This window comes from Marinobacter nauticus ATCC 49840 (assembly GCF_000284615.1).
GTDB classification, from domain to species: Bacteria; Pseudomonadota; Gammaproteobacteria; order Pseudomonadales; family Oleiphilaceae; genus Marinobacter; species Marinobacter nauticus.
In genome coordinates, this window is sequence record NC_017067.1 from 3,616,291 (window position 1) to 3,846,976 (window position 230,686).

194 protein-coding genes and 1 pseudogene (2 of these 195 running past the window's edge) are annotated in these 230,686 nt (G+C 57.8%); 90 read left to right on the forward strand and 105 right to left on the reverse strand.

Features of this window, described 5'->3' with window-relative positions; translation table 11 throughout:
• From MARHY_RS16730 to MARHY_RS16740, 3 genes are all read right to left on the reverse strand, one after another.
• Window positions 1–893 carry the 5' portion of a cation-translocating P-type ATPase gene (locus MARHY_RS16730; protein WP_014422874.1) on the reverse strand. Its footprint begins 1,840 nt before the window's first position, so 893 of the gene's 2,733 nt are visible here — the first part of the coding sequence; it begins with the start codon at window positions 891–893; its stop codon lies off the left edge, out of view.
• Window positions 894–996: 103 nt separating this feature from the next.
• The gene (locus MARHY_RS16735) at window positions 997–2,727 is read right to left on the reverse strand and encodes an alkaline phosphatase D family protein (protein ID WP_014422875.1); all 1,731 of its coding nucleotides are present in this window, start codon (window positions 2,725–2,727) and stop codon (window positions 997–999) included.
• 211 nt (window positions 2,728–2,938) lie between these two features.
• Window positions 2,939–3,550 carry a Yip1 family protein gene (locus tag MARHY_RS16740; RefSeq protein WP_011787018.1) on the reverse strand — a complete coding sequence of 204 codons (612 nt, stop codon included), beginning with the start codon at window positions 3,548–3,550 and terminating at the stop codon, window positions 2,939–2,941.
• A gap of 260 nt (window positions 3,551–3,810) precedes the next feature.
• On the opposite strand from MARHY_RS16740, the gene MARHY_RS16745 reads away from it, so the two are divergent.
• Window positions 3,811–4,614, forward strand: a complete 804-nt coding sequence (locus MARHY_RS16745) for a dienelactone hydrolase family protein (protein WP_014422877.1) — start codon at window positions 3,811–3,813, stop codon at window positions 4,612–4,614.
• A gap of 62 nt (window positions 4,615–4,676) precedes the next feature.
• Here MARHY_RS16745 and MARHY_RS16750 read toward each other — a convergent pair whose 3' ends face one another.
• From MARHY_RS16750 to cysZ, 5 genes are all read right to left on the reverse strand, one after another.
• A complete protein-coding gene (locus MARHY_RS16750) occupies window positions 4,677–4,883 on the reverse strand; it encodes a cold-shock protein (RefSeq protein ID WP_008172950.1) in 207 nt (68 codons plus the stop codon).
• Between the two features lie 260 nt (window positions 4,884–5,143).
• Window positions 5,144–5,524: a fluoride efflux transporter CrcB gene (gene crcB, locus MARHY_RS16755; RefSeq protein WP_014422878.1), complete on the reverse strand. Its 381-nt coding sequence runs from the start codon at window positions 5,522–5,524 to the stop codon at window positions 5,144–5,146.
• Between the two features lie 14 nt (window positions 5,525–5,538).
• Window positions 5,539–7,986, reverse strand: a complete 2,448-nt coding sequence (locus MARHY_RS16760) for an acyl-CoA dehydrogenase (RefSeq protein ID WP_014422879.1) — start codon at window positions 7,984–7,986, stop codon at window positions 5,539–5,541.
• A gap of 138 nt (window positions 7,987–8,124) precedes the next feature.
• Entirely contained in the window at window positions 8,125–10,986 is a 2,862-nt protein-coding gene (rapA, locus tag MARHY_RS16765; RefSeq protein ID WP_014422880.1) for an RNA polymerase-associated protein RapA, read from the reverse strand.
• An 18-nt stretch (window positions 10,987–11,004) separates the two neighbouring features.
• On the reverse strand, window positions 11,005–11,754 hold the full coding sequence (gene cysZ / locus MARHY_RS16770; protein WP_011787023.1) for a sulfate transporter CysZ: 750 nt from the start codon (window positions 11,752–11,754) through the stop codon (window positions 11,005–11,007).
• Between the two features lie 95 nt (window positions 11,755–11,849).
• Between cysZ and MARHY_RS16775 the strand changes: the two genes are divergently transcribed.
• Window positions 11,850–12,254: a VanZ family protein gene (locus MARHY_RS16775; RefSeq protein WP_014422881.1), complete on the forward strand. Its 405-nt coding sequence runs from the start codon at window positions 11,850–11,852 to the stop codon at window positions 12,252–12,254.
• Window positions 12,255–12,717: 463 nt separating this feature from the next.
• Here MARHY_RS16775 and MARHY_RS16780 read toward each other — a convergent pair whose 3' ends face one another.
• Complete coding sequence (locus tag MARHY_RS16780) at window positions 12,718–13,374, reverse strand: 50S ribosomal protein L11 methyltransferase (RefSeq protein WP_014422882.1); 657 nt, start codon at window positions 13,372–13,374, stop codon at window positions 12,718–12,720.
• 114 nt (window positions 13,375–13,488) lie between these two features.
• Here MARHY_RS16780 and mnmH point away from each other — a divergent pair, with 114 nt between their 5' ends.
• The 5 genes from mnmH (at window position 13,489) to MARHY_RS16805 (ending at window position 18,053) form a co-directional block, all read left to right on the forward strand.
• Window positions 13,489–14,592, forward strand: a complete 1,104-nt coding sequence (mnmH, locus tag MARHY_RS16785; protein WP_014422883.1) for a tRNA 2-selenouridine(34) synthase MnmH — start codon at window positions 13,489–13,491, stop codon at window positions 14,590–14,592.
• Window positions 14,593–14,725: 133 nt separating this feature from the next.
• Window positions 14,726–15,559 carry a mechanosensitive ion channel family protein gene (locus tag MARHY_RS16790; protein ID WP_011787027.1) on the forward strand — a complete coding sequence of 278 codons (834 nt, stop codon included), beginning with the start codon at window positions 14,726–14,728 and terminating at the stop codon, window positions 15,557–15,559.
• Window positions 15,560–15,720: 161 nt separating this feature from the next.
• Complete coding sequence (locus MARHY_RS16795) at window positions 15,721–16,278, forward strand: aminoacyl-tRNA deacylase (RefSeq protein ID WP_014422884.1); 558 nt, start codon at window positions 15,721–15,723, stop codon at window positions 16,276–16,278.
• A 77-nt stretch (window positions 16,279–16,355) separates the two neighbouring features.
• Entirely contained in the window at window positions 16,356–17,651 is a 1,296-nt protein-coding gene (locus MARHY_RS16800) for an FAD-dependent monooxygenase (RefSeq protein ID WP_014422885.1), read from the forward strand.
• A gap of 36 nt (window positions 17,652–17,687) precedes the next feature.
• Window positions 17,688–18,053 carry a histidine triad nucleotide-binding protein gene (locus tag MARHY_RS16805; protein WP_011787030.1) on the forward strand — a complete coding sequence of 122 codons (366 nt, stop codon included), beginning with the start codon at window positions 17,688–17,690 and terminating at the stop codon, window positions 18,051–18,053.
• A 64-nt stretch (window positions 18,054–18,117) separates the two neighbouring features.
• Here the strand turns inward: MARHY_RS16805 and MARHY_RS16810 are convergent, their stop codons facing one another.
• The 6 genes from MARHY_RS16810 to MARHY_RS16835 form a co-directional block, all read right to left on the reverse strand.
• A complete protein-coding gene (locus tag MARHY_RS16810; RefSeq protein ID WP_011787031.1) occupies window positions 18,118–19,140 on the reverse strand; it encodes a CNNM domain-containing protein in 1,023 nt (340 codons plus the stop codon).
• Window positions 19,141–19,242: 102 nt separating this feature from the next.
• Window positions 19,243–19,965, reverse strand: coding sequence for a phosphate signaling complex protein PhoU (gene phoU, locus MARHY_RS16815; protein ID WP_011787032.1), 723 nt, complete (start codon window positions 19,963–19,965; stop codon window positions 19,243–19,245).
• A gap of 31 nt (window positions 19,966–19,996) precedes the next feature.
• The gene (gene pstB, locus MARHY_RS16820; RefSeq protein ID WP_011787033.1) at window positions 19,997–20,884 is read right to left on the reverse strand and encodes a phosphate ABC transporter ATP-binding protein PstB; all 888 of its coding nucleotides are present in this window, start codon (window positions 20,882–20,884) and stop codon (window positions 19,997–19,999) included.
• A gap of 11 nt (window positions 20,885–20,895) precedes the next feature.
• Window positions 20,896–22,170 (reverse strand): phosphate ABC transporter permease PstA, encoded by a 1,275-nt coding sequence (gene pstA / locus MARHY_RS16825; protein WP_011787034.1) that lies wholly within the window; start codon window positions 22,168–22,170, stop codon window positions 20,896–20,898.
• Window positions 22,163–23,551 carry a phosphate ABC transporter permease subunit PstC gene (gene pstC / locus MARHY_RS16830; RefSeq protein ID WP_011787035.1) on the reverse strand — a complete coding sequence of 463 codons (1,389 nt, stop codon included), beginning with the start codon at window positions 23,549–23,551 and terminating at the stop codon, window positions 22,163–22,165. The genes pstA and pstC overlap by 8 nt, the downstream gene beginning before the upstream one ends.
• Window positions 23,552–23,692: 141 nt before the next feature.
• The gene (locus MARHY_RS16835; protein ID WP_014422886.1) at window positions 23,693–24,745 is read right to left on the reverse strand and encodes a substrate-binding domain-containing protein; all 1,053 of its coding nucleotides are present in this window, start codon (window positions 24,743–24,745) and stop codon (window positions 23,693–23,695) included.
• Between the two features lie 192 nt (window positions 24,746–24,937).
• On the opposite strand from MARHY_RS16835, the gene MARHY_RS16840 reads away from it, so the two are divergent.
• Window positions 24,938–25,342, forward strand: coding sequence for an acyl-CoA thioesterase (locus tag MARHY_RS16840; protein ID WP_011787037.1), 405 nt, complete (start codon window positions 24,938–24,940; stop codon window positions 25,340–25,342).
• Here MARHY_RS16840 and MARHY_RS16845 read toward each other — a convergent pair.
• The 8 genes from MARHY_RS16845 to MARHY_RS16880 all read right to left on the reverse strand — a co-directional run bounded on the left by MARHY_RS16845 (window position 25,339) and on the right by MARHY_RS16880 (window position 32,408).
• The gene (locus MARHY_RS16845) at window positions 25,339–26,430 is read right to left on the reverse strand and encodes a tRNA-queuosine alpha-mannosyltransferase domain-containing protein (protein WP_014422887.1); all 1,092 of its coding nucleotides are present in this window, start codon (window positions 26,428–26,430) and stop codon (window positions 25,339–25,341) included. The genes MARHY_RS16840 and MARHY_RS16845 overlap by 4 nt on opposite strands.
• Before the next feature lie 40 nt (window positions 26,431–26,470).
• Window positions 26,471–27,646 carry an MFS transporter gene (locus MARHY_RS16850; RefSeq protein ID WP_014422888.1) on the reverse strand — a complete coding sequence of 392 codons (1,176 nt, stop codon included), beginning with the start codon at window positions 27,644–27,646 and terminating at the stop codon, window positions 26,471–26,473.
• Window positions 27,647–27,724: 78 nt separating this feature from the next.
• Window positions 27,725–28,522: an ABC transporter permease gene (locus tag MARHY_RS16855; RefSeq protein ID WP_014422889.1), complete on the reverse strand. Its 798-nt coding sequence runs from the start codon at window positions 28,520–28,522 to the stop codon at window positions 27,725–27,727.
• On the reverse strand, window positions 28,509–29,102 hold the full coding sequence (locus tag MARHY_RS16860; RefSeq protein WP_226374355.1) for an ABC transporter ATP-binding protein: 594 nt from the start codon (window positions 29,100–29,102) through the stop codon (window positions 28,509–28,511). Before MARHY_RS16860 ends, MARHY_RS16855 begins: the two co-directional genes overlap by 14 nt.
• 22 nt (window positions 29,103–29,124) lie before the next feature.
• On the reverse strand, window positions 29,125–29,796 hold the full coding sequence (locus tag MARHY_RS16865; protein ID WP_014422891.1) for an SDR family oxidoreductase: 672 nt from the start codon (window positions 29,794–29,796) through the stop codon (window positions 29,125–29,127).
• Entirely contained in the window at window positions 29,789–31,000 is a 1,212-nt protein-coding gene (arsJ, locus tag MARHY_RS16870; RefSeq protein ID WP_014422892.1) for an organoarsenical effux MFS transporter ArsJ, read from the reverse strand. Before arsJ ends, MARHY_RS16865 begins: the two co-directional genes overlap by 8 nt.
• A gap of 1 nt (window position 31,001) precedes the next feature.
• Window positions 31,002–32,006 (reverse strand): ArsJ-associated glyceraldehyde-3-phosphate dehydrogenase, encoded by a 1,005-nt coding sequence (locus MARHY_RS16875; protein ID WP_014422893.1) that lies wholly within the window; start codon window positions 32,004–32,006, stop codon window positions 31,002–31,004.
• 45 nt (window positions 32,007–32,051) lie between these two features.
• Window positions 32,052–32,408, reverse strand: coding sequence for a metalloregulator ArsR/SmtB family transcription factor (locus MARHY_RS16880; protein ID WP_022993220.1), 357 nt, complete (start codon window positions 32,406–32,408; stop codon window positions 32,052–32,054).
• A gap of 90 nt (window positions 32,409–32,498) precedes the next feature.
• Between MARHY_RS16880 and arsH the strand changes: the two genes are divergently transcribed.
• From arsH to MARHY_RS16895, 3 genes are all read left to right on the forward strand, one after another.
• Window positions 32,499–33,215, forward strand: coding sequence for an arsenical resistance protein ArsH (gene arsH, locus MARHY_RS16885; protein ID WP_011787046.1), 717 nt, complete (start codon window positions 32,499–32,501; stop codon window positions 33,213–33,215).
• A 9-nt stretch (window positions 33,216–33,224) separates the two neighbouring features.
• Entirely contained in the window at window positions 33,225–34,295 is a 1,071-nt protein-coding gene (arsB, locus tag MARHY_RS16890; protein WP_014422895.1) for an ACR3 family arsenite efflux transporter, read from the forward strand.
• A 124-nt stretch (window positions 34,296–34,419) separates the two neighbouring features.
• On the forward strand, window positions 34,420–35,217 hold the full coding sequence (locus tag MARHY_RS16895; RefSeq protein WP_011787048.1) for an undecaprenyl-diphosphate phosphatase: 798 nt from the start codon (window positions 34,420–34,422) through the stop codon (window positions 35,215–35,217).
• 370 nt (window positions 35,218–35,587) lie between these two features.
• Here MARHY_RS16895 and uvrD read toward each other — a convergent pair whose 3' ends face one another.
• Window positions 35,588–37,753: a DNA helicase II gene (gene uvrD, locus MARHY_RS16900; protein WP_014422896.1), complete on the reverse strand. Its 2,166-nt coding sequence runs from the start codon at window positions 37,751–37,753 to the stop codon at window positions 35,588–35,590.
• 252 nt (window positions 37,754–38,005) lie between these two features.
• Between uvrD and MARHY_RS16905 the strand changes: the two genes are divergently transcribed.
• Genes MARHY_RS16905 through MARHY_RS16915 form a run of 3 tightly spaced genes read left to right on the forward strand, consistent with a single transcriptional unit; the run spans window position 38,006 to window position 41,276 of the window.
• Window positions 38,006–39,619, forward strand: coding sequence for a methyl-accepting chemotaxis protein (locus MARHY_RS16905; RefSeq protein WP_014422897.1), 1,614 nt, complete (start codon window positions 38,006–38,008; stop codon window positions 39,617–39,619).
• Window positions 39,620–39,647: 28 nt separating this feature from the next.
• The gene (locus tag MARHY_RS16910; protein ID WP_014422898.1) at window positions 39,648–40,853 is read left to right on the forward strand and encodes a hypothetical protein; all 1,206 of its coding nucleotides are present in this window, start codon (window positions 39,648–39,650) and stop codon (window positions 40,851–40,853) included.
• Between the two features lie 9 nt (window positions 40,854–40,862).
• Window positions 40,863–41,276 carry a type 2 periplasmic-binding domain-containing protein gene (locus tag MARHY_RS16915; protein WP_014422899.1) on the forward strand — a complete coding sequence of 138 codons (414 nt, stop codon included), beginning with the start codon at window positions 40,863–40,865 and terminating at the stop codon, window positions 41,274–41,276.
• Window positions 41,277–41,343: 67 nt separating this feature from the next.
• On the opposite strand, the gene MARHY_RS16920 is transcribed toward MARHY_RS16915, so the two are convergent.
• Entirely contained in the window at window positions 41,344–42,792 is a 1,449-nt protein-coding gene (locus MARHY_RS16920; protein WP_014422900.1) for an NAD-dependent succinate-semialdehyde dehydrogenase, read from the reverse strand.
• A 205-nt stretch (window positions 42,793–42,997) separates the two neighbouring features.
• Here MARHY_RS16920 and MARHY_RS16925 point away from each other — a divergent pair, with 205 nt between their 5' ends.
• Window positions 42,998–44,011: a histone deacetylase family protein gene (locus tag MARHY_RS16925; protein ID WP_014422901.1), complete on the forward strand. Its 1,014-nt coding sequence runs from the start codon at window positions 42,998–43,000 to the stop codon at window positions 44,009–44,011.
• On the opposite strand, the gene thiI is transcribed toward MARHY_RS16925, so the two are convergent.
• A complete protein-coding gene (thiI, locus tag MARHY_RS16930) occupies window positions 44,012–45,466 on the reverse strand; it encodes a tRNA uracil 4-sulfurtransferase ThiI (protein ID WP_014422902.1) in 1,455 nt (484 codons plus the stop codon). It lies immediately after the preceding gene.
• Between the two features lie 121 nt (window positions 45,467–45,587).
• Here thiI and ppnN point away from each other — a divergent pair, with 121 nt between their 5' ends.
• The gene (gene ppnN / locus MARHY_RS16935) at window positions 45,588–46,970 is read left to right on the forward strand and encodes a nucleotide 5'-monophosphate nucleosidase PpnN (RefSeq protein ID WP_011787057.1); all 1,383 of its coding nucleotides are present in this window, start codon (window positions 45,588–45,590) and stop codon (window positions 46,968–46,970) included.
• 26 nt (window positions 46,971–46,996) lie between these two features.
• On the opposite strand, the gene MARHY_RS16940 is transcribed toward ppnN, so the two are convergent.
• Window positions 46,997–47,335 (reverse strand): c-type cytochrome, encoded by a 339-nt coding sequence (locus MARHY_RS16940; RefSeq protein ID WP_011787058.1) that lies wholly within the window; start codon window positions 47,333–47,335, stop codon window positions 46,997–46,999.
• A gap of 214 nt (window positions 47,336–47,549) precedes the next feature.
• On the opposite strand from MARHY_RS16940, the gene MARHY_RS16945 reads away from it, so the two are divergent.
• On the forward strand, window positions 47,550–48,659 hold the full coding sequence (locus MARHY_RS16945) for an enoyl-CoA hydratase/isomerase family protein (protein WP_014422903.1): 1,110 nt from the start codon (window positions 47,550–47,552) through the stop codon (window positions 48,657–48,659).
• 1 nt (window position 48,660) lies between these two features.
• Here MARHY_RS16945 and MARHY_RS16950 read toward each other — a convergent pair whose 3' ends face one another.
• Both MARHY_RS16950 and MARHY_RS16955 read right to left on the reverse strand, forming a co-directional pair.
• Window positions 48,661–49,248: an ankyrin repeat domain-containing protein gene (locus tag MARHY_RS16950; RefSeq protein WP_014422904.1), complete on the reverse strand. Its 588-nt coding sequence runs from the start codon at window positions 49,246–49,248 to the stop codon at window positions 48,661–48,663.
• Window positions 49,249–49,317: 69 nt separating this feature from the next.
• On the reverse strand, window positions 49,318–51,459 hold the full coding sequence (locus tag MARHY_RS16955; RefSeq protein WP_014422905.1) for a tRNA(Met) cytidine acetyltransferase TmcA: 2,142 nt from the start codon (window positions 51,457–51,459) through the stop codon (window positions 49,318–49,320).
• A 57-nt stretch (window positions 51,460–51,516) separates the two neighbouring features.
• Here MARHY_RS16955 and MARHY_RS16960 point away from each other — a divergent pair, with 57 nt between their 5' ends.
• Window positions 51,517–53,841 (forward strand): ATP-dependent helicase, encoded by a 2,325-nt coding sequence (locus tag MARHY_RS16960; protein ID WP_041655149.1) that lies wholly within the window; start codon window positions 51,517–51,519, stop codon window positions 53,839–53,841.
• Between the two features lie 168 nt (window positions 53,842–54,009).
• Window positions 54,010–55,215, forward strand: coding sequence for an OmpA family protein (locus tag MARHY_RS16965; protein WP_014422908.1), 1,206 nt, complete (start codon window positions 54,010–54,012; stop codon window positions 55,213–55,215).
• 76 nt (window positions 55,216–55,291) lie between these two features.
• Here the strand turns inward: MARHY_RS16965 and MARHY_RS16970 are convergent, their stop codons facing one another.
• A complete protein-coding gene (locus tag MARHY_RS16970) occupies window positions 55,292–56,536 on the reverse strand; it encodes a methyltransferase (RefSeq protein ID WP_041655152.1) in 1,245 nt (414 codons plus the stop codon).
• Here MARHY_RS16970 and MARHY_RS16975 point away from each other — a divergent pair.
• Window positions 56,535–57,215 carry a tRNA/rRNA methyltransferase gene (locus MARHY_RS16975; RefSeq protein ID WP_014422910.1) on the forward strand — a complete coding sequence of 227 codons (681 nt, stop codon included), beginning with the start codon at window positions 56,535–56,537 and terminating at the stop codon, window positions 57,213–57,215. The genes MARHY_RS16970 and MARHY_RS16975 overlap by 2 nt on opposite strands.
• 2 nt (window positions 57,216–57,217) lie before the next feature.
• Here MARHY_RS16975 and MARHY_RS16980 read toward each other — a convergent pair whose 3' ends face one another.
• Both MARHY_RS16980 and MARHY_RS16985 read right to left on the reverse strand, forming a co-directional pair.
• Window positions 57,218–58,489 carry a D-amino acid dehydrogenase gene (locus MARHY_RS16980; RefSeq protein ID WP_014422911.1) on the reverse strand — a complete coding sequence of 424 codons (1,272 nt, stop codon included), beginning with the start codon at window positions 58,487–58,489 and terminating at the stop codon, window positions 57,218–57,220.
• A 10-nt stretch (window positions 58,490–58,499) separates the two neighbouring features.
• The gene (locus MARHY_RS16985) at window positions 58,500–59,330 is read right to left on the reverse strand and encodes a polyphosphate kinase 2 family protein (protein ID WP_014422912.1); all 831 of its coding nucleotides are present in this window, start codon (window positions 59,328–59,330) and stop codon (window positions 58,500–58,502) included.
• Between the two features lie 119 nt (window positions 59,331–59,449).
• Here MARHY_RS16985 and MARHY_RS16990 point away from each other — a divergent pair, with 119 nt between their 5' ends.
• From MARHY_RS16990 to MARHY_RS17000, 3 genes are all read left to right on the forward strand, one after another.
• Window positions 59,450–60,259, forward strand: coding sequence for a TatD family hydrolase (locus tag MARHY_RS16990; RefSeq protein ID WP_014422913.1), 810 nt, complete (start codon window positions 59,450–59,452; stop codon window positions 60,257–60,259).
• On the forward strand, window positions 60,256–61,464 hold the full coding sequence (locus tag MARHY_RS16995; protein ID WP_014422914.1) for a cyclic di-GMP phosphodiesterase: 1,209 nt from the start codon (window positions 60,256–60,258) through the stop codon (window positions 61,462–61,464). The genes MARHY_RS16990 and MARHY_RS16995 overlap by 4 nt, the downstream gene beginning before the upstream one ends.
• Before the next feature lie 69 nt (window positions 61,465–61,533).
• Window positions 61,534–63,141 (forward strand): Na/Pi cotransporter family protein, encoded by a 1,608-nt coding sequence (locus MARHY_RS17000; RefSeq protein ID WP_014422915.1) that lies wholly within the window; start codon window positions 61,534–61,536, stop codon window positions 63,139–63,141.
• Here the strand turns inward: MARHY_RS17000 and MARHY_RS17005 are convergent.
• The 7 genes from MARHY_RS17005 to MARHY_RS17035 all read right to left on the reverse strand — a co-directional run bounded on the left by MARHY_RS17005 (window position 63,123) and on the right by MARHY_RS17035 (window position 71,058).
• Window positions 63,123–65,402: a diguanylate cyclase domain-containing protein gene (locus MARHY_RS17005; RefSeq protein ID WP_014422916.1), complete on the reverse strand. Its 2,280-nt coding sequence runs from the start codon at window positions 65,400–65,402 to the stop codon at window positions 63,123–63,125. The two genes, MARHY_RS17000 and MARHY_RS17005, sit on opposite strands and share 19 nt — an antisense overlap.
• Window positions 65,399–66,355, reverse strand: a complete 957-nt coding sequence (locus tag MARHY_RS17010) for an ABC transporter substrate-binding protein (protein ID WP_014422917.1) — start codon at window positions 66,353–66,355, stop codon at window positions 65,399–65,401. Before MARHY_RS17010 ends, MARHY_RS17005 begins: the two co-directional genes overlap by 4 nt.
• Window positions 66,356–66,463: 108 nt before the next feature.
• Window positions 66,464–67,372, reverse strand: a complete 909-nt coding sequence (locus tag MARHY_RS17015; RefSeq protein WP_014422918.1) for a LysO family transporter — start codon at window positions 67,370–67,372, stop codon at window positions 66,464–66,466.
• A gap of 61 nt (window positions 67,373–67,433) precedes the next feature.
• Window positions 67,434–67,754 (reverse strand): DUF2288 domain-containing protein, encoded by a 321-nt coding sequence (locus MARHY_RS17020; protein ID WP_011787074.1) that lies wholly within the window; start codon window positions 67,752–67,754, stop codon window positions 67,434–67,436.
• Between the two features lie 69 nt (window positions 67,755–67,823).
• Window positions 67,824–68,225, reverse strand: coding sequence for a response regulator (locus tag MARHY_RS17025; RefSeq protein WP_014422919.1), 402 nt, complete (start codon window positions 68,223–68,225; stop codon window positions 67,824–67,826).
• A 15-nt stretch (window positions 68,226–68,240) separates the two neighbouring features.
• On the reverse strand, window positions 68,241–69,341 hold the full coding sequence (locus MARHY_RS17030) for a response regulator (protein ID WP_014422920.1): 1,101 nt from the start codon (window positions 69,339–69,341) through the stop codon (window positions 68,241–68,243).
• A 25-nt stretch (window positions 69,342–69,366) separates the two neighbouring features.
• The gene (locus MARHY_RS17035) at window positions 69,367–71,058 is read right to left on the reverse strand and encodes a diguanylate cyclase (protein ID WP_014422921.1); all 1,692 of its coding nucleotides are present in this window, start codon (window positions 71,056–71,058) and stop codon (window positions 69,367–69,369) included.
• Window positions 71,059–71,156: 98 nt separating this feature from the next.
• Between MARHY_RS17035 and MARHY_RS17040 the strand changes: the two genes are divergently transcribed.
• From MARHY_RS17040 to MARHY_RS18975, 4 genes are read left to right on the forward strand one after another with little or no spacing between them, the layout of a single operon-like run.
• A complete protein-coding gene (locus MARHY_RS17040) occupies window positions 71,157–72,944 on the forward strand; it encodes a sensor histidine kinase (protein ID WP_014422922.1) in 1,788 nt (595 codons plus the stop codon).
• On the forward strand, window positions 72,931–75,354 hold the full coding sequence (locus MARHY_RS17045) for a GAF domain-containing protein (protein WP_014422923.1): 2,424 nt from the start codon (window positions 72,931–72,933) through the stop codon (window positions 75,352–75,354). Before MARHY_RS17040 ends, MARHY_RS17045 begins: the two co-directional genes overlap by 14 nt.
• Window positions 75,355–75,363: 9 nt before the next feature.
• Window positions 75,364–76,116, forward strand: a complete 753-nt coding sequence (locus MARHY_RS18970) for a CHASE domain-containing protein (protein ID WP_014422924.1) — start codon at window positions 75,364–75,366, stop codon at window positions 76,114–76,116.
• A 34-nt stretch (window positions 76,117–76,150) separates the two neighbouring features.
• The gene (locus MARHY_RS18975; protein WP_014422925.1) at window positions 76,151–77,281 is read left to right on the forward strand and encodes a sensor histidine kinase; all 1,131 of its coding nucleotides are present in this window, start codon (window positions 76,151–76,153) and stop codon (window positions 77,279–77,281) included.
• Here MARHY_RS18975 and acnA read toward each other — a convergent pair.
• Window positions 77,278–80,040 carry an aconitate hydratase AcnA gene (gene acnA, locus MARHY_RS17060; protein ID WP_014422926.1) on the reverse strand — a complete coding sequence of 921 codons (2,763 nt, stop codon included), beginning with the start codon at window positions 80,038–80,040 and terminating at the stop codon, window positions 77,278–77,280. The genes MARHY_RS18975 and acnA overlap by 4 nt on opposite strands.
• 215 nt (window positions 80,041–80,255) lie before the next feature.
• On the opposite strand from acnA, the gene MARHY_RS17065 reads away from it, so the two are divergent.
• A complete protein-coding gene (locus MARHY_RS17065; protein ID WP_014422927.1) occupies window positions 80,256–83,156 on the forward strand; it encodes an MHYT domain-containing protein in 2,901 nt (966 codons plus the stop codon).
• Window positions 83,150–84,136, forward strand: coding sequence for a response regulator (locus MARHY_RS17070; protein WP_014422928.1), 987 nt, complete (start codon window positions 83,150–83,152; stop codon window positions 84,134–84,136). The genes MARHY_RS17065 and MARHY_RS17070 overlap by 7 nt, the downstream gene beginning before the upstream one ends.
• On the opposite strand, the gene MARHY_RS17075 is transcribed toward MARHY_RS17070, so the two are convergent.
• Window positions 84,137–85,660 (reverse strand): methyl-accepting chemotaxis protein, encoded by a 1,524-nt coding sequence (locus MARHY_RS17075; RefSeq protein WP_014422929.1) that lies wholly within the window; start codon window positions 85,658–85,660, stop codon window positions 84,137–84,139.
• Window positions 85,661–85,937: 277 nt separating this feature from the next.
• On the opposite strand from MARHY_RS17075, the gene MARHY_RS17080 reads away from it, so the two are divergent.
• A complete protein-coding gene (locus MARHY_RS17080) occupies window positions 85,938–87,392 on the forward strand; it encodes a hypothetical protein (RefSeq protein WP_041655157.1) in 1,455 nt (484 codons plus the stop codon).
• A gap of 18 nt (window positions 87,393–87,410) precedes the next feature.
• Here MARHY_RS17080 and MARHY_RS17085 read toward each other — a convergent pair whose 3' ends face one another.
• Complete coding sequence (locus tag MARHY_RS17085) at window positions 87,411–88,862, reverse strand: rhomboid family intramembrane serine protease (RefSeq protein ID WP_014422931.1); 1,452 nt, start codon at window positions 88,860–88,862, stop codon at window positions 87,411–87,413.
• Window positions 88,863–89,087: 225 nt separating this feature from the next.
• On the opposite strand from MARHY_RS17085, the gene MARHY_RS17090 reads away from it, so the two are divergent.
• On the forward strand, window positions 89,088–89,528 hold the full coding sequence (locus MARHY_RS17090) for an OmpA family protein (protein WP_011787086.1): 441 nt from the start codon (window positions 89,088–89,090) through the stop codon (window positions 89,526–89,528).
• 57 nt (window positions 89,529–89,585) lie between these two features.
• Here the strand turns inward: MARHY_RS17090 and MARHY_RS17095 are convergent, their stop codons facing one another.
• The 5 genes from MARHY_RS17095 to MARHY_RS17115 form a co-directional block, all read right to left on the reverse strand.
• Entirely contained in the window at window positions 89,586–89,987 is a 402-nt protein-coding gene (locus MARHY_RS17095; RefSeq protein ID WP_014422932.1) for an MAPEG family protein, read from the reverse strand.
• Between the two features lies 1 nt (window position 89,988).
• Window positions 89,989–90,231: a GlsB/YeaQ/YmgE family stress response membrane protein gene (locus MARHY_RS17100; RefSeq protein WP_011787088.1), complete on the reverse strand. Its 243-nt coding sequence runs from the start codon at window positions 90,229–90,231 to the stop codon at window positions 89,989–89,991.
• Window positions 90,232–90,302: 71 nt separating this feature from the next.
• Complete coding sequence (locus MARHY_RS17105; protein WP_011787089.1) at window positions 90,303–91,022, reverse strand: lysophospholipid acyltransferase family protein; 720 nt, start codon at window positions 91,020–91,022, stop codon at window positions 90,303–90,305.
• A 49-nt stretch (window positions 91,023–91,071) separates the two neighbouring features.
• Complete coding sequence (locus MARHY_RS17110) at window positions 91,072–91,659, reverse strand: class GN sortase (RefSeq protein ID WP_011787090.1); 588 nt, start codon at window positions 91,657–91,659, stop codon at window positions 91,072–91,074.
• Complete coding sequence (locus MARHY_RS17115) at window positions 91,656–93,794, reverse strand: marine proteobacterial sortase target protein (protein WP_014422934.1); 2,139 nt, start codon at window positions 93,792–93,794, stop codon at window positions 91,656–91,658. Before MARHY_RS17115 ends, MARHY_RS17110 begins: the two co-directional genes overlap by 4 nt.
• Window positions 93,795–93,983: 189 nt before the next feature.
• Here MARHY_RS17115 and pdsR point away from each other — a divergent pair, with 189 nt between their 5' ends.
• Genes pdsR through MARHY_RS17130 form a run of 3 tightly spaced genes read left to right on the forward strand, consistent with a single transcriptional unit; the run spans window position 93,984 to window position 98,029 of the window.
• Window positions 93,984–94,685 carry a proteobacterial dedicated sortase system response regulator gene (pdsR, locus tag MARHY_RS17120; RefSeq protein WP_014422935.1) on the forward strand — a complete coding sequence of 234 codons (702 nt, stop codon included), beginning with the start codon at window positions 93,984–93,986 and terminating at the stop codon, window positions 94,683–94,685.
• A 3-nt stretch (window positions 94,686–94,688) separates the two neighbouring features.
• Window positions 94,689–96,725, forward strand: a complete 2,037-nt coding sequence (gene pdsS, locus MARHY_RS17125) for a proteobacterial dedicated sortase system histidine kinase (protein WP_014422936.1) — start codon at window positions 94,689–94,691, stop codon at window positions 96,723–96,725.
• Window positions 96,722–98,029 (forward strand): DUF3422 family protein, encoded by a 1,308-nt coding sequence (locus MARHY_RS17130; RefSeq protein WP_014422937.1) that lies wholly within the window; start codon window positions 96,722–96,724, stop codon window positions 98,027–98,029. Before pdsS ends, MARHY_RS17130 begins: the two co-directional genes overlap by 4 nt.
• Before the next feature lie 4 nt (window positions 98,030–98,033).
• Here MARHY_RS17130 and MARHY_RS17135 read toward each other — a convergent pair whose 3' ends face one another.
• Window positions 98,034–98,813, reverse strand: coding sequence for an ATP-binding protein (locus MARHY_RS17135; RefSeq protein WP_014422938.1), 780 nt, complete (start codon window positions 98,811–98,813; stop codon window positions 98,034–98,036).
• 181 nt (window positions 98,814–98,994) lie between these two features.
• On the opposite strand from MARHY_RS17135, the gene MARHY_RS17140 reads away from it, so the two are divergent.
• Together MARHY_RS17140 and cysK are read left to right on the forward strand one after the other, a co-directional pair.
• Window positions 98,995–101,871 carry a transporter substrate-binding domain-containing diguanylate cyclase gene (locus MARHY_RS17140; protein ID WP_014422939.1) on the forward strand — a complete coding sequence of 959 codons (2,877 nt, stop codon included), beginning with the start codon at window positions 98,995–98,997 and terminating at the stop codon, window positions 101,869–101,871.
• 16 nt (window positions 101,872–101,887) lie between these two features.
• Window positions 101,888–102,859: a cysteine synthase A gene (gene cysK / locus MARHY_RS17145; protein WP_041655161.1), complete on the forward strand. Its 972-nt coding sequence runs from the start codon at window positions 101,888–101,890 to the stop codon at window positions 102,857–102,859.
• A 72-nt stretch (window positions 102,860–102,931) separates the two neighbouring features.
• Here cysK and MARHY_RS17150 read toward each other — a convergent pair whose 3' ends face one another.
• From MARHY_RS17150 to MARHY_RS17160, 3 genes are all read right to left on the reverse strand, one after another.
• Window positions 102,932–103,510 (reverse strand): outer membrane beta-barrel protein, encoded by a 579-nt coding sequence (locus tag MARHY_RS17150; RefSeq protein WP_011787098.1) that lies wholly within the window; start codon window positions 103,508–103,510, stop codon window positions 102,932–102,934.
• Between the two features lie 120 nt (window positions 103,511–103,630).
• Window positions 103,631–103,927: a hypothetical protein gene (locus MARHY_RS17155; RefSeq protein ID WP_014422941.1), complete on the reverse strand. Its 297-nt coding sequence runs from the start codon at window positions 103,925–103,927 to the stop codon at window positions 103,631–103,633.
• Window positions 103,924–104,841, reverse strand: coding sequence for an esterase/lipase family protein (locus tag MARHY_RS17160; protein WP_226374357.1), 918 nt, complete (start codon window positions 104,839–104,841; stop codon window positions 103,924–103,926). The genes MARHY_RS17155 and MARHY_RS17160 overlap by 4 nt, the downstream gene beginning before the upstream one ends.
• 204 nt (window positions 104,842–105,045) lie before the next feature.
• Between MARHY_RS17160 and MARHY_RS17165 the strand changes: the two genes are divergently transcribed.
• Window positions 105,046–105,645 carry an ATP-dependent zinc protease family protein gene (locus MARHY_RS17165; RefSeq protein WP_011787101.1) on the forward strand — a complete coding sequence of 200 codons (600 nt, stop codon included), beginning with the start codon at window positions 105,046–105,048 and terminating at the stop codon, window positions 105,643–105,645.
• A 1-nt stretch (window position 105,646) separates the two neighbouring features.
• Here MARHY_RS17165 and MARHY_RS17170 read toward each other — a convergent pair whose 3' ends face one another.
• From MARHY_RS17170 to MARHY_RS17180, 3 genes are all read right to left on the reverse strand, one after another.
• Window positions 105,647–106,534 carry a DNA ligase gene (locus tag MARHY_RS17170; RefSeq protein ID WP_014422943.1) on the reverse strand — a complete coding sequence of 296 codons (888 nt, stop codon included), beginning with the start codon at window positions 106,532–106,534 and terminating at the stop codon, window positions 105,647–105,649.
• Window positions 106,535–106,585: 51 nt separating this feature from the next.
• On the reverse strand, window positions 106,586–107,023 hold the full coding sequence (locus tag MARHY_RS17175; protein ID WP_014422944.1) for a YtoQ family protein: 438 nt from the start codon (window positions 107,021–107,023) through the stop codon (window positions 106,586–106,588).
• An 88-nt stretch (window positions 107,024–107,111) separates the two neighbouring features.
• Window positions 107,112–108,431 carry a glycerophosphodiester phosphodiesterase family protein gene (locus MARHY_RS17180; protein WP_014422945.1) on the reverse strand — a complete coding sequence of 440 codons (1,320 nt, stop codon included), beginning with the start codon at window positions 108,429–108,431 and terminating at the stop codon, window positions 107,112–107,114.
• Window positions 108,432–108,632: 201 nt separating this feature from the next.
• On the opposite strand from MARHY_RS17180, the gene MARHY_RS17185 reads away from it, so the two are divergent.
• Window positions 108,633–110,042, forward strand: coding sequence for an SPFH domain-containing protein (locus tag MARHY_RS17185; protein ID WP_014422946.1), 1,410 nt, complete (start codon window positions 108,633–108,635; stop codon window positions 110,040–110,042).
• Window positions 110,043–110,101: 59 nt separating this feature from the next.
• On the opposite strand, the gene MARHY_RS17190 is transcribed toward MARHY_RS17185, so the two are convergent.
• From MARHY_RS17190 to MARHY_RS17200, 3 genes are all read right to left on the reverse strand, one after another.
• Entirely contained in the window at window positions 110,102–115,351 is a 5,250-nt protein-coding gene (locus tag MARHY_RS17190; protein WP_014422947.1) for a DNA repair ATPase, read from the reverse strand.
• A gap of 89 nt (window positions 115,352–115,440) precedes the next feature.
• Entirely contained in the window at window positions 115,441–117,444 is a 2,004-nt protein-coding gene (locus MARHY_RS17195) for a flotillin family protein (protein WP_014422948.1), read from the reverse strand.
• Between the two features lie 43 nt (window positions 117,445–117,487).
• On the reverse strand, window positions 117,488–118,114 hold the full coding sequence (locus MARHY_RS17200; protein ID WP_014422949.1) for a hypothetical protein: 627 nt from the start codon (window positions 118,112–118,114) through the stop codon (window positions 117,488–117,490).
• Window positions 118,115–118,319: 205 nt separating this feature from the next.
• Between MARHY_RS17200 and MARHY_RS17205 the strand changes: the two genes are divergently transcribed.
• The 4 genes from MARHY_RS17205 to MARHY_RS17220 all read left to right on the forward strand — a co-directional run bounded on the left by MARHY_RS17205 (window position 118,320) and on the right by MARHY_RS17220 (window position 120,974).
• The gene (locus tag MARHY_RS17205; protein ID WP_011787109.1) at window positions 118,320–118,724 is read left to right on the forward strand and encodes a YjfI family protein; all 405 of its coding nucleotides are present in this window, start codon (window positions 118,320–118,322) and stop codon (window positions 118,722–118,724) included.
• A gap of 14 nt (window positions 118,725–118,738) precedes the next feature.
• Window positions 118,739–119,437: a PspA/IM30 family protein gene (locus MARHY_RS17210; RefSeq protein WP_014422950.1), complete on the forward strand. Its 699-nt coding sequence runs from the start codon at window positions 118,739–118,741 to the stop codon at window positions 119,435–119,437.
• A 66-nt stretch (window positions 119,438–119,503) separates the two neighbouring features.
• Complete coding sequence (locus MARHY_RS17215; RefSeq protein WP_014422951.1) at window positions 119,504–119,836, forward strand: hypothetical protein; 333 nt, start codon at window positions 119,504–119,506, stop codon at window positions 119,834–119,836.
• A 43-nt stretch (window positions 119,837–119,879) separates the two neighbouring features.
• The gene (locus MARHY_RS17220) at window positions 119,880–120,974 is read left to right on the forward strand and encodes a rhomboid family intramembrane serine protease (RefSeq protein ID WP_014422952.1); all 1,095 of its coding nucleotides are present in this window, start codon (window positions 119,880–119,882) and stop codon (window positions 120,972–120,974) included.
• 26 nt (window positions 120,975–121,000) lie between these two features.
• Here MARHY_RS17220 and MARHY_RS17225 read toward each other — a convergent pair whose 3' ends face one another.
• From MARHY_RS17225 to tssB, 19 genes are all read right to left on the reverse strand, one after another.
• A complete protein-coding gene (locus MARHY_RS17225) occupies window positions 121,001–121,450 on the reverse strand; it encodes a DUF4124 domain-containing protein (RefSeq protein ID WP_014422953.1) in 450 nt (149 codons plus the stop codon).
• 137 nt (window positions 121,451–121,587) lie between these two features.
• Window positions 121,588–122,643: a hypothetical protein gene (locus tag MARHY_RS17230; RefSeq protein WP_014422954.1), complete on the reverse strand. Its 1,056-nt coding sequence runs from the start codon at window positions 122,641–122,643 to the stop codon at window positions 121,588–121,590.
• The gene (locus MARHY_RS17235) at window positions 122,633–126,673 is read right to left on the reverse strand and encodes a hypothetical protein (protein WP_114435202.1); all 4,041 of its coding nucleotides are present in this window, start codon (window positions 126,671–126,673) and stop codon (window positions 122,633–122,635) included. Before MARHY_RS17235 ends, MARHY_RS17230 begins: the two co-directional genes overlap by 11 nt.
• A gap of 39 nt (window positions 126,674–126,712) precedes the next feature.
• Window positions 126,713–127,252 carry a DUF4123 domain-containing protein gene (locus tag MARHY_RS17240; protein WP_014422956.1) on the reverse strand — a complete coding sequence of 180 codons (540 nt, stop codon included), beginning with the start codon at window positions 127,250–127,252 and terminating at the stop codon, window positions 126,713–126,715.
• A gap of 18 nt (window positions 127,253–127,270) precedes the next feature.
• A complete protein-coding gene (locus MARHY_RS17245; RefSeq protein ID WP_041655667.1) occupies window positions 127,271–129,394 on the reverse strand; it encodes a type VI secretion system Vgr family protein in 2,124 nt (707 codons plus the stop codon).
• Between the two features lie 103 nt (window positions 129,395–129,497).
• Window positions 129,498–133,091: a type VI secretion system membrane subunit TssM gene (tssM, locus tag MARHY_RS17250; RefSeq protein WP_014422958.1), complete on the reverse strand. Its 3,594-nt coding sequence runs from the start codon at window positions 133,089–133,091 to the stop codon at window positions 129,498–129,500.
• Between the two features lie 27 nt (window positions 133,092–133,118).
• Window positions 133,119–134,567: a type VI secretion system protein TssA gene (tssA, locus tag MARHY_RS17255; RefSeq protein ID WP_014422959.1), complete on the reverse strand. Its 1,449-nt coding sequence runs from the start codon at window positions 134,565–134,567 to the stop codon at window positions 133,119–133,121.
• Window positions 134,568–134,578: 11 nt separating this feature from the next.
• A complete protein-coding gene (vasI, locus tag MARHY_RS17260; RefSeq protein ID WP_041655166.1) occupies window positions 134,579–135,214 on the reverse strand; it encodes a type VI secretion system-associated protein VasI in 636 nt (211 codons plus the stop codon).
• Complete coding sequence (locus tag MARHY_RS17265) at window positions 135,211–136,776, reverse strand: sigma-54 interaction domain-containing protein (RefSeq protein ID WP_014422961.1); 1,566 nt, start codon at window positions 136,774–136,776, stop codon at window positions 135,211–135,213. The genes vasI and MARHY_RS17265 overlap by 4 nt, the downstream gene beginning before the upstream one ends.
• A gap of 339 nt (window positions 136,777–137,115) precedes the next feature.
• Window positions 137,116–139,758, reverse strand: a complete 2,643-nt coding sequence (tssH, locus tag MARHY_RS17270; protein WP_041655168.1) for a type VI secretion system ATPase TssH — start codon at window positions 139,756–139,758, stop codon at window positions 137,116–137,118.
• Between the two features lie 10 nt (window positions 139,759–139,768).
• Window positions 139,769–140,590 carry a type IVB secretion system protein IcmH/DotU gene (gene icmH, locus MARHY_RS17275; RefSeq protein ID WP_014422963.1) on the reverse strand — a complete coding sequence of 274 codons (822 nt, stop codon included), beginning with the start codon at window positions 140,588–140,590 and terminating at the stop codon, window positions 139,769–139,771.
• 3 nt (window positions 140,591–140,593) lie between these two features.
• A complete protein-coding gene (gene tssK / locus MARHY_RS17280) occupies window positions 140,594–141,928 on the reverse strand; it encodes a type VI secretion system baseplate subunit TssK (protein WP_014422964.1) in 1,335 nt (444 codons plus the stop codon).
• Complete coding sequence (tssJ, locus tag MARHY_RS17285; protein WP_011787131.1) at window positions 141,928–142,461, reverse strand: type VI secretion system lipoprotein TssJ; 534 nt, start codon at window positions 142,459–142,461, stop codon at window positions 141,928–141,930. Before tssJ ends, tssK begins: the two co-directional genes overlap by 1 nt.
• Entirely contained in the window at window positions 142,458–143,768 is a 1,311-nt protein-coding gene (gene tagH / locus MARHY_RS17290; protein WP_014422965.1) for a type VI secretion system-associated FHA domain protein TagH, read from the reverse strand. Before tagH ends, tssJ begins: the two co-directional genes overlap by 4 nt.
• A gap of 17 nt (window positions 143,769–143,785) precedes the next feature.
• Window positions 143,786–144,802, reverse strand: coding sequence for a type VI secretion system baseplate subunit TssG (gene tssG, locus MARHY_RS17295; protein ID WP_014422966.1), 1,017 nt, complete (start codon window positions 144,800–144,802; stop codon window positions 143,786–143,788).
• Complete coding sequence (gene tssF / locus MARHY_RS17300) at window positions 144,766–146,538, reverse strand: type VI secretion system baseplate subunit TssF (RefSeq protein ID WP_014422967.1); 1,773 nt, start codon at window positions 146,536–146,538, stop codon at window positions 144,766–144,768. Before tssF ends, tssG begins: the two co-directional genes overlap by 37 nt.
• A gap of 298 nt (window positions 146,539–146,836) precedes the next feature.
• Window positions 146,837–147,274 (reverse strand): type VI secretion system baseplate subunit TssE, encoded by a 438-nt coding sequence (gene tssE, locus MARHY_RS17305; RefSeq protein ID WP_014422969.1) that lies wholly within the window; start codon window positions 147,272–147,274, stop codon window positions 146,837–146,839.
• Window positions 147,275–147,277: 3 nt separating this feature from the next.
• Complete coding sequence (tssC, locus tag MARHY_RS17310) at window positions 147,278–148,759, reverse strand: type VI secretion system contractile sheath large subunit (RefSeq protein ID WP_011787136.1); 1,482 nt, start codon at window positions 148,757–148,759, stop codon at window positions 147,278–147,280.
• Between the two features lie 61 nt (window positions 148,760–148,820).
• Window positions 148,821–149,318 carry a type VI secretion system contractile sheath small subunit gene (tssB, locus tag MARHY_RS17315; protein WP_011787137.1) on the reverse strand — a complete coding sequence of 166 codons (498 nt, stop codon included), beginning with the start codon at window positions 149,316–149,318 and terminating at the stop codon, window positions 148,821–148,823.
• Between the two features lie 272 nt (window positions 149,319–149,590).
• Between tssB and MARHY_RS17320 the strand changes: the two genes are divergently transcribed.
• Window positions 149,591–149,851 carry an acyl-CoA-binding protein gene (locus tag MARHY_RS17320; RefSeq protein WP_011787138.1) on the forward strand — a complete coding sequence of 87 codons (261 nt, stop codon included), beginning with the start codon at window positions 149,591–149,593 and terminating at the stop codon, window positions 149,849–149,851.
• A gap of 124 nt (window positions 149,852–149,975) precedes the next feature.
• A complete protein-coding gene (locus MARHY_RS17325) occupies window positions 149,976–150,290 on the forward strand; it encodes a site-specific integrase (protein ID WP_011787139.1) in 315 nt (104 codons plus the stop codon).
• Window positions 150,291–150,312: 22 nt separating this feature from the next.
• Here MARHY_RS17325 and MARHY_RS17330 read toward each other — a convergent pair whose 3' ends face one another.
• The gene (locus MARHY_RS17330) at window positions 150,313–150,759 is read right to left on the reverse strand and encodes a hypothetical protein (protein WP_114434973.1); all 447 of its coding nucleotides are present in this window, start codon (window positions 150,757–150,759) and stop codon (window positions 150,313–150,315) included.
• A gap of 116 nt (window positions 150,760–150,875) precedes the next feature.
• Complete coding sequence (gene greB, locus MARHY_RS17335) at window positions 150,876–151,391, reverse strand: transcription elongation factor GreB (protein WP_014422972.1); 516 nt, start codon at window positions 151,389–151,391, stop codon at window positions 150,876–150,878.
• 281 nt (window positions 151,392–151,672) lie between these two features.
• Here greB and MARHY_RS17340 point away from each other — a divergent pair, with 281 nt between their 5' ends.
• Window positions 151,673–151,954: a hypothetical protein gene (locus tag MARHY_RS17340; RefSeq protein WP_011787142.1), complete on the forward strand. Its 282-nt coding sequence runs from the start codon at window positions 151,673–151,675 to the stop codon at window positions 151,952–151,954.
• 2 nt (window positions 151,955–151,956) lie between these two features.
• On the opposite strand, the gene MARHY_RS17345 is transcribed toward MARHY_RS17340, so the two are convergent.
• The 8 genes from MARHY_RS17345 to ftsY all read right to left on the reverse strand — a co-directional run bounded on the left by MARHY_RS17345 (window position 151,957) and on the right by ftsY (window position 160,125).
• On the reverse strand, window positions 151,957–153,435 hold the full coding sequence (locus MARHY_RS17345; RefSeq protein ID WP_014422975.1) for a HAMP domain-containing sensor histidine kinase: 1,479 nt from the start codon (window positions 153,433–153,435) through the stop codon (window positions 151,957–151,959).
• Window positions 153,422–154,102: a winged helix-turn-helix domain-containing protein gene (locus MARHY_RS17350; RefSeq protein WP_011787144.1), complete on the reverse strand. Its 681-nt coding sequence runs from the start codon at window positions 154,100–154,102 to the stop codon at window positions 153,422–153,424. The genes MARHY_RS17345 and MARHY_RS17350 overlap by 14 nt, the downstream gene beginning before the upstream one ends.
• 103 nt (window positions 154,103–154,205) lie before the next feature.
• Window positions 154,206–154,985: a hydroxypyruvate isomerase gene (gene hyi / locus MARHY_RS17355; protein WP_014422976.1), complete on the reverse strand. Its 780-nt coding sequence runs from the start codon at window positions 154,983–154,985 to the stop codon at window positions 154,206–154,208.
• Between the two features lie 20 nt (window positions 154,986–155,005).
• Window positions 155,006–155,917, reverse strand: a complete 912-nt coding sequence (locus MARHY_RS17360; RefSeq protein WP_041655172.1) for an NAD(P)-dependent oxidoreductase — start codon at window positions 155,915–155,917, stop codon at window positions 155,006–155,008.
• 241 nt (window positions 155,918–156,158) lie between these two features.
• On the reverse strand, window positions 156,159–157,019 hold the full coding sequence (gene rpoH, locus MARHY_RS17365) for an RNA polymerase sigma factor RpoH (protein ID WP_014422978.1): 861 nt from the start codon (window positions 157,017–157,019) through the stop codon (window positions 156,159–156,161).
• Window positions 157,020–157,211: 192 nt separating this feature from the next.
• The gene (gene ftsX, locus MARHY_RS17370; protein WP_023008692.1) at window positions 157,212–158,216 is read right to left on the reverse strand and encodes a permease-like cell division protein FtsX; all 1,005 of its coding nucleotides are present in this window, start codon (window positions 158,214–158,216) and stop codon (window positions 157,212–157,214) included.
• Window positions 158,206–158,880, reverse strand: coding sequence for a cell division ATP-binding protein FtsE (ftsE, locus tag MARHY_RS17375; protein WP_014422980.1), 675 nt, complete (start codon window positions 158,878–158,880; stop codon window positions 158,206–158,208). The genes ftsX and ftsE overlap by 11 nt, the downstream gene beginning before the upstream one ends.
• 27 nt (window positions 158,881–158,907) lie before the next feature.
• Complete coding sequence (gene ftsY / locus MARHY_RS17380; protein WP_014422981.1) at window positions 158,908–160,125, reverse strand: signal recognition particle-docking protein FtsY; 1,218 nt, start codon at window positions 160,123–160,125, stop codon at window positions 158,908–158,910.
• Between the two features lie 204 nt (window positions 160,126–160,329).
• On the opposite strand from ftsY, the gene rsmD reads away from it, so the two are divergent.
• The gene (gene rsmD, locus MARHY_RS17385) at window positions 160,330–160,965 is read left to right on the forward strand and encodes a 16S rRNA (guanine(966)-N(2))-methyltransferase RsmD (protein WP_014422982.1); all 636 of its coding nucleotides are present in this window, start codon (window positions 160,330–160,332) and stop codon (window positions 160,963–160,965) included.
• A 37-nt stretch (window positions 160,966–161,002) separates the two neighbouring features.
• On the opposite strand, the gene MARHY_RS17390 is transcribed toward rsmD, so the two are convergent.
• Window positions 161,003–162,181 (reverse strand): DesA family fatty acid desaturase, encoded by a 1,179-nt coding sequence (locus MARHY_RS17390; protein ID WP_011787152.1) that lies wholly within the window; start codon window positions 162,179–162,181, stop codon window positions 161,003–161,005.
• A gap of 187 nt (window positions 162,182–162,368) precedes the next feature.
• Between MARHY_RS17390 and mutM the strand changes: the two genes are divergently transcribed.
• The 6 genes from mutM to MARHY_RS17420 all read left to right on the forward strand — a co-directional run bounded on the left by mutM (window position 162,369) and on the right by MARHY_RS17420 (window position 167,574).
• Complete coding sequence (gene mutM, locus MARHY_RS17395) at window positions 162,369–163,181, forward strand: bifunctional DNA-formamidopyrimidine glycosylase/DNA-(apurinic or apyrimidinic site) lyase (RefSeq protein WP_011787153.1); 813 nt, start codon at window positions 162,369–162,371, stop codon at window positions 163,179–163,181.
• 176 nt (window positions 163,182–163,357) lie between these two features.
• Window positions 163,358–163,690: a hypothetical protein gene (locus MARHY_RS17400; protein ID WP_011787154.1), complete on the forward strand. Its 333-nt coding sequence runs from the start codon at window positions 163,358–163,360 to the stop codon at window positions 163,688–163,690.
• Between the two features lie 86 nt (window positions 163,691–163,776).
• A complete protein-coding gene (gene yrfG / locus MARHY_RS17405) occupies window positions 163,777–164,466 on the forward strand; it encodes a GMP/IMP nucleotidase (RefSeq protein ID WP_023008694.1) in 690 nt (229 codons plus the stop codon).
• Between the two features lie 48 nt (window positions 164,467–164,514).
• On the forward strand, window positions 164,515–164,922 hold the full coding sequence (hslR, locus tag MARHY_RS17410; protein WP_011787156.1) for a ribosome-associated heat shock protein Hsp15: 408 nt from the start codon (window positions 164,515–164,517) through the stop codon (window positions 164,920–164,922).
• A gap of 87 nt (window positions 164,923–165,009) precedes the next feature.
• Entirely contained in the window at window positions 165,010–165,864 is an 855-nt protein-coding gene (hslO, locus tag MARHY_RS17415) for an Hsp33 family molecular chaperone HslO (protein WP_014422984.1), read from the forward strand.
• Between the two features lie 174 nt (window positions 165,865–166,038).
• Window positions 166,039–167,574, forward strand: a complete 1,536-nt coding sequence (locus MARHY_RS17420) for a phosphoenolpyruvate carboxykinase (RefSeq protein WP_011787158.1) — start codon at window positions 166,039–166,041, stop codon at window positions 167,572–167,574.
• Window positions 167,575–167,678: 104 nt separating this feature from the next.
• On the opposite strand, the gene MARHY_RS17425 is transcribed toward MARHY_RS17420, so the two are convergent.
• Window positions 167,679–169,745: a TRAP transporter large permease subunit gene (locus MARHY_RS17425; protein WP_014422985.1), complete on the reverse strand. Its 2,067-nt coding sequence runs from the start codon at window positions 169,743–169,745 to the stop codon at window positions 167,679–167,681.
• Between the two features lie 25 nt (window positions 169,746–169,770).
• On the reverse strand, window positions 169,771–170,823 hold the full coding sequence (locus MARHY_RS17430) for a hypothetical protein (RefSeq protein ID WP_041655176.1): 1,053 nt from the start codon (window positions 170,821–170,823) through the stop codon (window positions 169,771–169,773).
• A 261-nt stretch (window positions 170,824–171,084) separates the two neighbouring features.
• Here MARHY_RS17430 and MARHY_RS17435 point away from each other — a divergent pair, with 261 nt between their 5' ends.
• Window positions 171,085–171,357, forward strand: coding sequence for an HU family DNA-binding protein (locus tag MARHY_RS17435; RefSeq protein WP_014422988.1), 273 nt, complete (start codon window positions 171,085–171,087; stop codon window positions 171,355–171,357).
• 37 nt (window positions 171,358–171,394) lie between these two features.
• Here MARHY_RS17435 and MARHY_RS17440 read toward each other — a convergent pair whose 3' ends face one another.
• From MARHY_RS17440 to gshB, 8 genes are all read right to left on the reverse strand, one after another.
• Entirely contained in the window at window positions 171,395–172,414 is a 1,020-nt protein-coding gene (locus MARHY_RS17440) for a putative solute-binding protein (RefSeq protein WP_014422989.1), read from the reverse strand.
• Between the two features lie 192 nt (window positions 172,415–172,606).
• A complete protein-coding gene (locus tag MARHY_RS17445) occupies window positions 172,607–173,920 on the reverse strand; it encodes a dihydroorotase (protein ID WP_014422990.1) in 1,314 nt (437 codons plus the stop codon).
• On the reverse strand, window positions 173,917–174,936 hold the full coding sequence (locus MARHY_RS17450; protein ID WP_022991331.1) for an aspartate carbamoyltransferase catalytic subunit: 1,020 nt from the start codon (window positions 174,934–174,936) through the stop codon (window positions 173,917–173,919). Before MARHY_RS17450 ends, MARHY_RS17445 begins: the two co-directional genes overlap by 4 nt.
• A 27-nt stretch (window positions 174,937–174,963) precedes the next feature.
• Window positions 174,964–175,473, reverse strand: a complete 510-nt coding sequence (gene pyrR, locus MARHY_RS17455; RefSeq protein WP_011787165.1) for a bifunctional pyr operon transcriptional regulator/uracil phosphoribosyltransferase PyrR — start codon at window positions 175,471–175,473, stop codon at window positions 174,964–174,966.
• A 19-nt stretch (window positions 175,474–175,492) separates the two neighbouring features.
• Window positions 175,493–175,924, reverse strand: a complete 432-nt coding sequence (gene ruvX / locus MARHY_RS17460; RefSeq protein WP_031210066.1) for a Holliday junction resolvase RuvX — start codon at window positions 175,922–175,924, stop codon at window positions 175,493–175,495.
• Window positions 175,917–176,483, reverse strand: coding sequence for a YqgE/AlgH family protein (locus MARHY_RS17465; RefSeq protein WP_011787167.1), 567 nt, complete (start codon window positions 176,481–176,483; stop codon window positions 175,917–175,919). Before MARHY_RS17465 ends, ruvX begins: the two co-directional genes overlap by 8 nt.
• Complete coding sequence (locus tag MARHY_RS17470) at window positions 176,480–177,346, reverse strand: energy transducer TonB (protein WP_023008698.1); 867 nt, start codon at window positions 177,344–177,346, stop codon at window positions 176,480–176,482. Before MARHY_RS17470 ends, MARHY_RS17465 begins: the two co-directional genes overlap by 4 nt.
• Window positions 177,347–177,392: 46 nt before the next feature.
• The gene (gene gshB, locus MARHY_RS17475; RefSeq protein WP_014422995.1) at window positions 177,393–178,346 is read right to left on the reverse strand and encodes a glutathione synthase; all 954 of its coding nucleotides are present in this window, start codon (window positions 178,344–178,346) and stop codon (window positions 177,393–177,395) included.
• A gap of 297 nt (window positions 178,347–178,643) precedes the next feature.
• Here gshB and pilG point away from each other — a divergent pair, with 297 nt between their 5' ends.
• From pilG to MARHY_RS17535, 12 genes are all read left to right on the forward strand, one after another.
• On the forward strand, window positions 178,644–179,036 hold the full coding sequence (gene pilG, locus MARHY_RS17480) for a twitching motility response regulator PilG (protein WP_011787170.1): 393 nt from the start codon (window positions 178,644–178,646) through the stop codon (window positions 179,034–179,036).
• A 33-nt stretch (window positions 179,037–179,069) separates the two neighbouring features.
• On the forward strand, window positions 179,070–179,432 hold the full coding sequence (gene pilH, locus MARHY_RS17485) for a twitching motility response regulator PilH (RefSeq protein ID WP_011787171.1): 363 nt from the start codon (window positions 179,070–179,072) through the stop codon (window positions 179,430–179,432).
• Between the two features lie 20 nt (window positions 179,433–179,452).
• Complete coding sequence (locus MARHY_RS17490; protein ID WP_011787172.1) at window positions 179,453–179,998, forward strand: chemotaxis protein CheW; 546 nt, start codon at window positions 179,453–179,455, stop codon at window positions 179,996–179,998.
• A 93-nt stretch (window positions 179,999–180,091) separates the two neighbouring features.
• Complete coding sequence (locus MARHY_RS17495; protein ID WP_011787173.1) at window positions 180,092–182,167, forward strand: methyl-accepting chemotaxis protein; 2,076 nt, start codon at window positions 180,092–180,094, stop codon at window positions 182,165–182,167.
• A 27-nt stretch (window positions 182,168–182,194) separates the two neighbouring features.
• The gene (locus MARHY_RS17500) at window positions 182,195–183,094 is read left to right on the forward strand and encodes a CheR family methyltransferase (RefSeq protein ID WP_011787174.1); all 900 of its coding nucleotides are present in this window, start codon (window positions 182,195–182,197) and stop codon (window positions 183,092–183,094) included.
• Between the two features lie 11 nt (window positions 183,095–183,105).
• Entirely contained in the window at window positions 183,106–190,725 is a 7,620-nt protein-coding gene (locus tag MARHY_RS17505; protein WP_041655179.1) for an Hpt domain-containing protein, read from the forward strand.
• Window positions 190,725–191,777 carry a chemotaxis protein CheB gene (locus MARHY_RS17510; RefSeq protein WP_041655181.1) on the forward strand — a complete coding sequence of 351 codons (1,053 nt, stop codon included), beginning with the start codon at window positions 190,725–190,727 and terminating at the stop codon, window positions 191,775–191,777. Before MARHY_RS17505 ends, MARHY_RS17510 begins: the two co-directional genes overlap by 1 nt.
• Window positions 191,778–191,788: 11 nt before the next feature.
• Window positions 191,789–192,250, forward strand: coding sequence for a chemotaxis protein CheW (locus tag MARHY_RS17515; protein WP_011787177.1), 462 nt, complete (start codon window positions 191,789–191,791; stop codon window positions 192,248–192,250).
• A gap of 68 nt (window positions 192,251–192,318) precedes the next feature.
• Window positions 192,319–192,810: a Fur family transcriptional regulator gene (locus MARHY_RS17520; protein WP_014422998.1), complete on the forward strand. Its 492-nt coding sequence runs from the start codon at window positions 192,319–192,321 to the stop codon at window positions 192,808–192,810.
• A complete protein-coding gene (znuC, locus tag MARHY_RS17525) occupies window positions 192,803–193,576 on the forward strand; it encodes a zinc ABC transporter ATP-binding protein ZnuC (protein WP_014422999.1) in 774 nt (257 codons plus the stop codon). The genes MARHY_RS17520 and znuC overlap by 8 nt, the downstream gene beginning before the upstream one ends.
• Window positions 193,563–194,375 carry a zinc ABC transporter permease subunit ZnuB gene (znuB, locus tag MARHY_RS17530; RefSeq protein ID WP_041655189.1) on the forward strand — a complete coding sequence of 271 codons (813 nt, stop codon included), beginning with the start codon at window positions 193,563–193,565 and terminating at the stop codon, window positions 194,373–194,375. Before znuC ends, znuB begins: the two co-directional genes overlap by 14 nt.
• Before the next feature lie 111 nt (window positions 194,376–194,486).
• Window positions 194,487–195,473, forward strand: coding sequence for a PAS domain-containing protein (locus MARHY_RS17535; RefSeq protein ID WP_014423001.1), 987 nt, complete (start codon window positions 194,487–194,489; stop codon window positions 195,471–195,473).
• Between the two features lie 36 nt (window positions 195,474–195,509).
• On the opposite strand, the gene MARHY_RS17540 is transcribed toward MARHY_RS17535, so the two are convergent.
• On the reverse strand, window positions 195,510–196,592 hold the full coding sequence (locus MARHY_RS17540) for a patatin-like phospholipase family protein (protein WP_014423002.1): 1,083 nt from the start codon (window positions 196,590–196,592) through the stop codon (window positions 195,510–195,512).
• 227 nt (window positions 196,593–196,819) lie between these two features.
• On the opposite strand from MARHY_RS17540, the gene MARHY_RS17545 reads away from it, so the two are divergent.
• Window positions 196,820–197,905, forward strand: coding sequence for a GGDEF domain-containing protein (locus MARHY_RS17545; RefSeq protein ID WP_014423004.1), 1,086 nt, complete (start codon window positions 196,820–196,822; stop codon window positions 197,903–197,905).
• A 5-nt stretch (window positions 197,906–197,910) separates the two neighbouring features.
• Here the strand turns inward: MARHY_RS17545 and MARHY_RS17550 are convergent, their stop codons facing one another.
• On the reverse strand, window positions 197,911–198,825 hold the full coding sequence (locus tag MARHY_RS17550) for an alpha/beta fold hydrolase (protein WP_041655191.1): 915 nt from the start codon (window positions 198,823–198,825) through the stop codon (window positions 197,911–197,913).
• 182 nt (window positions 198,826–199,007) lie between these two features.
• Between MARHY_RS17550 and folE the strand changes: the two genes are divergently transcribed.
• The 12 genes from folE to MARHY_RS18795 all read left to right on the forward strand — a co-directional run bounded on the left by folE (window position 199,008) and on the right by MARHY_RS18795 (window position 208,764).
• A complete protein-coding gene (gene folE, locus MARHY_RS17555; protein ID WP_011787185.1) occupies window positions 199,008–199,577 on the forward strand; it encodes a GTP cyclohydrolase I FolE in 570 nt (189 codons plus the stop codon).
• 26 nt (window positions 199,578–199,603) lie between these two features.
• The gene (folX, locus tag MARHY_RS17560) at window positions 199,604–199,978 is read left to right on the forward strand and encodes a dihydroneopterin triphosphate 2'-epimerase (RefSeq protein ID WP_014423006.1); all 375 of its coding nucleotides are present in this window, start codon (window positions 199,604–199,606) and stop codon (window positions 199,976–199,978) included.
• A gap of 13 nt (window positions 199,979–199,991) precedes the next feature.
• Window positions 199,992–200,426, forward strand: coding sequence for a CoA-binding protein (locus MARHY_RS17565; protein WP_014423007.1), 435 nt, complete (start codon window positions 199,992–199,994; stop codon window positions 200,424–200,426).
• A gap of 167 nt (window positions 200,427–200,593) precedes the next feature.
• Window positions 200,594–201,904, forward strand: coding sequence for an HD-GYP domain-containing protein (locus MARHY_RS17570; protein WP_014423008.1), 1,311 nt, complete (start codon window positions 200,594–200,596; stop codon window positions 201,902–201,904).
• Window positions 201,905–201,962: 58 nt separating this feature from the next.
• Complete coding sequence (locus tag MARHY_RS17575) at window positions 201,963–204,230, forward strand: putative bifunctional diguanylate cyclase/phosphodiesterase (protein WP_041655194.1); 2,268 nt, start codon at window positions 201,963–201,965, stop codon at window positions 204,228–204,230.
• A gap of 53 nt (window positions 204,231–204,283) precedes the next feature.
• On the forward strand, window positions 204,284–204,619 hold the full coding sequence (locus tag MARHY_RS17580; RefSeq protein ID WP_014423010.1) for a hypothetical protein: 336 nt from the start codon (window positions 204,284–204,286) through the stop codon (window positions 204,617–204,619).
• A gap of 1,508 nt (window positions 204,620–206,127) precedes the next feature.
• Window positions 206,128–206,682 carry a hypothetical protein gene (locus tag MARHY_RS17595; RefSeq protein WP_014423014.1) on the forward strand — a complete coding sequence of 185 codons (555 nt, stop codon included), beginning with the start codon at window positions 206,128–206,130 and terminating at the stop codon, window positions 206,680–206,682.
• On the forward strand, window positions 206,679–207,023 hold the full coding sequence (locus MARHY_RS17600; RefSeq protein WP_014423015.1) for a hypothetical protein: 345 nt from the start codon (window positions 206,679–206,681) through the stop codon (window positions 207,021–207,023). The genes MARHY_RS17595 and MARHY_RS17600 overlap by 4 nt, the downstream gene beginning before the upstream one ends.
• The gene (locus MARHY_RS17605) at window positions 207,013–207,708 is read left to right on the forward strand and encodes a hypothetical protein (protein WP_041655196.1); all 696 of its coding nucleotides are present in this window, start codon (window positions 207,013–207,015) and stop codon (window positions 207,706–207,708) included. The genes MARHY_RS17600 and MARHY_RS17605 overlap by 11 nt, the downstream gene beginning before the upstream one ends.
• A gap of 60 nt (window positions 207,709–207,768) precedes the next feature.
• On the forward strand, window positions 207,769–208,041 hold the full coding sequence (locus MARHY_RS17610; protein ID WP_014423017.1) for a ParE family toxin-like protein: 273 nt from the start codon (window positions 207,769–207,771) through the stop codon (window positions 208,039–208,041).
• A gap of 38 nt (window positions 208,042–208,079) precedes the next feature.
• Complete coding sequence (locus tag MARHY_RS17615; protein WP_014423018.1) at window positions 208,080–208,580, forward strand: glycine-rich domain-containing protein; 501 nt, start codon at window positions 208,080–208,082, stop codon at window positions 208,578–208,580.
• Window positions 208,581–208,623: 43 nt separating this feature from the next.
• A complete protein-coding gene (locus tag MARHY_RS18795) occupies window positions 208,624–208,764 on the forward strand; it encodes a hypothetical protein (protein ID WP_158011899.1) in 141 nt (46 codons plus the stop codon).
• A gap of 111 nt (window positions 208,765–208,875) precedes the next feature.
• Here the strand turns inward: MARHY_RS18795 and MARHY_RS19025 are convergent, their stop codons facing one another.
• A complete protein-coding gene (locus tag MARHY_RS19025; RefSeq protein ID WP_268743543.1) occupies window positions 208,876–209,001 on the reverse strand; it encodes a hypothetical protein in 126 nt (41 codons plus the stop codon).
• 192 nt (window positions 209,002–209,193) lie between these two features.
• Between MARHY_RS19025 and MARHY_RS18425 the strand changes: the two genes are divergently transcribed.
• The 7 genes and pseudogenes from MARHY_RS18425 (at window position 209,194) to MARHY_RS17650 (ending at window position 219,909) form a co-directional block, all read left to right on the forward strand.
• Complete coding sequence (locus MARHY_RS18425) at window positions 209,194–210,000, forward strand: hypothetical protein (protein ID WP_158011900.1); 807 nt, start codon at window positions 209,194–209,196, stop codon at window positions 209,998–210,000.
• A gap of 293 nt (window positions 210,001–210,293) precedes the next feature.
• Window positions 210,294–211,808 (forward strand): ATP-binding protein, encoded by a 1,515-nt coding sequence (locus tag MARHY_RS17625; RefSeq protein ID WP_014423021.1) that lies wholly within the window; start codon window positions 210,294–210,296, stop codon window positions 211,806–211,808.
• Between the two features lie 2 nt (window positions 211,809–211,810).
• Window positions 211,811–214,654, forward strand: coding sequence for a Z1 domain-containing protein (locus MARHY_RS17630; RefSeq protein ID WP_041655199.1), 2,844 nt, complete (start codon window positions 211,811–211,813; stop codon window positions 214,652–214,654).
• A complete protein-coding gene (locus MARHY_RS17635; protein ID WP_014423023.1) occupies window positions 214,647–215,657 on the forward strand; it encodes a PD-(D/E)XK motif protein in 1,011 nt (336 codons plus the stop codon). The genes MARHY_RS17630 and MARHY_RS17635 overlap by 8 nt, the downstream gene beginning before the upstream one ends.
• Entirely contained in the window at window positions 215,650–217,731 is a 2,082-nt protein-coding gene (locus tag MARHY_RS17640; protein ID WP_014423024.1) for an AIPR family protein, read from the forward strand. Before MARHY_RS17635 ends, MARHY_RS17640 begins: the two co-directional genes overlap by 8 nt.
• Window positions 217,732–217,800: 69 nt before the next feature.
• Window positions 217,801–218,058, forward strand: a pseudogene (locus tag MARHY_RS17645) (transposase); the annotation flags it as partial.
• A gap of 105 nt (window positions 218,059–218,163) precedes the next feature.
• Complete coding sequence (locus MARHY_RS17650) at window positions 218,164–219,909, forward strand: DUF262 domain-containing protein (RefSeq protein WP_041655201.1); 1,746 nt, start codon at window positions 218,164–218,166, stop codon at window positions 219,907–219,909.
• Between the two features lie 109 nt (window positions 219,910–220,018).
• Here the strand turns inward: MARHY_RS17650 and MARHY_RS17655 are convergent, their stop codons facing one another.
• Window positions 220,019–221,638 (reverse strand): DNA cytosine methyltransferase, encoded by a 1,620-nt coding sequence (locus MARHY_RS17655; RefSeq protein WP_158011901.1) that lies wholly within the window; start codon window positions 221,636–221,638, stop codon window positions 220,019–220,021.
• A 65-nt stretch (window positions 221,639–221,703) separates the two neighbouring features.
• Between MARHY_RS17655 and MARHY_RS17660 the strand changes: the two genes are divergently transcribed.
• Window positions 221,704–222,162, forward strand: coding sequence for a very short patch repair endonuclease (locus MARHY_RS17660; protein WP_407635397.1), 459 nt, complete (start codon window positions 221,704–221,706; stop codon window positions 222,160–222,162).
• A gap of 329 nt (window positions 222,163–222,491) precedes the next feature.
• Entirely contained in the window at window positions 222,492–222,971 is a 480-nt protein-coding gene (locus MARHY_RS17665) for a hypothetical protein (RefSeq protein ID WP_041655204.1), read from the forward strand.
• Window positions 222,972–223,044: 73 nt separating this feature from the next.
• Here MARHY_RS17665 and MARHY_RS17670 read toward each other — a convergent pair whose 3' ends face one another.
• The 4 genes from MARHY_RS17670 to MARHY_RS17685 all read right to left on the reverse strand — a co-directional run bounded on the left by MARHY_RS17670 (window position 223,045) and on the right by MARHY_RS17685 (window position 226,750).
• Window positions 223,045–223,941: a hypothetical protein gene (locus MARHY_RS17670; RefSeq protein ID WP_158011902.1), complete on the reverse strand. Its 897-nt coding sequence runs from the start codon at window positions 223,939–223,941 to the stop codon at window positions 223,045–223,047.
• A 107-nt stretch (window positions 223,942–224,048) separates the two neighbouring features.
• Entirely contained in the window at window positions 224,049–224,666 is a 618-nt protein-coding gene (locus MARHY_RS17675) for a DUF6988 family protein (RefSeq protein WP_014423031.1), read from the reverse strand.
• A 759-nt stretch (window positions 224,667–225,425) separates the two neighbouring features.
• Window positions 225,426–226,196: a hypothetical protein gene (locus MARHY_RS17680; protein ID WP_014423033.1), complete on the reverse strand. Its 771-nt coding sequence runs from the start codon at window positions 226,194–226,196 to the stop codon at window positions 225,426–225,428.
• An 80-nt stretch (window positions 226,197–226,276) separates the two neighbouring features.
• The gene (locus tag MARHY_RS17685) at window positions 226,277–226,750 is read right to left on the reverse strand and encodes a hypothetical protein (RefSeq protein WP_041655206.1); all 474 of its coding nucleotides are present in this window, start codon (window positions 226,748–226,750) and stop codon (window positions 226,277–226,279) included.
• Window positions 226,751–227,416: 666 nt separating this feature from the next.
• On the opposite strand from MARHY_RS17685, the gene MARHY_RS17695 reads away from it, so the two are divergent.
• The 3 genes from MARHY_RS17695 to MARHY_RS17705 form a co-directional block, all read left to right on the forward strand.
• Window positions 227,417–227,851, forward strand: coding sequence for a MerR family transcriptional regulator (locus MARHY_RS17695; protein ID WP_014423036.1), 435 nt, complete (start codon window positions 227,417–227,419; stop codon window positions 227,849–227,851).
• Between the two features lie 3 nt (window positions 227,852–227,854).
• Entirely contained in the window at window positions 227,855–230,437 is a 2,583-nt protein-coding gene (locus MARHY_RS17700) for a heavy metal translocating P-type ATPase (protein WP_014423037.1), read from the forward strand.
• A 117-nt stretch (window positions 230,438–230,554) separates the two neighbouring features.
• Window positions 230,555–230,686 carry the 5' portion of a DUF411 domain-containing protein gene (locus MARHY_RS17705; protein WP_014423038.1) on the forward strand. It continues 318 nt past the right edge of the window, so 132 of the gene's 450 nt are visible here — the first part of the coding sequence; it begins with the start codon at window positions 230,555–230,557; the stop codon falls past the right edge of the window.

The window sequence follows — 230,686 nt, forward strand, 5'->3', positions numbered from 1 at the left end:
GCTGCCACCGTGAGCCCCACCACCGCCATGAACAGCTCCCGGAATTCCAGGCCACTGAACGCCAGGCCGCCAAAGAAGATGACAATACCGGTGGCGATGACAATCAGAGAAAGCCCCCGCGCAAACCGGTCCATCTGTTCCAGCAGCGGAGTTTTAAGACTGGTGGTATCAGCCAGCAGGCCGGAAATGCGGCCGATTTCGGTATGCATACCGGTACGTACGACAACGCCCCGGGCGGTGCCCGTGGCCACCATGGTGCCGGAGAACGCCATGCCAGTCTGGTCGCCGAGGGCCGACTGCTCTTCCACCGGATCGGGGAACTTGTCCACCGCCTCGGATTCGCCCGTCAGGATAGCTTCCTCAATCTTGAGGTTGTTGGTTTTTTCCAGGCGAAGATCGGCGGGCACACGGTCACCAGCCTCCAACAGCACGGTATCACCAGGTACCAGCTCGCCGGCATCCACCTGATGCTGGCCGCCGGCCCTGACAATGCGGGCGCGGGGAGCCAGCATATGACGGATAGCGGACAATGCCTGCTCGGCCCGACCTTCCTGGATGAAGCCGACCAGGGTCTGGACAATCACCACCGCCAGAATCACCCCGGCGTCGACCCAGTGTCCGAGAGCACCGGTGATGGCCGCTGCGGTCAGCAGTACATAAATCAGGAAATTACGTAACTGGCGACCGAGCCGGGCCAGGGGGCCGGACGTCCTACCCTCTGGCAACTGGTTGGGACCAAACCTCTCATACCTGGCCCGCGCACTTTCGTCGGTCAAAGGCTCCGGCGCTTCCAGAAGAACCCGCGCCTGTTCTGCGGCCAGGGCATGCCAGGGCTGAGACTGTGCGCCCCCGGCTAGTGTCCGCTGTGAACCTGGCGTGCTGACTTCTGACATATCCCTGCTCCCTGCCTAAGGTCTGGGTCAACTACACAGGATTCTGCCGATACCGCCAATGCGCCAGGTCAAACCGAAGGCTGGTATAGCCGCGCCCGGTTGGCTATACCGGATCGACCGTTCGGTTCCCGGCACCCGGCAAGGTCTTCCGCGCCGCAGACCGACTGTTATCAACCGTGTATTCCCGGCTCTTGACGGTATCCACGAAATACCAGTTAGCCAGGGCTTCGTCCTGAGTGAAAGTAACCACCATATAACCACGTTGATTGATGTTCAGATAGTCCAGGCCATCCACCAGCAGGCCAATGCCCTGCTCCGCATCGGCAATTAGGGCATCAGGCAGTCCCAGATAGTCCTCCAGTCCGGGAGAAGACACCGAGGCGGTGGCAAATTCCACACCCACCTGGTTGCCATTCATATCCTTCAGGTTATTGGCCCAGGCGTTATGGGTATCTCCGGCCAGCACCACCAGGTTTTTGTCCAATTGCCGCGCCATGCCAAGAACAACTTCTCTCTCTGCCTGATAGCCGTCCCAGGCATCGAGATTGTAGGGCGCGGCCGTGCTGATTCGGCTCAGTTCCTGCTCGGTGAGTGTGGGGTCGCCCTGCAGGGCTCGGAATTTGATAGTCGCGAGTTCCGCCAGGGCTTGCGGCAGTTCCGAAACGTTCCCCGTGGCAATACCCAGCAACAATTCCGCAGGCAAATCCATACGCCCCATCAACACCTGCTGCCCCAGCACCTGCCATCGCCCGGACGACGTGGCCAGCTTGTTCTGCAACCATAAACGCTGTTCAGCACCCAGCAGTGTCCGGTTTGGATCAGTCACATCGGCCATGAATTGCTGTGCATTCAGCCCGCTTTCACTCAGATAATTCAGGTAATCCAGCTGCTGATCGCGCCCGATAATGCGCGTATCAAGCATATGCAGATCCACCAGGTCGCCAAAATGGAAGCTGCGATAGATGGCCTCGTCATTACCTTCGATCACCGGTCGGATCGGCATCCACTCGAAGAAGGCCTGCAGCGCCGACAGCTTGCGCTGATCAAAATCGCCTTCAGAATCATCGTGATTTTCAGCACCGTTACGCCAGGTATCGTTAGCCACTTCATGGTCGTCCCACACCACAATGAACGGTAACCGCTGATGGGCCAGCTGCAGATCCGGATCCTGTCGGTAAATAGCATACCGGCGGCGATAATCGGCCAGTGTCAGCAACTCCCGGTTATTGTTTTCCGGGAAGGTCCGGCCCAAAGCCTGGGCATCTTCCGAGGCATAGCTGTCCTGGTCACTGCTGTATTCATAGATATAGTCGCCCAGATGAATCACAGCATCCAGGTCCGCCTGGTTTGCCACTTCCCGGTATACGTGAAAGTAACCGGCCGGGTAGTTGGAGCAGGACACCACGGCCAGTCGCACCTGCTCTACCGATCCGTCCGGCAAGGTAGTCGCGGCACCTACGGGAGAGGTGGCACCCGAGGAGCGGAACCGGTAATAGTAACGCTGGCCCGGCATCAGCCCCTGGGCATCCACCTTGATGGTGAAATCATGGGCTTCGGTGGTTTCTGCAGTACCTGAACGCACCACCGAGGAAAATTCCGCATCGGTGGCGATTTCCCAACCTACTTTCACCTTGCTGCCACGCTCGGGCACGGCACGGGTCCAGAGGATAACGCTGTCCTGTAGCGGATCGCCACTGGCCACACCATGGGTAAAATCAACCCGCCGTTTGTCGTCGCTGTCCAGCACACACCCCGCCAGGCCGGTGGAAATCGCCACCGCCCCCATACCCAGTGCCGATGCTTTCAGAAAATCCCGTCTCGTCAGTCTAGCCATTGTCCACCCCTGTCATGTTCGTCATATGCTTTTTATCGTGTCCGGAAACCAAAACCGGTTGGCCTGAAAAGCTAGACCAGAGATATGAAGAACGCGTTGCCGGATTGCGACAGGGCTGTGGCAAATTCCGACAGGTGCATCGCAAGCAGACTGCAGTCACAAAAAACGGGAGCCGAAGCTCCCGTTTTGACCGAGTGAATAACGTGTTTGGCTAGCCGCTGACGAACACCGGCCCGAGCCCCAGATTCCAGAGAATGACCGAACCGACACGGGTGGATACCAGGATCACCAGTGCCACCGTGAGTAGAGCCCCTCCGTACATGACCGCCCGCTCCTTTTCGATGCCCATGACGATCGGTAAGCCGTCGTACATCAACCAGGCGCCGTAGCAGGCCGCCGCCAGGAACACCACAGCATTGAACCAGGGCACCGGGTACAGCAGCGCGAAACCGGCCAGGAACAGTGGCGTGCAGGAATAGGCTGCCAGGGCAATACCGTTAGACGGCACGTGCTCTTCCTTGGCGCCATAGGTTTTCGCCATCCAGTTAATGGCGTACCCGAGGGCGAAGACCCCCACCAGCATGGCGAGGTAGGTCAGAACGCTCATCTGGAGCGCACTGATTTCGGTGAGCTTGATCAGCCGTTCGCTACCGATAGACCAACCAAAATGGGCCGTCGAGATGTAGGCACAGATTGGCGCTATGGCCGCCAGAACGACGACGTACGCCACATAAAGACGAGTTGGATGTTCGTGTTCTTTCTTGATGGATACCCACTCATCTTCCGGGTGGGTGAAGAGACCAAACGCATGGGACAGAAGCATAAACCACCCCCTTTATTGCTGTTGTTGGTATGGGTGGATACGGTGCCCGAACCATTTCGGACTTAAAACCGTTCCTGTTCTTAACTATAGTCAAGAATCAGATTCGGGAAAGCCGGCATTGATTCTCTTTACTTATCAGATCCGGCCTATAAGACCGTTTTGTTCTGAGAACAGGACACACCAGTGAGTCTGGATCGATTTTCTGGCTGCCAACGTAATCATGGAAGTGTCACCAACCCTGGCAAGGAGTAACAAACGCGATGATCCGCATCAGAACCGCAGTACCCACAGCAATCCTTTCCCTTTTTATGACCAGCACACAGGCGCTTGCAGAAATGCAGACCGAAACCATTGAATACACCGTAGACGGCGAAACCTTCACCGGCTACCTGGCCTGGGACGACGAGTTTGACCAGAAACGCCCCGGCGTGCTGGTGGTACACGAATGGTGGGGCCACAATGAGTTTGCCCGGGAGCAGGCGGAAAAGCTGGCAGCCTCCGGCTACACCGCCTTCGCACTGGATATGTATGGCTCCGGCAAACAGGCCGACCATCCGGATACCGCCCAGAAGTTCATGCAGGAAGCCACGAGCAACATGGAGCAGGTTAAAACCCGCTTCCTGAAAGCCAAGGAACTTCTGCAGAACCATGACAGTGTTGATCCAGACCGTATTGCTGCCCAGGGCTATTGCTTCGGTGGTGCCGTGGTCCTGAACATGGCTCGTATGGGCGTGGATCTGGATGGCGTAGTCAGCTACCACGGTGCCTTGGGCAGCCCGCTGCAGGCCGAAGCTGGCACGGTGAAAGCAAGAGTGCAGGTTTACACAGGCGGCGCAGATGACATGGTTCCCTCGGAACAGGTAGCCGGGCTGGTTCGGGAAATGCAGAATGCCGAAGTGGATCTGACGCTGGTCAGCTTCCCTGGCGTGAAGCATTCCTTTACCAATCCCAATGCCGATAAGGTGGCGGCAGAGTTCGACATGCCAATCGCCTATGATGAAGCGGCTGCGCGGCGCTCATGGCAGGGCACCATGCGCTTTTATGAGGAAATCTTCGGGGAATAAACAGGCAACAAAAAAGGCAGCCTCGGCTGCCTTTTTTGGGTTATTGCTGAATCCTCAGGGGATTACAGAGCAACAACGTTCTCCGCCTGAGGACCTTTCTGGCCCTGAGTTACGGTGAACTCGACCTGCTGGCCTTCGGCCAGGGTCTTGAAACCAGAGCCCTGAATGGCGCTGTAGTGAACGAATACGTCCGGGCCGCCTTCACGAGTGATAAAGCCAAAGCCTTTTGCTTCGTTGAAGAACTTAACAGTACCGGTAGTAGTAGACATACTTAAACTTCCTGAAATCAATCATATTATCTGCTGCCACACACTCATAGGGTGCTGGTCAGCGTGTAACGGAAAAACAGAACTCGCGGGATCAAAAACAGGACGGTCACTACTAACTGCGGAGGTACGTCTTATTCATGAACTGCTTTACTGATTCTTTCCTACGAACCCACTCTACTCTGGAATTTCGGGCTTGCCAAGCGTAATTTCAATAATTTGTGTAGGTAGTGATACCCACAGATTCTGACTGGCCCGCAGGCTTACCCACGCACCAGGGAAAAAGTCAGAAATCCGAGTGCTGTCATCAGGATAGAGCCAACCACATGGGCCAGAATTCCGACCAGGGCCATGCCCCACTTGCCTTCCTGAAGCGCGGCGAACATCTCCATCGAGAAGGTCGAGAAAGTCGTCAGGGCGCCACACAAACCTGTCACCGCAAACAGGCGCCATTCCGGCGACAGCACACTGCTCTGGCTGAAAAAAGCCATCAACAGGCCAATCAGCCAGCCACCACTAAGGTTGGCAACCAGTGTGCCCCAGGGAACGGCGTGATAACTGGCGTTAAGCCAGAGCCCAAGCCCCCAGCGCAGGTTGGCGCCTATAACGGCACCAACGCTGACTGCAAGAACCGACCACCACATGCTACCCGGCCGCCTCAGGCCGGGTTGTGGTCGATCAGGGTTTCCCGGTTTCGGGCAAACTCGTCAAACGGGAAATCATCCACAGTGAGCATTTCCAGCACCACCTCTTCATACTGGCGCATGAAGTCGGCTTCTTCCTTGCTGAATACACCGGCCTCCAGGGCGGCGTCAAAACGCTCCTCGGGATGCAGTGCGGTCATCGGCAGTTCGCCCTTGGCGTAAGCCTTGGTGGCCTTCCGATACAGCTGCTCGGCCTTGTCGTAGTCTTTCAACAGACCGTTATAGCGGGCGACGGGATTTTCCACCGTGCCTTCCCCGTCTGTAGTCCAGGCACCAGCCATCAGCTTGTTGCGAACCGGAGTATCGGTGGTGATGGAACGGGCCAGCTTGCGCGCCAGATCATCATGGGGCGCATCCCAACGGCATCCCAGCGGCAGGGTAATAGCTCGCAGAGCCAGTGCCACCGGTCGGTTCGGCAGGTTCTGGAGGAACTCGTCCAGTGCCAGCTCGGTACGATGCAGCAGATAGGCCAGACTGTACTGCATCAGTTCTTTCTCGCCATCCACCGGCTGGGTTTCGTGCCAGTTCTTCAACACCATGGAAGCCAGGTACAGATTCGCCAGCATGTCACCCAGGCGTGCCGAAATCAGCTCGCGCATTTTCAGCTCGCCGCCCAGGGTTGTCATGGCCGCATCGGCACACAGGCCGAAGGCGGAGCTGAACCGCGCCAGGGCCTGGGCATATTTGCGGGAGGCACTGTCGAACGGCACATCAGCCTTGCCCAGGCCCAGCGCCTGCGTAAAGGCGCGGGCGGCATTGCCAAAGATTAGCCCGGCATGACCAAAGAACGCCTCATCAAATGCCTTGATATCGTCATTGTCCTTCGCGGCGAGCTCTTTCAGCACATACGGATGACAACGGATGGCACCCTGACCGAAGATCATCAGGCTGCGGGTCATGATATTGGCGCCTTCAACGGTGATCGACACCGCCGCACCACTGTAACCAATGCCCAGGTAGTTGCGGGGTCCAAGGGTTACGGTTTTACCACCGTGCACATCCATGGCATCGGTGAGGATTTCACGCTGGAACTCGGTCAGGTGATACTTGAGGATAGCGGACGGTACCGCCGGCTTCTCGCCCCGATCGATCATGTTAGCGGTGTGATTAACCGCCGCCTGAGCAATGTAGGTTTTAGCCGCAATGCGGGCCAGCGGGGCTTGTACCCCTTCCATCTCCGCCACCGGCGTATTGAACTGGCGGCGAATTCGGGTAAAGCCACCGGCCGTGCCCACAGCATAGGCAGCGGCGCCGGCAGCACCGGACGGCAGGGTGATACAGCGACCCACCGAGAGACACTCAACCAGCATGCGCCAACCCTGGCCCGCCATTTCCTGGCCACCAATAATATAGTCCAGCGGAATGAACACATCCTTGCCCTTGATCGGGCCGTTCATGAACGGGGACCCGATGGGGCAATGGCGCCGGCCGATTTCCATGCCCTCGGTATCCCGGGGGATCAGCGCACATGTAATGCCGTAGTCTTTGGTGTCTCCCAGCAGCCCGTCCGGGTCAAACATCCGGAACGCCAGCCCGACCACCGTGGCCACTGGCGCCAGCGTAATCCAGCGCTTTTCAAAGTTCAGGCGGATACCCACCACTTCTTTACCATCCACTTCCTGCTTGCAGACAATGCCGGTGTCTGGCAGCGAAGTGGCATCAGAGCCTGCGCGAGGCCCGGTCAGGCCAAAACAGGGGACTTCCCGGCCATCGGCCAGTCTCGGCAGATAATAGTCTTTCTGCTCTTCGGTACCGTACTTCACCAGCAGCTCGCCCGGGCCGAGGGAGTTGGGCACGCCGACCGTGACCATCAGCATTTCGTTGGCGGCCAGCTTCTGCAGCACTGCAGTCTGGGCCTTGGCGGAAAACCCGAGGCCACCGTATTCCTTCGGAATGATCATGCCGAAGAACTTCTCTTTCTTCAGGAAATCCCAGAGTTCCTTTGGCAGATCGGCACGCTCAACCGCCAGATCCCAGGCGTTACACATGGAAATGGCCTGGGTGCACTGGTCGTCGACGAAGGCCTGCTCTTCCTCACTCAAACCGGTGTGGCGGTTAATCAGCAGGTTGTGCCAATCCGGGCGACCGGTGAACAGTTCGCCATCCCAACCAACGGTACCCGCTTCCAGAGCCACTTTCTCAGTGTCTGACACCTTGGGCGCCACCTTCTTGAACATGGCAAACACCCGGGGGGTGAGCCAGCTCTGCCGGAACTGGGGCAAACCCGCAACAGCGGTAACGGCCGCGCCCGCCAGAAGGACAAAAGCAAGCCAGCCAGAGGCCAGAAACAGGGACAGCACACCTACCACAACCATCACGCCAATGGCGGGTTTGGCACCGGATTCCCGGCGCATCACGTACAGCAGGCCGGCCAGAGCCACCAGAAAAAGAATCAAAGTCATCTCAGGATCTCTCTGTCTTCCATGGATTGGAGTCTCCGGCCAGCGCCGGAGCCCTTTGACTACACTTCGTTACGTTCAACTTACCCTAACAGATGTCTGTTCGCCAGATAATGACCGGTGTTCAGTCGGTTAGCACCATTACGATGTGACAATCACACGGATACCTTCCAGGGCCAGGGACGCATGCTCTACAGCACTGCGGGCGGCATCCAGCTGGCTACGCAGGAAGTCGATTTCTTCGTTGCGGATGGCCGGATTCACTTTCTTCAGTGCTTCCAAACGCCGAATCTCCGGCATGAAGCTGTCTTCTACCCTCCCCAGCGCCTGTTCGCGAAGCGGCGACAGATGCGGCTCCGCCAGTGTCTCGGCGTGGTCGACCATGGTTTCCACCTCGGCCCGGATTTTCGGCACGATGGCCTGGGCCGTGCGTCGACGGATATTGGAACAAAGCTCATTCAGCCTTTCATGGGGCAGAGCCTTGGACAGATCCCGGCCATTCACATCCACCACCAGGCGCAGGGGCGAAACGGGCAGATACCGAGTCAACTGCAGCGATTCGGGCGCCGGACAATGCACCGCGAATACGGCTTCCAGCAGGAGCGTCCCCGGGGGCAGAGCCTTGACCGAGAGATTGGCCAGGGCAGCCTTGCCCAGCCCGGAACTATTCACCGAATCCATCACCCCGGTAACCATCGGGTGCTCCCAGCTCATGAACGCCATATCTTCGCGCTGCAACGCCTGCTGACGATCCCAGGTAACGGTCAGCCCGTCTTCCGGAAGCTCCGCTACCAGGCCGGCCTGGAACTGCTCGCCCGGCTTCAGGATATCCGCATGCTCACTGTGGTCTTCCAGGTCAACGCCGAGGATATCGAAAGCCTGGATCATGTAGTCCCGGACTTCAGCGGCGTTCTCCTCTTCCTCGATCCCGGCGATCAAAGCCTCAGCCTCATCAACACGACAGGAGTTCAGTTCAATCAGCGCATCCCGGCCGTTGTGCAGCATGTCTTTCAGACGCGCCGTCTCGGACGCACTGGCCGCCAGCAAAGGCTCCAGCTGGCTTTCGTCTCCGTCCAGCGCCTGCTGCCACTGGTCCTTAACATGTTCCTGAACAGCAACACCCACGGCGCAGCTCTCGGCAAACGCATTCAGCCCTTCCTGGAACCAGCGGTACTGTACCTCCTGACTGGTGCCCTGAAGATAGGGAATGTGGATTCGAATGGCTTCAGTCTGGCCGATCCGGTCCAGGCGACCGATGCGCTGTTCCAGCAGATCCGGATTGGCCGGCAGATCAAACAGCACCAGGTGGTGGGCAAACTGGAAGTTGCGCCCTTCGCTGCCGATTTCCGAACAGATCAGCGCCTGCGCCCCCTGCTCCGTATCAGCAAAATAGGCCGCGGCCCGGTCGCGCTCAATCAGACTAAGGTGTTCGTGGAAGGCTGCACTGCGAATACCGGCCCGTAACTGCAGATAATGCTCAAGCGCCATGGCCGTGCTGGCTTTGGCACAGATCACCACCACCTTGGCCGGGCGCAGGCTGGCCAGTTTCTTCTCCAGCCAGCTCACCCGGGGATCCTGGGCCAGCCAGTCTTCTTCATCCACTGCCTGCTCGGGCGCCAGCCCGGTGACACCGTATTGATGGTGTCCATACAGGTCCGGGCACGGCAGGGGTTCCGGTAACGGCTGTCGCTCCGGGAAGCCCTGAATGGCGGCCCGGGTATTCCGGAACAACACTCGCCCGGTGCCGTGACGATCCAGCAACGCATCGATCACCGCCTGGTGGGCATCATCCCGGGCCAGCAATTCGTCCAGCTCATCTCCCAGCCAACCGGCCAGGGCCTGTCGATCGTCTTTTGAGATAGTATCCGGCGCCTGCTGCAGGCGCCGGACCACCTGATTGATCACTTCATAGTGCTGCTCTTCTTCCCGGAAGGTCTCCAGATTGTGGAACCGGGCCGGGTCGAGCAAGCGCAGGCGGGCAAAGTGGCTGGCCACGCCGATCTGTTCCGGTGTTGCGGTCAGCAGCAGCAGGCCCTGGCTGGCACCGGACAACTGCTCAACCACATCGTATTCCGGGCTGGACTGTTCCGGCGACCAGGCCAGGTGATGAGCTTCGTCCACCACCATCAGATCCCAGCCCGCCGCCACCGCGTCTTTGCGGGCCTTCTCGCTGCGCACCAGGAAGTCGAGGCTACACAGCACTAACTGGTCAGACTCGAACGGGTTAACCGCATCGTCATCACCAAAAATATGGTTAACCAGAGCGTCGACATCATCTTCTTCGGCCTTGAGGTCGTCGTACCGGGCCTGATCAATAATGGAAAAGCGCAGATTGAAACGCCGAAGCATTTCCACCAGCCACTGGTGGATCAGAGAATCGGGCACCACAATCAGCGCCCGGCGGGCTCGACCGGTCTGCAGCTGATAATGAAGAATCAGACCTGCCTCAATGGTTTTACCCAGACCAACCTCATCGGCCAGCAGAACCCGGGGAGCATGCCGGCGGGCCACTTCGTGGGCAATATAAAGCTGGTGTGGCAGGTGCTGGGTGCGTGCCCCAATCAGCCCCTGGGCCGGCGACGCCCGCAGACGGTCCATGTGCTGCAGGGTGGCGACTCGAAGCCGGAAGGCACCGTTGCGATCAAACTGGCCGGCGAAGAGGCGCTGATGAGGGGCGGAAAAATTCACAGAGCCCGCCAGCTTAACCTCGGAAATCGGCTGAATATTCTCACCGTCATCGGCGTGGTACACCAGAACGCCATCGAGATCTTCCACTGCGCGCACGGTATAGCGCTCACCGTCAAAGGTCTCTATTTCCTCGCCCTGTTGATACACGATCCGTGACAAGGGCGCATTATCGATGGCATAGGTGCGCTCTTCATCGGCAGCGGGGAACCCCAGGGTGACTCTGCGCCCCGAGATGTCCGTTACGATACCCAGACCCAGGGCAGTATCGCTGTGGCTGACCCAACGCTGGCCGATGACAAATTCCGATGTTTCCAAGAAACCTCCGATGACTGATTACTGAGTGTTTGAACCGTTTTCCCGAACCCAATAGGCCGTTGCACCACACACCGCCGCTGGCACCACGAACAGGTTGAGCACCGGCACCATCGCCGCCAGGGCGACCGGCAGGCCGAACCCGAGAGCCGACAGCCGGGTGTCTCCCAACAGCTTGCGCAGAGCCGGAAAACTGACCTTATGGTTGTCGGCCGGATAATCCACATATTGCAGCGCCATCATCCAGCTGTTGAACAGAAACCAGAGCACAGCGGCCACCAGGTTGACCACGGGAATCAGGCCAATAATGAATAAGCCCAGAGCCCTGGGCAGGTAATAGGCAATCTTCTGAACCTCCCGCCAGAGCGCGCGGGGAATGTCCTTGATAATGGCGGACCAGCTATCGTCAGTAGATACTTCCTGACCGGTCAGCTGTTTTTCAGTGAGCTCTGCCAGGTAACCGTAGAAGGGAGAGCCAATCAGGTTGGCCACGATCACAAAGCCATAGGCCAGCATCAGCAGGATCACCACGCCGTACAGCAGCCAGAAAAGCCAATCGAGAGCCTGCAACCAGGCCCAGTCCGGCAACCAGGCCATGGCCGCAGCGATCATGGCGGTGAACAGTTCAGCCAGAAAATAGAACAGCAGACCGAAAAGCAGGATGTTGATGATCAGCGGGATGACAACAAACAACCGGAGGCCTGGCTGGCGAATCAGCCCGAAGCCTTCCCCCAGATAGCCCAGCCCACGAAAAAAGTTACCCTTGAGCATTACTGGTGATCCTCCGCTGCCATGACAATAACGGGGCGCAAAGCATATCATGTCGGAACCATTCCCACAGCCCGCGAGGACTCTCGGATTCCACTATGCCCCGCATCCGTTCCATTATCGTCTCCATTCTGGCCATGCGACGGCTATGGCAGGCAGCGCTGTTTGTTTCCATTGCTGCGATCCTTTACCTGGCAACCACCAGTAACAGTTACCCCATCCCTGCGGCGCCCAATGACAAGATCAATCATCTGATTGCCTTTCTGGAGCTCACCCTGGTGACCCGCCTGGCATGGCCGCGGCTTTCTGTGCTTTGGTATGCCCCCGCCTTGCTGGTTTTCGGCCTGATACTGGAGGTGGTGCAAGCCAACCTGCCGTACCGGGATTTCTCCCTCGCAGATCTGACAGCGGATGCCGTTGGCATCGGGCTTGGCCTGCTGCCTTGGCCGGGACTTCGGCTGGTTCAAGAAACGGATTTGCGAAAATCGCCCGAATCCTTGTGAGATATTTCCTACAAACCTGTAGGAACTCCCTGTGACATCTCGTACGCAGTCTGTAACTCCAGTTACAGACCAAAATCTACATGAATGATTTGTAACAACTTTCCCGTGTTTGGCGAGTTCGGCAGCGCGCTCTGCGTGCATAGTTCACACGTTTGTAAAGCTGGCATTGGTAATATGAACACCGTCAAGGATGACAGGGAAAGGACGACGCACTGGATGCACCCCGGCACGGACTGCGGGGAGAAGCAGGGACACAGGGACGCTTCGCTTAAGGGATAACGAATCGGATCGCCGGCTCGGATGCTGGCACCAGGGAACGGCAGCAAGGAATGGCAACACGGCAGTTGCCCATCGCGCACGGAGGCGCCAACCTGTTCCGAATCTGAACTGCCCCGGACGGCGGTTCAGTACCTGTTCAAGGGCAGCTTGATGGCTGCCCTTTGTTTTTTCTGGTCAGAAGAATTCAGTCTCCGCCGGCCAGATAGATCCTCACCTTGTTGAATTCCTCAAACTCATTCAGGTCCGGCCAGGTTCTGGCTTCGATCACAGCCTTCTGCACATAACCGGGATGTCCAAGGTCCTTCACTCGCGAATCCGCCAGCAGCACCTGGGGCGCGGCTGCTTCGAAGGCCGCCAGTAACGGGCGATTTTCAGGGTCGTACAGAACATCCGCAGCGGTAATCAGATCGACCCTCCCGGGCCGGTTTGCCCAGTCGTCACACAGATCAATCTCCACATTGTTCCGGCGGGCATTGGCGGCCGCGGCATCCAGCGCTGCCGCGTCGATGTCGCAGGCAATGGACCGGGCAGCACCGGCCAGTGCGGAGGCGACAGCCACTACCCCTGAACCGGAGCCAAAATCCAGCACGGTCTTTCCAGCCACCACGTCCGGATGCTGCAGAATCCACCGGGCCAGCACCTGCCCGCTGGCCCAGCAGAACGACCAGTACGCCGGTTCGGCCACCACAGCCTGGGCTTCATCATGGCTCAACGGTCCATCCAGCACCCCCGGGTCAAACAGATACAGCTGGATGTCCGGGCAGCCCGCAGGCGCCGAAACCGTCACCCGGCCTCGACTCAGTGTTTTCTGAAGATGCCGATTGAGAACATCGGGGCTCATGGATTTTCCTCGCCAGTGCTGAAAGGACGTGGGATTGTACCCTTGTCCGGGATGCCGGGATATCGCCGGTTCGGTATACTGCCGCCTCACCCTGAATCACAGTGATCCGTTGATATGGCCAGCAGACCCGATACCGACGACTACCTCAACCTGTTCCTGAACGATGTGCCGCTGATGGACGTCCGGGCGCCGGTGGAATTTGCCAAAGGTAGCTTCCCGTCTGCAGAAAACGCCCCGCTGATGAACGACGAAGAACGGCACCGGGTGGGTATCTGTTATAAGGAGAAGGGCCAGGACAAGGCCATTGAACTGGGGCACCAGTTGGTCTCCGGCGACATCAAGGCCCAGCGAATTGAAGCCTGGAAGCGCTTTGTGGCACGACACCCGGAGGGGTATCTGTTCTGTTTCCGGGGCGGATTGCGCTCGCGCCTGACCCAGCAGTGGATCAAGGACTCCGGCATTGACTACCCGCTGGTGAAAGGCGGCTACAAGGCCCTGCGTCGCTTCCTGATTGACAGCCTGGAAGCACAGATCGAATCAGGTCAGTTCCGGATTCTCAGCGGCCGCACCGGTACCGGCAAAACCCGGGTACTGATGCAACTGCCCAATCCGGTCGATCTGGAGGGCCTGGCCAATCACCGGGGCTCCAGCTTTGGCCGGCAGGTAACTCCCCAACCCTCCCAGATCGACTTCGAGAACCGACTGGCGGTGGCCATGCTCAAGGCCAGGCACCAGGTGGGAGGGCCAATCTACCTTGAAGACGAAAGCCGCCTGATTGGCCGCTGCGCCCTGCCGGAAACCCTTCGGGCCCGGATGTCTAAATCACCCCTGCTGATTCTGGAACAGGCCATGGAAGAGCGTATTGCCATCATCCGTGCCGACTACGTTGAAGGCATGCTGACCAGTTACCGGGCCAGGGACGGTGAAGACGCAGGCTGGCTGAATTTCCGGGACTACCTGTTGAGCGCCATCGACCGCATTCGCAAACGCCTGGGCGGCGAGCGTTACCAGAAACTCCGTAACCTGATGCTGCAGGCTCTGGATCAACAGGAAGCCAATGGCTCCCTGGAAGGGCATCATGGCTGGATTGAGGCCCTGCTGACCGACTACTACGACCCCATGTACGACTACCAGCTCACCCAGAAACAGGGCGAAATACTGGTACGGGGCGACCCCGAAGTCATCGCCGAGTGGGCCAGATCCCGCACCAGCACGTAATCCTGGGCGTTGGCAGTAATGCCGCGTACAGCTTTCTCTGCTATATAGTTGGTTCAGACAAATCCCGCTGAACCACGTCATTTGTCGATAAGAACTCACTCAGAAAATATTAACGATCAAGGAGTTTTTCCCTATGGAAGAGTTATTCGGTGCTAACGGGCAGGCCTCTGAATGGGCGGATCAGGCCATTGCCCTGATCATGGCTTATGCCCCAAAGGTTCTGCTGGCGATTGTTACGCTGATTATCGGCCTCTGGCTGATCAACCGGTTCGTCAGGGTGCTGGACAACCGCCTTGGCAAAAAAGATCCGACCCTGAACAAGTTTCTCTGTGGCCTGATCAGCGCCATTCTGAAGATTCTGCTGCTGATCTCCGTCGCCTCCATGGTGGGCATCGCTACCACTTCGTTTGTCGCCATCATCGGTGCCGCCGGCCTGGCGGTGGGCCTGGCCCTGCAGGGCAGCCTGGCCAACTTTGCCGGTGGCGTGCTGATCCTTATCTTTAAACCCTTCAAGGTCGGCGATGTTATTGATGCCCAGGGCTTTCTGGGCTCGGTGCGGGAAATCACCATCCTCTACACCATCGTCGACACCTTCGACAATCGCCGGATCGTGATCCCCAACGGCCAGCTTTCCAACGCCAGCCTGACCAACCTGAGCGCCTACGAAACCCGCCGCTGCGACATGAGCTTCGGCATTGGCTATGGCGATGACATCGACAAGGCCAAGGCCATCTGCAAACGCCTGATCGAAGAGGATGAGCGCGCCCTGAAAGACCCGGCGCCGCTGATCGTTGTTGGCGCCCTCGGCGAAAGCTCGGTAGACCTGACGGTGCGCGCCTGGACCAAGGGCGCCGATCTGTGGCCGTTCTACTGGGATATGCAGGAGCGGGTGAAAAAGGCCTTCGACGCCGAGGGCATTTCGATACCTTTCCCGCAACGGGACGTGCACATGTACAAGGCTGATTAAACGGAACCGTTTCACATGGAAACATCCGGTAACTCGCAAAGTGCGTATCCTGAACTAAGCTGACGACAAGGCGGGGTAAAAACCCCGCCTGCCATCGGGGCCCGGCCCGGGAAAGGCGGATGGCTCCACAACACTGTCGATGCTGTCAGGAGGTTGTGAACATGCCGGCAAAGCAGCTGAAAACATTTCTGGATGAGGCAGGTGTGGACTACATGTGCCTCTCTCACCCCCCAGCCTTCACCGCCCAGGAACTTGCCCATCACGTCAAGATCGCCGGAGATCGGGTAGTCAAAACCGTCATTATCGAACTCGATGGCAAAATGGCCATGCTGGTGATGCCGGCCACCTGGCGTATTCGCTGGGACAGACTGAGCAAGATTCTGGACACCGATTTTGTCGACCTGGCCGACGAACAGGCCTTTCAGGATCGCTTCCCCGATTGCGAAGTGGGCGCCATGCCGCCGTTTGGCAACCTCTTTGGCATGAGCGTTTACTGCGCCGAGGCTTTAACTGAGCAACCGGAACTGGCCTTTGCCGCCGGCAGCCACAGCGAATCCATTCACATGAACACCCGGGACTTCCTGAGCCTGGTACAACCCATGGTTATCAACCAGGGCTTCACCCGTCCGGGCGCCCGCAAACCGGCCTGGCTGGTCCGCAACCCCCGCCGCTCCGGCAATCGGGAGGAGACACCGGCTACCTCCATGGCCGGCTACTGATCCACCCGGGATTGACCCCGGTCGCTTGTCTGCAGCACGGCATCGCGTAAACTGAGGCCAGCAGACAGGAACCGGATATGACACAGACCTTTGACACCATCATCGTAGGCGCCGGCATGGTCGGCGCCGCACTTGCGACCGGGCTGGGCCAGCAGGGCATCCGCGTGGCCCTGATCGACCAGGCTTCCCCCGCCCCCTATCAGCCAGACAGCCACCCGGATATCCGGGTATCTGCCCTCAGTGCCGGCAGCGAGCGCTATCTGGCCAGCCTGGGTGCCTGGCCACGAATACTGGCCATGCGCGCTACCCCATATTGCCGCCTGGCGGTCTGGGACGAGACACCAAATCCGCTCAAACGACTGGTGCCCCGAAGCCTCACTGAGGTGGAATTCGACGCCAACAGCCTGGGCGCGCCGCATCTTGGCCATATCGTTGAGAACAGCATTACCCAACTGGCTCTGTGGCAAACCGCCGAAACGGAAACTGACGTCACCCTGATCACAGGCCACAGCGTTCGGGACCTGGTCCAGAGCGCAGAGTACGCCACGGTGACCCTGGATGATGGCAGCCAGTTGCAGGCCCAGCTGGTGGTCGGCGCCGATGGCGCTATGTCCCGGGTGCGGGAGTTAGCGGGTATCGGTGTTACCCGGGATCAGTACGAACAGCAGGCCCTGGTGATCTCGGTGCGCTATCGGGGCAATGTGGAAGGCATTACCTGGCAGGGCTTTTACCCCAGCGGCCCCAGGGCCTTCCTGCCCCTGCACAGCGCTGGCGAGCAGCACCCTGGAGAGAGCTGGGCCTCCCTCGTGTGGTACGACCACCCGGCCCGACTGGACGAACTCAAGGCCATGGGCGAACAGCAACTGATGGCTGAGATCCAGCAGCATTTCCCCGAACGACTACCGGAACTGACCCACATTGACGCCAGGGCCAGCTTTCCCATCGCCCGCCAGCATGCCAAGCACTATTACCAGAACCGGGTGGTGCTGGCAGGCGACGCCGCCCACACCATCAATCCGCTGGCGGGCCAGGGCGTCAATCTGGGCTTCCAGGACGCCCAATGCCTGCAGGGCGTGCTGAAAGAAGCCCGGCGCGGGGGCGAAGACCTGGCCAGTGCGCACTGGCTCAAACTCTATGAACATCGCCGCCGGCCCGCCAACCAGCGGATGATGCTGACCATGGATCTGTTCTACCACCTGTTCAGCAATGCCATTCCGCCAGTGCACCTGGCCCGCAATCTCGGGCTTGGCGCTGCCCGGGTACTGCCGTTCGCACGCAATCGCGTCGCTCGCTACGCCATGGGCCTGGATGAACAGTTGCCCCCGCCGATTCAACAAATCGTTAATCGCCTGCCCGGCCTGGGTGGCCTATAGTGGCGTACGCGCATTTACTCGACACAAGGAGCCGTTATGTCTGAAACCATCTTCACCAAGATCATCAACCGGGAAATTCCCGCCGACATCGTGTACGAAGACGACATCAGTCTGGCCTTCAAGGACATCAATCCACAGGCCCCGGTGCATCTGCTGATCATTCCGAAGAAAGCCATTGCCACCATCAATGACATTGGGGAAGACGACCGTGAGCTGGTCGGCCATCTTTACTGGGTGGCGGCAAAGCTGGCCAAAGACATGGGCTTTGCCGACGATGGCTACCGGGTAGTGATGAACTGCGGTGAGAATTCCGGCCAGACCGTGTTCCACATTCACCTGCATCTGCTCGCCGGCAAACCCCTGGGCTGGCCGCCGTACACCGACAAGATGAAACAGGCCTGAGCATCCTTCTCACAGACTTGTCGCACAGAATGACAAAGGGCAGCACTGAGGCTGCCCTTTTTGGTTACTGTACGGCCGACCGCTTCAATCGTCGGCTCCAACGCTGTTTAGCATAGCGGCGCAGGTTGGAGACATTATCGGTCTCATCCATGATCTCCGTACCCAGCAGGGTTTCCAGAATATCCTCCAGAGTCACCACCCCGAGCCAGGTTCCCAGCTCGTCGTACACCACCGCAATGTGCTGGCGCTCCCGCAGCATTTCCGAAAACAGGAACTCGATGTTGGTGTTGGCCTTTACTTGTTTGATCTGGCGCAGCCGGCTTTGCAGGTCGTCATCGTCGCTCATGCTGATCAGGTCTGCCCGATGCACGTACCCCAGGGTCTCCCCGTCTTCATCAATCATCGGGTAGCGTGAAAACGGCGACTTCATCACCTTTTCCCGGAATTCCGGCACGGTGGTGTCCGGATCGATAAATTTGCACACCGTACGGGGGGTCATGACGGAACTGACCTTGATCTCGTGGAAACGAAGTACGTTGTGGATAATCCGGCGCTCTTCCTCATCCAGAGCCTGCTGATCACGGCCGATCTCTACCAGCGCACTGATTTCGGCGCGAATATCGGTATCGCCGTCACCCGGGGCAATCCTGCGCGTAACCTGCTTCGACAGCCAGACAAACGGCAGCAGGGCTTTCATCATGAATCCCAGCACAGCCGGCAGCGAAGGGGCGATCACACGCCAGTACTTGGCGCCGATGGTTTTCGGGATGATTTCCGAAAAGATCAGGATCGCCAGGGTCATCGCCGCTGACGCCGCACCCAGCCAGACCTCACCGAAGACAACCGCCACCTGGGCTCCAACGCCGGTAGCGCCGGCCGTATGGGCAATGGTATTGAGGGTCAGGATCGCGGAAAGCGGATCGTCGATTTCATCCTTGAGCCGGCGCAAGCGTGCAAACAGTTGCGGCCGATCATTTTTCAGGGACGCGATGTAACTGGGCGTGATAGACAGCAAGGCTGCTTCGAGAATAGAACAGAGAAATGAAAAGCCGATGGAGATAATCGCGAATGCGACAAGGAGAATCATAGGGCCTCAGAAATGGATTTGTCCCAGCCATGATAGCGCAACTGCGGGCAGGGACAAGAGCGGAAACGGCCACCAAAAGCAGCCGTTTCCAGCCACCTGGGATTAGCGGCCAACCACCCGTTCCGCTTCCTCCATCGGGGTATGGCGAACGTCTTCGCCCTTGACCATGAAGATCACGTTCTCGGCAATGTTGCAGGCATGATCCCCCACCCTTTCCAGGGCACGAAGCACCCACATCACTGACATGCAGCGGGAAATATTGCGGGTATCTTCCATCATGAAGGTCAGCAGGGTGCGGGCGGCAGCCTGGTACTCTTCATCCACCCGCTTGTCCTCTTTCATGATCCGCAGTGCCTGCTCGGAATCCAGCCGGGCAAAGGCATCCAGTGCATCATGCAGCATGGTCAGCACATGGTTGCCAATGTGACGGATTTCGACGTAACCGCGAGGCGCCTGACCTTCCTCCACCAGCTTGATGGCCATTTTGGCAATCTTTTTGGCTTCGTCTCCAACCCGCTCCAGATCCGCCACCATCTTGATCACAGAAATCACCAGGCGCAGGTCCCGGGCAGTGGGCTGACGACGGGCGATGATCAGGGTGGCCTCTTCGTCCAGGTCCACTTCCATTTTGTCGACTTTCTTGTCGTTGGCGCGCACTTCCTCCGCCAGGTGGCTATCGCCATCGACCAGGGCCTGCACTGCCCTTTCAACCTGGGTTTCCACCATTCCACCCATCTTGAGGAACTGGGTCTTCAGCTCCATCAGTTCATCATTGAACTTGTGGGAAATGTGATCCCCGTAAACGTCGTCCTTTTTATTAGGCATAGTGTCTGTCTCCGTTATCCCCGAACATGCATCAGCCGAAACGGCCGGTAATGTATGACTCCGTCAGCTCATGTTCCGGAGAGGTGAATACTTTGTCGGTTTCGTTCACTTCCACCAGGTGGCCCAGGTGGAAGTAGGCGGTGCGATGGGACACCCGGGCCGCCTGCTGCATGGAGTGGGTCACAATGACAATGGTATAGCTCTCGGACAGCTCCGCAATCAGCTCCTCAACCTTGGCCGTGGCAATCGGGTCGAGTGCGGAACAGGGCTCGTCCATCAACACCACCTCCGGGCTCACGGCAATCGCGCGGGCAATACACAGCCGCTGCTGCTGGCCACCGGACATCCCGGTGGCGGTGGCATCCAGACGGTCTTTTACTTCGTTCCAGAGCCCCGCCTTGCGCAGGCTGTTCTCCACAATGTCATCCAGATCGGACTTGCGATTGGCCAGGCCGTGGATGCGTGGGCCATACGCCACGTTATCGTAGATCGACTTGGGAAACGGGTTCGGCTTCTGGAACACCATGCCCACTCGGGCACGCAACTCCACCACATCCCGCTTGGAATCGTAGATGTCCTGCTCGTCCAGCTGCAGCGAGCCCTTGACCCGACAGATGTCGATGCTGTCGTTCATGCGGTTCAGGCAACGCAGGAAGGTGGACTTGCCACAGCCCGACGGCCCGATAAACGCAATCACCTCGTTACGGGCAATATCCAGGCTGATGTTCTTGATGGCCCGGTCTTCACCGTAGAAAACCTCGACGTTGCGCAACTTGAACTTGGGATCGTCGGCAAAAGGCGTTCCGACCGTTTTACCCTCTTCAATCACTGTCTCTGCCGGTCGTTCGTCCTGCACCGGAATGGCCTTCTCTTCAGGCACATCAGCCTCACTGGTTACCGTTGTATTCAGGGTATTCATAAAACTCCTCCTCACCACCGGCGCTCAAGACGCTTACGAAGCCAGATGGCCAATGCATTCATTCCAATCAGGAAAGTCAGCAGCACCATGATGGCTGCAGACGCTCGTTCGATAAAGGCAAGCTCCGGGCTGCCGGCCCACAGGAACACCTGTACAGGCAATACCGTGGCGGAATCGAAGAAACCATCGGGCACATCCACGATAAAGGCCACCATGCCAATCAACAGCAAGGGTGCAGTCTCTCCCAGGGCCTGGGCCATGCCGATGATGGAACCGGTCAGCATGCCAGGCATGGCCAGCGGCAGCACATGGTGTAACACCACCTGCATCTTGGAGGCACCGATGCCCTCGGCCGCCTCACGGATGGAAGGCGGCACACTCTTGATCGCCGCACGGCTGGAAATAATGATAGTGGGCAGGGTCATCAGGGTCAGTACCAGACCACCCACCACTGGCACCGAACGCGGCATGCCGAACAGGTTGATGAACACGGCCAGACCCAGCAGACCGAAGATGATCGAGGGTACCGCCGCCAGGTTGTTGATGTTGACCTCAATGAAGTCGGTCAGTTTGTTCTGGGGCGCGAACTCCTCCAGATAGATGGCCGCAGCCACCCCGATCGGGAACGACAGCGCCAGAGTCACAACCATGGTCAGCAAAGAGCCAACAATCGCCCCGAGAATGCCGGCACGGGACGGATCCCGGGAATCGCCCCGGCTGAAAAACACGTCATTGAAACCGGTATCCACCACGCCGCGCTCGTACAATGTATCTACCCACGCCTGCTGCTTCTCGTTCAGCTTGATGGAGTAGTTCTCATCCCCGGCATGTTTGACGTACACATCCACATCGGTATGGGACAGGAAGGTCATGGTCTGGGTGGTATTAAGCAACTCCGGGTTTTCCCGAAGCGCATCCCGCAGCTGATTGGAGGCATAGGGGTTGATCAGATCTCGGACATCGTCCCTGTCCGACTCCCCGGCTTCCGGGATTTCTTTCATCAAGGCGCGGATCAAGGGCTCGACAAAGTCGGCCATTTTCATCTGGCGTTCGTCGGACGCGTCGTCCAGATACATGGCCTCACCGTCGATATCCACCTCCAGGGTAACGGTGGTTTTGATAAAGGCGGTATGGCCCTTGCCAATAATATCGGCAAACAGGATCACCAGAGCCGACAGGGCAATGGCGATGGCAGCGATACCATAGGCACGGAAGCGGCGCTCCTTGCGGTAACGGCGCTTGAGTGACTGGCGGACAAGTTCCGCCTGTGAACGTTGATCAGTCATACTGTTCCCGATATTTGCGGACAATTTTCAGAGCAATAACGTTAAGCAGGAGCGTGGCCAGGAACAGCATCGCACCCAGGGCGAAGGCGGCCAGAGTTTTGGCGCTGTCGAACTCCTGGTCACCGGTCAGCAGGGTGACAATCTGCACGGTTACGGTGGTCACCGATTCCAGCGGGTTAGCGGTCAGATTCGCCGCCAGGCCTGCAGCCATCACCACAATCATCGTTTCACCAATGGCCCGGGATACCGCCAGCAGTATCCCGCCCATGATCCCGGGCAACGCCGCAGGAAAGATAACCTTTTTCATGGTCTCGGACTGGGTGGCGCCGAGTGCCAGCGAACCATCCCGCAGTGTTTGCGGCACGGCGTTGATAACGTCGTCGGAAAGAGAGGAAACGAAAGGAATAATCATGATGCCCATCACCCCACCGGCTGCCAGGGCACTTTGGGAAGACGCATTGATACCCAGGGAAGCGGCAAAATCACTGATAAACGGCGCCACCGTCAGGGCGGCAAAGAAGCCGTAAACCACAGTCGGAATACCCGCCAGCATTTCCAGCAGCGGCTTGAAAATACCCCGTACCCGCTTGTTGGCATACTCAGACAGATAGATTGCCGATAAAAGCCCTACCGGTACCGCAACCACCATGGCAATGGCAGAGATCAGGAGCGTGCCTGTAAACAGGGGCACCATCCCGAAGGCGCCCTCGGCTGCCACCTGATCGGCGCGCAACGCCGTCTGGGGGCTCCATTGGGTGCCGAAGAAAAACTCAAAGAAGGAAATCTTCTGGAAGAAACGGAAGGTTTCAAAGGCAACCGAAAAGACAATGCCAACCGTGGTGAGGATCGCCAGCGCAGCGCAGGCGAAAAAGATCCATTTCAGGGTGGTTTCAACCTGGCTCCGGGCATTCAGCTTCGGGCTGATCCGGATCCAGCCCAGAAAGCCGGCCAGCACCGCAACGGCAACAACCAGAACCGACATATAGAGCCGACTTTGAGCACGCAAAGCCTGCAACCGCTCGGCTGCCTCGGCAATCGGAGCCTCGACAAAGCCCGGAGGCAGGGCGCCACTGGCCACGTTGCTGATTTTGCTGAGCAGCAGACTGGCTTGCCCTGCCCCTTCCGGCACCAGGTCTGGTGGCAGGGAGCCGATCACCAGCAACTGAATGACTTTACCCTGAAATGCCGCCCACAGTGCCAGCACAATTAGTGCCGGAATGCCGCACCAGAGCGCAGCACGGGCACCGTAATAGAACGGCAGGGATTTGAGATGCCGGATACCACCCATCGGCATGGCCAATGAGCGGGAGCGGGCATATCCAAGACCATAAGCCACCACCACGAAGGCAATGACCAATAGCATGAGGTTAGCCGGTTGCATGAAAATTCCTGTTTGACACGTTTAGCAGGTCACAAGTGTAAAGCGTAAAAAACCAATTCGCACTTTCAACTATCTTATGTGCGAAAGGGTGCGGCCCTTCAGAGCCGCACCCTTTCGCTCACTACTCGCGGTAGTCCGCGCTTACATCAGCTCGTCTTTGGTCAGGTTAGGCATCTTTTCAGCCTTCTCCTGCAGATCCATCAGCGCATCGCGCGGCGGAACGATCAGACCAACGCTTTTCAGGTAGCCATTCGGGCCCATGGCGCCCATGCCGGTAAACTCCTGAGCGTACTCCTGGATGCCAGGAACAACACCAACGTGGGCTTTTTTCACGTAGAAGAACAGTGAACGGGCAACCGGGTAGTCGTCGGCAGCGATCGCTTCGGCAGTCGGAACCTTGCCGTTCAGAGTAGCGGCCTGCAGACGATCAGCATTCTCTTCCAGGAAGCTGTAACCGAAGACGCCGTACATGCCGGTATCACCAATCAGTTTCTGGACGATCAGGTTGTCATTCTCACCCGCTTCGATGAAAGCGCCGTCTTCGCGAATACTCTGACACACACCTTCCATGTCATCTTCACTCATGTTGGCAACCGCAGGCAGGTCTTCACAGCCGCCCTGCAGAGCCAGCTCGTTGAAGGAGTCACGGGTACCGGAAGTCGGAGGCGGCCCCATCACACGGATCGGCTTGTTCGGCAGGCTGGAATCGATGTCGCTCCAGTTCTTGTACGGGTTGGCGATCAGCTCATTCTCGTTTTTCGGGTTGGGTACTTCTTTACCCAGCGCCAGGAACAGCTGCTCCAGGGTTACTTCAAGATTTTCGGCTTCTTTGGAGCTGGCGATCACGATGCCGTCAGAACCAATGCGGAACTCGGTGATGTCCTTCACGCCGTTGCTCTGGCACAGATCAAACTCGGACGGCTTCATACGACGGGAAGCGTTGGTGATGTCCGGGTGCTGGGTGCCTACGCCCTGACAGAACAGCTTCAGGCCGCCACCGGAGCCGGTGGATTCCAGCTTGGGTGTCGGGAAATCGGTGTTGGCACCAAAACGCTCGGCTACCACAGTAGCGAACGGATACACGGTGGAAGAGCCCACGATGCTGATGGTGTCACGGGCCATGGCCGGTGCAGACAGGGCGGCAACAGAGCCGGCCAGCGCAACGGTTGCAAGTGCTTTGTTCAGTTTCATCACGTCGAGTCTCCATTATTTACTTTGGACGTTGTGTCGGATCTGCTTTACCGATGACTGCATCCTAGGGGCACTCTGTGACAACTTTGTTACAGCTTTTGAAATATAGCTGTCATTGTTCAAATTTTCTTGCAGCCCCGCGCCAGCCCGTTACCATGCACAGAAAACAACTCACAAGCTGTACAGGCGATCCTGATGACTGCGTACGATGATGACAAACCGGCCCCCCGGGGCGAGATGATGCTGCAGGTGGTGCCACTGCCGTCAGACACCAATGCCAACGGCGACGTCTTCGCCGGCTGGCTGGTCAAACAGATGGATATTGCGGCGGCGACCATGGCCGGTCGCATTTCCCAGGGCCGTAATGCCACCGTCGCGATGGACAGAATGGAGTTTCTGTCACCCTTGCGTGTGGGCTCCCAGGTGGGCTGCTACTGTGAATTGGTGGACATCGGCCGCAGCTCCATGAAAATCAACGTGGAAGTCTGGACACTGGACCGCGCCTCCAAGACACCCCGCAAGGTGACTGAAGGTCTGTTCGTGTACGTGGCGATTGATGAGCATGGGCGCATCCGGGAAGTCCCGGAGCAGAATCACTAAGCCCGCGCCATCAGCTGCTGAACCAGCGCCTGGTACTTCGGGGCCAGTTCTGAAGCCCGCCAGGCTTGTGGCGGGTTAAGCTCGGGAGGTTGCTTTAACAGCAGCGCCAGCCGTTCAGCGGCCGCCAGGGCTTCCCCGCCGGGATCGGATTCCAGGCTCCGGTATCGGCAGTCTGTCGGCACATATTCCCGGTAGGCCAGCCGGTCCGGTGCCAGCGGCAAGCATCCCGATGCCATCGCCTCCAGCATCGCCAGGCCCTGGAAATCGTGCAGGGCGGTCGACACCACGATATCGGCACTGCGCAACAGCTGATCGTAATCTTGCCGGTGTTCCAGAAAGCCCCAGTGTTCAATGCGGCGGGCAAATTGCTGGTAAATCCGGTCAAAGGCTTGCGGGCGGCTGCGGAAACCTTCACCCACCACACTGATGCGATAGCCCAGCTTGCGCTGCTCCAGCTGTTCCAGCAGGCCGAACAACCTGTCGGGCCCCTTGTCGTATTCCCAGCGATGATTCCATAACAGATGCGGCCGTTCCCGGTTCACGGACCGTGGCTGCTCGATAAACAACCGGTCTTCAATCGGCACCGGCAGCACCGAAGACCTTTCCCTGAGCGTTTCCATCACACCGTAGGGCACCGCATCCGGCATCTTGTTGAGAAAGTCTTCGACGCCCTGCAGAAAGCTGTCCCGGTTCCAGGCACTGTTAAAGACCACTGCATCGGCGGCCAGAGCACTGTAGAGATTGACCATCTGCGGCTCCACCCGGCTCCGCTGCTGGTCGCTGACCGGAAAGGCAAACTGGTTCTCATGCATATAAAGCAGACAGGGGGTGTTCGCGATTCGAGGGTGCAGCCCGCGCAAGGTGGCCAGATCAACCATGGAAGTGGCAATGACCAGGTCCCAGGATTCTTCAAGGCAGGGCTGATCCAGCCAGCTCACCGGATTACCTCGAATCCGCCACTGGAAGAACCTGGGCGGAAGCGCCAGCGTCTGCCAATGATAATCGGGCAGCATGGCGACCAATTGCTCGCGCCAGCGCTGATGACTGGCAGCATCATAAGCGGACAATAACAGAATGCGTTGGGTCATGACGGTCCGAAGCAGGAGGTCGAAGTAATCGGCAAGTATATCAGGCCTCGGACTTCCCCCGGCTCAGGGACCACAGGCCGAACACCGGTCCCGGCAAAAGCAGCAACGCGACCCAACCCCCCCAGGCATTCCAGAGCCCACTGGTGAGCCAGATGGCCGGCAGGGTCAGGCCAAAGCCGACCGCGTTCATGACCGCGAGGGATGAGCCAACGGTTTCTTTCGGGGCCGTTGCTGCGGCCAGCGCGGAGAATTGCGGGGAATCGGCCACCACCGCGACACCCCAAACCAGAAGTAACGCCATTAACAACGCCGGTGGCAGCCCGTTCATCCAGGGATAGAGCAGACACAATGCCCCGGACACCATCAACGCCCACCGGGCAACCCACTCACTGCCACGAGTCCGACTGATCCGGCCGCCGCCAATACATCCAGCCGCACCCATACCGATCACCGCAAACGACAACCAGGGGATCAAGGCATCACCCTGTCCCAGCCGCTGCAGTTCTCGCCCGATCAACAGTGGCACCAGCGTCCAGAAGGCGTATAGCTCCCACATGTGGCCAAAATAACCACCGGCCACGGCCCGGAACCGGGGCAGGCGCAAAGCAGACAGTCCCTGTCTAAGGGGAAGCCGCCCACTGGCTTTGGGCAGGTGCGGCCCGTCACCCAACAGAAACACCAACAGCCCGCCCAGTAGCGCCAGACAGGACGATGCAAACAGTGGCCACTCCCAGGGCATACCTGCTGTTGCCCCTCGCATCAGATGTGGCAGAGCGGTACCCAGGGTCAGCATCCCCACCAGCCAGGCCAGGGCGGCGCCGGCGTATTTGGGTGTCCAGGCAATTACCAGTTTCATACCGAGGGGGTAAATTCCGGCCAGGCACAGGCCGGTAGCGAACCGGAACAGGCTGTCCAGCGGAAACACCCCGGCCACCGCTACAAAGCCGGCGTTCGCCAGTGCGCCCATCAGGCTCGAAATAAGAAAGATGCGGCTGGCGCCGAAGCGATCCGCCAGGCCGGTCACCGCCAGAGCAAGCGTACCGGCAATAAAACCCGCCTGAACAGACAGCGTAAGCCGGCCCAGATCCGATTCCGCTAACCCGAGTTCGGCGGACAGGGATAGCCAGACCCCGTTGATACTGAACCAGAGTGAGGTGCCGAACAATTGTGCGAGCACAATGACTGGCAAAGGATAACGTTGCAGTAGGCTGGTCATATTATTGTCTTTGTGGTTACCGGAAAGCCAAGCCTAGCTCGAAACCCGACTGAGACCCCATGCGACTTTGGTGCCCGGTCACGGTTTGGTTAAACGATCCAGCCGCAGGCGCTCCCGGTCATCAAACAGCCGCCGGCCTCCCCAACTGACCGCCATCACTGCACCAAACCCCGTGCCGACGGTAATAATCAGCATAACCAATATCTGGTACTTAACGGCGACCGCGGGCGGGCTGCCCGCCAGTATCTGACCGGTCATCATGCCGGGCAGGCTGACAATGCCGGCCGCCGCCATGGCGTTAATGGAGGGCATCATGCCACTGCGCATGGCTTCCCGGCGAATATCTTCCAGTGCCTGCTGCCAGGTCTGGCCCAGCATCAGCCGGTTCTCAATCATTGCCCGCTGACGCCAGACCGAGTCATTCAGGCGGTCCAGGGCCAGGCTGACCCCGGTCATGGTGTTGCCCAGCATCATGCCCAGCAAAGGAATCGCATACTGAGGGGTATACCAGGGCTCCGGACCAATCACCACCGCCAGTGCCAGCACGGTCACGGTAAACGACGACACGAACATCGCGCCGGTGCCAATACCAAACGCCCACCCGCCTTTCAGGCGTCGGCTCTGGCGCGCCACCACTTCCCGGCCTGCCACCAGCAGCATGACCGCCGCCAGCAGCGCAATCCAGTAGAAGACGGAAGAGGCAAACAGGGCTTCCAGTACCAGGCCAATCAATGCCAGCTGTATAACCGTTCGTATGGCCGCCACCAACAGGCTGCGGGTGATCCCCAAACGCCCCAGGTAGGCTGTCGCTGCCAACGCCAGTACCAGCAAAGCCGCCAGGCCCAGTTTCCACCAGGCCAGGTCAATCACTTCCATGGACAGGCTCCAGTACGGTTCCACGAATCCGGTAGTGAGCATTAGCTACCCGATGAATCTGTGCAGAATCATGGGCGACCCACAGGGTGGCAATCTGCCGCTGTTCAATTTCCTGCAACAGCCAGCGTTCGATCGCCTCTGTCGATTCGTTATCCAGGTTGGCGGTCGGTTCATCCAGCAGCAGCGCGTCTGGTTCCTGAACCAGGGCCCGCCACAACGCGAGCCTTTGTCGCTCACCGGAGGACAACCGGCTGATCGACCAGTCCATCACCTCGGCAGGGAAACCCAGAGCAGCAGGCAAACGCTCACCAGCCCCCTCGGGAAAGTGGGCGCTTACCTCATCAAACCACCACTGGCTTTCCGCCGGCACCATCACCACCTGGCGCCGCCACTGATGTGCCGGTACGCTCTGTTGATTGAGGTTATCCAGAGAAATCTGACCGCCGTGGGGCTCCAGATCGGCCACCGCGCGCAGCAGCCGACTCTTGCCACTGCCAGAGGGGCCCGCCAGGCACACCACCTGTCCGCGGGGAACGGTCAGCGATACCGCATTCAGAACGCCAATGCTGACATCTTGCAACAACAGCCCTGTCAAAGCCGGGTTACCAGGGCAGTTCCTCACCGTTGCTGTGCCAGAATGACCCGGTATTCTCCAGCGTCAGATTGGCAATGCGCTCGGCCAGCCCCCTGGCAGACTCCTCCGGCGTGATCAGCCCGCCAAAGTTCACCATTCGCGTTTTCACATAACCGGGGTGCAGCTGCGCCACGGCAATGCCCCTGGGTTTGAGATCCACCGCCAGGGATTTTCCGAAAGCGTTCAGCGCAGCCTTCGAGGCCCGATAGCCATAACGGCCGCCGGAGTCGTTGTCGGCGATAGAGCCCATCCGGCTGGTTATATTGGCGATCTTGCTGCCCTGCCCCATCAGAGGCGCCAGGGCTTCGGCCACGCGCAGTGGCGCGTAGGCGTTGATTTCCATCTGGGTGCGAATGGAGTCGAAGTCGATACTGCCCAGCTGCTCGTCCTGCAGCAGGCCCGCGTTGTTGATCAGCAGGCTGATACGCTTGCCCGCCAGACCGGATTTCAGCTTATCGATGCCGGCATCGGTGGTGACATCCACGCCGTCGATCACCTGACCCGCCACACCGGCAAGCTCTTCCGAGGACTGTCGGCATACGCCAATGAACTCGCAGCCCTCAGCGGCATAGTGCCGGGCCAGCTCCAGACCAATACCCCGATTGGCACCGGTAATGACCACCACATTGGAATCAGACATAGCCTTTTTCTCCTATTGGTTTCTCCGCTCGTTCCGGCAACCATACTGACAACGCTGCCGCTGTGGCTACCAGGGCAGTGGAAATCCACAAACAGGCTTCCAGCCCGTAGGCCTGATACACCCAGCCAGAGAGAATGGTGCCCAGCAGCCGGCCGGCGGCGTTAGACATGTAGTAGAACCCCACATCCAGCGATACACCGTCGCCCCGAGCGTAGCTGACAATCAGGTAGCTGTGCAGCGAAGAGTTGATGGCAAACAGTACCCCGAACAACAGCAAACCACCAACCACCACCATCTGTGCCGGCCAGCCAGCCATCAGACCACCGGCAATGGCGGCAGGAACCAACGCCAGCACTGCCGCCCAAAGCACGGCACCGGACTTACCGTTGGCGTGGCCGGTGATTCTGGGCGCAAGGGTCTGGATAAAACCGTAACCGATAATCCAGCTGGCCATAAAGCCGCCAACTTTCCAGTGGTCCCAGCCGAACACCGTGGCCATGTACACCGGCAACGCCACTACAAACCACACGTCCCGGGCGCCGAACAGGAACATCCGGGCCGCCGACAACACGTTGATGGCCCGGCTCTTGGACAGGATCTCGCTGAACTTTGGCTTGGCCTTGCTCTTGCCCAGGTCCTGCCCCAGCAGGAACAGACTGGCCAGCCACACCAGCCCCAGCGCTACCGCCATGAGGATCACCGCACCGGTAAACCCGGCGGCCATCAGCAACAGGCCGCCCAGAAAGAATCCCACCCCTTTCAGGGTGTTCTTGGAGCCGGTGAGAATCGCCACCCACTTGTACAGGGCGCCCTGTTGCTCATCCGGTACCAGCAGCTTGATACCGCTCTTGGCGGACATCTTGTTGAGGTCTTTGGCAATACCCGACAACGCCTGTGCCACCATCACCCAGGGCACCGTGAGCATGGCGGCCGGCACCGCCAGCATGGCCAATGCAACAATCTGCAGGAACAACCCGGTGTTCATGGTGCGGTTCAGGCCCATGCGGGCGCCGAGATAGCCGCCCACCAGGTTGGTCACCACCCCGAAGAACTCGTAGAAGATGAACAACAGGGCGATTTCCAGGGGCGAGTAGCCCAACTGGTGAAAGTGCAACACCACCAGCATCCGCAGGGCACCGTCGGTCAGGGTGAAGGCCCAGTAGTTGCCGGTGATCATCAGGTACTGGCGAATGGCGGCATTCATATCAGGCCTGGCCTACCTTGCGTGTTAGTTCGACGGTGCGGTTGGCGTAGCCCCATTCGTTGTCATACCAGGCGTAGATTTTCACATGGGTGCCGTTGACCACCAGGGTGGACAGGGCATCGACGATGGAAGACCGGGGGTCGGTTTTGTAGTCGATGGACACCAACGGCCGCTCTTCGTAGCCCAGAATGTCTTTCAACTGGCCCTCAGCCGCCTCTTTCAACAGTTGGTTGACGGTATCCCGGTCCGTCGGCGTCTCTACTTCAAATACGCAATCGGTCAGTGACGCATTGATCAGCGGAATCCGCACCGCGTGGCCATCCAGCTTGCCTTTCAGCTCCGGGAAGATCTCGATAATCGCCGTGGCGGAACCGGTGCTGGTGGGGATCAGCGAGCTACCACAGGCACGGGCCCGGCGCAGGTCCTTGTGGGGCGCATCGATAATGGTCTGGGTGTTGGTCAGGCTGTGGATGGTGGTCAACGAACCGTGTTTGATACCGAGTTTCTCGTGGATTACTTTCACCACCGGTGCCAGGCAGTTGGTGGTGCAGGAAGCCGCGGTGATGATGCGGTCGTTGGCGGGGTCGAAGATGTCTTCGTTCACACCCATGACAATGTTCTTCGCGCCCGGCTCTTTCACAGGCGCGGTCACCACCACCCGCTTCACACCCTGATCCAGGTAGCCCTGCAGCACGGCGACCTTTTTATTCACCCCGCTAGCCTCTATCACCAGGTCACAGCCGGACCAGTCGGTCTCGGCGATGGCTTTGTTGTGGGTTACCCGGATGCGCTGGCCGTCAATCAGCATATCGTCACCATCGGCCATCGCTTCACGACTCCAGGTGCCGTGTACGCTGTCAAAATTCAACAGGTGCGCCAGCGTATGGGTGTCCGCGCCGGGATCGTTGATGGCGACGAATTCGAACTCTGGCCAGCCCCAGGCCGCCCGCAGCGCCAGCCGGCCAATGCGACCAAACCCGTTAATGCCTACTTTGATCTTGCTCATGATGTTCTCCTTGCGACCTTCGCGATCCGCATGTGCGATAAAGGATCAGGGGCACTGCACCGCCGGGCGATCCGCCATGGCCTGTAATCTGGCCAGCGGCTGCTTAATCAGTGCCGGGTTGTTAACGGCAGTTTCCTCCAGCACCCGCACCATCCAGTCTGGCAGGTGCGGACTAAGGTAATAATAGACCCATTGGCCCCGGCGCTCTGTTTCCAGCAAGCCAGCTTCACGCAGCGATGCCAGGTGGCGGCTGACTTTTGGCTGAGGCGCCTCAAACGCCGCCATCAATTCGCACACGCACAACTCACCCTGACGGTGGATCAACAGCGTGGCCGCAAGCCGGAGTTCATCTCCCAGGGCCTTGAACAGGGTCATCGGATTGTAATGGGCTTGACCTTTCATATTTACCGACCAATATATACGCTTATTCGAATATGCAGTTTTTCGCATATTAGTGTGACACAGTGATGACGTAAAGGATCGACGATCAACATGCCAACCGCGGATCTTCCCAATATTAAAGCTGAGCTGTTCAATGCTCCCACGGCATCGAAGGTATTCGAGGCCCCGGCCTCCGAGCATCCAGCCCGGATTCTATTGCTATACGGCTCCCTGCGCGAACGCTCGTTCAGCCGCCTGGCGGTGGAAGAATCCGCCCGCCTGCTGGAAGCCATGGGCGCAGAAACCCGTATCTTTAACCCCCGCGGCCTGCCCCTGGCCGATGCCGAAGACGCCAGCCATCCCAAGGTTCAGGAACTGCGGGAACTGGTGCAGTGGAGTGAGGGCATGGTGTGGTGCTCCCCGGAACGCCACGGCGCCATGACCGGCATCATGAAAACCCAGATCGACTGGATACCGCTGTCCCTGGGTGCGGTTCGGCCGACACAGGGCAAAACCCTGGCAGTGATGCAGGTATGTGGTGGCTCCCAGTCATTCAACGCCGTTAATCAGCTGCGGGTGCTGGGCCGGTGGATGCGCATGGTCACCATTCCGAACCAGTCCTCGGTGCCCAAAGCCTTCATGGAATTTGATGGCAATGATCGCATGAAGCCCTCGCCCTACTACGATCGCATCGTGGATGTCATGGAAGAGCTGGTAAAGTTCACCCTGCTGGTACGGGACCGCAGTGATTACCTCACCGACCGCTACTCCGAACGCAAGGAAAGCGCCGAAGAACTGTCGAAGCGTGTGAACCAACGTTCCATTTAAGGATATGCCATGAGCAGCAAAAGCGACGTGAACACGGTTGAAACCACTGACGGCGGCCTGGACCTGTTCGGGCGTTACCTGTCCGTGTGGGTGGCACTGGCCATTGTGGCCGGTGTAGCCCTCGGGCAGTTTGCCCCCTCGATTCCCGAGACCCTGTCCCGCTTTGAATACGCCCAGGTGTCCATCCCTATCGCCATCCTGATCTGGGCGATGATTTTCCCGATGATGGCGCAGATCGATTTCAGCGCCGTGGTCGGGGTGCGAAAAGAGCCGAAGGGCCTCGCCATCACCACTATCGTGAACTGGCTGATCAAACCCTTCACCATGTTCGCCATTGCCTGGTTTTTCCTGATGGTGGTATTTAAACCCTGGATCGCCCCACAACTGGCCAGCGAATACCTGGCCGGCGCCATTCTACTGGGTGCCGCGCCCTGCACCGCCATGGTATTTGTCTGGAGTTACCTGACCAAAGGCGATGCCGCCTACACCCTGGTGCAGGTATCCCTGAACGACATCATCATGCTGTTCGCCTTTGCGCCCATTGTGGTCTTCCTGCTGGGGATTTCCGACATCCAGGTGCCCTGGGATACGGTGATTCTGTCGGTGGTCTTATACATCGTGATTCCCCTCACCGCCGGCTACCTGACCCGCCGGACCCTGATCGCACGCCACGGCGAACAGTGGTACGACAACGTATTTATGAAACGCCTCAGCCCGGTGACCCCGGCGGCGCTGATTGTCACCCTGGTGCTGCTGTTCGCCTTTCAGGGTGAAGTCATTCTGCAAAATCCGTTGCACATACTGCTGATTGCGGTGCCACTGGTTATCCAGACGGTGTTTATTTTCCTGCTCGCCTACGGCTGGGCCAGGCTCTGGAAGGTGCGCCACTGCATCGCCGCCCCAGGGGCCATGATCGGTGCCAGCAACTTTTTTGAGCTGGCGGTGGCGGCGGCCATCGCCCTGTTCGGACTGCAATCGGGCGCGGCCCTAGCCACGGTGGTGGGCGTACTGGTGGAAGTGCCCTTGATGCTCGCCCTGGTGCGCATCGCCAATAACACCCGGAACAAGTTCCCGGCCTGAACGATTAAGCTGAACAGGCGCGTCGCTATCCGCGCCTGTTCAGCCGACAACCACCCTGCTAATATCGCGCTCGTTTTTTGAGCGTCGAACCCGTTAATCAGCACCACCGACCGGAATTAAAAGAATGGATATTTTCCAGGCCCTTTTCCTTGGCCTCCTCCAGGGACTGACCGAATTCCTGCCCATATCCAGCTCAGCCCACCTGATCCTGACACCGGCCTTCTTTGGCTGGGAAGACCAGGGCGTCGGCTTTGACCTGTCGGTGCACGTGGGCACACTGCTGGCGGTGGTGCTCTACTTCCGCCGGGATGTCTTCGGCATCGCCCGGGACGGCCTGATTTCCATGGGCCAGCGCAAAATCGTCGGCCAGGGCGCCCTGGCCTGGTACCTGGTGATCGGCACCATCCCCGCCGGCCTCGCCGGCCTGGCCCTGCTCGACATGATCGACAACGAATTGCGCGGCGCGTCGGTGATCTTCTTCACCACCCTGGTGTTCGGCATCCTGCTGGGCATCGCCGACTGGCTGCCCAAACGCCAGCGCACCATGGATTCCCTGAACTGGAAAGACGCCGTTATCGTCGGCATCGCCCAGGCCATGGCCCTGGTCCCCGGCACCTCCCGCTCGGGCGTCACCATCACCGCCGGCCTGTTCCTTGGCATGACCCGGGAAACCGCCTCGCGGTTTTCCTTCCTGCTGGCGATTCCGATTATCGTGCTGGCGTCGGCGGTAAAACTGCTGGAAGTGGCAACATCCGACGTGATCGTGGACTGGAATGGCTTTCTGATCGGCGGCGTCACCTCGTTCCTGATGGCCATTACCGCCATCCACTTCTTCCTGAAGTGGCTGAACAAGGTGGGCATGTGGCCGTATGTGATCTACCGGATCATTTTGGCGGGTGTAATCTACGCCGTCTTGATGTGACCGTCTGCAGTTTGAATTGCTGACCTTGGAGTCAGGCAGGTATCGGGGTGTGCCTCCCAAAAACCGCTCCTGGCGGCACATCCCTGTGGCGCTTCTGTTCCGCCATCCCTGGCTCCACACATTTTTGGGAGGCACACCCCGATACCTGCCCCGAACTTCTGAGCTAGCCTTCCAAGAAATCAGGGATCATGGACTATTGCGGATTGCCGAAACGTCAGAGCATGGCGGTGGGAACGTCTTTCCAAAAATTTGTGGAGCCAGGGATGGCGGAACACAAGCGCCCATGGACGGCTCGAGCGCTTTTTGGAAAGACGTTCCCACCGTCATGCAGCCCCCTTACTCGAAGGCTGCATGACGCTAACTCAACCGTTTAACAGGCCTCCAAAGGCGCATAAGCCAGCACCAGCCACTTGGCGCCCTCATCGAAGTTCACCTGCACCCGCGTATGATGCCCCGTACCCTCGGAGTTCATCACGATACCCTCACCGAACTTCGGATGCCGAACCCGCTGCCCCAGACTGAAGCCAGACTGCTGGGCCGAATCCTGGGCAAACAGACTCTCATTCGGTCGCTCCACCATCGCCGGCCGCGTCACCGTATTACGCAACCGCACCTCCTGCAGGCAGTCCCCCGGGATCTCCCGAACAAACCGGGACAGTGCATGAAACTTCTCCTGGCCATACAACCGACGGGATTCCGCGTAAGTAAGTACCAGCTTCTTCATAGCCCGGGTAATGCCCACATAGGCCAGGCGGCGCTCTTCCTCCATGCGCCCGGGCTCCTCCAGCGACATACTGTGCGGGAACAAACCCTCCTCAACACCTGCCAGGAACACCATCGGAAACTCCAACCCCTTGGCCGAATGCAGCGTCATCAACTGCACACTGTCCTCATGGGCATCGGCCTGTGATTCGCCGGCATCCAGCGCCGCCTGGGCAATAAACTCCGCCAGCGGATCTACGCCTTCTTCTACATCATAATCCGCCAGCGCGCTGACCAGTTCCTCCAGGTTCTCCACCCGGGCCTGACCCTTCTCGCCCTTCTCACTGGCGTGGTAATCCTTCAGGCCACTGGACTCTATGGCCTGCTTCATCAGCCCCTGCAGGGAAGCGTGCCCCGCCATTTCAGACAGCGTATTGATGATCTCCATAAACTGCTGCAGGCCGGTTTTCGCCCGGCCCTTCACCTGGCCCGCGGCCAGTAACCGCTCGGACGATTCCCACAGGGAAATACCCTGGCCGGTGGCGTATTCACGAATTTCCTGCAGGCTCTTGGCACCAATGCCGCGGGTGGGAATATTCACCACCCGCTCAAAGGCGGCATCGTCCCGGTGGTAATGTACCAGGCGCAGGTAAGCCAGCGCGTTTCGGATTTCCTGACGGTCGTAGAACCGCAACCCGCCGTAAACACGGTAAGGAATACCCTGGCGCATCAGGGCTTCTTCGAGCACCCGGGACTGGGCATTGGAACGATAGAGAATGGCGCATTCGCTGCGCAGATTGCCCTCGCTGACCCAGGCCGAGATGGAATCGGCAATATAATTGGCTTCATCCTGCTCGTTGAACGCGGCGTACAGGCTGATCGGCTCACCTTCCACCCCGTTAGTCCAGAGTTCCTTGCCCAAACGCCCCTGGTTGTTGGCAATCACCGAGTTGGCGGCTTTCAGAATGGTCTTGGTGGAGCGGTAGTTCTGCTCCAGCCGCACCAGCCGGGAATTGGGGAAATCCCGCTGGTACTGCTGGATATTCTCGATCTTCGCGCCCCGCCAGCCGTAGATGGACTGGTCGTCATCGCCCACCACCGTCAGCGGCACCCGGTTGCTGGCCAGCACCTGCAGCCAGGCGTATTGAATGGTGTTGGTGTCCTGGAACTCGTCCACCAGCATGTGCTGGAAGCGCTGCTGGTAGTGACTCAGCAATTCCGGACGATGCAGCCAGAGTTCGTGGGAACGCAGCAGCAGTTCACCGAAATCCACCAGGCCGCCCTGTTGGCAGAGCTTCTCGTACTGGCGGTAGATCTTCAGCATGGTGTTGGTGAAGTGATCGCCCGGATTCTCCTGAATATGATCCGCCCGCAAGCCCTCGTCTTTCTGGCTGTTGATGAACCACTGGGCCTGTTTCGGCGGCCACTGGCTTTCATCGATGCGGTTTTCCCGCATCACTCGCTTGATCAGCCGCAACTGGTCGTCGCTGTCCAACACCTGGAAGTTTTCCGGCAAGCCGGCGTCTTTCCAGTGGGAACGAAGCAAACGATGGGCAATTCCGTGAAAGGTGCCGATCCACAGACCACGGGTGGGAATCTGCATCATCTGCTCCACGCGATAACGCATTTCCTTGGCGGCCTTGTTGGTGAAAGTCACCGCCAGAATGGACGTGGGCGGCACCCGGTCAACCGACATCAACCATGCCATCCGGTGCACCAGCACGCGGGTTTTGCCACTGCCGGCACCGGCCAGCACCAGCAAATGGTCGTTCTGCGCCGTCACCGCTTCGCGTTGGGCGTCGTTCAGGGAATCAATAATATGAGAGACATCCATGGAGCAAGGCTTCATTACTGGTTAAATTTACAGCCCAGTATACCAGCCAAGAGCCCGGCTGCCTCCCCTCGCACAAACTACCCCCTCAAGAGTATATACAGGCCAATTCAAGGCTCTAGGCTTAAAGAGACAGCCAGTGTGGCCGATACAGCACTTAACACACTGACACATTAATTCTGTGTCATGCGTTCAAAAAACAACCTACACTCGCGCCGTTCAGAGTTGTGGGCCACGCATACAGGGATTTCATACATGCTTTCATCTCTCAAGATCTCACACAAACTCGCGCTGCTGGTGATTGTAGCCGTGGTGGCTTTCGTAGTGAGCCAGGCCTTTTCCATCATCACGGAACGAAACAACTCGGAACGACTGGGAGAGGTGCGCAACCAGCTCTATCCGTCCCTGGAACTCTCCACCATCAACCGGGGTCTGCTGCAACTCATCGAAAACCAGATCAACAGCGCCGTCACCACGGGCGACGATCAGCAGATTGCGGCTACCCGAGAGCAACTCGCCGAGATCATCGAGAATCTTGACCGCATTGCCCAGCTTAACCCGAGCCAGCAGAGCGACGTAAAAGCGCTGAAATCCGAACTGAACGGCTACTACAGCACCGCCACTCGCATCGCCACCGCGATTATCGAGGGCACCGCCGATTTCAGTCGCATAGGCCAGGAAGCATCCGCCAACGCCGAGCGCCTGGCGGGCCTGCGCTCGGATCTCGACCAGATGCGTAATGCCATGGAGAGCCGCCTGACCCAGGCCATTGACGACACCACGGCGGCCAGCAGCGAAGCCGCCACCGTCTCCGTGACAATTGTGGTGGTCGCCCTGGTTGTCCTGATTGCACTGAGCCTGATTATCGGTCGATCGGTCTCCGGCAGCCTGCAGCAAATCATCAGCTCCCTGCGGAACATGGCTTCTGGCGAAGGCGATCTGACCTCCCGCATCGAGTACACCGGCAAGGATGAACTTCGGGATCTGGTGGACCAGTTCAACCGCTTTGTTGAAAAACTGCATAAATCCTTTGCCACCATCCAGCAGGACATCGGTGAGCTTAACGGCGTCGCCACGCATCTGGGCAGCACCAGCCGCACCAATCTTGAACGCATCAGCCAGCAGGCCCAGGCCATCTCCTCCACCCGCAATTCCGTGGAAGAGCTGGTAAAAAGCGTTGAGGAAGTGGCGGGCTTTGCCTCCAGCGCCTCCGACCAGACCCAGGACGCATCCAAGTTTGCGACCACCGGGCAGCAGAAGGTCGAGGGCAACATACAGACCATCCAGCGACTGATGGCAGAAATCGAGAACACTGCCAGCCTGGTCAACCAGTTCGATGAGTTCTCCGTGAAGGTGGGCGGTCTGCTGGAAACCATTCAGACCGTGGCCGAGCAGACCAACCTGCTGGCCCTGAATGCCGCCATTGAAGCCGCCCGCGCCGGTGAACACGGCCGTGGCTTTGCCGTGGTCGCAGATGAAGTACGCGGCCTGGCGGTGCGCACCCACAAGGCCACGGAAGAAATCCAGCAGGTGATTTCAGAACTCTCCAAAGCCTCCGGTGCCGCCGTGCATTCCATGCAAGGCAGCGTAGACATGGCCAGGCAGGGCGTGGATGCCACCACCGAGTCTGGCGAGGTCCTGCGCAAGATTCTCGAGAACGTTCAGCAGATCAGCGAACTGAACGAGCAGATTGCCGCGGCCACCTATGAACAAAGCACCACCTTCAGCGAAGTCACTGGCCATATGGGCGACATGCATCGCAACGCCGAGGCCGTGATGGAAAGCACCGATGAGCTGGATACGGTCAGCCGCAAGATCCAGGACGTCAGTAATGGCTTGCAGAGCGTGGCCGGGCAGTTCCGCGTTTAAGTAAAACCCCAGAAAAAGGAAACTCCTGATGAAAAAACTGTTTACTGCAGCGCCCCTGGCGCTCGCCATTGCCGCGACCCCGGCTCTGGCACAGAGTACCGAGGACACCCTCGAGCGCATGCAGCAGCAGCTGAATGCCATGCAACAACAGCTGAACTCCGCGAAAGACACCGGCATTCGCTTCAACGGCTTTTTCAGCACCGGTTTCGCCCGGGCCAGCAACGATGCCGGTTACGCCGGAATCACCGACGAATCCGAAGTGGCGGATCTGAGCCTGTTCGCCCTGCAGGGCACCTTTGACGTCACACAGAAGAGCCAGATTGTGATGCAACTGGTCGGCCGGGGCGAAGATGACTGGGAACCCCAGGTGGAGTGGGCCTATCTGAGCCACCGCCCCACCAACAACCTGCAGATTCGGGCGGGCAAGATGCGGATTCCGTTCTTCATGTACTCCGACTCCCTGGAAGTCGGCTACGCCCAGCCGTGGGCACGCCCGCCCCAAAGCGTGTATGGCCCGATTGCCGTGACCAGCTATGTCGGTGCGGATGCCAGCTACAACCTGAATTTCGACAACTCCTCGCTGACCGCGACCGGCTTCACCGGCTTTACCGATGAAGATGGCAACTCCGGCGACGTACAGCTGCGCAACATCGCAGGCATGAACCTGACCTGGACCGACTACGTGTGGACTGTGCGTGGTGTGGCGGCGACCGCCGAGGCGGATATTGATGCGACCCGGCTTGGCGCACTGGCAGCCCAAAGCGGCATTACCCTTCCGCCCGGCATTACTCAACTTGCCGACGGTGATCGCGGTAACTTCTTCGGCCTGGGCGCCAGCTACGACGACGGCAGCTGGCAGATCATCGGTGAAGTCACCCGCGTTGAAGTGGATGGCAAGTTTGCCGATACCGATTCTGCTTACCTGTCTGTGGGCCATCGGTTTGGCAGTTGGACACCTTACGTTGCAGCCGGCTGGACCGAGAGCAAGGATGACGACGAGCGCACCGGTTTCTTCATCCCCGGCGCCGTCCCCGAGTCCATCCTGAACTATCAGCGCAACGAGTACAGCATCGGTACCCGCTGGGACATTACTCCGGGCGTGGCCATCAAGGCGGACATCACTCATGTGCGCGGGCTTGAGAAAGGTTATGGCAACCTGAACACGGCCTACATGCTGGCGGAAGACCCGGACAGCACCAACGTTTACACCGTTAAAATCGACTCGGCATTCTAAGGAGGCCCCATGAAAAAGCTTAGCCTGTTGTTTGCGGCCAGCTTGCTGGCAAGCCCCCTGGCCCTGGCTGAAGTCGTGGTGATCGGCAACCCGTCCGGCCCGGACAGCATCAGCGCCAACGAAGTACGGGATCTGTATCTGAACCGCAGCAAAGCCCTGCCGAATGGCCAGAGCGCGAACCCGTTTGAACTCCCGGAAGGCAATGCCACCCGTGCCGAGTTCCACGACAAGGTGACCGGCCGTAACGACGCCCAACTGAAGGCCTTCTGGTCCCAGCAGGTGTTCACCGGTCGTGGTCAGCCTCCGGCGGAAGCCGGCAGTGCTTCGGGCATGAAGGCCCAGGTCGCCTCCACACCAGGCGCCATCGGCTACATCGATTCCGCGGATGTGGACGACAGTGTCAAGGTTATCCTGACGCCCTGATCTCTGCCGTTCAGAACGCAAAAAGGCGAGCCGAAGCTCGCCTTTTTGCTGTTTGAAGACCGGCTGACTAGAAACCTCTCGGCACGGTCTGGGCTTCCACGAATTCAAACAGCCCTTCCAGACCACCTTCCCGGCCAGTACCCGAGGCTTTCATACCGCCAAACGGCGCCTCCGGTGTCGGCCCTGTGCCGGTGTTCCAGCCCACGTGACCAAACCGCAGGCCGGCAGCCACCCGCTGGGCACGTTCGGCATCGGCGGTAAACACGTACGAGGCCAGGCCAAACTCCGTGTCGTTACCGGCATCAATGACCTCTTCCTCGGTCCGGAACAGCGCCATGGGCACCAGAGGACCGAAGGTCTCCTCCTGGTAACAGCACATGTCCCGGTCCACGCCCTGCACCACCGTGGGTGGGAAGAACAGGCCATCGCCCAGTTCCGCTGGCTGTTTGCCAGCCACCAGGCTGGCGCCCTTGTCGAGGGCGTCCTGCAGGTGCCGTTTCACCTTGTCGAAACCCTGCTTGTTGATCAGCGGGCCGATGTCGATGCCATCGTTCATGCCGTCACCGACGGTCATCTTGTTCACACGTTCGGCCAGCTTCTGGCCAAAGGCATCCGCCACCTTTTCGTGCACAAAAATCCGGTTGGCGCAGACACAGGTCTGGCCGCCACCGCGGAATTTGTTGGCAATCAGGTTATCGGCGGCGGCCTCCAGGTCGGCATCGTCAAAGACGATGAACGGGGCATTACCACCCAGCTCCAGTGCCAGCTTCTTCACCTGCTCGGCGGTGTCTACGATCAGTTTGCGGCCCACTTCGGTAGAGCCCGTGAAACTGAGCATGGGTACATCTTTATGTTCACACAGTACCTTGCCGATCACGCTGGCCTTACCCATCACCAGGTTGACCATGCCATCCGGCAGGTCGAGTTTATCCATCACGCTGAAAAAGGCGATCATGGTCAGCGGTGTCTCGCTGGCCGGCTTGATGACCGAGGGACAACCCGCCGCCAGGGCCGCCGACAACTTCTTGGCGATCATGCCAATGGGAAAGTTCCAGGGCACAATCAGCCCGGTTACGCCCACAGGCCGATAGTGAACCGTCCAGGTGCAGTCCTTGGGCTTTTCCGGAATCGTGTGGGAATCAAGAGCGCTGATGTGCTTGGCACAGTAATCGAAGAAACCGGCGGCGTAATCCACCTCGCCCTGGGCTTCTTTCCAGGGCTTGCCATGCTCCATACACAGGATGCGGCCAATCTCTTCGCGGTTTTCTTTCAGGCCGTCACGAATATCCTCCAGCCACTTGCGGCGGGTTTCAATCGGCCAGGGATTGGTGAGCCGGAGCGCTGATTGTCCAGCCTCCACCGCTGCCACAACATCTTCCTCCGGCATCGACGGCACTTTGGCAATCACCGAGCCGGTGGCCGGGTTGTAAACGTCGAACGTGGCACCGCCGGCAGAGTCTTTCCAGCGCCCGCCAATGTAGCCTGTGAGGTTTTCCAGTAGTGGTGACTCGATCATCTCGGCTCCTCTTGCATGACTGGTGACGCCCCGGACCGGGGCGAAGTTCAAAAGCAACGCGTGCCTTTCATAGTGGATCCTGAGTGACGGCCTGTAAAGTCAGCGGGAGATTTCCTGGCCGTCATTTTTGACCCGGGCGGGTGACTGCCTATACTCGAAGGAGAGTTTTTACAGGCTCTCCCTGACACCCCAAGGAGACGGATTCATGAAAGCATTTTTTCATCCGACGCAGGACCTGCATATCCCGAAGACGTATTTCACCCGAGGCCAGATGCGCCAGCCTCAGGAGGTGCCTGATCGCACCGGCCAGATGCTTGAAGGCCTGAAAGCCATGGGCATCCCGGTACTGCAGCCGGCCGACCAGGGCGCCGGCCCGATCTCCAAGGTGCACGACCTGGGTTACCTGCGATTCCTCGAATCCGCCCACCGGCGCTGGATGGAAATGGAAGACTGGGGCGACGAGGTAATGTCGAATATTTTCGTACGTTCCCCCAACGCCATGCGGGGCATCCTGGCCGAAGCCGCCTGTTACCTGGCAGACGGCAGCTGCCCAATTGGCGAGAATACCTGGAAAGCGGCCTACTGGTCGGCCCAGACCGCCCTGGGTGCCGCCGACGCGCTGATCGCCGGAGAACGCAACGCCTACGCTGTGTGCAGGCCACCAGGCCATCACGCCCGCAAGGATGCCGCCGGTGGATTCTGCTACCTGAACAACGCCGCCATCGCGGCCGAGCACTTGAAGAGCCGGTTCCCGCGAACGGTCATCCTGGACACCGACATGCATCATGGCCAGGGCATTCAGGAGATCTTCTACGACCGCAGCGACGTGCTGTACATCTCCATCCACGGCGACCCCACCAACTTCTATCCGGTGGTGAGCGGCTTCGAGGACGAACGTGGGGAAGGCGAAGGCTATGGCTACAACATCAACCTGCCCATGCCCCACGGCTCCAGCGAGGACGATTTCTTCGCGAAACTGGATGAAGCCCTGGCTGCCATTCGCCTGTACCAGCCGGATGTGCTGATCCTGACCCTGGGCTTCGATATCTACAAGAACGACCCGCAGGCGAAAGTTTCGGTGACTTCCGAAGGCTTCTGTCGGCTGAGCACGCACCTTCGTCAGTTGGGCTTACCCACGCTGGTGGTGCAGGAAGGCGGGTATGATCTGGACGCCCTCAGCGAGAACGTCCAGCAGTTTTTCAAGGGGTTGGAGGGCTGATCAGACCGCCGGGGCATACACCTTGATATTGCCATGCCCCTCTGCCTTCAGGTGGCCGGCGTGCATGCGGCTCATGGTGCCCCGGTCACAGTACAGCAGGTACTGGCGGTTGCCCGGCAGTTCCGCCACCTGCTGATTCAACTCGTAGAAAGGAATCTTGAGCACGTCGTTGTTGGTCAGGGTCAGTGGCGAGCGTTCTTCTTCAGACGGGTGGCGAACGTCGATAATCACGTCGTCTACCGACGGCGTCTGGATCAACTCTACCTCTTCCGGCGTCTGGGTGCTGTCCAGGAGCTGGCTGACCATGGTGTCGGTACGGTTAGCGATGGCATCGGCCAGGGCGGCCGGGTCCATGTTCGCCTCTTCTTCCTCCACGCGATGCAGCCTGGCACGGGTGACCGGCTTGCTGGAAATCACGCCGCAATACTCCGGCATGTTGCGGGCAAACGGCTCGGTACCGATGTCCTTGGCAATTCGAATGATTTCCTGCTTGTCCATGGCGATCAGCGGGCGCAGCACCACCTCGTCACTGGCACGGTCCACCACATTCAGGTTGGTCAGGGTCTGGCTGGAGACCTGGGCCACCGCATCGCCCATGACCAGCCCCGAGGCGTTGTAATCCCGGGCGATCTCGGCAGCGGCCTTGAGCATCATCCGTTTGAGCACCACGCCCCAGTGGCGATGGTTGACCGAGCGCATGATCTCGGCGACCACACCCTCAAACGGCACAGAAATAAACTTGACGTTGTGGGACGAACCATAACGCTCCCACAGGTAGTGAGCCACCTGGCGCACGCCCACTTCATGGGCCGCACCGCCCAGATTAAAGAACAGATAATGACTGCGAATGCCACGGCGCATCATCAGGTAGGCAGCCACCGACGAGTCGTAGCCGCCGGAAATCAGCGTCATCACCGTTTCCACCGTCCCCAGCGGATAACCGCCAAGCCCCTCGTGGCGACGATGGGCAATGTGGTAGCTGTCGTCCTTTACCTCAATACGAACTTCAAGATCCGGTGATTTCAGATCCACGCCTTTGGCGTCGGAGCCCTGCAACAACGCCGCGCCCACCGAACGCTCCAGGTCAATGGAACGGAAATCATGATCGCCATGACGGCGGGCGCGAACGGCAAACGTCTTGCCTTTCAGGCGTTCGGCATAGGCCTGCACCGCCTTTTCGCCCACATCGTCAAGATCGACAAACGGAAACACCCCGATCTCCTGGATGGTCGAGATGCCGGGAATGCGCACCAGCTCATCAATCACCGGGCCGGCAAGGCTGCGGCCATCGGGCACATCCACATCCACCCGGTCCCAGCTGCCATCCACACGGATCTCCGGATCCAGCCGGGCCAGTAATTTACGGATATTCTGCCGCAACTGGCGCATCTGCTGCTGGCGAACGGGTTTACTCTTGATAGCCACTTCCGGGGCGGGACGAATCAGCAATTTCATAAAAAAGACTTTGATCGGAATAACGTCGGGTGGCGTAAAAGCCAGAAAGGCCTTAGTGTACCCTTTCGCCAGACTGGCTCAAAATCCGTCATTGCCGAAACCATCAGGAGCTTCACCAACGATGACTGAAACCACCATGAATGCCCTGGTCTCCCCCGAGGGCAGCCTCGAGATCCTTTCCAACTACGAGGTAAACCGGCTCAAGGACAAGAGCGAGGGTGGTCTGTATCGCCTGTTCCGTCAGTGTGCACTGGCCGTGCTCAATACCGGCGTCGAAACCGACGACTGTAAGGAATTGATGGAAGCCCACGCCGACTTCGATGTACGGCTGGTGCCCCAGCCCCGGGGGCTGAAACTGGAACTGATCAATGCGCCCGGCCACGCCTTTGTGGACGGCGAAATGCTACGCGCCATCCGGGAACACCTGTTTTCTGTGCTGCGCGATATCGTTTACAGCCACTCCCTGCCCAACAGCGTGGCCGGCTTCCGCAAAGACAACCCCGAAGACCTCACCAACCTGGTGTTCCACATTCTGCGCAACGCCAGGGTACTGGAGGCGGGGCGTCAGCCAGACCTTGTGGTGTGCTGGGGCGGCCATTCCATCAGCCACGACGAATACCAGTACAGCAAGGATGTCGGGCACCAGTTGGGGCTGCGCGGCCTGAGTATCTGCACCGGTTGCGGCCCGGGCGCCATGAAAGGCCCGATGAAAGGCGCCACCATCGGCCACGCCAAGCAACGGGTGAAGAATGGCCGTTACATCGGCATTACTGAGCCGGGCATTATCGGTGCCGAGGCGCCAAACCCGATTGTAAACGAGCTGGTGATCATGCCGGATATCGAGAAGCGTCTCGAGGCCTTTGTTCGCTGTGGCCATGGTGTGATTGTATTCCCGGGCGGCGTAGGCACCGCAGAGGAGATTCTGTACCTGCTCGGCATTCTGCTGCACCCGGACAACGTTGACCTGCCTTTCCCGGTGGTGTTTACCGGCCGCCAGGAAAATGCCGAATACTTCGAAATGATCGACAAGTTTATCCGCAACGCCCTGGGCGATGAGGCTGCCAGCAAATACGAGATCATCATCGATGATCCGATACGGGTCGCCCAGACCATGAAGCAGGGCATGAAAGACGTGGAGACCTTCCGCCGCGCCATGCAGGATGCCTACTACTTCAACTGGATGCTGAAGATAGATCCGGTATTCCAGCTACCGTTCGAGCCGAACCATGACAACATGCGGGCCCTGGAACTGCATCGCGATCAACCGGTTCACCTGATTGCGGCGAATCTGCGCAAAGCGTTCAGCGGGATTGTGGCGGGTAACGTGAAGGAAAGCGGAATCCGGCAGGTGCAGGAGAAAGGGCCGTTTGAAATTGCCGGCGACCCGACGCTGATCAAGCCTCTGGAGGCCATGCTGGAGCAGTTCGTGGCGCAGAACCGGATGAAGCTACCCGGATCCTCAGCCTACCGTCCGAGCTATCGCATTGTCAGTGGTGCGGCCTGAGCCGCAACACTGACAAACACAACGCCTTACTTGCCGCCGTCGGCCGGCAGGCTGGCGTAGTAAGCTGCCAGGTTGGCAATGTCAGCATCGCTCAGGGCTGTGGCCTGACCCTGCATCACCGGAGCCTGTCCACCCTGACGTTGGCCTGCCTTGTACGCCTTCAGAGCTGCAACCAGGTACTGCTCTTTCTGGCCAGCCAGGTTCGGATAGATGGGCACCTGAGAGATACCGTTCTGGCCATGGCAAGCGGCACAAACGGCGGCCTTGGCCTTGCCAGCTTCGATGTCACCGGCGGCCATGGAAGCGACCGGTACCATCGCGCCAGCTGCGAACAGGCCCGCTACTGCAAGATGCTTCAGATTCATTGTGTTAACCCTCTCATCGTTTTAACGTTCACATTCCGGCATAAAACCGGTCAGTAACTCAGGTTTCACTTATAGCACACCCGCCCGTGAGCTCAAATGTGATAGATCAAGGACTTTCGTGCGACCATAGTCCTCTTTTACGCCTGAGCGTAGTGAACGACAGTACGAACAAACCACAAATACCCAATCAGAGATACCACCGGAGAACCAAGCCATGCCAGTTGAGGTACAGGAGCTCCCCTGCCGGGAAGGACACATCGGCCTGCTCACCCTGAACGAGCCGGGCACACTCAATGCCCTGACCGAGGAAATGGTCAACCAGGCGCAGCAGGCGCTGGCGCAATGGGCCGAGGATTCCCGTATCTGCCTGGTGGTTCTGCAGGGGGCGGGAGACCGGGCGTTCTGTGCCGGAGGCAACATCCGGGCCCTGTACCCGGCACTGACCGGCGATGGCGATAAAGCCGCACCCGCGCGGTTCTTTGCGGCGGAATACCGTCTCGACTTTACCCTGCACCGGTTCCCCAAGCCGGTGGTGGGCATGGCTGGCGGCATTGTCATGGGCGGGGGCCTGGGCTTGCTGGCGGCCTGCCGTTACCGGTTAATCTACCCGAATGTCACCATGGCAATGCCCGAGATCAGCATCGGTCTGTTCCCCGATGTGGGCGCGAGCTGGTTCCTGAACCGTCTCCCGGGCCGGCTCGGATTGTTTATGGGTCTGACTGGCGCTCGACTGAATGTCGCCGACGCCTTGCGAGTGGGCCTGGCGGATATGGTGATCGAAGCAGACCAGAGCAGCGCCCTGCTTGAACGGCTGCAGGAGGAACGCTGGAGCGGTGAAACCGCCGCCGACGACAACCGCCTGTTCCGCCTGCTGAACCAACTGGAAGCGCTGGATTACCGCACCCTGACTCCGGGGCACCTGGAACAGCACGAACAGACCATCGCACGCCTGAGTGCAGGCGATGAGCTACCGGCCATCGTTGAAAAACTGGGGAATTCGGAGAGTACCGACCCCTGGTGGCAGGCGTGCATCCATACCCTGAAGACCGGCTGCCCGGTCACCGCCTGGCTGATCTGGCACCAGATACAGAAAGGCCAGCAGATGTCGTTGAAAGATGTGTTCCGTATGGAACTGGCCATGGCCGAAGAATGCACCCGGAGACCCGATCTGGCCGAGGGCATTCGCGCCCTGCTGGTAGACAAGGACCGCTCCCCAGAGTGGTCTTACCCCTCGGTTGCCGAAGTGCCGCAAGAGGTGGTTGAACGGCATTTCCAGCCAGTGTGGGACGACACGACCGACCCAATGATGCTGGACAGCCTCTGAATCAGCGGGCGGCGCCCGCCTGCACCAGCAGCATTTCAAGATCCTGATTGTTGCTGGCGCGGGCGAGATCCAGAGCGGTGGTGCCATCCGCCCGGCGATAGTGCACATCGGCACCGGCCGCCAACAGCATTTCGGCGGTCAGAAGATCACCGCTGGCCACCACTTTCATCAACAGGGATTCGCCACCCTGGCTGACGTTCACGTTGGCGCCCGCCGCCAGCAAGGCCCGGACCACCGCAAGATGACCATTTTCAGCAGCCTGGATCACCGCGGTATTGCCGTCGGCACTGCGTGCATTCACCTCTGCGCCTGCAGCCAGTAGCAAACGGACAATGCGGCGGTTACCGTTGGTGGCAGCCACCATAAGCGGGGTTTGCTCCGCTCCGGCCTGGGCATCCGGCCTTACCCCGCTGGACAGCAGCTCAAGTACCGCCCGATCCTCATTGGCGCGCACCGCAGCCATCAGCTCCTCCGGGCCGGCACCGGCCTCTCCGGTTTCAGGTGCTGACCCGGTTGTACTGCATCCGGCCAGCAGCGTCAGTGCCAGGAAAAATACCAGGTGGAAATAGCTGCTCGCGTCCCTGCCCATGTCGGAAGTCTCTTGTTTGCGTTTTGCAGCTATTCTGCTCAGCCAGTCACCGGAATTAAATCGAACCGGTCACAACTCCGTCTCGTTTTGCAGAAGTTCTCGAGCCAGCAACCGCAGCCGCGCCTCTGCATCGCGCTGGCCCCGGCATAGGCCGGCCTCCTGCAACTGCACCCAGGACCAGCCCTGCAATACCGCACGACACCAGAGCTTTGCCTCCGGATGGCTTTGAATTCGCTGAGCCATACCCTTGCAGGCAGAGAGCTCCTGCAAAACCGGCAAGGTTAGTTCAAAGCCGCGAAAGCCATACGCGAAGTTAGTCAGATCCCGGCGATCATCGTCATCCAGCCACGCCGAGGATGGCAGGGCGTCGCAGATGGCCAGCAATAGTTCATGGTCCAGTTGGTACCAATGGCGGGACACCAGATGTTGCCGGTGTCGGGCGAACCGGCTGCTCAGCTGTTGCTGAAGTTGCTGCCCCGGCTCAGAGGTGCCCATCAGCATTTGCAGGGGAAACTCTCCGGTGGACGCCTCCTGGCTCAGACCCATACGCACGATGCGCAGGCCACATCGGTGCCAGAACGCCAACAAACCCGGTTCGCCGCCAAAGCTGGTACCCAATGCATCCATTCCATCCTGAACACAGGCCTCATGGGCAGCCGCCACCAACCGTTGGCCGACCCCAAGCCTGCGTGCCGATTCCGCCACCGCTACGCGGACCACTCGAAGGGTTTTCAGGGTAGCAGCGGCGGGGGCGCCGCCATGATTGGCCAGTGACTGGGCCAGCATATGGCCCCTGAGCCGCCGTTTTCCAGCGACCACCTCTTCAGCCAGATCAGGAGCCAGACCACCTTCAGTGGATGCCCAGAGCAAGCCAATGGTCCGCCCATCTACGCTGGCCCGCCAGGTCATCGCGGCGGGGTCATCCAGCCATTGCCGAAGATCGGCGGGCGTGGTCCGGTAATGGGCATTGACCAGCAGACCAAACGCCTCCGTCAGGGTCTGTTCGCTGGCCGCGGCAGGTTGCCAGCGTTCAATGCGCACGTCGCCGGCGATGAACGGTTGTGGCTCCGGCGCGTCTGCCGATAACAGATACAGCTGGAAAACCAGTCGCTCCAGCGGGTCACCCTGCGCCCAGCGAATGGGCTCGCGAACGCTGACGGCGCGCCAGTTCGGAGTTTCCTGTTCCAGAATCTGTCGAAAGCGCAAGGCAAAGCCCCGGCCGGTACCTTCATAGCCATGCACCGTACTGGCAAACACCACTCTCGGCCAGCCCAGCAACACGGCTTTCAACCACTGGGCCGGTAAACCCGCCGCTTCATCAACCAAGACCACTTCCGCCTCCGGCCGCTGCGACAGCAACTCCTGTGGCGGCAGAAAGCAAAGTTCATGACCGGACCGGGTGGTCAGATGGGTCGGCGTATCCAGTGCCAGAGCATCACCCAGTGCCTGCCGGGCGTGAGCGAACAGGGTAGCCACGTTATCAGCCGAAGGTGCCGTTACCAGCACCCGTTTGCGGCCGGTTTCGAGCAAGCGGGCAGCAGCCATGCCAAGGGCCGACGATTTGCCTCGGCCGCGATCGGCAGTAATGACCAGCGGCCGTCGGCGGCGGCCCTGGCCAGCGCGCACAACGTCCGCAAACAGCGTCTGCTGCTCGGCCGTCTGCCCGGGTTGAAAGTCCGCCCTGCCCGGCTCCGGCCGATTAAGAACAGGCACAGTGCCATTGTCCGCCGCAAGGCGAATGACATCGGGATCTTCCGCAAGTACCGTTGCCAACCGGGCGGCGAAGGGATGGCCGCTGGCCCGGTCCAGTCCGGTTCGTCTATAGTCCGGGTCATCAAAATCCGACCACTGCGCCAACGGCGGCATCAGCCAGAACAGCAACCCACCCGCCCGCAAGGTGCCGGACAGTGCCGCAAAGGCGTCTGGAGACGTTCCCTCCCAGCCATCCCAGACCAGAACTGGCAACTCCTGCCCCAGTACGCGCCGGTAATCTTTGACACGGATATGGCCAAGCCCGGCCATGATCGCATCCTGTTCACGACCGACCCATAGCCCCTGCGCGGCCGACAATTCCGGCAAGAGCCCGGCTACCCGGGCTATCGCAGCCTGCCGATCACCCTCAACCAAGACCAGCCGGCGATGGCCGCGAGCTGCCAGGATGTGCTGGAACGCGCGCCAGCCTGAGGCGATTGTCTCGGTTTTATCATTCACGTCAATTCGGACCTGCTGGCCATAAGAAGGTATTTGCGCCTGAGCTATGCCGGGATTATGCGGCAGCGCTATCCGCACTACCAGTTGGCCAGTACAATAGCGACTATGCCGAGCCAAACCCAAGCCCCCGACCACCTGTCCCTACCGGATTACCTGACCGACGAGCAGCGCGCCATCATCACGGCCGGTTACGAGCATGCGGTGATTACGGCCGTGGCGGGCAGTGGTAAAACCTCCACGCTGGCCTGGCGCATCCGCTACCTGCTGGCCCAGGGCCACGATCCGGACCGGATGCTGGTGCTGATGTTCAACCGCAGCGCCAAGGTGGACTTTGAGCGCAAGTTACAGTCCGTCTGCAATCAGAGCGGGCTGGCCCTGCCGGAAATCCGCACCTACCACGCCATGGGCCTGCGGCTGTATCGTCGGTTCGTCCGCGAAGGCTATCTGCCGGGCTTTTCGGAAAAGATCCTGACCGAACAGGAGATCGGCTTCCAGGCCTGGCTGCTGACCCGGCGGCTGGCACCGGAGGAACTGGCCGATGAAATCCGCCGCAACAAGAAGGATTTTGTCGAAACCGCCACCGGCTTTATCGACCGCGTCAAAACCGGGCTGGCACCCGCGGAGGTGGTGTTCGAGGAGCTGGGCTACTCCGACAAACACCGCTACCTGATTGACCTGTTCCATTCCTTCGAGCAGTGGCGTAAAAGCGAAAGCCGTATCAGCTACGCCGACATGCTGTATGAGCCGGTGATGGCCATCCATCAGAACCCGCCATTGCAGCGCCTGGTGGGTAACAAAATGGATCTGATCCTGGTGGACGAGTACCAGGACACCAACGAGATCCAGCACCTGCTTCTGCGTTATGTGGCCGGTGACCGCGCCCGGGTAACCGTGGTCGGCGACCCGGACCAGACCATCTACGAATTCCGTGGTGCCCGGCCCGAGTTCATTCTGCGCAAGTTCAGTGATGAGTTTGAAAGCCCGCTGGAGCAGACCCTCAGCTACACCTTCCGTTACGGCCACCGGGTGGCACTGCTGGCCAACCATCTGATCTGCCACAACACCGGCCGCCGGGATGTGATGTGCCATTCCCACCCGGGTACCCCCGACACCGAAATCCATCTGCATCAGGCCGAAAACGATGGCAACCAGGTGCTTTCTATCCTGCAGGGACTCGCGCCGGAACAACAGAGCCAGAGCGCCATCCTGTTCCGGGTCTGGAGCCAGAGCGTGCCGATTGAACTGAAACTGCTGGCACGCCAGATCCCCTACCGGATCGATGCCGGTAAGGGCGCGCTGTTCAGCCGCGAGGTTCAGGCGGTGCAGGCCTTGCTGCTGGTGGTTACCCGTCGGCTCGACAAGCTGGCAGAAAATGACCGACTGGACATTGCCCGCCAGATTCTGAGGTTCCCCCATGTGGGCCTGAAAGAACCGGAACTGGAAAACCTGGCCCGGTTCCTGGCGGCGTTCGACACCGGCTGGCACGAACGGCTGCTCAGTCTGGATTTCGACGCCCTGGCGCCCATGGCGGCCAGAAAGCTGAAAAAACTCGGTGAAGTCCTGCAGCAACTCGACCGCTATCAGGGGCCGGTAGCTGGCCTGATCACCGTCTATGCCGAGCACATGGATCTCTATGAGGGTATTCGCAGTCTCGCACTGACCCATGACAGTGCCGAGGAGCGGATTGATACCATTCAGGGTTTTCGCGACTACCTGAAAAGCCTGGAAGTCAATGCCGACGGAGCCCTGGACCACCTGAGCCTGCTGAAACAGCAGGCCAGCGAACATCGGGACGAGGGTGTCCTGCTGTCCACCATTCACCGGACCAAGGGACTGGAATGGCCCGTGGTAATCATTCCCGGCCTGCAGGAGAAATATCTGCCCTACAGCCCGCGACCCCAGGACGATGCCCGGGCCCTGCTGGAAAGCGAGCGTAGGCTGCTATACGTGGGCATGACCCGCTCCCGCCACCGTCTGCACCTGATCACCCGGCCCACCCCGGCCAGCCCGCATCTGGCGGGCGAGCAAGGACCCAGTCGATTTGTTTCCGAGCTGTGCTTCGGGTTATCTCAGGAGCTAGGCTCCGTACTGGATGCTGGAGATGCACCAACAGATCAGCCATTGAAGCTGGACAGCCCGTTAACTCCCGTGAGCCTGCGCTACGCCGAGCGCGAGGGCATACCGCTGGAAAGCGAGGCGACGGTGACCGAAAGCACTGCGGAACCGGTCTGGCATCAGCAGCGTCTGACCCATGCCATCTTTGGAACGGGCGAGGTTATCTCGGAAGACGAAAGCTCGTTCGAGGTGCGGTTTGGCAATGGCGACACGCTGAATTTCAGTAAAAAAAGCGCGCATCTGTATTTCACACCCGCAGGTGATTGATCTGTCGTGTGTGAAGGCTGCGTACAATTGCGAAGACGCCGAAAGATGCCAAATTTTGTGTTTTATGGCTTACTGACCTAGATTTTCAGTAACGTAGTGTTTTACCGGAGTTTATCCGTCTTCATCGGAGACAGCTTCAGGACATAATAATCAGACAGGAGGTTCTGCATGAAACTCATGCGCCCGGTCGCTCTGGCCGCCCTTGCAACATCCCTTACCACACCAGCCCTGGCGGAACGCCAGGAAACCATCTACCTGAATCCGTTTGCCGGCTTCCAGCTGTTTGACGATAAACGGGATCTGAGTGAAACCGGCACTTTCGGTGTTGGTGTCGAATACCGGTTCCGCCCCCACTGGTCAGTTGAAGCCGTGTACTCACGGGCCGATGCCGACCGCAAGTATGTGTCTGGCGAATCCGATTTTGACGAAATCCGGGTTGACGGCACCTACTACTTCGCCGGTCCGGAATCGGCCTGGAACCCGTACGTTTCTCTGGGCGCAGGCCATGCCGACTTCGGGCTGGGAGATACCATTTCCTACCGTACGGCAGGCACCGATCACGATGAAACCCGTGTAAACGTGGGTACCGGCTTCCGCTACAACGTCAGTGATGGCATTTCCATTCGTGGCGATCTGCGGGAATTCCACGGCATTGACGAAAGCACCTTCGACACCATGGTCTCGCTTGGCTTGAGCTGGGCCTTTACCCGCACGGTTTCTGCCCCGGCCCCGAAAGCCCCGGCCGATGCCGACAACGACGGCGTGCCCGATACTCGCGATCAGTGCCCGGGCACACCGGCCGGTGCCAGCGTCGACAGCCGTGGCTGCGAGCTGGACAGCGACAATGATGGCGTGGCGGACAGCCGCGACCAGTGTCCCAACACCCCATCCGGGGCCGAGGTTAACAGTCGCGGCTGTGAGCTCGACAGCGACAACGATGGTGTGGTGAACAGCCAGGATCAATGCCCGGACACCACCGCTGGCGCCACGGTCGATGAAACCGGCTGTGAGGGCATTACTGAAACAGTGGAAACCATTGAACTGCGGGTTCAGTTCCCCACCAACAGCTCTGTTATCGACAACGCCTATGACAACGAAATCCGTCGCGTCGCCGATTTCATGGCGGAATACCCGGAGACCACCGTTGAGATCGCCGGCCATACCGACAGCGCCGGTGAAGCAGGCTATAACCAGTTCCTGTCCCAGCGTCGGGCGGAAGCGGTTGCCGGTCGACTGACCGGGCCTCTGGGTGTCGATCCGGACCGTGTCAGTGCTGTGGGCTATGGTGAAGCCGAGCCTGTTGCCACCAACGACACGCCGGCTGGCCGTGCCCAGAACCGTCGTGTAGAGGCGCGCATCCAGGTTCGCCGTTAAGGCAATCCGGGCAACCTCGGTAAGGCGCCTTCGGGCGCCTTTCTTTTGTCCCGTATTCAGAAACCCGTTCAGGCTTTCAATCGCCCTCGCGTACCGCATCCAGCATCAGGTTTCTCGGCGTCAGCTGACGATCACAGAAAGTGCCCAGCCGAACCCGGTAACCCTGCTCTTCCAGAAACACGGCGTAATCCAGAACCAACCACAATTCCAGGGGCCTCCGGAACAGGTGCCGCAGCAGTTCATGCCGGCGCACCTGACGATATCGTTCCTCACCGCGCGCCAGCCATTCTACCCAGTCAACATCGGCGGGCAGAGCCAGTTGTTTCTTTGCCGCCGCCCAGTGACAGAAATCCTCGAAACAGCCATTGTTGAGCCGCGCCGGGTGTGACGGTACCGGCAGATAGTGCCTGCCGCCGGTCAGCTCCCGTTGTAATGCATCGAAACCCAGGCGCCAGGTACTGATGCGCGCGGTCTGCTCGCGCACCCGCTCCGGTGCGGTGACGGTTTCCTGGACTGCCAGTCTCAGATCGTTACGATCCACCGACAAGCACTGGCCGTATTCCCGGGTTTGCCGGGCCTGGAGCTGATACCGTTCACCCCCGGTCAGATGATAGCAGCAGGGTGACAGACTGAGCCGGGGCAAACCCGCCTGGGCACCGGACTGCATCAGCCGGCGGTGCAGATCGCCACAGGCGTGCAGCGCCACCCCATGGTGGCGCTCAGGCAGTTTGAGGCCATCAACCATCACATCCTGATGAGACAAACGAACCGGGTCGCCATAGTGCTCGGCCAGGCGGTTGCCATCGGTCACCAGTTCCGGATTCCATTCAAATCCGGTTACTTCCATCGCCCCCCGCCGGGCCAGGGTCCGGCCCAGGTGCCCCTTGCCACAACACCAGTCCAGTACCGGATAGCCCAGGGGTGAAATTGCAGCGGCGAATGCGCCGGCCTGCTGTCGTTTTCGGCCAGGCATATCAACGGCGGCCACCTCCGCCAGTTCCGCCTGCCGGCCCTCGGCCTCGGTCGCCAGACGGGGTAAATCAAGCAGATCCCGGTACCGGGCCAGCGCCGGGACATACCCGGCTAACACCGAGGACAGTTCCGGGAGCCGCTCCTCCCAGTCCTGACAGTCCCCCTCTGGAAGCGCCTCCAGCCAGCGCGCCAGGTCCGGATGCGCGTCGCGCCAGGCGGGGGCAGGTTCCATGAACGGGATGGGGCGCCAGAGTGGCTCCAGTTCCCGCAGCCAGTCATTCAAAGACTGCCAGCGCTGGTAAAAACAACCCGAGGCTTGGTGTAAACTCGCCGCCGGAGGTAATGTCATGAAACTGGCCTTTGTACTGGTTGAACCGAAAGTCCCGGAAAATGTCGGCGCCGCTGCGCGGGCCCTGTGCACCATGGGTTTTTCCGAGCTATGGCTGGTCAATTCCGACCTGCATACGCGGCCCGAAGCCCACTGGCTGGCCCATGGCAGTGACCACATTCTGGATAATGCGCGCATTTTCCCCGATCTGGCCGCGGTTAGAAACTCCGCGGATTTGCTGATGGGCACCTCAGCCAAGCCCCGCCATCATCGGCAGGACTGGCATGAACCTGGCGCACTGCGCTCGGCACTGGCCAATAAAGGCGGCTCGGTGGCGACGGCGGCGCTGGTGTTTGGTCGTGAGGACCGGGGCCTGGCCAATGAAGAACTGGCCCTGTGCGATCTGCTTACCGGCTTTCCGATGGCGGTCAGCTATCCGTCCCTGAATCTGTCCCAGGCGGTCATGCTGTATGCCTGGGAGCTGTCCGGACTGGCGCGCCAGAGTGTCAGCGCGCCGGAGGTCGCCTCAGATGCCAGCCTCGGCGCCTTGCGACAACGCCTGGAAACGCTGTTACCGGCGCTGGATGCCCCGGCCGACAGCAAGCTGTCGCAGTGGGTATTCCAGCGCCTGCCCATGCTTTCCGAACGGGACGTCGGCTTTGCTCACACCCTGTGCGGCAACCTCGAGCGCAAATTCTGAGCCTATTCCTGGAACCTTCCGGGCCGGAAGGCATCCAGTGGCACCGCCGGCTCCTCACCGTCGATGACCTGGGCAATCACCGAGGCGCTGCCCGCCGACAGGGTCCAGCCGAAGGTGCCATGGCCGGTATTCAGAAACAGGTTCCGGCGGGGTCCGCGACCAATAATGGCGGGGCCATCCGGAGTCATGGGGCGGAAACCGGTCCAGGTTTCGGCAGCCTCAAGATCCGCGCAGCCGGGAAAGCGTGAACGCACGGATTTCTTGATAGTGGCGATGCGCGCCTCGGGAATGTCGCGATTGAAGTCCGCCAATTCGACAAAGCCCGTGGCCCGGAGCCGGTTACCCAACCGGGTAGACACCACCTTCAGGTTATCGTCGTGGATCGTGCTGGCCGGGGCCTTGTCCGGATCACTCAGGGACACCGTCAGGCTGTAACCCTTGACCGGGTAGATCGGGAGGTCCAGCCCCAGGGGCCGAACCAGCTGCGGTGACCAGCATCCGGCGCAAACCACCACCGCATCGGCTTCCAGGGTGACCAATTCACCGCTGCGGGCTCGATACTCGAGCCCGTTCACAGTTTCATCATCAAACAACAGCCGCTCAACCTCGACACCATAGTGAAAACTTGCACCTTGCTGCTCACACACCTGCGCCAGTGCCCGGGAAAACAGGTGGCAATCGCCGGTGCCGTCCGTGTCATAGCTGATGGCACCATAGAGAGGTCCATCTCCGGTCATACCCGGCTCCACGGCGCGCACCTGCTCGGGCGTGAGTAGCTGCGAGGCGATGCCCAGCTCATTCAGCAGGTCGTGGATCTCACGATAACTGTCCATGGCCTCAGGGCTGCTGGCCAGGTGCAGAAGGCCCTTGTGGTCGCCATCAAAGTTCAGGTCATGCTCCTGTTCCAGCGCCAGAAATCGCTCCCGACTGTGGACACCCAGGCGCAGCATGGCCCGTTTGTTGAGGCCAAACAGGCCAGGACTCCAGGCGTAGCGCAGGGTGGCAAACATAAACTTGATGGCATCCACCGAAGGCGGCACTCGCAGCTTGAGTGGGCCGTCGGTTTTCAACAGCCAGGGCAGTGCCTTGAAGACCATGGAGGGATCAGCCCAGGGGTAAACCACGCCGTAAGACCGCTGGGCGGCGTTGCCTTTGCTGGTCTCGTTACCGGCAAGGTCGTGTCGCTCCAGCAGGGTTACCTGATGCCCCCGGCGAATCAGTTCCCTGGCGGTGGTGACACCGACCACGCCACCCCCTACCACTGCGATGTGCATATTGCCTCCATTAGCTGACGCCATTCGCTGCCAGCAGCTGACGATAGTCTTCCAGTACATCCGGATGTTCCGCCGGGTAGTCCGGCGCAAGCTGTTTCAGCACCCCGGCCAGCAAGGCCGCCACAATCGCCCGGGCCTGGGGTTTGCGGTCCCCGGGCACAATGAACCAGGGCGCTTCCTCGGTGTGGGTCTGGGCCAGGGCTTCCTCGGCGAAGGCCTGATAACGAGTGCGCTGTTTCCAGCCCTCGATGTCCGAGCGGTCAAACTTCCAGCGCTTCCCGGGCTTATCCAGGCGCTTCAGCAATCGTTGTTTATGTTCATCCTCGGAAAGGTTGAGCCAGATTTTTACGACACAGGTGCCTTCGCTGACCAGATGACGCTCAAAATTCCGTATGGCCTCGAACCGGGCCGGCCAGTGATAGGTGTCGGCATCACGCACGGGCCATACTCGCTCGCCGATGACGGCCTCGTGATGACTGCGGTTGAAGGCCACCATCTGGCCATAGGCGGGGAGATAGGGTGTCACCCGCCAGAGAAAATCATGAGCGGCTTCCGATGCATTGGGTCGCCCGAATGACCAGGCGTGAAAGCCGGCCGGATCAGCGTAGGTGGCCAGCGTCCGGATCAGGCTGTCCTTGCCGCTGGTGTCCGGGCCATGGATGACGACCAGCAATGCCCGCTTACGATTCGCCCACAACCGCCTCTGGTACTCTCCGATGTCCTCCAGACTGGCTTCAAGCGCAGGCAGCTTATCTTCGCCCTCGTACAGGGAGGGATAGCCTTCGAGAGCCGGCTTGTCGGGATTCAGGAACCAGGAACGGGCAAACGCCGTATACTTCATCAAGGAAACTCCCTATCGCCACGATGCAGGTCAGTAATCGTACAAAGTGATAAACTTGTGTGATTCGCTTCTCAGAATAGCACCCATACACCGACCCTGATGGAGTCTAGTACCCCGGCATGAGCAAGAAACGTCGTGAGATTCCCGTATTTGATCATCCGATCATCGAAACCCACTGCCATCTGGACTACCTGAAAGACCGGCCGTTGTCCGATACTCTGGAGCAAAGCCAGCGGGTCAACATCGAAAAGGTGATCACCATTGCCGTGTCACCAGAGAACCTGGCGGCAGTGCGCGAGCTGGCTGGTTCGGCTGACTGGGTGTTTGGTACCCAGGGCATTCATCCCCATGAAGCGGAAACCTATACCGATGAGGTGGAGGCGGAAATTCGCCAGCATGCCACCGACGACAAGATCGTGGCCGTCGGCGAGATCGGGTTGGACTATTTCTACGACAATGCCGATCGCGCCGTGCAGCGGGACGTGTTTCGCCGGCAGCTGCAGATTGCCTGCGACAGCGACCGCCCGGTGGTGATTCACAGCCGCGACGCCGATGACGACACCATCGCGATTCTCAAAGAGTTCGAGCATTCGCTGGAGCGCCGGGGTGTTATTCACAGCTTCACCTCCGGGCCCGGGCTGGCACAATACGCCATCGACCAGGGCTGGTGCCTGGGCTTCAACGGCATCACCACCTTCAACAAGGCAGAGAACGTGCGGGACATTGTGCGCATGACGCCCATTGAGCAGATCCTGCTGGAAACCGATGCCCCGTTCCTGACGCCTGTGCCCTATCGCGGCCGTGAAAACGCACCGTTTTACCTGCCGTTCGTGGCCGAGAAAATTGCCGCAGTAAAGGACTTGCCCCTGGATCAGGTATTGAGCCAGACCTATCAAAACAGCCTGCGGACGTTTTTCCCTCATCAATGATCAAACGCATTCCCATCTCTGCCCTGAAGGTCGGTATGTACATTACCGACCTCAACAACGACTGGATCCCCCATAACACACAGCGCAAGAAAGGGATTATCAAGCGGGAAGAGACCATTGAAAAAATCCGCAGGATGGGTGTGCAGTATGTCTATATTGATGTCAGCCGGGGCGCCGACTGCCAGGATTCCGAGCCGGCGGCGCATGTGGATCGGCGCAATGAAACGGCCCTGCAGAACGCCGGAGCCCTGAAGCCGGGATACACCCCGAAGGCCCCTCTGGCAGAAGAAATAGTTATTGCTCAACAGGTGCACAGCCAGGCCCAAAGCCTGGTGGGCAGTTTCATGAACAACGTCAAGATTGGTGGTGCAATTGATGTGGCCCCGATTCACCAGCTCGCAGACGAGCTGCAAAATTCGGTACTACGCAATGCCAATGCCCTGAGCTGCCTGGGACGGATCCGCGAGAAAGACAATTACCTGTTGGAACACTCGGTCAACCTGAGCGTATTGATGTCACTGTTCGGACATTACCGGAAACTCTCTCAGGATGTTCTGCACCAGACCATCGTAGGCGCTTTGTTGCACGACATCGGAAAAATTCTTACGCCCGATGAGGTTCTGCACAAACCTGGCCGACTGACGGCGGAAGAATTCGAGGTCATGAAGCTGCACGCCCGCCATTCCCGTGACATTCTTGCCAGCACCGAAGGCATCGGCGAGATCACCGTGATAACCGCCGCCCAACATCATGAGAAACTGGACGGCAGCGGCTATCCAGAAGGTCTCAAAGGCGACGAAATCACCGAGTACGGACGCATGGTTGCCATCACGGATGTTTACGATGCCATCACTGCCGACCGGGTTTACCACAAAGGCCTGACGCCGACTCAAGGGCTGAAGAAACTGCTGGAGTGGTCCGGGGATCACCTGGATCCGACGCTGGTGAAACAGTTTATCCGTTGCGTTGGGCTGTACCCGATAGGTTCATTGGTCTTGCTTGAAAGCGGCAAGCTGGGCGTGGTCATCGAAACGAATGAATCTGACCAGAGATTGCCCGTGGTGCGCGTTATGTACAACACGAAGTTCCGAATGCCTGTAACCGTGCATACCATCGATCTGTCTCGCCCCGGCAACCAGGACCGGATCGTTCGGGCGGTCGATCCAGACGATTACAAACTCGACATCCGGAAGTTTCTGGTCTGACACTCTGAAAGCTACCCGAGCTCTGCTAGGCTTGTGTTAACGCCCCATCCATAAAAAAGATAATCCATCATGCTGTCATCGGTTTTCCAGGTTCTGGGCGGTCTGGCCCTGTTTCTCCTGGCCATGGAGATGATGACCAATGGTCTGAAAAACGCCGCCGGCCATCATCTCCGCCATATGTTGGGGCACTGGACCAGAACGCCTCTGCGGGCACTATTCGCCGGCTTTATTATTACCGGTATCGTGCAGCATTCCGGGGCGGTAACCGTGGCAACCATTGGGTTTGTGAATGCCGGCCTGATGACTCTGGCCCAGTCCCTGGGCGTTGTTTTCGGTTCCAACATCGGTACCACCATGACCGGCTGGCTGGTCAGCCTGATTGGCTTCGGCTTCAAGATCGAAGCCATGGCGCTGCCACTGCTGGCCGCCGGGGTGGGCTTCAAACTGGTCAGCCGCAACCCGAGAAACCAGTTTCTGGGGGAAGCTCTGGCAGGCTTTGCCTTGTTTTTCCTGGGGTTGTCGATTCTCAAAACCGCGCTCGAATCCTCGGCTCTCGGCTTCCAGAACGGCCACCTGATCAACGCCGATTATGGCCTGCCGGCCTTCATGCTGATTGGCCTGCTGGCCACGGTTCTTACCCAGTCCTCCAGCGCCGCCCTGGCCATCGTACTCACCGCTGCAGCTGGCGGCCTGATCCCGCTCGACAATGCCGCCGCGGCCGTGATTGGGGCCAATCTGGGCTCAACGTCGACTGCCGCGCTGTCGGCCCTGAAAGCCACGGCAAACGCCCGCCGGCTGGCCACCGGGCATATCCTGTTCAACCTGGTCACCGGCGTCATCGCCCTGCTGGTGCTGCCGGCCATGCTCTGGCTGGTGAATACCCTGACCAACCTGTTGGACCTGGAAGCCAACCCGGCGGTTTCGCTGGCCTTATTCCATACGTTGTTCAACGTTCTGGGTGCCGCCATCATGCTGCCCTTCACCCAACCGTTTGCCCGTTTTCTCGGCCGGCTGTTTCGCAGCAAGGAAGAGGACAACGCCGAACCCCGCTATCTCGATGACACTCTGGTGACGACACCGGAACTGGCCATCGGCGCCGTGGATCAGGAGATGAAGCGGTTGATTGGTCACAGTCGGGGTTTGCTACGGGTATGCCTGGACCGGGAAAGCCTGGAGGAATCCGATGTGCGCCCGAAGGCCGATGCCGTGCGCAACCTGAACCTGGCCATCACCGACTACATCGGGCGCCTGAGAGCCGAGAAAATGCATCCGTCGGTGGTAGATGCCCTGACGCTGAGCATTCGCACCTGTCGTTACCTGGCTGAAGCCACCGAGCTGACCCTGCATCTGGTTCGACTTCGGGCGCTGGCCCGGCGCACGGATTTCGAGACGCTGGAGTCGGTTTTCAACCGCTATTTCGAGGTTATTCGGGCGCTGGTGGCCTCAGAAACGCCCGTACCGGAGCAGCTACAGGAAGCCGAAACCGTCTACCATCAGCTGAAAGCAGCCACCCTCCAGAAGATGATCCGGCGGGAATTCAGTTCCAGCCTGGGGGCCCAGGTTCTGGATGAGCTCAGCGCCGTGCGCCGGCTCACCGATCAGTGGAGCAAGGCGCTGTATTGGCAGGACGGCGTGGGGCTACTCAACCAAAGCCATGATCAGGCATCGGCATCCTGAAAACAGTAATAGCGATTCTTGCCTTCACGCTTGGCCCGATACATGGCCTGGTCAGCCTGGCGAAGCAGCTGATCTCCGTCTATTTCCTCGCCTTGAGGGTACAGGGTGTAACCCATACTCGCAGATACTTCGACGCTGTGATTGGCCACCCACACCGGTTCGGCAATGACCTTTAGCAAACGCGAGAGCAATATATCCAGGGTAACCGCGTCCGGGACATTGACGATGATGGCGGCGAACTCGTCGCCGCCCAATCGTGCCAGACTGTCCTCCTCCCGGAGGGTCGCACGCATGCGCCGGGCCACTTCCACCAGCAAGCCATCACCGGCATCGTGACCAAAGGCATCATTCACCGGTTTGAACTGGTCCAGATCGATGTAGACAACCGCCAACCGGTAATTCTGCCGACGGGCCTGGGCCATGGACTGGTGTAGACGATCCGAGAACAGTACCCGGTTCGGTAAATTGGTCAGGGCGTCGTAGTGGGCCATGATCCGGAGCTGCTTCTCGATCTCTTTCTGCCTTGTGATGTCACTGAAGACACCCACAAAATGAGACAGTTCGCCCTGCTCGTCCAGCACACTGCTCAGACTCAGGTTCAAGACAATGGCCTGGCCGTCCTGGTGCCGGGCTGCAAACTCCCCGCTCCACACCCCATGCCTGCTGGCGGCCACCAGTATGGCACTGCCCTCATCTACTGGCATGGGCGGCAGGCTGCCAATGGCAGACTTGTGATCCCGCCCGGTGATCTGGGTGTAGGCCTCGTTGATGTCCATCACCACGCCGTGGGCATCGGTGATAAAAATCGCTTCCCGGGCATTCTTGAATACCCTTAACGCCAACCGCTGCTGTTCCTCAGCCTGCTTTCTGCGAGTGATGTCATGCCAGGAACAGAGTACCGAAGGGATGTCGCTGCCGTGTTCATAAACCGGGGCCAGGGTCATGGCCACCCACACCCGTTCCCCATTCGAACGCACAAACAGCCATTCCGTCTGGGACACCTCTCCAGCCGTCACCCGGGTAAAGAGCGCCTCGGATTTCTGTGACGACGGAGCTCCATCCGGCTGGCTATGAGGTGAGAAGGCCGCCAGAGACTTGCCCAACAACGAAGCTTCGGAGGTATAGCCAACCAGATCCACGGCCGCCCGGTTGCAGTCCACCAGTTCACCATTGCGGATCATCAGCATCGGCTGGGGCCAACTGGCAATCAGTTTGCGCAGCCTGCGCTCTTCAGAGGCCAGCTGCTTTTTCTTGCGGCCGAGCCAGAGACTCGTAATCACCAGCAGTACAAACAGCACAGCAACGGTAATCACCCAGTTACGGTATTGGTGGAGTATGTCGACCCAGGTTACCCTCGGCACCTGATCGTACGGCGGCATCCGCAGGCTTCGGCTCAACATTTCGACCGACTGGTAATCTGCAGGCGGCGAAAACCCGGCCAGACCGGCCGCCTGCGCCGCCGCATGCTCTGGCTCCAGAGCAAACAGGGCGGAAGCAACCCGGCGTACCGTCCTGCTGTCGACATGGGGCAGAGAAACCAGAGGCCACTCCGGGTACAGCCGGGTGGACAGAACAAACGGATAGCCTCGAAGCTGCTGCGGATTGATGATTTTCAGCTCATCTGCAAGGTTCGGGTTCTCGCTCAGCAGTTCTTCATAGATGCCGGTGCGGATGAATCCGACATCGGTATCGCCCGCCAGCACCGAGCGGATCACCCGGTCGTGATTACCCAGAAACACCATCCGGTTATGGCGCCGAACATCCACGTCCACGCTGGCCAATTCCAGCGCCTGGGCCTGATAGCCACCCAGATAGGTCAGCCCTGGCGTGGCAATACTCTTTTTCTCCAGATCCTGCAGGCGGTTGATATCGTCCCGTTCAGCACGGGTAATGATCACGCCACCAATACTGCCCGTGGTTTTGCCCTGCCAGCTGCGGCGCAGGGTTGCGAGGGCTCCGGTCAGACTGCGTTCACTGCGAATAACCAGAAAATGGCTGGGATTGGTGAGGAAGAAATCGATCTGGTTGGCCGCCAGGGCACGGTTCATATCATCCTGATTGAAAACCTTCAGGTTCACTGCCATGCCGGTTTCCAGGGTCAGGTAGTCGGCCAGCGGCTGATAACGTTCGTTGATCACGTTATCAGGCCGGTAGCCAAAAATGCCGAGCGTGACCGAGTCGCTGGCTGCCAACTGCGCCGGTACATTGGCAGCAACCACCAACAGCCAAACCAGGCAGCAGTATATCACCCCCTTCATCATGGCAAGCTCCGAGGCAGGAAAGCCGGCTCGGTCAGATGCTCATAGTGCAGGGGCGCATCTATCAGCCCCTCACGAACCATAATACTTGCCAGCGTCTTCGCCACCACTTCCAGCCGGCCATTGTGGGTAAGGTAGCGATGGTTGGCAGACAGTTCCGGTAACATCACCGTCGCCAGAGACTGACGCACCATCTCCGGAGATACCTGCTGGCGCGTAGCAACGCGATAGACCGCATCGTGCGTGTTACGCACCAGATGCTGCAGGCCCAGAAAATGACCTTTCACCAGATCCCGTACCGAGGCTGGCTGCCGACTGGCCGCAGCATCAGTGACCACCAGAAGATCGAAGATGGTTTCCGGCAGCTGGCTGCTGTCGAAAAGACGCACCGCGCCCTCGTCCTCCAGCCGGGAGGCCTCCGGTTCGTAGCTGATGGAAGCGTCGATATCACCACGCTGCCAGGCCCCGATATGTTCGTGGACCGGTAAATTCACCACCGATATGTTGTTACTGGTCAAGCCGGCGCGCTCAAGCACAGAAAACAACATGATGCCGGACACGCCACCGAGCTCCACCGCGACCCGTCGGCCCTGCAAATCTGAGAGGCTGGTAATTGCAGGCCGCACCAGAAGCACGTCCGCGCCCACGGAAACGTTAGTGACGGCAACGGCCTTTACGGGCACCCCGGCGGCAAGAACCCTGAGGGTTTCATCCAGAGTCAGGGCTGCGGCGTCCAGATTGCCGGAGACCAGTCCGCTGATTGAATCACTGGCCCCCTGGCCTTTCACCAACTGCACTGTCTCCGGTAGCCAGCCGAATTCTTCTGCCAGGTACAGGGGTTCGTAACCAATCCAGGGGTGAATGCCGGTTCTCAGAGGATCTCGCCGGGAGCAACCACTCATTCCCGCAGCAACAGCGGCAGCTATCGTCAGGTGCAAAAAGTGACGGCGGTGCATCCAGAAGCTCCGGGACAGAGGTGGGTAGTCTTTGCATACTAATCCGTAGCCACTATAACCGTAAATCTGACCAAAGCATTGCACCGGGTCAAATTGAGCAAAATCAACCTATCCCAGCGACAGAAAAACCCCCATCAGCACCGGCGAAAGGAAGGACAGCAGAAAGCCGGAGGCAATGGCCACCGGCACACAGGCCAGACCACCACTACTACGGATGACCGGCAGTGTGAAATCCATGGCGGTGGCTCCGCCGTAGCCGATGGCCATGGCTGGCCGGGCATGGATCACCAACGGTATCAGGGCCAGAGCAATAATTTCCCGCAGCACATCGTTCAGGAAAGCGACACCGCCCCAGGCGGGTCCCAGGGCATCACCAATGACAATGCCTGAGAGTGAATACCAGCCAAACCCGGAGGCCAGGGCCAAAGACTGATGCCAGGGAATATCCAGTACCGGCACCAGAGCCAGCCCCGCCACCAGGGAGCTAACCACCAGGGCCAGTGCAATCCCCAGCCCCTGGCGGTTCATCAGCAGTTTGCGCAATGACAGGCCGGCATTGCGTAACTGAAGCCCTATAAGGAACAGCAACAACATCAGCGCCCAGGTGGCCACGTCGTCCACCATCGGCAAATCCGGGAACAGGAAATACCCGAGCAGAGCACCGATAAGCACGGACAAAAGCGGTTTGAGGCCTGCCAGAAACAGGCGGCCATAACCGGGCCTGGAACCGGTTTCAGCCGCCTCCGTGTGCATTGGCTGCCAACGGTGAAACAGCCACAGGCCCGCCATGTTCGCCACCAGCAAGACCAGCACAAGCCCCGCTACCTGGGCAGCCATGGTACCCAGTTGGCCCAGCAACCCTTCCATCTGTCCCAGCCCCAATCCCAGCAGGGCCAGGATGAAATACACCAGGCCCTCCACCGAATAGTGAATCACGGTCATCAACTGACGATTGGAGAGGGCAATGGCAAAGCCCAGAAATAACGGGGCCAGGATCAGGAGCGCACCGGTCAGCATGAAAACCTCGAACGAATACAGGGATAAAGAGCAGGACAGCTAGGGAGAAAACCGGGGGCGTTCAGTGAAGACGCTCACCAGAACGGTCCTGTACCAGCACCCAAGGGGCAATGACGACTGCCCAGAGTTCCGCATTGCGGTCGTACCAGGCGCGCGCGAGGTCAGGCGCCACCTCGCCCACCTGCCCACCGGACATCCAGTGCTCAAACTGGGCCTTGTTGTCCGCCGCCAACTGGGCCGCCACATTCAGCAGGTCCAGCTCTGGCGCCACTCGCACTACCTGGCCCCGGGCATAATAGGTTTGCAGCTCATGCCAGTGAATGCGGGAGGTCTCCAGGTTGAGCTTGGCCTTGATTTCTTCCGGCGACTGGGGGGATGACATGACAACCTCGGTGATCAGTTCATTTGCGGGGCGCCAGCCTACCCTAAAACCGACGACGACGCATCCGGTTCAACGCTCCGGGTTGTCGGCCACCAGACGCCGGATATCATCGGCCAGAGTCATGGGATCAAAGGGTTTCGGAATGACACCAATGGCGCCCAGCGACCGGTATTCCTCAATTTCCGAGGGCTGCAAACGAGCGGTCATAAAGATAACCGGAATATTCAGCCCCTCCGGGCGCTGCTGCAGGGCTTTCAGAGTCTGAGGTCCATCCATACCCGGCATCATCACATCCAGTAAAACCAGATCCGGCTCAAAGTCCGCAATGAGTTTCAGGGCTTCAGAACCCGATTCACACAAACACACCTCAAAGCCGCCGACATCCCTCAATGACAGTTCAGCGATACTTCGTATATCAGGATCATCTTCAACGTAAAGAATTCTGTCCACTGTGTTGGTCGACGCGTCCATAATGCTCCCGAAAATCTATGGTTTATCCAGCCCCAACCGCCGAATGAGACGCTGGTATTCCTCGTTGTCTGGCTCATCACGAGCCGCCAGAGCGGCAGCTCTCATAATCAGTTGGCGATCCTGGGTACTGTCACCGGGCAACACATGAACAGCGCCGATCAACTCTCTGAGGCCAAGCGGCAAATGCCACTGAACTTTCAAACGGTTCCCGAACGGTTTCGACCAATCTTCCACCAGTTTTTCCAGTTGGTCTTCCTCGACCTGCCCACCAGAGGCATGAAAAACGTCGAGCACCTTAATCACCGCCAACTCTCCAAGACGACTGAGCAAAGCCGCTTGTTGGAAAATTGCCGGCTGCAAGCCAAGCTTAATCGCCAGTTCGCGTGCCGACTGCGATACTCTCAGAATATTCTGATTTACCGCCTCAGCGATCTCTTTCAAGGGTTCGAGCCTTACCGATCCGGACACATCCAACGATAGAGCCAGGGCCTGATTCAGCGACATGGCCACCCCGATGGAGCTAATCGCATCGCGGAGACTCTCAACTGGCTGCCCGGTACGGCGGAACGACGTACTGTTGGCAACATCGAGCAATCTTGCGGTCAATGCTGGCTCGTCTCTCCAACGTTCAGCCAATTGAGCAGGGGAGAGCTCGCTCTCTCGATCAATTAGCTTAAGAAGCTCCACAAGATCCATCCCGGAGGAGAGCTGAACCACCCGCCCAAGAGACGCTTCCAGATACTCAGAAACACTGGCCTGTTCCTGTCCCTTAACAGGAAAGAACTGAGCCAATCGCGAATGAAGGAGGTTGATATCTACCGGCTTTGTAATGTATCCATTGATGCCATAGTGTGCTGCTTTCAACACAGACTCGCGGTCGGCCCTTGCTGAAACAACAACCACCGGGACCTGCTTATCCTGGCTCCGGATCTTCTTAACGAAATCCAGGCCTGAACCATCAGGCAGATTCCAATCTGTGACAACAAGGTCGAACCCTCCTCCTAGCGCCATATACGCCTCAGTAAGAGAACTACACACCGTTACATCGACACTTCGGCCAGATCCGGCAAGAACCGTTTCCAACAGCTCGCCAAACAAGTCATCGTCTTCAAGCACTAATGCTCTCAAGATTTACCTCATACTAGAGTCCGGGGTGATAGACTGTGACGCCATTCCGGCCACCACGTTTCTGGGCATAGAGTGCCCGATCGGCGGCTTCGATAGCCTGATCTCCGTCATCAAAATCATTGAGCTGTGCGATACCGGCACTAAAGGTAACCTTGAACACAGTGTCTGCCACAGCAAACTCCAACTCTCTGAAGCTCTCCAGAATCCGTTGCACTAACGCACAGGCTGCCCGTGCGTCACACTGGGGAAGTACAACCAGAAACTCCTCGCCGCCATACCGACCTATGGCATCTGACTCACGCAAACGGTTGCGAAGTAAGTTAGCAAGCGTTCGAATGACAACATCGCCCTGACCGTGCCCCCAGGTATCGTTGACTCGCTTGAAATGATCAATGTCTAGCAGAACGGTAGCGGCCTGATAGCCACCGCGCCGACAGCGAACTCTTTCCCGTTCAACCTCCTGCTTGATCAATGAGTGCTTGAGGAGTCGAGTCAGGCTGTCTCGATTCATCAAATCCGAGAGCTGACGCGCCCGGTGACAGCGCATTTTGACCGAGCGAATCAGATAATCGTCAGAGACCGGTTTTACCAGAAACTCATCAGCACCTCCGGATAACGCCTTGAGCTGACGCTCGGGATCGTCCTCTGACGAGAGATAAATGATAGGCAGGCTGAGCCAACGAGCCTGAAAGCGGACCATTCGTGCCAGCGCCACTCCCGAATATTCGCCGAGTTCGATGTCCATAAGCAGTAACTCGGGCTCAAAGCTGTGCAGCTCCTCCATTAACACCAACGGATCGGACACAGCTCGCGCCTTAACGCCCACAGATTCCAGAACCAGGCAATAATGCTCAGCCAGTTCCTGATCATCATCTACAATCATGACACGGGCTTGAAGTCCCGCGACTCGCTCTTCGACAAGGGACTCAATGCGCTCGACCAGTTCTGGCAAGTCGATGGGCTCAGGGAAGAAAGCCCGACCGCCATAATCCGCAACACGGTAACGGCTCTGGAATCCATCTTCGTGACCGACACATAAAATGGGCGGGAAAGAACGATACGGATCAACATCTATCCCCGTTACCACGTCGGCAACTTTGTCTACCTCGAGATAGTGGCAGATGATTGCGGAATAGTCCGACACAGTATCTGGCAGTTTTCCCGCAGTGCCACCAAATTCGGCGAGTTCACTCACCAAAACGTCAAACCCATATCGCTTGAGATCTGACGATAACGTTTCCAACTGGTCATACCGATCGCCATCCGTGATCATCAGCAGACGAACCTGCATACCATGAGAATCCGGATCAGGCATCTCAGGCGAGCTAACATTAGCAATTCCCGCCAACTCAGGACCTTGAGCATTGGCCATCGAAATCAACGCCCACAGACCTGAAGACAATTCCAGCACGTCAGGCTCTTGCGTGCTGCCTTGCTCCGGATCACGTCCCAAAAACCCTTTGAAACGCTTCTCGATATCCCGGGCACATTGTCCAAGCTCTGGAAAACCGAAGGTTCCTGCAGATCCTGCTAGTTGATGTAAACGCTGGCTGCAACTGAGAAGTTCTTCAGCACTGGCCGTTCCATCATCAAGCCGCCTTGCAAGCTTTTCCAGATCGACCAATTCACCTTCTAGACGCTCAATAAATCGGCTTTTGAGAACTTTCAGTCGATTCGCTATGTGCTTCTGCTGTCGGCTATCCAAAAAAACACCCCAAGCTTCGGTTTTGTCGGCTATGGAAATACTCTAAGCTCTATCAAAGCATGTTTTCCAGTTGTCGACCACGCCATTAAGGAATACTTTTGAAAACCTTATCCCTTGGTCTTCGCGTAACGTTACTCACCATAACAACCAGTATTACGGCAGTAACCGCAGTGCTGCTAATAGCTTACAACGGGGTAGTGCAAGACTTTGAGAACGTCCTGACCCAGAGACAACTTCTGGAAACCGAATCTGCAGCACGCATGGTTGATCAGGAGCTTCAGATTCGACTGGACGCACTTCATGCTTTTTCGGAATTTCTTACCGACGGCGACAGGCTTCTCCCGACGCTTCGAATTTCTGAGCTCCTGGGACGCCAGGACCGTCTCAACGCGTATTTTCGAGCCGGACTACTAGTGTTCGACGAAAATGGTGTTGCTATTGCAGAGAACCTATTCGTACCGAATCGGATAGGCACATCCTATGCCGATCGCCCGCATTTTCGTAAAGCCATCGGCAGCAGACGCCCCGTAGTCAGTCGCCCAATTATCGGGCGGACAACCGGACTGCCTCTGCTGTCTTTTCTGGCGCCCATAGAATCCGACGAAGGAGATCTGCTTGGTCTTGCTGGTGGCGTTATCAATCTGGCCGCCTCTGGGGTTATCCCCGAAACCCTGGAGGAAGAGGAAGACGTCATCTTCAAAATACTGGATACCAGCCACTTCACACAGGTCGACTCTCTTCGACCCGGCACACCTATGCCCGATCTCCCGCCGCCGGGCGAGGATGCGATCATTGACGCAGCGCTCTCTGGTGTATCCACAGGCATTGCTGAGGATGCCACTGGTAAACGCTGGGTCTACGCAACAAAGCATCTTGATCGCGTTGGATGGCTCTTCCTCAGGGCAGAACCCTATGATCGTGTAACCGGTCCGGCGCGAGCTTCATTCAGCAGTTTTTTGCAGCTCAGTGTACTGGTGATTCTCGTAATCAGCGTTCTGGCTTGGATAGCGGCAAAAACTGCAACGGCGTCCCTTGAAACCATGTCCTTACGCATTCGCGACATGATCCAGAAGACTTCAGGGCATAGGCGCTTGCCTCCCAAAGGCCCACCAGAAACACGGAATCTGGCACTGGCTTTCAATCAGCTCATGGAAGAAAGAGAATCCCTCGACGAGATGAAAGACCAGTTTGTCTCGACCGTGAGCCATGAATTGCGAACCCCACTGACCTCCATTAGCGGATCACTGAAACTGCTAAGCGCGGGGGCCGCCGGCACGTTACCGGAAAAAGCCCGGGAGATGCTTACCATTGCGCTACGCAACAGTGATCAACTGCAACACTTGATTTCTGACTTGCTGGATTTCAATAAAGCTCTTGTCGGAAAGCTATCAGTCTACCCATGCACGATAGATATGCATGAGGCCCTGAGCCAAGCCGTGGACGGTAATCGTGGCATGGCTCACAGTTATGGGGTTGAATGCTCATACAACGTAACACCTCATGCCGCGAAGGTCTGGGCTGACGAACAGCGTCTTCGCCAGGTACTCGACAATTTCCTGAGCAACGCAATCAAGTTCTCCCCCGAAGGCAGCACCGTGAACGTAGTCGGCGAGGCAACGGATTATGACATGATCAGGATTACCGTATCCGACCAGGGCAACGGAGTTCCGGAGTCATTCCTGCCAAGACTTTTTGATCGTTTTTCACAAGCTGACTCCGTTTCAAGGCATTCCAGGTCAGGCACAGGCCTTGGCCTTGCCATTTGCCGAGAGCTGGCTGAACTAATGGAAGGAGAGGTTGGTTACTACTATCGAGCCGGAGCCCATTTCTGGATTGAACTTCCATGCCCCAGCAGCAACACAGAGGTGCTACATGAAAACACCTGACTCACCGGCAAACGAAGCAGAACGCCTCTCTGCACTCGAAGCCACCGAGCTTCTTGATACGGCCCCAGAGGAACGATTCGACAGAATCACCCGTCTTGCAGCAAGCATGTTTGATGTACCTATCGCCTTGGTGTCTCTGGTCGACAGAGACCGACAATGGTTCAAATCCTGCTTCGGCTTAGGGGTTCGCGAAACCGGTCGAGACATTTCATTTTGTGGCCATGCCATCCTCGGCAAAGAAACGTTCGTCGTTGAAGATGCCCTGGGAGATGACCGGTTTGCAGACAACCCGCTGGTAACCGGAGAACCCCACATCCGTTTTTACGCGGGAGCCCTGCTCAGAGATCGCTCCGGTTACCACATTGGGACTTTGTGCATTATTGACAAAAAGCCCCGCTGTCTGGAACCAGATGCCCGTCAAAACCTCCGAGATCTTGCCGACATCATCGAGCGCGAATTCCAGTTTCAGGAGCTGGGCAGCTATTTCAGCGAGCGCACCAAAGCACTGAATATTCTCAACGACATCGCACTGGAATCAACCGCTGATCTGGAGCAGGCGATTGCCGACGCCCTGGAGAAAGCCAACCGATACCTTGGAACCGAAACAGGTATTGTCAGCGAAGTAACCGGCGATGCATACACGGTGCTGTGGCACCATCAGAGGCGAGATCAGACACTTGATAACGGCTTTACTATGCCGCTCGACAAGACTTATTGCTCTATTCTTCTCGAAAAAGGAGAAGTCCTGGGAATCAACCATATGGCAAAGTCCAGATACCGGGACCACGCGTGTTACCAGGCATTCAAACTGGAAAGCTACCTGGCGGCCCCTATCTGGATTGACGACGAGTTATTCGGAACGCTGAATTTTTCCTCCCCAAAACCGCGTACCGCTCCTTTCAGTGAAACCGAAAAAATGTTCGTTAATCTGTTGGCTCGATGGATAGGGGATAGTGTTCAGAGGTCCCGCCAGGCCGAAACCCTTGAGAAACTCGTAGCCAACACGCCGGGCATGCTTTATCAATACCGGCTATGGCCAGACGGTCACGCATCCTTTCCATTCTCGAGTGATCGTATTCAAGACATCTACGGAGTTAAGGCAGAGCAGGTTCAGAAAGACGCATCCGTTGTTTTTGAAAGAATTCATCCAGACGATCTCGATAATATCGCCAAGAGCATTGAAGAATCTGCCAGGACACTCTCCGAATGGCATTCCCAATACCGAGTTCGGCATCGTGATGTCGGCTGGAGGTGGGTTGAGGGCAAAGCCTCTCCCGAACTTTTGGCCGACAACAGCATCGTCTGGCACGGATATATAGCAGATATTGATGAGAAAAAAAGAATCGAACTGGCGCTGAAGGAAAGCGAAGACGAGCTCCGAAGGCTCTATGAGTTATCGCCAATCGGAATCTCGTTAAACGATTACAGCAGCGGACGATTCCTGGACGTCAATGAAGCCTTCCTGGTGCCCACGGGGCTCAAACGAGAACGGCTTGGTGATATGTCCGTGCTTGAACTGATTCCTGATGACAGGAAACAAAAAGCAAAAGAAATCATCAAAGAGCTTCGCGAAGCCGGCCGATTCGGCCCTTGCGAACTGGAATTCATTGGCGAGAACAATACTCGATATCCTGTCGTTATCCGGGGCATGCGCATCACGAGCGTAACAGGTCGTTCTCTGGTCTGGACTCTGGTTGAAGATATATCCGAACGAAAAAAAGTAGAGAAAATGAAAAATGAGTTTATCTCTACCGTCAGTCATGAGCTCCGAACACCTTTAACCGCTATCAGCGGCTCTCTGGGGCTGGTCACAGGCGGAGCATTGGGCGGCCTTCCCGAACCCTTAGAACGCGTACTTACCATTGCTCATCGAAACAGTAATCACCTCAGGCAGCTCGTAGATGACCTTCTGGACATCGAGAAGCTCGTCTCCGGCAAAATGCGCATGCATATCTCCAGTGAATTTTTGCCCCCTTTGCTTCATGAAATCGTAGACCGTTTAAGATCTTACGCAAGCGATAACAGAGTATGCGTGACACTGGATGAAAACATTCCTCACGTGTACGCCAACGTGGATAGGCAACGACTAACCCAAGCCCTGACCAACCTGCTATCCAATGCCATAAAATTCTCGCCTGAAGGCAGCACCGTATCTGTGAAAACCAGCCATCTGAAGGATCATCTTCGTATTGTTGTGCAGGATGAAGGACCGGGAGTTCCCGATAGTTTCAAACCTCGGGTCTTCCAGAAATTTGCCCAAGCTGACAGCTCCGATACCCGGGGTAAAGGCGGTACCGGTCTTGGGCTGGCTATCACTCAGGAAATCATGATGCAAATGGAAGGTGATGTAGGATTCGAATCCCAAGAGGGGCACGGCGCCACCTTCTGGCTCGAGTTACCCCTGACTTAAGGCTTTAAAATGAGCAACGACAAACAAGAACAGATTTTCTTCAGCCTGGTGTGGCTGGCCCGGATAATCGTTTGTTTGCTCACCATAGGACTGGCTTTGGCAATCGATTCAACTGCGACAGAAAGGCATCGAGCTGACATCCGAGCGAAATGGCAGGAGCAGGTCGATGACCTTAACCTGCAACTCAGAGCCAGCATACTGCAGAATACTCAGACCGTTTGGGGACTAGCCGCCAACGTTTCCGTGCAGCCTGACATCAACGAGACACAGTTCAAACGACTCGCTTCTGTTATTTTCAAGCTGGCACCAGAACTATTGAACATCGGGCTAGCGCCAGACTTCGTCATCAAGCACATCTACCCACTCCAAGGCAATCAGGCCGCTCTCGGCCTGGATCTTCGAACCCAGAGTCTTTCTCGCGAGCAAATGGCTCTGCTTCTGGAAACCCGGCGCGCCGTTTTCAACGGCCCCATAAACCTGGTTCAGGGTGGACAAGGTATAGCTGCGCGTATCCCCATTTTCGAGAACCAATCCGATAAACCTTGGGGGGTCATCTCCGCTATTCTGGATTTGGAGCGCCTTTATGCCTCAATCGGCCTCAACACGATGCCCCCTGAATTTCAGTTCGTCCTGTCCACCACAGGAATCAGCAGCATTAATCAAGGCATATTCTTTGGTCCGCAGAACATCAATTGGCAATCGCCCGTTTCGTCGACCATGAGCATGCCCGGGTTTTCCTGGCACCTGTACGCTCAAACCTGATGATGGCTGGCCGAATTATCCAGCCTCTCCATGGTTGCTGCGCAGCATTCTTGCCCTGACTACTCTGACCATTATCGCTGGTACCCTGTGGATTACAGCCCTCATCATCCATGATCGTAAAATGCAGCGCAGGTTCTGGGGACTGTTTGACCTGGCGCCTTTCGGCATTGCTCTCTACGACGCCATTGACGGTGAGCTATTGCAGGCAAACCCCAGTTTCACACGAATTCTTGGATCAAAGGGGGTAGCGCTCTCCTACTTCGACGCCATCTACGATTCATCTGGCAAACCAAAAAACTCGCAGCACGGCGTATCTTCAACACTGGCAACCCACTTCCGTTTCAGTGGCCTTGAAGGCTTTTTTCCTATCAGAAACAACGCCTTTATCCCTATTATGCTCCACGGTTTTCGCCTGGACCTTCAGGGAAAAGAATCCGTCATCTGGATCATCGTCGAGGACATCTCCCAACGAAAAGAGGCGGAACGATTAAAGAGCGAGTTTATCTCGACCGTCAGTCATGAACTCAGAACCCCTCTCACCTCCATTTCCGGGGCGCTGTCGCTGTTAACGACCAATGCTGTCGGAGAGCTTTCAGGAAAAGCACAACAATTGCTGAAAATCGCCCAAAGAAACAGCGATCAGCTGGGTTTTCTGATCAATGACCTGCTGGACATCGAGAAACTGATTGCGGGCAAGATGGATTTCAATGTGATCGAATTTCCTGTGTCTGAGGCGATCACCGAAAGCCTGGAAAACATCCAGAACTACGCCACCGAAAAAAACATCACTCTGAACGCACAAGAACTTTCAACAACCACGGTTAAGGCGGACAAGCAAAGGTTGGCACAGGCACTCAACAACATCCTGTCAAACGCGATCAAGTTCTCACCGGTCAACGGCCAGATTCGTATCTGGACAAAACTGCATGGTCAAGGGCTCCGAATCTACGTGCAGGACGAGGGACCTGGTATCGCTCCGGAATTCAGAGAGCGCATGTTCCAGAAGTTCTCCCAGGCCGACAGTTCGGATCGACGCAGCAAGGGTGGCACTGGCCTGGGCCTGGCCATCACCAAAGAGCTGATGGCCAGGATGGAGGGCGACGTCGACTTCACGTCAGAAGCTGGGCAGGGAGCCACCTTCTGGCTAGAAGTCCCGGCCGCCTAGGCGTTTTTCAGCATCTCCCGCACCACGTAATGCAGGATACCACCATGCTGGAAATACACTGCCTCGTTGGCAGTATCAATCCGTGACTTCAGCTCGCAGGTTTCGGTAGAGCCATCCTTGTATTTCACCGTCATGGTCAGGGTCTGGCCCGGTTTGATCTCGCCAGACAGTCCCTGAATGCTGATCGTTTCCTCCCCGGTGAGTTTCAGGCTCTTGCGATCAGTCCCCTCCGGGAATTGCAGCGGCATCACGCCCATGCCAATCAGGTTGGAGCGATGGATGCGCTCATAGGATTCCGCTACCACGGCTTTTACGCCCAGCAACCGGGTGCCCTTGGCGGCCCAATCCCGACTGGAGCCGGTGCCGTATTCCTTGCCGGCAATCACAACCAGCGGCGTGCCCTGCTCCTGGTATTTCATGGCGGCATCGTAGATGGCCATTTGTTCCCCGGTGGGCACAAATTTGGTGAAGCCGCCTTCCACGCCGTCGAGCATTTCATTGCGTATGCGCACGTTGGCAAAGGTGCCGCGCATCATCACCTCGTGGTTGCCCCGGCGGGAGCCGTAGGAGTTGAAGTCTTTTGGTTTTACACCATGTTCCTGCAGGTATTTGCCCGCCGGCGTATCCGGCTTGAAGGAACCGGCCGGCGAAATATGGTCGGTGGTCACCGAGTCTCCCAACAGGGCCAGGATGTTGGCATCCGTTATGTCATCGATGGCCTCGGGCTGCTCACCCATGCCTTCGAAGAAGGGCGGATGCTGGATGTAGGTGGATTTGTCACTCCACTCATACACCTTGCTTTCCGGCACCTTGATGGATTTCCAGATGTCATCACCCTCGAAGACCTCGCCGTATTCCTTGCGGAACATGTCGGTCTTGACCTTCTCGACCGCTTCCGCGATCTCGGCCTGGCTTGGCCACAGGTCTTTCAGGTACACCGGGTTGCCATCCTGGTCTGCGCCCAGAGGATCCTTGGTAAGGTCCACCCGTACGTTGCCAGCCAAAGCATAGGCAACGACCAGTGGGGGCGACGCCAGCCAGTTGGTTTTCACCAGCGGATGCACCCGGCCCTCGAAATTGCGGTTACCGGACAACACCGAAGCCACGGTGAGATCCCCATCAGTAATGGCTTTCTCGACTTCATCCGGCAGCGGGCCGGAGTTACCGATACAGGTGGTGCAGCCATAACCCACCAGGTTGAAACCCAGTTGGTTCATGTCATCCTGAAGGCCGGCCACTTTGAGGTAGTCGGTCACCACCTTGGAGCCCGGCGCCAGTGAGGTTTTGACCCAGGGTTTGGTTTTCAGACCCTTGGCCACGGCCTTTTTGGCAATCAGGCCAGCCGCCATCATCACGCTGGGGTTGGATGTATTGGTACAGGAGGTAATCGCCGCAATCACCACCGCGCCTGGGTCCAGCCGGGTAGATTCACCATTCATGTGAAGTGGCTGACTGGCGGGGTGTTCGAAATAGGCGCTCTGAGCACCGACCGCGGTTCCACCCCCTTCCGATTCCAGCTTGGCCTCACGGCTTTCTGCCGGGCCTTCCGACGTTTCCATCAGCAATTCAAACGACGCTTTCATGTTGGTGAGGGCGACCCGGTCCTGGGGCCGCTTCGGGCCGGCAAGGCTGGCTTCCACTTCACCCATGTCCAGCTCCAGGGTGTCGGTGTATACCGGCTCATGACCGGGTTCCCGCCACAATCCCTGGGCTTTGGCGTAGTTTTCAACCAGTTCCAGCAGTGCTTCATCCCGCCCGGTCAGGCGCATGTAGTTGATGGTTTGTTCATCCACCGGGAAGAAACCACAGGTAGCACCGTATTCCGGCGCCATATTGGCAATGGTGGCACGGTCGGCCACGGGCATGTCTTTCAGGCCGTCCCCATAGAACTCCACAAACTTGCCCACTACGCCTTTCTTGCGCAGCATTTCCGTGACGGTCAGCACCAGGTCGGTCGCCGTGATGCCCTCCCTCAGCTTGCCGGTGATCTTGAAACCGATCACCTCCGGAATCAGCATGGAGACCGGCTGGCCAAGCATGGCGGCTTCCGCTTCGATACCGCCCACGCCCCAGCCGAGTATGCCCAGACCGTTGATCATGGTGGTGTGGGAATCGGTGCCCACCAGCGTGTCCGGGTAGGCGATGGTTTTACCGTCCACCTCCTTCTGCCACACCGTTTTGCCCAGATATTCCAGATTCACCTGATGGCAGATGCCGGTGCCCGGCGGTACCACCCGGAAGTTGTCAAAGGCCTGCTGGCCCCAACGCAGGAACTCATAACGCTCCTGGTTGCGCTTCATCTCTATGGCGACGTTTTCCTTGAAGGCCGACGGGTTACCATACTTGTCCACCATCACCGAGTGGTCGATCACCAGATCCACCGGCGATAAAGGATTGATCAGGGCGGGATCTTTACCAGCGTTCTTCACGGCCTCGCGCATGGCCGCCAGGTCCACGACCCCGGGTACCCCGGTAAAGTCCTGCATCAACACCCGGGCCGGACGGAACTGGATTTCGGTATCCGAGCCGCGGTCTTTCAACCATTGCACCATGGCATCAATGTGGGAGCGGTCGACCGTCGTGTCATCTTCGTTGCGCAGCAGGTTCTCCATCAACACTTTCAACGAGAACGGCAGGCGGTTGAGGTCGCCCAGGGTGTCCGCTGCCTTCGGCAAACTGTAGTAGTGGTAGGTCTGGCCACCCGCGTTCAGGGTGGAGAGGGTATTCAGGCTGTCTTTACTCAGGGATGAACTCGACATGCGATGCCTCCTCTTCGGAAATCTCCTTTAACTATTGCATCGAATGGCGAGAGTTCAACTGCAGTCCCGTGAATGTTCCGCATTACCCCGGTGAATACTGTCAGTATCATCCGTGACCTGGCGTATACAAGTTACACAAAAAGACGATACTTAAGCCAATCCCGTACTGATACCGTACATACCTCAAATCTCTTCAGCTTTTACAGGAATCTCGCTTGCTGGCGCTTGATCACTTCTTTGTTCTGAATCCAGAGACCGACAAGCTGGTGTCAGGCCAATACGACTATGGCCTGGTGGTGTTGTCGTTGCTGATTGCTATAGGCGCCTCCTACATGGGGCTAACCCTGGCTGCCGCTGCGCGCCGCAGCAACACCCTTTACATGCAGCGCCTGCACCTGTTCAGCGGTTCTGCCTCTCTGGGCTTTGGCATCTGGTCCATGCATTTTATCGGCATGCTGGCCTTTGAAATGCCCACCCATGTGCACTATCACCCCTGGATTACCGCGCTTTCCGCCGCTCCGAGCCTGTTTGCCTCCTGGGTAGCGCTCAGCCTCCTGGCCCGGCACGACCTGACCGGGCAGCGACTGATCGGTGGTGGCGTGGTGGTCGGGGCCGGCATCGGTGCCATGCACTATCTGGGCATGGCCGCTATGGAGATCGGGCCGGCACTTCGCTACGACCCAACGTTATTCGCACTGTCGATTGTGGTGGCGGTGATGCTAGGCACCCTGGCGCTGTGGATCAGCTTCGGACTGCGCCACAGAACGCGCCTGCGCGGGTACAAGCGCCGTTTACTCGCCGGTACCGTGATGGGGCTGGCCATCGCCGGCATGCATTACACTGCGATGGAAGCCGCCCGGTTTATCGGCCAGCCCGCCCCGGATTTTCTGCCCGGGAGCAACAGCCACACCATTCTGGCACTGACCATTGCATTCGTAACGGTAACGCTCAGCCTGCTCGCCTCCGGGGTCAACGCGGTAGCCCGTTATCGCGCCCTGATGAGGCGCAGTCAGGAAACCGCCAGCGAACTGCGCACCATTGTCGATGCCGCCGTAGATGGCATTATCAAAATTTCCGATCGGGGCATTGTGCTCTCCTTTAACGAATCCGCTGAACGCATCTTCGGTTACCGCGCTGATGAAGTCGTGGGCAAGAATGTCAGCATGCTGATGCCGAACCCCCATCGTGATGCCCATGACGGTTATCTGAAAAACTATTTGCGCACCGGAGAACGTAAAATCATAGGCTCTGGCCGCGAAGTATGGGCTCTTCATAAAGATGGCCATCAGATTCCGGTTCGGCTCGGCATCGGGGAATCCCGGCTGGGCGGCATCAGCACTTTCGTAGGCTTCATCACTGACATTTCCGAACGCCATCGAATGGAAACCGATCTGCGCCGGGCGAAAGAGGAAGCTGAGCAGGCTGCCGCCGCCAAAAGTGCGTTTCTGGCCAACATGAGCCATGAAATCCGCACCCCGATGAACGCCATTATCGGCTTCACAGACCTGGTACTGGACACACCGCTGGATGAAACCCAGGCACGGCATCTTGGCGTGGTGAAAACCTCGGCCCGGTCTCTGCTTAACCTGCTCAACGATATACTGGACACCGCCAAACTGGACGGTGGTCATACCGAACTCGAACTGCACGATTTTAACCTGCGCCGCCTCTGTGACCAGGTGATTGCCACGCAATCCCTGAATGCCGCGCGCAAAGGGCTGTATCTGACACTGGATTACCAGGCCGGAGAATACTACCAGGGCGATCCCTTGCGCATTCAGCAAGTGGTGCTGAATCTGTTAAGCAATGCCGTAAAATTCACCCAGACAGGCGGCGTCACCCTGAAGGTGCAGGAGCCCTCTGTGCACAATGTCGTTATCCGGGTTGAGGATACCGGCATTGGCATTTCTGCCGATCGCATCGACAGGATTTTCGAACCGTTTACCCAGGCCGATTCCAGCATGACCCGTCGCTTTGGTGGCACTGGCCTGGGCACGACCATTGCCCGACAACTGGTGGAACTGATGGGTGGCACCATCAGCGTGACCAGCAGCCCGGGTGAGGGCTCGGTTTTCCAGGTAGAACTGCCTCTGCCTAGCGGCCTGGCCGTGGACGAGGATACGCTGGCAGACCAGGAAGTCGCTCTTCCCCCTTTGCGCATTCTGGTGGCTGATGACGTGCCACAAAATCTCGAACTGCTGAAAACCCTGCTGCTTCACCGCAAACATGAGGTCACCACGGCCGGGAACGGACAAGAAGCGATAGACCTCTATAGTAACCAGGTTTTCGATCTGATTCTGATGGATGTGCAAATGCCCGGAATAAACGGCCACGAAGCCACCCGGGCGATACGTCGACATGAAGCAGCCGCCCAGCGACGATACACGCCCGTAATTGCTCTTACCGCCAGCGTGCTGGAAGACGATCGGAGGCAGGCTTCGGAGGCAGGGATGGACGGTTTCGCCATCAAGCCACTCAATCTGCCGGAACTCACTGCCGAGATGGCCAGAGTCCTGGGCATAGAGGCTTCGGCTCCGAGCAATGCAGGCGATGATGTCGACGACAGCACGATAGATACCGTCACGCTCAGGCAGCTCTGGCCGGACACCCAAAAACACCTACGGGCGGCAGGACGCCTGTTGCAAGCGCCAGAGAATCAACCCGAAGCAATCCGGCTCTGCCCCGATAACCCGACAGCCGAAGCCCACCGGGTTCGCGGCATTGCCGGTAATCTGGGTTTCCGGCGTTTAGCGGCAACGCTGGCAAACCTGGAGACCCGGCTGAAATCGGAAAAACCGGTGCCGGAGGCCCTGTGGCAGGAGCTCCAGAACGATTTTGATCGGGCACGCCAGTGGCTGACCGAACAAGCAGCGGACTCTGAAACGCGCCCCGCAAGCTGGACTGAACCGGATGCCATAGACCCGAAAACGCTGGCACAAGTGATCGAACGCCTGAGCCAGGGCGAAATTCCGGAACGCGCTATCGACCTGCTGAAGCCAGGACTGCCCACGGAGATCGCCGATGCGATGAACGAGGCTCTCGACGACTTCGAACCAGAGAAAGCGGCCGAACTTCTGATCACTTTTCGCGATACCCTGGAGGCCTCGCAATGCTGACCGACACCAAGACCCTGCTGCTGGTGGACGACGAGCCAGCCAACCTTCAGGTACTGCGCAACGTACTTTCCGACCACTACCGGCTGCTGTTCGCCAAAGATGGTGAACGGGCGCTGGAACTGGCACGCAGCGAAAAACCGGATCTTGTTCTGCTGGATGTGATGATGCCGGGCATGTCCGGTTACGAGGTGTGCAAAACCCTGAAGGCCGGCCAGGAGACCCGCGCTATCCCGGTAATCTTCGTCACCGCATTGTCTGATGCCGATGACGAAGCCAGGGGCTTTGAGCTGGGTGCTGTGGACTACCTTACGAAACCCGTGAATGCGGCGATTGTCCGGGCCAGGGTGAAAAACCATCTGTCGCTGGTGCGTATGGACGAGCTGATAGAGACTCGGTTGGCCGTCGTTCAGCGGCTGGGGCGCGCGGCGGAATACAAGGACAACGAAACCGGCCTGCACGTTATCCGCATGAGCCATTTCTCGCGGTTGATCGCCCTGGAGGCCGGCCTCGGCGAAGCCTGGTCCGACACTCTGCTCAATGCCGCCCCGATGCACGATATCGGCAAGATCGGCATTCCGGACGCCATTCTCCAGAAACCTGGCAAGCTGGAGCCGGATGAGTGGGTCATCATGCAACGCCACGCGGAAATCGGGGCGGAGATCATCGGTGAAGACGGCTCAGATCTGCTCAACATGGCGCGGGAAGTGGCCATGAATCACCACGAGAAATGGGACGGCAGCGGCTACCCGAAAGGCCTGAAAGGAAGCACCATTCCCATCTCTGCCCGGATCGTGGCCCTGGCTGATGTCTTCGACGCTCTCACCAGCGAGCGCCCTTACAAGAAAGCATGGCCGATAGAACAGGCAACGGATTTGATTCGCGAGCAAAGCGGCAAGCATTTCGACCCGGAACTGGTCGGAGCCTTCTTCCGCTGCCTGCCTGCGATACTTGAGGTGCGCCAGCGTTGGCAGGAATCCTGACTAGAGCAACCGGTAACGGCTGATCAACTCATCAACCCGGATGACGCTGTTCTCCAATTCACCTGCCAACCCCTGCACACTGTCGGCCTCGTTGGCCACCTCACTGTTACGGGTGGCCACTGCATGAATGTTCTCGTTGATCTGTAATGACGTGGCAGCCTGTTGCTCACAGGCTGCAGCGATCTGGTTGTTCATACTGCTCACAGAATCAATGGCCTGCTCGATGCGGCTGATAGCCTCAGCTGCCTGCTGAATCGCCCGGTTGGATTCTGTGGAGCGGGTCTGTCCCATTTCCATGGCGGCGCTGGTGGCCTCCGACAGGTTTTTCAGTTCGTCTACTGTCGTACGGATTTCCTCAGTGAACTCCTGGGTCCGACGCGACAAGGATCGGACTTCATCCGCCACTACTGCGAAACCGCGGCCATGTTCGCCGGCCCTGGCTGCCTCAATAGCCGCATTCAAAGCCAGGAGATTGGTCTGATCAGAGATATCGTGAATTGAACCTGTAACTCTGGCGATAGATTCCACTTTGTCAGCCAATTGAGCCACCATCCGAGCGCTGTCTTCCAGTGCCTTATTGGTTGCATCAGTCATTGTTCGGGCACTGGCCATAGCCTGGCTGCCCGCAGAGGCAGAATCGGCGGCATCTTTGGCGGCTTCCGATGCCAGTTGCGCATTGTGGGCCACTTCCTGCACGCTGGCCGACATCTGATTGGTGGCTGTCGCTACCTGATCAGCCTGTTGCTGTTGGTCATCAACGTATTGTCGTGTGCGCTGACTTGCCTGGAGCAACTGCCTGGAGTTGCTCCCCAGTGCACCGGAAAAATCCCGCATCTGTTGGATCAACTCGCTGACTTTTTCCATCATCTCGTTGAACGATGCACCACTGGCAGTTCGATCATCAACAGGAAGGCGACCCGACACATCGTGGTCACGGTCAAAATCCTGAACAATCGACATCATCTGGAAAGCCTGATTACGTTCTTTGTTCATCAACAAGGCAAAAAACACCAATACGCATGCCTCAAATACCACAAAGCCAGCATGAAGGAACACCACCCCCCAGCTACTACCGTGACTGAAGACCATCACAGGTAAGGAACCAATATGAGCTCCGGCCATTTGCAGCCCATTGAATACGAGATGGTGTACAGCAATCGTCAGTGCCGCCGCGACCACGGGCAACCAGTCACGATAGATAATGACCAACGCCAACGCTGCGAATATGTGGAAATGCATTTCAATGCGCCCAAGCTGAGCCTGAATCATCACCGCAGAGAAGAGCATCAGACACACAGCGAATAGAGTTGAGCAGGTCCTGGTGCCTCGCAGAAAGCGGTAACCCATCACCGCCAGCGCACCAATCAGGCTTGACGAAACCAGAGCAAAACCATGGGTGTCATAACCCAAAGGCACCAGCAGACCTACGACAGGAACATGGGCCAACAGAATGAAGAGCAGTTGCCGATCCGTGGATACCGCCTGTTGCCGGGACAGGTCCTGGATACGGATAAGGTTGGCCATGTGATTTTTCCTCAAAGCGAAAAAGAAATGGGCGGGCAGACAAAATACTAACGGCCAATCAGGTTGGCGATTGATAGGGTTATTCCGAAAATCACGGACTTTTGTTACATACGCCTGTCGCCCTCGTCAGATCGCTGGCTTTTGCTGCCCTCAGTAGTTATACATACGCCCCCGAGGCACACTTCCCATCCACCAACTTTGAACCCGAAAGGTGCGGCTCGGGACGAGTTCTGTCATGATTGGCGGCTGATTTCTGACGGATCAGGAACTGTCTCACGTGAAGCACGATTGTCATTACCATCCGGGCGACCCTGCCAAGTGGCATTGTGGCGAATGCCAGATGCACTACTGCAGCCGTTGTATGCCGGATGCCGATACCCGCCAGCGTCGGGGGCTTTGTCCCCGCTGCAGTAAAGCCATGCGTTATCTGGGCGCCGCCACTGAGGTGGTGCCCTTCTGGCAGCGGGTCGGGGCCTTTTTCCGTTACCCCTTCCACACCGATCCGCTGATTGTCATCGCCATCTGCACGTTGGTTCCTGTGGTGGCGCCAGCCAATATTATTGGCCTGATCATCTGGCTGGTACTGGCGCTGGCGCTGTTCAAGTACACCTATGCGGTGATCAATCACACCGCTGAAGGCCATCTGAAACCGCCAGCGGTGTCGGTGGCGTTTACCGGCAGCGGCTTTGACATTGTGGTGCTGCAACTGCTGGTGTTTGTGCTGATGGGCGGCCTGGTAGGCGCCGCCGCCATGCTGGGCGGGCCGATACTGATGATGCTTGCGGTGGCGTTTGTAGTGCTGGCACTGCCGGCCAGCATCATGGTGCTGGCCATGGAACGCTCGGTGGGCGCAGCTGTAAACCCCATGAACCTGGCGGTGCTGATCTCGCGCATCGGCACGCCCTACTTCCTGCTTTACGGATACCTGATTTTGCTCACCCTGGCTTCCGGCGCGGCGCAGGATTTTGCCGTGAACCATTTTCCCATGTGGGTGGCCCAACCCCTGGCCGGTTTCCTGAACAGCACCTTTACCCTGATCCTGTTTCACATGCTGGGTTACCTGCTGTTCCAGTATCAGGAAGAACTCGGTTTTGCCTCGGACATTCAGGACGAGATTTCGGAAACCGACCAACACCAGCGGGATCGCAGCAGCCGGTTTGATGCCGATCTGGACATGAACCTGAAAGACGGCAACTACGACCGCGTGCAGAGCATGCTCAAGGAAGCCCTCAAACGGGACCGGACCAACCCTACCCGCATCGGCCAGCTCTACCAGTTGCTGACCGCCCGCAATGATGCCGAAGAGCTGTACCGCTACCACCCCAGGATTATGGCCTGGCTGGCCCAACGACATGATGGAGACGGGCTGAATCAACTGTTACAGACCCTGCAGATGGTGGAGCCGAAGTTCCAGCTGGACGACCCGGAACTGGCGGTGCAATGCGCCGGCATCCTGTACCATCGCGGCCACCATAAAGCGGCCATCCGTTTGCTGCAGGATTTCCACAAACGCTTCCCGGACAGCGATCAGCTGGCACCGGCCTATCTGATTGTGGCCCAGGCCCTCGCCAATGGCCTGCAGCAATGGGAAAAAGCCGGTGCTTTCCTGTCGTTCATCAAGAAGCGCTGCGTGAACCATCCGGCCCACGAGCACATTGATGTCTGGCTGGAGCAGGCGGCGAACCAGCAACCCTTGAAAGGCCCAAAAGCGAGCTTTCAGGTTTCAGACTGAGGGCGTGCCTGCCACGCCTCAGCCGTGAACCTCCAACAACTGCCGGTAATGGCGTGCTTTCGGCTCCATCTGCAGTTTCTCGAACTCCGCCACCAGAAGCCGGCAGGCTTCGTTCACCATGTCCGGTTCGGCCTTGGCTCGCAGGCGTTCAAACGCCTTCTCTGCGGCTTTGAAATCATGGCGTTTCAGGCTGGCGAACAGCACACGATTGTGCGCCTCCGGTGCCAACGGATGATAGGCCTCGCCCTTGCTCAGATACTCTTGCCAGACATCCACCATCTGTTCCGGCTGCCGCCGGGCGATGGCATCGTCCATCATTTCTTCGGCACGCAGCCGGTAGCTGTCCAGGTCCGGCCTTAATTTAGCCAGTTGATACAGGTGCTCGAGCAGCACGGGCCGTTCCGGATAACGCTCCCGCAACGCCTCGAACTGGCGCCGGGCCAGATCGAACTCCATGCGGCCAAGGCTGGCCATGGCCTGGCCATAGGCCTTGGTGAACTGTTCGTCCTGTTCTTCCTGCTCCGGTTCGAAGAACTCTTCTTTCACCTGCAGCCAGCTCTGACCCAGCAGCCACACCAACCCTGCACCGGCCGCCAGGCCACCGGCATGGGCCATATAGGCAATACCGGTGGCACCGGCAAACCAGTAGTCATAGATTTCCTTACCCAGCCAGACCGGCAGCATGGCGATCGCCGGTGCCCGGAAATAGTTGAAATAAACGCCCAGGAAGTAGAAGAAGCGAATGCGCTGCAGCCCGTAAATAGCCACATACATGCCCATCAACCCGGAAATGGAGCCGGAGGCGCCCACCAGAGGTACCTGACTACCCATGGAAAAGGCGGTGAATACCAGGCCGGACAAGGCACCGCAGACAAGATAAGCCACCAGAAAGCGCCCCGGGCCCAGCGCTTTTTCCACGGTAAAACCCAGCAGGAACAGGAACAGCAGGTTACCAATAATGTGGCCCCAGCCGCCGTGCAGGAACTGGTAGGTAATGAGCGTGTACAGCGAGAGCTCTGCCGGCACCAGTCCCAGCTGATAGGCGCTCATCCGGCTGATCCACTGTTGCTCGATCGCCGAGCGCTGCTCCAGCCACAGGTTACGCTCGGCCGGGGCCCAGATCAGATCCCGGTTCTGCTGCAGATACTGGTAAAACTCACGATCCAGCAGCAGCGTCACCGCCTGCCAGAGTTCTTCCTCATTTTCCTGAAGCTGCTGGAACTCCTGCAACTCCAGAACCCGTTGCTGGTTGCCTTCGAACTGGATTTCCCGCTGCAGGTAGTCCTCGTAGGCGGGGGCCTCCAGGGCCAGCAGATCGCTCTCCAGATAGTCTTCCAGTGCGGCTTCGAGCTTGCGGTCGTCTCCGCCCTGGTAGAACAGAAACACCAGCAAACAGGCCATGATCAGGCCCAGGGTTACCCAGGGCGGGCGTTTCCAGTTAACGGCATTCTCGGCAGGAATAATCAGCATGGGCGGTCACAATTCATCATAATCTGTCCCTGAAAAGCTGCTTTTTACCACAGCGGGGCCTTCTTTTCCCGGTGTAATCACACAGTCACACAAATGCCATTCAATCGGTAGCTACAGAACCCGGGTGGCTATCGACCATTCGCCAATTGCCGTTATGGCCTCTGACATCAATAGTGAAGGGGACATAACAAAAAACGCCGGGCACTCGACTCGAGGAAGCAGCAAATGACCGTACTTGTTCTGGACAACCCCGATATGCTGGCCAAGGCCGCCCTGGCCTTCGCGGGCACTAACGGGCAACTGGCGGCTGACGCCGACCGTCCCCACCGTACCCGATTCCACTACGGTTTCAACAAACACACTCTGGATGCCCCGGATATCGATATGCTCAAGCGGCACGCGGCCTATATCAAAGGGCACCCCGGCATGCAGGTTCGCATCCACGGCCACGCCGACAACTTTGGCTCTGCCGAATACAACCGGTTTCTGGCCCGGCTCAGGGCCAACGCCGTGGCCCGGCTACTGATTCAGGAAGGCGTGTCGCAATCGTCCATCCTGCTTGCCACCTGGGGCTCGGATCGCCCGCTGACCCGGCCGGAGGACCACGCCGCCAACCGGCGTGTGGAACTGGAATACCTGAGCCTGGACGTCGCCCGGGCGCTGTAATCGACAGAAACACAAACGGGGCCCCAAGGCCCCGTTCTTCAATGGCTGGACACCGTTTCAGCCATAAACCTGCCAGACGTTCCAGAACAGCAACAGTGCCGCAACCAGAATCGCCAGCCAGGTTAGCAGGATACCAATCATGCGTGCCCAATGTGGCCCGCCCTTGCCGTTGATCATTCCCCAGGCATGCAGAATGCGGCCCACCACCAGCGCCATCCCGGTCCAGTAGATCAGCGAACCGGAAACGCCATTGAGCTCCGCAATGGCGAGCATGATCAAACCCAGCGGTGCGTATTCCACAAGATTGGCGTGGGCCCGGACGGCAGCTTCGAACTCCGGATCCTCATTGACGCCCAGGCCCTTGCGGTATTTCAGCCGGTACTTGACCACCTGAGCCGACAACAACAGCAACAGCAGGCCGGTGACGGCCGCAAAAACAGCAGTGACAGGTACGATCATGTCAGCCCTTCTTGATCTTGTTGACGATGGCCAGCAGCAGCACGGCCCCGACTGTTGCGGTGACCAGGCGACCAATGGCACCGTGGGCCGACAGCTGCAACAGGCCAAACAGGAAGCCGCCAATAAACGAGCCGACAATCCCGATACCAATGTTGGCCAACACGCCAAAGCCCTTGCCCTTCATGATCAGTCCGGCCAGCCAGCCGGCCAGACCGCCAATGATCAGAAACCAGATCAGGTTCATTATGTCACTCCCCAGATGTCCAGAATCAGCGTCAGTTTCGTCCGAAAGACTGCCCTGTTTTCACTGGCTGTTCAAGCAGTTCCGTGGGTAAGTGCGAGGTCAGCAATGGCCTCTTCCATCTGTTGGCGACAACGGTGCATCAATTCGGGAATGTCCTCGCTGGTCATGCCCTGTGTTTCGACTGGCGGGAGAATCCGCAAAGGCACAGGCTCCCGTCGTCCGGTCCAGCCTCTGGATTTGCCATGGTATTCGCCCGCACACACCATGGTGATGGGTGCGCCAGCGGCAACGGCCATGTGAAATGCCCCTTTCTTGAAGCTACCCAGGCCACGGCCACGGCTGCGGGTTCCCTCCGGAAACACCCAGATGCTCTTGCGTTCCCGGTTAATGGCGTCGCTGGTGGCCTGCATGGTGGCCACAGCTTTCGCCGCACGGCCGCGATTCAGGATGATGTTGCCTCCCAGCCAGAATACCTGCCCGAAGAATGGCACCCAAACCAGTGAAGATTTACCAACCGCCACCCCACGTGGCGGTAACAAATCACCCATTACAAACAGATCATCGTTCTGCTGATGATTGGCGATAATCACGGTCGGCCGATCCTTGGGCATGTTTTCAGCGCCGTAGAGGGGGCGCTTCATTCCCAGAATACATCGGCCGATTCTGGCCACAACCCAGCCCAGGATGCGGTTGTTGTCAGGATTGAAAGGCCGAAAGAGGTAGAGCAACATCATAACCAGGCATACGACAGGAACGCTGAGCCAGGCCAGGATTTTTCGAACTTGTGACATTCTGTTTGATCCGATTCACTGCATTTTGGCGCACAAGTGTACGCCAACATCACAGAGCGGCGACAGTATCAATTTGTTCCATACCGTAAGCCGGCTTTGCCTCCACCACATAACGCAACGGGCCGGAAGCGTCCAGGCTGTCAAACGGGTAACAGGTGATCAATACCAGGGTATCCCGGGCCAGAGACCGGGTATCCAGAGACTCACGGGAACTGTCCACCACCCGGGTGGCTGTCACCTGATAACGTCGCCACTGCCGATCCATGCCCTGCAGCCTGACCGCATCGCCCGGTTCCAGATGCTGTAGATGCCGAAAGTGGGTGTCACGGTGGCCCGCGAGCACCACCGGCGCACCGGGGCCTTCACTACCGGGCACCCGCCCCGGACCAAACGCAAGGCTTTCACCATGAACGCCCTCCAGCACGATCATGGACACGCCTTGTTCCGGTATATCCAGCTTCGCCACTGGCCAGGTATCGGCCCAGGGCCAGGGCCTTGCCTCGCTCTGTCGGGCCTGGCTCTCGGCCCAGGCCAGCTCCAGCATTTCCTGGGCCACCAGTGCCTTGAACGGAATCCACAAACCAAAGACCAGCAGGGTGGCGGAACAACCCACCAACAATAGCAACGCCCGGCTCATAGCGTCTGCCTCCGGCTGAGCATGACAATGGCCAGCGAGAACATCAGCCCCACCAGCCCCAGGGCGGTCAGCAACGGACCGAAGGTGGCAGTTTGCGGGTAACGCAGCATTCCGGGCTGGCTGCCTGCCGGCAGCAAGGTGGGCACGGCCTCCTGATTGAGGGATTCCCCCTCTGGTCGGGATACACGCTCCTCAATGGCGACGAAGCTGGTGAACGGCGACATCACACCGTGGCTCAGTGATAACTCGACGATGGCCGCTTCATCGGGCTCAGTGCCCGCCAGGCGCGCGCTGTCCATCACTGCATCGATGCGCCCCCGGGCCCACTGTCGGTCCAGGCCCTTGCCCGGCGCAGCACTGGCAAGATCCAGGCTGGTGCGCCACGACCGGCCACCGGGTAAACGGCCAGAGACCGTGAGCTCCCCTTCAGCCGGTGCGCCACGAACCACCTGCAGCAGAGGCTGGCCATGGAAGAGATCCCCCGGCTTGGCCGGCACAGGTTGCGCGGCGTTGCCCGGCCATTGCACTTCGACATCGGTCATCACCGGCGCTTCCATGGCGGCAAACAGTTTGCCCAGGGCTTTATCCACTTCCGCTGCGCTGTGTACCGCGGTGTACTGGCCCCGGCCCCAGCGCGCGGCTTCCCGGAGAAAATGCATATTTGGAGCAGAACCAATGGCGACGGTAAACAGCCGACGGTTTCCAAGCCCGGTGCGGATCTGATCGAACAGGGCCGATTCATTTCCGACGGCCCCGTCCGTCATGAACACCATCTGCTGCACATGGCCGGACGACTCCGAGCCGTCCATTCCCATCGCCAGTGACAGCGCACCGGCCATTTCCGTGCCGCCATCGGCGTCCAGATCCTGCACATAACGACGCGCCCGGGCCAGATAGTGGCCATTGGCGGGCACCGGTTGCGGATAAAGGGCGTGGGCCTGACTGTTGAACTGGATAACATTGAACCGGTCTCCGGGGCGCAGAGTATCGAGCCCGCGCAACAAAGCCGAACGAGCCTGCCGGATAGACTCCCCGGCCATGGAGCCAGAGGTATCAATAACAAACAGCAGCTCCCGGCGAAGAACCTGGCCGGTGGTCGCCGGCGGCATGACCATGGCCATCAGAAAATCCTCGCCTCGCCATTGCTGATGGAACAACGCCGCCGTCGGCGCCTGGCTGCCGGCGGGCCGCCAGCGCACGATCACATCCCGGTCCATCAATACCGGCCCCTGTTCCGGCGCCACTTTTGCGCGACTACCCTCCAGCTCTACCTGCAAGGGATGGCTGGGGCTGGTCACCTCATCTACTGGTAACCCGGCTTCGATCTCCAGGGCAATGGTGGCGCGGTGACTGCCGGCGTTTACATCGTCAGGAAGCACCGTAAACGGACTGATTTCATCGGCATCGGCAACTTGCGTGGTGGGTAATGACCAGCCGGATTGCCAGGCACTGGCGGGCGCAGAAACAGGTGCGCCAGGCATGTATCGGGGGGTAAGCGTGGTAGGCAAACGCAACTCGAATTCGCCATGACGATAATTTACCGGTTGCTGATATTGCACTTCCACGGTCACTTCCTCGCCCGGTGCGATGTTGGCAATCCGGCTGGTGAACAGGTTAGGCCGGTTCTGCTCCACGGTCGCCGCTTTCTGGCCAGCCTGCTTTGCCTTTTCATAGTTCTTGCGGGCCTGGGCCCGGGGTTGTAGCTGGCCCACAATCCGCCGCTCGCCAACGGTCATGGTGAGGCCATAGACACTGGCCTGCTCCGGTAACGGGAATACAAACAGGCCTTCCTGCCAGACATCGCTGGTGTTGCGAAAGGTACGGGTCAGGTGCGTCTGCGCCAGCAACCCGGTCACCTGCACTTCAAACCGGCTGTCCAGAACCAGGGCCGGTTCCTGCCATGCACTTTTGCGATCAACCAGATACAGCTGCCCGGGCTGCTCGGATTCCATGGCGCGGGCCTCGGCATACAACGGATGCACAAACAACATCAGCACCATAGCCAGCCAGAGGCTGATGCCCTCGGCGCAGCGGATCATGTTTCGTCTGGCGCGGGTCGACAGCAACGGTTTTAAGGAGGGATGGTGACATTCCGGCCGAACGACCGGGTTAGCAAGCAGCGATAGCAGCATCATTGGATTTTCCTTGTCTTGATGGTGATGCCACTATTTCAGCTCAACCACGGGGCAACCCGATGGCAGAAACAGGCAGGCTGACGATGAAAAATGATGAATTATGGCAATGGCTTCTACATCGCTTGTGTGCCATGGTCAGCGTGATTTAATGGCACTGCGATTTCGTCAACAAGGCAGACTGAACCGACCATGAAGAAGCACATCGTCCTGATTGAGGATGAAGCCGGCATCCGCGACAACTATCGCGCGGCCTTCGAACGCCGGGGTTACCGGGTATCCACCTATGGCGACCGGCCGGCGGCCTGGCAGGTGCTGCGCCAGAGCCTGCCAGATCTGGCAATTATCGATGTCGGGCTGGGCGAGGAAGCCGAGGGGGGCTTTACCTTGTGTCAGGATCTGCGCAGCCTGTCTGCCACCCTGCCGATTATTTTCCTGACGGCACGCGACAGCGACATCGACTCCGTACACGGCCTTAGGCTGGGCGCCGACGATTACGTCACCAAAGACATGAGTCTGGAACACCTGCTGGCGCGCATCACCGCCCTGCTTCGGCGCGCGGAAGCCTGGGCCGAAGCGCTGCAGAAACCCGATGACATCCTCACGCGGGGCAAGCTGACCCTGAATGTGGACCGGATGACCGTGGCCTGGCAGGGCCAGCCTGTGGACCTGACCGTAACTGAATTCTGGATGTTGCATGCCCTGGTTCAGCACCCGGGCCATGTACGCAGCCGCGAGCAGCTGATGGAAGCCGCCAGCACCGTGCTCGATGACAATACCGTGACGTCCCACATCAAGCGCATCCGTCGCAAATTCAGCCAGCTCGATGACCGGTTCGACGGCATTCAGACCGCCTATGGCATGGGCTACCGCTGGAATGCCCGTGAGGTCTGAGTCTTGAGCCTGAAACGGCAGTTGCTGCTGGCCAGTTTGCTGATGCTGCTGGTTCCCTGGGCAGGGCTACGCTTTGTGCTGGAACTGGACAGTGCCCTGCGCCAACAGGCCCTGCAGCAGCTTCAGGCCCAGGGCGCCCGTCTGGCAGACGTGGCCGGCGACCGGCTGCTGGATACCCCGGTCGCCACCGACCAGGGCGCCATCTACGCAGGCAGCACCGACCAGGCCATCACCATTGATGGCTACGGCCATGAGTGGCCCGGATTCGACGAGGGTGACCAGCCTGCCCCCTGGCAAACCGCCGGCACAACGTCCCCGTTACGCTGGCAGGCCAGTCACGATGACCAGTTCCTGTATTTGCTGATCCAGCGACTGGATCAGGGCCTGGCGCTCTATAATCCCGCCCGACCAGACCAGGCCCATGAACGCCTCGAATTATGGCTTCAAGCCCCGGCCCGGGAACTGGGCACCCACAACCAGGGGCAACGCTGGTTTATCCGTGCGGTGGCCCCTGGTGACGTACCGGTGTACCGGGCTGAGCCGGCACAAGCCAGAGATCACCGGCTACAGGCCAGTTGGCAGGACAAAGGCGCAAGCTGGGAACTTGAACTTAAACTCCCCTTGCCATCACCAGGCAGCCGGCTTGGCTTTCAGGCCACCAGGGAAGGTCAGCCAAACAACAACACGGGCACAACACTGGCGCCACCACCGCTGCTGGTGCAACAGGACAACCGTCTGGAGCACCTGCTGAAGAGTCAGATCAGCCCCGGACAGCAGGCCACAGTACTGGAACCGGGGTCCTGGATACTGGCCCACAGTCGGGTCGCTGCGCCAGCCCCAGCCTCGGTGTTTGATGACTTGTCCCCCGGGCAGATTCTGGAACAGATCAGCCTCAACGCACTGAGTGGGCTGATTCGCTTGTATCAGCCGGAACCGATGCACTTGCCGAAGGAAAACAATCGGCTTGAGATGACGCGGTTGCCCGACAACGGTCTGGTTCGACACGACGATGGCTCGGTCTGGCTGGCCACGCGGCATGAGTTGTTCGGCGGCCGAATCCTGTTACTGGAGCAGTCCCTGGATCAGTTACTGACCCTGTCCGGTTCAACCCTGGGGAGCGTTCTGGCCCGGAGCCTGTTGATCATTCTGGCATTGATGCTGGTGCTGCTGGGTTATGCCAGCTGGCTCTCCTGGCGCATTACGCGGCTGCAGGCACTGGTTGAGGCCAGTGTCGATGACGATGGTCGCATTCTGGCCGCCATTCCCTCACCCCGAAGCCGGGACGAACTCGGGCAACTGCAGCAGCACTTTTCCCAGATGGTAGCCCGCCTGCAAAACTACAATCAGTATCTGGAGAGCTTTTCCAGACGCCTCTCCCACGAGCTGAAAACCCCGGTCGCGGTGGTGCGTTCTTCCCTTGAGAACCTGGCCCAGGGAGTCGCCGAGAACGAACGGCAGCAATACCTGGAGCGTGCAGCTACCGCCACCGAGCGCCTGCGACGTATCCTGCACAGCATGAGCGAAGCCGCCCGGCTGGAGCAGAGCTTTGAGGACACCGAAAAAGAGCCGTTCGATCTGGCCCGGGTGCTGGCCGAAGCCACCTCCGCGTACCAACAGTTGGATACCGGGCATCGAATCGTTTATTCAGGCCCTACTTCTGATTGTGTGATGAACGGCTCGCCGGAAATGCTGGTGCAGATGCTCGACAAGCTGGTGGACAACGCCCGGGATTTCACGCCAGAAGGCGGCGGCATTGATGTTTGCCTGCACATTCACGATGGCCATTACCTGATCGAGGTGTTTAACGAAGGCTCCCGACTGCCTGACCATGACGGCGTCGATATTTTCGGTGCGTTCGTCTCGCAACGCAGCGGCGCCCACGACGGGCATCTTGGCCAGGGCTTGCTGATCGTGCGACTGATTGCCGACTACCATGGTGGCCGGGTAGAGGCCAGAAACCAGCACCAGAGTGGCATTGACGGGGTCTGCTTCCGGGTTATCATCCCCGCTACCGAGGCCAAAGCAAGGACATTACCGTGAGTGCCGACACCAGCAGTCTGGATTTTCACCCGCTCCGGGCGGATCTGTACCAGGAACTGCATTCCCGACCGTTCCAGATTATTCCGCCCCATGCCCGGGTCACTCAGATTGCGGTGATCACCACACCGGAACAGCGAACCCGGCAGTTTGAACATCTCCAGAAACTGCACCGGCTGCTGGGTGAACCCTGGCCGGAACACGAGGTAAGCTGCTACGAACAGAGCTTCGGCAAGCTTCGGATCCGGCGTGAAGTGCATATGGAGTTTACCTCCTACACCTTCATCAATCTGGCCGATTCAGACGCGGATCCGTTTGCGGAAACCGGCTTGAGCCTGTTGCCGGACGGCTGGCTGGCGCAGCTGGAGGGTACCGTGGTGGGGGCCTTTCACGTTGAGGTGCGCGCCTCCTCAGAGGACGCACGCAGCGAGCTGGCCTTTATGCGCAAACATTTTGAAGGTATGCGCCTGGTGGGTAGCAGCCCGCAGGAAGGGGCAGCCCGGGTACTCGGCTCATTCCAGTTGCACAGCGACAATTTCGGGCGGTTCATGGTGCTGAACCACCATATGTCCAACAGCCAGCTTGGTCGACTGGTTCAGCGTTTGATGGAAATCGAGACCTATCGCCTGATGTCGTTGCTGGCCTTACCCGTGGCCCGGGAAATCACCCCTTCCCTGAACGACATGGACCAGCAGCTTGCCCGCATTACCCAGTCTCTGGCGGACAACGAGAGCCTGGATGAACAGCAGATTCTGGCCGAACTGACCAACATCGCAGCCCGAATCGAAGCCTACCGTGCCCATACCACCTTCCGGTTCTCGGCGACCCGGGCCTATCACCGGCTGGTGCTGACCCGGCTGGAGGAACTACGGGAAGACGAAGTCTCCGGCCACCTGACCATCACTGAATTCATGACCCGGCGCCTGACCCCGGCGGTAAAAACCTGCGAAGCCGTCAACGAACGCCTGGAAGATCTGTCACGCCGGGTCGACCGGGCCTCTGAAATGATGCGCACCCGGGTTGAGCTGGCCATCCAGAGCCAGAACCAGCAACTGCTCAGTTCCATGGACCGCCGTTCCCGCATCCAGCTGATGATGCAGCATACCGTGGAAGGCTTCTCTGTGGTGGCCATCTCCTATTACCTGATTGGCCTGTTGAAACTTGGGCTGGACGCCCTGAAGGGTACCGGGCTACCGATCAACGAATCACTGGTGACAGCCCTGGCCATACCGGTAGTGATGGTGCTGGTGTTCATCGGCATCCGCATCATCCACCATCGTTTCATCCGCATGGCACGCCGGCAGTAGCGGTTCAGCAGAAGCGCGGATCCCCGGCGAACTGGCGATAGAACTGCTGGGCAGTGCGGCCATTGCGCACGCCCTTGCCGGTGGCAAAGCGCACCGCCTCCAGGTGCAGAGCTTCACGGTCCTGTACCTGGGGAAACAGCAGATCCACCGCCTGCAGATAGACATCCTGCGAAAACGGGTAGAACGACAACTGAAGACCGAACCTGTCGGCCAGCGACACCTGCTCCTCAATAGCCTCGGCCGGATGCAGTTCGCCATCCCGGACTTCGCTTTTGAGGTTGTCGCTCATGAATTCCGGCATCAAGTGGCGCCGATTAGACGTGGCATACACCCGCACATTCTCCGGCGGCAGCTCCAGTGAGCCTTCCAGCACGCTTTTCAGTGCCTTGTACCCGGATTCCCCCACATCGAACGACAGGTCATCGCAATAGATCACAAACCGGAACGGCAGATCGCAGATGTCGTCGACAATTTCAGGCAGATTGACCAGGTCGTCCTTGTCCACCTCGATCATGCGCAAGCCCTGATCGCAATAGCGGTTCAGAAGGGCCTTGATCAGCGAAGATTTGCCCGTCCCCCGCGATCCCCAGAGCAGCGCATTATTGGAGGGCTCACCCGCCAGAAAACGTTCGGTGTTCCTTGCCAACGCCTGCTTCTGGTGGTCGATGCCGGTCAGCGCCGGCCACTGCACCGGGTCCAGCCGGCGAATGGCCCGCAAGCCTGAACGATGCCTCCGCCAGACGGCGGCTGGTGTGTGTTGCCAATCAAACGCCTGTTCTGCCATGGGCTGCGGTTCCTCGTTGAAGATTTCACAAAGTCTGTATGAATTCTGGCCAGCTATGGCTGTCAGAGGTTACGATTTGCAACTACACTGTAGCGGTAAGCAACATAGAAGGTTCATTTTGACATTCCCCACGTTTTCAACGCTACAGCGCCCGATCTTAGTCGTCTCCCGGCTATCTTTCATGGCTCTGCTATTGTCGTTGGTTGTTGCCGGGCTCGCCCGGGCAGAGTCCCCTGAGGACAGGCCTCCGGTGATTACCATCGGCGTAGTCGCCGACAACGAGCCATACACTTTTTTCGAAGGGCGCACTCCAACGGGATTTTCCATTGACGTCCTGCGAGAAGTCGCTCGTAACGCCAACCTGACCTTCGATTTCCGGGCCGGCAGCTGGCCAGACATTTACGCGGCATTCCTGCGGGGCGATCTGGACGCCATTGATGGTATTTCCTGGCGCCCGGAGCGGGCTGAAAAGATCCTGTTTACCGAACCCTACCATTTTCGCGAAGTCTACCTGATGCGCGACAGCGCTCGTTACCTGCCCCCAATCCAGAAACTGAAGGACCTGGCAGGCCTGAAAATCGGAGTGGTGGAGAACATATACTACCTGGATCGGCTGCAGGAAGAAGACCTCACCATAGAGACCTACGACACCCTGCCCAGCCTGGTGCGGGCCCTGGCCTTTGGCTGGGTGGATGTAGCCGTTGGCCCACGCCTGACCATGGAGTACCTGGCCAACCAGGCCGGCTTCCGTTTTCTGGAGATGGCCGGGCCCGCACCTCTGGACCAGTTATCGCGGGAAGACTTTCGAATTGGCGTCAGAGTTGGCGACCGGCTACTCCTCGACCGCTTACAGGCCGGGCTGGATGCCATTCCGACAAACCGCCTGAGTAATCTGCGCGAACGCTGGCAGGAGTTCGGTGGCTATTCTTCAGAACAATCCGCCAGGCTGCCTTTAAGTTCCGAACAACTACGGTTCCTGGCCAGCCTCGGGCCGGTTCGAGTTGGTTTCATGGACGATTATGCTCCGTTCAGCTTTACCGATGGCGGCCGAACCCTGGGACTGAGCGTGGACGTTATGGATCGTCTGGCCGACCTTACCGGCCTGCAGATCATTCCGGTACGCGGCCAGTGGGACGAGCTGATTCCAATGCTGCAGAACGGCGATATCGATATCATGGCAAACATGTCCTATCGCCCGGAACGGGAAGCCTTTGCCCGTTTCACCGAGCCCTATCACACTATCCCCAATGTCATATTTACCCGCAGTGACAGCCTGAACTACACCCGGCTGGAAGACCTGAGAAATTACCGCCTGGCCATCGGTGCCGGCATCTATTACGAAGAGGCCGTCAAAGAGATTCTGGGCACAAAAAATCTGCTCACCTTCAGCACCCAGGAGCCTATGTTCCACGCCTTGGCGAAGGGCGACGTGGATGTAGTGATCAATGCTCTGCATTCGGGCAATTACTGGATACATGAACTTGGCATCAGCGGCGTGCGTATTGCCGGCGAACTGGTACTTCCCGGTTTTACCGGAGAGGATCTGCGCTTCGGCATCCGACCGACCCTGTCGCCCCTGGCGGATATCCTGAACCAGGCTCTGGCGTCGATCTCACCCACCGAGCAGAGAACCATCGAAACCCGCTGGCTCGGCGCCACGGCCCGCCGGGCTGACCAGTCAGGTGGCCGAATTGAGTGGAATGAAACGGAAGCCGACTGGCTGCAACAGCATAATCGCAGAGTCCGTATTTGTGTCGATCCAGACTGGAGCCCGCTGGAAGCCGTCGAGAATGGCCAGCATGTTGGACTCTCATCCCAGGTACTGGAGCTATTCCGGGAACGGGGTGACCTCAATTTCGAGCTGGTGCCAACCGACAGCTGGCGGGAGTCCATTGACACCGCCCGCGACCGCCACTGTGACATGTTCCCTATGGCTATGGAAACCCCGGAACGCACCAGCTACATGAACTTCACCACACCCTACCTTGAAGTGCCTAATGTCATCATGGGGCGTATTGAGGCACCATTTATCGAACGGCTGAGTGACATGGGCGACAGGCCCGTTGGCGTGGTCGACGGCTACGCGTTTGCCGAGCTCCTCAAGCAACGTTACCCCTCGCTGCGGCTCGTTCCGGTTGCCTCCGAGCAAGAAGGATTACGGCAGCTGCAAAACGGCAAACTGGCCGGCTACATCACCACGCTGGCGACCGCCAGTTATTACATGCAGTCACTCGGCCTGGCCGACCTGAAAGTGATCGGCCGGGTTCCTGCCGACTGGTCTCTGGCCATTGCTACTCGAAATGACGAGCCTATACTGCACAACATCATGCAGCGGCTGGTTTCCAGCCTCACTCGAGAGGAGAGGGAAAACCTGGAGAGTACCTGGCGTAATCTCCGGATTGAGGAACGGGTTGATTACACCCGTTTCTGGCAGATTCTGATTGCCGGCCTTGTGATAACGGCTCTGCTGGTGTACTGGAATCGCAAGCTCGGCCGCCTGAACCGGGAGCTGGCCGAGGCCAACGAAGCATTATCACGGCTGAGCGTAACCGACAATCTCACTCAACTGGGTAATCGCAGCTATTTCGACCGCGAGTTTCCCCGCAGCTTCCAGTGGTGCCAGCGCCATAAAGCCGGCTTCGCGGTGGCCATGGTGGATGCCGACCACTTCAAGAAAATCAACGACACCTGGGGCCATGAAGCCGGTGACCAGTGCCTTCAGGCACTGGCTGATGTGATGCGGGAGCACTTCCGCCGGGAAACCGACCGGTTGTCGCGTTTTGGTGGTGAGGAATTCATAATTTTCACCAGTTACGAAGACGCATCCGATATCATGGACCGACTGGAACGTTTCCGGACAGCGGTTGCCAACCGGCAGTGCGATACCTGCCAGGGTAGCCCGATCGAGCTGACGGTCAGTATTGGCCTCGCCTATGGCGTGCCCGAGCCGACCGGCTCACCGGCAGAGTATCTGAGGCAGGCCGATCAGGCGCTCTACGCCGCCAAGGGCAATGGTCGAAACCGCCTGGAAGCAAGACAGACCGGACGCAAGACATAAGGAACAGGAGCAGAACATGGCACGTATCTATAACGACAATTCCCTTTCCATCGGCAACACACCGCTGGTGAAGCTGAACCGGGTAAACGATGGCGCAACGATCTGGGCCAAGATCGAAGGCCGGAACCCGGCCTACTCGGTCAAATGCCGGATTGGTTCCGCCATGATCTGGGATGCCGAAAAACGCGGTACCCTGAAACCCGGCATGACTATTGTCGAGCCCACCAGTGGTAACACTGGCATTGCCCTGGCCTATGTTGCCGCTGCCCGCGGTTACAAGCTGATTCTTACCATGCCGGCCTCCATGAGCCTGGAGCGGCGTAAGGTTCTCAAGGCCCTGGGAGCCGAACTGGTACTCACCGAACCCGCCAAGGGTATGCCGGGCGCCATCGCCAAGGCCGAGGAGATTTTTGCCTCCGACCCGGACAACCACTTCCTGCCGCAGCAGTTCCAGAATCCCGCTAACCCGAAGATTCACGAGGACACCACCGGCCCGGAAATCTGGGACGATACCGACGGTGAAGTGGATATCTTTGTTGCCGGCGTTGGTACCGGCGGCACGCTGACCGGCGTATCCCGATACATCAAGCAAACCCGGGGCAAAGCGATTACCAGCGTGGCGGTGGAGCCGGCGGATTCACCGGTCATTGCCCAGACACTGCGGGGCGACGAGATCAAACCCTCCCCCCACAAGATTCAGGGTCTCGGGGCCGGCTTTGTACCCAAGAACCTCGACCTTGACCTGGTCGATCAGGTAGAGGCCGTGTCCAACGAGGACGCCATGGCCATGGCCCATCGCCTGATGCGGGAAGAAGGCATTCTGTGCGGTATTTCCTGCGGGGCTGCGGTGGTGGCCGCGATTCGGGTCAGCAAACAGCCGGAACACCAGGGCAAGAACATTGTGGTGGTATTGCCGGATTCGGCCGAGCGTTACCTCTCGTCGGCCCTGTTTGCCGATACCTTTGGCGAGCTTGAGAATCAGCAGTAATTCTCACCGTGCCTGAATACAAAAAAGCGCAGCCTCTACGGGCTGCGCTTTTTTTAACGACTGACGTCAGTGTCAGAACTGGAATTTCAGACCAACCCGACCGGTATCGAAATCCGGACCGTCGTTGGTTACCTGGCCGTTGAAGTCGTCTTCATCGATGTCCACATTGTAGCGGTTGTACTCAGCAAACGCCGTCAGCTGTTCGGTTACCCGGAAGTCGACACCGGCACCGACAAAAGGATTCACCTCATCGTAGGTTTCGTCCTCATCGAAGGCTTCAACATCAAACGCGGAAGCAAACGCACCGGCCTTGGCATAAACGCCAAAGCTGTCGGTCAGTGGCAGGCGACCGATGGCACTCAGGCCCGCGCCTTTAAGCTTACCTTCCACGTCATCATCGCCGAAATTGCCAAAATCGATGTATTCGGCTTCAAGGGCAAAGAATTCGTTGAACTGATAGCCCAGAGCCGCGCCAAGCAGATCGTTCTCGTCCTCGAATTCGCCACCGTGGGCCTTGTATCCCCCGTAACTACCACTGATGTACGGTCCTGACTTGTCGCGGCTGACATTATCCTGAGCCCAGACAGCAGGGGCAGTGAAGACGGCAGCAGTCAGAACAGTTGCACACGCAAATCCAGCTTTGTAGCTCATAACGCGTTTTCCTCTGTGGTTGGGTTTTCCATTCGTCGAAACGATCAATCGGAAATCCTGTTTCCCGATTGCGTAAAACCAGCCTACAGAAGAATTCAGGGGTACCGGGTTAAAACCGGACTAAGATTTCTTCACATTCCTGTCATCTCGTTCCCGCAGATAACCGTCGGTAATCCGCGTCACGGCCGCTCCCGCCATCGCCACACTGCCATAACTCAGCCGGGAAATGCCGTGGTGCCATACCCGAACCACTCTCGCTCCGGGCCGGGTAACCGGCACAGCTTCCAGTATCCGAAAGCTTTCTTCGGCCACCGACAAATGAACCCGCTGCAGTTTCACCGCGCCGTGTTGCACCCCGTGAGCGAGCAGATCTACCAGGTCCAGCCACCAGTGCATGTCGCCATTACCCTTGTTCATACCAACCAGTCCTCCAGTTGCTGGCACACCGATGTATGGTGAGCCAGGCGGATATGATCCACACCCGGAAAATTCGCACAGCCCGCCAGCTGCCAGCCGGATTGGCCAGCGCCTTCAGCACTGGCCTGCTGCACCAAGGCGTCACCAAAGAGCAGGTTCACAGGGTGTTGTTGACCGCGCAGGAGCAAGCCACTGATCACATAATGCCGGGCCTCCGGTAACAGTGGCTGAGGCTCCACACCGGGTTCCAGGACATCGCCCCGGGACAGGTTACGGATACCCTCGCTACGCAGGTCGATCACTTCACCAATCACCCTTAGATAGTCCCGGGATCTCCGGTTTAACCAGCCGGCCGCCCGGTGGGCACCAACCGCCAGCCAGGAGCCATCGTGTGGCGAACCGATGTACACGCAATCCGGGTTCCGTGTGACCCAGGAGTGCCCATTCACCAGACCATAGTGGCAGGCACTTCGAATCAGCAATCCGCCCATGCTGTGCCCGATCAGGATCAACCGCTGCACCGGAACGGGCCAGTTACTGACCAGGGATTCAAGCAGGGCCGCCAGCTCCTGACCGTTACGATAAATCGGCCGACCGGTGTTGAAACGCAGTTTCAGGGCGCTGGCATCGCCAAGCTGTTCCGCAAGGTAGCTGCCATAGTGGTAACCCGGTCGCGAGGGAAAATCCCATACCGACTCCAGTTCCATGAGGCCGTGGATCGACAGGCACAGGGTACGGCCGGGCACCTCGGGTTCCGGTTTCTCTACCTGCAGCTCTGTATCTCCGGCAAATACGGACATAGGAACGGCAAGACCATTGCCACGATGCTCCAGCCAGTCGCCAAGAAAACCACTGGCGATGGCCGCTACCTGTTGCTGGATTCGCCCGGTTGAGACCTGAGGTGCCATCATCATTCTCCTGTTGATAACTCCAGTGTACGCCTGCCAGGGACAATGGCTATGGCGATAATCGGGCCAGAATACGGCTCACGGGCGAATGGCTGCCAACGCTTCGGCTCAAGGAAGTTTAATCTGCCGGCAAGGGCGACAGAGAGGGAATCCTGATACGCTTTCGAACCGTATTTGTCGTTTAACCGGGAAAATACAAGGAAGCATCTAATGCGATCTGCTGTTCTCTTACTCACTCTGACAAGCCTGATTTTTTCCGCGCTTCCGGCATCGGCCGAAAGCACAGAAGAGGCCACACCGGAACCCGAGGTTATGGGGTTTGTGGAATGGGTGGTAATGGGCGAAACCGGCATACGCCTGAAAGCCCGTCTCGACACCGGTGCCAAGACCTCCTCTCTGCATGCGGTCAATGTTGAACCGTTCGAGAAGGACAATGAAGAGTGGGTCCGGTTCCAACTTCCACTGGGCGACCACAAAGACCAGCCCAGTGAAGGGGATATTGATCACGAAGAAGTGATTCTCGAATTCGAACGGCCGGTATACCGGACCGTTCTGATCAAGCGCAAGGGCGCGCCGTCACAACGCCGATACGTGATAAAAATGGACTTCTGTATTGGCGGCAAAACCCATGAAACCCAGTTTTCACTGACGGATCGGGGCAAGTTCTCTTATCCGGTGCTGCTGGGCCGTCGCTTCATGCGCGATGACAACATCCTGATCGACTCAGGCCGCAGCTTTATCGTTGAAAACGAGTGTGAATACAGCACCCTCGAGGAACTCGCCGAGAGTAAGAAGGCTCTGGCAGGCTGAACTATTCGATAATCTCCGGTTCGTCATTACGAATTCTTAGAAAGCTGGCGAACCGGGGTAAGCCTGTAGCCGTGAGGCCGCGATAGCGAAAAGTAACCCGGGCGCCAATAGCAGGCGGATTGTGCCGCTCCTCATCGGTAAACCCGGTGCCAAGCCGGAACCGGCGACCACTTTCCAGCTCTACCTCCAGTGCCCCCAATAATCCCTCATACTTGCCCTTGCCGGGAAGATGAGCAACCACTGTGGCTTCCGCATCCTGATGTTTTTTCACCTTGAGCAGGTCATCTGAACGGCCCGCCTGATACCAACTTTTGCGGCGTTTCAGCATCAGTCCCTCACCACCGGCCGCGACCGTTTGCTCAAGCCGGGCCATCAGCTCATCGTGGCTGGCAACTACCCGCTGTTCCACCAGTACCAGATAACGCGAATCTGCTGCGGTCACCAGCTGTTGCAAGCGTCTATAGCGTTGCTCAAAAGGCCGATCTGGCTCGGGCAAATCAAAGACGTAGAAGCGCACCTGACGCCATTCCTGGCCTACTGGCTGAACTTTGCGGACTACGCCAGATAGTTCCGCAAAACGGCCACGACCGCTCCAGAGTTCGCCATCCAGCGGTTGAGCGGGAAACTGACGGGTAAACCAGGCCGGTGCGCTATACCTGTACCCGCCCCGAGACCAGAGCGTCTCGCCATCCCAGAATACCCGGACACCGTCCAGCTTTTCACTGACCCAGTACTCTTCCAGATTGACCCCGGGATGGTAGACATTGGCGAGCGGAAGAGCCGGCGGCCGGCCACTGGCGTGCCCAAACGCTGAAAGGAAGATTGATACAACAATAAAACTGAATGCCAGAGGCATCGCCCTGACACGGGTGGTATTGCAGAGTGGCATAGTCCTTTGCCCTGTTACGTCCCTGTTTACAGAATTCCGATATTTCGGCTCTTAAGCCGTTACATACTTCAGCAGCTCTACCACCTGTTCCGGCGTTTGAGCCCATGCCATGGCGGCGGCGTCCACTTCTTTGAGCGGATGCACAATGTCTTCGTCATGCAGGGTAATGTATGGCGTGCCCATGGCCGCACAATAACCGGCGTCGAAGGCCGCGTTCCACTGCTTGTACTTGTCGCCAAAGCGGATGACCGCCAGATCACACTGCTCAAGCAGGGTTTTGGTGCGGATGGCGTTTACCTTGGACGACTGGTGGTCACGCCAGAAATTGTTCTCCGGCTTGCCCAGGAAGTCACCTGCGGCATCACTGGATTCGTGATCGGTATTGGCAGACGTGAACTCTACCGGCAGGCCGGCCGCCTCGGCACCCGCAGCAATCTGCTCGCGCCAGTCGGTGTGAATTTCGCCAGAAAGGTATACGGTCCAGATCATGTTGGGCTCCTTACGCCAGTTTAAAGCCGGCCAGTCTAACCTACAGGCCGGCTTTAATGTAGGCATCAGACAGGTGTTACAGCTCCCGCTAACGGCGCCCTTTCGGGTTCATCATGCAGTTGGCGTAATAGGTGGTCGTGGCCGGCCAGTCCGAGAATACACCAATGACGCCCACCTCCCGAGCCAGCACATCAATCACATTCATGACATCGCCGTCGTTATTGATGGCATCCGAAACTGTCTGGTAATACCAGCCACCGCCATTTGCCAGGGGACCACTACGCTCCACGGTCCAGGCGATCAGATCAAGACCAGCCATGCGGGCATTGCGGGCATACTCAGACGGTTCAATCTCGCCATAACTATCCAGCGCCAGCATTTTCCAGAGCGCTGGCGCCAGAATGTTCACGCCCCGGGACTTCAGGCTTTCCATGTGCGCCAGAGACTCTGTATCCGGCGTGATCGGCGACTGATCCAGAAACACTGCCTGTTCACCAAAGCGCGGCATTTCATTCACCCAGAAGAGTACGTCGTCCAGATTAAACGATTGCGGCCACACATCTTTCGGGTTAATGCCAGCGTCGATGTAATCCTGAATCATCTGACGGGCGTAGTCCCGCTGGCTGTACTCGCCTTCAAACGGCATATCGACCACTGGCGTTTTAAGCTCCGGAGTGAACTTGGCGCCAAGTGACTTGAACAGCTCTATACTCTCGCGGTGGGTCATCAAGGTGCCCCGGCTGGCATACAGATCGGTACGCCAGTCAGCAGTGCCGCCGACATACTCTTCCGGTGTGGTCGCCATCGGATCGTAGGCGTCCATCTTACCCTCGAGGGTCTTGAACTCCGCCAGGGTGATGTCACTGGTCCGGCATTCAGCCTTGGCCGGAGTGCCGGACGCCGGATCAGCAGGGACGAACGGCTGGGTACACTTCGCGTTCAATTCCGGAATGGTGACAATGTTGGTGGTGGTGTGCAGATCATTCTGGGCGTGGCGACACACCAGCTCGCGATCCTTGGTGAAAGCAACATCACACTCCAGAATGCCAGCGCCCATCCTGGCGGCGGCGATGTAGGACTCCCGGGTATGTTCCGGGAACTGCAGGGGCGCTCCCCGGTGGCCAATCGAGAAGTCCGTAGCCTGGAAGTTGCGCACGTCACAGCTCTTGAGACGTTCCTTGAGCGGGCCGTCATCCATATCCTCAACCAACCAGTACGGCCTCGCGCCCACCTGAACCGATGGCTTGCCCTGATACTTGTGCCAACCCTTATGCCCCCGGTGATCGTGCCATGCCTTTTCCAGCCCAGGCGGCATCCACTGACGTTCATCATGCCAGCCTGGTGTGGCATTGGCGGCTCCGGCCATCAGAGTACTCAACACCACACTTGCGATAACGCGTAACTTCATAACCTGCTCCTTGTGAAATGAATGATACTGCAGCGTCAGTGTTCACAAGAGCCATGACCACCGCATGACGTTTTTTTGACCAGCCGATCAACTTCTCTTCATATGCAGACTTTTCCTACAAGGATCTGACTGATCTTCCTACACACTATTTACGACATTCCGGTACATTCGGCCGCCCCAAGAACCCATCTGGAGTATCGAATGGACGCCCCGGTAACCTCACGGACAGAGAAACTGCTCTCTGCTGTTCTGAATAATCTGAAAAAATATCTGTTGGCCATCGCAAGCTCGCTGTTCGCGGTCTTCCTGGCCATGTCATCCTTTTTTACCACGGAGCTGGGCTACACCTATGTGGTTCAGGACACCCTGTTTGGCACCATCCGCGTGTTCACCGAGCCCGGCCTGCACTTCAAGGTACCGTTCTTCTCAAACGTTTATACCTACAATCAGGCCATGACCCTGAGTTTCGGTAACCAGGAGAGCGGTGAAAAGATCAAATCCACCCGCCAGCTCGGCGAAGTGGAAGTGCAATTCGCTGACACCTACACCGCCCGGATTCCGGCTACTTTCCGGTTCCGACTGTCAGCAGATCCCGCAAAAATTGTGGCTATGCATCGTGAGTTCCGCAGCTACGACAACCTGATCGATTCCCTGCTGATCAAGAACGCCAAGAACGTGACCGTAGTGACCGCCACCCAGTACACCGGCGAAGAGTTCTTCCAGGGTGGTCTGAACAAGTTCAAGGTTCAACTGGAAGACCAGTTGCAGAATGGCCTTTACGAAACCGAGCGACAGCAGGTGGAAGTGGAGCAGACCGACCTGGCTGCCGTATCTTCAACCAACGACGACGGCGACCGGCTGGAGCGGAAAGTGCAGCTGGTCTGGAAGAACATCATCCTGCAGGACAGCGCCGGCCAAGCCAAGCGCATTGCCAACCCGCTGGATGCTTATGGCATTCAGGTACGCCAGGTGACCATTGGTCGTCCGCTGCCCGAGAAGCGACTGGATGAGCTGCTGGTGAAAAAGAAGGACCTGGTCGCCAAGCGGATTACCGCGATCCAGGCCCAGGAAACCGCCCGCGCCGAAGCCAAAACCGCGCAGCTGGAAAAAGAGATCGAGAAGGCCCGGGCCATCCAGGACGCCCAGCGCAGCAAAGAACTGGCCATTATTTCCAAGCAGAAAGAAGTGGAAATGGAGCGTCAGCAGGCAGAACTGGAAACCGTCCGCAAAGAGAAAGAAAAGGCCGTAGCCGTGCTGGAGAAACAGAAGCAGCTGGAAATCTCGGTTGCTGAGAGAGACATCCAAAAAGCCAATGCCGAAGCCGCCACCTACGCTGCAAAAGCCATTCGGGAGCAAGGCCTGGCGGAAGCCGAAGTCGCCAAGGCACACCTGCTGGCCAAACAGGCCGCCCGGGATATCTACATGGCCGAAATCCAGCGCGATATCGCTCAGGTAATGTACCCGGCCCTGAAGGACGTAACCATCGATATGCCGGACTACTATGTCGGGGCCGACGCAGGCGCCAGCCCGGTCAGTAGCCTGGAAGTATTTACCAGTCTTGGCGCTATGGAGCAGTTGCGCCGGTCTTCAGGACAGACCATCCCTCAGTAAAGCCAACGCATTGATACCGGGGTGGGCGATCCAGACATTCGCCCCCGGTATCAACGTGGTCAACCGGCCAGCAAACGCTCCTGCAGCTCCCGGATCACTCGCAACACACGGCTCATGTCACTCTGGGTTTTCAGATCCAGGTCCAGCTTGCCATCCATGGTTTTCACCAGCGGCACAATGGATTCTTCAAAGATCCGGGCGAAGGCCATCAGCGCGTCGCCCACCTGGGGCGGGCTGTCCAGGTTGACGGTGACAGCGGGATTCAGCTGTACCGATTGCAGGCCTTCGGTGAGGCCGGTTTCGAGGGAACGGGACAGCTGGCTCAGGGCTTTATCCAGATCGGGTTCCGGGTGTTTTCCGCTGTCCAGTCCGGCAACCAGTTGTTGCCCCAGTTGCTGCAAATGTTCCGAGATCAGGCCCAGTTGGCGAACCACTTTCACCCCGGTTTCCTCGTCGCCACCTGCTTGCTGACGGCGGCGGTATTCCTCACAGATGGTCTGCCAGCGTAGCGCTTCTTCGTCGGTCATGGTGCCGCGCATCTGCTTGAGCTTGAGCAGGTTTTCTTCGGCGCCGTAGGTCAGCAGCTGAGCCTCGCCCTGATAGTGGTCATCAATCAGGGCTTCCAGTTCCTGGTCACTCATCACCGGAGACAGCTTTTCCGCCAGCTTGTTCATGTTCCGGTAGCTGCCCTGCAGCTTGAAGGTGGGCTCGGTGCGGTAAGCTTCTGCCTGGGCGCTGGAGGCAATGTAAGCCTGATTGACGCGCAACACGGTTTCCCGCACCCGGATCATTTTCTTCAACAGGGCAACGATTTCATCGCGCTCGGCGGCGCTGTAGTCGTGTTCAAAGTCCGAATCCGCCACCGTTTTGCCTTCGGCCAGATCGGCGAACCGGTAAAAGTCCGCCATGCCCCGGGTGGCCAGCGGTGCCAGCACCCGGTTGGAGCTCAGGCTGTTCTCGATGTAGGACAACGCAAAGGCATGCTCCATGCCCGAGAGCACGTCACCCAGGTTGTAGATGTCGGCCCGGTTGGCGAGCATGTCGGGGACCTTGAAGACTTCGCCGCTCTCGGTATATGGGTTCCCGGCCATCACCACACAGAAACGTTTGCCACGCATGTCGTAGGTGCTGGTCTTGCCGCGCCACACCCCTTCAATGCGGCGCGTGCCGTCACACAGGGAGATAAACTTCTGCAGGAATTCGGGGTGAGTGTGCTGGATATCGTCCAGATACAACATCACGTTGTTACCCATTTCCAACGCCAGGTTAAGCTTGATCAGCTCTGCTTCGGCGGTGGAATGCGGTGCCTTTTCGGGATCCAGCGACATCACGTCGTGACCCAGGCTCGGGCAGTTGATCTTCATGAAGATCAGACCCAGGCGGTTGGCCACGTATTCCATCAGCGTGGTTTTACCGTAGCCCGGCGGCGAGATCATCATCAGCAGCCCGGACTGGTCGGTGCGGCGGTCTTCACCCGCCGTGCCCATCTGCTTGGCCAGGTTATCGCCAATGATCGGCAGGTAACTCTCGCTGATCAGCTTGTTACGTACGAACGACGACAATGGGCGGGGCCGGAACTCGTCCAGCCGTAACTGGCCACGCCATTTCTCCAGTACCTGCTGCCGCACCTCCTGCAACTGCTGCCAACCAGGAATGATCTCCTGCTGGTGATATCGCAGACGCTCGTCAAATTCATCCAGTTGCAGGCTGAGCGTGCGCTCTTCAATGCGAGGGTGTTGGCCCAGCAGACCCTCAATCTGGAACGCCAGTTCCACACTGCGGACCGAGGTTTTCACCGTTTCGCCCACGTTCAGCACGACCACGGCCTCCGGAAGATAGTGCAGCAGATGCTGCTGATCCGTCTTGGCCATCCAGGCTTTCAACCAGTGGCTGGTGATGCTCCAGCGAGCAGCCGGCTGATCGGCCACGACCTCCAGTGCCTGCTGATACTGGGCAAACTGGTTATCCCGTTTCAGTGCCTCGACAAAGCCGGTTGCCAGATCCCCGGCATAGCGAGTGATATCGAAGGCTTCGGATTCTTCCGCCAGCTGCCGTACCAGGTACTGGGCTGCGGAATGCACCAGGCTGCGGCCATCGCTGCCCGGCCCGGCCAGGCTCAATTGCTGTTCTTCCACAAAGTTTGCGAGCTGCGGTTCCAGTTCCTGTTGCAGGGATTCCAGCAGCTCATCGGACTGCATCATGCGGCTGAGGATGCCGGCAGACAGGCACCGGGAACGCAGTTGCTGGCCCGCGCTCTGTTGCTGGCTTAACCCGGCCCAGAACAGCATGGCCAGTGCCCGCGCCCTGGGGCTGAAACGGAGCAACCCGGCGTTCTGAATCGCCGGCCACAGCGTACTGACAATCAGCGCTGCGTCGTGATCATGGATGCCTTTTTCGTAGCCCTCCCGGTATCGAGGCGAGGCGAACTTGCGGATGTAACCGGTCAGTTCATCCAGATCCGCGACGTTAACCGGAAGGTCTCCGGCCTTGCGGAACTCATCGATTACCAGTGCCGACAGATACTCCGCCCGGTACACCCGGTCGGATTCCGAAGGTTGGCTCATGTTCCAGTAGCCCCGGAGGCGGTCCAGCTCGGGCTCCTCCAGGCGCTCGTAATACTGGGTTCCGGTCAGGTGCAGCAGGACATGATCCTCCCGGGGAATCAGGGTCAGATCCAGCTCCCGCTGGTTAACGCTGAACTTGTGCTTGCCCAGCCGGATAACGGCACCGCCATCCTCAAAGATATCGGCCTTGTCCCGAACACTGCGCAGGGCCGTGTCCTGAGCCGCTTTAAGCTGGCCCAGGCAATCATCCGCCTCCATGGCGGCACCCAGCTCCCGCAACTCACCGGCCATGCTGCGCAACCGGCTAACCATGGCATCAGAGGCGAAGAAGGCATGCAGCTCTTCCGGGCTGCTGAAACGTTCGGTACGGCGGCCCAGATTCTTGAGAATACGGGCAGCGGCATCGGTGAGCGTGGTTACCCGGCGCTGTTGCTGATCCTGGAGCTGCTGGCGCCGTGCCTCGATGCTCTCATGGGCGTTCTCACGCTGCTCCAGAATAGCCGCCAGGAACTCGTCATATTCGCCAAACTGGCTTTCCAGCTCCTGCAGCTGATCCAGCATACGGGTCATCAGACCATCGCATTCGCGCACATCCGACAGCGCGCTGACGCCGTTCGCCAGGCTCTGCTCAAACAGCCGGATACGAGCCGCAAACTGGGCCCGGGCTTCCGCACTGCCCTGCTCTTTCAGCCGGATTTCCGCTTCGGAACGCTGCTGGTTGATGGTGGCGTAGATGCCCGAGATGTTATCGGTGATCGCCGTTTCCAGCGCGGCATCGTCACCGCCCATGGACGCCAGCATGCCCTGGATCATGTCCAGGCCTTCAGTCAGTTCCCGATAGCGATCGACAATCTTCTTCAGGGCATCCCGGCTGTCGGCCTCGGCTAGCGCAGTCTGCAACTCGGTCAGGGTCTGGCGGTAGCCATCCAGCGCCTCCGGCGACGCCAGGAAACGGAAGGTGCGCTCGGTCAGCCGGTCCTCAGCCTCGGCCAGCTCCTCTTCAAGAGTGTCGATACGGGCTTTGTCGGCGTAACGCCGATCATTGAGGGTTCGCACCCTGCCGCGATGATCGCGCAAACGTGCCAGGTAACTGACAAACTGATCCGGTGCTTTCCAGCTATCCGGTTTCAGGTCCCGCATCAACGCGCCCTGGTCCTGAGCGACCTCGGTAATGGCAGCTTCAGTCTGGGCGCGAATGCTCTGGACTTTCTCATACTCATCCAGCACCAGCTCTGCGGTGCTTCGGATGGTGCTGAGCTGTTGGTTTAACCCGGCAAACAGGGCTTCTTCCTGGCGCGCTGACAGCCAGAAAAACTGATCCAGAATACGGTCCACGGTGCGAATCAGGTTGGTGAAATGCCGCTCACTGGCGCTGGCGCCCTCCACCAGGGTAACCACCGTATTCAGCTCGGCAATTCCCCGCACCAGCTCGGGATTGCCAATGCGCGCCAGCTCGGAATCGTTGGCGACGTTCGCCGCAGCGTGGAAACTTTCAGAATTGAACGGCGTTTCCCACACCTGCAACGGGTGCACCAGCGTAGGTTCCTTGTCGGCATTGAAAATCACCAGATGCCCGTTTTCGAACAGGGCGTAACCGTGGCCAATCAGTGGCACATCCGCCTGTTTGCGAATCAGGTTGTAGCGGAACAGGATCACCTGACCGGTGCGCTGTTCGAAGAAGACATACAGCATGTCTTCGCCGTTGGGGGCCCGCAAGGTACGCTTGAGCCGGAAATCCCCGTCGGGAATCTGGAAGGTTTTCAGCTCGCCGGTACTCAGGTAATAACCCGACGGAAAAATCAGGCCGTGATTGTCCGGCAGCGACGCGACGGAACCGGCCATGGCGTCAACGCGCTCGATCTTGCGCTCGGTGCGATTGAACAGGTAATAGCGCCAGTGTTCTTCGTTAAACGGCAGAATCCGTACCAGCAGAATCTCGCCCAGATCGGCAAAATCGAAGCTGGCGTCGTCCAGTGACTGGGAATCGGACTCCACCGGGTCCGAGTAGATGCCTTCGCCGGTGGAGGTGTTGTTCTCCACCTTGAAAGTAATGTTGCCCCGCAGGTTATCCACAAACAGGGTGTCGGCGATGTTCAGGTGCGGAGAGCGGCCCTGAACCTGGCTGTCGCGGCCCACGGTTTTCCAGGGAAAACTGAAACGTTCCGGGAAAGACAGATCGCGCTCGCCGCGATTATCAATGTAGCGGCTGACCTCACCATCGGGCTTCAGCTCCCAGCGAAACACCCGAAGATCATCGAGTTTGTCACCGATGCGAAACGCCATCAGCAACATGCCTTTGAGAATCACCAGTTGCGACAGCGTGGCGGTGTTGTAGTACTGCTGGAGTTCCCGGAAGTCGGTGGCGAAGCGTTCATCCTTGAGAAACGAGCCCTCAATGGCCGCTTCGGTCATCTCGAAGCCGCTGTCGCCGTCGTTCAGGTGGTACAGCCGGAACACGTCCTCAATCACCAGCGTCTTGCGCAAGCCCAGCTGTAGATTGAAACCGAACAACAGCTTGTCGCCCAGACGCACCACATCCCGGGCGATGGCGTTGTTTTCGGTTCGCACCCGGGCCCGGCCCAGCACGTTCATGCCGGCACTGCCAAAGATCTCTTCGCGGGCCTGGTTCAGCCCGGACACCTGCTCACGCAGTTGCCCGCCCTGCTCTTTCAGCCGGCGCTTGATGGTTTCAAAGGCTGAACCTTCCTGAACAATGCTTTCGAGCTCGGTGCGATCCGTCGACATACCAAATCATCCTGAACCAAAGAGGGGAATGCGGTTAGGGGAAAGCACTCCCAGCACCTTGGGTCCGGTACCGGGAGCCATCGGCCTTATCAGGCCGTCTCGGAACTGCGGTTAGGCTTTTCACCTGCCACCCGGCCGGCAATGTTCGAGAGCGCCGCCTGCAGCGAGGGGGACTTGTCCAGCACGCCCTGAACACTCTTGCCGTAGCCAAGGCCCTGGGCAAACTTCTCGAAAATGCCGCCGTCGCCGCCGATCATTTCGAACTTGGCGTCTTTCAGGGCAGCAGCCATAACCCGGCCATTTTCCAGCATGCCAGCCTTCTGGGCGTCGATCTGGGCCATCACTTCCTTCTCATGAACTTCCAGGTTCATGCGGAATTCTTCAAAGTGACGGGATTCCTCAGACATGCCATCGTAGGCCTTGAGTTTCTCAACCAGACCAGCCGCTTCGGCCTTGGCCATGGCTTCGCGGGCTTCGGCTTTGGCGTGGCCCATGCGCTGCTCACCTTCGGCTTCGGCCAGAACCATGGCCTTGCGGGCATCGGCCTTGGCAACACCCAGTTTCTCTTCACCCATGGCTTCGGTTTCCAGACGCTGCTCAAGCACCCGAACCTCGGCCATGCCGGCTTCTTCATCGGCCTTGGCGGTCACCGATTTGACCTCGGCGCGGGCCAGACCGTCGGCCCGGATAGCAGACGCCTGAGCTTCCTTGACCTGCGCTTCGGCAAGGCCATCGGCCGCCGCCATAGCCTGGCGACCACGGGCCAGTTTCTCATCAGCCACCGATTTCTTCTCAGCTGCATCCATTTCCGCCTGGGCGGTAACCCGAACCTGCTCGGCTTCCAGCTTGGAGCGCTCAAATGCCGCTTCCGCCGCTTTCACATCTTTCAGCTTCAGTTCCTCGGCTTCGGCTTCGGCCGCCACCACTTTCTTCACCTTCAGGCGGTCGGCTTCAGAACGGTTGCGAACATCCTTGATGTTCTCTTCCTCTTCCGCCACGTTGCGCTCAACGGCAATACGCTGGCTGGTGATATCGGCAATTTCCTTGCGTTCTTCTTCCAGCGCCTTTTCCATGCCAATGCGCTCGATTTCCACCGCCCGCTCACGGTTAACATCCTCGAGCTCCCGGGCCTGGCGAATACGCACTTCTTCAATCTGCACCGCACGCTCTCGGGCTTTCATGGCCATTTCAATCTGGCGTTGCTTGTTTTCGTCCGCAATCGCCAGTTCTTCATCCGTCTTGATGCGAGCGGCTTCGGCACGGGCCCGCTCCTGCTCACGCACCTGCTCGGTTTCCGAAGTCTCACGGGCCTGCAGGGTTTCAATTTCCCGGCGCTGGCGCGCTTCGGCTTCGGCCTGGCTGCGTTCCAGTTCCAGCGACGCTTCCCGGGCCGACACATTCTTGCGCTGGATTTCCAGCTCCTGGTCCCGCTCCAGACGGTTGGTTTCCACGTTGTGGAGGGCAGTAATTTCGGTAATCCGCTTGATGCCCTCGGAATCCAGGATGTTGTTCGGATCCAGCGAGGTCTTCGGCGTCTGCTCCAGGTAGTCGATGGCCACGTCTTCCAGCACGTAACCGTTCAGGTCCTCCCCGATGGTCTCGACGATGGAATCGCGGAAGCGCTGACGCTCCTCAAACAGCTGCATGAACTCGAGCTTCTTACCAACGGTCTTCAACGCTTCACTGAACTTGGCATTGAACAGCTCGTTCACGGCATCGCGGTCTGAGGCACGGCCCACACCCACCGATTTGGCCACGCGCAGCACGTCTTCCTGGGTTTCATTCACCCGCAGGTAGAAGGCGACAGTAATGTCGGCCCGCAGGTTGTCCTTACAGATCAGACCTTCCTTGCCGGTACGGTTAAGCTCCAGGGTAATGACCGAGATTTTCATGGTCTCGGCGCGGTGGATAACCGGCAGCACCATGGCCCCGGTGAAATACACCTTGGGCGTGGGCGACAGGTCGTTCACGATCAGGGCCTGGCCCTGGTCCACCTTGCGGTAAAACGCCTTGAACAGGGCCAGTATGCCCAGTATCAGCAGAACCAGGACCCCGACGGTCATGATTGCTGGCATCATCCAAGATAAGTCCATTTAGTCATTCTCCTGCGCTGATTGAAGGGAGTAGGTGCGGGGATTAACCGGCCGATTCGCCGGCAAGGAATTCAGCTTCCGGAACCACCCACCAGGCGTTCTTGTCCGGAATATGTTCGATCAGCACCGCGCGCTCGCGATGCGCCAAAGGCGTATGGCTGCGGACCTGCAGCACCAGATGGGCACCGTCCAGAATCGCTTCTGCCCGGCCTTTGGTTTCCGTAACCGTTGCTGAGGTAATCACGCAAGCGGTACCGATAATACGTTTCTGAAGCGGGGGTAAATACGCCCGCCGGAACAGTGGCCGCAGTGGGCGGATAACAACCGCGGTCACCAGAACACTCACCACCAGAGCCCCGGCAATGACTGCCAGGCCGAACAGGGCATGCAACAAGCCACCAGGCACCAATGCACCGAGCAACAGCTCCGCAAAATAGCTCGCCAACCAGGCAATCAGGAACAACAGGGTAAGCACGAGTGGCAGCGGGACACCCTGGAGCCCCAGGGTTACCATCAGGCCGGAGAAGTCGCCGGAGGCATCAATATCGCCCTCGGCCTCGATATCGCCCAGACCCACAAGGGAAATCAGCCAGTAAACGATGGCCACGCACAGCAATACGGAAAAAATGACCGTGGGGAAGGAGAAGGCAATTGCAAAGAATGTATCCATACGCGACCAGACATCCGTTCTGGTAAATCCACTGGGCGACAGTCCGTGTCAGACTGACGAGTTGTTTATAACGTAAACAAACTATTTCTTGCAAATGTTTAATTGCGAGGTATAGACTCGGATTATTGACATAAAATGTCAAGCGACAGGACAAGGTTCGTCCGGATCGGCCGAACCGATTCAACGCCACAGGAAGGAGCTATTCGTGGATACCCAATCTCTCACCCTGGCCCTGGGTGACGCCACCCATGCTGGCCGAACCTTCGATGTCATGCCCATTGCCGGCGAAGAACCGGTGCTGCAAGTAATCGTGTCCGGCGCCGAAGAAACACCGGTGTATATTACCGTAACCGACACCCAGATTCTGTGCCTTGCGTACCTTTTCGACGAACAGGAACTGGCCCCGGAACGTCTGAACGAGCTGCATGAAAACATGTTGCGCATCAGTGTTCCCATGCCCTTAAGCTCTCTTGGCAAAACCGGCCAGCACTATGTGGTCTATGGCGCACTGAGCCCCACGTCCGGCACCAGCGAGATCATGCAGGAACTGGTAACCCTCGCCGAGAATGCCATCGACCTGTTACAGACTTTTGAAGACTACCTGGCTTGAGTGAGGGCTGAGACATGAGAACCGTACTTAAAAAAATCCTGACCGCCATGCGCGGGGGTGTGAACGAACTGGGTGAAGCCGTTGTCGACGGCCAGGGCAACCGGATTCTGGAACAGGAACTGCGCGATTCCGAGCATGAGCTGAAACAGGCCAAGCAGGAGCTGGCGTCACTGATGGCCGAAGCGGCCTCCCTGGCCCGACAGATCCGTACCGAGCAGGACAGCGCCGCCAAGCGTGAAGACGATGCCCGCAAAGCCATCGCGGCTGGCCAGGAAGACCTGGCCCGGGAAGTGGCCGAGCGAATTGTTGGCCATGAGCGCCGCGCTTCGGAGCTGACCCAAACCCGGGAATTGCTGCAACAGCGCATTGTGGGCCTGAAAGACCGGGTTCAGAAAGCCGAGAAACAGCTGGCCGACTACCGCCGGGAACTGCAAGTGGTGAAGACCAACGAGCGGGTGCTACGCACCACCGCGCAGATTGACACCAACATCAACAGCCAGCAGTCCTCCCTGAGCACCGCGAAAGAGACATTGGAACGGATTCGCGAGCGCCAGGCCCGGGAAGAAGACCGCCAGACCGCCAGCGCCACCCTGGAAAAAGAGCTGACCGGCGCAGATCTGGACGAAAAACTGAAAGCCGCCGGCATTGACGGCGAACAGGATGCCGTCAACGATGTGTTGGCACGCCTCAAGGGCGGCAACGCAAACCCGTAAACCCTGAGCGCCCCGAAATCGGGGCGCTCACTCAAGCACCTCGAAGGCGCTCTCACAGGCAACCCCATGGCGAAGAAACAGGACTGGTCCCGAGAAGAACAGGCCGTTCAGGCGGTACAGATGGCCTTCGACCTGTCCAACGATATCCAGCGCGCGTTTCGCGTGTCGGCGGCCATGCAGGATATGACGACCGCCGACATGGTGCGCAAGGTGCTCCACCTGCCCTACCGTAAAGGCCGTGCCCGCCCGCGGCTGACGGTAACCCTCAAAGACGAGGACTTCGAACTGCTGGCAAGCAAGTACGAACTGGATCCGCAGGATCGTGCCGCTATTCGCCAGCGCGTGGCGGAGGAGTTGCAGGGATTTGCCAGGCAGTATCTGACTGCCTCGGATCAGTAATCGCCAGGCGCTTCAAAAACCGCTATACCAGGAAAAGGACGTCATGCCCAGAAACCGCTATCGACAGTGCCCGGCCTGCAATACCGCAAGCCTGGACTCCTCCAGCCATCCCTCCATATTCGACTGCCGCCTGTGCCACGGGCTATGGTTTGAAGATGGCGCATTAAATCAGGCGATTGCCGAGCATCATGACGGCGTAGACCAGTACGATCACGAGCAGCACCTCGGCCCCGCGCTTCGCACCAGCGACCGGCTTTGCCGGCGGTGTCGCGTGCCCATGACCCACTACCAATTGCTGGCTCACTACACTACGGAAATTGACTGCTGCCCCGGCTGTGACGGTGTCTGGCTCGACAAACACGAAGTCGATCAGGTAATGCAGTCGCCGCAACTGAAGCAGGCCCTTAAAGACCTGAACCAGAAGGTGAGCTGGAAATCCTGGCTGTTCCAGTTCCTGACCGCCATGCCGGTGGAATACAACGTAAAACCCCACCGCACCCCCTGGGTTACCCGAACCCTGGTGTTCCTCTGTGCCCTGGTGTTTGGTGTTGGAGCGCTGTCCGCTGAGGCTAATGAGTGGATCTTCGTAAACCTGGGACTGAACTCCGACACCCAAAGCCCGTCACATTTTGTGCTTCAGTTGCTGAGCTATCAGTTTGTGCACGGTGGCCTGATGCACCTGGTCGGGAACATGTACTTTCTGTGGATCATCGGCGACAACCTGGAAGATGCGCTGGGGCATGGTGCCTTCCTGGCACTCTACCTGTTTGCCGGCATTATGGCGGCCCTTGTGGAACTGCTGTTGTTCGATGCCAGCCAGGGGCCCCTGCTGCTGGTCGGGGCCAGTGGCTCCATCGCTGCCCTGTTCGGTCTCTACCTGATGTGGTTCCGGCACGCCAGTCTTACCTTCATGATCATTGTTTACCAGAAGAAACTCGCACCTCACTGGTACTTCCTGATCTGGAGCCTGATAAACCTGTTCGGGATGTTCACCGCCCAGGGCGGTGTGGCGTGGGCCGCGCATCTGGGTGGCTTTGGCTTGGGGTTACTGCTGGGCTACCTGTTGCGGGATTATGTGCTGCGGAAGAATCCGCTTATTGCGATGCTGAATCAGCCGGAGGCTGCGATTAACCGGTAGCCTTGCCGGTTAATCGCAATAGGTACCTACTCGCCGCAGGTTTCTTTAACCTTGGCGCGGAAACGGTCCCGAATCTGCTGATTTTCTTCCTCAGACACGTACTCCCGCTCACCCTTCTCATTGATATCGTAGAAGGTCGAAACACTCTCCAGATGCTTGAGACGGGCCTGGAGATTCCTGCATAGCTCCTCCTGCTTTTCGGCCTGTTGCCGGGCTTTCGCTTCTTTGGCCTGACGCTCCTCCCGCTCCTTCTGTTGCTGATCCAGGAACTCCGTCATTTTCTGCTGCCGGTCACGGGCTGTGGCATCAGCCTGGGCCGGCGCTGCATTGACGCGCACTTCCTTGGAACTGGCCTTCGCCGGGGGGCGATCGCCGAAATGGGTCTGACCGTTGGCATCTGTCCACTGGTAGACGGCAGCGTGAGAAAACGGACCAAGGGATAGCAGAAATAAAGAGATGAGAAGCTTGCGTGTCATAACTGAATTCCTTTTCGAATAATGCTTTGGACAACTTTCGAAGGAGTAGTCTACCCGATGATGTGTTTGGGAACATTGACCGGGTAGTCACAAGAGCCGTCCTACCTGATTGGCAATGGAAGCCCCCGGTTCACAAGTCAGGACGCATAATTCAGCTTTTCCGCCATCAGGTCTGGCCTGCGTGTGGTATCGATGATGGAGACATCGGTAAACATGTCGTCCACTTTCTGCTTGAAGGTTTTATCATCCATATCCCGCCAGTAACGCGCCGGACGGCCCGTCGCCTGGTCGTGCTTTGCGGTGGTCGGGTCAAGATGTCGATACTGCTCCAGCATGGGCAGTTCCGGCAGCGGTCTGGTGATATCCATGTAATTCTGGATGAAATCCCAGTAGGCGTAACACATGGTTGGACTGCCATGGGCGCCGAGAAGATCGCCAACGGTAACGTCCAGCTTGCTGTATCGGTGAGAGAGCACCAGATCAAACAAACTACCGAAACGGTCCACCCTCGCACAGCACCAGGCATCGAATTCGTAGAAGGGCTTTTCAACCACTACCGGCGGCTTTCTGGGGAGAAAAGGAAGCTTTTTCGGGTATTGCCAGACCTTGATCATGCCGGTGCGACGGTTGAATTCCCATTCGGGGCCTCGGCCATTCCGTAAAAGCCATTTCGGGAAAAGGCGTAACGCCAGTTTGGCCATCAAAATGAGAATCCAGCCGCCTCCAAGGAAAATCAAATAGGGCAACGCTTGGTCCAGAGAGTAGTCTAACCAGTTCCTTTCACGTTCACCAAACAAGGTTATTAAGACCAACATAAAAAAAGCGAATGGAGAAACAATATAGGCCCATAACGCACCTGTAACACTAATTATACTCACTAATCGAGCCTGGAGAGCCAATGGTGCATGCCGGAAGCATTCATGATTACTCTCAACGTGAAGTCCGTACTTCTCTGCCAGATCCTCTTTTTTCTCCAGGCGCCGCAACTTCTTGGGCGGGTTTCTTGACATGAAGGTGGGTGGCATCACTTCACGAGTATTACCCCACGGTAAACGTAAGCTGGCTGAGCGATCTAATCCGGTTCGGTTCAATTCCTGAGTTTGATTGCTTTGCTCGGGAATCGAGTCAGAACGGTAGCTATGCGATCCATAATAATCACTCGAGCTACCGTGCGGGGAAACATCAATCAGCATTTTCTTGAACTCTTTGGCTGTACCAAAATGGTTGGTCTTCACTGCTAAAGTCAGGTTGGGTATGACGCTCGTCCGATTTACTAAAAACGAGAGGATCTTGCGGTGGAGGCGCCGGGAAGACCATCAACATGGATTCGAGCGATTGCCTCGCCTGAATCTGGACTTTGGCCTTCCATCTATACGTTCGCGTTTCCCACGCTTCGCTCTGCCAGACTGCAGTATCCAATCTGCGTCTCGCGCTCTCAGGTGCATTCAGATAAATATGCAAACCCGTACCAGACTCCTCTGTCATTAGCACATAAGGCTCCACATCAGCCCCTTCTATTCGGTTATTCTGAACGTGACCCGATCTACCTTTAGCGACGGCGATCATTTCGTTGAGCTGAAGCTTCGGCAAAACAGTGACACCCCCTCCAGAACTGAACAATTCAGGAATGGCGCTCTCAATCACAAGACGTTCACCAGCCATCGACAAAGCGGCTATCTGATCATCGCTATAGCCTTCCAGAACGCCGTCTCGCGCCATTCGTCGCAAGGGATTGTATTCAAGTCTGACCGTGACGCCCATTAACTGGCTGATCAAGCGATAGTAGGCTTCGTCTGGCTTTTTCAAGAAGGGTTTCTCCGCCAATGGCCCGAAAGGCCCATGCCGCATCCAGATGTCGAGCGGTTCGTCGCTGAATGCGAAAACCGTCGCCAGGCCCGCTACGGCCAGGATAACACCTACCGCTAGCCAACCTTTCGGTCCTAACACCAAAAGAAGTCCTGATTTACCTACAACACTTGCGAATCCGAAAGCGATCCCGCTACCCGCCAGCAATCCATAGCCGAACGCCGCTTTGTGATTACCCATCCGATACTCGTAATAGGCGTCCCACCCGGCATCCAAGGCCATAAAAAAACCGGCTGCGGCGCCAAGACCGCTTCTTACTGTTAGTGGAGCACCAAGCGATTTAACGAAAACTCTTCCAATGTCTTCTGGCAGTTCGAGCGCCAAGATCTTGGATGGCCCCAGTACCCACCGTTCACTAATTGCCGTGCCTGCAACAAACAAATCAAAACCAGCACTAAACTTCCGAAAATCCGCACGCAGCTGGCCTTTTACCCTGCCATCATGAGCTGACGCCGACCAAACGCTCGCTGAGTTAAATACCTCAATCAAACCAACAAATACCGGAAAAGCTGGCTTATTCAACACCCGATATAAACGACTGGATCTGTTACTGTTAATTTCTGCCTGATCAATCTTGTTCGCCGCATCGTTCGCGGCCTCCAGGTCACGGATATACTGTTCTTTCTTCGCAACACGGCTTCTCCGGCTATCAATCTCTTGCTCGAATGCTTTGAGTTCCCGTTCCGCTCGGGCAACTTCAGCTTTTGCCGCCTCGATTCTTTGCGCAGCGGCAGCCATTGCCGCGGCGGGGGTGCCGGGACTCGGCCCAACGAGCTCGTCGAGTTCAGCTAACGCACGCACTGCTTGCCGGAAGTCAGACTCAGCTTTCCGGATATCCTCAATTAACATCACAACCGTTTCTGTTTTAGGGACTGCCAGCACGTATACATCCTCAGCAACCTCGGATGCGATACCCGCAGCCTTGCTGCGTCTTCTACTTGTTGACGCGCGAACGTCAGGTTCTTCGCCTGCCTGTATCAAGTCCCCAAAAAGCTCTACAGCCCGCTTTCCAGTTCCAGACTTGAGCTCAGCCTCACTAAACTCGAAGATGAAATAATCTTTCTGACGCGCTTTCGAGAGTCGCATCAACTCTACTTTCCCTAGAAGCTCTGGTAGGGACCGACGTAATTGCTCCAACGAAACAGAATAAAGCTTCATTCTGCCTGCAACCGCCGTTTTCATGATTGATTGTTTCTGCCGGCTCAGTTCTTTGAAGCGTACGTCGAGCTCGATCAGTTTGTTCCGGATCGCCTCAAGCTCAGCTTCTTTCCCTCTGAGGTTGTTAATTCTCCGTTCGATGTTCCAGCGTTGGTTTTCAAGATTGGAGATTTCTATTCGAAGCTCTGCCAACTGCTTCTTTATAGCCGCCAGCTTTGCATTTCTCGCCTCAATAGCTTGGCTGGCATGATGAATCGCAGCCCACATATTGCCGTGGACACTCATCAAAACCTGACTACCGAGCCTCATGTTCGCCGTCAGAAGTGTTTCGTAGGACCCTGCGGCAGCTTCGACTGCTAATTCAAGCCCATCGATCGTTTTTAGTTCATCAATATCGGGAAGATCGGTAATAGACATGGCAGCGAGTTCCGTTTCGCGGAACTGCCCGTTGCCATGATTGACCTGAGGCTCTGCCGGAGGTTGATACGGTTTTTTCTGATCTTCCGGGCTGAAGCGGGGGAACAGCAGAGAGTAGAGAACTCGACTGTGCCGGCCCTCACACAGCCCCTGTAACCAGTGTTTTCCTTCACCATCGACCGCACCCTCAACGTCAATGTCAAGGGCATCACATTCCGCCGGTTCGGTGACAAGGTTCATAACCAGAGATGTTACGAAATTGAATGCACCAGCGTAATCATAGCTGTCATGAGTGAACAAATCCGTCAGAACATGATGGGTGCGTTCGTTTGATAGCAATTCCAATAGCTCAGAATGCACCTTCTCGAGATAAGCTCGCCCCATCTGACGCTCAGAAACCGCAAGCGAGCGTTCAAGCTCTGCTCTGCCCTGATTATTTATTTCCGCCATGTGCTTGTGAAGCTGATTAGGCTCCGACGCGATGTGTTCTGGCTCGATCACAGAATGAACCAGCAAGGCAGAGTCAAAGTATGGTCTTGCCTTGGCGCGCCGCACAGCGGCATTCAAATACCAGGCCGCCACCTGTCGACGACGCTGGTTGTATCGAAGCTGGTAGATCGGATCGTCCAGCAGAATAACGCCAATGCCACGTTTTTTTGCATTGATCGTAGCATCCGTCTCAGCAGTTCCAGAGCCAGGCCAAGTGAAGGGCTCTGGGTCCTCTGGCCGACACTGCTGTATCAATGCCTCCTCTGCCTGGTGCAATGATCGATGCAGGCAATTGCTGAGAGCAGTCATCTCCGGTCTTTCGTCTTCGGCGATCGGGTCTTCGGGATCCGGACTTTCCTGCCTCTGGTGAATGGACTTTGCTTTTTGCATAGCCCGATCCGGATAGGTTCCCTCTAAATCCAACAGATAGTCATCGGGGCGGTCAAACTGCCACTCCAATGCGGGCACCCGGGAGCGTTGCGGTGAAAGATACTCCGCAAGAAATGCAACACTGTTACCGCTGGAAGCATTGGAATTCTCTACACTTACCTTCGTTTCTGATCCAAAACGCATATCGATGCTAACGCAACGATTTTCCCGGTCTGTAGCAGAGCGCTCCAAATGCATCACGCGCTCTCCCGGCCACTGCGATTCGCTGAAGGCCATCTCCAATGTCAGCCAATCACTGTTAATCCGGGCCGGTATCCAGATTTCACTCATTGCCGACCCAGTGACTTTCCGGTATCCAGGCTCTAGCTGACCACTGCGCGAACGATGTTTGGTAAGCGCCACGTCGTGATACGAAGTTTGCCCTTCTTCATCTATGCGGATTTCAATTTCACGCCATAGCTTTTCCTTGTAAAAGATATACAGGAACCCTGCACGGGCCAGAACCTGGCGGGCAGGCTTCTGCCCATGTAGCTCTATGCCAGACAACAGGGTCGCCGGCACGACCGGTAGTACGACGTGGCGTTGATGCTCAACTTCCCTTTCGGTGCTGGTCGCATCATCCAGAAATGGCACCCGAATCGGGCCATCTTCAGACTTGATTTCTATCCAGACATTCCTTGAGGGCTGCCCCTTCCAGGGCCAGACATGCAGAATGGAATTTTCCAGAGGTTCTATTTCAACCTGTTTCTCCAACCACTCTTGCTGCTCGTAGTTGGATTCATCAAAGATTCGAAAAGCATGCCCATCCGGGTGCTCTTTGCCGATAACCTCAATAATCAGCGATTCGTCCTCGCAAGTCGGGCTACAACCAGTTGTAGACTGCTTTGCACTATTCTCAGACATCCCTGTCATTCCTTGCATTCTAAACGTATCAATTCGGACTCAGGCCTCAGGCGTGTTCAATGCCTGCCACTGAGTTTCTGAAAGCGTTGGTACGGGCAACATAGTGAACAGACTTGGTCTGTCGGTGGTTTGCCAACGTTCCTGACCGCTTTCTCCGTACCAATAAATAACCCGTTCAATCACATCCGCCTGGTCTTGAGTACCCGGAGATAAGCGTTGCCATACCTCAGGGTCGTAAAGTCGCAGCAGGCCCTGTCGTTCCCCGTCAAAGCGCACTGTCAAGCGAGCCCTTAGCCAACTCGTCACGGACTCAAGGCTCTCAGAGGACTCCAGAATCAGCCCGATAAGCCGCCCTTCTTTCAAGCCCTTCAAAGCCCACTGATACTCCGGGCTCTGCTGTTTAGCCTCCAGAACAACGGGGCTTTCGGCCAGGTACTGTTGCCAGTCAGTCTCAGCAAACAGATAAAGCCACTTCGGAGCGTCTGTCTGTTCATACAAAGACCGCACAACTGATGGTTTCTGCTGCGCCTCCAGCACTAAAAAACGCACCTTGTCAGTCGAAGGTTGTGCAAATACCACAATGGGCTCCTTCACGTATCACGCTGTCTGATTCTTACCGCAAGGACAGTTCCCAAGCGGACAAGTGCCATCGGGTTTCTGCTGGCACTGCTCAACAATAGCCGTTCGATTCATCCGAGCCTGTTTCAGTCGGTGGGCAACGATGGCTTTTGGCTGAGCATTCGCTCTCTGGCTAACCTCCGCCAACGCCTCCGGCGCCACTGCCCCGCCAGCAGCCGTCACCAACCCCGGCATCTCCGGCACCTGCACCTTCTGCCCACTGCCTTTACCTGCAGCCCCACCGGCATTCATCTTGATACTCGCGCCCCCCATGGCCACGCCACTGGGATCGATCTTTACGAAGCTGCCGCCGGCTTTCAGGGTGATCTCAGCGCCGGCTTCGATCACGGCTTTCTGGCCGGCTTTGATGTGCAGTTCGGTGCCGGAATTGCTGAGCCAGGCGGTGCCGGCTTTCAGGTGCAGAGTACCGGTGACATTGAAGCTGTGGTCTTTGCCGGTTTGCTCGCGCTTTTCGCCGTCCACGGTGTGATGGCTGTTGCCTTTGGTGTGGCTGAAGCGGTTGTTTTCCACCGTCAGGTGGCTGTCGTTCCTGATGACTTCGGTACGGTTGTTTTTCGTCAGCAGGTCCAGGTCTTTCTGGGCGTGCACGTAGACCTGTTCTTCGCCGGCTTCATCTTCAAACCGCAGTTCGTTGCTGCCCTCCCCCTTGTGGGTTTTGGTCTTCAGGGTGGTCCGGGTTTTGTGTTCCGGCAGCGCGTACGGCGGTGTGTTGGTGGCGTGGTAGGTTCTTCCGGTGATGATGGGCTGGTCCGGGTCGCCGTCCAGGAAGGAGACAATCACTTCATGGCCGATTCTGGGCAAGGCCATGAAGCCGTACTGGCCGCCGGCCCAGCCCTGGGCCACGCGCAGCCAGGCGCTTGAGTGTTCGTCGTTCTTGGAATAGCGGTCCCAAGGGAATCTTACTTTTACCCGGCCGTACTGGTCGCAGTGGATTTCTTCCCCCTCCGGGCCGGTGACGAGGGCCATCTGGGGGCCGTCCATCACGGGTTTGTGGTTGCACAGCGGGCGCCAGGTTTTGTCGGCCGGGATGGCGCTGAAGGTGTTGTGGTAGCTGGTGGGCTCACTGCCACCCTCTTCTTCCAGGGCCTGGGGCTGTTTGCCGGTGTGGGTAATAGCGGTGAGCAGCCATTCCCGGTTCAGGGTCTGGCTGTCGTGGTCCTGCAGTTCCACTTTGGCGCCGGGGGTGAAATCCGGGCGGTTGCTTTTGCCGTTGGCCATGGATGCGTCGTTTCTAAGCGCATCCAGTTTGTTCTGGGTGAACGGCTGGCCGCTGGCGTCGGCTTTGTAACGGCCGGGGTAGTCGTAGTGCTGGTAGTCTTCCCGGTGGTTAACACCGCCGGCACTTTGTTCGTGCATCAGGGCGTAGGCGGGGTTCTTGAAGGTGTAGTCTTTCATGGCCACGGAGGCGGCTTTGACCCGTTCTTCGTAGGCGAACTGGAACACGCAGGCCTGCTTTGTGCTGCCACCGGCTTTGGTGTTGCAGGTAACCGGGTTCAGTTTCGGGGCGTCGCCGTGGTGGTCGGCAAGAATCAGTGCCGGTTGTTCTTCGCCATCCACGCTGCCGTGCTGGTAGCGGTAGTGCCAGCCTTCTTCGGCGGCCAGGCGTTCCAGGAACTGCAGGTCGGTTTCCCGGTGCTGGACGCAGTATTCCCGTTCTTCCGGTGGGCGTTTGAAGTCGAAGATGGAATCCACAATGCCCCGCTCTTCGAGCAGGGTGCGCACGATGGCGTCGGTGGTCTGGGTCTGGAAGATGCGGCTGTTGTGCATCAGGCCCAGGCGCCACAGGGGCGGCTGGATGACCACTTCGTAGCGGGTGCGGCGGTGGCCGGTGTCACCCCGCATAAATTCGTTCACCACGCCGGTGAACCGGCGCAGGGGCTGGCCGTCCTGCCACACCACCAGGTCTACCGGTTGTTCCAGTACATCGGCGGCGGCCACATCCGGGTCGGTGCTGGCCAGTTGCAACCGGCCATGGAACAGATCAGACAGCCGTTCGGTCAGCGCGAAGCCGACAACGACAAAGTGGTCCGAGGGGAATTCGCCTACACGGGCGGTGAACTGCAATCCGCTTGCCTGGGGCATGACTTCGATCCCTGAAGATTGAATGTATCCGTTTTCAGCCTGCGCCATCCGGGTGCCGGCTCCCGCCAACCCGGGCACACATACCCGGGCGACGGAACACAGTTTAATACAAGCTGCGGGGTATGCGGTACCCTGAGAGCAATTGCTCTGTGAACGGGTTGGTATTGCTGGCCGCGTGCAGGCGATAACGCATTTCCCCGTCATCCACCGTGAACTTCACGTCCACCGCATTGCTGCTGACACCGGTGATGTCCGCCTTACCCAACAACCGGAACAGTGCCCAGGGACCGCTCTCGGAAATGCTCCGGGGCGAGCGGTTAACCTGGATCGGCACCAGCGTTACCCGACTCTCCACGGTGTCCCGCAGGGTGTTCGGCCATACCAGCGGAATGCTCTGGCTGGGACCATGGGAGAACTCCACCAGCTGGCCATCGATGTTCACCACCGAGCGACGTTTGTTGTTGCTGAGGTTCAGGGGTTCCAGCGCGAATTCCACATCCAGCGTACCGCTGCGGGTAAAGAACGCCTGGCGAATCTGCCGGGCACGGTCCAGCGCAGCAACCACGTCCCGGCGCACCAGGCTGGCCCGGCGGGCATCACCCACATGTTCCGGATGGTCTTCCAGGAACAGCTTCAGGTTGTCGTTGTAGAAAGTCTCCAGAATACCGTCCGGCGCGAAGAAGCGCTCGAAGTCCTGCAGCGCGGCATCACGCCCTGCCCCCTGGGTAAACGGATAATGCCGGGCCAGGTTCTGCTGGAAAGGCTGGTAAACCTCGCGATACCAGTCACGCTCCAACTGGGCCACCGCACTGTCCAGAACCACCCGCCAGCTTTCGGTGGCCAGGCGGTTCAGTATCCGGTTCAGGGGTTCCGGCTGATGGCCGGCCATGCGCTGCAGGGTGAAGATAGGGTCGGCGCCCTGCAGGCCCATGCGGGCACGAGCGGCACTGAGGGCGGCTTTGCCGGTATCCGGGGATTCCTGGATGTTTCGCATGTATTCATGCAGCTCCGCCACCACCAGCATGACTTCCTCCAGCCCAGACTGCTCCTCACCCTGCTTGCGGGTAAGCTGGTTCAGATCGCTGAACTGGCGCTCTATGTCCTGCAGCATGCGGTAATGGGGAGATTGCTCAAGCAACTTGCGTGCGGCTTCCGCTTCGCCTTCACCTACCGGAATCAGGCGAGTGTTTTCCCGCACCTGCGCCAGCAATCGGGCCAGTGGCTGATGGCCGCTGGTCAGGCTGTCGAGAATACGAACGCCGTGGTTGAGATCCTCAAACCGATGGATATCCAGCCGGCTCAGCGCTGTGCGCCAGGCCTCGGCATAGTGCTCGGCGTACAGCGTTTGCAGGCTGGCCAGCAGTTCGGCTTCATCGGCCTTGCTGAAATCGACATCATCCCTTCGGCCCAGCACCCAGGCGTCAATCAAGGCCAGTTCAGTGACCGATCCGGATTCCCGCAGGAACCATTTTTCAAGGCCCTCCCGGGTCAACAACGCCGGGATCGAGAGTGGATCCTCAGCAGACGGCACATCCTCGGCAAGCGGCTCGCCGTAACTGTCCAGGCGAGTGAACACGGTCGAGAACGCCGGGCCGGAGCTGCGGGCCAGTTCCAGAGGGGTCGGGAAATCACGGCTGGCCTCGTTCTCCAGCTCGCGGTATACGCGGTCTGAGGTGCTGATACGACCAAGTTCGTGCTGTGCCCATTCAACACTGCTGCGGAAGGGCGCCAGAGCCATAGTGGCGGTTGGGTCGCCGTTGGCAGCCAGGTCCGACAGGTCGGTGTGGGCCATGGCGTATTGCAGGTGCCCATACAGGCGATTCTGCACATCGCGCTGGCCGGGGAAACGGGCCTGCCAGTATTCACGCATGTAACCGGACACGATGTCGGTACGGCGGCCGCTGGCATCGTAAAGCATCCGCAGCACGCGCAGGTGTTCGAGCCGCTCAGTGCTGTTATCCGGGGCCTGGCCCATTTCCTCCATCACACCAAACATCAGCGCAGGCAGGTATTGATAGGCCAACATGTTCAGGTAGGCCTTATCCACTTCCGGGCCCACCTTGTGGCCCTGGTACAGCCCCATATCGGTCACCAGCGGCCACTCCTTGCGGTAATCGCCGAAGGCCAGAGTGGCATCCCGCAGCTCATCCAGCGGTTGCAGCAGATTACGGCCGGTGGTGTCCGGCTCGTAGCCAACCGGCTGCCAGTCGTTCAGATAGCTTTTCACCCGATTTTCCACCTGGGCGGCGGCTTCAGCATTCTGGAGAAAATAATGCTGCCAGCCCGCCGTCATGCCCGCACCAGCGGCCAGGGCCACCACGGCGGCAACGGCCACCCGACGATGACGCTGGCGCACCACCCGCCGGTTATCCCCGGCCAGGCCCGCCTCCGGATAGATGATTTCGGGGAACAGCCCCTTGGTGAACAGGCTCGCAGACTGGCCACCACGCTGGGCCGGCTGAATCGGGTCCGACATCTGGTAGTTCCGGGCAGCAGCGGAGACAAAGGCGTCCTCGGGCACACCTTCCTGCAACACCGAGGTGAAGTAGGTGCCGCGTACCAGTGCCGGTGTGGAGAAGGCATCCGCCGACAGCAAATCCGTCAGGAACTGCTCCAGGGCCGGCTTCAGGCCCGCCAACTGGCGGGTGAACGAATAAGCGGCCGCCCGTTCTTCGTTATCACGGGTGTTGGCCAGCACGTCCGGCAGGCGTTCGGTGAGCTCATCCACCATATCGGCGTAACGCTCGGCAAACTGTTCCAGCCACTGGTCCTGATCCTGCTGGCCGTCCAGCCTGAAGGTGAACCCCAGGGCCTTATCCTTCTCAGCTTTGCTGAGAGTACGGACAAACGGCGCAAAACCGTACATCAGGTCCATCTTGGTGAAGGTTACATACACCGGCAGCCGGGACCCAAGCTGTTCCATCAGCTCCCGCAGGCGGGTGCGCAGCAGAATGGCGTGGGCTTCACGCTGTTGTTCGTTGGCGGCGCTCAGGCGCGCAAGATCCACAGCCAGGATAACGCCATTGAGCGGCCGCTGGGGCCGGCTGCGTTCCAGCCAAGCGATAAAGTGGTTCCATAGCCGGCTCTGAATTTCCCCGGTGGCACCCTCGCCCTGGTTCTGGCTCAGCAGTTCGCCATCGGGGTCGATCAGGACACCGTTGTCGCCAATCCACCAGTCAAAACTGAACGGGTTACGGTCGCCCCGGTTGTTACGGGTGACGTTGGTCAGGGTATAGGTTTGCCCGGCACGCTGAATCAGGCTGGTCTTACCGGCATCTTCCAGGCCCATCACCAGATACCAGGGCAGACGGTACAGGCCCTTGCGACCCGGCAGATTGCTTTTCAACGCCTGCAGCTGGCGGTCCAGCAGCCGCTGTTGGCGACGCTCCATGGGCAGAATCGGGTCTTCCTGCTCCCGCTGCTCCTCGGCCTTGGCCTTGTTCACTTTACCCAGGCGACGGGCCAGCACGGTGCCCCAGACCATCACAACCAGCAGGACCACCCCGAGGGTGACCAGAGCACGCATCTGCCAGGCCATCAACGGGTAGTCGCCGTTGATTTCCAGGCGTGGCCCCAGCCACCAGGTGGCTACCAGCAGGGCGATCACCCCCAGAGCCAGGGTGACGGGGGCGGCGCTGCGGATGTAGGGCAGAAGCCAACGACCAATGAGTAATGCTTTTCTCCACATGGTATCCATTCCTGCGTTCGTTGCGTCTTGCGGGCGTTACGCCAGTCGTTCCAGTTGTTTTACAAGAGCCGGTTCCCAGTCTTCGAGAACCCGCCCCTGGATCTGGTTTTTCAGATCCTGAATCTGTTCGGCGGCCAGGGCTTTCAGGCCGGTTTCCTTGAGTAGCCGGGCCGTAGCCAGGCGCCAGTAGAAGCGCTCGCGCGGCTCCCGGGCATCGGCCAGACCCTGTTCCAGCAGTTCCATGGCCGGCGCCAGTTTGTTCTGCCGCACCAGCTCAAGCGCACCGTCGAATGCCTGCTCCCAGGGATTGGCACCTGCGCCCGTTCCTTTGCCAGCTGCCGGGGCTGTGTGCAACCAATCTGCACCATCGTCACTGAGAAACGGTGTGCCATCGTTGAAGGTGAGCTCGGCCAGTTGCGGCAGGCGGTCGACAAACGCTTTCAGGGCTTCCCGGATGGCCTCCGCGCAATCGGTATTGCCAAGGGCCATGGCCGCCCGGGCGCTGAGCCAGTGGCCATCGAGCCAGAACGGGCTGACCGACAGGCTTTGTTCAATGCGCTGCCAAAGTTCCAGGTCCGGTGTTTTCTCCAGAGCTTCCCTGTACTCGGCCACCCGGTCTGCGCTGACGGCTGCCAGATCTGTGCGCTTGCCATCCCGGGTTGGCGGCAGGCTGGTGATACTCTGCCAGATGGCATACCGACGCATCCGGTAGCCCAGGGCGTTGTCCGGTTCGCTGCTGGTCAGCAGCTCGGCGACCTTGAGCAGACTCTGCCGGGTCGCACGCTCATTACTCGGGTCCAGTGTCAGATTGCCCAGCGACGCGGCCGTAGTGTTGGAACTGGCCGAGCTGGAGGGCGATGAGCTGGCCGTGCTCTCCTGTTTGTTTGTCGGGGAGCTTTCAGACGCCGTCCGGGGCGCGGTGGCCTGGTCCGGCTTGGGCAACTTTTCCACGGCCCGCTTCAGGTCGAACAGGGCGTCGTCAGGCAAATCCCGGTCTTTCGCCTGGGTGTCCAGTTTCTCAACCAGGTCCAGACAGAACTGACGACCATCTCCTACGCTGGCATCAAAGTTCAGGCTCTCAACCGCTTTAAGGGCCCGCTGCAGCATCTGGGTAAACAGCATCTTGCGGGCCCGCTGCCCCTTGGCACCGGGATAGGGCCAGGCGTTCTCCCACCAGTCGTCCAGCACCCGATGCAGCAGGTACAGCGACAGGGCAAACCGTTCACCATCGCCGCCGCGTTGCAGGCTGAGCATGACAAAACCCAGCACCTTGATGTCCTTGCTGCGATCCGCCAGCAGTTTCAGTGCTTCACTTTCAACCTTGTGCCAGTCGATGTCGTTGTGGGCCAGCGAGCCCACTTTCATGATCTCGTCTTCGAGAAACTCCAGCGTGCTGTCTTCAGCCAGGCTTTCGCCTACCCCGGTGTCTCCCGGAATCGCGTTCAGTACCTGATCCACGTAAGGATGCTGTTCAATCACCTGCATGCCATCACTCCTTACCAGCCACAGGTCTGGCGCAAAGGCTTGATCGCCTCAGCAAAGCCGTTGAGGTCAAACAGCAGGCCATCAAGCTCCCGAACCCCCGCCTGCAGGCGCACATCCGGCTGGTTGACCACATCCAGTACGGTGCGGATAGCGGGCAGGCCGCGACCCGCGCTGACGACCAAACCTTCATCGCGAACCCGCCAATGTGCCCGATGGGGCCCCAGAGTTACGTCCACTCGCTCGCGATCCAGTGGCTCCGGCAGCATGATGGCCAGTTCGGTGATGTTGTTGTGGCACTGCAGCGACAGCACCGGGCGTGGAGGTTTTACCCCGAGCGCGGTCACCGTCACCAGATGACCCGCCGCGCTGCCGGTGTCGCGATAGACCACCCCGCCGGCATCGTTCCCGCTGGCCTGTGCAAACACTCGGCGCCAGCGCTCCGACTGGTTCACCAATGCCGGATGCTGGCCGGCCTCGTACTGCGCCAACGGCGTACCGAACACCTCATCAAAACAGGCCAGACGTTCCAGCCGGTTCGGTTGTTCAGTGCAGGCCCGGGCTTCCGCCAGGCGGGTATCGGCCCAACTACTGGTACTCACCAGCAACAGGACCATCAAGGGCAATCGGTGCAGGTCTTTCAGGGTCATACGTCGGTTACCTGATACTTCAGACATTTATGGGCCAGTGTGCGTTTTGGCAGGCCCAGGCTTTCCGCGGCCTGGGCGCGATTGCCGCCATACTGGCGCAGACGTTCGCGGATGATGGCGGCCTCAAAGGCCTGGGCGGCGGCTTTCAGGTCTCGGATATCATCGGCCGGAGGAACGCCCGGGATGGTTTTGGCTTCCACGAAGGCCATGGTCGACTCCGGGGAGTCTGCAAACAGATCGTCCAGGCGCAGGACTTCCGGCTGAATGTCGTCACCGGCCGGGGTCTGCAGACAGGCCAGTTCGATGATGTTGCGCAGTTCCCGGACATTGCCCGGGAAGTGGTAGTCGGCCAGCGCGCTCAGGGCATGGCTGCTGATGCCCAGCGGGCCACTGCCCTCGCGCTCGGTGTAGAGCCGGATGAAGTGACGGCTGAGCGCTTCCAGATCTTCACTGCGTTCCCGCAGTGGCAGAACGCGCAGGGGAAACTGGCTGAGGCGGTAGAACAGGTCCCGCCTGAACCCGCCATCCTCAATGCCCTCCTGAAGCGGCTGATGGGTGGCCGCCACCAGGCGGAAATCCGAATGTTGCTCTTCCCGGGCACCCAATGGCCGGAACTGTCGGCTTTCCAGCACCCGCAACAATTTGGATTGCAGTGCCATGGGCATATCGCCAATCTCATCCAGAAACAGGGTGCCGCCGTTGGCCTGGGCCAGCAGACCTTCTTTGGCCTGGTCGGCACCGGAGAAGGCACCCTTGGTGTGACCAAACAGTTCACTCTCCAGCAAGGTGTCCGGGATGGCGGCACAGTTGACCACCACCAGAGGCCCACTGGCACGGTCGGACATATCGTGGATGCCCCGGGCCACCACATCTTTGCCACAACCGGTTTCGCCCTGAATCAGCACAGACAGCTGGCTGCCAGCCGCTCGCACCACCTGGGCCCGGAGGTGGGTCATGGCTTCGGAATTGCCAACCAGGGTATAGGCTAACTGGCTGCAGCGCTGGCGCAGGCTTTCGGCATCGTGCAGGTGGTCCAGGGAGCGCTTGAGCAGCCGCCGTTGCCACACCTGGTCACGGGTTTGCAGCTGGCTGATCCATTGATGCACCAGCAGTTGCTTCAGGCCGCTGTACAGTGGCTGCGTAACGATGCCCTGCCAGTCAGGATGGTCGCCGCACAACACGAGCATGCCGAGGGTGCGGCCATCTTCGCCTTTTAGTGGCTCCAGCCAGAAGCTTCTTGGGCGGCCACTGAGTTCCAGGAGCGTCTGGAAGCCGGCATGATCCAGGCGATAGCTGGCAGCACGGGTGAGTTCCCGCGGCTGGCCTGTCTGCAGCACGTGGGCAAAGGGGTGGCTGAAGTCGTTACAATCAAACTCGCCCGCTTCGTCCAGTTTGCTGCAGTGCAGGGTCCGGCCGCTGAGGTCGAGTTCCAGCGCCCAGCACTTGCTGAGCCCGAAGGCGCTTTCGAGTTGGCGGGTGGCGGTGTTCAACAGCGCTGGCAATGTGTCCTGTTTGATCAGTGCCACCGCCAGATCGATGCCGGTGTGCAGTTCCTTCTGCATCCTTCCCATGCTTTCATTCCCAGAATAATTACTTAGGAGATCGTCGCCCGCGCATCCTGCGGGGTGGCTTTCCAAAACACGCTGTGAATACATCCTTGTACGCTCCCTCATCGCTCGCCGCCCGCACACCGTGGGGTTGAGCTTTCCAAAACACGCCGTGAATACATCCCTGTAGGCTCCGCTCCGCCCCTCACTGCTTTCTGCTCCTGCGTCGCAGTGAGGATCCTGTCTTGGCCATCCCTGGCCAACCCGTGAAGGGCTTTCGCCCTTCACCCATGGCTCCGCAGGGTTTTGGAAAGCTCAACCCCACGGTGCACTACGATTCAGGAGGCCTCCAGGCTAAGCGACGGTTCCTGTAAATCTGTTTTCTTCCACACCCAGTTTCACCTTCGTCACCGGCTCCCTGGCCGCCAGTTTTTCCAGCAACGCCAGCGACACCGGTGGCAGCAGTTCGCCTTCGATGATCGACTCCAGCATCCGCGCGCCGTTTTCACTTCTGGTGGCGCGGCTGCGGATGGCTTCGACCAGGCCGTCTTCCAGTTCCACCTCGGTGTGGTAGCGAGCTTGAATCTGATCCGCCAGGCGCTGGAGTTTGTCCTCAACGATGCGGTTGAGAGTGTCTTCACCCAGCGGCAGGTAGGGCACCACTTCCATCCGCGCCAGCAATGCCGGCTTGAAGAAGTTGGCCAGTTCCGGGTACAGGGCTTCTTCGATTTTCTCCGGCTCTTCGGCGTGGTTGACGATGGTCTGGAAGCCGAGGTTGGAGGTCAGGAAAAAGACCACGTTTTTGCAGTCGATCAACCGGCCTTCTCCGTCAGCCAGTTCGCCTTTGTCGAAAGCCTGGTAGAAAAGGTTAAGCACTTCCGGGTGGGCTTTTTCGACTTCGTCGAGCAGCACCACGGAATAAGGCTTCTGGCGGATGGCTTCGGTGAGGATGCCCCCTTCTCCGAATCCGACGTAGCCTGGGGGCGAGCCGATCAGACGGGAGACAGTGTGTTTCTCCTGATATTCGGACATGTTGATGGTGGTGAGGAACTGGCGGCCGCCGTAGAGCAGTTCAGCCAGTTGTACCACGGTTTCGGTTTTACCCACACCACTGGGGCCCACCAGCAGGAAGGCGCCCATGGGGCGACCCGGCCGGCGCAAGTCGGCGCGGGCGGTGAGCAGGTGCTGGTGCAGGCAGTCGATGGCCGTGTCCTGGCCTTTGATATGGGCCTGCAGGTACGCCGGCAGGTGGGTGATTTTTTCCAGCTCGTCGGTGGTCATGCGGTTGACCGGGATGCCGGTCCAGTCAGCGATGACTTCGGCTACCTGGCGGGCGTCCACCCGGGCGTGTACCAACGGTTCGTCGGCCTGGAGTTCAGCCAGTTCCTGTTCGATGGCGGCGGCTTCGCTTTTCAGGTCCGGGCGTTCTTCGTGATCGCTCTCGGCCAACTCAACAGCAACATCATCGGCGGTTTCGCGCTCGACATCCCCCACCAACAGCTGTTCACGGATCTCGACCAGCCGGGCAACAAGCTCCCTCTGGTCATTCCAGCTTTGTTCCAGCGCTCCGGATTCGGCGGTCAGGTCAGCAATCTTCTGCTCCAGGGCCTGTTCGCGCTCGGCATCCACGTTCTGGCCAAGCGTGTGTTCCCGGCTCAGAAGCTCCTGTTCCATGGCCAGTTGGTGCAGTTCACTGCGCACATGACTGAGACGGCGTGGCGGTGTACTCAGGTTCAGGCTGACCCGGGCGCAGGCGGTATCGAGAACATCGATGGCCTTGTCCGGCAGCTGGCGACCGGCCAGGTAACGGGCGGACATTTCTGCGGCGGCTTTAAGGGCGCTGTCGGCGATCAGTACCTGATGGGCTTTTTCGTAGACCGTGCGCAGGCCACGGAGGATGTGGACTGCTTCGCCCGGCGTTGGCTCGTCCAGGGCCACCGGTTGGAACCGGCGGCTGAGAGCCGGGTCTTTTTCGAAGTATTTCTTGTACTCGCGCCAGGTGGTGGCAGCAATGGTGCGCAGTTCGCCACGGGCCAGGGCTGGCTTCAGCAGGTTGGCAGCGTCGGAGCCACCTTCGCTGTTACCCGCACCGATCAGGGTGTGAGCTTCGTCGATGAACAGGATGATCGGGGTCGCCGAACCTTTCACGGCTTCGATCACGCCCTTCAGGCGTTTTTCAAACTCGCCCTTCACCGAGGCACCGGCCTGCAGGGCACCCATGTCCAGGGTCCAGAGTTCGACGTTCTTCAGGCGGTCCGGCACGTCGCCGTTGACGATGCGCAGGGCCAGGCCCTCCACCACGGCGCTTTTGCCCACGCCAGCGTCGCCCACCACGATGGGGTTGTTCTTGCGGCGACGGCATAGGATATCGATCATCTGATCGATCTCGGCATCGCGACACACCACGGGGTCCAGTTTGTCTTCCCGGGCCAGCTTGGTGAAGTCAGTGGCATAACGTTTGAGCGGGTCCATATCGGATTCAACCGCTGGCCTGGCACCACCGCTTTCCGTCAGCTGCGGACGCTCCACAGAACCCTCGGTTACCCGATCAAACTGCTTGCGCAGCTGTTCCCGGTTGATGTCCACCAGCGCCTGCGCCACCCGGGGCATCAAGTAGCGATCGGCGTTCATCAGCAGGGCCAGGAACACCGCGCCGGAACGCAGTTCGGTATGGCCGAGTTCGGTGGAGGCCAGCAGCCAGGCGTCCTGCATCAGTTCTACCAGCAGCGGCGAGAACGACGGATACGGTTCGGCGGTCTGAGGTTCGCCGTTCAGGCTGTCACCCACCACGGGTTGCAGTTGCTGGTGGTTGATGCCGGTGTGTTCCAGAATCTGGCGCACATCCGAGAACGGCGTTTCCAGCAGTTTGAACAGCAGGTGCGCCGGGGTAATCTCGGCGCCCTGACGGCTGATGCACAGGGCCGCGGAGGCTTCCAGAGCCTGGCGTGAAATGTCGTTAAGGCGCCCGATCAGCGCCGGCAGTTCTACCCGAATCACAATGATGTCCTTATTTCGGTAGTTGTTCCAGAACGCTGAGCACATCCCTGATGCGTTCGTTCAGCGCCATGTTATAGAGCGAATAGATCCCGGCCATGGCCGCCACGAACAGGCCTCCAATACCCCACAAGGGCAGGCCGCTGCGCAGGCGGTTGCGGGCCGGCATCAGGTTTTCCGTGGCATCGGCCAGCGGCCGGCTGTCGCGGTCGCCACGCAGTTCGCGAAGCTGGTCATAGAGGCCACGAACCACCTGTTCGTATTCGTCCCGACCGTTTTCCATGACCTTGTAGCGACCCTCAAAACCCAGACACAGGCACAGATAGATGAACTCGAGCATGTCCCGGTAACGAGTCGGCTCTTTTTCCATGCGGGCCAGGATGGCAAACACCTTTTCGCCACCCCAGGTTTCGTTATGGAATCGGCTGAGCAGCGAATGCTGAGACCAGACGCTGTGGGCGCCCCAGTCGGTGCCCAGCACAGCCTCGTCGATGAAGGCGCAAAGCACGTAGCGGTAGGCCACCACCGTGGGGCGCTCATAGCCCTGCTCCACCAGTTCCCGGTCAACGGCGGCGACTTCGTCCACTACCTGCCGGTACAGAGTTTCCACCTCGCGGAAATCCGCCAGTCGCCGCACCCGAATAACCAGTCCCAGCAGCGGGGTGGCGGCGTCAATCAGCCGGTTATCTTCCAGGCCACGAAGCTGGAAGCTGCTGTCATCGGATTCAACCGGCGACTGGCCGGCGCCGCTATCGGCAAACAAAAGGTCGCTGAATGCACGATCACCTGAATCCCTGGTGTTGTCTGGTCTGTCCATTACCGGTGCATCTGCCATGATTTAGCTCCTGATTGCCCAGAATTGCATCTCCAGCCCCGGGAAGCTGCCCGCCACGTGGAAGGCAAATCCACTGGCGTTGTCCAGCATCTGCCAGGCCTGGCTTTGATCGTCCAATCGGAAATACACAAAGCCGGCGTGGTAGGGCAACTGACGCGGGGCCACCGGAAGTGCCGACAGTGGGATGCCCGGCAGCTGGAGGCTGATGAGATCCCGAATCTTCTCCACAGAGGCCACCTTGCACTGTTGAACAAACTGTTTGCGCAGGTCGTCCAGTGGCATATCGGCTTTGACCGCCAGAATGAACTCGGCGTCGTTCATCAACTGGCCATCCTGAACCGGTGCGACGGTGAGTCCATACTGGCGCTGCTGCAGGGCAATCGACAGCGCCCGGGGTTCCAGGACCGTGCTCAACGCCTGCCGCAGAATCTGCATCAGCGGGCTGAAACAGCCTTCCGGCAGATCGTGATCGTAAGGGGTGAATTCCCTCGGCAAACGGCTTTCATCGGTAAAGGTGACCAGCTCGCCACACAGCTCCAGAAGCGCTTCGTACAGACGCTCCGGGTGCAGCTGACGCAGCCGTGCCAGGTGCATGAAACGCGGATGCGCCCGGTTCAGCATTTGCAGCAGCATGAAATCCGAGACATCGGCGACACCACCCTGCCCGGGCGCGCCCACCCGTTCGGCAATGTTACGGGCCCGTTCCTGCATCAAACCCGCCATCTCACCGACAAAGCGCTGAAGCCTTGGCGCCGAGCGCACGCTGAGCATGGTCGGCAGGAAGTTCGGGTCCATTACCAGGCTGCCATCGGGGCGCTTTTCCAGAATCCGGCCAATGGCCAGTGCTGCATAGGCACTGCGGTCTTCCCGCTCCAGCATCAGGCGCGGAGCCACCCGCCCCACATCGATGGTGTGAGCATCGCCGTCAATGGAATGCAGATCCCGCACTTCCACCGGCTGCGCCTGGAACCGGCCGGCCACGGGTGCTTCCGGCCATTCGACTTCGGCCAGGCTATCGCTGCCCAGAGGTAAAGCCAGATAGACCACCTGGTTGGCCACCGAGGCATCGGTGATCTCCAGCGGCTCCGGCATCACATCGTCCTGGGGCAGGTTGAACCGGGTTCCGTCCGGAAACAGTCCAGAGGCCCGCACCAGTCCGACCCGACCAAAGCTCAGGTATTCGGCATTGAGCTCCAGATCACTGAACCCGAACAGATAGTCCGAGACGGCCAGAGCCCGTTCGTTGATCTGGTGTTCCAGATAGCGTTGCTGTTGCTGGAAGTGCTGGGGTTTGATGAACAACCCATCACTCCAGACCACTCGATTCGTGACTGCCATTAGCTTTCATCCGACCGTCTGAGTTGCACTTCACGTTCGCGCAGGTTCACCAGCAGGTGATACCGTCCGCCAATCGGGTCGACCTTCACCACTTTTTTCCACTGGGACAGGTTCGGGTAGGCGTAGAAGGCGATCACGGCGATGTAGCGGGTGTCGGTGCTGACCTCAAAGGGCTCGACAAATTTGAACTGGCCGGGCACGAGGCTGTAATCGCTATGGTCCACGTAGTTCTGGCCCAGAGAGTCCTCCAGGTCGTTCAACAGCTGGTCGAAATCGCCGGCCATCAGCAGCGAGCTGTCCCGCAGTTCAATCACCTGAAACGCAATGGGGGTGGGTGCCAGGGATTCATTCGGGTTCACGTTCGGTTCCGCCAGCATGGTGAGATCCACCCGGCTGGGCAAATCTTCCGGGTAGCCAACAGGAATATCAGGATCCCAGAGCACCTTGGCGGTCTTGGTCACCGCGTTGTAAGGGGTGCTACACCCCGCGAGAATCAAAGCAACAACCAGCAAGCTCCATTTGCAGTACTTCACAACAGTTTCTCCCTCTGTAATTGGCGCAAGTGTTGGTCATAAGCCTGGTCGAACACTTCCTGGAACAGGCGTTCAAAACCCTGCTGACGACTGGATTTCAGTTCACGGTAATAGTGTTGGTACATATCCCAGGCCCAGCGGCCCTCGTCTTCGTTGTCCTGCAAACCACGGCGATAGCCGTGAAACCGGCGCAACAGGGCTTCCGGCGAGAAGGCGTGCAGAATGGCTTCCAGCGCCTCGCGAATGGCTTCCCGGGTGGCCTGCTGGTGGTGATTCAGGCTTTCCAGACTCTCACGGACAGCGGCGGGGGCCGACAGATGCACCGGGCTGCGCTGGGCGGCAAACAGAGTCTGAATGGTGTCCGAATAGTCGTTGGCCAGCCGCAGCGGGTTGTCCTCGATGGGCTGCAAGCGGGTGCGCAGCGCCTGGTGACGGCTGTCTTCGCCCTGATGCAGCGCCAGTAATCCTTCCACCGTTGCCTTCAGGGTCTGGCCGGCTTCCTCCAGAAACAGCCGCATTTCGTCGCTGTCGGCAAAATCAATATCCGCATCCAGCCCCCGGAGCAGTGGTGCACCACTGATGTGCTGGCGGCTGACCTCCCGCATGTTTCGTGTCGTTTCGGACATTCCCTGTCGTTCCTTATGCTCGCGTTGTGGGGTGACCGGCAGACCCATGGCCACATCCCGGTTCTCCCGGTACTCATCGCTAACCTCAGCCGAACGGGCAAACCAGGCTTGGTCGCTGGCCAGCAGCTCGGGAGCCTCCTCGTCCGGGCGCGTCGGTTTTTGCTGCCAGGGCGCCAGCGGATCACAGCTGACCGGATCGCCGGCTGCCGGCTGCAAACCCTCCAGAGGCTCGCGACCTTCAGGCCGGTTCTGTTCGTTAGCGGCATGCCGTAAACCATTCTCTGGCGCATCCACCAGACCATGATCTTCGCGTGCGTCGTGGTCGGTTTCACCGACAGCCGCCGGGACGCCGGAGAGTTCGGCCCGTATCTGGTAGCGGCCTATGGTCACGGTGTCGCCGTGGCTCAGTCGGGCACGACGGCCCCGCCCCACAGGCTGACTGCTGCTGTTGATGTAGGTCCGGCCACTGCGATCAATCAGGCAGAAGCCACCGTCCAGGTAACGCACCTCGGCATGGCCGGCGACAGCGCCGGTACGGTGAGGCGAAAGCTGCCAGCTGTCGCTGGCCGCGGTGCCGATGGAACCGCCACGGGTTCCGAAGCTATGTTCAATGCTGGCGCCACCACCGATTTCCGTCGGGTTGGTGATCACTAATGTCAGTTCTGCTGCTTGTTGTGCCACGTCTCCGGCTCCCTGCCCTAACGTCTGATCTGTATCCGCACCGCCGGACGCTCACGGGCCCGGTCCGGTGTTACGAAGGAATTCCAGCCCAGGCGAACATCCTCGCCCAATTGCATGGGGCGAATATCCTTGGGCCGCATTTGCAGCTCCAGGTCATAGGCCAGTTGCTCCCGGGTAGCGAACTCCACCAGTTTGACCAGGCGCTGGTGATCCCGGCCATTGGGCAGAAAATCCGCAAACCGCTGCCGGGTCAGATTGCGCAGCCGGAGAATGAACTTGCCGCTGCGATCCCGGATGCGCGAACCCACCAGCGTGTCTTCGCCCAGGGTGGCGTTGGCCCTGCCCAGCGCGGTTTGCTGATCCCGAGCGATGTCCACTTTGCGCAGTACCCACTGTTCGATGCTGACGTCGTCCAGGTCAAAACAGTGGCCGATGATGCCGCTGACCACTTCCGGTGACCGGCTCCGGCCCGCCATCAAGCCGGCATAGGCCAGCATCTTGGACCAGTTCACCGGTGTCGCTTCCCGCAGCCGACTGTCGCCCAAACCGGTCAGGGCAAACACCAGCTCCGAAAAACCGTCGCTGGCCCCGGGCTGGAATCGGATGTAGTACCGGTATTTGCGCCAGGCCCGATGAAACAGGGTCACCAGCCGGTGATTAAAGAAATCCAGAAAATGCCGACGAACACCGAGATTCTGCCCCGCTTCCCAGGCTAGATCTTCCAGGTAATAACCGGGCAGTGGCGACTGGGAGCCGTGAAGCCCCAGAAAGCTGACTTCCATCTGATAGGGGGCGTGCTCATGCTCCGGCGACAGCGCCGACACCACGTCACTGCCGGGAAACCCCAGGCCGGCCGAGGCCGAGAACCGGATGCGTTCCTGGCGGGGCTCATCGTGACCGCCACGCTCCAGGTCGTCTCCATGGTGCCGGTGAATCAGATCCACCAGCTGAAAAAAACTGTAGCGCCGCGCGTTGCCGAGAACGGGTTCCAGCCCGGCTACATCAGCGGCTGCTGACCTTGCTGTAACGTCCATGTGTACCGTTCCTGATTGTCTGTATTCACCACTTCCAGTTGGTGAAACGCATTGATACTCGCGTAAAGCGCAAAAAACTGACTCAACACCGTGCCGAACAGGTAGAGGTCACCTTCACTGGCAAACCCATGCTGATCCAGCTTCAGCTCTGAGCGGATACCGCGCACCGGCAGCCCGCGAATCATGCGGTCAACCGGCTTGGTGGTGATGCCCGTGATACCCGCCAGCCGCTTCTGGGACACCCGCTCAGCCTGTCGGTCGACGAGGGCCCGGAAGTCATACACTCGCAGCACGGTGCGCAGGGCATCCACATCCAGCATCGACAGGTAGTTCAATGACAGGTTGGATATCAGCGTCCACAACAGGCTGCCATCCAGGGTAGGCCGCAGGGTCGCCGTCGGGCGCGTGATATTGCTGAATGCGGCAAAGGCCGGTGTACTCTCGGTGGCCATGCACACTTCCCCGACGGCCAGTTGTTGTGGCAACTGGCGATTGGTGCACGTGAGAGTCAGCGAGACCGCTTCCTGACGATTCAGACATTCGGTTTCATCACCACGAACAAAGGAAATGTAGTGATCAAAACCATCACCACGCACGCTCTCCCGGGTACGAACCCGGTAATACAGGGCGGTGCGGCCGCGATCCCGCTCCACTTCATGCTGGAAACTCTCGAACGCCGTGTAAATGCGCGGTTCACCCCGGCCGGAACGGCCTTCAAGCCAGCCCTCAACCTGCTCGATACTGAACACCTCGTAGTGTTCCGGGCAGCGGCTGGAGGGTGAAATACGGTATTCAGTCTGGCGACCGTTCAGGTCTACGGGCTCGCCTTCGTGGCTGAACAGATTTACCGCGGGGGTGCAGTACAACTGCATGGAGTCGCGGGTTACCCGGGTGTCCGGGGGCAAAATGCGGCTGAAGTGGAAACGCAGACTGATCTCATCAGCCTGCACCGCTGGCAATCGGGATTTCAGGCCGGTGATATCAACAAACCGGAAGGCCTCCGGAAAACTCAGGTACTCCTGGATAATCCGGTAGCCGGCATAAGCATTCTTGGGGTAAGGCAGGATCGCCTCGTCTGCCGCAAAGCCAACCGGCTGCAACAGGGATGAAGGCAGGCTGAACACACGGTCGCCCACCACCAGTTCCATACGGCTGAGGTAATGGTTCAGCCACAGATACAGAGTCTCTGCCGTGTGGTTGTCGCCCCCCAGGTAAAAGCGCAGATTTTCCAGGCCAATGCCATTCAGTGGCTGGTCCGTATGCAGCGCCAGGTCTACGGTCACAGAGGAAACTTCCCGTGAGTGCTCGGCATTGGCCTCGGCCACACTGATCGGAAAAATATCCACCGCCCGGCAGGTGCGGAACCGGCATTGGGTCTGGCGGCTGGCGTCGCCCAGGGGGCGGCTCTTGATCTCGGTATGACGATCAACAACCTGACGTTCACTGATGGCATGCAGTTGTGGATCAAAGCGCATGATGGTGCAGCTGGGCACTGGCCGCAGATAATTGGGCCAGAGCATGTTCAGCAGCGAATGAGTCAGCTCCGGAAACTCGTCCTCAACTTTTTCCCGCAGTTTGCCGGTCAGGAAGGCGAAGCCTTCCAGCAGCCGTTCTACGTCCGGGTCGGTGCTCTGTTCGGATAGAAAGCGGGTGAGCTGCGGGTGGGCTTCGGCAAATTCCCTGCCTTGCAACCGCAGAAAGCTCAACTCATCCCTGTAGAACCTGTTTAACTTCATGTTTACTGCACCTTGACTGCTCGGTCTGGCTCCGAGCCAGGATGTGGGTAGTCTTTCCAAAAGACGCTTCTAGCCCGTCCATGGGACGCTTGGGCTCCGCCATCCATGGCTCCGCACACTTTTGGAAAGACTACCCACACCCTGACTCTCATACCTGCCTTCAAAAACTTCGGCCGCATTCCACTCAGGTTTGCCGGAGGGGATGGGGACACTTTTCTGGCGGGAAAAAAGATGTCTGAGCAAAGCGAGTTATTTTTTCCCAGAAGAAAAGTGTCCCCATCTCCTCCAGCCACCAAGTCTAAACAACCCGGCAGTACCGCTTATCATCCAAAACCAGGTCTATCGTCGTCCGATCATCGCTTCCTGCAACGTTCAGGTAGACCGTCACCTGGAACTTCAACTGCAACGGATCCGGGCCCGGTGGCATAGCCACCACATCCACCCGCTTAACCCGCGGCTCAAACTTCTCGATGCACTGACGGATGGCCCCACGGATCTGGATGCTCAGGTCATGAGTGCCCAGAGTGGCGTCGTTGAAATCCAGCAAGCCAAGATCCGGTGCGCTGCTGCTGTTGCCCGGGTGGGCGTTCAGCAGTCGCACCAGGTGGCGCTTGATGGACTCCACCACATGGGTGAACTCCCCCATGCTCTGGCCCGCAGGAGCGGCAGCCTGTTCAAGCCGTTCAAACAGGCTGCCGGTGTTGCGAACGCCGTCAGTGCCGGTGCCGCCGAACACGGATTAATCCTTGTCCAGTCGGCCAACCAGCGAGAGTTCGAAGTTGGCGCCCATGTATTTGAAGTGCGGACGCACTGCCAGGGAGACCTGGTACCAGCCCGGATCGCCTTCTACATCGGAGACTTCCACTTTCGCGGCACGCAAGGGGCGGCGACTGCGGACGTCTGCAGGCGGGTTTTCCTGGTCGGCCACGTACTGGCGAATCCAGGTGTTCAGTTCCCGCTCCAGATCCTGACGCTCTTTCCAGGAGCCGATCTGCTCACGCTGAAGCACCTTGATGTAGTGGGCCAGGCGGTTAACGATCATCATGTACGGCAACTGGGTACCCAACTTGTAGTTGGTTTCCGCTTCCTTGCCTTCCTTGGTGTTCGGGAACTGCTTGGGCTTCTGCACCGAGTTGGCGGAGAAGAACGCGGCGTTATCGCTGCCCTTGCGCATGGTCAGGGCGATGAAACCTTCTTCCGCCAGCTCGTATTCGCGACGGTCGGTAATCAGCACCTCAGTCGGAATCTTGGCTTCCAGCTGACCGAAGGACTCGAAGGTGTGCACCGGCAGATCTTCCACCGCACCGCCACTTTGTGGGCCAATGATGTTCGGGCACCAACGGTACTTGGCGAAGCTCTCGGTCAGGCGTGTGGCCAGCAGGTAGGAGGTATTGCCCCACAGGTAATGCTCGTGGTCACCGGAGACATCTTCCTTATAGTTGAAGCTGCGCACCGGGTTTTCAGTCGGATCGTAAGGCACCCGCAGCAGGAAGCGCGGTGCGGTCAGGCCCAGGTAACGGGCATCCTCAGATTCCCGCAGGGAACGCCACTTGGCGTATTTCGGCCCTTCGAAAACGGCGCTCAGCTCTTTGATAGCCGGCAGTTCCTGGTAGCTGTCGACGCCGAAGAACGACGGTGCAACCGAGGACAGGAAGGGCGCGTGGGACATGGCGCCAACCGACGACACGTACTGCAGCAGCTTCATGTCCGGCGTTGATGGGCTGAAGGCGTAGTTGCCGACAATCGCGCCCACCGGCTCACCACCGAACTGACCATACTCGGCGGCATAAATGTGCTTGTAGAAGCCGGTCTGGGTCACGTCCGGAGCAAATTCGAAATCTTCCAGCAGCTCGGTCTTGGTGGCATGGAGGATATCCACCTTGATGTTCTCGCGGAAATCGGTGCGATCCACCATCAGTTTCAGTCCGCGCCAGGACGATTCCAGCTCCTGCAGCTTGGGCGCGTGCAGAATCTCATCCATCTGGGCGCTGATTTTACGATCCAGCTCGACCACCATCTGGTCGACCAGCGCCTTGTTGACTGGCTGGCCTTTTTCATCGCTCTTCAGCAGGTTGGCAATAAACGTGGCCACCCCTTTACGGGCAACATCGTAGCCTTCATCGGCCGGCGCCATACGGCTGTTGGCCATGACCTGGTCAAGCAGAGAGCCTTCTGCTACGGATTCGGAGGCAGCAGATTGCTGCACAGCAGTATCAGACATACCACATCCCTTCAGTACGTGATTGATAATCGGTGTAGGTTACCGGGTTCCGGTGTTGCGATTACTCGCCGCCGTCGGTGGCCAGCTCAAGTTCAGCCAGCAGCTTTTCCCGGGCGTCGTCGTTGTCCAGCAGCTCCTGCAGCTTGGAACGGAACGAAGGCACGTTGCCCAGCGGGCCCTTGAGGGCAACCAGGGCTTCACGCAGCTCAATCAGCTTCTTGAGCTCAGGGACCTGGCGGGCAATGCTGTCCGGAGAGAAGTCTTCGAGCCCCTGGAATTCGAGATTCACGGGGAGGTCGTCGGCACCGTCTTCGAGCTTGTTGGAAACACTGGTGGAAAGCGTCAGACCCGCTTCCTTCATGACAGAACGGAAGTTGTTCTTGTCGACGGAAATGGCCTTACGGTCTTCAATGGGGGTTTCTTCAGCGTGACCCTTGAAATCACCAACCACGAACATCTTCAGTGGTAGTTCGGTTTCGGCCTGCTGATCGCCTGTGGCGGGGACATACTTGATATTGATGCGCTCTTTCGGCGCAACGGAACCGTCTTTGGCAGACATGGCGTGCTCCCTGTGCAAGTCATTTGCAATTGTATCGATCCTTGGTGTCTGCCCTCCTGGCAGACAACGCGTAAAACTGTACACAGGTCACCCAGGGTTCTCAAGCAAAAATTGGCCAGCGATGGCTCAAAATGTGTGCTTGGGCAAACTTTTGCCAGATTGCCAGGGCGACCAGAAAACCGCTATTTCGGTCAATGACGCCATCCAGCCCCGTCGCTATACTGCCGGCATGCTTGAATGGAAAAAAACCACCAACACCACGGAGACACAACATGAGTGACCTGAAAGCAAAATTCGAAGAAGCGGTAAACTACATCCAGACGGCGGAAGGCGATTTCAAACCTTCCAACGAGTTGAAACTGGAATTCTACGCCCTTTACAAGCAGGCCACCGAAGGCGATGTCAGCGGCAAGCGTCCGGGCATGATGGATTTTGTTGGCCGGGCCAAGTACGACGCCTGGGAGAAACTCAAGGGCATGTCCAGCGATGACGCCATGCAGCAGTACATCGACAAACTTGAATCCCTGAAGTAACGCTCCTGCCCCGCCGCCACACCGACGGCGGGGCACCGCACCCGCCAGAATTTTGCGCCGTTCAAACGTTTGTCATATGATGCGCGCAACATAACAAAAACAAGCTTTTGAACGAGTAAACACCATGGACATTACTGAGGCCCTGGAGCAATCGCGCCCAGGCATGATTGGCCAGGTACAGGCCGCCATCCGCAAACGCGAACTGAATCAACGCGCCGAGCAAACCTATCTGCACTGGATCAGCCGATTTGTGCTGTTTCATGACCTGAAGGATCCGGACAATCTGGCCGAAGAAGATCAGAAGCTGTTCCTGACCTATCTGAGTGAAAAGATCCGGGTATCCCGGGCCCGACTGAATCAGGCCAGTCAGGCTCTGAGCTTTTTCTACGAAGATGTGCTCGGCAGGCCCGCTGCTGCAGCGGATTCAGCCGCTGCCTGAGGCCGAGTAGCGGGGCCGATGTTTAACGACCGGTGAGATTGGTATTCAGGGTATCGTAGGTGCGGTTCTCCGGTGGCCGGATCACGTAATTGTTGCCGTGGCTCTGGCCCGGTATCACTTTGGGGTTACTGAAACGGATCTCGACGGGAATCTCGGAACGGCCCAGATCGGTTCGCGGGTCTCTCGGCTGCAGGGCCAGCGGGTCCAGATAGAAATCGTCATCCGTTGCCTGCTGCACCGGTACCCCGGCCGCCGGCGCTGCCAGCCCGCCCTCAATTACGGTATTAGCCAGCTCCTCTTCCGCGACCGAGCGAAACGGAATGGTGTCGATAGTGGAGCGCTCTTCGTACTCAAACGCGGCGTCATCGTCACTCTGGGCATAGGCAGGCAAGGTCGTCAGCAGCATCAACGGCAACGCCAGCAACGCTGCCCCGGCTCGTTTTTCCTCTGTCTGTTTCCTGACATTCATGGTGCTCATCCCAACCCTAGCCGATCATCCATTTGCCCTGACGGGTGACAATATTTGATCAGTCTATCGCCAAAAATGACCCTTTGCCCAGGCAAAAGCCAGTTTTGTGACAGCACTCACTTGTCGTTCGAGGCCATTTGGTAGCGGATATCGGTAATCACCACCTGCTTCCAGCCCTCAGGGGTTCTCACCGATACCTCGTCATCCAGATGCTTGCCAATGAGCGCGCGGGCCAGCGGAGAATTGATACTGAGATAGCCTTTTTCGAGATCGAATTCATCGGCACCCACGATTCGATACTCCTGCTCACTGCCGTCCTCATCCTCGATGGTCACCCAGGCACCAAAGAATACCCGGCTCCGGTCTTCTGGCAGGCGATCCACCACCGAGACCTCATCCAGCCGCTTGCTGAGGAAGCGTACGCGGCGGTCGATTTCCCGAAGCTGCTTCTTGCCATAGATGTACTCGGCATTCTCGGACCGGTCTCCCAGGGCAGCCGCTTCACGTACTGCCTGGGTAACCTCTGGTCTCTTTACTTTCCATAGGAATTGCAGCTCATCCCGGAGCGCCTGCTCACCTTCGGGGGTGATATAGCGCGGCCGGTTGTTGCCTGAAGGCGTCTGGTTGGCCATGGGTGTCCTGGTTCAAGAAACAATGCATTTCGGAAGGGCAAAAAAAACCCCGTGAATCACGGGGTATAAGGCTAGCGCTGTGCTGGAGGGGGAAGCAAGCAGATCATCCGCCCGCTTCCGCATCTACACCCTCTATTCTGCACATTGACCATTACCTGCCTGTGGCCATGCGATTACCTTTTGGCAAGGCATCCGTTCCGCAATCTAGGTTGAACACTCTAGCGCCAAGGATTAGCGTGGCCGACAATGACACCTGATCTTTTCTGCATGGAGATATGCTAATGGATACCAAGAAACTGATGAATCTGGCACTTGAAGGGGTGGATAGCCTGGGTTTCCGGCTGGACCAGCTGGGCATCACCAGCCGCGTCAATCGCCACAATATTGCGGCCTTTCTGATGGCCGAACAGAAGCATCTGGAAGGCGAGTGGGACAGTATTCAGGCCAAGGTGGATCGCCGTCGCTCGCAGTTTGATCATATCAGCCAGCAGGTCGAGTCACGGGCCGACGCGGTACTTGGCCCTGTCCTGAGCCGTATCAACCGCTTTCGCGCCAGCCAGTAATCTCAGGCCGTGCCGGGTTCTGCGGAGGAGCGACCCTCCTCCGTTGAACCACCATTCTCAGACTGTGTGGCCTTGATCCGCTTTTTTACGGCGGTGTACGCTGGCATCCGGACCGTGACGGTCAAGCCCGGCATGTCTTCCCCAGGATGGGTATCACTCAGCAGAATCTGGCCCTGATGAATCTCCGCCACCGCCGACACCAGGCTGAGCCCCAGACCATTGCCGGGTAACGAGCGGCTCTTGCCAACCCGGTAGAAGCGCTGGAAAACCTGGTCTTTCTCATCATCCGGAATACCGATACCGGAATCCTGAACCTCAAACACCGCTCCGCCGCCGTCCCGGCGAACGACCACCTTGATGGCACCATGCTCCGGCGTGTATTTGATGGCGTTGTCGATCAGGTTACTGATCATCTGGAACAGGAGATCCCGGTCTCCCTCAATCCGGACATTTTGCTCAAGTTCCTGAGAGAAACTCTGATCCTTGTCCTCAGACAGGGCCTCGTAGAGTTCACAGGCATCGCTGACCAGTTCATCCAGCGCCACCACTTTCATGTCGGCCGAGTTGCCCCGGGTCTCCAGCCGGGCGATGCGCAGCAAGGCATTGAAGGTGGCCAGCAGCTGGTCAGCCTCCGCCACAGCCTGCCCGACATGCTCGCGCGCCTCGTCATTGTCGACCGTAATCAGCGTGTTTTCGAGCTGGTTACGCAGTCGCGTCAGTGGAGTGCGAAGATCATGGGCGATGCTGTCGGAAACATGGCGTATGCCTTCCATCAGATACACGATCCGGTCCAGCATCTGGTTCAGGTTTTCGGCCAGTTGATCAAAATCGTCGTCGGTCCCACGGGTCGGAATCCGGAGGGACAGGTGCCCATTCATGATCCGGCGAGAGGTGTTGTTGATCACTTCAATGCGGCGAGTGGTGCTTCGGCTCATCAGGAAGCCACCCAGGAGCGCCAGGGCAAGGGTGATGCCCATACCCCAGTTGATGGCAGTTTCAATCACCCGCTTGAGGTTGGTGAGGTCATCCACATCGCGCCCCACCAGCAAGCGCAAACCACCCTGGACCTCAAAGATCCGGGCCCGGGCCAGGCGCTCGGGGCCCTGCCAGCCAACGGAGGGATTCAGGGTAAAATTGATCCAGCCGCTGTCAGACGAGCGGCTGCCCTCTGGCCAGGTTTCAATATTCCCGGCCAGTTTCAGAAAGTCGTCTGTGGTCAACAGGTAAATGGACTTGGCATTCGGATCCCTGGCCACCCGTTCCCGGATGATGGTGATCAGACCATTTACACCACGACTGCGATACTGCTCCGCCAGGCCGGCGATTTCCGCTTCAATGGTCTCGTCGGTCTGGGCAGTCATGAACCCGGCTGTACGCCAGTAGATAAATGCCAACAGCAGAAACACCGAGGTGGCAAACACCACCATATACAGCAGGGCAAGCTGGAAAGACGATGTTCTGAGCTGACTAAGCAGTTTCACGTAACATGTATCCCGCCCCCCGCACTGTCTGCAGCAGGGGTGTATCGAATTCCTTGTCGATCTTGGCGCGCAGACGGCTGATATGCACGTCGATCACGTTGGTCTGGGGGTCAAAGTGATAATCCCACACTTTCTCCAGCAGCATGGTACGGGTAACCACCTGCCCGGCATTACGCATCAGGTATTCCAGCAGCCTGAACTCCCGGGGCTGGACATCAATATTCTGGCCGGCTCGTTTTACGGTGCGGGCCAGCAGGTCCATCTCCAGATCCGCCACTTTCAGTACGGTCTCGGTCTCGGCCGCCTGACGGTTACGCCGAATCAGTGACTCGATGCGCGCCAACAGCTCGGTGAAAGAAAACGGCTTGGTCAGGTAGTCATCGCCACCGCCACGCAGCCCTTCGACACGGTCATCGACATCGCCCAGAGCACTGAGAATCAGCACCGGCGTCTGGTTGCCCGTGGCCCGTACCGTCTTGATAATGGAAAGGCCATCCATACCCGGCAACATCCGGTCGACAATCATGATGTCGTATTCTTCACTGGCCGCCATCATCATGCCTTCCTTGCCGTCGGCCGCATGATCCACCACGAAGTCGGATTCCCTCAGTCCCTTTAGCAGATAATTTGCTACATCCCGATCGTCTTCGATTACCAGCGCTTTCACCGGTGCTCCTCCTGATAGCGGAAAACATTAACAACAAGGGTACGAAGAACTCCGGGAACCGGCCAGTTACGATCTTGTAAGAGGGTGTCGCCTATGGCGACGGTCAGTTTGCCTCCGAAAACCAGCCCAGAGACGGCTCTGTCGCCCCGGTGGGCCTGTACTCTGCGCTCACCCAGCCGCCATAACCCAGTCTGTCTATCGCCGAGAAAACATTCGAAAAGTTAATCTCCCCGGTTCCCGGCTGATGCCGGCCCGGGTTGTCGGCGAACTGGATGTGGCCAATCCAGGGCAGCAGGCATTCGATGCCACGAATCAGATCCCCTTCCATGATCTGCATGTGATAGAGATCGTACTGCAGGCGCACGTTGTCTGCCTCCAGCGCCTCAATCAGCGCCATCACCTTGCCACTGGTATCGAGCATGAAGCCCGGCATATCCACCCGCGAATTGATGGCTTCCAGGCACAGGGTCAGGCCGGCTTCGGCGAAGCGGTCGGCTGCGTACTGCACATTCGCCACCAGGGTCTGCCAGGCTTCTTCCTCGGCAACGGATTCGGGCTTCAAACCTGCCAGGCAATTGAGCTGCTTGCAGTCCAGCATCCGGGCGTAGTGAATGCCCTGCTCGACACCGGCGCGAAACTCCTCAATGCGATCCGGCAGACAGGCAATGCCTCGCTCCCCTGCTGCCCAGTCGCCGGGCGGCAGGTTGAACAGTACCTGTTCCAGCCCGTTGCTCTGAAGCCGCTCCGCCAGTTGTTCTGCCGGCCACTCATAGGGAAACAGATACTCCACACCATGAAACCCGGCACTTCGGGCCCGGGCGAAACGTTCCAGAAACGGCACTTCGGTAAACAGCATGCTCAGGTTGGCAGCAAAACGGGGCATGGCAGATTTCTCCGGTTAATTCAGTGCTTGGGGCCTCGGCCCAGTGAACCCATCAAGGAACCGTTCAGATGCTCCAGCTCCAGCAACAGGCCGCTGTGATCGACATCACTGTGGCCATTGGCGACCAGGGCGAGGTATTCATTATGCACCTGCTGGGCCAGCGGCAGGGTCAGATTTTCCGCGCGGGCCTCATCCAGAATCATACGCATATCCTTGAGTTGGATGCGGGCCGGAGCGCCCGGCGCGAAGTCCCGGTCAATCATCCGCTGGCCATGCAGTTCCAGAATCCGGCTGCCGGCAAACCCGCCCATCAGCGCTTCCCGCACGGCGGCCGGATCCGCGCCACCTTTGGCTGCCAGCAACAGCGCCTCCGACACAGCCCCGATGGTGATCCCCACAATCGCCTGATTGGCCAGCTTTGCCAGCTGACCGGCCCCCACCGGCCCGATGCGGGTGCATTTGCCCAGCGCATTGAACACCGGCAAAGCCCGCTCGATATCGGCTTCCGAGCCGCCCGCCATGATACTCAAACGAGCCTCGGCCGCACCCACCGTGCCGCCAGATACCGGTGCATCGACATAACCGGCCCCCTGCTCTGCGGCCAGCTCGGCATGTTCCCGCGCCAGCGAAGGCTGCACCGAACTCATATCGATCACCAGCGCACCCGGCTTCACCGCAGCCATAGCACCCTGCTTCACCAGCACATCACCCACCACCTGACCATTCTCCAGCATGGTGATCACGATATCGGCCTCCGCCACCGCCTCGGCGGGCGTCCCGGCGATCGTCGCTTCGCTGGCAAAGGGCTCGCACTTGCAGGCGGTGCGATTCCAGAGCGTCATGGAAAAACCGGCGTCCAGCAGGTTACGGGTCATCGGCGCGCCCATCAGGCCGATGCCGAGAAAAGCAATCTTGAGATTATTAGATGTCATGGTTTGGCCTTCACGTACAACGTTTGCAGAAGCAAGTGGGTAGGGCTTTCCAAAACCCTGCGGAGCCATGGATGGCGGAGCGGAGCGTACAGGAATGTATTTACAGCGTGTTTTGGAAAGCCCTACCCACTTGCTTCCTCACCAATGTTAGAAATTAAGTCGTGCGAGGATTATACAAACAAAAACGCCACCAACCGCGAACGGTGGTGGCGTTTTCAGCTTCCGGGCTGGCAATAAAACCTCAGGCGACCTCAGCCATCTGCACCCGGATCTTCTTCATGGCGTTTTTCTCAAGCTGGCGGATCCGCTCAGCGGACACCCCGTACTTGTCGGCCAGCTCATGCAACGTCGACTTGCTCTCCGACAACCAGCGTTCACGCAGAATATCCTGACTTCGCTCGTCCAGCTGCTCCAGCGCCTGCATCAGCCGGCCGTTGGAGTCCTCAGACCAGTCAGCGTTTTCCAGCTGAACCGCCGGATCGCTACGGCGATCTTCCAAGTAGTAAGCCGGCGCCTGGTAGGCGTTGTCTTCGTCATCATCCATCGGGCCGTCAAAAGCGGTGTCCTGGGAAGCCAGGCGACCTTCCATTTCCCGCACCACGTGGGGCTCGACACCCAGATCATTGGCGACCGCTTTCAGCTCATCGTGATTCAGCCATGCCAGCTTCTTCTTCTGGCTGCGCAGATTGAAGAACAGCTTGCGCTGGGCCTTGGTGGTGGCCACTTTCACAATGCGCCAGTTACGCAGAATGAATTCGTGAATCTCCGCCTTGATCCAGTGCACGGCAAACGACACCAGACGCACGCCATACTCAGGATTAAACCGCTTGACGGCCTTCATCAGGCCAACGTTGCCTTCCTGGATCAGGTCGGCCTGGGCCAGGCCGTAGCCGGAATAGCTGCGAGCAATGTGAATCACAAAGCGCAGGTGCGACAGCACCAACTGACGCGCGGCCTCAACATCGCCATGGTAGTGCAGCCGTTCTGCCAGTTCCCGCTCTTCATCAACGGAGAGAACAGGAATGCGACTCGCCGCCTGGATATACGACTCGAGATTCGCACCCGGAACCAGTCTGTCAACCAGCTGTAAACTCGTACCCATGCATTAACCTCCGAACCTGACAGCCTTTAAATATAGCAACTCAATATGAGACCGCCAAGAACTCAATTAGTTCCCGAACTTCCCAGTAAAACGTTAAAAATCATACATCTGGAAAGATCGCCTTTGCTTTTCTACAAATCAAACTACGTCAGAAAAGACTCTTTTTTCAATACGGTTTTCCCGCGATCCGGATCAGCCTCCAGCAATATCGCCCGGCTCTATGTCATCCAGATGACGCCTCACCGCAACCCAGGCGCCCAGCCAGCCTAACAGCATCGCTACGATTATCAATGCCAACGCGCCATCGAACCCCGGCCCCTGCAAGGTAAACTCACTGCGATACAGCCCGGCAAGACGCTCGATCGGGCCGCTTAACCACCAGAGCGACACCTGAATCAGTAACCACGCCACCAGGCCACCCCCGAGCCCGAACCAGGCGCCGGTGTAAAGAAACGGGCGACGAACGAAAGCATCGGTTCCGCCCACCAGTTTTGCCACGAGGATTTCATCCCGCCGGTTCTCGATGGCCAGACGTACCGTGTTACCAATCACCAGGATAACCGCAGCCCCCAGCAACAAAGCCAGCGCCCAGACGGCGCGGGCAAGGATGTCGGTCATTGCGTTCAGGCGTTGCAGCCAGCCCAGGTCGACCTGGACCTGATCGATACCGTTCATATTCTCGACAAACGTCACCAGTGCCTGAACGCCCTCTGCCGAGCGAGCGCTGTCTTCGGGTGTAATCAGCAGCGTATGCGGCAAAGGATTCTCTTCCAGGAAATCCAGCGCCTCGTCCAGCCCGGAACTGGCTCGAAAGTCGGCCAGGGCCTGATCACGCTCGACCAGCTGAACCGATACCACTCGCCCATCGCTTTCAATGTCCGCGGCCATACCCCGGGCTTCCTCCGCCGGCAGTTCCATCGCCAGATAGGCGGTAATCCTGGCCGTGCTCTCCCAGCCTGCACTCACACCCTGCAGGCTGGTCAACAGCAACAGCAGGGCAACCGGCAAGGCCAGAGCTACCCCCATCACTGTCCAGGTCATGGCGCTGGCTACCGGGGTTTTCCACATTCTCTGGATAGAATCCCGGGCTACTTTCCGGTGGTGGCCCAGATAACTCCGGGCCTGATCACTCAACAGTGATCGCGAACGGTTAGCGCCCCGGCGATTATCCGGCTTCTGGCGAGAGTCAGTGGCCACTCACACCTCCGCCAGCAACCAGCTGGCCCTGATTCAGAGTCAGCGTACGTCGATTCATTTCATTAATCAGAGCAATATCGTGGGTTGCCACAAGCACCGTTACCCCAACCTGACTGAACTGGGTAAACAACCGCATGATGTCTGCAGACAATTCGGGATCCAGGTTACCGGTCGGCTCGTCCGCCAGCAGTACGGGTGGTTTGTTTACCACCGCACGGGCAATACCGACCCGCTGCTGCTCACCCCCCGATAACTGCATGGGGTTCATCTTTTCCTTTTTCAGCAAACCAACCTTGTCCAGTGCCGCCCGCACGCGCCGGCCGGTATCTTCCGGCGAGGCCCCCATCACCTCCAATGGCATGGCCACGTTGTCGAACACCGTGCGGTCAAACAACAGCTGGTGATTCTGGAACACCACACCGATATGACGCCGGATGTAAGGAATCTGTCGGCGGGGCAGGCTATTCAGTTTCTGGCCACCCACGATCACCTCACCCGCTGTCGGGCGCTCCATCACCATGATCAGTTTCAGAAGGGTACTCTTGCCCGCGCCGGAATGCCCGGTCAGAAACGCCAGCTCACCACGGTCCAGGTGAAAGTTCACAGCCCTGAGTGCGGTGTGATCACTGTCGTAGCGTTTGGTTACCTGGCGGAACTCGATCATCGGGGCAGCTACTCCGTCTTTACGGCGTCAGTCTTCGAACAACGCATCCACAAAAGTTTCGGCATCGAAGCTGCGCAGGTCTTCGGCCTGTTCTCCCACCCCGATATAGCGGATTGGCAACTGCAGCTGACGGGCGATCGCAAACACAATACCGCCTTTGGCCGTGCCGTCCAGTTTCGTGAGCGTAATGCCGGAGACACCCACTGCCTGCTGGAATACCTGGGCCTGGCTCAGGGCATTCTGACCGGTGCCGGCATCCAGCACCAACATCACCTCATGAGGCGCAGATTCATCCAGCTTCTTCATCACCCGAACGACCTTGGACAACTCGTTCATCAGGTTGTCCTTGTTCTGCAGGCGACCGGCGGTGTCTGCAATCACCACATCCACACCCCGGGATTGAGCAGACTGGATGGCGTCGAAAATTACCGATGCACTGTCTGCGCCGGTATGCTGGGCCACCACCGGAACGTTGTTGCGCTCGCCCCAGACCTGCAATTGCTCAACCGCCGCCGCCCGGAAGGTGTCACCAGCGGCCAGCATGACCGACTTACCCTCGCTCTGGAATTTCTTGGTGAGCTTGCCGATGGTAGTGGTTTTGCCGACACCGTTCACGCCAACCATCAGGATAACGTATGGCTGTTTACCAGCATCGATCTCCAGCGGCCGGGTCACGTCCTTGAGAAGGCCATGCAACTCATCCCGTAGCGCCTTGCGCAGGGCTTCGCCATCTTTCAGCTGATTGCGTTCGAGTTTCTCGGTCAGGGCGTCGATGATCTCAGAGGTGGCGGTCACACCCACATCGGCCATCAGCAACGTGGTTTCGATTTCTTCCAGCAGATCTTCGTCAATCTTCTTGCCCACCGAGAACAGGTCGGCCAGACCACCGGTCAGGCTGGCCCGGGTTTTCCCCAGACCCTGCTTGATGCGTTCGAAGACACTGACTCGGGTTTCCGGTTCGCGCTCAACCTCAGGCTCCGCCGCCGGAACGGGTTCCGGCGCGGGAGCCGGCTCAACAGCCGGTTGAGCCGCTTCCGGCTCAGCGGCTTCTGCCGCGGGTTCAGGCGGCACTTCAGTTTCGGCCTCCGGTTCCGCTGGCACAGGAGCCGGCCCCCTGACCACCTCCGGCTTACGCTGAGGTACCGGCTTGGGCCGGGGCGCACGCTTGCGGTTGCCGGCGATATCCAGCACAAAAAACAGAACAAGAAGGGCCAACAGGCCGACTGAAATCCACTCTGCCGTCATAATCTATCCATCTGTCTGAAAAAAGGGCGGGCACAGGCCGCAGGTTCGCGAAGAGGACACAAGAACCTCAGCTCGCCAAAATAAGTGAAGCATTCTAACAGACTGGCCGGCACAAGTGATGGGGCAGGATTAACCGGTCTCGTGGATTCCGGTACCATAGCCGCAAACATCAGCCATCCATGATTTCCCCGGAGCCTCGCCCCTATGGCACGACGTCCCCCAGCCCGCAAAAAACCCGTCGTCTCACCAGGCAAAGGCTCCGGAACCGGCGAACTGAGAATCATCGGCGGCGACTGGCGCAGCCGGAAACTGCGCTTTCCGGACGCCGGCGGCGTGCGGCCCAGCCCGGCCCGCACCCGGGAAACCCTGTTCAACTGGCTGAACTTCCACCTGGCAGGCAGCCGGTGCCTGGATCTGTTCGCCGGTTCCGGGGCTCTGGGACTGGAAGCACTGTCCCGTGGAGCAGCACAGGCAACGCTGGTGGACCACACCCCCGCCCTGGCCAAAGCGCTCCGGGACAACCTCCGGCTGCTGGGAACCAACAAAGGGGATGTCGCCTGCCAGGATGTGGAACAGTTTCTGGCAAAGGGTGACGGCCGGGGCTACGACATCGTGTTTATGGACCCGCCATTCCGGCAAGGCTGGCTTGAACGGTTGATACCGCTGCTGGACACCCAGCAATGGGTGAAGCCGGGTGGCTGGATCTATGTCGAACACGAGAGTGAAAGAGCCTTGCCGGCGGTACCGGCCAGCTGGCATCTGCACCGACAGAAATCAGCAGGCCAGGTCAGCTACTGTCTTTTCCGGGTTGAACGGGGTGAGGAACCGGAAGCCCAGTAACGGGGGGCTTCCGGCGTATCCTACAGGCAGGCCTGTCTCAGGAAGCGGGGCGCAAGGAATACGCTCGCAGGTGCGCGGCAAACTCTTCCAGGTAACGAACACCACTGGCTTCGGCGTCACGACACCACTCCATCAACGCCTGCAGCTTGTCCTGGGGCTTGAGCCCGCGCTGGCGCCAGAGTGCTTGGAGTTCATGACTCTTCTCGTAGATCAGCCTGAGCACTTCGTTGCGCTCCAGCACCGTGTCGAGATGTTCTTTTTCCCGAGGCTTGATCAGGCTGATTTCGCGAGACAGCAATTGCTTGAGCTTGCGATAACGGGGACGAATTTCGTCGTCCATCAACGCTTTCTGCTGTCGCAGCACCGGCTCCATTACTCGCTTGCGATACTGGCGCATGATCACAAAGCGGTTATTGGCGATAGCCTGAACGGTTTCCACGTCCACCGCCTGCTTGCCCGGAACATAATGAGCAATAGGCCGATAGCCTTTCGGCGTCGCCAGACCAAACAGCTGGAACAGACGAATGTAACCCCAACCGATGTCCACTTCGTACCAGCGACGAGACAGCTTGGCCGAATTAGGATAGGTGTGGTGATTATTGTGCAGCTCCTCACCACCAATCAGGATACCCAGCGGCGAGATGTTGCGGGCGTTATCGGCGCATTCGAAATTCCGATAGCCCAGGTAATGGCCGATACCATTGACCACGCCGGCAGCCCATACCGGAATCCACATCATCTGGACCGCCCAGATCCAGATACCGTGCACCCCGAACAGCGCCAGGTTGATCACTGCCATCAAGGCAATACCCAGGGTCTTGTACCGGCTGTAGAGGTTGCGCTCGACCCAGTCTTCCGGGGTGCGCTGGCCATAGCGCTCAAGGGTTTCAGGGGTGGCAGAAGCTGCGTATAACTCAGCGCCCTCAAACAGCACCTTGCGAATACCCAGCACCACCGGGCTGTGAGGATCTTCCTCGGTTTCGCACTTGGCATGGTGTTTACGGTGGATGGCCGTCCACTCTTTGGTGTTCTGGGCCGTGGTCAGCCAGAGCCAGAAGCGGAAAAAGTGCTTGAGGACGGGATGCAGATCCAGCGCGTTATGGGCCGAATGACGATGCAGATAAAGGGTAACGCTGACGATGGTGATGTGTGTCATCACCAGAGTGACCGCGATCAGCTGCCACACAGAAAGGTCCAGAAGACCGTTAAACCACATAGATAATCCTCGAAACTCGATTAACTTCGAAAGGCGATACTGCTGAGGGATGTCGCTGGCACTCGAAGGGGGTGATCGTTAGGCCCACTCTAGCGTACAGGTGTAAGCCTGGACAACCAGGTTTGGCGGCTTTTTTGTTACCGATTACACTGTTTCGTCTCAAAATCTGTCTGTTGGTGGAGGCTCTGTGCCGGAATTACCTGAAGTTGAAACCACCCGTCAGGGCATCGCGCCTCACTGCGAAGGCCAGACCATCCAGCGGGTAATTGTCCGCAACCCCAGCCTGCGCTGGCCGGTGCCGGCGGATCTGGCCGAGCACCTGGAGGGCAAGACCATCCGTGCCGTGGAGCGCAGGGCGAAATACCTGTTCCTGCACCTGGAGACTGGTTCCGTGATTGTCCATCTGGGCATGTCGGGCAGTCTCAGAGTGATCACCGACGACAGCCCCGCCATGACTCACGATCACGTCGAGCTTGTCCTCGGCAATCATCGCCGCCTGCGCTTCAATGACCCGCGACGCTTCGGCTGTTGGCTGTGGACTACCGACTGGAACCGGCATCCACTGATCAGCGCGCTCGGGCCGGAACCCTTATCCGAAGATTTCAACGGCGCCTGGCTTTTTCGCCTGTCCCGGCAGAAACAGACGCCGGTCAAATCCTTCATTATGGACAATCATGTGGTGGTGGGCGTGGGCAATATCTACGCCAACGAAGCCCTGTTCAAGGCCGGCATTCACCCGAAACGGAAAGCCGGCCGCATCAGCCTGGACCGCTATCACAAGCTGGCCGAGGCCATCCGGGAAACCCTCAGCGCCGCCATACTGATGGGCGGCACCACTCTGCGGGACTTCGTCAACAGCGACGGCAAACCGGGGTATTTCGCCCAGTCACTACTGGTTTATGGCAAGGCGGGAGCGCCCTGCACCGAATGCAACACCCCGCTGAAAGAGATCCGCATGAACAACCGATCGACGGTTTACTGCCCCCGATGCCAGCGCTGAGATTCCGCAACGGCTCACACTTTTCAACGAAAAACCGTTTGAAATTGAGGCAATATGATTCATAGTTAATGGAGTGCTAGTACCCGGTCGCCGCACGCAGCGCGAACATGCTGGCTCGCAATACAGAGACAGGCGAGCCCTGACCAACCGGGCTGATACGTTCAGGAGAGAATGACATGACCCGCAAGATTTCCCGCACCCTGGTAGCCACCGTCGCAGCCTGCCTGCTGGCATTCTCATCGCTCGGCCATGCCCGTGCCGTGGACGAAAGCCCGTCTGCGCTGGCCATGACCGCCGATGCGGTGTTGCTGCGCCCGGCGCTGCTGGCCACAACCATTATTGGTAGTGCTGTGTATCTGGTATCCCTGCCATTCTCGGCGCTTGGCGGCAATGCCGGTGAAGCCGGTGAAGTGCTGGTGGTTGGCCCGGCTAAGGCCACCTTCGTGCGCTGCCTGGGCTGCACCCGCACCGGTCGCAAGTCAGAAACGGTGGAGCAGTCCGACAACTGATTTGGCTTACCGATCCGTAAAATCCCGGCTTGCCACTGGCCGGGATCTGAGGCAGCCTGAAGAAAATTCTTCAGGCTGTTTTGTTTATGGTGGACTGGTCAACCCTCGATACCGTGTTCCTCGATATGGACGGGACACTGCTGGATCTGCATTTCGACAACCACTTCTGGCTGGAGCACCTGCCAAGGCGCTATGCCGAACACTTTGACCTGCACCCAACCGAGGCCCGGGACTACCTGATTCCGATGATTATGGCCGAGCGGGGCTCACTGAACTGGTACTGCACCGATTACTGGAGCGAACGCCTTGCCCTGGACATAACCGGCCTTAAGGCGGAAGTTGGCGACCGCATTGGCTACCGCCCCCATGTAACCGACTTCCTGGCCGCACTGCGCCAGGCCGGACTGCGCTCGGTCATCGTCACCAACTGCCATCCGGATCCTCTGGCCCTGAAACTTCAACGGACCGGGCTGGATCAGCATGTTGATGGCATCGTCTCCAGCCACGAACTGGGCAAGCCCAAAGAGGACCCGGTGTTCTGGCAGGACCTTGCCAGCCGCTCCCCCTATCGCCACCAATCTACCCTGATGGTCGACGACAGTTTCCCGGTGCTTGAGAGTGCCCGGGCCGCCGGTATTGGCCAGTGCCTGGCGATTCTGGCCCCCGATAGCCAGCAGCCAGCCAAAGACCACCACCCGGACATTCCCGGCATTCATCACTTCGATGAAGTGCTGCCTGCCTTACGCTCACATACAGCAGTGCCATCCACCCCATGAGGGGGTTATAATGGGTTATTGCGGCATGTGCCCGACAGGTGAGGAGATATGACGGCGGCGAACGCAGACGATCAGAAAGTCCGGCTCGATAAATGGCTGTGGGCAGCGCGATTCTATAAAACCCGCTCGCTCGCCAAAGAGGCGATTGAAGGCGGCAAGGTGCACTACAACAGCCAGCGCACCAAGCCCGGTAAGATCGTTGAGACCGGCGCCAAAGTGACCCTGCGCCTGGGCTGGCAGGAAAAGATCGTGATCGTCGACGACATCAGCGACCGACGCCGGGGCGCCCCTGAAGCCCAGAAGCTCTATCACGAAACCGACGACAGCGTGAAACGGCGGGAAGACCTGGCCTGGCAACGCAAGACCATGCAGGCTGCACAGCTGCCCCCGGCTCGAAGGCCGAGCAAGAAAGATCGCCGGGATATCCAGCGCTTCCGGGAACAGAATGGTCTCTAATCATTTAATCCCACGTATCTGACAACCCGTATACAACCCCGTTTCAGTAACTCCCAGTAAATCCATACATCAGCTCCAGGAGACACCATGGCATCCCGCGACCAGTTCCAACGCTTTCTCTTTGAACACAGCCAGGTGCGGGGTGCCTGGGTACAGCTGGGCGAGAGTTTCAAGGAAATCACCGGCCAGGCCCCCTACCCTGATTCAGTCCGCGAGCTACTGGGAGAATCCCTGGTAGCCAGCGTGCTGATGAGCAGCACCCTGAAGTTCAAAGGCACTCTCTCGCTGCAGGCAGCGGGTGAAGGTGCCCTGAGCACGCTGATGGCCGAATGCAGCCATGACCGCCACATCCGCGGCCTGGCCCGCTTTGATGCCAATGCGGTCAGCGGCGAAACCCTGCACGAGTTGCTCGGACAAAGCCGCATGGCCATCACCATCACCCCGGAGCAGGGCCAGCGCTACCAAGGCGTGGTGCCACGGGAATCAGAAACCCTGGCCGGCTGCCTGGAAGAGTACTTCGAGCGCTCCGAGCAGATCGCCACCAGCCTGTTCCTGTTTGCCAACGAGGATACCGCTGCAGGCCTGTTACTCCAGCGCCTGCCCGGCCATACCGATGACGACGATGACCTGTGGAACCGGGTGAACCACCTTGCCGCGACGATCGAAGCCGAGGAGCTACTTACTCTGGACAGTGAAACTCTTCTGCACCGGCTGTTCCACGAAGAAACCGTGCGTCTGTTCGAGCCGGATCCGGTTGCCTTCCGATGCAGCTGCTCCCGGGAGCGCACCCTGGCCGCTCTGGAGGCCATCGGCAAGGACGAGTGCTACAGCATCCTCGACGAACAGGGCAGCATCAACATGGACTGCCAGTTCTGTCACGCAAACTATCGCTTTAATAGAAATGACATTGATCACCTTTTCACCGGCCATACGTTACACTAAGCAGTCACTGAACTTGCCCGGAAGCCGCCTCTGGCGCGGCTTTCAGGGCAGTCGTTTTTTGCAGGCGTCTCTGGCATAATAGCGCGCCTGAATTGACCCGATTGTTCAGTTTTCCGTCAATTTTCGGGGGGACGGCCTGGGCAATCACGAAGACATCCCGAGGGCGAGGTCGAAGTGAGCAACACTTATAATGATCTGAGTACAGCACGACTGGTCGAGCTGGCATTAGCAAGGAACGAAGGCCAGCTGGCATCCAACGGTTCTCTGGTGGTCACCACCGGTGAGCGTACCGGCCGGTCTCCTATGGACCGCTTTATCGTCGAGGAGCCCAGCACCGCCGACGACATTCACTGGGGTCCGATCAACCGCCCGTTCGATGCTGAAAAGTTCGATGCCCTGTGGGATCGCGTTGAAGCCTACATCGCTGAAAAAGACCGCTTCGTCTCTCACGTTCACGTTGGTTCCGACCCGGAACACTACCTGCCGGTAAAAATGACCACGGAAACCGCGTGGCAGAACCTGTTCGGCCGCAACCTGTTCATTCGCCCGGATAGCTTCAATCCGGCCGACAAGCAAGAATGGCAGATTCTCAACGCCGCTAATTTCGAGTGTGTACCGGAGCGTGATGGCACCAACTCCAACGGCTGCGTCATCATCAACTTCGCCAAGCGCAAGGTGTTGCTGGCCGGCATGCACTACGCAGGCGAAATGAAAAAAGCCATGTTCTCGGTTCAGAACTTCCTTCTGCCCGAGAAAGACGTGTTGCCCATGCACTGCTCAGCCAACGTCAGTGAAACCGGCGAGACATGCCTGTTCTTCGGCCTGTCCGGCACCGGCAAAACCACCCTGTCTGCAGACCCGCACCGGTTCCTGATCGGTGACGATGAGCACGGCTGGGGCCCGGGCACCGTATTCAATATTGAAGGCGGTTGCTACGCCAAGTGCATCGACCTGAGCCAGAAGAACGAACCGATCATCTGGGACGCCATCCGTTTCGGCGCCATCGTTGAGAACGTGATGATTGATCCGGAGACCCGCGAGCCGGACTACAACGACGTTTCACTGACCGAAAACTCCCGCTGCGCCTATCCGCTCGAGCACGTCGAAAAGCGCGTGATCGAGAACCGTGCCGGTGAGCCCTCGCACATCATCTTCCTGACCTGCGACATGACCGGCGTTCTGCCTCCGGTATCCATCCTGAGTCGTGAAGCTGCCGCTTACCACTTCCTGAGTGGCTACACCGCGCTGGTGGGCTCCACCGAAATGGGCTCATCCTCCAAGCTGAAGTCCACCTTCTCCACCTGCTTTGGTGCGCCGTTCTTCCCGCGCCCGGCCGGCGTCTATGCCGAGCTGCTGATGAAGCGTATCGACGAATTCGGCAGCAAGGTATTTCTGGTCAACACCGGCTGGACCGGCGGCCCCTACGGTGAAGGCAAGCGCTTCAGCATTCCGACCACCCGCGCCATCATTGCCGCCATCCAGAACGGTGATCTGGACGACGTCGAAACTGAGCACCTGGATGCCCTGAACCTGGACGTGCCCAAGCATGTTCCGGGCGTAGACACCGAGCTGCTGAACCCGCGCACCACCTGGGTCAGCCCGGACTACTACGATGGCAAGGCCCAGGAGCTGATTGCCCAGTTCGTGGAGAACTTCAAGAAGTTCGACGTGGCCGACGCCATTGTTGAGGCGGGCCCGAAAGCCGGCTAAAGCCGCTTTCCCACTGCCATAAAAAAAGCGCCTTGCGAAAGCTCGGCGCTTTTTTTGTGCCTTTGGTTTGAGAACACAAACCAGACAGGCCGCCGGCAGAGCGATCAGTTGGCGTAGAACAGCAACGGCACAAAGGCCACCAGTACCAGGGAAATACCCATGGCAATCAGTGGCATGATGATGCGTTCATGGCGCTGGTAGAAGGTTCCACCTTCCTGCTGGGCCGCCAGCACCTCAGCCTCGCCCACCACCTGGCGGGTGAGCAGATGGTTCAGGGCCACAGGCGGGCTCAGGTAGCCGAGCTCGAAGGCCACCAGCGTCACCATCCAGAAATGCACCGGGTGAATACCGCTGGAGTAGGCTATGGTTGCCACGGTTGCGGTTACCAGAATCACCGCCCCGAAGGCGTCCATGATCATCCCCAGGATCACCAGGATCACTACCATCAGCAGCATGGCAGACCAGGGACTGTCGAACGCCTGAGGGAAAGTTTCCATGATGTGGGAGCGCTCGATCACACCACCAATGCTCACCGACAGCCCCAGCAGCAACAAAAGGGCGCCAATCTCAGCGGTGGTATCGTTGGTCGCGCCACGAACGCTGCGCTCCAGCCCCTGGTGATTGATCTCACCGGACGCCCGGCCCCGGCCATTTTTCAGGCTGATATGCTCATATACCAGAATGGCCAGCATGATCACCGGCAGCAACCGGGGCGCCGAAAATTCGTCCATCTTCACATCCAGGGCAAGCCGGTAGAACAGCACTACGGCAGCGATCACGATCACATAGGGAATCAATGGCCGCAAAGCCTGAATGGACGCCGGAAAGGCATCGGCCGCCGGGGCAAGGTCAAACTGGCTCTGCCGGTTCACCGTGAGAGCCACCATCGCAAACATGGTGGCGGTCAGTACGAATACCCAGATGCCCCAGCCAAACAACTCATCGGTCGTCACTTCGCGGTTCAGGTAGGCAATCACCACCACCAGCAGACACGGCCGCAATACCACACCCAGGGAGCCCGACATGGCCGTGGCCGCCAGGGCCAGATGTCTGCGCGCGCCCGCCGCTCGGAGCTCACTGTAGATAACAGCACCGGCAGCAATCACAAAAATACCGGAAGCACCGGTATAGGCGGTAGGCACCGCCGCCACCAGAACAGCCACCACCGCCAGCATCTCCGGCGGCATACGCCAGGGCCGGAAAATATTGAAAACCAGTGTCGCCAGGCGCGTCTGCTTCAGCATCATGCCCACCCACACGTACAGCCCGACATTCAGGAACATGTCGGCCAGCTCCATCATCTTGCCCAGATAGATCCCGATACCGGAGGAATGACCGATCAGCGCGAAGTAAGTACCTGAAATCAGACACATCACGGTATAGAGCGGAACCGACAGAAACGCCTGGTTCAGATTGCCCCCCGGCGCCAGATTGTCGGGCACGCGGAACAGGCGATAGAGGCTCGCCAGTGTCAGGCAGGCAAAGCCGACAATCCAGAAATTGTGCAGCAGCAGCTCCTCACCAGATACTGTGGTGCTGCTGGCCAGGCTGGATTGCCGGAAGATCACCGACGAGCCCAGCAACATGGCGTTGGCAATGGTTTGCAGGGTATAGGAGACGGTGTAGTCCAACCGGGTCTCCATGGCTCGCATGGCAATGTGATGGCGGGTGAGTGTGGCGGTCACCGCACACAGCATCACCAGAATCACCAGAACATAGCGTTGGGCTGTGAGCCCGAACGCGATCAGGTCGGCTACAAAAAGCTCTACCGCCCGATAGGCTTTCACACCGGGAGTCAGTTTGTCCTGCAGGTCTTCGTAACTGGCGTGAGCGGCCCGGCAATCCGCCACCGAGCGCTCTATGGCAAGACGGACTTCCCGGGGGTCTTTTTCATGGGTGCCAAGCAGTGCTGCCATCGGGTCGTCTGCCGGCGCTTGCTCAGCCAGCTCCCGAGCGACCTCTGCCTCAATATCCCGGTTGAGGTCGCACTCCGGTTGTACCGGGTCCATGCGCAGCTTGTAATAACCGCTCCAGAGCTGCTCACCAGCGCGCAACATCTGATTATGAATATCACTGCTGGTGGAGAACAGAACCACAGCCAGCAACAACAGACAGGCCGGCAGCGATGAAAACCACTCCAGACCACTACGACGAAAACCACCCTGGGGCATAACGGCTTACTCGGCTTAATGATGGTTACAACAGGTCATCCAGATCCATGGTCTCGACCGGTTCACGCTGGTCGTCCCAGAAGGCACCGAACTGCCCGATGGGGGTTCGGTGGCCGGTGTTTTCCACCCACAACCGATCCGAAATCGCCACCAGCATGTTGGTCGCCATGGCATCCACAAACCGCCACTCTTCGCTGGCCGGATTGGCCTCAAGGGATTCAGCATGGTCCCGGATAACCGACTTCACCAGGGCTTCATCATTCTTGTTCATAGCCGCAATGGCCTGGAACACATGGCCCAGTCGGACGCCAGCTTCCTCGCCCTGCTCCGCGGCAATGGCCAGGCGCTCGAAGGCATCTTCACCCTGGGGCTGGGTTCCCGGGATCATGGCCCAGACCGTGGCACGCAGGCCCATGGGGGCGCCCCACCATTTCTTGTTATCCAGACACTGGGTAGCACGGCCCACCACGGAGCCGGTATTGAACGGAACGCCCACCGAGGAAGTGGCCTGGATCTGGGCGTTAAGCGCCTGCAGCCCGGACAGCAAACCGGCCATGTACATGAACTCGTCCATGTCATCGTCGAAATCCGGGCACTCGGTTTCATCCGGGTTGCCATAGTGGCTATTGTGATGCTGCCAGCTTTTCAGATAGCGGCGAGCGGCCAGGGTATGAGCACGCTTCTGGCGAATAAAGGCGTCTTCCGCGGCGGTCGCGTCCATGGCGTACATGGCGGCCAACCCTGCCAGCTCATGCTCCCTGGCCTGCTCTTCCGCACAGCTGCCCGAAGACAGGTAGAGCATGACTGCCAGTTGATCCGGCTCACTGGTTACCCGACCAAACGACATCAACAGCGGCGCGGTAGCCTCGCTCATGGAACAGCCCATGGCCAGATCGTCCGACTCCATGAGGTAGGGGACGGTATGGTTGCGGGAGAAGCCCTTCATGACATCCCCCGTGGTCTTGTAGATCATGTTATTGACCGCCCCGCAGCCGCTCAGCAGGAGACCGGCAGTCAATGCCGCCATCATGCCGCGAAGCCCAGATGATGTTGTCGGGGATCTCCGGAAACCCTTCATACCTTTCAACCTTTTGTTCTTGTGTTTTGTCCAGAAGATGGGGGCGGACTGCACCGTTTGTTACAGTCTGTAACCGGCGTTCATTATGACGAACTCCGCCCCGGGTTTATGAGACCGATCCCGCAAATGACGCCTCCGGGAACATATCGTTACCGAAGAAGGTTTGCAGATTCAGCCCAAAGCCACTATAGATTGCTTCAGCCTCCGGCCTGGCCGAGGCAATAACCAACAACAATCAGAACGAATAATCAGGAGTATCCGATGCGCAAACCTGAACTTGCTGCTGCCATTGCCGACAAAACCGGGCTTACCCGGGAAAAGGCCGGAGAGGTAATCAACGCCTTTACCGACCAGGTATCGGCGGCTGCCGCGCGGGGAGAAGACGTGACACTGATCGGTTTCGGTACCTTCAACATCCGCAGCCGGGAAGCCCGCAGCGGACGCAATCCGCAAACCGGCGCAAGCATCCAGATCCCTGCCAGCAAGACCGTGGGTTTCAAGGCCGGCAAGGCCCTGAAAGACGCCATCCGCTGATCACCTGCGGCCCGCTGTATGCGGGCCGCTCAGTGCCTCAGGAGGCGCACTCCGAACGGGAGCCATCCACCCGACAGCGAATCGCCTTCATCAACTTGATGGCGCGCTCGTCGTAGACCCCGTCCTCCAACAGTGAGAGACGAACCTGGCGCAGCATCTTGTCGTACTCGGCCACGTCTTCCCGGGGCGGGTGCATCCAGACGTCGGCAGGAATCCCGGACTCCGCTTCTGCAATGATCTCGTAGGCCTGATCAATCCGCTTGATGGACTCATCCCGAACCATCTGGCCGGCGTCTTCCGGGAAACGATCCCGATGAATAATGACCTGGAAGTTCATGTACGCCAGGGCATACTTGAACACCCCACCCTTGGAATTAACGCCCTTATAGAGTTCCAGAGGCTGATAGGCCACGGCTGGTGCATAGGCCAGGTCGACACTGCCATTATTGAACTTGCCGGCAAAGTTGGCGGAGTTGGAGCCAACCACCGATGCTCCGACATGACGGACCATGCGCACGGAGGCCGAGTCGTAATCCAGCGTTGCGATGCGTTTGCCCTGGAGTTTCTCGACCGAATCAATGGCCCGGTCGCGGGTATACAGGTAAATGGCCCCGGCAGGAAAGACACCGGCAACCTCATAGGGACCGTCAACCAGGAACGGCCGGGCCTTGGGCTGGCTCAGGGTGTTGTACAACAGGCGCATTTCTTCTTCACCCGGCACGGCCCCCATGGCTTCGAGACTGCCGGTAAACTTGTTGAATTCCCGGGCACGGGTGCCGGTCAGCAACACGGCATCGCACTGACCGGCCTTGAAGTCTTCGGCCGCTACTTTTTCATCGGTGTAGGCACGCAGTTCCAGCTTGATGCCTCGCTTGAGGGCCACCGGCTGGAACTCCTTGGTAATGGCAAACAGCGGGCCATTGGCACCAACCGGGTCAAACACACAGAAACTGCGCTCAAGGATTTCATCCTGGGCCTGAACCAGGGAGGGTGCCACCACGCTGGCACACAGGACGGCCGCCATGGCGAGCCGGCGGGAAAAGCGGATTGATTTCACGGGATGACTCCTGAGTTTTTATTGTCGGGCCGGTCACATCCGGGTGACTGGCTCTCGTATTCTATGACCTGACCGTAGAGGGTCAGGTCATAGAATACGTTGGCTCAGGTGCCTGCCATCAAGGGTTTTTCAGCAAAACCGGCGAGTTCTGTGATGATGTCGACAGAGGCGGAGCCACCTCTGCCTCATTTTTCAAAGTGGGGTACCGGGAGCCTGCCAGGCGGTGCGACCTGCCACCAGGGTGAGTTTCACCTCCCCTGGCAGGGCTCGTTCCAGAACCGGAGCGTGCCGCCCAGCCGACAGCAGCGTTGCTGCGGAAGGCTGCCAGTGGCCATCCGGGTCAAACAGGCAAAGATCAGCGGCAGAGCCGGCCGTCAGAGCCACTTCCCGGCCCAGCACAGCCGCCGGCCCGGCGGTCAGTGCCCGCAGCAAATCCGGCAGCTCCAACTCATGATTCTGTACCAGCTCCAGACCCAGGGACAGCACGCTCTCGATGCTTGACAGCCCGGGCTCGGTCGCGGGCAGCGGGGCCTGCTTGGCCGCGGAATCATGGGGCTGATGCTGACTCACAATTGCATCGATAACGCCGTCCCGCACACCGGCCACCAGCGCCTGACGGTCGGCTTCCCCGCGCAGGGGAGGCCGGACATGAAAACGACTGTCGAAGCCGGCCAGGGCCGACTCGGTGAAGACCAACTGGTGCATGGCAACATCGGCGGTAACCTTCACGCCGCGATCCCGGGCCTGGGCCAGCATCTCGACGCTGCGGGCGCAGGACAGCTGGCTCAGGTGCAGGCGCACCCCGGTCTCTTCTGCCAGCAGTAGCATTTCCATAACCGCGGCCGTTTCGGCCACCTCGGGAATACCCAGTAGCCCCAGACGCGTGGTGACCTGGCCATCATGGGCGTAGCCATCGGCCGCCAGTGCCGTATTTTCCGGACTGAACATCACGGTCAGTCCGAAGGTCTGGGCATAGGCCATACACCGGCGCAGAATGCGGGCATTGCGCACGCCCCGGGAACCATTGCCGACCGCCACGCAACCGGCTGCTTTCAGGCCGGCCATATCACTGAGCATATCGCCATCAAGGCCACGGGTGATGGCACCGATCGGCAGCACCCGAACCACACCTCGGGAGGCCACGCTGTCGAGAATCAGATTGGTCACGGCACCGGAATCATTGACCGGCGAGGTTTCCGGCGAGGCACAGACCGTGGTGAAACCACCATGGGCGGCGGCTCGTGTTTCCGAGGCAATATTGCCCTTCTGGCCATTGCCCGGCTCCCGGAGATTACAGCACAGGTCGATAAAACCGGGCGCGATCACCTGCCCGGCGGCGTCCAGTGTTGCGGCGCTCTCGGCTGCCTGGGCCTGCTCTCCAACCGCCTCTATGCGACCATTGCGCACCAACAAGCCCGGGTTACTGATCAACCCCTTGCCCGGCTCAAACAACTGCCCGCCGGTCAGTTTCAGGCCGCCCTCATTCCAGTTCGCTGACGCTGTCATGCCCGGCCCTCCTGCTGTTCCTGCTGTCTTTGCTGACGCTCCGCCATCTGACCACCCATGGCCATGGACATCACCGCCATCCGGATAGCAATACCATTGGTGACCTGGTTAAGAATGACCGACTGGGGCCCATCGGCCACTGCCGACTCAATCTCGACCCCGCGGTTGATCGGGCCCGGATGCATAACGATGCAATCGGGCTTTGCCAGCCCCAGCTTTTCCTGATTCAGCCCGTACAGACGGTAAAACTCACGTTCACTGGGTAGCAGGGCACCTTCCATGCGCTCCTTCTGAAGCCTCAGCATGATCACCACATCCAGGTCTTTCATGCCCCGGGCCATATCGTATTCCACGGTACAGCCAAGATCCTCGACATCTCTGGGCAGCAGCGTGCCGGGAGCAATCACCCGCACCTCTTCCGCGCCCAGCACATTCAAAGCACGAATCTGCGAGCGCGCCACCCGGGAGTGCAGCACATCCCCGACAATGGCAACTTTCAGGCCTTCGAATCGGCCCTTGTGCTGACGGATGGTCAGCATGTCCAGCATCGCCTGGGTGGGATGGGCGTGGCGGCCGTCACCGGCATTGATGATGGCAACGCCCGGGGTCACACTCTCGGCTATGAAATGCGGCGCGCCGCTCTGGGAATGACGCACTACGAACATATCCGAAGCCATGGCCTCCAGATTAAGCAGGGTATCGGACAGGGATTCACCCTTGGAGGTAGCTGAGGTAGAAATATCCAGGTTCAGGACGTCGGCAGAAAGGCGCTTGGCCGCGAGTTCGAACGTACTCCTGGTCCGGGTACTGGATTCAAAGAACAGGTTGACTACGGTGCGGCCTCTGAGAAGGGGCACTTTCTTGATACTTCTCTCTCCCACCTCAATAAAGGAGTCGGCGGTGTCGAGAATATCCGTGAGCAGTGGCTGGCCCAGGCCATCCAGCGTCAGGAAATGCCGCAACTGACCATCCCGGGTCAGCTGCAAGTGGTTCGGGGAAGGGTCGTTCGCGGTCATGGCTCGCCTGTTATCAGTTGGGAAGGTTTACTGCCCGGATTCCTGTACTTCAATGCGCAGTGGCTCGGGGCCACGCAGTTTCACTCGTTGATGGGCTTCCAGCGTCAGGGCCCGTCCCACCACATCCGGCTGGATTGGTAGTTCCCTGGCGCCCATATCGATCAGCGTGGCCAGTATGATACTGGCCGGACGGCCGTAGTCGAATATTTCGTTCATGGCAGCCCGGATCGTCCGGCCACTCATGATCACGTCGTCGATCAGGATGATGTCCCGGCCTTCGGTATCAAACGGCAGACTGGACGGCATCACCCGGGGGTTCAGACCAATGCGGCTGAAGTCATCCCGGTAGAACGAGATGTCCAGCTCTCCGAAAGGCTGGGCAATACCCAGGCGCTTCCCCAACACATCCGCCAGCCAGACACCGCCGGTCCGGATTCCGATCAGCACCGGGTCATCTACGCCACGCGCCTGGAGAATCTGACGCAGGCCGGATTCCAAAGTGTCGAGCAGCTGGTCTATATCAAGCAATGCGGTCATTACAGCCTCGTTTATCAGATCAGCCGGCCTGCTCCCGGCACCAGGTTTCCAGTATCAGCACGGCGGCACGGTCATCGACGCCGTGGCGGCCGAAATCGCGACTGCCACCACCGGCCATCACCTCGCCCTTGGCTTCGTAGCTGGTGAGTCGTTCATCCACCATTTCGACCGTGACATGGTAGCGGCCGTGCAAACGCTTGCCGAACTTGCGGGCCCGCGCGCACATGTCATTTTCGGTGTCATCCATATTCAGAGGCAGGCCAACCAGGACAATATCCGGCTGCCATTCCGCCAGCAGCGCCTCGATCTGCTGCCAGTCGGGAATCCCGTCCCTGGCCGGAAGCATGGCCAGGGGCTGGCCGGTTCCGAGCATTTCCTGTCCTGACGCCACCCCGATACGCCGGGTGCCGAAATCAAAGGCCAGTAGTCGACGGTTACCGGGATCAGGCATGACCCACCGAATCACTGAGCTGGTTCAGATCAATGCCCATCAGGCGGAGTACCGCCTGGTAACGTTGGTCTGCCGGCGTGCGGAACAGAATGTCGGTGCTGGCAGGGCAGGTCAACCAGGCATTGCTGCCCAGCTCTTCCTCCAGCTGACCTTCGCCCCAGCCAGAGTAACCCAGTGCCACCAGAAACGACTCCGGCCCCTCATCCCGGCCAATGCTTTCCAGAATATCCCGGGAGGTGGTCAACAACACTTCGTCGGTGACTCGCGCGGTATTCTGCCACTGCCGGCCCGGCGAGTGCAGAACAAAGCCGCGCTCGGGCTGAACCGGCCCGCCGGTGTATACCGGCAAGTCCAGCTCCCCGCCGTGCATGTCGAGCTGCTCGAGGATCTCACCCAGGTGGATATCCAGCGGCTGATTGATCATCAGCCCCAGCGCGCCCTCTTCCGAGTGTTCGCAAAGGTAGATCACCCCACCGTGAAAGCGGGGATCAGCCAACCAGGGCGAAGCCACCAGGAAGTGGTGCCTGAGACTGCCTGTGGTGTCGTGTTCGGCCGTCATCCTGATGTAAGCCCCCGTCTCTGAAATGACCAGGTGCGTATGATTTCCAGTTCGTCCACGTCCTGACGCATTTCCTCCGGGAAAGGCGCAAACGGAGCGGCCATACGCACAATTCGGATTGCGGCATCATCCAGCACCGTACTGCCGGAGGACTGGAGGATTGCCACTTCCTTGATTGTGCCATCTTTCTTCAGCGAAACCAGCATGCGCAGGGTGCCGTAGATGCCTGCCTGCCTGGCTTCGGTGGGATAGTTGATGTTACCCACCCGGGTCACCTTGCTCACCCAGTTCTGCACATACCAGGCGTTGCTGGACTTCAGGGTCGAGGCTGCCGTTACCCGCATTACCCGGGGTTTGCGGGCATAGGCCCGCTGCTGTGCGTCAAACCTCGCCTCCAGGCTGGCAATCTCCAGGCTGCGCTCCATCAGGCTCTTTTTCTCGCTCTGAGGCAAGGGCTCTTCCTGGGGCTCGCTTCGCTCCTCGGGCCTTGACGCCTGGCGCTCGGTGTGAGTCTCGGTCTGGACGACCGCCCGCTCCTGTTGCGGCTGAGGCCGGGTGGTGGTCTGTGGCTCGGGTTGCACCTGAGCCAGCTCCGGCTGACTGATCTCGGAGGGATTGGGCGAGGTCATTTCCATGGCCTGCTCTTCCGAGCCACTGCCCTGTTGACTGGTCTGGGCCAGAAAATCGGCTTTCTCCGGCGCCTGCTCATCGTCGAACTGGGACAGGGTAATTTCCATGGTCTGAGCCGAAGACCGGGGCGATTCCGGGGCAAAGGTAATCCCCAACACCAACATGGCATGAACGGCCAATGCCATAAACAGGGTGAAGGAAAACCGATCGAAATCGCTAACCTGGGTTGCCATGACGGTTCCTGAGTCTCCTTGTGCGCTCAAAAGCTGTGATCGGTCTTCAGTCTCTGGCCAGACGTCGCTCGATGGCGTCCATCAGCATGCCGGCAATGTCGATGCCAAACGCCGCATCCAGCTCACGAATGCAGGTGGGGCTGGTGACGTTGATTTCCGTGAGATAGTCACCAATGACATCAAGCCCCACGAACATCAGGCCCTTTTCCTTGATCACCGGCGCTACCCGGGCACAGATCTGACGGTCACGCTCGGTCAGCTCCCGGCCCTCACCACGACCTCCGGCGGCCAGGTTGCCGCGATTCTCACCGTGTGACGGAATGCGTGCAAGGGCATAGGGTACCGGCTCGCCCTCAATCAGCAGAATACGCTTGTCACCTTCGGTGATTTCGGGGATGAACTTCTGGGCCATGGCCTGATGGCTGCCGTAATTGGTGAGGGTTTCGATGATGACCCCGAGATTGGCGTCGTTTTGCTTGACCCGGAATATCGAGCGGCCACCCATGCCGTCCACCGGCTTCATGATGATGTCACCATGCTCGGCATAGAATTCCCGGAAACGCTGGGCAGAGCGGGTCACGATCAGCGGAGGTGTCAGGTCTTCAAACTGGGTGGCAAACAGTTTTTCGTTGCAGTCCCTCAGGGTGGCCGCCGGATTGACCACCAGAGCGCCCTGCTGCTCCGCCGATTCCAGTATATAGGTGGCCATCAGGAACTCCCGATCCACCGGTGGGTCCTGCCGCATCAGAATGACGTCGAGGTCACCCAGCGCACGATCCTGACTGGCGCCGAAGCTGTACCAGTTGTCCGGATCCATGTGCACAGTCAGCCCACGGGTGTGAGCCCGAGCCTGGCCGCCCGCAAGATAAAGATCCGGCAGTTCCATGTACTCGATTTCCCAGCCGCGTTTCTGGGCGGCATGCAGCATGGCCAGAGAACTGTCTTTCTTGAAGTGAATATCCTGAATGGGATCCATCACGATCCCCAGCCGGATTGTCATAGCGTCTCCTGGAACTGTCGGTAAGAAAACACGAACCGGTCAGCAGAGCGAACCGGTTATTAAGTGCTATGCTGAGAGGTCAGATGGTATTGTACCCGAGCCGCGAATGCATCCGGAGAAATCCGCAGATAAATCCGTGATGGCAGCGGCAGAAGTACATTTGGTCACAAACTAATACTTTTTATCCAGCCATGGATACTCTATAAATGAGCGGGGTTTATAGAACAACCTTAACGTTTGTGTTAAAACCCCCGTTCGAAAATAACGACAGTCGCTAGAGCGCAAGGCAGTTGGACAATGGATGACAACTTCGAGAACCTGAAGATCATGGTGATTGACGACAGCAAGACCATTCGTCGCACCGCGGAAACCCTTCTTAAAAAGGTTGGCTGTGAGGTTATCACTGCCACAGACGGCTTTGACGCTCTGGCCAAGATTGCCGACTCCCAGCCGGACATCATTTTTGTCGATATCATGATGCCCCGCCTGGACGGCTACCAGACCTGCGCACTGATCAAGAACAATTCCTCTTTTAAAAAGACGCCGGTTATCATGCTTTCGAGCAAGGACGGCCTGTTCGACAAGGCAAAAGGCCGAATCGTAGGCTCGGACCAGTATCTGACCAAACCGTTCAGCAAGGATGAGCTGCTTAACACCATCCGCCAATACATGCCTCAGGCGGAACAGTAACCCCTGCTGACACACAGAACCATCGAGGAAACCATGGCCCGCATTCTGATTGTTGACGACTCGCCAACTGAAGTTAAGAAGATTTCCACCATTCTGGAAAAACACAAGCACGAAGTGCTGACCGCAGATAATGGCGCCGATGGTGTGGCCAAGGCCCGCGCGGAAACTCCGGATCTGGTGCTGATGGATGTTGTCATGCCCGGCCTGAACGGCTTTCAGGCGACCCGCCAGCTGACCCGTGCGCCGGAAACCGCTTCCATCCCGGTTGTGATCGTAACCACCAAGGATCAGGAAACTGACCGGGTGTGGGGAACCCGCCAGGGTGCCAAGGGTTATCTGGTCAAGCCAGTTAACGAAGACGACCTGATCAAAACAATCAACAGCCTGATTGCCTGATCCCCAACCTTGGAGTACGCATGTCCGCCCAGGCCGCCCCTTTTGCCGTTCTGACGGATATCGCCCAGCGCAGCCGGTCCATGGCCGCCGGTCTGCCGGAACAACAGGAAGCCGTTGAACTCTGGAACGGCATCGGTTTTATTCTCTCGGGCGAGCGCTATGTTGCCCCCATGGGCGAAGTTACCGAAATCCTGCATGTGCCCCGGTTCACCCATGTTCCGGGGGTTCGGTCGTTCCTGATGGGAGCGGCTAATGTTCGCGGCCGCCTGCTACCCCTGGTCGATCTCGCCACCTTTTTCGATGTGCCCCGCTCTTCCCGCAGCCTGCGTGAACGGCGGGTTCTGGTGGTTGAGCAGGGCGACGTATTCAGTGGCCTGGTCGTCGACAGCGTACTGGGCATGCAGTACTTCGCCAAAGACAGTTTCAGGGCCACCCCCGACGGGGTGCCCGACAGCGTTCGTCCGTTTGTGAGCGGCGGTTACGAGCGCAATGAGGAGGTCTGGAAAGTGTTCTCAGCCACCGATCTGGTGGAAGACGAACGTTTTCTTGATGTTGCACAGTGGTAAGGGTGATGGTACTGGCAGGAACATCACCCTGACCGTCTGAAACCCGCTACACATACTTGCCATTTCCAGAAGAAAGAGGCCGGGAGCCAGAAAATGAAAAACAGAGCCGGAAGACTCAGTATGGGACAGGGAGGCAACAAACTGGTTGCCGGCCTGATCGCAGCGCTGATTGCACTTACCGTCCTGCTCGTTGTGGTACTGTTCATCATTAACCAGGACAGTCAGCACGACCAGCAGTACATCGCCAACACCGCGGAAATGCGGGTACTCTCCCAGGAGATCGCGAAGAACGCGACCGAGGCCGCAGGTGGTACCGCCGAGGCCTTCGACCAACTCCGTCGTTCGCGGGATGAGTTCCAGCAGCTCTGGACCAACGTGACCGAGGGCAACCCGGAAACCGGCCTCCCGCCCAGTGAACTGGCCCAGCAAAGTGGCGTACAGGAACACTGGAACACCGTTCGTGAAAACGCCGACAGCATCCTCTCTACCCGTGATGCAGTACTCGGCCTGCACGAAGTAGCCCGGACCCTGAACGAAACCATTCCCCAGCTGCAGGTGGAATACGACGACATCGTTCAGATTCTGCTGGATAACGGTGCACCTGCCGAACAGATCTCTCTGGCCCAGCGTCAGTCGCTGCTGGCAGAGCGTATTGTCCGCTCCGTTAACAACGTACTGTCCGGTGACGAAGACGCCGTTATCGCGGCCGACCGTTTCGGCCGGGACGCCAGCCTGTTCGGCCGGGTTCTTGACGGCCAGCTCAACGGCAATCCCGCCATGGGCATCTCCCGCGTAGCGGACGAAGACGCCATCTATGGTCTGGAAGCGGTTGACGAGCTGTTCCAGTTCGTTTCCCAGAACGTAGACGCGATCCTTGAAGCCTCTCCCGACCTCTTCAAGGTTCGTACCGCCGCAAGTGACATCTTCCAGAACTCCGAGAACCTGCTGGCCGAACTGTCGACTCTGGCCGACAACTTCGCTACCCAGTCCAGTTCCCGTCTGATCAGCCCGACCCTGGCCTTCGCCATCCTGGCCGCCATGGTTGCGATTGTTGTCTTTATCGGTCTTGCCCTATACCGCGACGCCCAGGAGCGTCTGGCCACCACCCAGGAGCAGAACGAACAGAACCAGAACGCGATCCTGCGACTGCTGGACGAACTGGCCGACCTGGCCGATGGTGACCTGACCACAGAGGCCACGGTAACCGAGGACTTCACCGGTGCCATCGCCGACTCCATCAACTACGCGATCGACCAGATGCGCGGCCTGGTACAGGCGATTCGTGGTACTGCGGTACGAGTAGCTTCCGCCGCCCAGGAAACACAGGCCACGGCCATGCACCTGGCCGATGCATCCGAGCACCAGGCCCAGGAAATTGCCGGCGCCTCCGCCGCGGTTAACGAGATGGCTGTCTCCATCGACCAGGTATCCTCGAACGCCGCCGAATCCTCCGCGGTTGCGGAGCGGTCGGTTGCGATCGCGAAGAAAGGCGCGGAAGTGGTACAGAACACCATTCGCGGCATGGACAACATCCGGGAGCAGATCCAGGAAACGTCCAAGCGGATCAAGCGTCTGGGTGAATCCTCCCAGGAAATCGGTGACATCGTATCCCTGATCAACGACATTGCCGACCAGACCAACATCCTGTCCCTGAACGCGGCAATCCAGGCCTCCATGGCCGGTGACGCGGGCCGGGGCTTCGCGGTGGTTGCGGACGAAGTTCAGCGCCTGGCGGAACGTTCCTCTGCAGCAACCAAGCAGATCGAAGCTCTGGTTAAGACGATCCAGTCGGATACCAACGAAGCGGTTATCTCCATGGAACACACCACCGCCGAGGTGGTCCGTGGTGCCCGACTGGCCCAGGACGCGGGTATCGCCCTCGAGGAAATCGAGAACGTATCCATGTCCCTGGCGGAGTTGATCCAGAACATCTCCAACGCCGCCCGTCAGCAGTCATCCTCTGCGGCGCACATTTCCAACACCATGAACGTTATCCAGGAAATCACCTCCCAGACTTCCTCCGGTACCAACGCTACCGCGAAGTCTATCGGTAACCTGGCAGAAATGGCCTCCGAGCTGCGGTCCTCCGTTGCCGGCTTCACCCTGCCGGATGAGGAAATGGCCAATCAGGAAGAAGAGGAAAACAGCGACGTACCGGTGGTCAGCTGATCACCGGCCCGGGGCAGATGACGGTCTATGGCGCATACGCATAACCAACTGTCACCCGCCGAAGGCATCTGGTCACTGCGCCGTCTTCCGGATATGGACGACGCGCAGTTCAGCCAGTGGCAGACCTTGCTGGAGCACCGCACCGGCATAACCCTGACCACCGAACGGCGCTCATTTCTGGAAACCAATCTTGGCATACGGATGCGCGAAATCGGTTGCAGCAGCTACCAGGCCTATTACGAGAAAATCGTATCCGGCCCGGATGCTGTCAGGGAGTGGGCCACACTGGTAGACCGGCTCACTGTTCAGGAAACCCGGTTTTTCCGGGACCCGGACGCCTTCCGGCTGGTGGCGGATTATGTGCTTACCCGTCCCCGGGAACAGTTCAGGAAGCGGGCCCTGGAGGCCTGGAGTGTTGGCTGCTCCACCGGCGAGGAGCCTTACACGCTCGCGATGATCCTGAACGAGGGCATGGCTCAGTTGGGCGTGCAACCGCTCTTCGGCGTAACCGGCTCGGACATCAGTCAGCCGGCCATCGAAAAAGCGCGCCAGGGCCGGTTTAATGCCCGCAAGTTGCTGGGAATGGAAGAAGACCTGAAAGCCAGGTATTTCCGGCCCTCGGAGCGGAATACCGTAGAAATTGTGAACAGCATCCGTGACCGGGTGTGCTTTACCAGGCTCAATGTTCTGGATCTGGATAAAGCCCCCATGCACGGGATGAACATTATCTTCTGCCAGAACCTGCTGATCTACTTCCGTCGCTGGCGCCGACGGGAGATCGTCAAACGGCTCGCAGAGCGTCTGGCACCGGGGGGGTTACTGGTGCTTGGCCAGGGTGAACTGACCGACTGGCAGCCACCGGGCCTGCAGAGGGTTCCCTCGGAACATGTACTGGCGTGGATCAAGCGCCAGTCCGACGAAGAATAACCGGAGTGGTTATGGGCAATCACCATGACAGCATCGCCCTCGACTGGGTTCGGGGAGAGATACAGGACACGCTGACCCAGGGCCAGCATGCACTTGAAGCGTATGTCGAGAATCGCGACGACACTGCGCGCCTGCGCTTCTGCCTGAATTACCTTCACCAGGTACACGGTACCCTGCAAATGGTGGAACTCTACGGTGCAGCATTGCTCACCGAAGAGATGGAAAAACTGACCCAGGCCATTCTCAACGAAAGCGTGACCAGCGTTGACGATGCCGTCAACGTGCTGATGCAGGCCATTCTGCAGCTGCCACAGTATCTGGAGCACATTGGCAGCAGCAGCGATGACTTTCCCATGGTTCTGCTGCCGCTGCTCAACGATCTCCGGGCCGCCCGGGGCGAATCCCTGTTGTCCGACACCTCCCTGTTCAAGCCGGATCTCTCTGCTTCACAGATGAAGGTCAGCGGCAAGGTGTCTGAACGCCTGCACGATCCAAAAGTCCTGGGCCACCTGCGCAAGCTGCGCCAGATGTACCAGTTTGCCCTTGCTGGCGTGGTTCGCGAGGCGGACCTCGACGCCCATTTCGATTACATGCAGAAGGTAATCCAGCGGTTGGTGCGCCTGTGCCAGAAAACGCCCCGGGGCGAACTCTGGAAAGCGGCCAGTGCCTTTGTCGACACTCTGCAGGCCCGGGTCAACCCGGTGAACACCGCCGTCAAATCCCTGCTCAGAGAACTGGATTCCGAGATCCGCCGGCTCACCGACGAACATACAGACATCCTTCAGCAGCCGGTTCCGGAAGCGCTGTTCAAACACCTGTTGTATTACGTCGCCCGCGCCCGGGATCTCGATCGCCCTCAGGTTCAGGCGCTGCGTCAGGCCTATCAGTTGGACAGCGCCCTGCCCTCGGAAGACGACGTGGATGCGGCCCGCAACCGGGTATCCGGTCCAGGCCGGGACGCCATCCACTCCGTGGTCAGTGCCCTCAACGAAGAACTGGCTCGACTGAAAGATCAGCTTGACCTGTTTGTGCGGGCCGAATTTCGTCAGAACAGCGAACTGGACGAGTTACTGCCCGGCCTGCGTCAGGTTGCCAACACCCTGGCCGTTCTTGGTCTTGGCATTCCCCGGAAGGTCGTCACCGAACAGATTGAACTGGTAGAAAAACTCTGCCAGCAGGCCGAAGTGGTCGACGACGGCACCCTGATGGACATTGCCGGTGCCCTGCTTTACGTGGAGGCCAGTCTGGCTGGTCTCGACAGCGAGCGACGCCCGGAGCAGTCGTCCGGCTCGGCCGAGGAAGCCTCCGCCATCAACATGGGCTCCCGTGAACTCGGAGAGGCCAGCGAAGCGCTGATCCGCGAATCCCGGAATACCCTTGAGCAGGTTAAATCCGCCATCGTTAATTTCATTGCCTCCCAGTGGGATGCCCGTGAAATCGAACACGTACCCGGACTCCTGCACAGTATCCGTGGCGGTCTGAGCCTGGTGCCACTGGATCGCGTTGCCGATATGCTCGCCTCAGCCGAGCGTTACGTCACCGACGTATTGCTCAGCAACAAACAGGTTCCGGACTGGAAACAGCTCGACACCCTGGCCGATGCCGTTACCAGTATCGAGTATTACCTTGAGAGACTGGCAGATGGCATCAGCGATAACGACGCAATCCTGCGCGTGGCCGAAGACAGCCTCGCCAGTCTCGGCTTCCCGGTCGGACAGGAGCCCACCTGGAGCCTGACGGAAGAAGCTGAAGAGGCCCCGGCTGAAGTACCCGTTGCTGAAGAACCTGAGGCAAGCGCCGAAGAGACCACCGCACCAGAGGCCAAAACCTCTGATGCCGAGCTGCTGGATGATGAGATCCTCGGCATTTTTGTTGAGGAAGCGGAAGAAGTTCTGCAGACCATCCACGAGTTCTATCCGAGGTTGCGCCAGGATCACGACGATCGCGAAGCTCTGACGGAAGTTCGCCGGGCTTTCCATACCCTCAAAGGCAGTGGCCGCCTGGTCGGCGCCACCAGCATTGGCGAACTGGCGTGGTCGGTGGAAAATCTGCTCAATCGGGTCATCGATCAGACCATCAAACCGACCGATGACATGTTCACCCTGGTGGACCAGGTCAACGCCCGTATTCCTTCCCTGATTGAGGACTTCCGGAACGGCGAGACCAGTGGCGACGTCAACGAGCTGATTGAACAGGCTGAAGCGCTGGCAACGACCCGACGCGCAGAAACCGGACCGGCTGCCGAAGAGACCACAGGCGAAGCAGAAACTGCAGACGAGGCCGCCGCCGAGCACGAAATCGAAATTCCCGAAACACCCGCTACCGCACCAACGAGCGAAGTTGAGGAAGCGGACGACAGTGACGATCTGATTGATGACGAAATCCTCGAGATCTTTATTGAGGAAGCTGGCGAGGTACTCGACACCATTCGCGAATACCTGCCTATGCTGCTACGTCAGCACGATGACCGCAGTGCCCTGGCAGAAGTTCGGCGGGCCTTCCATACCCTGAAAGGCAGTGGCCGGATGGTTGGCGCTACCGTGATCGGGGAGCTAGCGTGGTCGGTCGAGAACATGCTGAACCGGGTGATCGACGGCAGCGTGTTCATGAATGATGATATTGCCCAGCTGCTTCAGGATGTCACCGATTCGGTGCCGGCGCTGGTCACCGATTTTGAGAAACGCCAGGCGCCGAGCCTGAACACATCTGCCATGGAGGCGCGGGCCAATGCCCTGGCCAATGGCGAAATTCCCGATGCCACCGCCATGCCGCTGGTGGACACCGACACAGAGTCTGCAGAGGAAACAACGGCCGGTACCGTCACTCCGGAAGACAGCATTGAGTATGATGCCCTGCCCGGAGAAGACGAAGTGGATCCGGTGCTGCTGGATATCTTCGAGAACGAAACCGAAACCCATCTGCAGACCATCAAGGAATACCTGGAGGCTGCGGGCGACAAAGCCACCGCCGCCTACACGGACGATCTCTCTCGGGCGTTGCATACCCTGAAAGGCAGTGCCAACACCGCCGGTATCGCGCCGATTGCGGAAGTCATTACGCCGCTTGAGCGCTTTATCAAAGAATCCCGGGCTCAGAACAAACGGGCAGACCGCGACGTACTGGCGCTGATCAGTGATGCGGCGGGCTTCCTGACCCAAGGGCTTGCCCAGATTCGGGAGAATCCCCAGGCACCGCTGGCAGGCACCGACGAGTACCTTGAGCGCCTGCACCAGGTGTGTGAGCAGACACTCACCAGCCATGCCCAGGCAGACGACGAACAACCCGCCAGGAAATCGTCGTCACAGCTGGTACAGCTGTTCCTGGGTGAAGGCCTGGATATCGTTCTGGATGCCGAAAGCATTCTCGATCGCTGGTCTGAAAACCCGCAGCAGGACGAGGCACTGGCAACCCTCCGTGCCGAACTGGAGCAACTGACCCAGGGTGCGACGGACGCCAATCTGCCCGATGTTGCCGAACTGACCGCCGCTTTGACCCGCACCTACACCGCGATTTCAGAGCAGGGCCTGCCGCCGGGCGATAATGTATTCCAGACCCTGCGCGCCGGCCATGAGCAGTTGATTAACATGATGGATCAGGTGGCGGCCGGGCTGGCTACTGAACCCAGCCAGGAACTGATTCAGGAACTCGAGGCGCTGGCACAGGCAACCGCAGCCGAGCCCGCAGAACCGGATGAGTTCGAGCAGCAGTTCACCGACGACCTGGAAGAGATCGACCTCAGCCTGGAGATGGATGAACTGGAGCAGGCAACAGAAGAACCTGAGCTGACAGAAACGCCGCCACTGCCGGAAACGTCTGAAGACGATCAGGCCATGGACGACGAGCTGGCAGCAATCTTCCTGGAGGAAGCCCGCGACCTGATTGACAGCACCGCGGAAGCCCTGCACAGCTGGAGCGAGGACACATCAAACCTGGACCTCCTGCGGTTGCTCCAGCGTGACCTGCACACCCTCAAGGGTGGCGCCCGACTGGCCGACATTCCGGCCGTGGGTGATCTGTCCCACGAACTGGAAAACCTGTTTGAAGGACTGACCGAGCAGAAATTCTCGATCAATGACACTCTGTCTGACCTGTTGTTCCGCTGCCATGACCGGCTTGCCGGCATGGTCGAGGCACTTGAAGCCGGTGAGCCGCCGAGGCCCGCGCCGGATCTGATCACCGAGATTCATGCCTACATCGATGGCGCCCGTGGCACTCGCCCGGTAACCGATGTACACACCGACGACTCGACAGAACCGGAAGACGAAGAGCTGACCCTGCCGGAGCCGGAGCTCGAGGAAAGCACCGAAGAAACTGCAGGTGCAGAGGAGGAAGAGCTCCAGGCCACCGATCTGTCCCATCTGGACCCGGAACTGGTGGGCATTTTCCTGGAAGAAGCCTACGACCTGATCAACTCAACCGGCAGTGCCCTGCATACCTGGAGCGAAGACCCCTCGAACCGGGAGGTTGCTGCCGAACTGCAGCGTGATGTGCATACCCTCAAGGGTGGCGCCCGCATGGCCGGAGTCGAGGCCATCGGCGATCTCACTCACGTGCTTGAGGATCTGTTCGAAAAAGTGGCCGAAGGCCAGCTTGAAGCCAGCGGTCAGATGACCGACTTGCTGTTTGCCTGCCACGACCGCCTGGCCCAGATGGTAGAGCAGGTGGCGACCCAGAAGCCGTGCCCGCCAGCCGAAGAACTGGTGCATCAGGTTCAGGCCATTCTGCGCGGCGAATCCCTGCCTTCGGAGGCACCGCCACAGTCAGAGCCGGGTGAGCCCGACGTTAGCGAACTGGAAGAACTGGAAATCAGTGAACAGCCGGCGACGGAATCCGAAGAATCCGCGTCCAGCCTCAGCGAGAGCCTGGAGGACGCCACCGACGACGATCTGGTTGGCATCTTCCTGGACGAAGGCCTGGAAATCCACGAGGCCATTACCGAATGCCTCGACCAGTGGCGCGAGGAGCCGGAGGAGCTGGCTGGCATTACCCGCCTGCAACAGGAACTGCACACCCTGAAGGGCGGCGCGCGACTGTCGGATGTCGACCCGATTGCGGATCTGGCCGAAGCCTGGGCCGACGCCCTGGACCAGCTGATTGCCGGCGACCGGGACCAGTCGGCCATGCTTGGCCTGAGTGACCGCGCCGCGGCCAGCCTGAAATCCATGCTTGATGCGCTGGAAGACAGTCGCAAGCCCGACGCCGACGCGGCCCTGATCAACGCGTTGCGTACTGCCGCGCCAGCAGAAGATACGTCCGGAACCGAATCACCGCAGGCTGAAACGGCGGAAGCGGACTCCGTAGACCCTGAAGTGCTCGAGATCTTCCTGGAAGAAGCTGGCGAAATCATGGACCAGCTGGAGCAGCTACTGGATGACTGGCGTCGTGAGCCGGTTAATGAGCACTTCAACCGGGAAGCACAACGAGCATTGCATACCCTCAAAGGCGGCGCCCGTCTGTCCCAGCTCTCCGAGCTTGGCGACAAGGCTCATGCTTTCGAGACCCGCCTGATCGATCTGGGCGGTAACGCGCCAACCGAGGAGCAATGGCAGGCCATCACCGGCGATCACGATGCCATCATCGCGCTGGTCGCGGATATCCGCAAACGCTTTGAATCCGGCGCACCGGCACCTGCCCCGCAGCCAGAGAAAGCACCCGAACCGGTTCGCGAAGAGCCCGCGCCGGTGCCAAAGGCCACCACTACGGAGCCAGCCCCGACCAAACCGGTTCCGGCACCTGCTAAACCGGAGAAGTCCGCGGCCCAGGCACGCAAGAAAGCGGTCGATGCGCAAAGAGCCGCCCAGGAAACCATTCGGGTATCGGCACCGCTGCTGGATGAGCTGGTTAACCTGGCCGGTGAAACCAGTATTACCCGGGGTCGCCTGGAGCAACAGAGCAGTGATTTCAGTTACACCCTGGACGAAATGGCCGCCACCATCGAACGTCTGCGGGAACAGCTGCGGCGCATGGATATCGAAACCGAAGCGCAGATCCTGTTCCGGGCCGAGCAGGAGCATGGGCCGGATTACGGCGACGATTTCGATCCGCTGGAAATGGACCGCTACTCCTCTATCCAGCAGCTGTCACGGGCCCTGAGCGAATCCACTTCGGACCTTGCTGATTTGCGTGAAACCCTGTCCGAGCGGGTTCGGGACACCGAAACCCTGCTGGTTCAGCAATCACGGATCAATACGGAACTCCAGGAAGGTCTGATGAAGACCCGGATGATTCCGTTCTCCTCCATGGTGCCCCGTCTGCGCCGCATCGTGCGCCAGATCAGTGGCGAACTCGGCAAGAAAGTCGATTTCGACGTACGCAATGCTGAAGGGGAAATGGACCGGAACATTCTGGAGCGGATGGTCGCGCCGCTGGAGCACATGCTCCGCAACGCGCTGGACCACGGCATCGAAACGCCGGAAGACCGCACCAAGGCAGGCAAACCGGCCACAGGTGAAGTGGTTCTGTCCCTGACCCGGGAAGGCGGTGATGTGGTGTTGCGGATGATGGACGACGGTAAAGGCATTCCGTCCGACGTTATCCGCGACAAGGCCGTTCGCCAGGGCCTGATGCGCGCCGACGAAGACCTCTCGGAAAGGGAAATCCTGCAGTTCATTCTGCAGCCGGGATTCTCCACCGCCCAGCAGGTTACCCAGATTTCCGGTCGTGGTGTGGGCATGGACGTGGTTGCCAGCGAAATCAAACAGCTCGGCGGCAGCCTAGACATCGATTCCGCCCTGGGCCGTGGCACCACCTTCACCGTCCGCCTGCCGTTCACCGTGTCGGTCAACCGGGCCTTGATGGTGTCCACCGGGGAAGACTTCTACGCCATCCCGCTCAACACCATCGAAGGTATTGTCCGGGTCAGCACCTACGAGCTGGAAGAGTACTACAAGCCAGACGCCCCCATGTACGAGTATGCCGGCCAGCAGTATCGCCTGCAGTACCTGGGCAGCCTGCTCAACAGTGACCACCAGCCCAAGCTTCAGGGCCAGGCCCTGCCGCTGCCGGTCATTCTGGTGCGCGGCGCCGAGCAGCCCATGGCTCTGCAGGTGGACCAGTTGATGGGCAGCCGTGAAATCGTGGTTAAATCCCTCGGGCCGCAGTTCAGTTCCGTCAGGGGCGTTTCCGGTGCCACCATTCTCGGTGACGGCAACGTGGTTGTGATCCTCGACTTGCCGGCGATGATCCGCTCCGACATCCTGTCCGAACGTCAGCGCCTGGCGAACCTGGAAAAGGCACGGGACAGCGCCCGCTACGAGGAAAAAGCCACGACGGTTATGGTGGTGGACGACTCCGTTACGGTGCGCAAGGTGACCTCCCGTCTGCTGGAGCGCAATGGCATGGAAGTGGTGACCGCCAAAGATGGTCTCGACGCCGTTGCCCAGCTTCAGGACCACCGGCCGGACATCATCCTGCTCGATATCGAAATGCCCCGTATGGATGGTTTCGAAGTGGCCAGCTTTGTGCGCCACGACGACAACCTGAAAGATACGCCGATCTGCATGATCACCTCGCGGACGGGCGAGAAGCACCGGGAACGTGCTCTGGCCATCGGGGTCAACGAGTACCTTGGCAAGCCGTTCCAGGAAACCGAGCTGCTTGACACCATCAAGCGGCTGACCGGGAACCGGTGATGGCCGGCCCTCACGGCCGGCCTGGCGTCGGGATTGTGTCCGATGTGGTGCTGCAACGGCATCGGCTGCAGGCGGCGACCGGAAAATTTGGCCTGGACGTCAGCTTCTCGGGAGATCCCGAGCGGCTGATGGACTACCCGGCGTTTCCGGACGCGGCGCTCTGGCTGGTGACCCTGGAAGACGAAGCGGACCACCCGGCACTGTTCGAGCATCTGCTGGAAAATACAGAAGCACCGGTCTTATTCGGCCTGGACCAGGCTCCCAAGCCCGGCACCACGGAATACTTCCGCTGGGAACGCCGGCTGCTCGACAAGCTGGAAAAACAGCTCGGGCATCTGGAGCAGCTGGATACCGCCAACGACATTGAAGAGCTGGCCGAGACCACGCCAGATGCGGTGGACGCGCCTACGCTGCCACACTGGATAACTCCGGCGGCGCCGGGTTCGGTGGCTGAGGAAGTCTGGATTCTCGGAGCCTCGCTGGGCGGTCCTGCAGCGGTGAAGACCTTTCTCGATCACCTGCCGCCAAGGCTACCGGTCGGGTTTATCTACGCCCAACATATTGATGGCAATTTTACCGAAGTCCTCACCCGGGTTCTGGGCCGGCACGCCCACTATTCGCTGAAGCGGGCCGAGGAGGGCTATCGGGTACGCAATGGCGATGTGGTGCTGATGCCCGTAGAAAGAGAGTGGTCCTTTGATCGCCAGGGCCAGCTGACGGAACTGAATCATCCCTGGCCGGGCCCTTATGGCCCATCGATAGATCAGGTGTTGCTGAACGTGGCGGATCACTATGGCAAACACTGCCATGCCATCCTGTTTTCCGGCATGGGCAACGACGGCGCTATCGCTGCACCCATGCTGAAGGCCTATGGCAGCCGCATCTGGGTTCAGGAAAGCACCAGTTGTGGAAACAGCTCCATGCCCGATTCGGTGGCCGCCACCGGTTGCGCCAGCTTCTGTGGCACTCCGGAGCAACTGGCCAGGGAACTGGTAAAAGTCATTGAGAACAACTGCCTGCTCAAGGGCCGGCAAAAACGGGATTCCGCCTGAGGTAACAAGCAATGAGTGAAAACAGCCAATCCCTGTCCTGCGTCATGATACCGGTCTCGGACCGCCAGCTTCTGCTGCCCAACGTCTCTATTGCCGAGGTGGTGGATTTCACCAGCAACGATGCCGGGGCTAATACACCGGACTGGCTGGCCGGATTCCTGGACTGGCGCGGGCTCACACTGCCGGTCATTTCCTACGACGCCGCCAACGGCAACAAGCTCACCATCCCTGGTGACAACCGTGGCCGCATCATTATCCTCAATACCATCGGCCCGAATCACCAGAGCACCCCGTTCATGGCCCTGGTCACCCAGGGCATTCCCAGCCAGGCGCGCCTGATGGAAGACCAGATCCGACAACTGGACGGCGACCCCGGCCCTGCGGATCTGATGCAGGTGGAAGTAGACGGCGAGCCAGCCTGGATCCCAAATCTGGAATACCTGGAATCCCTGGCCGTCGACGCACATCACTGAGCCTCCGGTCGGCATGGCGTGGCCGCCTGCAAATGTTATAATGTTGCAAATTTTGCAGGATCCACGCCATGCCGGAACGCGCACTTCCCTACCGTCCCCATAACCATCAGGCCTGTGTCGCCCAGGCATTATCCGATGCCCATGCCATCTGCCGCGATGATAACGCCCGCCTGACTCCGATCCGTGAACGGGTACTGGAGTTGATCTGGCAATCCCACAAGCCGCTGGGCGCCTACGATATTCTGGCCAAACTGTCCTCGGATGGACATAACGCCGCCCCCCCCACGGTCTACCGGGCCCTGGACTTTCTGCTTCAACATGGACTGGTTCACCGGATTGCCTCGCTCAACGCCTTCGTCGGCTGTGCCCATGCCGGTGAACATCATCGCGGTACTTTTCTGATCTGCCGACAGTGCGGCACGGTGCTGGAACTGGCCATGCCGGAGCTCAATCAGGCCATCGAATCCGCGGCGCGCGCGGAAGCCTTCCTTCCTGACGACGTTACCCTCGAAGTGGCTGGCCTCTGCCCCCGCTGTCAGGGGGAGCAAACGAATGACTGACCCTCTGGTCCGGCTAGAACAGGTTACGGTGGCATTTGACGACCGGCCGGTGGTTGATCGGGTCAACCTGACCGTGAGCCGGGGCGATATCGTCACCATCATCGGCCCGAACGGTGCCGGCAAAACCACGCTGATCAAAACCGTTCTGGGGATTCAGCGGGCGACCAGCGGTCAATTATCGGTGGCGCCCGGCCTGGTGATCGGTTACGTACCCCAACACCTGACTCTGGAGCCCACTCTGCCACTGAGTGTCCGGCGCTTCATGCTGCTCAGCGGACGTGCACTGTCAGACTGCAAGGCAGCGCTGGAAAGGACCGGGGTCGCGCATCTACTGGATGCGTCTGTCCACCACCTGTCCGGCGGCGAAAAACAACGACTGCTGCTCGCCCGGGCACTGGCCCGGAAACCCGATCTGCTGGTGCTGGACGAACCCGCCCAGGGGGTCGATATCAATGGCCAGGCCACACTCTACGATCTGATTCGCCAGCTTCGGGATGAGCTGCACTGCGGTATCATCATGATCTCCCATGATCTGCATCTGGTGATGGCGGCCACAGACCGGGTTATCTGCCTTAATCAGCACGTATGTTGCAGCGGATATCCGGAGGATATTTCCCAGGACCCGGCTTTTGTGGAAACCTTCGGTCATCAGGTTGCCGAGTCTCTGGCGGTCTATCACCACCATCACAACCATCGCCATAACCTCCATGGCGATGTGGTCTCTTCCACGGACGCCCACGAAGGTTGCAGCCATGACCATCATTGATGCGGTGCTGGGCGACTTCTTCTGGCGGGCGCTGCTCGGCGGCCTGGGCGTGGCTTTGGTGGCCGGTCCCCTTGGCTGCTTCGTAGTCTGGCGTCGCATGGCCTATTTTGGAGATACGCTGGCCCATTCGGCCCTGCTGGGCATCGCGCTTAGTTTTCTGATCAGCGTGCCTTTGAATCTGGGTGTGGTGATCACCTGTGTGCTCATTGCGCTGGCCTTGGTGCTGCTATCCCGGACCCGCACCCTGGCTACCGATACCCTGCTCGGCATCCTGGCGCACAGCGCGCTGGCCATTGGCCTGGTCACCCTGAGCTTCATGCCGGATGTCAGGGTGGACCTGACCGGCCTGCTGTTTGGCGATCTGCTGGCCATGACCCGACAGGATCTGGTCTGGATCTACGGTGGCGCCGCCTTTGTCCTGTCTTTGCTGGCGCTGCTCTGGCGCGGCCTGCTGATGAGCACCATTCATGAGGAACTGGCACGGGTAGAAGGGATTCCGGTGGAACGCCTGCGGCTGGCGTTGATGCTGATGTTTTCGCTGGTGATTGCGGTGGCCATGAAGATTGTCGGCGTCCTGCTGATTACCGCCCTGCTGATTATTCCGGCCGCAACCGCACGCCGACTGGCCCACAATCCCGAACACATGACCGCCCTGGCAGTGGTCTTCGGGGTGGTGGCGGTGTCCGGCGGACTGACCCTGTCCTGGTACCTGGACACGCCGGCCGGACCATCGGTGGTGGTCACTGCATTTCTGGTGTTCCTGATGGTGTATGCAGGTGCCCGCCAGAGCCGGCACTGACCGTCCGCGCCACCAGTCAGCACAGGGCGGCGCCCGAATTGCCGGGCCGGTATTGCTGGTCTAAAGTTAGGCGGTATCCGAGCAGCAAAGGCCTCGCGGGAGCACACCAGCATGGACAGCGACCTTCGTAACACACCCGGCACCCGATTCCGGCTCTGGCCGGGTCTCTGGATGCCCGGGGTTATCCTGGGTATCGGCATACTGGTGTCAGTGGCACTGGCCAACACCCTGGCGCGAACTATCGCTGACCTTGGCCTTGAGGCCTACCATGCCAGGCATCAGGCTCTGGTTGCGACGATCGCAGCCCGTCTACAACACACGCCGGGGCAGCAATTGCCTGCATCGCTGACCTCAGCTTTGGCGACAGATCTGCCCGAGGGCCTGCAGCTTCGAATCGATACGCTCGCCAGACACACCAAACAGGCTGTGCTGGAGCTCGGCAACGTAGACGAGCCCCGGGATTCCGAGGCCCTGCGGACCGAGCTGACACTGCCCGGCAGGCACTGGATGGTCACCACCACGCCCAGCGCAGGGTGGATAGACCGGGCCTCGAACCCGGCGCGCTGGCAGATTCTTACTGCAGGTGCCGGTATCTCGGTACTCGCAGCCTTACTGATGCTGGTCGCCTGCCGTCGACTGGCCATCCGCAATGCCAGAATCCGGCAGCAACAGGCACAACTCGATCGCGATCAACAACAGATTACCAATCTGCAGGTGGAGAAGTCTGTGCTCCGGCATGCGCTGAACGACAGCGAAGCAAGAAGCCGGGATCTGGTCCGGCTGGGCGGAGCGGTAATCGCCGAACTGGATCACCAGGGGCGCATCGGATTTGTGTCCGCCCAGATTGCCGACGTGCTCGGTCGCGCGCCCTCCGACCTGACCGATCAGCCGTTTGAACAACTGGTATCCGAACAAGACCGCAGCCGGTTCCGGGAAAGCCTGGACAGCGCCCGCAGCGAGGAAGACCTGACCCGAACCGACCTGGTACTGATCGGGGCCGAGGATACCCGGCCAGTGCGGGTCTGTCTGCGCCTGAAACCCATCAAGGATCCCGTCCACGGCATTACCGGCTTTCGGCTCAGTGCTACACCGGACTAGGGCCCGCATAGACGGCCAGCGCGATCTACCAGCGACTCACAAGGGCTGAATCCGGTCCAGCAGCCGCCCATTCTCAACCAGCTCAAGAAACTCATCACCCAACCTGTCACTCTCCGAGATCGCTCGACGCCAGGCTCGCTCGCGACCGGCATCATCGCCGACGTACTTCTCGAAGTCCTTTCGATCCGGCAGTTTGCGATCCGGCAGGGTTGCCAGGTAATCCGGTGACGGCGATACCAGCACGACATCCTGCAGTCGACTGGCATCGCCCCGACGCCATGGCAAGGTTTTATCGAACCAGCCGGGAACCACACGATCCGTAAAATGCGGATAGAGGATAATGCCAGGCTGCTGGTAAGGCAGGTCAAGGTGATAATCGAGCAGTCCGCCATCCCGGTATACACCCTCTGGCGCGCCCGGAATATTGCGGACTCCGGACATCACCAGAGGAATGGAAGCGGACGCCAGCAGGGCCGGCAACAGGTTATCCCGGCTCAGGGGCACTTCATGACTGGGGAAATCCACCAGGCTTGAGACCGGCGCGCGGCTCCGGGCATCGTGCACAATGCCACGTTCCATAAAACGACCCAGGTGCCGGCGGCTGACCATGTTGGCGCTGATAGCCCGCATCAACCCGAGGCTCAGCCTGCCACGGGTATCGTGTTGCAACAGGCCAAGACTGCGCACTACTACAATGCTCAACCGGTACCAGGGATGGCTGAGCAGAAAGTCTTCCCGGCCCCCCAGCAGCTCCTCCAGAAACAGTATGCTTTTGCGGGAGATTTCCGCAGCGCTGACGCCTTTGGCAAATCGCTGACTGGTGTACAGCTCGGCCAGGCGGGCCAACTGGGCCTTGGGATCATCTGAAGAGGCAATGGCGGCAAACCGCCAGCTGCCGATGGAAGATCCGATCAGGGCCCTTTCCTGGGGAGCCTGCGGCAACCAGTCACCAAAAATGGCCTTGTCCAGGCCACTGATTCCCAGCGCCTTCGGGCCACCGGCTGCCCCCGGAATCACGTGAACATCTTCGGGCCCCAGCGGTTTTTGCTGCAGGCGCTGCAAAGCCCGGCGTCCTGCTCGGATGGTCAGTGCCGGCATCCGGCTGTGAATGGCAGTCATTCCTTTCTCCCCTGAAGTGTCCGGCGAGTGTATCCGACCGGCTGGAGACGGCCAACTGAACAGAATTCATGACAGCTATGTATATTCTGAATAACAGGTGTCTCCGGCATAGTTTTTACGAATAACGTCGATCCGTGGTTTTTGCTTTCGCCCATCACACTCCGTGCTAGACTGGAGCCATCGATTACAAACGGAAACATGCCGGTTATGAACAGCGGGAGTAGGCTGTGAATCTTTTTGCCTCGCCAAATACCCTGGCAACCAACCCGACCCTGGCTGTTCTCGGGTTCAAGCGGCAGCTGGTCTACCATCTGCACATCTGGGCCTTTATTGCGGTCGCCCCCCTGGTCATGGTGCAGTGGCAGCATGGCAACGTGCTGCTGTCATCCCTGTTGATTCTGTTCTGCGCCAACGCGGCCCTGGTGATCGCATTCCTGCGTTTTCGCAGCACCTATTTCTTCAAAGGCCGCCTGTTCCCCATACTGGCCGTGGTGTGCGCCGCCTATTCCACTCTCATCAATGGCCATGCCGGGCTCTACTGGGCTTATCCTGCGGCCATTGCCCTGTTTTTTCTGCTTCCCCTGCGTGAAGCCATTTTCTGCAATGTCGTGTTTGTCTCGGTCATGGCGGTGGTGTCTTTCCTCAAATTTCCAGAGGCAGACTTCTGGCGCATCACCTTTTCACTCGGTCTCAGTTGCCTGTTTGCCATGATCTTTGCCTGGCTGGTGGGGCGCCTGCAGGCCGAGCTTACCCGCCTGGCGACAACCGATCCACTGACCGGCTGCCTGAATCGCTCCCAACTGGCCGACATCCTGAACAGCCAGATTCAGATGCGGGAACGCTATGAACGGGTGTCCAGCCTGGTACTGATTGATCTGGATTATTTCAAGACCATCAATGACCGCTGGGGCCACCTGGCCGGTGACAAGGTGCTCAAGGAAATGGCGCTGCGGGTACGCAAGCGGTTGCGGGAGAGCGATCAGCTGTTCCGTATCGGCGGCGAAGAATTCATGGTCGTGCTCCCGGAAACCCGCCAGAAAGACGCCGACACCCTGGCGCATCAGTTGCTGACCAGCATCAGCGCCCGGCCGTTTCTGGATGACATCCGGGTTACCGCGAGTGCCAGCGTGGCGGAAGTCACCCAGGGCGAGACCTGGTCCGTATGGCTCAACCGGGCAGACCAGGCTCTGTACGAAGCGAAATCCCGTGGCCGGAATCAGGTGGTGAACGCTCCCAGGCTCGCGAGCCAGGAGGACATCCTGGATCGGGCGCCAATGGCAGACCCGGCCACCGGCGGCACCACACCGGCCTGAGCTGGCTAGCGCGCCTTGCGAAACTCCCTGTAGGCGCTGTAGACATCCCAGGGTTGCTCAAAGTGGGGGTAATGCCCGACATTGCGCAACATCACCACATCGGCCTGAGGGATCAGCTCCCGATAGCGCCGGGCCATGGCGGCGCCGGACACCGGGTCGGCACCGCCGGAAATCAGTCGCATGGGCTGCTCCGCCTTTTGCAACGCTCCGACCCAGCGGTTGCGGTGACAACGACGCTCCTCCATGAACTGGATCAGGCGGTGCAACACGCCCCGGCCGTTGTTGTAGTTCAGCAAATGCCAGAAGTCGTCCATGTCCTGCCTGCCCGGCGGATTACGTGACCCGAACAGACGTCGGAAGTTGCGTTCGAAGAGCGATCGGCTGAGCCCCCGGCCAATGAGGCCTCCCAGGGGACTGCGCAGAATCTTCTGGATAAACAGAGGATGGTGAACTTCCGGAAACAGGCCACCGTTTAGCAGGCAGACACTGCTGATGGCAAACGACAGCTCGCCCTCCTGCTCCCGGGCCAGCAGTTCCTGGACGACGGTGGTGCCGTAATCATGTCCAAACAGGTGCACCCGCTCCAGACCCAGCCCCTCTATCCAGCCCTGAATCAAATCCGCCTGATCTTCGATGCTGTAGGAATAATGCAGCGGTTTATCGGAAAAACCGAAACCGAGCATGTCCAGAGTCAGCAGGTTATGCTCGCGCACCAGCATGGGCCAGATCCGGCTCCAGTCCCAGCTCGCGGTCGGGAAACCGTGCAGCAGAACGAGCGGCTCACCCTGCCCACCCATGCGGCTGAAGATGGCATGCCCCTCGTAACTGAACCATTTGCCAGCCTGTTGCCAGGCTTCCAGCGTAAATGTCTCCTGGCGACCAGATGCCGCCACTTCTGAACCCGGTATCACCTGTTCCATGTGCAATCCATGACCGTACCCGCAACTCCTCATACTTTAGTGCATAGCTGCGGCCGGGGCCATATCGCCTTAGGCGGCCTGTGCGGTGGTCCTTTTCTATGCCACAGACGTAAACCATGGAGATACCCGGCGAATTGCCTTAAGCTTTGGCCTTTTTCAGACACCCCAAACCGGAATCGATTATGTCTCTACCCCTTGATGATCTGGCCGATCACTACCGCACTATTATCCAGGGCCTGGGCGAAGACCCGGATCGAGAAGGCCTCCAGAACACGCCCATGCGTGCCGCCAAGGCCATGCAGTTCCTCACACGCGGCTACCAGCAGGACCTTGAAGAGCTGGTCAATAACGCCGTGTTTGAATCCGCCATGGACGAAATGGTGGTGATTCAGGACATCGAACTGTACAGCATGTGTGAGCATCATATGCTGCCCTTCATCGGCAAGTGCCACATCGCCTATTTGCCCCAGGGCAAGGTGCTGGGCTTGTCCAAGTTTGCCCGCATCGTCGACATGTATGCCCGCCGGTTACAGATCCAGGAAAACCTCACCCGTCAGATCGCCGAAGCCATCGAGAGCGTTACCCAGGCCAAGGGCGTCGCGGTGGTCATTGAAGCCCAGCACATGTGCATGATGATGCGCGGCGTAGAGAAGCAGAACTCGCGTATGAAAACCTCCATGATGCTCGGGCAGTTCCGCAAATCCCAGGCAACCCGGACCGAGTTCCTGAACCTGATTTCCAGTAACCGCTGATATCCGACTGACTCCAGGGAGTTGTTATGGCAAACGCCCAGAAACCACTGGCCCGTGTCCAGATCAAGAATCTTCTGCTGCGTGCCTATATCGGCATCAAGGAAGAAGAGATCAACAACCAGCAGGATGTGGTGATTAACGTTTGCCTGACCTACGATGCCTCCGAGGCTATCGAGCGCAATGAAATCTCTGCTGCGCTCAACTACCGGACCATTACCAAGCAGATTATCGCCCATGTGGACGGCCAGCGGTTCGCCTTGCTGGAGCGCCTGACCCACGAAGTATTGACCATCGTCATGGAACATGGCGCCGTGCGTTGGGCCGAGGTAGAAATCGACAAGCCCCATGCGCTACGTTATGCAGAATCGGTTTCCGTGACTCTGGAAGCCAGTCGCGACTAGGAGAATCTGCATTATGCCCAGCAACAGCCCCGAACAGATCCGGGAGATTCTGGAATCGGTTAATACCATCGCCCTGGTGGGTGCCAGCGAGAAGACCAACCGGCCCTCCCATGAAGTGATGGAATACCTGCAGCACCAGGGCTATCGGGTGATTCCGGTTAACCCGCGCCTGGCCGGTCAGCAGGTTCTGGGCGAAACCGTCTATGCAGACCTCGCCACACTTCCAGAGCCAGTGGATATGGTGGAACTTTTCCTGGCTCCTGAGCGTACCGATGCCGTGATCGATCAGGCCATTGAGCAGAAGGTTCCGGTGCTCTGGCTGCAGATTGGTGTGATCAATGAAACCGGCGCCCAGCGTGCCGAAGCCGCCGGCCTGACGGTGGTGATGGATCGCTGCCCCAAGCAGGAAATACCGCGGCACGGCCTGCGCACCCCGGCCAAACGCTGACCTCTCTTACTGTCCCTGGTGCATGACTGATATCGGTAGCCGGCATGAAAACCGGCTGCCGAAGCTGAGCTGGATCAAGAGCCAGATCACAGTTTCAGATCGTAACTGTTACCAATTGCGACAGTCTGACATACTCTCTGAACAATAATTCGAAGACTGGCAGGCCCATGTGGTTCCGAAGTAAACCAGGCAAGTCCAGAGCCGCCGCTAAAGGCCGCGATGTTCAGAGCACTCCCAAAGCGTCTACAGACGTTGTACTGGAACGGGTGCGTCTGCCCGTGGACCTGCTTCAGCCCGGCATGAAAGTGGTCAAGCTTGACCGGCCCTGGACCGAGGTCCCGGTTCTGTTCCAGGGATTCACTCTGCAATCCGACGTCGAAGCCCGAATACTGCGCCAGTATTGCGCCTGGGTCGTGGTCGAGGACGAGGCCGAGAGGCTGGCTCCGGTTCTGGATCAGATCCCCCACCTGAAGCAACGCACCACCGAGCCCCTTGAGGAAACCCGTACCCTCGAACAGGAACTGCCCAGGGCTGCCGATGCCTGGGGCCGAACCCAGCAGTTCGTGGAAAAGGTGATTCGCGACATCGAACAGCATAACGATCTGGAACTGGCGTCTGCCCGACCGCTGATCCGCTCCTGCGTGGACAGTATCAGAGCCAACGCCAGTGCCATGTTCTGGATGGCACGAATCAAGAACCGCGATGCCTACACCGCCGAACACTGCCTGCGCGTCGCCATTTTTACCGTAGCCTTCGCCCGTTTCCTCGGGCTGCCGGAGGACGATCTGGAAGTGGCCGGCATGTGCGGGCTGCTGCACGATATCGGCAAGTTAAGGGTACCGGACGAGATCCTCAACAAACCCGGGCCGTTGTCCCCCCGGGAATATGAGTTAATGCGGAAACACACCACCCTGGGCCATGAGCTCCTGAAGCAGGATCCAAGCCTGGACCCGATCATCAGCGATGTGACCCTGCATCACCATGAACGCATCGACGGCCGGGGCTATCCACAACAATTGCCGGAGTGGCAGATCAGCCGGTTTGCCCGCCTGATTGCAATCGTCGACGCCTACGATGCCATGACCAGCGACCGGTGTTACCGCGATGGCATGTCACCGGCCGACGCCGTAAGGATTCTGTTCAAGAACCGGGGGCAGCAATTCGACGCCGATATGGTCGAGGCCTTTATCAAAATGATGGGTATCTATCCCCCGGGCAGCCTGGTCGAACTGAGCACAGGAGAAATCGCGTTGGTAGTAAGTACGCACCCCGGGCGCAAACTCAAACCGAGGGTTGAGATACTGCTGGATCCCTCGAAAAAGCCGGTCACGCCGCGAGTCGTGGACCTCGGTGAGCAGATGGGGCTTGAGCACACCACTCGGGAAATCACCAGGGCTTTACCTGACGGCGCTTTCGGGATATCCCTTAGGGGGCGGATCGAACAGCTAATGGCAAAGAGCGTTGCAAATCATTCATAATCAGCGCGAGCCTGCCGTTAACCCAGGTATCCCGAACCCACTCACTCCGGAGCATGATGTGGAGAAACCCGAGACATCCATCAGACTGGTCGTTCGTGCGCTGATGAGCCCGGTTTTCCCGGTTCTGATCTTCCTGGTGTTTCTGGGTATTGCCTCCGGGCTCCGGGTTGGCCTGATCCAGCAGAATACCCACCAGATCCAGACCAATCTCAGCAATGAAGCCAGAGCGCTCGCCAACAACCTTGAGCGCGAATTCATGGTGCACCTCGATGCCATCGGTCGTATGGCCATGCGCATGCAGGCCAATCCATCCCAGACCGAGGCGCTCTGGCGTGAGGATGCGCGCAATTATCTGAGAGACTTCGGGGTTTACCAGGCCATTGAATGGATTGACCGCAACTACATCATCCGCTGGCTGGAACCCCTGAGCGGCAACAACGATGTCATCGGTTTCAATGTCGCCTTCAATGAACAGCGGCGAGCGGCGCTATCGCGGGCTGCAGCCTCCGGACAGTACGATATTTCCGGCATCATTGACCTCCGACAGGGCGGAGAGGGTCTGGTGATCTATCATCCTGTCGGGCGGGGTGATGCCAATAACGGTTTCATGGCTGGCGTTTTCAGAATGAATACGCTGGCAGAGCAAATGTTGACCCGGCGGGTCCTTGAACAGTTCCAAGTCACCATCACCCAGAGTGACCAGACCAGTTATCTGCTGAACACCTCGTCGGACCTTGATAACTCGCTGAACCACACCGTACCGATCAACCTGCCGTCCCTGGACTGGTCACTGACACTCACGCCTTCGAGACAGTGGGTCGAAGGCCAGCGCAGCAGCTGGCCTACCATGACCTTTACCAGCCTGCTTCTGATGGGCCTGCTCACCAGCCTTACTACCCTGCTGGTGCAACTCATCCTGAAACGCAACCAGGCTCTGCTCAAAACCCGTAAAGAACTGGAACAGGAAATCGATCAGCGAGTAGCCATGCAGGTGGACCTGGAACGGCTGGAGTCGACCGACACCCTCACGGGTCTGGCCAATCGCCGCTTCTTCATGGAAGACCTCGCGCATACCATCAACATTGCCGATCGACAGCTGCGCCAGATCGCCCTGGTGATGCTGGATCTTGACCGCTTTCAGATGCTTAACGATTCCCTCGGGCATCAGTTCGGGGATGAGCTTCTGATCAAGGTGTCTGAACGCCTGAACGGGTTGAGCAATGAGCGGGTACTGGTCGCCTACTCCGGTGGTGACGAGTTTATGGTGTGTCAGCAGCAGGTCGATGACATTGACGATGTGATTCACCTGCTGGGCCAGATCAAGCAGTGTTTCGCCGCGCCGTTCGAGGTGCAGGGCGAGGCTCACAGTATTACCGCGACCATGGGTGTGGCGGTTTACCCCCAGAGTGGTCTGGACGCGGATACGCTGTTACGCAATGCCGATATTGCCCTGTACCGGGCCAAGGAGCAGGGCCGTAATACGTACCAGTTCTATACCGAGGGCATGCAGGACCGCGAAGTGCTGCGTCTTGAGCTGGACCGTGACCTGAGCCAGGCGCTGGCCAACGATGAATTTGTGCTTTATTTCCAGCCCCAGCTCAATCTCGACACCGGCCAGATCAACAGTGTCGAGGCGCTGATTCGCTGGCAACACCCGGTTCGCGGGCTCCTGCCTCCGGTGGAGTTTATTCCGCTGGCTGAGGAAAGCGGCCGGATTACCGAGATCGGCCGCTGGGTGGTACTGGCCGCCTGCCGTCAACTGGCGCGCTGGAAAGGTACGCCCTGTGAGCACCTGAGAGTCGCGGTGAATCTGTCTGGCCGCGAACTGGATGACGATTCCCTGATTGACCATATCCGTTCAACCCTGGCATCGGAGGCGGTGGATCCGTCCCGGCTGGAGGTGGAACTGACTGAGGAAATCTTTATCCAGAACATCGAGCACAACCTCAATCAGTTATCCCAGCTGCACCAGTTAGGTGTGCATCTGGCGATTGATGACTTCGGGGTTGGTTACTCGTCGCTGGGCTATCTGAGAGATTTCCCGGTCGACCTGCTGAAGATTGACCGGTCGTTCATTACCGACGTCACTGAGCGCCACGATGATGCGGTGATTACCCGGGCGGTGATCAATCTGGCCCACAACCTGGGCATTCAGGTAGTGGCTGAAGGCGTCGAGACGGAGGAGCAACTGAACTTCCTGAAAGCGCACCGATGCAATCTGGCCCAGGGCTATCTGATCAGCCGGCCGATTCCGGCGGCCGATCTTGAGCGGGCGCTTGCGGAAGGCATTCTGATTCCGGGCCTGCCCGTCGGTTCCGGTTTGTAATTACCGGGCCAGAACTCCACACTTCACTTTCAACGGTTTGTCACGAGAGCATTATGTCGGCCAGATATCTGACTTCGGAGCAGGATGCACAGCTTCGCCGCTGGGAGCGGTGGAACCGAAATTATTTTGTGTTTGCGTTTGTGGCGTTGATTGTAGTGCTGGTGTTCAGCAGTCAGTTGGGGCTGTCGTCCGGCGATGACTGGGGGTCGCTGGGGGTGTTGCTGGCGTTGCTGGTGTCGCCGATTGTGGTTCTGCAGTTGCGGCTGAGGTGCCCTGCCTGTGGCGTGAAAATTGGCTGGCAGGCGAAGCTGATGGCGCCGGATCAGTGCAAATCATGCGGTGTGTTTCTGCGTTCGAAAAACTCTTCTGTCGATCCAAAGATAAGGTGAGATCCAATACCTGGTAGATTAGGGCGCTTCAGAGGTGCTTGCGATTTTGTATAGCCTGGGACGACCGGTCTAATAAGAGATTTTTCATACGTTTTCACCGCTAAGGTGAGGTTTTCGGCAGAGACGAAGGACAAATCGAAATTGCTATCCTCATTCTTGTACACATAGCTCAAAAGCTGGAGCCAGGCAAAGCCAATGTGTCCGGCTTTCCGAAACTGAATGAAGGAACTGAATAAATTTGGTCGTGGAGATTTATAGCAAGTGAAGCAACAAGCTGGGTTTCAGGAGGTAGTCGTTAGGGCGGAGTCATAGGAAAAAGTTGGGAAAACCAAGGCAAAGAAATCCTGTTCCAAATGAATCATTGCTTCTGAAGCATAAATTCAAACAGTGATCGCCCGTCAATCCATTTCTGCCAATCACGGTGTGTAGCCCACTTGGGTTTTCCCATACTTACAAGAAGGCGGACTTCCGATTCGTTGCATCCAAGTGCCGCCGTGACATCTGCCAGATTTACAGAACGGCGTGTTGCCAAGCCTCTTTCATTAAGAAGCATGTTTCAAACTTCGACCTATCCACGTAAATGCGTTAGAGTAAATCTGTCTGCTTGAACCCACCTGGAATTACTTTTGTCAGAACAGCATTTACAAGACGGCCAGGGTTGGTCAGATTCCTACGAAAAACTGCAAAGCCAGTTTTTACCTCGACGCTATTGTCTCTCTCTGATTCAAACAATTCCTGAAGAATGTTGATCTTGGCCCGCCCGTCGAATCGGCGCTTTTGAGGCTGAGTGATGTTTTTGTGGGTGAGAAAACCCCCTCCACTAAATAGATGGTGAACGGCCTCCTTGACCCTACCCCAGCCTGTTACTCTCGCCACCGAGTAAATCTGATGTTGATACCTGTATTCAGAACCACCTTCAGCGTCGAAACGCCTGTCCCGACGCCCACGTGAAATACATCGAGTGTTCTCGGGAAACGCCTCAACACTGACGACCTAGTCTAGCGAGATCGCCCCCCCCTTCTGGGCCATCCAAGTCCTCAAGAGCAACTCTGAAAATAGCCGGCAAGGAGCCTTAAGCTGCGTTGCGCCCAACGACAGTAGATCAATCCGCTTCTCCTCGCGTCCGCTACTACATTGACTCCAATTATTCAGACGATGCAGATTTCTGGAACCAGCATCTGAGTCATGAAGATAATCTGGACTACGTAGATCGGGAGCGCGTAGAAGCAATGCTTTTCGATCATGACGTATCATCAGAAGACATTGTGTTGATCAGGCGAAAGCCGGAAGGCTGAAGCTTTTTGGATTGGGCAGGAGAGTTTGGAGGCACACCTAACAAATCCCGTAGGCGGATTAGTCGCGCTCTGGAAGGGGCAGGTATCGATGTTAAACTGCTCAAATAGCATCGCATGTTGGTATTGTGAAGAGAGTATCCTGCGGCTACTATCGAAAAATCATAACTCTAGGCACGCAGAACCGATCCATCAAATCAAGAACAGAAGCTTTACATGCAACATGACACGGACGTTCCGCTCGGGGTGCGAATAGATTCCTCGATTGCGCATTTTTCCAGAACAACTCTCTACTGGCTGAGTATGGCCCTGCTCTTCATAGCAGGGCTCGCGAGTTTTGCCACGATTCCATTCGCAGTTTTCGAGTACGGCGAAGGGTTATACGACGTTTCTGCCCACGAGTGGTTTTTCCTGGCTCTGATTGCACTTCTTTTATGGCGATACTGGATTCACTGTTCACACTTCAACGCCACCTTCTGGACACGAATATCCCGCATTTTCCTGTTTATGGGTGGGTTTCTTTTTATTGAGATCGCTTTCTATATTGCATCGGTAATCGGGGGTTTGAACGCTGGTCTGAGCTACGATCAAGCACTCAATAACGCCGACACCAATTTCTGGGGTGAAGTGTTCTCCTGGGTGGGGGTTTGTCTGGTCCTGTACCTGGCATCTCCCTCGGAAGTAGAACAAGACCAGACGGATGAAGACGAAATTCCGGTAGTCCACGCCGAAGCTTCAACCACGGGCAATCAAAGTAAGGAGCAGTTTTGAAAACGTTGTCTGGCCTTCTTTTAGTATTTCTCTTCTCGATATCTCCGGCCCAGGCGGAGACGAGCCTGGAAAGACTGATTCAGGGTTGCAGCGAGTTAACCGGCATATACAAGAACCAGGACGAAAAGCGTCTTCTAGCCGCGCAGATGACATCGTTGAGCGAGGCACTGAGGGGAGGATACTGCCGTGGCGTTATTGACGAATATCGCCGTAGTGAAGGCTACTATGATTGTCGATCTGTCAATTGGTTACAGCAGGCAAAGTACATCGCACAACACGTGACCATGCCAACCGACAGGTTGGATGTTGAGGATCTCCTGGAGCGCTCCTGTGGGGGGTGACAGCCATGTCGCTGTCAAAGAAGCTCTGCGACAACTGTTCGGTATCGAGAGCTATTCACGGATTCCAAAACTAAGGAACTCCATTAATAGCCTCTTCAGGGCTCTTAAGAAGGGGCACATCCTGGATGAGGCCAACGTACCAATTGAATTCACGTCGAGTGAAAGCGAACACTGGTATGTGCTCAGGAAAGATCTCGTTGCCTTCCATAATGCCGTGATCCTACATGGCATATATTCCGAGCCGAAAGTTGTTATCAAAATTTTTCAGAACGTAGATGAGCGTAAAGAGCTGGCAGAATGGGCTCGGGATATCCTGATAAACAGACAATCCGTAGCTTCCGTTGGATTGATTCGTCATCAACTTACACAGTTCCTGGACCAACTCGACTCCCAATCTGATCTGCACCAGAACCGTCTGACGAATCCTTTCGACAATGCATTACCTCAGATGGGCTTTGGTCCACACGGAAACCTTCTCAAAGTTCTGGCCGCACAGACAGCTGTGCTGTCTCTGGGCGATTCAATGATGGTTCGTTTTCTTGACGGAGATCTTGAAGGAGCAGCAAAAGCCGCCAGAGAACTATCTACGACTGAACCCCTTCTCAGTCGCTACAAGACGATGATCCTGTCCGAGTTTCGGGAAGCTGCGGAGTTCGATGACCTTCTGGACGAATGGCGCAAATAAAGTCTTTTTTGTGTAATCCACAAATCGAAACTGGCTCCGAAGCAATCAAAGGAGCCAAACATGTCTACACTCAATTCCCTGCTACACCACTGCCGCCAAAACCTTTGTGAATCGCATACCCAGCGAGCCCTGGAAATTGAAGATGGTCTGAAAAATGGCCAGTCCTATCCCACCCTTGGCGGCAAGCGCATTCGTTGTCGCAGTGACCTCATCCGCTTCAAGCTCAGCCCGGCACTGCGCCTGATTTATCAAAAGACAGAGGATGGCTATTCCGCCGTCGCCCTGGTGACTCGCGAGGCCTTTGAAAGGGAAATCAAACGAAGACGGGCCTGAAATCAGGGGCCTGAATTCAACCAAATGGAGATTTAACCATGAACGCTTGTATTCAAATCAATCAGATGGCGATTACCACAGACGGCCTGGACCTGAACGTGGCCAAGCTCGACTTTGCGCGGCTGAAGCACAAATACACGGAGTCCAGTGAAGCGGAAATGACAGTTGAAGCATGGGATCTCGGCGAAAAGGAATATCGCCGCTTCCTGTCACTGAAGTCTTTCTATCCGACCTTCTCTCTGGTGCCGACCAAGATCGTCGATGAGATCTGGCACGCACACATACTTGATACACGCGCATACCGGGAAGACTGCCAGAAGGTGTTCGGTCAGTTCATTGATCACTACCCGTATTTCGGGATTTATGGTGACGACGACTACCGGGATCTACAAGACGCCTTTGCGCGCACCGTTGCACTCTACGAACGCCACTTCGGGAAGTTTCCGACGGGGAGCGGGACGGAGGCCATGCGTTGCGCTGACCATGCCTGCCACGTGCCCACCTCTTGCGCGTGCCGCGTGCCTGGTGCGTGCAAATAAGACAGAGCAACATTCCAATTTGATAACGACGGAGAAAACACTCATGTCGACACTTAATCACCAGTGCATACATTGCTGCGCAACCACTCACATAGAGGAATACGATGATGGAGATGACAGCTATAACTGGATCTCCGACGGTGATTGTGGATGTGAAGACGATGACTGGGACGATGACGACTGAAGAATAGGTTCTCACCTATCAAAAACTAGAGTTTTACTCTGTAGCAACGCGAATCGGGAGCACCCTGCTCCCGATTCATTTCTGCATGGCATAGAAACGAAAGCAAAAGTTCTAGCCTTCAGCCTCACGCCACTGCTCAACGATCTCATCAATATCGACTAGATTCTCGCCATCACCACCGATTTCATCAATCGAAATGTACAGCCCGGCCCGACCGTAGTCACAATCTGAAATCACCAACTTCTGCTTGAGGCGCTACTTGACAGTATTGGCCTTCCGGAAAAGGCGGGCATTCAATCCACCAGCCAGCTTTTCGGTGAGCACAGCGATCTCTGTCACTTCACGTCCGCGCTGCGATATCCAGTATTTGTGGATAATAAAAACTACAGCGGAAGTCCGTCGATACTTACGCATCCGTTGTTGAGAAAGATGGTCGATGATCATCTTGCCAAAGAACTGGAGCTGATCGACGGGGAAGCCTGGTACATCCCTCTAGGACGAGAATCTGCACAAGCTCTTGGTTTCCTCTCAGCAAAGGGCGTGATCCCCGAAGCGAGGATTCTGGATGGATTGCCGCATCCGTCAGGTGCGAACGCAGAGAGGATCGCCTATTTCTTGGGACGAAAAGAAAGGGCGTCACTCACAGGGAAAACCAACCCGGATGCCCTCGACCAGGCCAAACTCAAGCTCATGGAACACCTACGTAAGGACAGCGTCATGGATCGAAGTAGAGCAGAAACCGTTAACAACAAAGACTCCCAGCAGGTCTCGTCGCTCACGAAACAAGCAGTCGATGGCAAACAGTCGACAGACAAGGTAATGCCAACACAGATAGAGAGCAGAATTATCGATTCTGTCCGAAAGAGCAACATGGTCGCACTGGATGGTTCTCCAGAAAGGCATGAACTGGAGGTGCGGTTCAAGGGCGTTGGAAGAGAGGAAAGCCTTTACATCAACCGTAAATCTTATTGGCGAAAGGACCAGCTGAAGATTACTTTGCGCCCAGGCTTGAGTGAGAGCGTCTCAGAGGAAATTCTCAGATCCGGCTGCGCCACGCCAATCATTTTGAAAGGAGAGCAGAGGGAGGCCTACAGCAGTAGTTTTAGGGCCTTTAACAATAAAAAGGACGCAAAAGGTTCAAAGAACGAACATTTCGGGCACGCATGGCTTGTCAGTATTGGCGACGACTTCACCAGACTTGGGGAGTTTCTAAAGATCCTCTCGTCGAGAAAATAGGGAGAACGGACTGGGTGGCCCTTGGGCCACCCAGTTGCGCCAGTACCGTCTGGTTTCCTTTCACGGACAGGATCAATCTCAAGATTTTGGAGCCTTTAAAGCAAGTATTCGCCCCACCTTCCCAAACAGTTATTACTTGTAAAACGGAGTTTTTTTCCACCACCAATTCTGTTAAAGATTAGCGTCAACATAAAAATGAATCCGTTTCGCAACCTTGCGTTTCAGGCGGGTTGAACAAAGGACCCTCCTCTCCAGCAGTTTTCGGAGCGGTGCAGTTTCATGAAGGACTGTAAATGGATTTTGAGATTTCCCCTCCCAGCGCTGCTGCCATGCTCGAGTCGCTCAGGGCCTATGGCTATTCGCTCAATTCCGCTATCGCAGATCTGATAGACAACTCCATCACGGCCAAGGCAAAAAATATCTGGATTACCCTTCGTTGGGATGGTGAGAATTCATGGATCACCATCCGGGATGATGGGACTGGAATGAGCGAAGAAAAGCTATCCAAAGCCATGGTTGCGGGTAGCCAGAGCCCACTTGACCAGCGAGAAGAACATGATCTGGGTCGCTTCGGACTCGGCCTCAAAACAGCCTCCCTCTCACTTGCACGCTCACTTACAGTCGCCTCAAAAACCGGAAGTACCCCTTTAGCGCTCAGAAGATGGGATCTTGACTACATAGCGGAACAACAAACAAATGAGTGGCGGCTGTTGAAAAGCGGAAGAGAAGAATCCGGGGAAAAAATGGCAGGTATCGAGAATCAGATATCCGGCACGGTAGTGCTTTTGGAAAACCTCGATAAACTATGTTCAGGCACTATAGCTACTAGCCCATCGCACAGAGATGAGTTCTATCACCAAATTGACTCCTTGCGTGACCATCTTGGAATGATCTTCCATCGTTTTCTGGCCTCTCCATCCAAGTTGAAGGTTTATATCAATGGTGACACGGAAGCCCAGCTCGTGAAGCCGTGGGATCCGTTCTTCGCAAAGCACAAGGCAACAGAACCCAAACCGGTTTTCAAAATTCCATTTGGGAAGACCACCACTACCGTTCAGGGCTTTATCCTCCCCCACAAAGACATGCTCACTCAGGATGAATATGAGGAGGCAGGCGGCCCGCTTGGCTGGAATGCCCATCAAGGTTTCTATGTTTATCGAGGGGACAGACTGTTGGTCAGCGGCTCTTGGCTGGGACTGCGGGAAGGTGTTTCAAAATGGCGTGCAGAAGAACACTACAAGCTGGCCCGCATTCGTGTCGATATCACCAACGAAATGGACAGCGACTGGAAAATCGATGTCAAAAAATCCCTGGCAAATCCCCCACAGACTGTGGCACTTGCCTTAGTCCAGTATGCCTCTCAAGTGAGAAAAGAAGCTCGGGAAATCTTTGCCCACCGAGGTAAGTACGGTAAACGAGAACGCAGAGAAAAAGTTGGCAAGGTATGGATGGCCAGACAGACTCGTGGGCAGAACACCTATCGTCTTGATCGCAACCATCCCGTTATAAAGAGCTTTCTTGACCGTCTTGGAGGCCGCAAAAGCGAAGCCGAAGCTATCTTCAGATTGATAGAGGAAACAGTTCCGGTAGAGCAGATTTGGCTCGATTCCGCAGAGTCGCCAGAAATGAGGTCATCGCCGTTCGGTGCAGCATCAGAAAATGAAGTCATCGAGGCTGCAACTGCTTACCTGAACTTGCTGCAAGGTGGCAACTCCGCGCCGACCGACGAACTGATCAGTGAAATCTGCGATCTGGAGTGCTTTTCAGACCACAAAGAGATTATCTACGCACATTTTGGAGCCAGATAAACATGGAATTTCTTGATGAAATCGGTGCGATGGTCTCAAGCACCATCCAGCTTAAGAAAAAAATGAATGGCGGCAAAATTACGCGAGAGCAACTGTGTGAAGCTGTAAACGCAGTTTTGATAATGACCCCCTACAAGGATGACAAGGAGGTCAGAGACAAGCTTATCGAAAATGCTGAGTTCAACAACAAGACATGGATGGACTCAGCACACACCATGGCGTCAGAAGATAGGAATTGGTCTCCATGGCTCACCAAGGCAAAGCCAGATATATCTTGGTTGTATTGGAAACGCTACGAGCAGCTGCTTCGGAATCAGGGATGGCCCGCAACGGTCATAGAAACCCTAGACGAAACAATTGATCAAACGTTGGGACAACTAACAAATCCAAAACAAGAGGGAAGCTGGGATCGAAGAGGCATGGTTGTTGGCTCAGTCCAGTCTGGAAAGACAGCAAACTACACCGGTTTAATTTGCAAAGCTGCCGACGCGGGCTACAAAGTCATAATAGTTTTGGCTGGTTTTCATAAGAATCTTCGCTCTCAGACTCAAATTCGAATTGAAGAGGGGTTTCTCGGCTACGATAAAAGCGAACCAGGTAGTCCAAAACTGGTTGGAGTTGGAGACATTGCTCACGACCATAAAAAGCTTTGGCCAGACTCCGCCACAACACGAGCAGATAATGGAGATTTCGGTGCTGGTGAATCAAAAAACTTTGCAAACAGCATAGATCGCCCCCTTGTCTTTGTAGTGAAGAAAAACAAATCGGTGCTGGAGAATCTGATCAGATATTTGAAGGGCCAAGGCATGGCTCAGAAGGGAATTACTGACCCAAAACAACCGGCTCCAATTTCAGAAATTCCTTTGCTCCTCATAGATGATGAATCTGATCAAGGTTCAATCAATACCAATAAAGCCAACCTACGTTCTACAACACCCGACGAAGATGAACAATACGATCCGGAGATAGATCCAACTGTCATTAATGGCCTTATTCGAACAATATTGAACACGTTCGAACAGTCCGCTTATGTCGCTTACACCGCCACCCCATTTGCCAACATAATGATCCACAAAGAGTCCACTTCCAAGAAATTCGGAGAGGATCTTTTTCCTAGAAGCTTTATTACCTGCATAGAAGCACCTACGAACTACGTGGGTCCTCAGAAAATGTTTGGCTATACCGATACGGAAACCGGGGAGGAAACTGATGGGCTGCCTCTTACAAGAAAAATTTATGATTACGCGGACAGCCTACATCTGAAGGAGAAGAACGGCTGGATGCCTCCGCTTCACAAAAATGGCCATAAACCCATGTATCAGGGCGAGGCTAGAGTGCCTCCAAGCCTTTACCGTGCGCTGTTATCATACTTGCTCTCATGCAGTGCAAGGGTTCTGAGAGGCCAAGGCAACAAACACTCTTCAATGCTCGTTCACGTAACTCGCTTAAATGATGTACAGGGCCGAGTGACGTCTCAAGTTAAAGAATCTTTGGCCAGCATCCGACAAAGCCTAGTTTACGGATCGGACGACCCTCATTCCTCGGTATGGCATGATTTAGAAGCACTCTGGGAGCAAGACTACGTAAAGACCACTTCTGCCATAAATGCAGAGCGTTGCCCTGTTCATAGTTGGAACGAAATCAGAAAGGTTCTTCCAAAGGTAGTTCAAACTATAAAAATACGTGAGATCAACGGAAGTGCTGGCGATGTGTTGGATTACGAGCGCCATCGAAATACAGGTTTAAATGTGATTGCGATCGGTGGCGACAAACTTTCTCGGGGACTGACACTTGAGGGGCTTTTGGTAAGTTATTTTACTCGGCCTAGCAAAACTTATGACACTCTGATGCAAATGGGGCGATGGTTTGGCTACAGAGATGGCTTTATAGACCTCACCCGTCTCTTTGCTCCTGAGGAACTAATTAACTGGTTCCGTCACATTTCCGATGCAGATAGTGAGCTTCGCAAAGATTTTCAAACGATGTGGTTGGCTGGTGCCACTCCGGAGAATTTTGGACATCGAGTTCGCACCCATCCACTTCTTCAAGTCACTTCACCAGTTAAAATGAGGCATGGCCAAAAAGAGAAATGCAGTTACAGCGGCGATTTGGTTCAGACTATTGTTTTCCATGTCGGTGATGACGAAAGGTTCCAGAATATTAGTGCTACAAACTCACTGCTAAACGAAGCTGGGGAGAAAAGATATTCCAGAATGAGAAGCACCGATTCTCGCCTGATATGGCAAGGAGTGCCGGCAAAGTTAATAATAACATTTCTTGAGTCGTACAAAGCCGGCAGCGAGAATGGCGTCCGTCGAGTTGATACGAATCTCATCGCTAAGTATGTCAATGCTCAAATAGACAAGGGCAACCTGATCAACTGGACAGTTCTGGTTTCGGGCAAATCTTTTACTGACCCCAAGAAAAGCGAAAAGCTAGCTGGCTTCGACGTAGGCCTTGTAACTCGAACTGACAAGGACCATGAGGCTGATTACTTTCGTCCGGGAGTAATCAGCAGTCCAAATGACGAACGAGTCATTTCTCTTACAAAAGACGACTTTCAACAAGCACTTAGAGAAACGAGGAAAATTGTTGAACTCCAGAAAGGTTCTGAGGAGGCTGAAAAGGTCACCCACCCAAGGGGACCACAACTCCGCAAGTATCGACCCAGCTCGGAAGGATTGTTAATCATCTATCCGATAGACCCTTCATCGCACCCGGAAAGCGAATCAGCCAGCGATAAACCTTTCATTGGTTTCGCAATCAGTTTTCCCGGAATCGATGGTAGCCAGGATATTCCCGTTGAGTACATCGTAAACTCAGTAGGACAACAAACTGATGGCTAGTAGTATTGATCAGATAGCGCAGGCTTGGGAAAGCCTGTTTGATGAGTCCGGCGAGCCATCGCAAACTGCGAGGTATCGAATCTGTGGTTCGCCCAGATTCGGCGCTTACCTCGCGATTCGTTTTGATGATAGAGCCCCGGTACTCGAATTTGGACCGATTACTCCCGATCTCTTGAAGGATGCTCCCCTGCCGTCAATCAAGGGAGTTGACTCGGGTCTTTTGTATCACAACCAGGAACTGTTTCTATCGCTTACTCTCAAGCAAACCGCCTCAATCGACATTTTTCTGACGTTGGCTGCCCGCCTCACTGATGAGCTATCAGGAGTGGATTACCCGATTACCGGGTACAACATCATCAGAAAAGTCTTGGTCGTCTGGAGAGCTTTCTTTTCTTCTGAGAAGAAAATCCTTTCAGGTTCCGAGCAAACAGGCCTGGCAGGGGAGCTTATCCTGGCAAGCATGTTTATGGATAACGGCATTGAAGTAGCCACTGTTGTCCGGGCGTGGAAGGGCAGTGAGAGAAGCCATCATGACTTCCAGCTTCCTCTCGCTTCTGTCGAGATAAAAGCCACTATCGCACACAACATTGAAACTGTTTCCATCAGCAGCTTGCGTCAACTCGATCCTACGGGAACCCTGAAGCTGTTCCTTGCTCAGGTGGCAATGGACTCCCATGATCATGGAGACCAGACCCTGCCTCACTTGGTAAAGGAGATTCGCCAACGCCTCTCATCATTTCCGGCTTATAGGCTCGAGTTCGAGGAAAAACTCCTTGAATCCGGCTACCGAGACAAGGATGAGTCCAATTACGCTCAGCAATCCTTTCAAGTAAGGAAAGTTCGCGCTTTCAGCGTCGATGAAAACTTTCCGAAGCTAACTCATGACTCAATCCCTGAAGGAATCGTGGAGGCCACTTACCAGATCAATCTGGGCACCGTGGCCCTGCAAGCCCTCACTTTCGATGACTTAATGCGAGCGGTATCGAGTAACCAAAATGATTGATTCAAGCGTTCAGAATTTCCGGTATCAGCTCCTGTCAGACATCTCTGACCCTGATAATGGCAATCTGTCTGAAGAGTATCCTGTGGAAAGGTTTACCGAGTATGTAACTGCGATGCTCTCGGAATCAGGTGCATCATTCGATCTTTCTATCGGACATATCGAGCGGCAATTCGGCGCTGGCAGTGTTCGCTGTGATGCCTGGGGCGCTGACCTTGCAGAAGGAAGGTTAGATCTGGTGGTGTCAGATTATTTTGGGGTTGATAACCCCGAATCCATCAACAAGTCCGACCTCGAGTCCTCCTTGAAACGTGCTCTTCGGCTACTGGATTTCTGCAAAAAAACGCAACTGTCGGAGATCGAACCATCATCCAAGACTTACGACTGCGTTTCTTTAATCAAGGAATCACTCGGCTCCATAGGCCAGATCCGACTTCACTATCTGACTGACTCCGAGATTTCTCTCAGGGAGGAGCCGGAAATCGAGGGGCCCGCCGGTATCGATCTTCAGATTCACAAGTGGGATATCGTCCGGCTTAGCAGGGCACAGGCCTCAGAGACAAACCAGGAAGGCATAGAGATAGATCTGGTTGACCGCTTTGGTCGAGGCCTGCCCTGTCTATCCATGCCGGGGAATAGCGACGAGTACAGCGGTTACCTCGCAATCCTGCCCGGTGAGTGGCTAGCGGATCTGTATGAGGAGTACGCTGGAAGGCTGATGGAGTTGAATGTCCGCTCTTTTCTTCAGCAGAAAGGTAAGGTGAATAAGGGCATCAGAGATACCATTCTCAAAGAGCCCAGTCGGTTTCTGGCATACAACAACGGCATATCGGCGACGGTTGAATCTCTCAATGTAGAGAAGAACGATTCTGGTCAGGAAGTCATCACTTTCATGCGCGGACTCCAGATCGTTAACGGCGGCCAAACGGTGGCTTCAATTCACCGAGCAAAGAAAGCTGACAAGTGCCCCCACCTGAATCGAGTAGCCGTTCAGGCAAAAATCACCAAGGTTAATCCGGAGAGCCTCGATGAGCTGGTTCCCCAGATCAGCCGATACTCGAATACCCAGAACAAGGTTAACGAAGCAGACTTCGCGGCGAATGACAGCTTTCACGTTGAGATTGAGCGCCTTTCCCAGACGGTCTGGGCTCCAGGCCAACAGTTCAAGTGGTTCTATGAGCGTGCTCGTGGCCAATACCAGGTTGCGAAAAGCCGGGCTTCAACCACGCCAGCCAAGCGTAGGCAATTCGAGTCCATCAATCCGTCTAATAGAAAGTTTGTCAAAACGGATCTCGCCAGATACCAGAATGCGTGGGCGCAACTGCCATACATTGTGTCGAGGGGTGCACAAAAGAACTTCGTTCATTACATGTCCAAACTGAAGCAGGAAAGAAAGAACGAAATTCCAGATATCTATTTCTACAAGGATCTCATTGCCAAAGCCATTATTTTCAAGAAAGCCGAATCGATTGCGCGTCAGCACGCTTTCTCCGCCTATCGTGCAAACGCCGTGGCCTATACAGTCGCCCTGCTATCCCATAAAACATACGGTCGGATTGTCCTGAAGGATATCTGGGACCGCCAGGAAGTAACTCCGTCAATCAACAAGGTGCTTTACGACTGGATGCCGGATGTTCTGGACCGGATCGTAGAAACGGCTGAAGGTAGGAACGTCACTGAATGGGCAAAGAACGAGCAGTGCTGGAAAGTCATCAAAGAAATGGAACTTGTTGTACCAGAGGAACTGGAGGCCGAACTCGCCGAGGGTGATCACCTGCCAACAGTTGGTGCGGACGCAAGAAAGGGCAAAGTCACAATGACCTCCGAGGATCGCAAAAATATTGCGGTTACCATGGGACTAGAGGCTGATACTTGGTGGAAGATCACGAAGTGGGGACAGGAAAAGGGCGAGCTTTCTGATTTCCAGTGCAGTCTTGCGACAACGATGGCTGGCTATGCCGCAGGGGGCTGGGTCAAGGTTCCTTCCGTCAAACAGGCAAAGCACTCAGCCAGAATTGTCCTCGATCTCGAGGAGCAAGGAGTTCTGGACGCCTTGGCTAACGACGAGACCGCATAGAGCGTCGAAAAACCCCGAAATCCTCCTTCGGTTTGGTAGGATCAGGCAATCGGACAAGGAGTGGTCAGCATGCCTCGCTTCAAGCACTATAACTATGACCAAGATGCGATGGTCGTGATCAAATACCTGGAACAGGTCCAGCCAGGCACCTTTGAATACACGGTGCACTACGTGATCGCGCCCAAGCTGAATCGGTCGGTGTTCCACCCCAAGTACCACAACGACAACACGGTCCGCTTGGCCTACGATACGGGGATCCTGCTGAAGATCATCGTGCCCGCCTACTCCAAGGTCATAAGCGATAACCAAGGTGCCAAGATCAGATGTTATAGAAAACGGGCATCATAATAATCTATAGGGATTGTTGGTAGGTGATGCTCTTATTCTAAGATGAATGGTTTATCCCTGACGCAGGAATTAAGGAAGTCATTGATGTCGAAGATTACAGATAATAGTAATGAGTTGAGCTTTCATCAGCTAACGAGCACTAGCTCAATGCTGTTAATTCCTTTGTTTCAAAGGCCATATGTCTGGACCAAGAAACAGCTCGACAGAATGATACATGAAATCGAAGCTATTGCCGAGAAAGAGGATGATAGCCGATTTCTTGGCGCAGTAATTGCCGTTACGAGGCCTACGAATCCGTCTCAGCCCACGCCGCATGAAATTGTAGATGGCCAGCAACGTCTTATCACAATGTACCTTTTCCTAATGGCCGCATCTCAAGTCGCAGCAAGAGAAGGGCAAGCAGATTACGCTCGAGGCTTGATCAGTACAAATCTTATTGTTGACTGGGCACAAGAGTTGCCCTCAAACACAAAACTCCAGCCTTCAATTGGTGATAGAAAGCAGTTTTCCGAAATATTTAAGAAAGTGTCGAACGCAGGTGATCTAGCAGATTGGTTGCCTGTTAAGGCTAGATTGCCATATAGTGAAGGTGACGATAATGGTCCCTTGTTGAAGCAGTTCGACCGCATTCACAAATACTTATTGAAAAAAGTTGAATCCCACGGTTTTGAGGAGCTATCAAAAATAGTCGAAGTGGTGAGAAATAGATTAACCTTCGTATTTATTCTCCTTAAGGATCCTGGTTCTGCAACTACTGTCTTTGAAGGGCTCAATGATCCCGGTGTTCCTATTTCAGTTGGCGACCTTGTGAAAAATGAAGTTTTTGCGAGGGTGGGTTACAACGAAAAGGAAGCCAAAATTCTCCATGAACATTCATGGATTCCGTTCAGGAAAAAGTTTGGCAATAAGTTCGATGATTTTTTCTTTCCTTTTTGCGTTATATATAAATCTAATGCAAGTAGAACGGAGATGTTCGGGGAGTTAAGAAAAGTATGGGAGGGTTTAAGTTCAAAGGAAATAATTGCTAACCTCGACCAGTTTTCAACTCCATATTTGTCTATCACTGGGGTTTTCGGCGCTCAAGAAAAATATGGAAAAGAAGTGGGGCAAAGTATAAACAGACTTGTTGAACTTAAACACCCATCTTCCACCCATCCATTTTTAATGCGTTTGTTAAAAGAGTATGAAAATTCAACCATTTCAAAATCCGACGTTCTTGGTTGCTTAGATGTCCTTGAGTCGTTTTTGGTGCGAAGAGCCATCTGCGGTATAGAGCCGACTGGTTTGCTAGGCTTATTTCGAACTATGTGGTCATTGTGTGAAGGCCACCCAACTCGTGAAAAAGTTGCCGAAATAATAAACAAGAGATTAACCATTGAGTGGCCATCAGACGATAGGGTTTTAAAGGCCGTTTCTGGGCGGCCTTTGTACGGATCATCCGTTGCTAGGTTTTTAATACTTGAGCACGAAAGGTCACAAGGAGTCGAAAAGCCAGCATTGGATGAACTGACCATTGAACATGTTATGCCCAGAAAATACTGTGATACTTGGGTGCATTCTATTTCTAAGGAAAGCCATTCAAAAATGAAAGATCTTTGGGCAAACCTTATACCCCTATCACAGACTATGAATGAACACGTTGACCAAGCTCCTTATGTTGAAAAACGCCCCTATATTGAAAACGAATCCATGTACCTAACTGCACGAAATTTCGGTAAAGAGTACGATGAATGGAATGAGGTTAAGATAGCAGAGCGTTCTGAAATTCTTGGCCAGTGGGCAATTGGTAGATGGGTAATCCCCCCGAACAATAGCAGTGCTCAGAAGTAGAATTCTCCATAAGCTATAAACCCTTTAAAGAGGAGGGGGGGGGGTAACAACCCTGTTTTTCTGCAACTTCGTTACGGATTAAGGAAAGCCGGACCCGAGTCTCTGAATCTTACACAGCATATTCAGAATCGTGACGAAAGCCTCTTTTCGCTTTCAGTGGCTGACTCAATATTCCGTGAACGATTTCCGCAATCTTGTTCGCCAACATCGGAGGCACAGCGTTGCCTACCTGCACATACTGCTCTGAACGATTTCCCTCGAAAAAGTAGTTGTCCGGGAAGGTCTGTATCCGAGCTGCCTCTCTGACCGTCAGGCTTCGACACTGCGCAGGGTCATAGTGGATGAAGTAATGACCGTCCTTCGCTATATGGCTCGTAATCGTGCTTGGGGTTCTGTTTCTCGCCTGGACCTTGAACCGATCTACAAACTTCCCTGAGGTCCAGTTTTTGTGCTTTGGTTCAAGGTCTGGGTGATAGTCACGGGATGTGGGGGAAGCGCCATCATTCAAGAGCGCAAAGGAAGACGCGAACAGATAGCGGTATATATCCGGAGGCATGTGGCCTCGAGCGCTATGGTTGAGAAACCCGCCTATTCTATCGTCCAGAAACCATTTGCGAAGACTCTCGTCAGAGAGAGTAATTCCGGCGATTTCTGCATTAAACGGAACAAAATTTCCACCTTGAGAGACTGGCGATGCACCCGATCCGTTTAACGGAAAACCATCCGGAAGACTTAACCCTTCGGTCAGTTCTTCCAGCATTTTTTTGACTGCATTGGCAGCTTCACGCAGGTTCTGATGCCAGTTCTCGGGAGTGTTGGCAATCTTGGTGAGGCCGCTGCGAAGCCGTGGCAAGTCCCCAATTACATCCGCTGTAGTAAGGCCAATATTGGGACTAGGATCAAGGATTTCCGGATCGCGGTTAAGAAGCCCCCGTTTTACTCCAAGCAGGATAACCCGATGCCTTGTCTGCGGTATTCCGTATTTCTCAGCTTTAATCAGAAAGTCAGAACTACGGGCATAAGCGCGATGCTCGAACAACTCAGCCGCCGGAAGCGGGCTGACCAAGGAGAAAATCTCGTACTCCGAACCATTGCTTTGACCAACGCTTTTGGAAGGATTTTTCAGATCCTTGAGAATTTGGTCGAAGATTAGCTGACCGTTCACTTTGGCGCTAAGAATCCCTCTCACGTTCTCCATAACGAAAACTTCAGGTTCTACCTCGTTCAGAACCTCAAGATATTCCCTGTAAAGGAGGGCCCGCCCATCATTCTCAAGTGCGTAACCTTCTATCCCTTTGTTCCGGGCTCTGCCCACTACTGAATAGGCCTGGCACGGAGGCCCACCTATGACTACCTTTGGTCCCTGGTGGTTTTTTAATGCCGCTCGGATACGGCTGAAGATCTGTTGATCATCATCCTTTTTGCCAAGCGTTCTGGGCTCTCCCAATGTCTCTTCAATAGCCGCGTCACGCTCCGGCCGAAATTGACGAAAAAGCTCTTCGCGGAGGCTCGGGTCGCCTGCTCTCACATACTCATAGTACTCTTCAGGCACCCGGTCGAATTGTCTGAAGAAAGCTCTCAGCGTTAGAGTACGATGTGCCTTCGGATCCTGCTCTACTGAAGCCGCAAGCTTGAACGGCCTCTCCCCACCATAAGTGAAGCGCGAGAACCCTTCGCCGAGGCCTCCAGGGCCAGCGAATAAATCAACTATGAGAGTCTTATTACTCATTTGAGAGGCGTTTGTCCTTAAAAAGACAGACAGGATACCATCAACGAGACACAAAACCAGGAGCCATGGAATACGTGAGCGATATTGTAGATCCAAAAACACGCTCAAGGATGATGGCCAACATCAAAGGCAAGAATACTAAGCCCGAGATGGCCATCCGCTCTGCATTGCACCGGATGGGTTACCGCTTTCGATTACACAGAAAGGACCTGCCGGGTAAGCCAGACATTGTCCTGCCAAAACATCGAGCGGTGCTATTTGTAAACGGCTGTTTCTGGCACGGGCATTTTTGCTCGCTCTTCAAATGGCCTAAAACGCGGGAAGAGTTTTGGAGAGAAAAAATTCTGTCGAACAAAAAGCGCGACCAGCAAAACATCAGACTCCTCACTGATAAGGGATGGCGAGTTTGCATAGTTTGGGAGTGTTCGATACGAAAACGAACAACAGAAGATGTTCACGAGGTTATAGAAAGCCTGACTAAGTGGATTGAGGGCTCCAAATCGATAAAAGAAATTACACTTTAGCCCACTCTGGATGAAACACGGGTTGCCTTAATCGACAACATTGAGCGGGTCCACAATCCCAAGATGTGACGTAGAGTTTCTGCTCAGAACCAAGAGTTATTGGCCACTTTAAAACCGTCCGTGGAAACGGAGTAGAACCCTTGTCTGACGCTTTTGTTCAACGGCGACCTCTTCGCAGTGAAGCAGAGAAAAGGGCGTCAGATGGAGTCCAGCCAAGCCTGTGACGAACTGCAACTATTGATTAGGTTAGTCTAGCCCAGCACAAAAACGCTTGATAAAGCGATTAAAGCGCTTTAACGTACTTAAAGGCCTTGCTGAGGAGAAAAGCCATGCGTACGATCGAAATTGATGATGATCTGTACACCCATATTGCCAGCCAAACCCTGGAAATCGGGGAGTCTGCAAACAGTATACTTCGGCGCATCCTCGGTCTATCCAATGATGCAGAAGACGCTTTAGCCCCTCGACACCATGAGCTTGCTCAAGTCCTAGAGCACCCAAGTTTGGAATTTAAGACTGCCGTAGATCAGTTTCTCTTCATTTTAGGCGAAGCATATAAAATCAAACCGGATACATTTGATCACATACTGGCGATCCAGGGACGGGAGCGGAAATACTTTTCACAAAGCAAAGAGGAAATTGAGAAATCGGGAAACAGTACTCAACCCAAGCAAATCCCAGGCACCGACTATTGGGTAATGACAAACTCTCCAAATCGGCAGAAAAAACGTATGCTCAGGGAGGCATTGCTGGCAATTGGTATGAGTAAAGACGCTGCGGGGGCGGCTGCCCAGACCTTACCTTTCTAGCTTAACGCCCAGTTCAGCGTGCAATCAGGCGCAGCGGAAATTGCTCCGCTGCGCCTGATTGTTATATCTAAACTTACTCAACTCCTTCGAACAACAATTTGAACAGATTCGCGTTGTGCTGAATCGCGCTCTTGACCGCATTAGTTGTAACAACGCCATGCTCTCGATATAGAAAAACTTCCAAGAGCAGAGAGTACGAGAGGTGTAAAAGAAAGTAGGCGTGAGCGTAAGTCGAGAGCTTTGCTGAACTGCTTCGAAAAGGAGGAAACACGCTACCATGAAATCTTTCATTGCGAGAATTTGCTAGAACAACCTTCACCAAGAACTTCATCAAGTTTTCTTGAGAGAAGGTGAAGCTAGAACCTCGGAGTTCAACTTCAGTTCCACTAAAAACAATCTTCAGTAACCGGCCAGCCTTGCGCTGATCTCCAGGCGAGGGCTTCCCACTTGGTCCAGCAGGGTATTTCTCAACAAGGCTTGTAATAAATTGCTCGCCTAGCGATTGCTTGGCGCGATTGAGCAAAATACCCGAATTTTGGTCAGTTGCCGCAGATGCTTGTATTACCCGTTTTGCTGCATATTCGCACGTTTGATGCGGAATGATCCGAATGTAGTCGACAAACGCTCCTGCCGTATTTGAGTCACCTAAGACCTTATCGACGAATCCATCGAAACGAGAAGCCTTTTGGTTACCAATTTCCGCCTGCACGATAAAGAATTCGGCATCAACTGCCTTCCAGATATGCTCGAAGGCAAGGTCCGGCCTCATGGGAAGCATATCTAAGGCGTCGATCAAATAGCCTAAATAAAACTGAAATTGGTGATCGCTCGTGAACTCCAACGGAACCGCGACTAGTCCCTGAGACAGACCAGCAGACTGCATCTTGCTAGCGAACTTCTCCTCAACTGGGAAGGGAAATTTTGCAGGCCAATCGTTGTGATATTTGACGCGAAGTTGTTTGGTATCCACGAGTGTTTCCTTGATAAATATTGCTTTTCCATCGATGCCCTCGTGGCGAAGCGAAAAGGGCATCAGGCGGAGGGGCCTCAAGGCCCGGAGCGAATTGGAGCAATTTTTTAGAACTTCGATACCCATTGTGACTTAACAGGCGAAATTCGCTCGATAGCTTCATTGACCAAATCTAGTCGCCCGGCCTCAATTGCAATTTGCTGGAAAGCCATGATTGCAAAAGTGCCTGTGAGACGTATGACCTCCGCTACTTCCTCAACGTCATAATTTGGCTCCACGCACTCTCCCGAAAATCTACGGCCTGACTGAAGCGCACCGCCGTGCGTATAGCTGTTCATTGCGCTCCAAGAATTTTCCTTGAGCCCAGAAAGAATCCCATCGTCAAATCCTGGAACTGTCTCAACGGCGCTTACTAATTGACCAAAGCTCAGACTCAGCTTATCGGCTTGGTATTTCTGAATTTCCGAATCCGTAGCACAGTGCCTCAGCCACACGCCTCTGACAAAAGTTTCGAATAGTGAACGAACCAACGCGAAAGCGGAGCCATAAATTTTGGCACGGGTCAGAACCGCAACACCAAGGTGATGCTCTATAACCAGGTCATGGCATGATATAGATAAGGATGCGCGCGATGTTCTAGGCAACTGAAGCCCGTCTAAACGCGCTTCGATCCAGTCATGCAATTCAAAAGACTTGGACACAAATTTTTGAGTCATATCGTTCATACAGCCGGGCTCAGCCGCATCGAGAAGTGACGTCGGCTCCAGCGCGTTATTGGGCGTCGATTAAGTGTATTGCCCGACGATTCTGCTTAGAAAACCAACTAACTGGATGTGGTCCTGAATGCAGCGGTACCGCTTCCAATGAACTGCGTATGGCTTTCGTAACCAACTGCCTAAGCCCTGAATGCGCATCGCCTCCTGTACAACCATTAATCAGCATATCTCCCGGACGGTATAATCTCTTCAGTCTATTTGCGAAGTTTTCCGCTCCACCATTCTCCCAAAAACCGCGAAAAACTCTGTTTCTGTATCGATGCGTCGGCATTCCCAACGAACACTGGTATTGAATCGCGTTAACCAAGATCAAGTCTGACAATGGGCCTTCAAGATCTGCAACAATCGCAGCGATGTGTTTACGAATTTGGACTCCGGTTTTCCCTTTGGCTGGACCCCAGTCTCCAATAAATTCGTCTATATGCGGTGATTCCATGATAAGCACGACACACGGGTGGTTAACAAGTCGTGTCGCAGGTTCGCGCAGGGGAAAGTCGTCCGCGTTGCCATCGAAATCGCCAATCCTGCCTACGCATTGATCCGGGCATACTCCGTACTGGAGATCGATGCTTTCGCTTCCGATAATGTTATGCGCAACCTCACGGTAGGCTTCTCTCAATTCGACAGCCCCACTCCATTTGCTACCCAGCGCCCGTACCACGGGCAAAATTGAAGCGCAGCGTGAATTTTTCCAAGTCCCTGCGCCTGTTACACTTTTTTAATTGGGACGGCCATATGCAGCTCCATATGGCGCATTGTCATTACGTTGAGTTTCTCTGTTTTGTACTTTTCCCGGAGATAGCTCAACACTTCATTCGGTTTGCTACGATCCACTTCGCCATCGACTACAAATGCACAGCCTTCCTTTTCTTCACGTATCGGATCTCTAACACCAACTGGCATAGATTGGACTAATACAGATGCGTTTAATTGTTCATAACGAGGCGAATGATTGTTTATGCAGAGAGTCGCTTCTCCTTTTCGACCAGTGACCATTACAGCATCTATTGAATCCCGATACTTAAAGAATTGACTAAAGCCGAAGTAATAGCAGGTTCCAGCAAAAGCATCATCGGAGCTAAAGTCTACAATGGTTTCACTACCATAAAGCCCTGCAATTATGCGCTCTAGTGTTGCGTCATAAGCCAGGCCAGTACAATGAACCCAAACTATCCTGAACGTTGATTCGTCAGTGACGTGTGCTTTGATTTGTCTGCGGCCGTCTCGCACTACATTTTGGAGTACACTTTTCGTAGCAAGCGATTCGGATACTTCAAAAATTTCGCCTCTGGAAAATGCTTCTTCTCTCGCTTCACCGAAAGCTGGATTTGCCTCTTTCTCTTTAACCTCTACCAAGTATTCGTTTGTGCCGTCGCGCACAAGGAAATCTGGCGTCCTTTTGTCCGACTCAGGTATTTTCTCGACATGGAGCTTAAAGTGCTCTTCCAGCGTTCGTTTTACTAAGGTTTCAGTGTCCATTGGTGCCTTTTGAAATGTAACGCCTAGGCTCCGTAGCCGGGATGGAGCGCAGCGAAAAACCGGTCGGCTGGAGCGCTTGATTAGGCATCATTGCGATCCCGCCTGCCAAAATAGAACCCAACCACAACTAGCGCGACATTCTGCAGAACGTCCGGAACTCCATAGCCCGCAAATGGCAGAACACAAATACTACCAATAATTATTAATGCCAAAACTGAGGGTAAATCAGACAATACCTGAATCTTTTGTCCGCTTTCATCTGACGCAGGGATAAACATCTTTATACCTACCACCACAATGAGCAGCACCAGAATCGGTGCCAATAACCTCAGCGCTGACTCACCAAGTGGAATAACCTTTCCCCAAATCGTGGAGATCAACGCCGACAATTCATTTGCCGCATTGGGTGATGAGTCAAATAGCCCCCAAAGAGCCAAAAGATATCCGAAGCCGAGCAAACTGAGTAACAGGAGTGGAACCGCGACAATCCACACCACTATGGATACGATTTTCGATAGTATCTCTTGAATACCACTGATCGAATTTTCTTCCAAAACACAACCTCTTGAGAAACTTCTTTGCCTAACAGGTAGTGGGGAGCAGTCTCCGGCATGACAGTAACTTGACCGCCTCGTGATTACGGAAAATCATTGAAACTATTATCTGCAAACGATTCGACAAAACAGTAGCTTAGCTAAACACACACTAAACTGCCATAAAAGCATTTGACTTCTATGATTTTCTGGATACAGTCGGCTTGGGCTGGTTCTTCTAAAGAAACTGCCGAACCTTCTCTCGTTGAAATCATGGACGAGTGGTTTTAAATCTCACCTTAGTTTGGTGAAGTCGAGTTTAAGCCGCTCCCCAAACTGGATAAAAATCGCCGCAAATCAAAAAGCTAAAAGTCCCAGACATCATGAGATCGGATATCAGTCTCGAATTGGACTGACACGCTTCTTCCTGAGTTTCTCTCCGAAAACCTTTGACCTGTGAGTTGGTCACAGGTTTTAGTCTACCTTTGGGCTTGAAGGCAGCCACGTTGGTGCAGGCCGCGCCGTGGCTGGATAAGCTTCCGAAAACCGCTGTGAATACGTCCCTGTACGCTTGCTCTCCGCCGTCCATGGCTCCGAGCATTTTCGGAAGCTTATCCAGCCACAGCACTCCGCTGACTTAATTCGTGGTTTCCGGGCAGCACTTTTTATCAATCCACGGGGATTGCCATGAAAGTCAAAGAAATCGCCACCGCCGCCGGGGTTAACCCGGATACCGTCCGGTTCTACACCCGGGAGGGCTTGTTGCGCCCGACACGGAACCCGGACAACAACTATCAGCAATACGATGCCGAGGATCTGCGACGGTTGCGGTTTGCCCGCAAGGCACGGCAGCTGGGGTTTTCTCTGCCGGAGATACGGCAGATTCTGGAGCAGGCGGACGATCATCATTCGCCCTGCCCGATGGTTCGGGATGTGTTCCAGCAGCGGCTGGCGGAGGTTGAGCGGGAGATTTCGGAGTTGCAGAAGTTGCGGGCGCGGATGGTGTCGGCATTGTCCACCTGGCAGGACATGCCCGATGGTACGCCGGATGGACATACGATTTGTCGGTTAATCGAACATTGGGATGATCCTTCGTCATCATCCTGCTGTGAGGAGTCTTGAGTAATGAGTGAAGCATCGGTTCTGAAAACAGCGCTGAGTATTTCCGGCGCCTCTTGTCAGGGTTGTGCAAAGAAGATTCGTCATGCTCTGGAGCCGCTGACCGGTAGCATCGAGCGGGTGGAGGTGAATCTCGACGAGCAGACCGTGGCCCTGCCCGAGGACGTGGATAGCGCCGAGGCGGCACGGATAGTAACGGAGGCTGGCTACCCGGCGGAGCCGTTGGTTCATAACGAACCCATCGGCAGTTGTTGCGCATCCAAAAAGGATAATTCTGCCGCTGATAAGGCGCCGGACTTGGATACACCAGCTCCCTCGGCCGACGTCGAGCCATCGGATGCCGGCGACGGGCAGATCGCGCTGGCGGTCAGCGGGGCCACCTGTGCATCCTGTGTGAATACCATTGAGAAGGCGCTGATGTCGGTCCCCGGTGTCACTCACGCTCATATGAATCTGGCGGACAGCACCGCGACCGCCAGCGGTGATGCCGATCCGCAGGCGCTGGTGCAGGCGGTGAAGAGTGCGGGTTATGGTGCCCGGGTGATTGAAGACGCGGATGCCGCCGACGACCGCAAGCAGGAAGAGGACAAGAAGCAGTACAAGGTACTGCTGGTGAAGATGGCCATCAGTCTGGGGCTAGGCCTTGGGTTGATGATCTGGGGCATGGGCTTCGGGTCGATGATGGTGACCGAGGCCAATCAGCTTACCTGGATCAATCTGGGCATTTTCACTCTGGGGGTGATGATTGCCACCGGCGGGCATTTCTACACCGGTGCCTGGAAGGCATTCAAACATCATAACGCCAATATGGACACACTGATTGCCCTGGGGACAGGCACCGCCTGGCTGTATTCGATCGTGGTGGCCAGTGCGCCGGAGGCGCTGCCGGAGATGGCGCGCCATGTGTATTTCGAGGCTTCGGCGATGATCATTGGCCTGATCAATCTGGGCCAGGCCCTGGAGTTGCGGGCCAAGGGCAAGACCTCGGAAGCGGTGCGCCGGCTGCTGGATTTACGGGCGAAAACGGCCCGGGTGATCCGCGACGGCCAGGAGCAGGATATTCCCGTTGAAGAGGTTCAGAAAGGCGACCGCATCCGGGTGCGCCCGGGCGAGAAGCTGCCGGTGGACGGGGTGATTGCCGAAGGCACCACCCGCATCGATGAAAGCATGCTGACCGGTGAGCCCATGCCGGTGGGCAAGGGCGAAGGCGATGAGGTCTCGGCCGGTACTCTGAACACCCACGGCTCGATTATTTATGAAGCTACCCGGGTGGGCAGCGAGACCGCGCTGGCCCAGATCATCAAGCTGGTGAAAAAGGCCCAGGGCTCGAAACCCGCCATTGGCCGGCTCGCAGACAAGATCTCTTCGGTGTTCGTGCCCACGGTGATGCTGATTGCCGTGGTGTCGGCGCTGGTCTGGTACAACGTCGGGCCGGAGCCGGCGGTGGTGCACATGATGGTGGCCGCCACCACGGTACTGATCATTGCCTGCCCCTGCGCGTTGGGGCTGGCCACGCCCATGTCGGTGATGGTGGGTGTCGGCAAGGCAGCAGAGTACGGTGCGCTGATTCGCCAGGGCGATGCCTTGCAGACTGCCGGAAAAATCGATCTGGTGATTCTGGATAAAACCGGCACCATTACCGAGGGCCATCCCGCGGTAACCCGGGTGCACGCGACAAACGGCGATGAGACACGCCTGCTGGCATTAGCCGCCGGGCTGGAGCAGCATTCCGAGCATCCGCTGGCAGAAGCCATTCTGGACCGGGCCCGCGAGAACGATATTGAGCCAGAACCGGTCTCCGGCTTTGAAGCGCTCAATGGCAAAGGTGTGCAAGGCAAGCTTGATAGCGAACCGGTACGCCTGGGCAATCGGCGCTGGCTGGAAACCGAAGGGCTGTCTGTCGAGGCTCTGGATGATGCAGCCAAAACCATTACCCAGGAAGCCGGCACGCCGCTGTTCCTGGCGGTGGGCCAGCAAGTATTGGGTGTCATCGGCGTGGCAGATGCGATCAAACCGGATTCCGAGGCTGCCATCCGGCGCCTGCACGACGCTGGCATCAAGGTGATGATGGTCACCGGCGATGTCGATGCCACCGCCAAGGCCATTGCGGCCAAAGCCGGCATCGATGACTACCGGGCCGAGGTGTTGCCGGAGGACAAAGCCGAAGTGGTCAGCGAAATGCGCGGTAAAGGCTACACCGTGGCCATGGTGGGTGATGGCATCAACGATGCCCCGGCGCTGGCAGCTGCGGACGTCGGCTTTGCCATCGGAACCGGCACCGACGTGGCCATTGAAAGTGCGTCCATCACCCTGATGCGCGGTTCCCTGCACGGGGTGCCAGACGCCATCGAGATCTCCCGGGCAACGGTGAAGAACATTCACCAGAACCTGTTCGGGGCCTTTATCTATAACTCCTTGGGTATTCCGGTGGCCGCCGGCCTGCTCTACCCTGTGTGGGGCATCCTGATGAGTCCGATCCTGGCCGGCGCCGCCATGTCGCTGTCTTCAGTGACGGTGGTTTCCAACGCCAACCGGCTGCGGCTGTTTAAGACCAGCCAACCCCAGGTATCAGCAGAGGAGCGGAACTGATGACAACATTTCTGGTCAATGCCGGTGGTCTCGCCCTGATGGCTGCCATTGTCTGGTGGTTCTGGCTCTCCGGCTCTAACTCGGACAACTCCGATCAACATCACTGAGGTAATCACCATGAGAAAACACACCCTTGCCCTCGGCCTGATGGCTGCCCTGGGATTCAGCACCACCGCCCTTGCCGGCGGTGCGGCCCAAAGCATTCATGTGTACAAATCCCCCACGTGCGGCTGCTGCGGCGACTGGATC

Excerpts from the sequence above, each read along its gene's own strand:
- MARHY_RS16735 (WP_014422875.1), bottom strand. The coding sequence starts at position 2,727 with ATGGCTAGACTGACGAGACGGGATTTTCTGAAAGCATCGGCACTGGGT.
- MARHY_RS16740 (WP_011787018.1), bottom strand. The coding sequence starts at position 3,550 with ATGCTTCTGTCCCATGCGTTTGGTCTCTTCACCCACCCGGAAGATGAG.
- MARHY_RS16745 (WP_014422877.1), top strand. The coding sequence starts at position 3,811 with ATGATCCGCATCAGAACCGCAGTACCCACAGCAATCCTTTCCCTTTTT.
- MARHY_RS16750 (WP_008172950.1), bottom strand. The coding sequence starts at position 4,883 with ATGTCTACTACTACCGGTACTGTTAAGTTCTTCAACGAAGCAAAAGGC.
- crcB (WP_014422878.1), bottom strand. The coding sequence starts at position 5,524 with ATGTGGTGGTCGGTTCTTGCAGTCAGCGTTGGTGCCGTTATAGGCGCC.
- MARHY_RS16760 (WP_014422879.1), bottom strand. The coding sequence starts at position 7,986 with ATGACTTTGATTCTTTTTCTGGTGGCTCTGGCCGGCCTGCTGTACGTG.
- cysZ (WP_011787023.1), bottom strand. The coding sequence starts at position 11,754 with ATGCTCAAGGGTAACTTTTTTCGTGGGCTGGGCTATCTGGGGGAAGGC.
- MARHY_RS16775 (WP_014422881.1), top strand. The coding sequence starts at position 11,850 with ATGCCCCGCATCCGTTCCATTATCGTCTCCATTCTGGCCATGCGACGG.
- MARHY_RS16780 (WP_014422882.1), bottom strand. The coding sequence starts at position 13,374 with ATGAGCCCCGATGTTCTCAATCGGCATCTTCAGAAAACACTGAGTCGA.
- mnmH (WP_014422883.1), top strand. The coding sequence starts at position 13,489 with ATGGCCAGCAGACCCGATACCGACGACTACCTCAACCTGTTCCTGAAC.
- MARHY_RS16790 (WP_011787027.1), top strand. The coding sequence starts at position 14,726 with ATGGAAGAGTTATTCGGTGCTAACGGGCAGGCCTCTGAATGGGCGGAT.
- MARHY_RS16795 (WP_014422884.1), top strand. The coding sequence starts at position 15,721 with ATGCCGGCAAAGCAGCTGAAAACATTTCTGGATGAGGCAGGTGTGGAC.
- MARHY_RS16800 (WP_014422885.1), top strand. The coding sequence starts at position 16,356 with ATGACACAGACCTTTGACACCATCATCGTAGGCGCCGGCATGGTCGGC.
- MARHY_RS16805 (WP_011787030.1), top strand. The coding sequence starts at position 17,688 with ATGTCTGAAACCATCTTCACCAAGATCATCAACCGGGAAATTCCCGCC.
- MARHY_RS16810 (WP_011787031.1), bottom strand. The coding sequence starts at position 19,140 with ATGATTCTCCTTGTCGCATTCGCGATTATCTCCATCGGCTTTTCATTT.
- phoU (WP_011787032.1), bottom strand. The coding sequence starts at position 19,965 with ATGCCTAATAAAAAGGACGACGTTTACGGGGATCACATTTCCCACAAG.
- pstB (WP_011787033.1), bottom strand. The coding sequence starts at position 20,884 with ATGAATACCCTGAATACAACGGTAACCAGTGAGGCTGATGTGCCTGAA.
- pstA (WP_011787034.1), bottom strand. The coding sequence starts at position 22,170 with ATGACTGATCAACGTTCACAGGCGGAACTTGTCCGCCAGTCACTCAAG.
- pstC (WP_011787035.1), bottom strand. The coding sequence starts at position 23,551 with ATGCAACCGGCTAACCTCATGCTATTGGTCATTGCCTTCGTGGTGGTG.
- MARHY_RS16840 (WP_011787037.1), top strand. The coding sequence starts at position 24,938 with ATGACTGCGTACGATGATGACAAACCGGCCCCCCGGGGCGAGATGATG.
- MARHY_RS16845 (WP_014422887.1), bottom strand. The coding sequence starts at position 26,430 with ATGACCCAACGCATTCTGTTATTGTCCGCTTATGATGCTGCCAGTCAT.
- MARHY_RS16850 (WP_014422888.1), bottom strand. The coding sequence starts at position 27,646 with ATGACCAGCCTACTGCAACGTTATCCTTTGCCAGTCATTGTGCTCGCA.
- MARHY_RS16855 (WP_014422889.1), bottom strand. The coding sequence starts at position 28,522 with ATGGAAGTGATTGACCTGGCCTGGTGGAAACTGGGCCTGGCGGCTTTG.
- MARHY_RS16865 (WP_014422891.1), bottom strand. The coding sequence starts at position 29,796 with ATGTCTGATTCCAATGTGGTGGTCATTACCGGTGCCAATCGGGGTATT.
- arsJ (WP_014422892.1), bottom strand. The coding sequence starts at position 31,000 with ATGAATGCCGCCATTCGCCAGTACCTGATGATCACCGGCAACTACTGG.
- MARHY_RS16875 (WP_014422893.1), bottom strand. The coding sequence starts at position 32,006 with ATGAGCAAGATCAAAGTAGGCATTAACGGGTTTGGTCGCATTGGCCGG.
- MARHY_RS16880 (WP_022993220.1), bottom strand. The coding sequence starts at position 32,408 with ATGAAAGGTCAAGCCCATTACAATCCGATGACCCTGTTCAAGGCCCTG.
- arsH (WP_011787046.1), top strand. The coding sequence starts at position 32,499 with ATGCCAACCGCGGATCTTCCCAATATTAAAGCTGAGCTGTTCAATGCT.
- arsB (WP_014422895.1), top strand. The coding sequence starts at position 33,225 with ATGAGCAGCAAAAGCGACGTGAACACGGTTGAAACCACTGACGGCGGC.
- MARHY_RS16895 (WP_011787048.1), top strand. The coding sequence starts at position 34,420 with ATGGATATTTTCCAGGCCCTTTTCCTTGGCCTCCTCCAGGGACTGACC.
- uvrD (WP_014422896.1), bottom strand. The coding sequence starts at position 37,753 with ATGGATGTCTCTCATATTATTGATTCCCTGAACGACGCCCAACGCGAA.
- MARHY_RS16905 (WP_014422897.1), top strand. The coding sequence starts at position 38,006 with ATGCTTTCATCTCTCAAGATCTCACACAAACTCGCGCTGCTGGTGATT.
- MARHY_RS16910 (WP_014422898.1), top strand. The coding sequence starts at position 39,648 with ATGAAAAAACTGTTTACTGCAGCGCCCCTGGCGCTCGCCATTGCCGCG.
- MARHY_RS16915 (WP_014422899.1), top strand. The coding sequence starts at position 40,863 with ATGAAAAAGCTTAGCCTGTTGTTTGCGGCCAGCTTGCTGGCAAGCCCC.
- MARHY_RS16920 (WP_014422900.1), bottom strand. The coding sequence starts at position 42,792 with ATGATCGAGTCACCACTACTGGAAAACCTCACAGGCTACATTGGCGGG.
- MARHY_RS16925 (WP_014422901.1), top strand. The coding sequence starts at position 42,998 with ATGAAAGCATTTTTTCATCCGACGCAGGACCTGCATATCCCGAAGACG.
- thiI (WP_014422902.1), bottom strand. The coding sequence starts at position 45,466 with ATGAAATTGCTGATTCGTCCCGCCCCGGAAGTGGCTATCAAGAGTAAA.
- ppnN (WP_011787057.1), top strand. The coding sequence starts at position 45,588 with ATGACTGAAACCACCATGAATGCCCTGGTCTCCCCCGAGGGCAGCCTC.
- MARHY_RS16940 (WP_011787058.1), bottom strand. The coding sequence starts at position 47,335 with ATGAATCTGAAGCATCTTGCAGTAGCGGGCCTGTTCGCAGCTGGCGCG.
- MARHY_RS16945 (WP_014422903.1), top strand. The coding sequence starts at position 47,550 with ATGCCAGTTGAGGTACAGGAGCTCCCCTGCCGGGAAGGACACATCGGC.
- MARHY_RS16950 (WP_014422904.1), bottom strand. The coding sequence starts at position 49,248 with ATGGGCAGGGACGCGAGCAGCTATTTCCACCTGGTATTTTTCCTGGCA.
- MARHY_RS16960 (WP_041655149.1), top strand. The coding sequence starts at position 51,517 with ATGCGGCAGCGCTATCCGCACTACCAGTTGGCCAGTACAATAGCGACT.
- MARHY_RS16965 (WP_014422908.1), top strand. The coding sequence starts at position 54,010 with ATGAAACTCATGCGCCCGGTCGCTCTGGCCGCCCTTGCAACATCCCTT.
- MARHY_RS16975 (WP_014422910.1), top strand. The coding sequence starts at position 56,535 with ATGAAACTGGCCTTTGTACTGGTTGAACCGAAAGTCCCGGAAAATGTC.
- MARHY_RS16970 (WP_041655152.1), bottom strand. The coding sequence starts at position 56,536 with ATGACATTACCTCCGGCGGCGAGTTTACACCAAGCCTCGGGTTGTTTT.
- MARHY_RS16980 (WP_014422911.1), bottom strand. The coding sequence starts at position 58,489 with ATGCACATCGCAGTGGTAGGGGGTGGCGTGGTCGGTGTCACCACCGCC.
- MARHY_RS16985 (WP_014422912.1), bottom strand. The coding sequence starts at position 59,330 with ATGAAGTATACGGCGTTTGCCCGTTCCTGGTTCCTGAATCCCGACAAG.
- MARHY_RS16990 (WP_014422913.1), top strand. The coding sequence starts at position 59,450 with ATGAGCAAGAAACGTCGTGAGATTCCCGTATTTGATCATCCGATCATC.
- MARHY_RS16995 (WP_014422914.1), top strand. The coding sequence starts at position 60,256 with ATGATCAAACGCATTCCCATCTCTGCCCTGAAGGTCGGTATGTACATT.
- MARHY_RS17000 (WP_014422915.1), top strand. The coding sequence starts at position 61,534 with ATGCTGTCATCGGTTTTCCAGGTTCTGGGCGGTCTGGCCCTGTTTCTC.
- MARHY_RS17005 (WP_014422916.1), bottom strand. The coding sequence starts at position 65,402 with ATGATGAAGGGGGTGATATACTGCTGCCTGGTTTGGCTGTTGGTGGTT.
- MARHY_RS17010 (WP_014422917.1), bottom strand. The coding sequence starts at position 66,355 with ATGCACCGCCGTCACTTTTTGCACCTGACGATAGCTGCCGCTGTTGCT.
- MARHY_RS17015 (WP_014422918.1), bottom strand. The coding sequence starts at position 67,372 with ATGCTGACCGGTGCGCTCCTGATCCTGGCCCCGTTATTTCTGGGCTTT.
- MARHY_RS17020 (WP_011787074.1), bottom strand. The coding sequence starts at position 67,754 with ATGTCATCCCCCCAGTCGCCGGAAGAAATCAAGGCCAAGCTCAACCTG.
- MARHY_RS17025 (WP_014422919.1), bottom strand. The coding sequence starts at position 68,225 with ATGGACGCGTCGACCAACACAGTGGACAGAATTCTTTACGTTGAAGAT.
- MARHY_RS17045 (WP_014422923.1), top strand. The coding sequence starts at position 72,931 with ATGAAAACACCTGACTCACCGGCAAACGAAGCAGAACGCCTCTCTGCA.
- MARHY_RS18970 (WP_014422924.1), top strand. The coding sequence starts at position 75,364 with ATGAGCAACGACAAACAAGAACAGATTTTCTTCAGCCTGGTGTGGCTG.
- acnA (WP_014422926.1), bottom strand. The coding sequence starts at position 80,040 with ATGTCGAGTTCATCCCTGAGTAAAGACAGCCTGAATACCCTCTCCACC.
- MARHY_RS17070 (WP_014422928.1), top strand. The coding sequence starts at position 83,150 with ATGCTGACCGACACCAAGACCCTGCTGCTGGTGGACGACGAGCCAGCC.
- MARHY_RS17075 (WP_014422929.1), bottom strand. The coding sequence starts at position 85,660 with ATGGCCAACCTTATCCGTATCCAGGACCTGTCCCGGCAACAGGCGGTA.
- MARHY_RS17085 (WP_014422931.1), bottom strand. The coding sequence starts at position 88,862 with ATGCTGATTATTCCTGCCGAGAATGCCGTTAACTGGAAACGCCCGCCC.
- MARHY_RS17090 (WP_011787086.1), top strand. The coding sequence starts at position 89,088 with ATGACCGTACTTGTTCTGGACAACCCCGATATGCTGGCCAAGGCCGCC.
- MARHY_RS17095 (WP_014422932.1), bottom strand. The coding sequence starts at position 89,987 with ATGATCGTACCTGTCACTGCTGTTTTTGCGGCCGTCACCGGCCTGCTG.
- MARHY_RS17100 (WP_011787088.1), bottom strand. The coding sequence starts at position 90,231 with ATGAACCTGATCTGGTTTCTGATCATTGGCGGTCTGGCCGGCTGGCTG.
- MARHY_RS17105 (WP_011787089.1), bottom strand. The coding sequence starts at position 91,022 with ATGTCACAAGTTCGAAAAATCCTGGCCTGGCTCAGCGTTCCTGTCGTA.
- MARHY_RS17110 (WP_011787090.1), bottom strand. The coding sequence starts at position 91,659 with ATGAGCCGGGCGTTGCTATTGTTGGTGGGTTGTTCCGCCACCCTGCTG.
- MARHY_RS17115 (WP_014422934.1), bottom strand. The coding sequence starts at position 93,794 with ATGATGCTGCTATCGCTGCTTGCTAACCCGGTCGTTCGGCCGGAATGT.
- pdsR (WP_014422935.1), top strand. The coding sequence starts at position 93,984 with ATGAAGAAGCACATCGTCCTGATTGAGGATGAAGCCGGCATCCGCGAC.
- MARHY_RS17135 (WP_014422938.1), bottom strand. The coding sequence starts at position 98,813 with ATGGCAGAACAGGCGTTTGATTGGCAACACACACCAGCCGCCGTCTGG.
- MARHY_RS17140 (WP_014422939.1), top strand. The coding sequence starts at position 98,995 with ATGGCTCTGCTATTGTCGTTGGTTGTTGCCGGGCTCGCCCGGGCAGAG.
- cysK (WP_041655161.1), top strand. The coding sequence starts at position 101,888 with ATGGCACGTATCTATAACGACAATTCCCTTTCCATCGGCAACACACCG.
- MARHY_RS17150 (WP_011787098.1), bottom strand. The coding sequence starts at position 103,510 with ATGAGCTACAAAGCTGGATTTGCGTGTGCAACTGTTCTGACTGCTGCC.
- MARHY_RS17155 (WP_014422941.1), bottom strand. The coding sequence starts at position 103,927 with ATGAACAAGGGTAATGGCGACATGCACTGGTGGCTGGACCTGGTAGAT.
- MARHY_RS17160 (WP_226374357.1), bottom strand. The coding sequence starts at position 104,841 with ATGATGATGGCACCTCAGGTCTCAACCGGGCGAATCCAGCAACAGGTA.
- MARHY_RS17165 (WP_011787101.1), top strand. The coding sequence starts at position 105,046 with ATGCGATCTGCTGTTCTCTTACTCACTCTGACAAGCCTGATTTTTTCC.
- MARHY_RS17170 (WP_014422943.1), bottom strand. The coding sequence starts at position 106,534 with ATGCCACTCTGCAATACCACCCGTGTCAGGGCGATGCCTCTGGCATTC.
- MARHY_RS17175 (WP_014422944.1), bottom strand. The coding sequence starts at position 107,023 with ATGATCTGGACCGTATACCTTTCTGGCGAAATTCACACCGACTGGCGC.
- MARHY_RS17180 (WP_014422945.1), bottom strand. The coding sequence starts at position 108,431 with ATGAAGTTACGCGTTATCGCAAGTGTGGTGTTGAGTACTCTGATGGCC.
- MARHY_RS17185 (WP_014422946.1), top strand. The coding sequence starts at position 108,633 with ATGGACGCCCCGGTAACCTCACGGACAGAGAAACTGCTCTCTGCTGTT.
- MARHY_RS17190 (WP_014422947.1), bottom strand. The coding sequence starts at position 115,351 with ATGTCGACGGATCGCACCGAGCTCGAAAGCATTGTTCAGGAAGGTTCA.
- MARHY_RS17195 (WP_014422948.1), bottom strand. The coding sequence starts at position 117,444 with ATGGACTTATCTTGGATGATGCCAGCAATCATGACCGTCGGGGTCCTG.
- MARHY_RS17200 (WP_014422949.1), bottom strand. The coding sequence starts at position 118,114 with ATGGATACATTCTTTGCAATTGCCTTCTCCTTCCCCACGGTCATTTTT.
- MARHY_RS17210 (WP_014422950.1), top strand. The coding sequence starts at position 118,739 with ATGAGAACCGTACTTAAAAAAATCCTGACCGCCATGCGCGGGGGTGTG.
- MARHY_RS17215 (WP_014422951.1), top strand. The coding sequence starts at position 119,504 with ATGGCGAAGAAACAGGACTGGTCCCGAGAAGAACAGGCCGTTCAGGCG.
- MARHY_RS17220 (WP_014422952.1), top strand. The coding sequence starts at position 119,880 with ATGCCCAGAAACCGCTATCGACAGTGCCCGGCCTGCAATACCGCAAGC.
- MARHY_RS17225 (WP_014422953.1), bottom strand. The coding sequence starts at position 121,450 with ATGACACGCAAGCTTCTCATCTCTTTATTTCTGCTATCCCTTGGTCCG.
- MARHY_RS17230 (WP_014422954.1), bottom strand. The coding sequence starts at position 122,643 with ATGCTGATTGATGTTTCCCCGCACGGTAGCTCGAGTGATTATTATGGA.
- MARHY_RS17235 (WP_114435202.1), bottom strand. The coding sequence starts at position 126,673 with ATGTCTGAGAATAGTGCAAAGCAGTCTACAACTGGTTGTAGCCCGACT.
- MARHY_RS17245 (WP_041655667.1), bottom strand. The coding sequence starts at position 129,394 with ATGCCCCAGGCAAGCGGATTGCAGTTCACCGCCCGTGTAGGCGAATTC.
- tssM (WP_014422958.1), bottom strand. The coding sequence starts at position 133,091 with ATGGATACCATGTGGAGAAAAGCATTACTCATTGGTCGTTGGCTTCTG.
- tssA (WP_014422959.1), bottom strand. The coding sequence starts at position 134,567 with ATGCAGGTGATTGAACAGCATCCTTACGTGGATCAGGTACTGAACGCG.
- vasI (WP_041655166.1), bottom strand. The coding sequence starts at position 135,214 with ATGACCCTGAAAGACCTGCACCGATTGCCCTTGATGGTCCTGTTGCTG.
- MARHY_RS17265 (WP_014422961.1), bottom strand. The coding sequence starts at position 136,776 with ATGCAGAAGGAACTGCACACCGGCATCGATCTGGCGGTGGCACTGATC.
- icmH (WP_014422963.1), bottom strand. The coding sequence starts at position 140,590 with ATGGCAGATGCACCGGTAATGGACAGACCAGACAACACCAGGGATTCA.
- tssK (WP_014422964.1), bottom strand. The coding sequence starts at position 141,928 with ATGGCAGTCACGAATCGAGTGGTCTGGAGTGATGGGTTGTTCATCAAA.
- tssG (WP_014422966.1), bottom strand. The coding sequence starts at position 144,802 with ATGGACGTTACAGCAAGGTCAGCAGCCGCTGATGTAGCCGGGCTGGAA.
- tssF (WP_014422967.1), bottom strand. The coding sequence starts at position 146,538 with ATGAAGTTAAACAGGTTCTACAGGGATGAGTTGAGCTTTCTGCGGTTG.
- tssC (WP_011787136.1), bottom strand. The coding sequence starts at position 148,759 with ATGTCTGATACTGCTGTGCAGCAATCTGCTGCCTCCGAATCCGTAGCA.
- tssB (WP_011787137.1), bottom strand. The coding sequence starts at position 149,318 with ATGTCTGCCAAAGACGGTTCCGTTGCGCCGAAAGAGCGCATCAATATC.
- MARHY_RS17320 (WP_011787138.1), top strand. The coding sequence starts at position 149,591 with ATGAGTGACCTGAAAGCAAAATTCGAAGAAGCGGTAAACTACATCCAG.
- MARHY_RS17325 (WP_011787139.1), top strand. The coding sequence starts at position 149,976 with ATGGACATTACTGAGGCCCTGGAGCAATCGCGCCCAGGCATGATTGGC.
- MARHY_RS17330 (WP_114434973.1), bottom strand. The coding sequence starts at position 150,759 with ATGAATGTCAGGAAACAGACAGAGGAAAAACGAGCCGGGGCAGCGTTG.
- greB (WP_014422972.1), bottom strand. The coding sequence starts at position 151,391 with ATGGCCAACCAGACGCCTTCAGGCAACAACCGGCCGCGCTATATCACC.
- MARHY_RS17340 (WP_011787142.1), top strand. The coding sequence starts at position 151,673 with ATGGATACCAAGAAACTGATGAATCTGGCACTTGAAGGGGTGGATAGC.
- hyi (WP_014422976.1), bottom strand. The coding sequence starts at position 154,985 with ATGCCCCGTTTTGCTGCCAACCTGAGCATGCTGTTTACCGAAGTGCCG.
- MARHY_RS17360 (WP_041655172.1), bottom strand. The coding sequence starts at position 155,917 with ATGACATCTAATAATCTCAAGATTGCTTTTCTCGGCATCGGCCTGATG.
- rpoH (WP_014422978.1), bottom strand. The coding sequence starts at position 157,019 with ATGGGTACGAGTTTACAGCTGGTTGACAGACTGGTTCCGGGTGCGAAT.
- ftsE (WP_014422980.1), bottom strand. The coding sequence starts at position 158,880 with ATGATCGAGTTCCGCCAGGTAACCAAACGCTACGACAGTGATCACACC.
- ftsY (WP_014422981.1), bottom strand. The coding sequence starts at position 160,125 with ATGACGGCAGAGTGGATTTCAGTCGGCCTGTTGGCCCTTCTTGTTCTG.
- rsmD (WP_014422982.1), top strand. The coding sequence starts at position 160,330 with ATGGCACGACGTCCCCCAGCCCGCAAAAAACCCGTCGTCTCACCAGGC.
- MARHY_RS17390 (WP_011787152.1), bottom strand. The coding sequence starts at position 162,181 with ATGTGGTTTAACGGTCTTCTGGACCTTTCTGTGTGGCAGCTGATCGCG.
- MARHY_RS17400 (WP_011787154.1), top strand. The coding sequence starts at position 163,358 with ATGACCCGCAAGATTTCCCGCACCCTGGTAGCCACCGTCGCAGCCTGC.
- yrfG (WP_023008694.1), top strand. The coding sequence starts at position 163,777 with ATGGTGGACTGGTCAACCCTCGATACCGTGTTCCTCGATATGGACGGG.
- hslR (WP_011787156.1), top strand. The coding sequence starts at position 164,515 with ATGACGGCGGCGAACGCAGACGATCAGAAAGTCCGGCTCGATAAATGG.
- hslO (WP_014422984.1), top strand. The coding sequence starts at position 165,010 with ATGGCATCCCGCGACCAGTTCCAACGCTTTCTCTTTGAACACAGCCAG.
- MARHY_RS17425 (WP_014422985.1), bottom strand. The coding sequence starts at position 169,745 with ATGCCCCAGGGTGGTTTTCGTCGTAGTGGTCTGGAGTGGTTTTCATCG.
- MARHY_RS17430 (WP_041655176.1), bottom strand. The coding sequence starts at position 170,823 with ATGAAGGGTTTCCGGAGATCCCCGACAACATCATCTGGGCTTCGCGGC.
- MARHY_RS17435 (WP_014422988.1), top strand. The coding sequence starts at position 171,085 with ATGCGCAAACCTGAACTTGCTGCTGCCATTGCCGACAAAACCGGGCTT.
- MARHY_RS17445 (WP_014422990.1), bottom strand. The coding sequence starts at position 173,920 with ATGACAGCGTCAGCGAACTGGAATGAGGGCGGCCTGAAACTGACCGGC.
- MARHY_RS17450 (WP_022991331.1), bottom strand. The coding sequence starts at position 174,936 with ATGACCGCGAACGACCCTTCCCCGAACCACTTGCAGCTGACCCGGGAT.
- pyrR (WP_011787165.1), bottom strand. The coding sequence starts at position 175,473 with ATGACCGCATTGCTTGATATAGACCAGCTGCTCGACACTTTGGAATCC.
- ruvX (WP_031210066.1), bottom strand. The coding sequence starts at position 175,924 with ATGCCTGATCCCGGTAACCGTCGACTACTGGCCTTTGATTTCGGCACC.
- MARHY_RS17465 (WP_011787167.1), bottom strand. The coding sequence starts at position 176,483 with ATGACGGCCGAACACGACACCACAGGCAGTCTCAGGCACCACTTCCTG.
- MARHY_RS17470 (WP_023008698.1), bottom strand. The coding sequence starts at position 177,346 with ATGGCAACCCAGGTTAGCGATTTCGATCGGTTTTCCTTCACCCTGTTT.
- gshB (WP_014422995.1), bottom strand. The coding sequence starts at position 178,346 with ATGACAATCCGGCTGGGGATCGTGATGGATCCCATTCAGGATATTCAC.
- pilG (WP_011787170.1), top strand. The coding sequence starts at position 178,644 with ATGGATGACAACTTCGAGAACCTGAAGATCATGGTGATTGACGACAGC.
- pilH (WP_011787171.1), top strand. The coding sequence starts at position 179,070 with ATGGCCCGCATTCTGATTGTTGACGACTCGCCAACTGAAGTTAAGAAG.
- MARHY_RS17490 (WP_011787172.1), top strand. The coding sequence starts at position 179,453 with ATGTCCGCCCAGGCCGCCCCTTTTGCCGTTCTGACGGATATCGCCCAG.
- MARHY_RS17495 (WP_011787173.1), top strand. The coding sequence starts at position 180,092 with ATGAAAAACAGAGCCGGAAGACTCAGTATGGGACAGGGAGGCAACAAA.
- MARHY_RS17500 (WP_011787174.1), top strand. The coding sequence starts at position 182,195 with ATGGCGCATACGCATAACCAACTGTCACCCGCCGAAGGCATCTGGTCA.
- MARHY_RS17505 (WP_041655179.1), top strand. The coding sequence starts at position 183,106 with ATGGGCAATCACCATGACAGCATCGCCCTCGACTGGGTTCGGGGAGAG.
- MARHY_RS17510 (WP_041655181.1), top strand. The coding sequence starts at position 190,725 with ATGGCCGGCCCTCACGGCCGGCCTGGCGTCGGGATTGTGTCCGATGTG.
- MARHY_RS17515 (WP_011787177.1), top strand. The coding sequence starts at position 191,789 with ATGAGTGAAAACAGCCAATCCCTGTCCTGCGTCATGATACCGGTCTCG.
- MARHY_RS17520 (WP_014422998.1), top strand. The coding sequence starts at position 192,319 with ATGCCGGAACGCGCACTTCCCTACCGTCCCCATAACCATCAGGCCTGT.
- znuC (WP_014422999.1), top strand. The coding sequence starts at position 192,803 with ATGACTGACCCTCTGGTCCGGCTAGAACAGGTTACGGTGGCATTTGAC.
- znuB (WP_041655189.1), top strand. The coding sequence starts at position 193,563 with ATGACCATCATTGATGCGGTGCTGGGCGACTTCTTCTGGCGGGCGCTG.
- MARHY_RS17535 (WP_014423001.1), top strand. The coding sequence starts at position 194,487 with ATGGACAGCGACCTTCGTAACACACCCGGCACCCGATTCCGGCTCTGG.
- MARHY_RS17540 (WP_014423002.1), bottom strand. The coding sequence starts at position 196,592 with ATGACTGCCATTCACAGCCGGATGCCGGCACTGACCATCCGAGCAGGA.
- MARHY_RS17550 (WP_041655191.1), bottom strand. The coding sequence starts at position 198,825 with ATGGAACAGGTGATACCGGGTTCAGAAGTGGCGGCATCTGGTCGCCAG.
- folE (WP_011787185.1), top strand. The coding sequence starts at position 199,008 with ATGTCTCTACCCCTTGATGATCTGGCCGATCACTACCGCACTATTATC.
- folX (WP_014423006.1), top strand. The coding sequence starts at position 199,604 with ATGGCAAACGCCCAGAAACCACTGGCCCGTGTCCAGATCAAGAATCTT.
- MARHY_RS17565 (WP_014423007.1), top strand. The coding sequence starts at position 199,992 with ATGCCCAGCAACAGCCCCGAACAGATCCGGGAGATTCTGGAATCGGTT.
- MARHY_RS17570 (WP_014423008.1), top strand. The coding sequence starts at position 200,594 with ATGTGGTTCCGAAGTAAACCAGGCAAGTCCAGAGCCGCCGCTAAAGGC.
- MARHY_RS17580 (WP_014423010.1), top strand. The coding sequence starts at position 204,284 with ATGTCGGCCAGATATCTGACTTCGGAGCAGGATGCACAGCTTCGCCGC.
- MARHY_RS17595 (WP_014423014.1), top strand. The coding sequence starts at position 206,128 with ATGCAACATGACACGGACGTTCCGCTCGGGGTGCGAATAGATTCCTCG.
- MARHY_RS17610 (WP_014423017.1), top strand. The coding sequence starts at position 207,769 with ATGTCTACACTCAATTCCCTGCTACACCACTGCCGCCAAAACCTTTGT.
- MARHY_RS17615 (WP_014423018.1), top strand. The coding sequence starts at position 208,080 with ATGAACGCTTGTATTCAAATCAATCAGATGGCGATTACCACAGACGGC.
- MARHY_RS18795 (WP_158011899.1), top strand. The coding sequence starts at position 208,624 with ATGTCGACACTTAATCACCAGTGCATACATTGCTGCGCAACCACTCAC.
- MARHY_RS18425 (WP_158011900.1), top strand. The coding sequence starts at position 209,194 with ATGGTCGATGATCATCTTGCCAAAGAACTGGAGCTGATCGACGGGGAA.
- MARHY_RS17625 (WP_014423021.1), top strand. The coding sequence starts at position 210,294 with ATGGATTTTGAGATTTCCCCTCCCAGCGCTGCTGCCATGCTCGAGTCG.
- MARHY_RS17630 (WP_041655199.1), top strand. The coding sequence starts at position 211,811 with ATGGAATTTCTTGATGAAATCGGTGCGATGGTCTCAAGCACCATCCAG.
- MARHY_RS17635 (WP_014423023.1), top strand. The coding sequence starts at position 214,647 with ATGGCTAGTAGTATTGATCAGATAGCGCAGGCTTGGGAAAGCCTGTTT.
- MARHY_RS17640 (WP_014423024.1), top strand. The coding sequence starts at position 215,650 with ATGATTGATTCAAGCGTTCAGAATTTCCGGTATCAGCTCCTGTCAGAC.
- MARHY_RS17650 (WP_041655201.1), top strand. The coding sequence starts at position 218,164 with ATGTCGAAGATTACAGATAATAGTAATGAGTTGAGCTTTCATCAGCTA.
- MARHY_RS17655 (WP_158011901.1), bottom strand. The coding sequence starts at position 221,638 with ATGAGTAATAAGACTCTCATAGTTGATTTATTCGCTGGCCCTGGAGGC.
- MARHY_RS17660 (WP_407635397.1), top strand. The coding sequence starts at position 221,704 with ATGGAATACGTGAGCGATATTGTAGATCCAAAAACACGCTCAAGGATG.
- MARHY_RS17665 (WP_041655204.1), top strand. The coding sequence starts at position 222,492 with ATGCGTACGATCGAAATTGATGATGATCTGTACACCCATATTGCCAGC.
- MARHY_RS17675 (WP_014423031.1), bottom strand. The coding sequence starts at position 224,666 with ATGAACGATATGACTCAAAAATTTGTGTCCAAGTCTTTTGAATTGCAT.
- MARHY_RS17680 (WP_014423033.1), bottom strand. The coding sequence starts at position 226,196 with ATGGACACTGAAACCTTAGTAAAACGAACGCTGGAAGAGCACTTTAAG.
- MARHY_RS17695 (WP_014423036.1), top strand. The coding sequence starts at position 227,417 with ATGAAAGTCAAAGAAATCGCCACCGCCGCCGGGGTTAACCCGGATACC.
- MARHY_RS17700 (WP_014423037.1), top strand. The coding sequence starts at position 227,855 with ATGAGTGAAGCATCGGTTCTGAAAACAGCGCTGAGTATTTCCGGCGCC.